The organism is Bradyrhizobium sp. HKCCYLRH3061 (genome assembly GCF_051168015.1).
Lineage (GTDB): Bacteria > Pseudomonadota > Alphaproteobacteria > Rhizobiales > Xanthobacteraceae > Bradyrhizobium.
Genome location: NZ_JBNPUE010000002.1, coordinates 1 through 225,332 on the forward strand (window position 1 = coordinate 1; position 225,332 = coordinate 225,332).

206 protein-coding genes, 2 tRNA genes and 2 pseudogenes (1 of these 210 running past the window's edge) are annotated in these 225,332 nt (G+C 64.1%); 80 read left to right on the forward strand and 130 right to left on the reverse strand.

Going from position 1 to position 225,332, the window contains the following annotated elements; genetic code table 11:
• The 3 genes from ACQR2C_RS03865 to ACQR2C_RS03875 all read right to left on the reverse strand — a co-directional run.
• Nucleotides 1–821 (reverse strand): hypothetical protein (locus ACQR2C_RS03865; RefSeq protein WP_434880477.1); only part of this gene is annotated, 821 nt, incomplete at its 3' end.
• Between the two features lie 493 nt (nucleotides 822–1,314).
• The gene (locus ACQR2C_RS03870; protein WP_434880478.1) at nucleotides 1,315–2,673 is read right to left on the reverse strand and encodes a cytochrome c3 family protein; all 1,359 of its coding nucleotides are present in this window, start codon (nucleotides 2,671–2,673) and stop codon (nucleotides 1,315–1,317) included.
• Between the two features lie 12 nt (nucleotides 2,674–2,685).
• Entirely contained in the window at nucleotides 2,686–3,471 is a 786-nt protein-coding gene (locus ACQR2C_RS03875; RefSeq protein ID WP_315804954.1) for a pyridine nucleotide-disulfide oxidoreductase, read from the reverse strand.
• Between the two features lie 450 nt (nucleotides 3,472–3,921).
• Here ACQR2C_RS03875 and ACQR2C_RS03880 point away from each other — a divergent pair, with 450 nt between their 5' ends.
• The 8 genes from ACQR2C_RS03880 (at nucleotide 3,922) to ACQR2C_RS03915 (ending at nucleotide 13,469) form a co-directional block, all read left to right on the forward strand.
• Nucleotides 3,922–5,223 carry an NAD(P)-binding domain-containing protein gene (locus ACQR2C_RS03880; RefSeq protein ID WP_315804953.1) on the forward strand — a complete coding sequence of 434 codons (1,302 nt, stop codon included), beginning with the start codon at nucleotides 3,922–3,924 and terminating at the stop codon, nucleotides 5,221–5,223.
• Between the two features lie 46 nt (nucleotides 5,224–5,269).
• Entirely contained in the window at nucleotides 5,270–6,712 is a 1,443-nt protein-coding gene (locus tag ACQR2C_RS03885; RefSeq protein WP_434880479.1) for an ankyrin repeat domain-containing protein, read from the forward strand.
• A gap of 299 nt (nucleotides 6,713–7,011) precedes the next feature.
• Complete coding sequence (locus ACQR2C_RS03890; protein WP_434880480.1) at nucleotides 7,012–9,000, forward strand: heme lyase CcmF/NrfE family subunit; 1,989 nt, start codon at nucleotides 7,012–7,014, stop codon at nucleotides 8,998–9,000.
• Between the two features lie 8 nt (nucleotides 9,001–9,008).
• Complete coding sequence (locus ACQR2C_RS03895) at nucleotides 9,009–9,545, forward strand: DsbE family thiol:disulfide interchange protein (RefSeq protein ID WP_434880481.1); 537 nt, start codon at nucleotides 9,009–9,011, stop codon at nucleotides 9,543–9,545.
• Complete coding sequence (locus tag ACQR2C_RS03900; RefSeq protein ID WP_315769962.1) at nucleotides 9,542–10,054, forward strand: cytochrome c-type biogenesis protein; 513 nt, start codon at nucleotides 9,542–9,544, stop codon at nucleotides 10,052–10,054. Before ACQR2C_RS03895 ends, ACQR2C_RS03900 begins: the two co-directional genes overlap by 4 nt.
• Nucleotides 10,051–11,370: a c-type cytochrome biogenesis protein CcmI gene (gene ccmI / locus ACQR2C_RS03905; RefSeq protein ID WP_434880482.1), complete on the forward strand. Its 1,320-nt coding sequence runs from the start codon at nucleotides 10,051–10,053 to the stop codon at nucleotides 11,368–11,370. The genes ACQR2C_RS03900 and ccmI overlap by 4 nt, the downstream gene beginning before the upstream one ends.
• A gap of 64 nt (nucleotides 11,371–11,434) precedes the next feature.
• On the forward strand, nucleotides 11,435–12,088 hold the full coding sequence (locus ACQR2C_RS03910) for a response regulator transcription factor (RefSeq protein ID WP_315804948.1): 654 nt from the start codon (nucleotides 11,435–11,437) through the stop codon (nucleotides 12,086–12,088).
• A gap of 4 nt (nucleotides 12,089–12,092) precedes the next feature.
• The gene (locus ACQR2C_RS03915; RefSeq protein WP_434880483.1) at nucleotides 12,093–13,469 is read left to right on the forward strand and encodes an ATP-binding protein; all 1,377 of its coding nucleotides are present in this window, start codon (nucleotides 12,093–12,095) and stop codon (nucleotides 13,467–13,469) included.
• Nucleotides 13,470–13,651: 182 nt separating this feature from the next.
• On the opposite strand, the gene ACQR2C_RS03920 is transcribed toward ACQR2C_RS03915, so the two are convergent.
• Nucleotides 13,652–14,023, reverse strand: coding sequence for a c-type cytochrome (locus tag ACQR2C_RS03920; RefSeq protein ID WP_434874560.1), 372 nt, complete (start codon nucleotides 14,021–14,023; stop codon nucleotides 13,652–13,654).
• 212 nt (nucleotides 14,024–14,235) lie between these two features.
• Here ACQR2C_RS03920 and ACQR2C_RS03925 point away from each other — a divergent pair, with 212 nt between their 5' ends.
• Both ACQR2C_RS03925 and ACQR2C_RS03930 read left to right on the forward strand, forming a co-directional pair.
• Nucleotides 14,236–15,408: an FIST N-terminal domain-containing protein gene (locus ACQR2C_RS03925; protein ID WP_434880484.1), complete on the forward strand. Its 1,173-nt coding sequence runs from the start codon at nucleotides 14,236–14,238 to the stop codon at nucleotides 15,406–15,408.
• Entirely contained in the window at nucleotides 15,405–16,757 is a 1,353-nt protein-coding gene (locus ACQR2C_RS03930; protein WP_316182174.1) for a hybrid sensor histidine kinase/response regulator, read from the forward strand. Before ACQR2C_RS03925 ends, ACQR2C_RS03930 begins: the two co-directional genes overlap by 4 nt.
• On the opposite strand, the gene ACQR2C_RS03935 is transcribed toward ACQR2C_RS03930, so the two are convergent.
• The 6 genes from ACQR2C_RS03935 to ACQR2C_RS03960 all read right to left on the reverse strand — a co-directional run bounded on the left by ACQR2C_RS03935 (nucleotide 16,711) and on the right by ACQR2C_RS03960 (nucleotide 23,087).
• Entirely contained in the window at nucleotides 16,711–17,445 is a 735-nt protein-coding gene (locus ACQR2C_RS03935; protein ID WP_316182172.1) for a response regulator transcription factor, read from the reverse strand. The genes ACQR2C_RS03930 and ACQR2C_RS03935 overlap by 47 nt on opposite strands.
• A gap of 210 nt (nucleotides 17,446–17,655) precedes the next feature.
• On the reverse strand, nucleotides 17,656–18,345 hold the full coding sequence (locus ACQR2C_RS03940) for a response regulator transcription factor (RefSeq protein ID WP_315804942.1): 690 nt from the start codon (nucleotides 18,343–18,345) through the stop codon (nucleotides 17,656–17,658).
• Nucleotides 18,346–18,414: 69 nt separating this feature from the next.
• A complete protein-coding gene (locus ACQR2C_RS03945) occupies nucleotides 18,415–19,542 on the reverse strand; it encodes a c-type cytochrome (protein ID WP_434880764.1) in 1,128 nt (375 codons plus the stop codon).
• Nucleotides 19,543–19,774: 232 nt separating this feature from the next.
• On the reverse strand, nucleotides 19,775–21,466 hold the full coding sequence (locus tag ACQR2C_RS03950) for a PQQ-dependent methanol/ethanol family dehydrogenase (RefSeq protein WP_316182168.1): 1,692 nt from the start codon (nucleotides 21,464–21,466) through the stop codon (nucleotides 19,775–19,777).
• A gap of 451 nt (nucleotides 21,467–21,917) precedes the next feature.
• On the reverse strand, nucleotides 21,918–22,622 hold the full coding sequence (locus tag ACQR2C_RS03955) for a Crp/Fnr family transcriptional regulator (protein WP_316216098.1): 705 nt from the start codon (nucleotides 22,620–22,622) through the stop codon (nucleotides 21,918–21,920).
• Nucleotides 22,623–22,823: 201 nt separating this feature from the next.
• Entirely contained in the window at nucleotides 22,824–23,087 is a 264-nt protein-coding gene (locus ACQR2C_RS03960) for a putative quinol monooxygenase (protein ID WP_434880485.1), read from the reverse strand.
• Nucleotides 23,088–23,435: 348 nt separating this feature from the next.
• On the opposite strand from ACQR2C_RS03960, the gene ACQR2C_RS03965 reads away from it, so the two are divergent.
• The 3 genes from ACQR2C_RS03965 to ACQR2C_RS03975 are packed head-to-tail and all read left to right on the forward strand — an operon-like array spanning nucleotide 23,436 to nucleotide 25,569.
• Nucleotides 23,436–24,224, forward strand: a complete 789-nt coding sequence (locus ACQR2C_RS03965) for an SDR family NAD(P)-dependent oxidoreductase (RefSeq protein WP_315804938.1) — start codon at nucleotides 23,436–23,438, stop codon at nucleotides 24,222–24,224.
• Complete coding sequence (locus tag ACQR2C_RS03970) at nucleotides 24,221–25,075, forward strand: SDR family NAD(P)-dependent oxidoreductase (RefSeq protein WP_434880486.1); 855 nt, start codon at nucleotides 24,221–24,223, stop codon at nucleotides 25,073–25,075. The genes ACQR2C_RS03965 and ACQR2C_RS03970 overlap by 4 nt, the downstream gene beginning before the upstream one ends.
• Nucleotides 25,072–25,569 (forward strand): nuclear transport factor 2 family protein, encoded by a 498-nt coding sequence (locus tag ACQR2C_RS03975; protein WP_316182164.1) that lies wholly within the window; start codon nucleotides 25,072–25,074, stop codon nucleotides 25,567–25,569. The genes ACQR2C_RS03970 and ACQR2C_RS03975 overlap by 4 nt, the downstream gene beginning before the upstream one ends.
• A gap of 1,051 nt (nucleotides 25,570–26,620) precedes the next feature.
• Here the strand turns inward: ACQR2C_RS03975 and ACQR2C_RS03980 are convergent.
• From ACQR2C_RS03980 to ACQR2C_RS04040, 13 genes are all read right to left on the reverse strand, one after another.
• On the reverse strand, nucleotides 26,621–27,115 hold the full coding sequence (locus tag ACQR2C_RS03980; RefSeq protein WP_434880487.1) for a hypothetical protein: 495 nt from the start codon (nucleotides 27,113–27,115) through the stop codon (nucleotides 26,621–26,623).
• A 20-nt stretch (nucleotides 27,116–27,135) separates the two neighbouring features.
• Nucleotides 27,136–27,705, reverse strand: a complete 570-nt coding sequence (gspM, locus tag ACQR2C_RS03985; protein ID WP_434880488.1) for a type II secretion system protein GspM — start codon at nucleotides 27,703–27,705, stop codon at nucleotides 27,136–27,138.
• Complete coding sequence (locus tag ACQR2C_RS03990) at nucleotides 27,702–28,844, reverse strand: PilN domain-containing protein (protein WP_434880489.1); 1,143 nt, start codon at nucleotides 28,842–28,844, stop codon at nucleotides 27,702–27,704. Before ACQR2C_RS03990 ends, gspM begins: the two co-directional genes overlap by 4 nt.
• A 16-nt stretch (nucleotides 28,845–28,860) precedes the next feature.
• Nucleotides 28,861–30,618, reverse strand: coding sequence for a GspE/PulE family protein (locus ACQR2C_RS03995; RefSeq protein ID WP_434880490.1), 1,758 nt, complete (start codon nucleotides 30,616–30,618; stop codon nucleotides 28,861–28,863).
• Nucleotides 30,619–30,635: 17 nt separating this feature from the next.
• Entirely contained in the window at nucleotides 30,636–31,469 is an 834-nt protein-coding gene (locus ACQR2C_RS04000; protein ID WP_434880491.1) for a general secretion pathway protein GspK, read from the reverse strand.
• A 17-nt stretch (nucleotides 31,470–31,486) separates the two neighbouring features.
• A complete protein-coding gene (locus tag ACQR2C_RS04005) occupies nucleotides 31,487–32,161 on the reverse strand; it encodes a prepilin-type N-terminal cleavage/methylation domain-containing protein (protein WP_434880492.1) in 675 nt (224 codons plus the stop codon).
• A gap of 9 nt (nucleotides 32,162–32,170) precedes the next feature.
• Nucleotides 32,171–32,593, reverse strand: coding sequence for a type IV pilus modification PilV family protein (locus tag ACQR2C_RS04010; protein WP_434880493.1), 423 nt, complete (start codon nucleotides 32,591–32,593; stop codon nucleotides 32,171–32,173).
• Nucleotides 32,590–33,090, reverse strand: coding sequence for a type II secretion system major pseudopilin GspG (gspG, locus tag ACQR2C_RS04015; RefSeq protein ID WP_434880494.1), 501 nt, complete (start codon nucleotides 33,088–33,090; stop codon nucleotides 32,590–32,592). Before gspG ends, ACQR2C_RS04010 begins: the two co-directional genes overlap by 4 nt.
• A 13-nt stretch (nucleotides 33,091–33,103) precedes the next feature.
• Complete coding sequence (locus ACQR2C_RS04020) at nucleotides 33,104–33,574, reverse strand: GspH/FimT family pseudopilin (protein WP_434880495.1); 471 nt, start codon at nucleotides 33,572–33,574, stop codon at nucleotides 33,104–33,106.
• Entirely contained in the window at nucleotides 33,571–34,791 is a 1,221-nt protein-coding gene (locus ACQR2C_RS04025) for a type II secretion system F family protein (protein ID WP_434880496.1), read from the reverse strand. Before ACQR2C_RS04025 ends, ACQR2C_RS04020 begins: the two co-directional genes overlap by 4 nt.
• Nucleotides 34,791–37,040 (reverse strand): type II secretion system secretin GspD, encoded by a 2,250-nt coding sequence (gspD, locus tag ACQR2C_RS04030; RefSeq protein ID WP_434880497.1) that lies wholly within the window; start codon nucleotides 37,038–37,040, stop codon nucleotides 34,791–34,793. Before gspD ends, ACQR2C_RS04025 begins: the two co-directional genes overlap by 1 nt.
• 875 nt (nucleotides 37,041–37,915) lie before the next feature.
• A complete protein-coding gene (locus ACQR2C_RS04035; protein ID WP_434880498.1) occupies nucleotides 37,916–41,518 on the reverse strand; it encodes an RHS repeat-associated core domain-containing protein in 3,603 nt (1,200 codons plus the stop codon).
• Between the two features lie 131 nt (nucleotides 41,519–41,649).
• The gene (locus ACQR2C_RS04040) at nucleotides 41,650–44,487 is read right to left on the reverse strand and encodes an FG-GAP-like repeat-containing protein (RefSeq protein ID WP_434880765.1); all 2,838 of its coding nucleotides are present in this window, start codon (nucleotides 44,485–44,487) and stop codon (nucleotides 41,650–41,652) included.
• A gap of 830 nt (nucleotides 44,488–45,317) precedes the next feature.
• On the opposite strand from ACQR2C_RS04040, the gene ACQR2C_RS04045 reads away from it, so the two are divergent.
• The 7 genes and pseudogenes from ACQR2C_RS04045 to ACQR2C_RS04075 all read left to right on the forward strand — a co-directional run bounded on the left by ACQR2C_RS04045 (nucleotide 45,318) and on the right by ACQR2C_RS04075 (nucleotide 54,910).
• Nucleotides 45,318–45,860, forward strand: a complete 543-nt coding sequence (locus tag ACQR2C_RS04045) for a hypothetical protein (protein ID WP_434880499.1) — start codon at nucleotides 45,318–45,320, stop codon at nucleotides 45,858–45,860.
• A 437-nt stretch (nucleotides 45,861–46,297) separates the two neighbouring features.
• Nucleotides 46,298–46,598, forward strand: a pseudogene (locus tag ACQR2C_RS04050) (IS110 family transposase); the annotation flags it as partial.
• A 505-nt stretch (nucleotides 46,599–47,103) separates the two neighbouring features.
• Nucleotides 47,104–48,192: an IS110 family transposase gene (locus ACQR2C_RS04055; protein WP_315804879.1), complete on the forward strand. Its 1,089-nt coding sequence runs from the start codon at nucleotides 47,104–47,106 to the stop codon at nucleotides 48,190–48,192.
• Between the two features lie 1,110 nt (nucleotides 48,193–49,302).
• Nucleotides 49,303–50,031 (forward strand): hypothetical protein, encoded by a 729-nt coding sequence (locus ACQR2C_RS04060; RefSeq protein ID WP_434880500.1) that lies wholly within the window; start codon nucleotides 49,303–49,305, stop codon nucleotides 50,029–50,031.
• A 239-nt stretch (nucleotides 50,032–50,270) separates the two neighbouring features.
• On the forward strand, nucleotides 50,271–50,495 hold the full coding sequence (locus ACQR2C_RS04065; protein WP_434880501.1) for a hypothetical protein: 225 nt from the start codon (nucleotides 50,271–50,273) through the stop codon (nucleotides 50,493–50,495).
• Between the two features lie 120 nt (nucleotides 50,496–50,615).
• Complete coding sequence (locus ACQR2C_RS04070) at nucleotides 50,616–52,076, forward strand: hypothetical protein (protein ID WP_434880502.1); 1,461 nt, start codon at nucleotides 50,616–50,618, stop codon at nucleotides 52,074–52,076.
• A gap of 482 nt (nucleotides 52,077–52,558) precedes the next feature.
• Entirely contained in the window at nucleotides 52,559–54,910 is a 2,352-nt protein-coding gene (locus tag ACQR2C_RS04075; RefSeq protein ID WP_434880503.1) for a P-loop ATPase, Sll1717 family, read from the forward strand.
• A gap of 133 nt (nucleotides 54,911–55,043) precedes the next feature.
• Here ACQR2C_RS04075 and ACQR2C_RS04080 read toward each other — a convergent pair whose 3' ends face one another.
• The gene (locus tag ACQR2C_RS04080) at nucleotides 55,044–55,271 is read right to left on the reverse strand and encodes a hypothetical protein (RefSeq protein WP_434880766.1); all 228 of its coding nucleotides are present in this window, start codon (nucleotides 55,269–55,271) and stop codon (nucleotides 55,044–55,046) included.
• Between the two features lie 378 nt (nucleotides 55,272–55,649).
• Between ACQR2C_RS04080 and ACQR2C_RS04085 the strand changes: the two genes are divergently transcribed.
• The gene (locus tag ACQR2C_RS04085; protein ID WP_434880504.1) at nucleotides 55,650–56,663 is read left to right on the forward strand and encodes a hypothetical protein; all 1,014 of its coding nucleotides are present in this window, start codon (nucleotides 55,650–55,652) and stop codon (nucleotides 56,661–56,663) included.
• Between the two features lie 36 nt (nucleotides 56,664–56,699).
• Here ACQR2C_RS04085 and ACQR2C_RS04090 read toward each other — a convergent pair whose 3' ends face one another.
• From ACQR2C_RS04090 to ACQR2C_RS04105, 4 genes are read right to left on the reverse strand one after another with little or no spacing between them, the layout of a single operon-like run.
• Nucleotides 56,700–57,038, reverse strand: coding sequence for a hypothetical protein (locus ACQR2C_RS04090; protein WP_434880505.1), 339 nt, complete (start codon nucleotides 57,036–57,038; stop codon nucleotides 56,700–56,702).
• On the reverse strand, nucleotides 57,035–57,217 hold the full coding sequence (locus ACQR2C_RS04095) for a hypothetical protein (protein ID WP_434880506.1): 183 nt from the start codon (nucleotides 57,215–57,217) through the stop codon (nucleotides 57,035–57,037). Before ACQR2C_RS04095 ends, ACQR2C_RS04090 begins: the two co-directional genes overlap by 4 nt.
• A gap of 19 nt (nucleotides 57,218–57,236) precedes the next feature.
• Nucleotides 57,237–57,743, reverse strand: coding sequence for a hypothetical protein (locus ACQR2C_RS04100; protein ID WP_434880507.1), 507 nt, complete (start codon nucleotides 57,741–57,743; stop codon nucleotides 57,237–57,239).
• Nucleotides 57,733–58,647: an N-acetylmuramoyl-L-alanine amidase gene (locus ACQR2C_RS04105; protein WP_434880508.1), complete on the reverse strand. Its 915-nt coding sequence runs from the start codon at nucleotides 58,645–58,647 to the stop codon at nucleotides 57,733–57,735. The genes ACQR2C_RS04100 and ACQR2C_RS04105 overlap by 11 nt, the downstream gene beginning before the upstream one ends.
• A 294-nt stretch (nucleotides 58,648–58,941) precedes the next feature.
• On the opposite strand from ACQR2C_RS04105, the gene ACQR2C_RS04110 reads away from it, so the two are divergent.
• Nucleotides 58,942–59,694 carry a hypothetical protein gene (locus tag ACQR2C_RS04110; RefSeq protein WP_434880509.1) on the forward strand — a complete coding sequence of 251 codons (753 nt, stop codon included), beginning with the start codon at nucleotides 58,942–58,944 and terminating at the stop codon, nucleotides 59,692–59,694.
• A gap of 116 nt (nucleotides 59,695–59,810) precedes the next feature.
• On the opposite strand, the gene ACQR2C_RS04115 is transcribed toward ACQR2C_RS04110, so the two are convergent.
• The 29 genes from ACQR2C_RS04115 to ACQR2C_RS04255 all read right to left on the reverse strand — a co-directional run bounded on the left by ACQR2C_RS04115 (nucleotide 59,811) and on the right by ACQR2C_RS04255 (nucleotide 86,211).
• Nucleotides 59,811–60,914, reverse strand: coding sequence for a phage late control D family protein (locus ACQR2C_RS04115; protein WP_434880510.1), 1,104 nt, complete (start codon nucleotides 60,912–60,914; stop codon nucleotides 59,811–59,813).
• Nucleotides 60,911–61,120 carry a tail protein X gene (locus ACQR2C_RS04120; RefSeq protein ID WP_315741065.1) on the reverse strand — a complete coding sequence of 70 codons (210 nt, stop codon included), beginning with the start codon at nucleotides 61,118–61,120 and terminating at the stop codon, nucleotides 60,911–60,913. Before ACQR2C_RS04120 ends, ACQR2C_RS04115 begins: the two co-directional genes overlap by 4 nt.
• On the reverse strand, nucleotides 61,120–61,506 hold the full coding sequence (locus ACQR2C_RS04125) for a phage tail protein (RefSeq protein ID WP_315741064.1): 387 nt from the start codon (nucleotides 61,504–61,506) through the stop codon (nucleotides 61,120–61,122). Before ACQR2C_RS04125 ends, ACQR2C_RS04120 begins: the two co-directional genes overlap by 1 nt.
• 2 nt (nucleotides 61,507–61,508) lie before the next feature.
• A complete protein-coding gene (locus tag ACQR2C_RS04130) occupies nucleotides 61,509–64,106 on the reverse strand; it encodes a phage tail tape measure protein (RefSeq protein ID WP_434880511.1) in 2,598 nt (865 codons plus the stop codon).
• Nucleotides 64,107–64,244 carry a hypothetical protein gene (locus ACQR2C_RS04135; RefSeq protein ID WP_315741062.1) on the reverse strand — a complete coding sequence of 46 codons (138 nt, stop codon included), beginning with the start codon at nucleotides 64,242–64,244 and terminating at the stop codon, nucleotides 64,107–64,109.
• 20 nt (nucleotides 64,245–64,264) lie between these two features.
• A complete protein-coding gene (locus tag ACQR2C_RS04140; protein WP_434880512.1) occupies nucleotides 64,265–64,552 on the reverse strand; it encodes a phage tail assembly protein in 288 nt (95 codons plus the stop codon).
• 74 nt (nucleotides 64,553–64,626) lie between these two features.
• The gene (locus tag ACQR2C_RS04145; protein ID WP_315741060.1) at nucleotides 64,627–65,130 is read right to left on the reverse strand and encodes a phage major tail tube protein; all 504 of its coding nucleotides are present in this window, start codon (nucleotides 65,128–65,130) and stop codon (nucleotides 64,627–64,629) included.
• Between the two features lie 12 nt (nucleotides 65,131–65,142).
• Entirely contained in the window at nucleotides 65,143–66,552 is a 1,410-nt protein-coding gene (locus tag ACQR2C_RS04150; protein ID WP_434880513.1) for a phage tail sheath C-terminal domain-containing protein, read from the reverse strand.
• Nucleotides 66,553–66,642: 90 nt separating this feature from the next.
• The gene (locus ACQR2C_RS04155) at nucleotides 66,643–67,215 is read right to left on the reverse strand and encodes a hypothetical protein (protein ID WP_315741058.1); all 573 of its coding nucleotides are present in this window, start codon (nucleotides 67,213–67,215) and stop codon (nucleotides 66,643–66,645) included.
• A 10-nt stretch (nucleotides 67,216–67,225) separates the two neighbouring features.
• Nucleotides 67,226–68,332 carry a hypothetical protein gene (locus ACQR2C_RS04160; RefSeq protein WP_434880514.1) on the reverse strand — a complete coding sequence of 369 codons (1,107 nt, stop codon included), beginning with the start codon at nucleotides 68,330–68,332 and terminating at the stop codon, nucleotides 67,226–67,228.
• Nucleotides 68,333–68,335: 3 nt separating this feature from the next.
• Nucleotides 68,336–71,554, reverse strand: coding sequence for a DUF4815 domain-containing protein (locus ACQR2C_RS04165; RefSeq protein WP_434880515.1), 3,219 nt, complete (start codon nucleotides 71,552–71,554; stop codon nucleotides 68,336–68,338).
• Entirely contained in the window at nucleotides 71,554–72,252 is a 699-nt protein-coding gene (locus ACQR2C_RS04170; protein ID WP_315826127.1) for a hypothetical protein, read from the reverse strand. Before ACQR2C_RS04170 ends, ACQR2C_RS04165 begins: the two co-directional genes overlap by 1 nt.
• Nucleotides 72,236–73,081 (reverse strand): hypothetical protein, encoded by an 846-nt coding sequence (locus tag ACQR2C_RS04175; RefSeq protein ID WP_434880516.1) that lies wholly within the window; start codon nucleotides 73,079–73,081, stop codon nucleotides 72,236–72,238. The genes ACQR2C_RS04170 and ACQR2C_RS04175 overlap by 17 nt, the downstream gene beginning before the upstream one ends.
• Nucleotides 73,081–73,941, reverse strand: a complete 861-nt coding sequence (locus ACQR2C_RS04180) for a baseplate J/gp47 family protein (RefSeq protein WP_434880517.1) — start codon at nucleotides 73,939–73,941, stop codon at nucleotides 73,081–73,083. Before ACQR2C_RS04180 ends, ACQR2C_RS04175 begins: the two co-directional genes overlap by 1 nt.
• A complete protein-coding gene (locus tag ACQR2C_RS04185; RefSeq protein ID WP_315741052.1) occupies nucleotides 73,941–74,354 on the reverse strand; it encodes a GPW/gp25 family protein in 414 nt (137 codons plus the stop codon). The genes ACQR2C_RS04180 and ACQR2C_RS04185 overlap by 1 nt, the downstream gene beginning before the upstream one ends.
• Before the next feature lie 54 nt (nucleotides 74,355–74,408).
• The gene (locus ACQR2C_RS04190; protein WP_434880518.1) at nucleotides 74,409–75,206 is read right to left on the reverse strand and encodes a hypothetical protein; all 798 of its coding nucleotides are present in this window, start codon (nucleotides 75,204–75,206) and stop codon (nucleotides 74,409–74,411) included.
• Nucleotide 75,207: 1 nt separating this feature from the next.
• Nucleotides 75,208–75,735: a hypothetical protein gene (locus tag ACQR2C_RS04195; RefSeq protein ID WP_434880519.1), complete on the reverse strand. Its 528-nt coding sequence runs from the start codon at nucleotides 75,733–75,735 to the stop codon at nucleotides 75,208–75,210.
• A 1-nt stretch (nucleotide 75,736) separates the two neighbouring features.
• Nucleotides 75,737–76,090, reverse strand: a complete 354-nt coding sequence (locus tag ACQR2C_RS04200) for a head-tail joining protein (protein ID WP_315741049.1) — start codon at nucleotides 76,088–76,090, stop codon at nucleotides 75,737–75,739.
• On the reverse strand, nucleotides 76,090–76,530 hold the full coding sequence (locus ACQR2C_RS04205) for a hypothetical protein (RefSeq protein ID WP_434880520.1): 441 nt from the start codon (nucleotides 76,528–76,530) through the stop codon (nucleotides 76,090–76,092). Before ACQR2C_RS04205 ends, ACQR2C_RS04200 begins: the two co-directional genes overlap by 1 nt.
• 3 nt (nucleotides 76,531–76,533) lie before the next feature.
• The gene (locus ACQR2C_RS04210; protein WP_434880521.1) at nucleotides 76,534–77,592 is read right to left on the reverse strand and encodes a major capsid protein; all 1,059 of its coding nucleotides are present in this window, start codon (nucleotides 77,590–77,592) and stop codon (nucleotides 76,534–76,536) included.
• A gap of 39 nt (nucleotides 77,593–77,631) precedes the next feature.
• On the reverse strand, nucleotides 77,632–77,994 hold the full coding sequence (locus ACQR2C_RS04215) for a head decoration protein (RefSeq protein ID WP_434880522.1): 363 nt from the start codon (nucleotides 77,992–77,994) through the stop codon (nucleotides 77,632–77,634).
• A gap of 12 nt (nucleotides 77,995–78,006) precedes the next feature.
• Complete coding sequence (locus ACQR2C_RS04220) at nucleotides 78,007–79,323, reverse strand: S49 family peptidase (protein WP_434880523.1); 1,317 nt, start codon at nucleotides 79,321–79,323, stop codon at nucleotides 78,007–78,009.
• Entirely contained in the window at nucleotides 79,320–80,936 is a 1,617-nt protein-coding gene (locus tag ACQR2C_RS04225; protein WP_434880767.1) for a phage portal protein, read from the reverse strand. The genes ACQR2C_RS04220 and ACQR2C_RS04225 overlap by 4 nt, the downstream gene beginning before the upstream one ends.
• Nucleotides 80,936–81,142, reverse strand: coding sequence for a hypothetical protein (locus tag ACQR2C_RS04230; protein ID WP_434880524.1), 207 nt, complete (start codon nucleotides 81,140–81,142; stop codon nucleotides 80,936–80,938). Before ACQR2C_RS04230 ends, ACQR2C_RS04225 begins: the two co-directional genes overlap by 1 nt.
• A gap of 911 nt (nucleotides 81,143–82,053) precedes the next feature.
• A complete protein-coding gene (locus tag ACQR2C_RS04235; protein ID WP_434880525.1) occupies nucleotides 82,054–82,557 on the reverse strand; it encodes a hypothetical protein in 504 nt (167 codons plus the stop codon).
• Between the two features lie 339 nt (nucleotides 82,558–82,896).
• On the reverse strand, nucleotides 82,897–84,870 hold the full coding sequence (locus ACQR2C_RS04240) for a phage terminase large subunit family protein (RefSeq protein ID WP_434880526.1): 1,974 nt from the start codon (nucleotides 84,868–84,870) through the stop codon (nucleotides 82,897–82,899).
• A complete protein-coding gene (locus ACQR2C_RS04245) occupies nucleotides 84,863–85,048 on the reverse strand; it encodes a hypothetical protein (protein ID WP_434880527.1) in 186 nt (61 codons plus the stop codon). Before ACQR2C_RS04245 ends, ACQR2C_RS04240 begins: the two co-directional genes overlap by 8 nt.
• Nucleotides 85,038–85,607, reverse strand: coding sequence for a terminase small subunit (locus tag ACQR2C_RS04250; protein ID WP_434880528.1), 570 nt, complete (start codon nucleotides 85,605–85,607; stop codon nucleotides 85,038–85,040). Before ACQR2C_RS04250 ends, ACQR2C_RS04245 begins: the two co-directional genes overlap by 11 nt.
• 4 nt (nucleotides 85,608–85,611) lie before the next feature.
• Nucleotides 85,612–86,211 carry a deoxynucleotide monophosphate kinase gene (locus tag ACQR2C_RS04255; RefSeq protein WP_434880529.1) on the reverse strand — a complete coding sequence of 200 codons (600 nt, stop codon included), beginning with the start codon at nucleotides 86,209–86,211 and terminating at the stop codon, nucleotides 85,612–85,614.
• 721 nt (nucleotides 86,212–86,932) lie between these two features.
• Here ACQR2C_RS04255 and ACQR2C_RS04260 point away from each other — a divergent pair.
• The 4 genes from ACQR2C_RS04260 to ACQR2C_RS04275 all read left to right on the forward strand — a co-directional run bounded on the left by ACQR2C_RS04260 (nucleotide 86,933) and on the right by ACQR2C_RS04275 (nucleotide 89,102).
• Nucleotides 86,933–87,664 (forward strand): hypothetical protein, encoded by a 732-nt coding sequence (locus ACQR2C_RS04260; protein WP_434880530.1) that lies wholly within the window; start codon nucleotides 86,933–86,935, stop codon nucleotides 87,662–87,664.
• A 270-nt stretch (nucleotides 87,665–87,934) separates the two neighbouring features.
• Nucleotides 87,935–88,486: an antirestriction protein ArdA gene (locus tag ACQR2C_RS04265; protein ID WP_434880531.1), complete on the forward strand. Its 552-nt coding sequence runs from the start codon at nucleotides 87,935–87,937 to the stop codon at nucleotides 88,484–88,486.
• Nucleotides 88,487–88,510: 24 nt separating this feature from the next.
• On the forward strand, nucleotides 88,511–88,831 hold the full coding sequence (locus ACQR2C_RS04270; RefSeq protein ID WP_434880532.1) for a hypothetical protein: 321 nt from the start codon (nucleotides 88,511–88,513) through the stop codon (nucleotides 88,829–88,831).
• 4 nt (nucleotides 88,832–88,835) lie between these two features.
• On the forward strand, nucleotides 88,836–89,102 hold the full coding sequence (locus ACQR2C_RS04275; RefSeq protein ID WP_434880533.1) for a hypothetical protein: 267 nt from the start codon (nucleotides 88,836–88,838) through the stop codon (nucleotides 89,100–89,102).
• Nucleotides 89,103–90,500: 1,398 nt separating this feature from the next.
• Here the strand turns inward: ACQR2C_RS04275 and ACQR2C_RS04280 are convergent.
• The 5 genes from ACQR2C_RS04280 to ACQR2C_RS04300 form a co-directional block, all read right to left on the reverse strand.
• Nucleotides 90,501–90,869: a hypothetical protein gene (locus ACQR2C_RS04280; protein WP_434880534.1), complete on the reverse strand. Its 369-nt coding sequence runs from the start codon at nucleotides 90,867–90,869 to the stop codon at nucleotides 90,501–90,503.
• Nucleotides 90,870–91,145: 276 nt separating this feature from the next.
• Nucleotides 91,146–91,796, reverse strand: coding sequence for a hypothetical protein (locus ACQR2C_RS04285; RefSeq protein WP_434880535.1), 651 nt, complete (start codon nucleotides 91,794–91,796; stop codon nucleotides 91,146–91,148).
• Nucleotides 91,796–92,173 carry a hypothetical protein gene (locus tag ACQR2C_RS04290; protein WP_434880536.1) on the reverse strand — a complete coding sequence of 126 codons (378 nt, stop codon included), beginning with the start codon at nucleotides 92,171–92,173 and terminating at the stop codon, nucleotides 91,796–91,798. The genes ACQR2C_RS04285 and ACQR2C_RS04290 overlap by 1 nt, the downstream gene beginning before the upstream one ends.
• A gap of 108 nt (nucleotides 92,174–92,281) precedes the next feature.
• Nucleotides 92,282–93,430 carry a hypothetical protein gene (locus tag ACQR2C_RS04295; protein ID WP_434880537.1) on the reverse strand — a complete coding sequence of 383 codons (1,149 nt, stop codon included), beginning with the start codon at nucleotides 93,428–93,430 and terminating at the stop codon, nucleotides 92,282–92,284.
• A 150-nt stretch (nucleotides 93,431–93,580) separates the two neighbouring features.
• Nucleotides 93,581–94,441, reverse strand: a complete 861-nt coding sequence (locus tag ACQR2C_RS04300) for a hypothetical protein (protein ID WP_434880538.1) — start codon at nucleotides 94,439–94,441, stop codon at nucleotides 93,581–93,583.
• A 451-nt stretch (nucleotides 94,442–94,892) separates the two neighbouring features.
• Between ACQR2C_RS04300 and ACQR2C_RS04305 the strand changes: the two genes are divergently transcribed.
• The 8 genes from ACQR2C_RS04305 (at nucleotide 94,893) to ACQR2C_RS04340 (ending at nucleotide 99,195) form a co-directional block, all read left to right on the forward strand.
• Nucleotides 94,893–95,273 carry a hypothetical protein gene (locus ACQR2C_RS04305; RefSeq protein WP_434880539.1) on the forward strand — a complete coding sequence of 127 codons (381 nt, stop codon included), beginning with the start codon at nucleotides 94,893–94,895 and terminating at the stop codon, nucleotides 95,271–95,273.
• Between the two features lie 13 nt (nucleotides 95,274–95,286).
• Complete coding sequence (locus tag ACQR2C_RS04310) at nucleotides 95,287–95,577, forward strand: hypothetical protein (protein ID WP_434880540.1); 291 nt, start codon at nucleotides 95,287–95,289, stop codon at nucleotides 95,575–95,577.
• Between the two features lie 60 nt (nucleotides 95,578–95,637).
• Nucleotides 95,638–95,874 carry a hypothetical protein gene (locus tag ACQR2C_RS04315; protein ID WP_434880541.1) on the forward strand — a complete coding sequence of 79 codons (237 nt, stop codon included), beginning with the start codon at nucleotides 95,638–95,640 and terminating at the stop codon, nucleotides 95,872–95,874.
• Between the two features lie 2 nt (nucleotides 95,875–95,876).
• A complete protein-coding gene (locus ACQR2C_RS04320) occupies nucleotides 95,877–96,104 on the forward strand; it encodes a hypothetical protein (RefSeq protein WP_434880542.1) in 228 nt (75 codons plus the stop codon).
• A gap of 137 nt (nucleotides 96,105–96,241) precedes the next feature.
• The gene (locus ACQR2C_RS04325) at nucleotides 96,242–96,448 is read left to right on the forward strand and encodes an HNH endonuclease signature motif containing protein (protein ID WP_434880543.1); all 207 of its coding nucleotides are present in this window, start codon (nucleotides 96,242–96,244) and stop codon (nucleotides 96,446–96,448) included.
• Nucleotides 96,449–96,459: 11 nt separating this feature from the next.
• Nucleotides 96,460–96,909 carry a transglycosylase SLT domain-containing protein gene (locus ACQR2C_RS04330; protein WP_434880544.1) on the forward strand — a complete coding sequence of 150 codons (450 nt, stop codon included), beginning with the start codon at nucleotides 96,460–96,462 and terminating at the stop codon, nucleotides 96,907–96,909.
• Between the two features lie 149 nt (nucleotides 96,910–97,058).
• Nucleotides 97,059–97,457, forward strand: a complete 399-nt coding sequence (locus ACQR2C_RS04335) for a hypothetical protein (RefSeq protein WP_434880545.1) — start codon at nucleotides 97,059–97,061, stop codon at nucleotides 97,455–97,457.
• Between the two features lie 262 nt (nucleotides 97,458–97,719).
• Complete coding sequence (locus ACQR2C_RS04340; protein WP_434880546.1) at nucleotides 97,720–99,195, forward strand: hypothetical protein; 1,476 nt, start codon at nucleotides 97,720–97,722, stop codon at nucleotides 99,193–99,195.
• Nucleotides 99,196–99,327: 132 nt separating this feature from the next.
• Here ACQR2C_RS04340 and ACQR2C_RS04345 read toward each other — a convergent pair whose 3' ends face one another.
• The 9 genes from ACQR2C_RS04345 to ACQR2C_RS04385 form a co-directional block, all read right to left on the reverse strand.
• Nucleotides 99,328–101,832, reverse strand: coding sequence for a bifunctional DNA primase/polymerase (locus tag ACQR2C_RS04345; RefSeq protein ID WP_434880547.1), 2,505 nt, complete (start codon nucleotides 101,830–101,832; stop codon nucleotides 99,328–99,330).
• Nucleotides 101,833–101,843: 11 nt separating this feature from the next.
• Complete coding sequence (locus ACQR2C_RS04350) at nucleotides 101,844–102,200, reverse strand: DUF6511 domain-containing protein (protein WP_434880548.1); 357 nt, start codon at nucleotides 102,198–102,200, stop codon at nucleotides 101,844–101,846.
• Nucleotides 102,181–102,447, reverse strand: a complete 267-nt coding sequence (locus ACQR2C_RS04355; protein WP_434880549.1) for a hypothetical protein — start codon at nucleotides 102,445–102,447, stop codon at nucleotides 102,181–102,183. The genes ACQR2C_RS04350 and ACQR2C_RS04355 overlap by 20 nt, the downstream gene beginning before the upstream one ends.
• A gap of 12 nt (nucleotides 102,448–102,459) precedes the next feature.
• Nucleotides 102,460–104,409, reverse strand: coding sequence for a DEAD/DEAH box helicase family protein (locus tag ACQR2C_RS04360; RefSeq protein WP_434880550.1), 1,950 nt, complete (start codon nucleotides 104,407–104,409; stop codon nucleotides 102,460–102,462).
• Complete coding sequence (locus ACQR2C_RS04365) at nucleotides 104,409–104,687, reverse strand: hypothetical protein (protein ID WP_434880551.1); 279 nt, start codon at nucleotides 104,685–104,687, stop codon at nucleotides 104,409–104,411. The genes ACQR2C_RS04360 and ACQR2C_RS04365 overlap by 1 nt, the downstream gene beginning before the upstream one ends.
• Nucleotides 104,680–105,804, reverse strand: coding sequence for a hypothetical protein (locus ACQR2C_RS04370; protein WP_434880552.1), 1,125 nt, complete (start codon nucleotides 105,802–105,804; stop codon nucleotides 104,680–104,682). Before ACQR2C_RS04370 ends, ACQR2C_RS04365 begins: the two co-directional genes overlap by 8 nt.
• Nucleotides 105,805–105,917: 113 nt before the next feature.
• Nucleotides 105,918–106,541, reverse strand: coding sequence for a hypothetical protein (locus ACQR2C_RS04375; protein WP_434880553.1), 624 nt, complete (start codon nucleotides 106,539–106,541; stop codon nucleotides 105,918–105,920).
• A gap of 41 nt (nucleotides 106,542–106,582) precedes the next feature.
• Nucleotides 106,583–107,359, reverse strand: a complete 777-nt coding sequence (locus ACQR2C_RS04380) for an ATP-binding protein (RefSeq protein WP_434880554.1) — start codon at nucleotides 107,357–107,359, stop codon at nucleotides 106,583–106,585.
• Between the two features lie 12 nt (nucleotides 107,360–107,371).
• A complete protein-coding gene (locus ACQR2C_RS04385) occupies nucleotides 107,372–107,752 on the reverse strand; it encodes a helix-turn-helix domain-containing protein (RefSeq protein WP_434880555.1) in 381 nt (126 codons plus the stop codon).
• 275 nt (nucleotides 107,753–108,027) lie between these two features.
• Here ACQR2C_RS04385 and ACQR2C_RS04390 point away from each other — a divergent pair, with 275 nt between their 5' ends.
• The 6 genes from ACQR2C_RS04390 (at nucleotide 108,028) to ACQR2C_RS04415 (ending at nucleotide 111,350) form a co-directional block, all read left to right on the forward strand.
• Nucleotides 108,028–108,711 (forward strand): S24 family peptidase, encoded by a 684-nt coding sequence (locus ACQR2C_RS04390; protein WP_434880556.1) that lies wholly within the window; start codon nucleotides 108,028–108,030, stop codon nucleotides 108,709–108,711.
• Nucleotides 108,712–108,809: 98 nt separating this feature from the next.
• Entirely contained in the window at nucleotides 108,810–109,964 is a 1,155-nt protein-coding gene (locus ACQR2C_RS04395) for a DNA polymerase III subunit beta (RefSeq protein ID WP_434880557.1), read from the forward strand.
• Entirely contained in the window at nucleotides 109,957–110,451 is a 495-nt protein-coding gene (locus tag ACQR2C_RS04400) for a hypothetical protein (protein WP_434880558.1), read from the forward strand. The genes ACQR2C_RS04395 and ACQR2C_RS04400 overlap by 8 nt, the downstream gene beginning before the upstream one ends.
• Nucleotides 110,452–110,467: 16 nt before the next feature.
• Nucleotides 110,468–110,641, forward strand: coding sequence for a hypothetical protein (locus ACQR2C_RS04405; RefSeq protein WP_434880559.1), 174 nt, complete (start codon nucleotides 110,468–110,470; stop codon nucleotides 110,639–110,641).
• Complete coding sequence (locus tag ACQR2C_RS04410) at nucleotides 110,641–111,105, forward strand: deoxycytidylate deaminase (RefSeq protein WP_434880560.1); 465 nt, start codon at nucleotides 110,641–110,643, stop codon at nucleotides 111,103–111,105. The genes ACQR2C_RS04405 and ACQR2C_RS04410 overlap by 1 nt, the downstream gene beginning before the upstream one ends.
• A 20-nt stretch (nucleotides 111,106–111,125) precedes the next feature.
• Nucleotides 111,126–111,350: a hypothetical protein gene (locus tag ACQR2C_RS04415; protein WP_434880561.1), complete on the forward strand. Its 225-nt coding sequence runs from the start codon at nucleotides 111,126–111,128 to the stop codon at nucleotides 111,348–111,350.
• On the opposite strand, the gene ACQR2C_RS04420 is transcribed toward ACQR2C_RS04415, so the two are convergent.
• The 3 genes from ACQR2C_RS04420 to ACQR2C_RS04430 form a co-directional block, all read right to left on the reverse strand.
• A complete protein-coding gene (locus ACQR2C_RS04420) occupies nucleotides 111,340–112,665 on the reverse strand; it encodes a DUF6538 domain-containing protein (protein ID WP_434880562.1) in 1,326 nt (441 codons plus the stop codon). The two genes, ACQR2C_RS04415 and ACQR2C_RS04420, sit on opposite strands and share 11 nt — an antisense overlap.
• Before the next feature lie 169 nt (nucleotides 112,666–112,834).
• A tRNA-Leu gene (locus tag ACQR2C_RS04425) sits at nucleotides 112,835–112,919 on the reverse strand.
• Between the two features lie 136 nt (nucleotides 112,920–113,055).
• Nucleotides 113,056–113,304: a FliM/FliN family flagellar motor switch protein gene (locus tag ACQR2C_RS04430; RefSeq protein ID WP_315717718.1), complete on the reverse strand. Its 249-nt coding sequence runs from the start codon at nucleotides 113,302–113,304 to the stop codon at nucleotides 113,056–113,058.
• A gap of 65 nt (nucleotides 113,305–113,369) precedes the next feature.
• Between ACQR2C_RS04430 and lipB the strand changes: the two genes are divergently transcribed.
• Entirely contained in the window at nucleotides 113,370–114,092 is a 723-nt protein-coding gene (lipB, locus tag ACQR2C_RS04435) for a lipoyl(octanoyl) transferase LipB (RefSeq protein WP_434880563.1), read from the forward strand.
• Between the two features lie 2 nt (nucleotides 114,093–114,094).
• Here lipB and ACQR2C_RS04440 read toward each other — a convergent pair whose 3' ends face one another.
• Nucleotides 114,095–114,523, reverse strand: a complete 429-nt coding sequence (locus ACQR2C_RS04440) for a tautomerase family protein (protein ID WP_434880564.1) — start codon at nucleotides 114,521–114,523, stop codon at nucleotides 114,095–114,097.
• Nucleotides 114,524–114,631: 108 nt separating this feature from the next.
• Here ACQR2C_RS04440 and ACQR2C_RS04445 point away from each other — a divergent pair, with 108 nt between their 5' ends.
• Together ACQR2C_RS04445 and ACQR2C_RS04450 are read left to right on the forward strand one after the other, a co-directional pair.
• Nucleotides 114,632–115,489, forward strand: coding sequence for a LysR family transcriptional regulator (locus ACQR2C_RS04445; protein WP_315804924.1), 858 nt, complete (start codon nucleotides 114,632–114,634; stop codon nucleotides 115,487–115,489).
• A gap of 59 nt (nucleotides 115,490–115,548) precedes the next feature.
• A complete protein-coding gene (locus ACQR2C_RS04450) occupies nucleotides 115,549–116,595 on the forward strand; it encodes a helix-turn-helix domain-containing protein (RefSeq protein ID WP_434880565.1) in 1,047 nt (348 codons plus the stop codon).
• Between the two features lie 13 nt (nucleotides 116,596–116,608).
• Here ACQR2C_RS04450 and ACQR2C_RS04455 read toward each other — a convergent pair whose 3' ends face one another.
• Genes ACQR2C_RS04455 through ACQR2C_RS04465 form a run of 3 tightly spaced genes read right to left on the reverse strand, consistent with a single transcriptional unit; the run spans nucleotide 116,609 to nucleotide 119,288 of the window.
• On the reverse strand, nucleotides 116,609–118,045 hold the full coding sequence (locus ACQR2C_RS04455; RefSeq protein ID WP_434880566.1) for a TIGR01777 family oxidoreductase: 1,437 nt from the start codon (nucleotides 118,043–118,045) through the stop codon (nucleotides 116,609–116,611).
• The gene (locus tag ACQR2C_RS04460; protein ID WP_434880567.1) at nucleotides 118,042–118,701 is read right to left on the reverse strand and encodes a DUF4166 domain-containing protein; all 660 of its coding nucleotides are present in this window, start codon (nucleotides 118,699–118,701) and stop codon (nucleotides 118,042–118,044) included. Before ACQR2C_RS04460 ends, ACQR2C_RS04455 begins: the two co-directional genes overlap by 4 nt.
• A 17-nt stretch (nucleotides 118,702–118,718) precedes the next feature.
• Nucleotides 118,719–119,288: a GbsR/MarR family transcriptional regulator gene (locus tag ACQR2C_RS04465; RefSeq protein ID WP_316182153.1), complete on the reverse strand. Its 570-nt coding sequence runs from the start codon at nucleotides 119,286–119,288 to the stop codon at nucleotides 118,719–118,721.
• A 149-nt stretch (nucleotides 119,289–119,437) separates the two neighbouring features.
• Here ACQR2C_RS04465 and ACQR2C_RS04470 point away from each other — a divergent pair, with 149 nt between their 5' ends.
• A complete protein-coding gene (locus tag ACQR2C_RS04470) occupies nucleotides 119,438–120,247 on the forward strand; it encodes a class I SAM-dependent methyltransferase (RefSeq protein WP_434880568.1) in 810 nt (269 codons plus the stop codon).
• Nucleotides 120,248–120,271: 24 nt separating this feature from the next.
• Here the strand turns inward: ACQR2C_RS04470 and ACQR2C_RS04475 are convergent, their stop codons facing one another.
• The 5 genes from ACQR2C_RS04475 to ACQR2C_RS04495 all read right to left on the reverse strand — a co-directional run bounded on the left by ACQR2C_RS04475 (nucleotide 120,272) and on the right by ACQR2C_RS04495 (nucleotide 125,146).
• Nucleotides 120,272–120,574: an acylphosphatase gene (locus ACQR2C_RS04475; RefSeq protein ID WP_434880569.1), complete on the reverse strand. Its 303-nt coding sequence runs from the start codon at nucleotides 120,572–120,574 to the stop codon at nucleotides 120,272–120,274.
• Entirely contained in the window at nucleotides 120,571–121,437 is an 867-nt protein-coding gene (locus tag ACQR2C_RS04480; RefSeq protein WP_434880570.1) for an isocitrate lyase/PEP mutase family protein, read from the reverse strand. The genes ACQR2C_RS04475 and ACQR2C_RS04480 overlap by 4 nt, the downstream gene beginning before the upstream one ends.
• Nucleotides 121,438–121,549: 112 nt before the next feature.
• The gene (locus ACQR2C_RS04485) at nucleotides 121,550–123,565 is read right to left on the reverse strand and encodes an acetyl/propionyl/methylcrotonyl-CoA carboxylase subunit alpha (RefSeq protein ID WP_316237783.1); all 2,016 of its coding nucleotides are present in this window, start codon (nucleotides 123,563–123,565) and stop codon (nucleotides 121,550–121,552) included.
• Between the two features lie 157 nt (nucleotides 123,566–123,722).
• Nucleotides 123,723–123,950, reverse strand: a complete 228-nt coding sequence (locus tag ACQR2C_RS04490) for a hypothetical protein (RefSeq protein ID WP_316237782.1) — start codon at nucleotides 123,948–123,950, stop codon at nucleotides 123,723–123,725.
• 68 nt (nucleotides 123,951–124,018) lie between these two features.
• Nucleotides 124,019–125,146 carry a zinc-binding metallopeptidase family protein gene (locus ACQR2C_RS04495; protein WP_434880571.1) on the reverse strand — a complete coding sequence of 376 codons (1,128 nt, stop codon included), beginning with the start codon at nucleotides 125,144–125,146 and terminating at the stop codon, nucleotides 124,019–124,021.
• 226 nt (nucleotides 125,147–125,372) lie between these two features.
• On the opposite strand from ACQR2C_RS04495, the gene ACQR2C_RS04500 reads away from it, so the two are divergent.
• The 7 genes from ACQR2C_RS04500 (at nucleotide 125,373) to ACQR2C_RS04530 (ending at nucleotide 134,846) form a co-directional block, all read left to right on the forward strand.
• Nucleotides 125,373–127,838: a PAS domain-containing protein gene (locus ACQR2C_RS04500; RefSeq protein WP_434880572.1), complete on the forward strand. Its 2,466-nt coding sequence runs from the start codon at nucleotides 125,373–125,375 to the stop codon at nucleotides 127,836–127,838.
• A gap of 116 nt (nucleotides 127,839–127,954) precedes the next feature.
• Nucleotides 127,955–129,400, forward strand: a complete 1,446-nt coding sequence (locus tag ACQR2C_RS04505) for a sensor histidine kinase (protein WP_434880573.1) — start codon at nucleotides 127,955–127,957, stop codon at nucleotides 129,398–129,400.
• The gene (locus ACQR2C_RS04510; RefSeq protein ID WP_434880574.1) at nucleotides 129,385–130,743 is read left to right on the forward strand and encodes a sigma-54-dependent transcriptional regulator; all 1,359 of its coding nucleotides are present in this window, start codon (nucleotides 129,385–129,387) and stop codon (nucleotides 130,741–130,743) included. The genes ACQR2C_RS04505 and ACQR2C_RS04510 overlap by 16 nt, the downstream gene beginning before the upstream one ends.
• Before the next feature lie 111 nt (nucleotides 130,744–130,854).
• Entirely contained in the window at nucleotides 130,855–131,556 is a 702-nt protein-coding gene (locus ACQR2C_RS04515) for a hypothetical protein (protein WP_316182202.1), read from the forward strand.
• Nucleotides 131,557–131,601: 45 nt separating this feature from the next.
• Nucleotides 131,602–132,255: a hypothetical protein gene (locus tag ACQR2C_RS04520; protein WP_434880575.1), complete on the forward strand. Its 654-nt coding sequence runs from the start codon at nucleotides 131,602–131,604 to the stop codon at nucleotides 132,253–132,255.
• A 40-nt stretch (nucleotides 132,256–132,295) separates the two neighbouring features.
• Complete coding sequence (locus ACQR2C_RS04525) at nucleotides 132,296–133,570, forward strand: MFS transporter (protein ID WP_434880576.1); 1,275 nt, start codon at nucleotides 132,296–132,298, stop codon at nucleotides 133,568–133,570.
• A 22-nt stretch (nucleotides 133,571–133,592) separates the two neighbouring features.
• Nucleotides 133,593–134,846, forward strand: a complete 1,254-nt coding sequence (locus ACQR2C_RS04530) for an arsenic transporter (protein WP_434880577.1) — start codon at nucleotides 133,593–133,595, stop codon at nucleotides 134,844–134,846.
• Nucleotides 134,847–134,859: 13 nt separating this feature from the next.
• Here ACQR2C_RS04530 and ACQR2C_RS04535 read toward each other — a convergent pair whose 3' ends face one another.
• Nucleotides 134,860–135,354, reverse strand: a complete 495-nt coding sequence (locus ACQR2C_RS04535) for a ferritin-like domain-containing protein (protein WP_315776574.1) — start codon at nucleotides 135,352–135,354, stop codon at nucleotides 134,860–134,862.
• 204 nt (nucleotides 135,355–135,558) lie between these two features.
• Here ACQR2C_RS04535 and ACQR2C_RS04540 point away from each other — a divergent pair, with 204 nt between their 5' ends.
• Entirely contained in the window at nucleotides 135,559–137,415 is a 1,857-nt protein-coding gene (locus ACQR2C_RS04540; RefSeq protein ID WP_434880578.1) for an alkaline phosphatase family protein, read from the forward strand.
• Nucleotides 137,416–137,603: 188 nt separating this feature from the next.
• Here the strand turns inward: ACQR2C_RS04540 and ACQR2C_RS04545 are convergent, their stop codons facing one another.
• Together ACQR2C_RS04545 and ACQR2C_RS04550 are read right to left on the reverse strand one after the other, a co-directional pair.
• Nucleotides 137,604–138,728, reverse strand: a complete 1,125-nt coding sequence (locus ACQR2C_RS04545) for a S1C family serine protease (RefSeq protein WP_434880579.1) — start codon at nucleotides 138,726–138,728, stop codon at nucleotides 137,604–137,606.
• Between the two features lie 172 nt (nucleotides 138,729–138,900).
• Nucleotides 138,901–139,470: a hypothetical protein gene (locus ACQR2C_RS04550; RefSeq protein ID WP_315804904.1), complete on the reverse strand. Its 570-nt coding sequence runs from the start codon at nucleotides 139,468–139,470 to the stop codon at nucleotides 138,901–138,903.
• A 365-nt stretch (nucleotides 139,471–139,835) separates the two neighbouring features.
• Between ACQR2C_RS04550 and ACQR2C_RS04555 the strand changes: the two genes are divergently transcribed.
• Complete coding sequence (locus tag ACQR2C_RS04555; protein WP_315804903.1) at nucleotides 139,836–140,495, forward strand: peroxiredoxin; 660 nt, start codon at nucleotides 139,836–139,838, stop codon at nucleotides 140,493–140,495.
• Nucleotides 140,496–140,603: 108 nt separating this feature from the next.
• Here the strand turns inward: ACQR2C_RS04555 and ACQR2C_RS04560 are convergent, their stop codons facing one another.
• The 3 genes from ACQR2C_RS04560 to ACQR2C_RS04570 all read right to left on the reverse strand — a co-directional run bounded on the left by ACQR2C_RS04560 (nucleotide 140,604) and on the right by ACQR2C_RS04570 (nucleotide 143,667).
• Nucleotides 140,604–141,005, reverse strand: a complete 402-nt coding sequence (locus ACQR2C_RS04560) for a DUF2177 family protein (protein WP_434880580.1) — start codon at nucleotides 141,003–141,005, stop codon at nucleotides 140,604–140,606.
• A gap of 58 nt (nucleotides 141,006–141,063) precedes the next feature.
• Nucleotides 141,064–143,052, reverse strand: a complete 1,989-nt coding sequence (locus ACQR2C_RS04565; protein ID WP_434880581.1) for a DEAD/DEAH box helicase — start codon at nucleotides 143,050–143,052, stop codon at nucleotides 141,064–141,066.
• A gap of 108 nt (nucleotides 143,053–143,160) precedes the next feature.
• Entirely contained in the window at nucleotides 143,161–143,667 is a 507-nt protein-coding gene (locus tag ACQR2C_RS04570; protein WP_315804900.1) for a Spy/CpxP family protein refolding chaperone, read from the reverse strand.
• Between the two features lie 112 nt (nucleotides 143,668–143,779).
• Between ACQR2C_RS04570 and ACQR2C_RS04575 the strand changes: the two genes are divergently transcribed.
• From ACQR2C_RS04575 to ACQR2C_RS04600, 6 genes are all read left to right on the forward strand, one after another.
• Complete coding sequence (locus ACQR2C_RS04575) at nucleotides 143,780–144,289, forward strand: DUF6789 family protein (RefSeq protein WP_315804899.1); 510 nt, start codon at nucleotides 143,780–143,782, stop codon at nucleotides 144,287–144,289.
• A gap of 785 nt (nucleotides 144,290–145,074) precedes the next feature.
• A complete protein-coding gene (locus tag ACQR2C_RS04580) occupies nucleotides 145,075–147,159 on the forward strand; it encodes a hydantoinase/oxoprolinase family protein (RefSeq protein WP_434864256.1) in 2,085 nt (694 codons plus the stop codon).
• Nucleotides 147,160–147,161: 2 nt separating this feature from the next.
• Nucleotides 147,162–148,817 (forward strand): hydantoinase B/oxoprolinase family protein, encoded by a 1,656-nt coding sequence (locus tag ACQR2C_RS04585; protein WP_434880582.1) that lies wholly within the window; start codon nucleotides 147,162–147,164, stop codon nucleotides 148,815–148,817.
• A gap of 269 nt (nucleotides 148,818–149,086) precedes the next feature.
• Complete coding sequence (locus ACQR2C_RS04590) at nucleotides 149,087–150,088, forward strand: TRAP transporter substrate-binding protein (RefSeq protein ID WP_315804896.1); 1,002 nt, start codon at nucleotides 149,087–149,089, stop codon at nucleotides 150,086–150,088.
• A complete protein-coding gene (locus ACQR2C_RS04595; protein ID WP_315804895.1) occupies nucleotides 150,081–150,686 on the forward strand; it encodes a TRAP transporter small permease subunit in 606 nt (201 codons plus the stop codon). Before ACQR2C_RS04590 ends, ACQR2C_RS04595 begins: the two co-directional genes overlap by 8 nt.
• Nucleotides 150,687–151,056: 370 nt before the next feature.
• Nucleotides 151,057–152,361, forward strand: coding sequence for a TRAP transporter large permease (locus ACQR2C_RS04600; RefSeq protein ID WP_316216077.1), 1,305 nt, complete (start codon nucleotides 151,057–151,059; stop codon nucleotides 152,359–152,361).
• A 9-nt stretch (nucleotides 152,362–152,370) separates the two neighbouring features.
• Here the strand turns inward: ACQR2C_RS04600 and ACQR2C_RS04605 are convergent, their stop codons facing one another.
• Nucleotides 152,371–154,074 (reverse strand): methyl-accepting chemotaxis protein, encoded by a 1,704-nt coding sequence (locus tag ACQR2C_RS04605; RefSeq protein ID WP_315804893.1) that lies wholly within the window; start codon nucleotides 154,072–154,074, stop codon nucleotides 152,371–152,373.
• A gap of 126 nt (nucleotides 154,075–154,200) precedes the next feature.
• On the opposite strand from ACQR2C_RS04605, the gene ACQR2C_RS04610 reads away from it, so the two are divergent.
• Nucleotides 154,201–155,646, forward strand: coding sequence for a cryptochrome/photolyase family protein (locus ACQR2C_RS04610; RefSeq protein ID WP_434874578.1), 1,446 nt, complete (start codon nucleotides 154,201–154,203; stop codon nucleotides 155,644–155,646).
• Nucleotides 155,647–155,718: 72 nt separating this feature from the next.
• Nucleotides 155,719–156,024: a histone gene (locus ACQR2C_RS04615; RefSeq protein WP_434838329.1), complete on the forward strand. Its 306-nt coding sequence runs from the start codon at nucleotides 155,719–155,721 to the stop codon at nucleotides 156,022–156,024.
• Nucleotides 156,025–156,273: 249 nt separating this feature from the next.
• On the opposite strand, the gene ACQR2C_RS04620 is transcribed toward ACQR2C_RS04615, so the two are convergent.
• Nucleotides 156,274–156,717, reverse strand: a complete 444-nt coding sequence (locus tag ACQR2C_RS04620) for a hypothetical protein (RefSeq protein WP_434880583.1) — start codon at nucleotides 156,715–156,717, stop codon at nucleotides 156,274–156,276.
• A 223-nt stretch (nucleotides 156,718–156,940) separates the two neighbouring features.
• Between ACQR2C_RS04620 and ACQR2C_RS04625 the strand changes: the two genes are divergently transcribed.
• Complete coding sequence (locus tag ACQR2C_RS04625; RefSeq protein ID WP_316182112.1) at nucleotides 156,941–157,201, forward strand: hypothetical protein; 261 nt, start codon at nucleotides 156,941–156,943, stop codon at nucleotides 157,199–157,201.
• Nucleotides 157,202–157,317: 116 nt separating this feature from the next.
• Nucleotides 157,318–157,394: transfer RNA gene (locus ACQR2C_RS04630), tRNA-Arg, on the forward strand.
• Between the two features lie 108 nt (nucleotides 157,395–157,502).
• On the opposite strand, the gene ACQR2C_RS04635 is transcribed toward ACQR2C_RS04630, so the two are convergent.
• The 5 genes from ACQR2C_RS04635 to ACQR2C_RS04655 all read right to left on the reverse strand — a co-directional run bounded on the left by ACQR2C_RS04635 (nucleotide 157,503) and on the right by ACQR2C_RS04655 (nucleotide 174,484).
• Nucleotides 157,503–168,047, reverse strand: coding sequence for a LysM peptidoglycan-binding domain-containing protein (locus ACQR2C_RS04635; protein WP_434880584.1), 10,545 nt, complete (start codon nucleotides 168,045–168,047; stop codon nucleotides 157,503–157,505).
• Between the two features lie 15 nt (nucleotides 168,048–168,062).
• Nucleotides 168,063–169,478: a hypothetical protein gene (locus tag ACQR2C_RS04640; RefSeq protein WP_316182095.1), complete on the reverse strand. Its 1,416-nt coding sequence runs from the start codon at nucleotides 169,476–169,478 to the stop codon at nucleotides 168,063–168,065.
• Nucleotides 169,475–173,104, reverse strand: a complete 3,630-nt coding sequence (locus ACQR2C_RS04645; protein WP_434880585.1) for a hypothetical protein — start codon at nucleotides 173,102–173,104, stop codon at nucleotides 169,475–169,477. The genes ACQR2C_RS04640 and ACQR2C_RS04645 overlap by 4 nt, the downstream gene beginning before the upstream one ends.
• Nucleotides 173,105–173,111: 7 nt before the next feature.
• Entirely contained in the window at nucleotides 173,112–173,789 is a 678-nt protein-coding gene (locus ACQR2C_RS04650; RefSeq protein WP_434880586.1) for a hypothetical protein, read from the reverse strand.
• 299 nt (nucleotides 173,790–174,088) lie between these two features.
• The gene (locus ACQR2C_RS04655; protein ID WP_434880587.1) at nucleotides 174,089–174,484 is read right to left on the reverse strand and encodes a hypothetical protein; all 396 of its coding nucleotides are present in this window, start codon (nucleotides 174,482–174,484) and stop codon (nucleotides 174,089–174,091) included.
• A 593-nt stretch (nucleotides 174,485–175,077) separates the two neighbouring features.
• Between ACQR2C_RS04655 and ACQR2C_RS04660 the strand changes: the two genes are divergently transcribed.
• The 3 genes from ACQR2C_RS04660 to ACQR2C_RS04670 all read left to right on the forward strand — a co-directional run bounded on the left by ACQR2C_RS04660 (nucleotide 175,078) and on the right by ACQR2C_RS04670 (nucleotide 177,600).
• A complete protein-coding gene (locus ACQR2C_RS04660) occupies nucleotides 175,078–176,265 on the forward strand; it encodes an acyltransferase family protein (protein WP_434880588.1) in 1,188 nt (395 codons plus the stop codon).
• A gap of 796 nt (nucleotides 176,266–177,061) precedes the next feature.
• Nucleotides 177,062–177,244, forward strand: coding sequence for a hypothetical protein (locus ACQR2C_RS04665; RefSeq protein WP_315804960.1), 183 nt, complete (start codon nucleotides 177,062–177,064; stop codon nucleotides 177,242–177,244).
• 161 nt (nucleotides 177,245–177,405) lie between these two features.
• Nucleotides 177,406–177,600 (forward strand): hypothetical protein, encoded by a 195-nt coding sequence (locus ACQR2C_RS04670; RefSeq protein WP_315804854.1) that lies wholly within the window; start codon nucleotides 177,406–177,408, stop codon nucleotides 177,598–177,600.
• A gap of 66 nt (nucleotides 177,601–177,666) precedes the next feature.
• On the opposite strand, the gene ACQR2C_RS04675 is transcribed toward ACQR2C_RS04670, so the two are convergent.
• The 4 genes from ACQR2C_RS04675 to ACQR2C_RS04690 all read right to left on the reverse strand — a co-directional run bounded on the left by ACQR2C_RS04675 (nucleotide 177,667) and on the right by ACQR2C_RS04690 (nucleotide 180,080).
• A complete protein-coding gene (locus ACQR2C_RS04675) occupies nucleotides 177,667–178,113 on the reverse strand; it encodes a host attachment protein (protein WP_315804853.1) in 447 nt (148 codons plus the stop codon).
• 69 nt (nucleotides 178,114–178,182) lie between these two features.
• Nucleotides 178,183–178,596, reverse strand: a complete 414-nt coding sequence (locus ACQR2C_RS04680; protein WP_315804852.1) for a DUF3775 domain-containing protein — start codon at nucleotides 178,594–178,596, stop codon at nucleotides 178,183–178,185.
• Nucleotides 178,597–178,790: 194 nt separating this feature from the next.
• Entirely contained in the window at nucleotides 178,791–179,255 is a 465-nt protein-coding gene (locus ACQR2C_RS04685; protein ID WP_315804851.1) for a hypothetical protein, read from the reverse strand.
• A gap of 114 nt (nucleotides 179,256–179,369) precedes the next feature.
• Complete coding sequence (locus tag ACQR2C_RS04690) at nucleotides 179,370–180,080, reverse strand: hypothetical protein (protein WP_316182084.1); 711 nt, start codon at nucleotides 180,078–180,080, stop codon at nucleotides 179,370–179,372.
• Between the two features lie 222 nt (nucleotides 180,081–180,302).
• Between ACQR2C_RS04690 and ACQR2C_RS04695 the strand changes: the two genes are divergently transcribed.
• On the forward strand, nucleotides 180,303–180,686 hold the full coding sequence (locus tag ACQR2C_RS04695; RefSeq protein WP_316182082.1) for a VOC family protein: 384 nt from the start codon (nucleotides 180,303–180,305) through the stop codon (nucleotides 180,684–180,686).
• Between the two features lie 15 nt (nucleotides 180,687–180,701).
• Here the strand turns inward: ACQR2C_RS04695 and ACQR2C_RS04700 are convergent, their stop codons facing one another.
• The 9 genes from ACQR2C_RS04700 to ACQR2C_RS04740 form a co-directional block, all read right to left on the reverse strand.
• Nucleotides 180,702–181,157, reverse strand: coding sequence for a hypothetical protein (locus ACQR2C_RS04700; RefSeq protein ID WP_434880589.1), 456 nt, complete (start codon nucleotides 181,155–181,157; stop codon nucleotides 180,702–180,704).
• A 125-nt stretch (nucleotides 181,158–181,282) separates the two neighbouring features.
• A complete protein-coding gene (locus ACQR2C_RS04705; RefSeq protein WP_434880590.1) occupies nucleotides 181,283–183,964 on the reverse strand; it encodes a PAS domain-containing protein in 2,682 nt (893 codons plus the stop codon).
• A 112-nt stretch (nucleotides 183,965–184,076) separates the two neighbouring features.
• Nucleotides 184,077–184,880: an NUDIX hydrolase gene (locus tag ACQR2C_RS04710; protein ID WP_434880591.1), complete on the reverse strand. Its 804-nt coding sequence runs from the start codon at nucleotides 184,878–184,880 to the stop codon at nucleotides 184,077–184,079.
• 2 nt (nucleotides 184,881–184,882) lie between these two features.
• Complete coding sequence (locus ACQR2C_RS04715; RefSeq protein ID WP_434880592.1) at nucleotides 184,883–185,836, reverse strand: dihydrodipicolinate synthase family protein; 954 nt, start codon at nucleotides 185,834–185,836, stop codon at nucleotides 184,883–184,885.
• Between the two features lie 133 nt (nucleotides 185,837–185,969).
• Nucleotides 185,970–186,848, reverse strand: coding sequence for an SDR family oxidoreductase (locus ACQR2C_RS04720; RefSeq protein ID WP_434880593.1), 879 nt, complete (start codon nucleotides 186,846–186,848; stop codon nucleotides 185,970–185,972).
• A gap of 159 nt (nucleotides 186,849–187,007) precedes the next feature.
• Nucleotides 187,008–187,868 carry a MaoC family dehydratase gene (locus tag ACQR2C_RS04725; protein WP_316183707.1) on the reverse strand — a complete coding sequence of 287 codons (861 nt, stop codon included), beginning with the start codon at nucleotides 187,866–187,868 and terminating at the stop codon, nucleotides 187,008–187,010.
• Between the two features lie 437 nt (nucleotides 187,869–188,305).
• Nucleotides 188,306–188,695, reverse strand: coding sequence for a Zn-ribbon domain-containing OB-fold protein (locus ACQR2C_RS04730; protein ID WP_315800936.1), 390 nt, complete (start codon nucleotides 188,693–188,695; stop codon nucleotides 188,306–188,308).
• Nucleotides 188,695–189,843, reverse strand: a complete 1,149-nt coding sequence (locus tag ACQR2C_RS04735) for a thiolase domain-containing protein (protein ID WP_434880594.1) — start codon at nucleotides 189,841–189,843, stop codon at nucleotides 188,695–188,697. The genes ACQR2C_RS04730 and ACQR2C_RS04735 overlap by 1 nt, the downstream gene beginning before the upstream one ends.
• 1,043 nt (nucleotides 189,844–190,886) lie before the next feature.
• Nucleotides 190,887–194,378 (reverse strand): indolepyruvate ferredoxin oxidoreductase family protein, encoded by a 3,492-nt coding sequence (locus tag ACQR2C_RS04740; RefSeq protein ID WP_434880595.1) that lies wholly within the window; start codon nucleotides 194,376–194,378, stop codon nucleotides 190,887–190,889.
• A gap of 77 nt (nucleotides 194,379–194,455) precedes the next feature.
• Here ACQR2C_RS04740 and ACQR2C_RS04745 point away from each other — a divergent pair, with 77 nt between their 5' ends.
• Nucleotides 194,456–194,632, forward strand: a complete 177-nt coding sequence (locus ACQR2C_RS04745) for a hypothetical protein (protein ID WP_316177161.1) — start codon at nucleotides 194,456–194,458, stop codon at nucleotides 194,630–194,632.
• A 63-nt stretch (nucleotides 194,633–194,695) separates the two neighbouring features.
• Here the strand turns inward: ACQR2C_RS04745 and ACQR2C_RS04750 are convergent, their stop codons facing one another.
• A complete protein-coding gene (locus tag ACQR2C_RS04750) occupies nucleotides 194,696–195,340 on the reverse strand; it encodes a trimeric intracellular cation channel family protein (RefSeq protein ID WP_315800939.1) in 645 nt (214 codons plus the stop codon).
• A 149-nt stretch (nucleotides 195,341–195,489) separates the two neighbouring features.
• Between ACQR2C_RS04750 and ACQR2C_RS04755 the strand changes: the two genes are divergently transcribed.
• Both ACQR2C_RS04755 and ACQR2C_RS04760 read left to right on the forward strand, forming a co-directional pair.
• The gene (locus tag ACQR2C_RS04755) at nucleotides 195,490–195,903 is read left to right on the forward strand and encodes a hypothetical protein (RefSeq protein WP_315800940.1); all 414 of its coding nucleotides are present in this window, start codon (nucleotides 195,490–195,492) and stop codon (nucleotides 195,901–195,903) included.
• Nucleotides 195,904–196,116: 213 nt separating this feature from the next.
• The gene (locus ACQR2C_RS04760) at nucleotides 196,117–196,425 is read left to right on the forward strand and encodes a hypothetical protein (protein ID WP_315800941.1); all 309 of its coding nucleotides are present in this window, start codon (nucleotides 196,117–196,119) and stop codon (nucleotides 196,423–196,425) included.
• Between the two features lie 67 nt (nucleotides 196,426–196,492).
• Here ACQR2C_RS04760 and ACQR2C_RS04765 read toward each other — a convergent pair whose 3' ends face one another.
• Together ACQR2C_RS04765 and ACQR2C_RS04770 are read right to left on the reverse strand one after the other, a co-directional pair.
• Nucleotides 196,493–197,311, reverse strand: coding sequence for an isocitrate lyase/PEP mutase family protein (locus tag ACQR2C_RS04765; RefSeq protein ID WP_315800942.1), 819 nt, complete (start codon nucleotides 197,309–197,311; stop codon nucleotides 196,493–196,495).
• 46 nt (nucleotides 197,312–197,357) lie between these two features.
• Nucleotides 197,358–197,672 (reverse strand): NIPSNAP family protein, encoded by a 315-nt coding sequence (locus tag ACQR2C_RS04770; RefSeq protein WP_315800943.1) that lies wholly within the window; start codon nucleotides 197,670–197,672, stop codon nucleotides 197,358–197,360.
• 75 nt (nucleotides 197,673–197,747) lie between these two features.
• Between ACQR2C_RS04770 and ACQR2C_RS04775 the strand changes: the two genes are divergently transcribed.
• Nucleotides 197,748–198,446 carry an ArsR/SmtB family transcription factor gene (locus ACQR2C_RS04775; protein ID WP_315714525.1) on the forward strand — a complete coding sequence of 233 codons (699 nt, stop codon included), beginning with the start codon at nucleotides 197,748–197,750 and terminating at the stop codon, nucleotides 198,444–198,446.
• Between the two features lie 105 nt (nucleotides 198,447–198,551).
• On the forward strand, nucleotides 198,552–199,556 hold the full coding sequence (locus ACQR2C_RS04780) for an alpha/beta fold hydrolase (protein ID WP_315800944.1): 1,005 nt from the start codon (nucleotides 198,552–198,554) through the stop codon (nucleotides 199,554–199,556).
• Between the two features lie 95 nt (nucleotides 199,557–199,651).
• On the opposite strand, the gene ACQR2C_RS04785 is transcribed toward ACQR2C_RS04780, so the two are convergent.
• The 6 genes and pseudogenes from ACQR2C_RS04785 to ACQR2C_RS04810 form a co-directional block, all read right to left on the reverse strand.
• Nucleotides 199,652–200,011: a twin-arginine translocation signal domain-containing protein gene (locus tag ACQR2C_RS04785; protein ID WP_315800945.1), complete on the reverse strand. Its 360-nt coding sequence runs from the start codon at nucleotides 200,009–200,011 to the stop codon at nucleotides 199,652–199,654.
• A gap of 128 nt (nucleotides 200,012–200,139) precedes the next feature.
• Nucleotides 200,140–200,453: pseudogene (locus tag ACQR2C_RS04790) on the reverse strand (hypothetical protein).
• Between the two features lie 56 nt (nucleotides 200,454–200,509).
• Entirely contained in the window at nucleotides 200,510–201,214 is a 705-nt protein-coding gene (locus tag ACQR2C_RS04795; RefSeq protein WP_434880596.1) for an alpha/beta hydrolase, read from the reverse strand.
• Between the two features lie 176 nt (nucleotides 201,215–201,390).
• A complete protein-coding gene (locus ACQR2C_RS04800; RefSeq protein ID WP_316177147.1) occupies nucleotides 201,391–201,849 on the reverse strand; it encodes a hypothetical protein in 459 nt (152 codons plus the stop codon).
• 358 nt (nucleotides 201,850–202,207) lie between these two features.
• Nucleotides 202,208–203,809, reverse strand: a complete 1,602-nt coding sequence (locus ACQR2C_RS04805) for an ATP-binding protein (protein ID WP_434838339.1) — start codon at nucleotides 203,807–203,809, stop codon at nucleotides 202,208–202,210.
• 343 nt (nucleotides 203,810–204,152) lie between these two features.
• Nucleotides 204,153–205,685, reverse strand: a complete 1,533-nt coding sequence (locus ACQR2C_RS04810) for an acyl-CoA carboxylase subunit beta (RefSeq protein ID WP_434874587.1) — start codon at nucleotides 205,683–205,685, stop codon at nucleotides 204,153–204,155.
• A 125-nt stretch (nucleotides 205,686–205,810) separates the two neighbouring features.
• On the opposite strand from ACQR2C_RS04810, the gene ACQR2C_RS04815 reads away from it, so the two are divergent.
• From ACQR2C_RS04815 to ACQR2C_RS04825, 3 genes are all read left to right on the forward strand, one after another.
• Nucleotides 205,811–206,245 carry a DUF4260 domain-containing protein gene (locus ACQR2C_RS04815; RefSeq protein ID WP_434880597.1) on the forward strand — a complete coding sequence of 145 codons (435 nt, stop codon included), beginning with the start codon at nucleotides 205,811–205,813 and terminating at the stop codon, nucleotides 206,243–206,245.
• A gap of 307 nt (nucleotides 206,246–206,552) precedes the next feature.
• Nucleotides 206,553–207,521: a dienelactone hydrolase family protein gene (locus ACQR2C_RS04820; protein WP_434880598.1), complete on the forward strand. Its 969-nt coding sequence runs from the start codon at nucleotides 206,553–206,555 to the stop codon at nucleotides 207,519–207,521.
• Nucleotides 207,522–207,621: 100 nt separating this feature from the next.
• A complete protein-coding gene (locus ACQR2C_RS04825; RefSeq protein ID WP_434880599.1) occupies nucleotides 207,622–208,110 on the forward strand; it encodes a hypothetical protein in 489 nt (162 codons plus the stop codon).
• A gap of 27 nt (nucleotides 208,111–208,137) precedes the next feature.
• On the opposite strand, the gene blaOXA is transcribed toward ACQR2C_RS04825, so the two are convergent.
• The 4 genes from blaOXA to ACQR2C_RS04845 form a co-directional block, all read right to left on the reverse strand.
• Nucleotides 208,138–208,956, reverse strand: a complete 819-nt coding sequence (blaOXA, locus tag ACQR2C_RS04830; RefSeq protein ID WP_434880600.1) for an OXA-1091 family oxacillin-hydrolyzing class D beta-lactamase — start codon at nucleotides 208,954–208,956, stop codon at nucleotides 208,138–208,140.
• A gap of 82 nt (nucleotides 208,957–209,038) precedes the next feature.
• On the reverse strand, nucleotides 209,039–209,320 hold the full coding sequence (locus ACQR2C_RS04835; protein ID WP_315714536.1) for an EscU/YscU/HrcU family type III secretion system export apparatus switch protein: 282 nt from the start codon (nucleotides 209,318–209,320) through the stop codon (nucleotides 209,039–209,041).
• Nucleotides 209,317–210,966: a flagellar hook-length control protein FliK gene (locus ACQR2C_RS04840; protein WP_434880601.1), complete on the reverse strand. Its 1,650-nt coding sequence runs from the start codon at nucleotides 210,964–210,966 to the stop codon at nucleotides 209,317–209,319. The genes ACQR2C_RS04835 and ACQR2C_RS04840 overlap by 4 nt, the downstream gene beginning before the upstream one ends.
• A gap of 61 nt (nucleotides 210,967–211,027) precedes the next feature.
• Nucleotides 211,028–211,810: an ATP12 family chaperone protein gene (locus ACQR2C_RS04845; protein ID WP_434880602.1), complete on the reverse strand. Its 783-nt coding sequence runs from the start codon at nucleotides 211,808–211,810 to the stop codon at nucleotides 211,028–211,030.
• An 89-nt stretch (nucleotides 211,811–211,899) separates the two neighbouring features.
• On the opposite strand from ACQR2C_RS04845, the gene ACQR2C_RS04850 reads away from it, so the two are divergent.
• Nucleotides 211,900–212,340, forward strand: a complete 441-nt coding sequence (locus ACQR2C_RS04850; protein WP_434880603.1) for a hypothetical protein — start codon at nucleotides 211,900–211,902, stop codon at nucleotides 212,338–212,340.
• A 51-nt stretch (nucleotides 212,341–212,391) separates the two neighbouring features.
• On the opposite strand, the gene ACQR2C_RS04855 is transcribed toward ACQR2C_RS04850, so the two are convergent.
• The gene (locus ACQR2C_RS04855; RefSeq protein ID WP_434880604.1) at nucleotides 212,392–213,774 is read right to left on the reverse strand and encodes an RluA family pseudouridine synthase; all 1,383 of its coding nucleotides are present in this window, start codon (nucleotides 213,772–213,774) and stop codon (nucleotides 212,392–212,394) included.
• Between the two features lie 106 nt (nucleotides 213,775–213,880).
• Here ACQR2C_RS04855 and ACQR2C_RS04860 point away from each other — a divergent pair, with 106 nt between their 5' ends.
• The gene (locus tag ACQR2C_RS04860) at nucleotides 213,881–214,828 is read left to right on the forward strand and encodes an alpha/beta hydrolase (protein WP_434880605.1); all 948 of its coding nucleotides are present in this window, start codon (nucleotides 213,881–213,883) and stop codon (nucleotides 214,826–214,828) included.
• A gap of 156 nt (nucleotides 214,829–214,984) precedes the next feature.
• On the opposite strand, the gene ACQR2C_RS04865 is transcribed toward ACQR2C_RS04860, so the two are convergent.
• Genes ACQR2C_RS04865 through ACQR2C_RS04875 form a run of 3 tightly spaced genes read right to left on the reverse strand, consistent with a single transcriptional unit; the run spans nucleotide 214,985 to nucleotide 218,148 of the window.
• On the reverse strand, nucleotides 214,985–216,319 hold the full coding sequence (locus ACQR2C_RS04865) for a replication-associated recombination protein A (RefSeq protein WP_434880606.1): 1,335 nt from the start codon (nucleotides 216,317–216,319) through the stop codon (nucleotides 214,985–214,987).
• On the reverse strand, nucleotides 216,316–217,710 hold the full coding sequence (locus ACQR2C_RS04870; RefSeq protein WP_315800958.1) for a DegQ family serine endoprotease: 1,395 nt from the start codon (nucleotides 217,708–217,710) through the stop codon (nucleotides 216,316–216,318). The genes ACQR2C_RS04865 and ACQR2C_RS04870 overlap by 4 nt, the downstream gene beginning before the upstream one ends.
• A 60-nt stretch (nucleotides 217,711–217,770) precedes the next feature.
• Nucleotides 217,771–218,148 (reverse strand): winged helix-turn-helix transcriptional regulator, encoded by a 378-nt coding sequence (locus ACQR2C_RS04875; RefSeq protein ID WP_431334774.1) that lies wholly within the window; start codon nucleotides 218,146–218,148, stop codon nucleotides 217,771–217,773.
• Nucleotides 218,149–218,265: 117 nt separating this feature from the next.
• Here ACQR2C_RS04875 and ACQR2C_RS04880 point away from each other — a divergent pair, with 117 nt between their 5' ends.
• Nucleotides 218,266–219,282 (forward strand): zinc-binding alcohol dehydrogenase family protein, encoded by a 1,017-nt coding sequence (locus ACQR2C_RS04880; protein WP_434880607.1) that lies wholly within the window; start codon nucleotides 218,266–218,268, stop codon nucleotides 219,280–219,282.
• 231 nt (nucleotides 219,283–219,513) lie between these two features.
• Here ACQR2C_RS04880 and ACQR2C_RS04885 read toward each other — a convergent pair whose 3' ends face one another.
• On the reverse strand, nucleotides 219,514–219,909 hold the full coding sequence (locus ACQR2C_RS04885; protein ID WP_434880608.1) for a hypothetical protein: 396 nt from the start codon (nucleotides 219,907–219,909) through the stop codon (nucleotides 219,514–219,516).
• A 211-nt stretch (nucleotides 219,910–220,120) separates the two neighbouring features.
• Between ACQR2C_RS04885 and chrA the strand changes: the two genes are divergently transcribed.
• Nucleotides 220,121–221,350, forward strand: coding sequence for a chromate efflux transporter (gene chrA / locus ACQR2C_RS04890; protein ID WP_434880609.1), 1,230 nt, complete (start codon nucleotides 220,121–220,123; stop codon nucleotides 221,348–221,350).
• A gap of 81 nt (nucleotides 221,351–221,431) precedes the next feature.
• Here chrA and ACQR2C_RS04895 read toward each other — a convergent pair whose 3' ends face one another.
• The gene (locus ACQR2C_RS04895) at nucleotides 221,432–221,728 is read right to left on the reverse strand and encodes a hypothetical protein (protein ID WP_316177121.1); all 297 of its coding nucleotides are present in this window, start codon (nucleotides 221,726–221,728) and stop codon (nucleotides 221,432–221,434) included.
• A gap of 362 nt (nucleotides 221,729–222,090) precedes the next feature.
• On the opposite strand from ACQR2C_RS04895, the gene ACQR2C_RS04900 reads away from it, so the two are divergent.
• Nucleotides 222,091–223,554 (forward strand): hypothetical protein, encoded by a 1,464-nt coding sequence (locus ACQR2C_RS04900; RefSeq protein ID WP_316177119.1) that lies wholly within the window; start codon nucleotides 222,091–222,093, stop codon nucleotides 223,552–223,554.
• Between the two features lie 139 nt (nucleotides 223,555–223,693).
• Here the strand turns inward: ACQR2C_RS04900 and ACQR2C_RS04905 are convergent, their stop codons facing one another.
• Together ACQR2C_RS04905 and ACQR2C_RS04910 are read right to left on the reverse strand one after the other, a co-directional pair.
• A complete protein-coding gene (locus ACQR2C_RS04905; protein ID WP_315800965.1) occupies nucleotides 223,694–225,031 on the reverse strand; it encodes a chloride channel protein in 1,338 nt (445 codons plus the stop codon).
• Between the two features lie 21 nt (nucleotides 225,032–225,052).
• A protein-coding gene (locus tag ACQR2C_RS04910) for a DUF1330 domain-containing protein (RefSeq protein ID WP_316216042.1) crosses the window boundary here: on the reverse strand, nucleotides 225,053–225,332 show its 3' portion. It continues 17 nt past the right edge of the window; 280 of the gene's 297 nt are visible here — the last part of the coding sequence; its start codon lies off the right edge, out of view; it ends in the stop codon at nucleotides 225,053–225,055.

Genomic DNA, 225,332 nt, shown 5'->3' on the forward strand with positions numbered 1-225,332 from the left:
TTGTGACAGCTGTCGCAGCGTGCCGTCGCCACCGCGGTGTGGTTCATGGTGTAGGTCGTGAAGCTCGCCGCGGTGTTGCTGTGGCAGTTCGAGCACTGCAGCGTGCCGGTCGGAATGTGCGGCGGCGTGGTCATGCCCTGCGCCGTCTTGCCGTTGTGGCAGGTCGCGCAGTTGGTGTCGGTCGCGGCATGCTTGAAGGCCGCGCCGCCGAAGCTGGCCGTGCTGGTGTGACAGGACTCGCAAGGCAGATTGGTCTGGAGATGATTGCTGGACTTGCCGCGCGCGGTCGTCCCGTTGTGACAGTTGGCACAACCGGCGACGATGCCGGCGTGGTCCATCTTCATTCTGATGCGAAAACTCGCCGTCGACCTGTGGCACACATCGCATGGCGCTGCGGTCGTGATATGATTCTTCGACTTGCCCCGTGCCATCACACCGTTGTGGCAGGTCGTACATGACGCCTTCGCCTGGGTATGATCGATCGCCCGGACGTCCTTCCATGTCGAAGTCTGATGGCAGCTCTCACAGCGCCGCGTGGTCATCGGGTGATTGACGGACATGCCCGCCGTCTGCGCGCCGTTGTGGCAACTGGCGCACTGCGTCTGCGTGCCCTTGAACCGCCCGCCGACGTGACAGGACGAGCACTCCACGCCGACATGGCTTCCGGTCAGCGGAAACCCGGTCGAGACGTGATCGAATGAGCTCTGCGCGGCAGCGTGCCCTGCCAACACCAGAGTGAGCAGCACACAGGCGAGCAGCCACTGCACCATGCGGTGCGAGGCTCGCGCCAACAGCCCCAGTCTGCTGTAGCAGCTGCTCAACTCCAACTCCGCTCTTCACTCTCGACTCGATCGCCAGCCGGACATCCGACGGCGACCGGCCGACCCCAATCCAGCCGAGACCGTTGAGCGTCCGCCGCTCGGCGGTCGCCCTGACAAACCCAAGACACTCTTGCGGATTCCCCCTACGGCCCGGCGGCACGTCTTCCGCAGCCACCGAATACTCGAAACGCTCCGTGCTCCCTTGATCGAGCGCTGCATCGATTAGGCGATGACGGAGTCACCGGCCAGATCACGCAGCCTTCGCTACGCCTACGACAGAGCTTCCAGAGACGCGCAAAGCTGGCCCAAAACTGGGCCAAGCTGAACTCAAGCTGAATGGAGGTTTAGGTTTCTGACCTCACCCGCGCGCGATGGTCCGGCAAGCCCATCACGCAAGCCATTGATCTGCATTCGTACTGATCAGTATTGCGAGCTCTTATCAGCTCGATACGATGTCAGACGTCTTATGCAGTAGCCAACGCGGCCCTTCGAATCAGTTCCTGATCTGAACGTTGCGCCATCCCGTTGCGATATGGCAGCGCTCGCACGTCTGACCGAAGGTACCATTGTGCACGTCCGAGCTGCGATGACAGCTGAAGCAATCCATCGGCAGCTTCAGATCCGGCGGCGACTTGGCCTTGTGACAGGCCTCGCAGGTGATCTTCTGGTGGACACCGACCAGCGGGAATCGTGTCTGCCGCGCGTGATCGAAACGCCATAGCCGCCATCCGTTCGGATTGTGGCAACTGGCGCATCGCCCGCCGAGTTTCCCCTGGTGGAAATCCTTGTGGCAGCTCTCACAGGCCATCGGGGTGTTCTTGTAGGTCGGCGTCCGGTGGCACTCCTCGCAGGGCACCGACTTGTGCAGGCCGATCAATGGGAAGCGCGTGATTTCATGATCGAAGGAGAGCTTCTTCCGCCAGCCCATATCGCTATGGCACGTCTCGCAACGCTCACCGAGCTTGCCCTGATGCGGATCCTGCTTGCGGTGACAGGACACGCATGAGGTCGCGAGCTTGTCCCGATAGAGATCACCCGTATGGCAGCCCTCGCACTTCACCTTGGCATGCGCATTTCGCAGGGGGAAGCGGGTCTTGTCGTGATTGAAGCGGACCGTCTTCCACTTGTCCTGATCGTGGCAGGTCTCGCACTTGTCGCCGAAGCGGCCGCCATGGACGTCCTGAAGACGGTGACATGAGCCACAGGAGGTCGGCAGATCCTTGTATTGCTGACCGGAATGACACGTCGCACAAGCGACCGACTTGTGGGCGCCCACGAGGGGAAACCGGGTCTTGGTATGGTCGAACTCCTTGGTCGCGCGCCATTTCACCGCCGTGTGGCAGTTCTCGCAGCGTTCACCGAGTCGACCGCGATGCGGATCAATCGCCTTGTGACACTCGAAACACGTCGAGGGCGCGTTGCGGAACTTCACCTTCGCGACGTGACATCCCGTACAAGGCACGGTCTTGTGCGCGTCGACAAGCCGGTAGTTCGTCATGTCGTGGTTGAAGGTCTCCTTGTCGAGCTGGACGATGTCGGTTCCACGCCCCTTGTGGTCGGTGTGACACTGCCTGCACTCCTGGCTCAGTGCCGCCTGGTCGCGTCCGTGCAGGCGCTCACGCTGCCTGCGATCGACGGCAATCTCCTTGTGGCAATCGAGACAGAGGCCCGACTGTGCTTTCCGCGTATAGGCTTCGTGGCACTTTCCGCATTCGCTCTCGAGCTTGGCATGCTTCTCGACCAACGGGCCCGGCATGACGAGCTTCTCCAGCAACGTCTGCGCCCGCCCCCCGGCCGAGAGCGTCGCAACGCCGGCCAGGACGGCGACGACGACCGCAACACGCCACCGCATCACGCAACTCCGTCAATAGTGATGGACGGCCCAGACATGAACGACGCCCGCCAGCAGCATGAGAAAAAACAGCGGCAGATGAAGCACATGCCACAGCGAAAACAATCGTTCGAAGAACGTCAGCTCAGCGGCCTTGCGTACCGCAGCGGCGTAGCGCCGCACCACCTCCTCGATTCGCTTCTCGCGACGCCGCCGCTCGGACCACGACCATCGCGCGCGCTTGGCTTCGGCGCGAATGAGCCGGCGCGCTTCCGCAACCACATTGGCGCGCAGCCGCCGCGTGCGCGCTGCGATGACCGCGCCGGTCCGCAGGCTGCCCAGCGCGGTTCGGGGTACCCTGTTGTCGAGCCCCTTGCTGAAGGCGGCCAATTCCCGCGACACGAACGAGACGGCCTGCATCTCCTGACCGAGCTCCGTTCGCATTGCCTCGGCCTCGGCGAGCAGCTCCTTGACACGCGCTCTCCCGCCATGGAGGCCCATATGGATCTTGCCATAGATGTAACGGCCGACCACGCCGCTGATCGCCACGATCAGCATGGTGAAGAACGCCACATTGCTGTTGAGCGCCCCCAGCTGGAAATTCGCATGGAACAGGATGAGCACGGGACCGATGACGCCGAGCAGCATGTGCGTCCTGAACCAGAACGGCACCGAGCCGATCCCGCGCAGCGACTTGAAGCGCTTGCGCATCGAATAGGCCAGCAGCGACAGCATCGCGACGCTGCCGTAGATCCCGAGCCAGTATCCGGTGCCGGAGCCCGGCGTAATATACTCCTCCTCCTTCTGCAGCCACCCCACGGTAATCGCTCCGAGAACGACGACCGTGATGACAACCGGAATGGTTCCTCGAAGAGGATTGCCCCGCGCGCGAGCGACCGCTGCTCTGCTCATGACCTCGACGTTTCCTGTGAAACCCGAATGCCGGATTGGCGGAAGCCAGACTCGTTCGCGGATCTCCGGATCTCAGTCGAGAGACCACTTAGTGATAACCACTTGCAACATCCCCATCCGTCTTCCGACACCGACGTCATTAGTCCGAAATCAGTGCGAGCCATATTTCCGCCGACGGCATCTGTTCAACGAATGATCCAATCCTTGTCTCCAAGACGTCAGATCATTCTGGAATTTCTATGTCGGCATCTCTTGAGAGGAATTTGCATCTAGCACCGCATCGAACCTCTTCACGCGGAGTTCGCGGCCAGCGGCTCTCTTCTGCTGTTAGTTCATAAGACAAGGGAGCGAGACGACATGGCGCTCGATCTCCTGATCGTCTACGCCGCGCCGATGCTCGGCGTCTGGGCCACCTACATGGCGGTGCGCAAGAGAAGAGAAATAAAGAGCGTCGCGAAGCTCTCGGCCGCCAAGGAAGCCGGTCTGCTTGAGCCGGCATCCTTGCATCCCATCATCGATCCCGCCTTGTGCATCGGCTGCGGGTCATGCGTCAGGGCGTGCCCGGAGGGCGACATTCTCGGCCTGATCGGCGGCAAGGCGTCGCTGGTCGAACCTTCGCATTGTATCGGACACGGCGCCTGCAAGGCGGTGTGCCCCGTGAACGCCATCACGCTGGTGTTCGGCACCGAAACGCGCGGCATCGACATTCCAAACGTGGACGAGGCGTTCCAGACCAACGTGCCCGGCATCTTCATCGCCGGAGAGCTCGGCGGGATGGGGCTGGTCCGCAACGCCATCGAACAGGGGCGCCAGGCGATCGACTCCGTCCGCAAGGTCAAGAACATCGGCAAGTCCGACATGCTCGACGTCGTGATTGTCGGCTGCGGTCCGGCCGGACTTTCCGCCAGTCTCGCCTGCCTGCAGCATCGGCTGCGCTTCGTGACGCTGGAGCAGGACTCGCTTGGCGGCACCGTCGCGCACTTTCCCCGCGGCAAGCTGGTGATGACGGCACCTTTCACGCTGCCGCTCGCGGGCAAGTTCAACTTCAGAGAGCTCAGCAAGGAGCAGTTGATCACCTTCTTCATGGGGATCGTGCGCAAGGCCCGCCTCAAGGTGAACGTCGGCGAGCGCGTCGAGGCCGTCACGCGAATGGGAGAAAGCTTCGACGTCAGGACGAACCGCGGCAGCTACAGAACGCATGCCGTGCTCCTGGCGATCGGGCGCCGCGGAACGCCACGCAAGCTGGAAGCTCCTGGCGAAGAGCAGAACAAGGTCGTCTATCGACTGATCGACCCCGAACAGTATCGCGGCCAGCACGTGCTCGTCGTCGGTGGCGGCGACGCCGCACTGGAAGCCGCGTGCTCCATCGCCGACGAGCCCGGAACGACGGTGACCCTGTCGCATCGCAGCGAGTCGTTCGGCCGCGCCAAGCTGAAGAACCGTCAACGGACTGAAACAGCTGCTCGATCGGGGCGGCTCCGGGTCATCTACAACTCCACGGTCAAACGGATCGGCAGCGACGACGTCGACATCGATGCCGGCGGCAACACGAGCACGATCCGAAACGATGCCGTCATCGTCTGCGTCGGCGGCATTCTGCCCACCGCATTCCTGAAGAGCATGGGTATCGAGGTGGAGACGAAATATGGCACGGCTTAAGTCCTCTCACATCATCATCCCCCTGATCTGTCTCGTCGGCTCGACCGTGCCGTCGGTCGCCCCGGCCGGCGACGCGCCGGCCGGCGTGAGCTCCGAAGCATTCGCGAGCCAGGCGGCCGATGCCGCGATCCGCGCCGGACATCCTGAGGACGCACTGAAGCTGCTCGAGCGCGCCGCCAACGCCGGGGATCCGGAGGCGCAGTACCGGCTTGCGTCGCTCTACCGCGCCGGTCTCGGCACCAGAGCAGACGATACGCTGGCGTTCAAATGGATGGAGGCAAGCGCAAGGAAGGGACACGTCAAGGCGCAGTACAATGTCGCAGCGATGTGGCTCGCGGGCCGCGGAACACCGGCCGATCCCGACCGGGCGCGGGAGTGGCTGCGCAAGTCGGCGGCGGCTGGCTATCAGCCCGCCGAGCAGTTGATGGCCGACATGGCCAGCCGAGACGCGCGACCCCGCGCCAGGGAGCCGGCGCGCGAAGCTGCGCGCAGGCCGCCACCGACGCTCGATGCGCAGGCCGCCATGCGAAACGGCCATCCGGCCATCATCGACGCCGCCCTGCGCGGCCAGTTCGATCCGATGCGCCAGCTCATCGCTGCGAAGGCTGACGTCAACGCGGTCAACGAGGACGGCGATACGCCTCTGGCGATCGCCGCGGCCGCCGGGCATCTTCGGCTAGTGGAGCTCCTGCTCTCCTCGGGAGCCAACCCGAACACCGGCAACCGGCGCGGCGACACGCCATTGATGCTGGCAGCGGACAAGGACCATGGAGACGTCATCAAACTGCTGCTGACGAAGGCGGCCGACCCATCGGCAGCGCGTGCGGATGGCGCGACCGCACTGCTGATGGCGCTCAGCCGCTGCAACGGCGCCGCGATCGCTGCGCTCCTCGACGGCGTATCCGGCAGTCTGCCCGCGTTGGCGGACGGCCGGACCCCACTCATGATCGCGGTCGCGTCGTGCACCAATGGCCCGCTCGATCGGCAACTCGTTCAGAGATCCGACCTCAACGCCGCCGATGGGCAGGGCCGCACCGCACTCTGGCACGCGGCCGGCAATGGCAATACGCACGCGATCGGACAACTGATCCGCGCCGGTGCGGACGTCAACCGCGCTGACGCCGACGACAAGACGCCGTTGCTGAATGCCATCGAAGGCCGCAGCGCCGCGGCCTCGCTGCTTCTGTTGGACCATGGGGCCGACCCGAAACGCGCGACAAGAGGCGGAAATACCGCCCTCATCCTCGCTGCGCGCGCCGGGCTTGCGGATGTCGTCAGTGAGCTTCTCAGGCGCAAGGCCGACCCGAACGTGCGCAACGGCCAGGGCATGAGCGCGTTGATGATGGCGGCCCATGAGGGGAACATCGGCATTGCGCACAGCCTTCTCGCCGCCGGCGCCGAAAAGCAATTGAGGAACAAGCGGCGCGAACGTGCCACGGACATCGCCGCTGCCAGCGGTCACAGCGATATCGCCAAGCTTCTGGAATAGCGGACGATTCCGTTTCGCCTCCCTGCCTATCATGCGGTCGACGTCGCGTTCGCTGCTCGACGGCGCGGCAGATGATTCGCGAGATATGTCTCAATGAATATAACGCTAAGTACCAAGACGCCCCGATGATACCGACCTCCGGCCGCGAGTGCGAACGAGTTGCAGCTAAACTACGATGCACGTCGATGGATCATCATCATTCCGTACGAATGACGCCTCATTCGGCGCATTGATTGTCGGCGCATCACAGACACTTGATAGTTAGCTGCAGGAATATCCGCTGCAGTCGGAGATACCAAATGACAGCGGAGGTCGGATCGTTTGCGCTCATTCTCGCGCTCCTCGTGTCGCTGGTGCAGTCGATCGTTCCGTTCGCAGCGCTGCGCCGCCAATCCGCGATGATCGCCGGCTTCGTTCGTCACGCTGCCTTGACTCAGTTTCTGTTCGTCGCGATCGCATTCGCATGCCTGACGTCGCTGTTCGTCCACTCCGACTTTTCAGTCCAGGTCGTCGCAGCGAATTCGCACACGCTGAAGCCGCTGCTCTACAAGGTCTCCGGAGTCTGGGGAAATCATGAGGGATCCATGCTGCTGTGGGTCCTGATCCTCTCATTGTTCGGTGCTGCCGTTGCATTGTTCGGAACGAACCTTCCGGAGCGACTGCAGAGCAACGTCCTCGGCGTGCACGGCATGATCGGCCTCGGCTTTCTGGCGTTCATCGTCTCTACATCGAATCCGTTCGCGCGGCTGGTCGATGCTCCCCTCGAAGGCAACGGACTGAATCCGATCTTGCAGGATCCCGGCCTCGCCTTTCATCCACCGTTTCTGTATCTGGGCTACGTCGGCTTCTCGATGGCGTTCTCGTTCTCGGTCGCCGCGCTGATCGAGGGAAAGGTCGATGCCAGCTGGGCCCGCTGGGTCCGACCGTGGGTGCTCGCGGCCTGGTGCTTTCTCACGATTGGAATCACGCTGGGCAGCGCATGGGCGTACTACACGCTCGGCTGGGGCGGCTGGTGGTTCTGGGACCCCGTCGAGAACGCGTCCTTCATGCCGTGGCTTGCGGGGACTGCGCTGCTGCATTCCGCCCTGGTGGTCGAACGTCGGAGCGCCCTCCAGAGCTGGACGATCCTGCTGGGGATCGTGACCTTCTCATTGAGCCTGATCGGGACCTTCCTGGTGCGATCCGGCGTGCTCACCAGTGTTCATGCCTTCGCACAGGACCCCTCGCGTGGCGCATTCATCCTGGCGCTCATCCTGGTGGCGACCGGCGGGGCGTTGACGCTGTATGCGATCCGAGCCCCAAGCCTGAAGCACGGTGCGCTGTTCGCGGCCGTCAGCCGCGAGAGCGGCCTCGTCCTCAACAATGTGCTGCTCACGGCAGCCGTGGCCACCGTGTTTCTCGGCACGTTCTACCCGCTCCTCGTCGACATGCTCGGAAACGACAAGATCTCCGTCGGTCCTCCCTACTACAACCTGACGTTCGTTCCGATCATGGTTCCGCTGCTGCTTGCCATGGTGATCGGCCCGGTTCTGAAATGGAAGCGCGATCTCCTCGTTGCGGCCCTGCAACGACTCCGCCTGGCCGGAGGACTTGCGGCATTCATTGCCGTCGCGATCCTCATCGCGACGTTCGGACAGCGTTTCCTGGTCGCGTTCTTCTTCGGCATCGCCGTCTGGCTCGTGATCGGCTCGCTGATGGTGCTGGCTCATCGCGTCCGCCTCGGCATGACGACTCCCCTGGCGACCTCGCTCAACCTCGCGCGCACCACCCCGCTCGCGGTCTACGGCCTGGTGCTGGCCCATGCGGGAATGGGCGTCACCGTCGCAGGCATTACCGGGATGACCGCGTGGGCCAGCGAGAAGGTGCAGATGCTGCGGCCGGGCCAGAGCCTGCAGCTCGCGGGCTACGACATCAAGTTGCGCTCGATCGGAAAATTTCCAGGCCCCAACTACGAAGCCGAGCGTGGCACGTTCGACATCACGCGGAACGGCAAACCGTTCACGCAGCTTTCCAGCGAGCGCCGCTTCTATCCCGTCAGACAGCAGCAGACGACCGCCGCCGGCATTCGAACCAACCTGCTCTGGAACGTCTACGTGACGCTCGGCGATCCCGACGACAAAGGCGCGTGGGCGGTGCGTTGCTACTATCACCCTCTGGTGCCGCTGGTCTGGATCGGCGCGCTGATGATGGCGTGTGGCGGCTTCGTCTCGCTGGCCGACCGGAGATTTCGTGTCGGTGCTCCGCGACAGTCGATGCGGGCCGTACCGACTGCCGTTCCTGCTGAATAGGACGAGATATGCCGCGCCTACCCTATCTCATACCGCTCGCGGCTTTCGTCGCACTGGCCGCTGGACTGGCTTTCAGCCTGACCAACGATCCGCAGCGGATGCCCTCGACCCTGATCGACAAGCCGACCCCGCGTTTCCAGCTGGCGTCGCTCGACGGCAAGGGCGGCGGTCTTGCCAGTGCCGACCTGCAGGGCGACGTGGTCCTGCTCAACGTGTTCGCATCCTGGTGCCCCGGATGTCGCGTCGAGCATCCCATGCTGCTCAAGCTCGCGGAGAGCTCCGCGATCCCGATCTATGGGCTGAACTGGAAGGACGATCGGAACGACGGCAAACGGTGGCTTGCCAAGCATGGCAGTCCCTATGCCCGTGTCGGCTCCGATGAGTCCGGCCGGACCGGCATCGATCTTGGCGTGACCGGCGTTCCCGAAACCTTCGTGATCGATCGGGCCGGCCGCATCCGCTTCCGCTATCCCGGCCCGCTGACCGAAGATGTATGGCGGGACGATTTCGAACCTCTGCTGAAGGCACTCAGGAGCGAGTCATGAACTGCCGGCGGATCAAGCGCGCGGCCGAAGCGCTGCTCGTCAGCTCGCTCGTGCTGACGGCGACCTGGTCGCCATCTCGTGCGGTGCTTCCCGACGAAATGTTGCGCGACGAGGGGCTGGAGGCCCGCGCGCGCGCGCTGGGCCAGGAGCTGCGCTGCGTCGTTTGTCAAAATCAGAGCATTGACGACTCCAACGCTCCATTGGCGCATGATCTGAGGGTGCTGCTGCGCGATCGCCTGCAGGCCGGCGACAGCGACCGGCAGGCGGTGGACTTCCTGGTCGCACGCTACGGCAACTTCGTCCTGCTCAAGCCTCCCTTACAGTGGAATACCATCGCGCTGTGGATCGGTCCCCTGCTCGCTTTGCTCACGGCCGCCGTCGGCTTCGGCCGCTACGTGCGCCGGGCGGCAGCCAATGCGAGTGCGCCCGAGGCGGAGCACGTCGCTCCGCTCAGCGCCGACGAACTCGAAGCCATCGAGGCGATCCTCGATCGAAGGAGCCTTTCATGATGCTGTGGCTGATCCTGACGGCGATGATTTCCGTGGCCGCCGTGCTCATATCGACACCATTCATCCGCAGCTACGAGCGGAGGCGGTTGGCTTCGGCTCAGGGACTTGCCGTCCACCACGACCAGCTCCGCGAGATCGAGAACGAAACCGCACGCGGCCTGATCGACAAGTCGGATGGCGAGAACGCGGCCAGCGAGATCAAGCGGCGCATTCTCGCCGCAGCCGCCGCCGAACAGCCGCCGGCGCCCTCCCTCACCAGCTCCGAACGAAAATTTGCGCTCGCCGTCGTCACGATGACCGTGGTGTTCGGCTCGGTCGTCCTGTACGCGGTCATCGGAAACCCGGATGTCCCCGCGGCCGCGCCGGTCCAGACCGCCGGCGGCACGACGCTGAAGTCGGTTGGCGAAGCGCGAACGGACGCCGGCACCCAGGCCATTGCGTCGTTGGAGCAGATGGCCGGCCAGGACGGTCGCGACCGCCCGCAGCAGGGCAGCGGACTGCCGCCGGTCGAAGAGATGATCCAGCGTGTGCAGACCCGACTGGAGCGAAATCCCAGGGATGCGGACGGATGGCGGCTGCTGGGCTGGTCCTTGTTCAACATCGAGCGCTTTGCGGAGGCGGCGCAGGCCTATGCGCGCGCAATGGAGCTGCGGCCAAGCTCGGCAGAGTACCGCAGCGCGCGGGGCGAAGCGCTGGTGCGGGCCGCCGACGGCACCGTCACGTCCGAAGCCCGCGCGGATTTCGGCGAAGCACTCAAACTGGATCCCAAGGACGCGCGCGCCCGCTTCTTCATCGGCGTCGTGAAAGAACAGGAGGGAGACAAACGGGGTGCGATGGCCGACTGGACGGCGATCGTATCGGAGGCCGATCCGAACGAGCCGTGGCTGCCCGATCTCAAGCAGCGGCTCGGCGCGCTTCGTCGCGAGCTCGGAGAGGATGACGGCTCGCCATCGCCTGCCCGGCCGAACCTGTCCGCCGAGCGCATGCAGGACCTCCTGCGCTCCGGCAAGACCTCCGCGACCGAGCCGGCGGAGCCGCGCGGCCCCCGCGCCGAGGACATCCGCAAGGCCGAAAGCATGTCCACACAGGACCGCAACCTCATGATCCGGGGCATGGTGGACGGCCTTGCGAGCCGTCTCGAGCAATCACCGCGCGATGCAGAAGGCTGGATCAAGTTGATCCGCTCGCGGGTGGTGCTGGGTGACGTCGAGGCGGCGAAACAGTCGCTGCAACGCGCACTGTCGGTCTTTGCGGAGGACGCCCCGGAGCGCACGCGCATAGCTGACGCAGCCAAAGAGCTCGGGATCAATCCATAGCGTTCGAGGGCCCGATCCGCGTATCCGCTTCGTCGGAACCCGTTCGGCAACCGGAGGAATGGCAATGCGGATTCTGCTCATAGAGGACGAGCCCGTCTACGCGGAGCGTATCAGGGAAAGCCTGGCCGATGCCGGTTTCGAGGCGGATCTCGCCACCGATGGCAGGCAGGGCTGGATGCTGGGCAACAGCCAGCCCTATGATGCCGCGGTCCTCGACCTCGGCCTGCCGTGCATTTCGGGCCTCGACGTGCTGCAACGCTGGCGTCATACCGGGCACACGCTGCCGGTGCTGATCCTGTCCGCCCGCAGCGGCTGGGTCGAGCGTGTCAACGGCCTGAACGCAGGCGCGGACGACTATCTCGAAAAGCCCTTCAAGGCACAGGAGCTCGTCGCGCGGGTCAAATCGCTGCTCCGTCGGGTTTCCAGCAGACCGGAGGCCGTGCTCCGCCTCCGGCAGATCGAATTCAACGCGGCGGCCGGCCTGGTCAAGAAGGACGGGGAGATCGTCGACCTGACTGCACTCGAGTTGCGCGTCCTCGAGTTCCTCATGCGCCGCGCCGATCATATCGTGTCGCAGACCGAGCTGCTGGAGCACATCTATCCGAGCAGCGACCATCGCGACTCCAATACGGTCGAAGTCTACATTGCCCGGCTCAGGAGAAAGCTGGGGCGGGACTGCATTCGCACCGTCAGAGGCATGGGATATCGCTTCGGATAGAGCAATGTTCAGCCGCAACTTCCGAGCCCGGATGATCGCGGTCGCCGCGATCTGGATTTCAATCGTCTTGTTCGCCAGCGGGCTCGGGCTCTCGATCGTCATTCGCCGTGTCGTCGAGGCCCACTTCGATCACGACCTGCTGGATCACGCCCGCGAGCTCGCCGATCTCGTAGAACTCGACGCGGCGCAGCGGCTGTTCATCGCCCGCAATCTGAGCGATCCGCGTTTCTCTCCGGCCAGATCCGGAATGTATTGGCAGGTCATCCTGCAGAACGGCGAGACCGTGCGTTCGCCCTCGCTACAGGATGACCTCTCTCTTCCAGTCACGCCCGACCAGGCCCGCGAGGGCTCACTGCCTCCCTCCACGGCGCTGGCGAATGTGGAAGGACCGACCGGGCCGATGCGGATGGTCCGAAACATCACCGAGCCGTCTCGTCTCGGGCAACCCGTCGAAATCCGAATCGGTGCCGACGAGCGACTGATCAGTGACGAGATGGAGCACCTCAATCTGACACTGATGGCGACGCTGGGTCTGCTGGCCCTCGCCATGGTTGGCACCGCCTACGCTCAGGTCGCCTACGGCCTGCGGCCGCTGCAGCGGATGAGCCGCGCCATCGTGGACGTGCGCAGCGGCAAGACCACACGCCTGCCCGAGGACCTGCCGGAGGAAATCATGCCGCTCGTCACCGAACTGAACGGGATGATCACGGCAAACCTCAGCATGGTCGATCGCGCTCGCGTGCTCGCAGGCAGTTTTGCACACGCGCTGAAGACGCCTCTGGCAATCCTCGACGAGGAGGCCGCACGGCTGAAAGCATCCGGTCAGGAGAGCCACGCGCAGATCCTGTCGGAGCAGTGCTCGCGCATGGCGCTGCTCATCGACTACCAGACGGCGCGTGCAAAGGCCTCCACGATCGCGAATGCCGGTGCGTTTGCGGTCGTCGCCGACGTCTTGAGAAGCATCATCAATACCTACTCGCAATTCAGCCCGGGGCACGACCGGCGGTTCGAAGTCGAAGGAGCAACCGACATCGTCGTTGCCTGCGATACCAACGATCTGACCGAGCTCATCGGCAACCTGCTCGACAATGCGGCAAAATGGGCACATGACCTCGTCGTGATTTCGATCGAGGATCTCGACAGCACCGTCTTGATCACGGTCGAGGACGACGGGCCTGGCATTCCGGCCGAACATCGAATGCGCGTGTTCGACGTGGGCACGAGACTTGACGACGCGAAGCCGGGCACTGGGCTCGGTCTGGCGATCGCCCGCGACCTGACCAGCCTCTATGATGGCCGACTGTGGATCGAGGATTCGCGAATTGGGGGCGCCGCCCTGAAGCTCGCACTTCGAAAGAAGGGTGATCCAAGCTCATCGTGACATGACTGGTGCCCGCAAAGCGACCGCAGCGGCATACGGCACGAAGCCAGTGGAGCAGGAAGTCACCATGGCAAGATGCCCTGGGCCGGCGCGCCAACGACGCCAGCCGTAGTCGGTGAGAGGCTACTTTCGAACAGCGCGGGTCGGCAGCGTCGGCAAAATCGCAAGCTTCCCCGGCCGCGCTATCTCAGTGTCGAGAGATAGGCGACGACGTCGGCCCGCTCCTTCGCGTCCGCCAATCCTTTGAAATACATCTTGACCCCGTGAACGTCCCCGCGAGGATCGGCGATATAGGCATCCAGTGCCGTTGCGGTCCAAGGCGCGTTGTTCTTTTTCATGCTCTCCGAATAGGCGTAGTCCGGCACAGCCGCCGGCTGGCGCCCAACGATGTTCCAGAGGCTCGGGCCGACCTTGTTGACGCCGATCTCGGCAGAGTGGCAGTTATGGCAGATGCGCTGGAAGATGCTTTTCCCGGCGACCGGATTGCCGTCGAGCGCGCGGGCGCTCGGTGCCAGACTGACGAGAACGGCGACAAGAACGATGCGGCGGAGCATGCGAGATCTTTCCCTTTTCGATCCGGAGCGGGCGCGGGCCAGCCCCCCGGCCAGGCCGGCGAGCAGATCCGGGCAGATGATCGGACGACAGCCCGGCCCAAGTCCTTGTTCTGGATCAAGCCGCGCAGTTGCCGTTGCTGCTCAATTGGCCTAATCTTCTAAAAAAACGAACGATCACCAATAACCCAAAGTGTCGTTCCGGGAGGTGCCCGATGGGAGACGCCGATCCTCGGCCCCCGCGTCCGTCTGGCGTGACTGCTGCAAAGTCCAAGGCTGCAACGGAGGCCGCTGCGGCGGCCGACATCTGCAGCCAGTTGCCGGCCGACGGGTTGGCGATGGTGCTGATCTTCCTGTCGCCCCACTACGATCCAAACGAGTTCATGGTGGAGGTGACGACCCGTCTTGCGGACATTCCCGTCTACGGCTGTACGACGGCCGGAGAGCTGTCGCCCGATGGCTGGGACGACAACAGTGTCGTCGCGCTCGGATTTGCCGCCGAGGATTTCACGGTATTCGCACAGCCCATCTTCGGGTTGTCGGGCTTTCGCGTCGATGAAGGACGTCGCCTCGGCAACCAGCTGAGGCAGGACCTGTCGCGGCACGGTGGTCGCGACGACGACGGCGTGTTCGGGCTCGTCCTGATCGACGGCATGTGCCAGCGCGAAGAGGCGATCATGTCGGCGATCTACGCCTCGCTCGACAATATTCCCCTGGTTGGCGGGTCGGCCGGCGATGGTCTGCGGTTCGAGCGCACCTGGGTCTTTCACGACGGCAAGGCCCACACGGACATGGCTGTGCTGATCCTGATCAGGACGTCATTGCCGTTCCGGCTGTTCAAATGCGACAATTTCGAGCCGACCTCGACCAAGATGGTGGTGACGGAGGCCGATCTCGAGCAGCGCATCGTCAAGCAGCTCAATGCCGAGCCGGCGGCGGAGGAATATTGCCGCGCGATCGGAATCGCCGATTCCGAGCTCGACCCGTTCCTGTTTGCAGCCCATCCGGTCCTGGTGCGAGTCGGCGGCTCCTATTTCGCGCGCTCGATTCAGCGCGTCAGCCCTGACGGCTCACTCCGGTTCTTCTGCGCGATCGACGAAGGCATGGTGCTGACGGCGGCGAGGTCACGCAATTCCGTGGCGGCCGCCCGCGAGATGCTGGCCGAGGTCCGCGACGAGATCGGCGAGGTCTCGATCTTCATCGGTTTCGAGTGCATCCTCAGGCGTCTTGACGCGGAGCAGCATCAGTTTGCGCGGGAAATGTCCGAGCTCTATCGCGACAACCGGATCGTCGGATTCCATACCTATGGCGAGCAGTACGGTTCAATGCATGTCAATCAGACGCTGACCGGGGTCGCGATCGGTAGACGTGGAGCGACGCAGCAATGACCGCCGCGGCGTCTCCGGAAGACCTGCAGCGCGAGGCGGCCAAGCTCAGGAAGATCAACGCCGCGCTGATGTCCCGGGTCGAACGCTCGATGGACCAGCAGTTCAACGCGTTCTCACTGTTCGAAACGGCGATTGCGCTCGATCAGCAGGTGCGCGAGCGAACGCGCCAGCTGCGTGATGCGCTGCGTTCGATCGAAACCGCCAACAAGGACCTCTTTCGGGCCAAGCAGCAGGCTGAAGCGGCGAGCTCCCTGAAATCCTCGGTTCTCATCTCCGTCACGCATGATCTGCTTCAGCCGCTCAACGCCGCGCGGCTCACGCTCTCGACCTTGGCGGACGAGGTCTCGTCCGATCGCGGAACGGCCATGGTCGGCCAGGTCGACCATTCGCTGGCCATGCTCGAGGATCTGCTGCGATCCCTGCTGGAGATTGCCAAGCTCGATGCCGGAGCCCTGCGCCCCGATGTCAGGCCCGTTCTGCTCTCGACCCTGTTCGAGCCGCTCGAACGCGAATTCGCCCCGATCGCGGCCAAACGCGGGTTGTCCCTGCGCATTTGTCCGTGCTCGATCGCCGTGGTCTCGGATGCCATGATGCTGCGGCGCATCTTGCAGAACCTCCTCGCCAACTCCCTGCGCTACACACGGCAGGGCGGCGTCGTCATGGGATGCCGGCCGGGGCCGGGAGCTGGCCGGGTTCGCATCGAGGTCCACGACACCGGCCCGGGGATTCCCAAGCCGCAACAAGAAGCGATCTTTCTCGAATTCCAGCGCGGTCGGCCGAGCGCCGAGGATCAGGCCGGTTTTGGGCTGGGCCTGTCGATCGTTCGTCGCTTCGCCAAGGCATTGGACCATGAGGTCGGGCTGGCTTCGCGGGTTGGACATGGGTCCACATTCAAGCTCGAGCTCGACCGCGCAGACCCGGCAGCCGTACTGCCGGATCCACATCCCGCGGATCACGTCGACCACGACTATGGCGGGCTCGAAGGCGCCAAGATCCTGCTGATCGAAAACGACCTGGCCACCGCCGAGGCCATGGTCAGTCTGCTGGAAAAATGGGGCTGCGACGTCGTAGCTACAGCGTCGTTGAATGACGCCTTGCAGCGTTTGAGTGCGCTCGGCGCAGTCCCTGAGACGATCATCGCGGATCTGCACCTGGATGGCGACGAGAGCGGGCTTGCCGCCATCCGGGACATCAGGCAATTCCTTGGCCGAGATGTTGCGGCCATGATCGTGACCGCCGACTATTCCGAAGACGCAGCCAGGGAAGCAAGCCAATACGGGCTCGAGATCTTGACCAAGCCGGTCAGGCCTGCGGAGCTTCGCGCGCTGTTGTCGTTCTTGCTGTCATGAGCGCTTCAGCGCCGTTTGCCCGAGCTGGCGTGCGCGGCTCGCTGATGAGGTTCACGAAGTCGATCTTTTCCATCTCGATGATGGCCTTGGTCCTGCTCATGACGCGAAGCTTGCGCAGGATCTCCGAGACGTGGACCTTCACTGTCGTCTCGCAGATCCCGAGCTCATAGGCGATCTGCTTGTTCTGCAGTCCACGGCGGATAAGGTCGAGCACGCGCAGCTGCTGCGGCGTCAGCTCGTGAAGACGCTTCAGGAGGTCCTGAGCAGGAAGCCGGCCACGGCGCGCGCCGGCGCAGAGGGAGCCGCCTTCAACATGGACCTCGCCGCGCAGCACGGCGTTGATTGCCTCGGCAAGCTGCTGCTTCGAAGTCGATTTCGAGATGTAGCCGGAGACACCCAGCGCGAGCACGTGGGCGACGAGGTCCGGGTCCCGATGCGCGGAAACGACCAGGATCGGCGTGCGCGGCGCGGTCTTGCGGATGCGGATGACGCCGGAGAGTCCGGTCGTTCCGGGCGTCGAGAGGTCGAGCAGGATCAGGTCGAATCTCGGCGGAGATGAAAGAAGCCCAACGGCCACGTCGACGGACGTCGCCTCGCGCATCTCGGCGTCAGCCAGAGCGGCGCGGATCGCGCTCTCCAGCGCCTCGCGAAACAGCGGATGGTCCTCGACGATGAGCAATCGAGCCACGTGCCTGTCCCCTCCCCGGCCAGATCGAAGGTCCGGCTTATTCAGTGTCGCGGATCCGACATTCAACCAGCGTGCGCGCCGCGTCTTCGAAGGAACGTCAGAACCGGAGCATCAGCGATATCGCGTTGGCTGGCATCAATCAACGACCAAGACGCCATCGACGTCGCCACGCCTGCGGTGGCCGTGAAATCTTGCGGCGCAACAATTCCGCTACAGGTGTTTTCTGCCCGAAGCGGTGCGCGATCCCTGACGGTCGGCCGGCGCGTTCAGCGCGATCTTGCCGATCTCGATGATGGCCTTGTTGCGGCTGAACAGGCGGAGTTTTCTCAGGATCTCGGTGATGTGCGCCTTGACGGTCGACTCCGCAAGCTGAAGCTCGCCGGCGATTTCCCGGTTCTGATAGCCACGCCTGATCAGGTCGAGGACGCGAAGCTGTTGCGGCGTCAGCTCCTCGAGACGCGCCTGCAGCGCGCGAGATGAGCCCTTCCCGTGGCGCTCGACCGCGGGCACGAAGTCTTTCGGGACCGAGATCGAGCCGCTGAGCACGCGCTCGATCGCGGACGTCAGTTCGCGCTTCGAGGTCGACTTCGGCAGATAGCCGGCCGCGCCGAGCGAAAGCGCCTCGCGCACCACGTTCTGGTCCTCGTCACTCGAGACGATCGCGACCGGAAGCCGCGGATGGGCGGCGCGAAGCCGCTGGAATCCCGAGAAGCCCATGGCATCGGGCAGCGTCAGATCGAGCAGCGCCAGGTCGATGTCGGGTTCGAGCGCAAGGGTGCTGAGGGCATCGGCAATCGACAGCGCCTCGAAGATCTCGGCGTCAGGATGCGCCAGACGCACCGCATTGCCGAGAGCTTCGCGAAACAGGGGATGATCGTCGATGATCAGAAAACGCGTCATGTCCGACCTTCACTCGCTGCCAGCACGTGCCGGGTGATCCGGCAGATCGTGTCGGCCGGTGTCGCTCCCTCAATTTGCCGTCTCTGACGACTGCACGGTCAGCAGGAATGTATAGATGCTCTCGAACTGGTCGTCGGTAAAGACCTCCTTCCAGGCGGGCATGCCCTTGGAGGGACGACCTTCATGCACGGTGGTCCAAAATTTGTCGCGCATGTCCTCACCGTAGCGGGTCTGCAGCCGTCGCAGGTCGATCCGGCGTTCTGCCTGCACGGCGTCGGGTCCGTGACAGTGGGCGCAGGTGCCATTGAAGATCTCTTTGCCTAGCGTCACCGCCTCGGTCTTCGACTCGCTCGCAGTCGAGTCCGAAACGCTGGTCACGACGGCCTCGGCGACCGGCTGGCGGAGAAGCGGAGCGGGGTCAGTTGTCGACGCCAGCTTGATCGGGCGCGGCACGGCGCCGAGCCTGATCGACGGCTCGCTCGGCAGCCCGTATTTGACCGCGAGCTCGGCGATCCGCGGCGCGAGCTGCGGCAATGCGGCGTCGATCTGATCGCGCAGTTGGCCGGAGCTCTTGGCAAGGCCGATCGCGGCATCCCAGGAGAGCCCGTCGCCCTCGACCGGCTGGATCCGGAAGCCGCTCTGGTAGATCGTCTTGTTCAACCAGCCTGCAACCGGCCCCCAGACGAAGGCGACGTCGGCCCTGCCCTGGGCCAGCGCCGCAAGGCCCTCGTCCGGCGTCAGCACCGTCACCTTCTTGATGTCGTCGCGTTGGGCCAGCAGGTTTTGCGGCGTGGTCTGGTATTGCACGGCGACACGCTTGCCTCGGAGATCGTCGATGCTATGGACGATGAGCGTCCCGCGGCTGACGAGTGCGTAGGTTTCGGTCGCGATCTTCTTCGAGAAGATCACGGCCGGTCCCATGAAGTCCGCTGACAGCGGCAGGCCGATCATCGCGTCGCACTGCTTGCCCAGCAGCGTCACGCGCACGGTTCGCTTGCCGAAATAGGATTTGTACCAGTCATAGGCCACGGGGCGGCCGAGTTGCTGTGACAGCGCCTGACCGACCTCGAGATAGAATCCCGGCTGCGTTGGATTGTTGCTCGAGAACGGAAGATTGGTCGGATCCGCGCAGAGTCGCAGCGGCTCGGCCTCGTTGGCCTGACCCGCCGCCGACGAGGCCAGCAGGGTGGAGGCCATCAAGGCGACGAGAGCCGTCGCGCTTGCTGACAGTTCGGCGGCCCGCCCATTCGAGCCAGTCTGACGACGATTCAGGCGCATCCTCGATCCCTCAGATCTTGTTTATCTGTTTATATGGTACGGCTCGGTCTCGCGAGCGGGCCGCCTTCCTTCGTCCGCTTGATGCGGATTGGCCGAACGCTGCGCGTGTCCCCGCGGCCGGGGACACGCGTGGCCGTCGTGAACTCTGCGGCTATTGGACGGCGAAGACGAACAGGGCGCCGCCCTCGGGAGCCGCGTTTGTCATCTTCTTGCCGATCTCGCCCAGGAACGCCGGGATCGAGGCGGTGCGACCAACGACGACGGCGACGTATTGCTTGCCGTCGACCGAATAGGTCACCGGACCGGCCCCGATGCCGGAGCCGAGATTCTTCTTCCACAGGATCTTGCCGGTCTTGGCGTCGATGGCGCGGAAATCGCCGTGCAGATTACCGGAAAAGACCAGACCGCCGGCGGTGCTGAGCGTACCGCCGTTGAACGGAAGGTCTTCCTGGATCGACCAGACTTTCTTGTTATTCACGGGATCCCAGGCGATGAGCTCACCGAGGAATCCGCCGGGGCCTTCCTTGGTCGGGAATTCCGCACCGAGATAGAACACGCCGCGCTTGTACGAGACGTCGCTGACCGCCCAGTCCATGCAGACATTGTTGGTCGGGATGTAGACCAAGCCGGTGTCCGGATTGTACGACATCGGCTGCCAGTTCTTGCCGCCGATCAGGTTCGGGCAGACGTCCTTGACGGGATGTCCAGGGCCCGGCCGCTTGTCCGGGTCCTCGACCGCGCGCAGGGTCGAAATGTCCCATTTCTGCGCCCAGTTGGCGAAGACGTACTTTTCGGCCGAGATCACCTTGCCGGTCTCTCGATTGGCCACGAAGAAGAAGCCGTTGCGATCGGCCTTCATCAAGGTCGGAACGGCTGCGCCGCCGACCTTGAGATCGGCGAGGATGGCTTCGTTGACGCCGTCATAGTCCCAGGCATCGGCAGGCGTGGTCTGGATGTGCCACTTGATTTTGCCGGTGTTCGGATCGAGCGCCAGCGTGGACGCCGTATACAGATTGGTCAGCTTGCCGAAATCGCCATTGCCGGTCGAGCGCACGGCGGTGTTCCAGGGACCGGGGTTGCTGGTGCCCCAATAGACCGTGTCGCTCTTCGGATCGTAGGAGCCGACCAGCCAGGCCGCGCCGCCGCCATGCAAGCCGGTGTCGCCCTTCCAGGTCTCGCTCCCGGGCTCGCCAGGCGCAGGCACCGTGTAGGTCTGCCAGACCAGCTTGCCGGAGTTGATGTCGTAGGCCTGCAGCGAGCCGCGCACGCCGTACTCGCCGCCGCCGAAGCCGGTGATGACCTTGTCGCGCACGACCAGCGGCGGCGAGGTGATCACCGATCCCTGCTTGTAGTCGACCACCTTCGAGGTCCACAGCTCCTTGCCGGTGGCGGCATCGAGCGCGCTCAGCTTGCCGTCGAGCCGGCCGACGAACAGCTTGCCGTCGGCATAGGCGATGCCGCGGCTGTTCACGTCGCAGCAGGCATATTGCAGCGTATCGTCCGGAATCTCCGGCTCATAGGTCCATTTGCGCGCGCCGGTCGCGGCATCCAGCGCGTAGACGTATTTCGGACCCCACGACGTCGAGACGTAGAGCGTGTTGCCGATCACGATCGGCGAGGCCTCGTTCGAGCGCAGCGAGGCCAGTGAGAACGAATAGACCAGCGACAGCTTACCGGCGTTCTCGGTGTTGATCTCCTTGAGCGGGCTGAACCGGGTGTTGCCGTAGTCATGTCCGGCCATCGCCCAGGCGCCGGGCTCGCTGGCGGCCTTCAGCGCCGAGTCGTTGGCGCGGACGCCCAACGTGCCGGCGACAAGGAAGGCAACCGTCGAGATGCCAGCCAAGAATCTCCTGCTCGTGAAATTCATCAGTTCCCTCCGCCTATGTCTTTGTTGTGTTCGTATGACGCGTGCGCGCGAGGCCCCAGATGAGCAGTCGCGGTGCAAGCACCGGGGCGATTACAGCATCAGCGCGGCCCGGCTCTCATAGGCGGAAGGTAGTAGGCGGCGGGGATCAGGGTTGAAGGCCGATTACGGCGTCCTTTCAGCGGCTTATCGAAATTCTGTGACCTGCGAGCGGAAGGATCGTTATCGCACTTCCACTGCGCGATCTCGTGGAAGCTTGGCGTCCTCGCGGTCGCCACACCGAGGGAAGCCCTCTCTCGAGATGACGCCTTGAACAAACCGGACCGAAGAGCGGCATCTTTTAGTTCAGGCGCGGCCGCCGCTGGAATACGCGGGGCTCGGTGCCAGACAGGGAAACCCGAGCGCAAAGCTTGCCTTGGCCTGGTGACGTCTAGCTCTCCACGGGGTCGCTCGAGCTGAGGCGTTCGATCGCCTCCAGGTCGTGAATCGTGACCGACGCGTACTTTGCCGTCGCAATCCCATCCTGCTCGAGACTCTTGAGCAGACGATTGATCGTCTGCCGGCCGACCCCAATCATCACCGCAAGATCCTCCTGCGACAATCGCAAATCGATGACCAACCCTTTCTTGGTCTGTCGCCCGTGACTCTCTGCGAGCCTCTGCAATTCCTGCGCAAGCCGGTGAAGTGGACGCCGATTGCGGAGAATGATCAGGTTCTGCATCGACACGCGCAGGTGATCGCAGACCATTCGAACAAACGCAGAATAATACTCGTTGCTCTCGTTGATGAGCGCCTCGAACCGCTCCTGGCTCACGTGAAACAGCACCGCCTTGCCAATGGCGAATGCGTCATAACCATATGGGCGCCCGTCGAGGGCAGAGGTGACGCCGATCCACGACCCAGGCGAAGAGATCAGCAGGAAGGAGGGATTGCCGGACAGCGAAAAGCTGGTCAAGCGCACCTGCCCCGACACCAGGGCAATCAATCCGTCGCGGGAGTCGCTCGCGGAATAGATCAGGGAGTTGTCCGCGTTTCGAACGCGACCCAGACGAAGAATGTTGTCCGCCAATGACGGAGAAAGGCCAGCAAACCACTTGTTCCTGCGCAGAACAGCCTTGAGGACCGCTTTGTTCATTCGTCGCCACACATGAAGACGGGATGGTCGCTGTCGCGACATCTGTCATCCCATATCAGTATAGCGGAGATCAATCGAGGTGGCCGGGCTCCCGGCGGTGTAGGCCCACCCCAGCGCGAGTCGCCGGATCGGGTAAAATGAGGCGCGTCACACCGGCGGCCCGCCAGCGCTAGAACGATTTTTCCTCGGCCTCATAGATGGTCATGACGGGCGGTCTCGCGCACAGCTTGGCGACTCCTGCACGAACGCCCGTGACTCGGGTCGGGCGAAATGCGCCTCGAGCGCGATGGCGTCACGCCAGCGCTCGAAGAAGCGCAGACGGAGCGAGTTTTCACAATCGACCTGCACGGTGTGCTCCACGCAGCCGTCTTCCATACGCGAACGATGCACATGCTCCAGGCTGATCTTCATCAGACGATCAAAGCTTTCGCCAAGCCCGTCCACAGACCCCACAACGATGATCATCGGCTCACATCCTCACTCTTGTGTTCCTCAGAAGGCGCCGGATGGCTGTCCTCGGCGAATGGCATGAGCGGGATCGTGCGGACGTCGAGACCTCGGCGCCTGGGATGGACGCCAGAACATTGGTTGCCTCGGTTGTCATGTTGACCGTCGTTACCCCGCGAAGTTGATTTTCTTGCACGCGGCGGCCTGCGTCCCGGCGCCCTCGCCGGCTCAAGCTAAGGTGATTTTGTGCATCGATTGTCGCGATTGCGACAGTCTCGGCCATGATCTGTGCTTGTCTCTTGGCGGCGTCACGACGCGGCACGGCCGGAGGCGCAACGGGCAACCATGTCAAAACGAGGAGACCCGATGTTGCTGACGGCCGAACGCCTCTTCGCAGTCGAGGGCTTGGTCACCATCGTGACCGGCGCGGCGAGCGGACTTGGCCTGGCCATTTCCCGGACCATGGCAGCCAACGGTGCCGATTTGATCCTGGTTGACAGGAACGAGACCGAACTGAGGCGGATCGGCGAGGAGATCATCCCGGGGGCAGAGATCGCGACGGTCGATGTCGCAGATCCAGACGCCATCCGGCGGACGGTCGATGACGTCATCGCGCGCAAGGGCCGGCTCGACGTCATGTTCGCGAACGCCGGCATCAGCGGGGGAGCCGGAATTCGATTGCCGCAGGGCCACATCGAGAACGTCGATTTCGCAGCCTGGAATGACGTTATTGCCATCAACCAGACCGGCGCGTTCGCGACCATCCAGGCTGCGGCCCGTCACATGAAGGCGCAGCGCGGCGGTCGGATCGTGGTCACGGCGTCGGTCGGAGGATTAAGAGGCTCGGCAGCGACCGCCTATGCGTATGCGGCCGCCAAGGCCGCGGTGGTGAACCTGGTCAGGCAGGCCGCGCTCGAGCTCGCCACGTTCGACGTCCAGGTCAATGCCATCGCGCCCGGCTTCTTCCGGACGGGGCTCGGCGGAGGCCGCCTGCTGGACGAGGCCGCGACAGCGCCGCTCCACGCCATGGTGCCGATGAACCGGCTTGGGATCCCCGACGAGATTGCCGGCGTCAGCCTGCTGCTGGCATCGCCGGCCGCGAGCTATATCACCGGATCGGTGTTCACCGTGGACGGCGGAATCAGCGCGGCATGAAGCACCTCGAAGGCAAGGTCGCGGTGATCACGGGAGCTGCCAGCGGCATCGGGCGCGAGCTGGCCGCTGCCTGCGCTGCGCAAGGAATGAAGCTCGTTCTCGCCGACGTCGATCGCGACGGACTATCAGCCACGAAAGACCCGATGCCGGGCGGGATTGCCGTGCACACGGCGCAGTGCGACGTGTCCAGCGTCGAAGCGGTTCAACGCCTCGCCGACCTTGCCTTTGAAGAGTTCGGCAACGTTCACCTGCTCTTCAACAACGCCGGTGTCGCGGCGCTTGGCCCGGTCTGGTCCGCAACTCCCGAGGACTGGACGTGGGTGCTCGGAGTCAACCTCCTGGGCGTCGTCAACGGCATTCGCAGCTTCGTGCCGCGCATGATGGCTGCGGGCGACGAGGGCCACATCGTCAACACGGCCTCGGCCGCGGGCTTGACCACCGTTGCGGGCTCCGGCGTCTACTGCGCCAGCAAGCACGCGGTCGTCGCCCTGTCCGAGTGCCTTGCGAAGGACCTTCAGCTTGCCGGCTCTCCTCTCAAGGTCAACGTGCTGTGCCCCTCGCTGGTCAGGACGGCCATTGTCGATTCCAGCCGACATCGGCCGGTCCATCTGGCCGCGACCAATCCGGACAGCGCCCCCTTTGATCAGCGCGTCAGAGCGGGAATGGAGGCATCCGAGGTCAGCGCCGCCGATGTGGCCAGCATGACGATCCAGGCCATCCACGACGACGAATTCTACATCCTTCCGCATCCCTCGGTGCGGCTCCGGGTCGAGGAGCGGCTCCGCAACATCATCGGTGATCAACATCACCACCAGCCAGACGGCCTCCTTGCGTCGACGGATGAACCATGAGCAATTCAAACGAGACCGCCGACCTCAGAGCCAGGATCGAGGCGCTCGAGAAACGCGTTGCCGAGCATGACGATCGCGAGGCGATCCGGACACTGCGCTGCACGTACCACGAATACGTCAACCAGGAGCGCGTCGCCGAACTGGCCGATCTCTTTGCGGAGAACGCCACCGTCTCCTATGGCGGTCGGCCGTCGGTGACCGGCCGCGAGGCCATCCGCGACTTCTTCCTCAACTTCCCGATCAAATGGGCGCGTCAATTCATCCACGCGCACGTCGTCGAAATCGATGGCGACCACGGCAGAGGCTACAGCCATCTCGACGGGCGCCCCGTTCTCAACGGCAAGAGCCTCATGGTCGGCGGCCGGTTCGATGACGAATATGTCAGGGAAAACGGCCGTTGGCTGTTTTCGAAAGTCGTGTTGACGACCTGGTACATGGTCCCGGTCGAGCCCGGCTGGGAAGCCGCGGCAGCGACCAGGCCGGCCCAGACCTGAGCTGCACGAACTGAGGCCTGCTGATTTGACGGCCGAGCTCCGTCAGACGTGGATAGCGGCGCCGACAAGGACGGCGTCATGCACGATCTTTCACGGGCCGTGCCCCGGCCCGCCCCGACTGGCGCCAACGCTGGGCACGCGTCGCTGCGGGGTGACTTACCCTAGCAACGTCACTGCGGCGGAGTCGGGCCGCCCGGCGCGACGGGTTCCATCAGACGGAATCAAGCTGATTTGGCCCTGTCCACAACTTCTGAATAAATTAACTCTGTTGCTTTTTTTCAGAAACCATGTTTATGTATCGCCATCTTGGACCCGCCGAGAGGGGCGCTTCGCGATCGTCACGAGACGTGGGGTCTGGGGACGCGGTGGCCGCAGGCGTGCTGCAGCGGGCTTACGGGCTCGCCGACGAACGGCAGGCTTGCGGACGTGAAGACGCGTGGTCCTGGCGCCCCGATGCTGGCGCCAAGTCGTCGGGCGATGATCCCGAGGGCGACGGTGGCTAAAAAGCCGGACACCGGGGAGATCGCGACATAAGCGTGAAAACCATCGCGCGGGGAATGCCGGGATGTCTCGGCTGAACCTGTGGTTCCTGCCGCCTGCTTTTTTTCGCAGGCGGGCCATGGGTGCGGCCAGCGCCCGGCATTCCCCGCGCCCTCTCATTCTCGAGGGCGGAACGACCGGCAGAACTCGGACGCCATCGCGCCGCGGGACCGCAGCCCCTCGCCCGAACGAAAGGCGCGAGGCTGGAACAAACCGCAAACAGATTTGAGGAGAGAGAGATGGTGCGCTCGGAGGGCGGATATGGCGGTCGCGATTTCAATGGCTTGTCTCGCGAGCGGACCGAAAAGGCGCTTTTCGAACGGAGACGTGCACTTGCTGGCGGCAGTATTCTTCAGCATGATCGCCGTCATTAGCCAGCCGAATCCGACATGACCACACTTGGCTTTGGGGCTACTCGCCAGCGTTGTTGCGATTTGGGTCGTTCGCTTGAGCCAGTTGCGAACTGCGGCGGGTGTCGACCAGCTCTCGGGCGATGGACCGTTGGACGGTTTTAATTTCGAGGATAGAGCTGCAATTCGATCGCACGCCCCTCCTGCTCGATCCGAACACCTGACGCGTCGATCGATGTCACCCGCCAGCCCTGGAATGTCTCGTTTTCGTTGATCCAGGAGCCGGCGCCTGCTCCGCCCCTGCTTTGCAGATAGGCCTTGCTCGTGCCGCCGTTGATCATGACACCGCCGACCAGGAGACCCGGATCAGCGGCGGCGGGGGGCGGAGCGACCACTGGCATCGGCGCTGGCGGTGCCGGTGGAGGCGGAACGAACGGCTCGCGCGACTTCTGGAACACCGGATGGGCCAGGATCTCGGCATACCTCTCCAGCGGCTGCCGTCCGACCACAGTCGCTATGGTACGGGGCACAGGCGCTTCCCATGCCGCACGTCCAGAGCTGGATGCTTCTCCGCCTAAGCTCAACGTCGCGAGCCTTGCTCCGAGCAGCACATTAAGGCACGCCAGGAGCGCCAACACACCGGCCAGCGGCGTCACCCGCCATCGCACTAGGCTCCTCATTGCACGGCACCGTAGATGTCGAGCTGCGCCTGAAGCACCGGCTCCTCGGCCGTTCCCGGGCGCATGGCTGGGCTGCTCTTCAGCACCGCATTGGCAATGAACAAATACGGCTTTGCGCTCTCGACCGCATGGACCGCGCGCACGATGGCAGGCAATGGCCCGGACAGATCGATGCGCGCGCCGCTGTACTTGATCTGATCAACCGTCCGGCCCGGCAGAGACTGAATCGCGCGGGATTGGGCGCCGGAATTGCCCATGATCGTCTTCAGCTTGGTCTGCAGGTCGGCGGCGATCACGTTTTCATTCGCGCCCGTCAGGAATTCCCCGTTCTGGAGCTCCAACTCCGTTTCGGACGCAAGGCCTTCGATCGCCGATGCCTGCGCCGCGATCGCGCTCAGCCGGGCCAACAGAACCTGCTGCTGCTGGATTCGCGCCTCCCGCTCGGCGAACACCGCCTCGACCGGCGCCACGAAGCCCCAGAATACCAGCACAAGGATCGTGAGGTTGACCGCAATGAACAGGCCGCGGCGCCCAAGCTGGTCCCTGCGCCTCGTGAATTCACTCATGGCTCCACCTCCTTGAAGGCGCCAGGCACGCGAATCTTGGCCTGCAATGAAAAACGCTCCCGATTCTCGATCGGATCCATCGCAACCGGCGACGTCAGCGCGGCGTCCACGAACAGTTTCGATCCACCGAGCGTATTGATCAGGCTCGGCGCCGCGGCCGAAAACCCAGTCATCGTGACGGATGCGCTCCGAATGTTCGCCCCGTCCACAAGCCGCAATTCGGTCAGCCAGGAATGCTTCGGCAGAATTCGTGAGGCTTCATCCCAGACGTCGATCAGTCCCGGCACCTCGCTACGCTGTAGACGAAGGCGCGACAGCGTCGTCCTCCGCTCCCGCAATTGATCCACCAGGATGCGAACGCGCTCGGCGCTCTTGCGCGCCACAAGGATCTCGGCATCGAGCCGATCCAGTGTCGCCTGTTGCCGGGCGAAGGTCAGGACCGCAATGCCGGACCCAAGAAGCATGGCGAGCGCGCCGAGCCCTGCGACGGCAACGGTGGAGGTCTTGCGGGCAGCCACAGGACGCGCCAGTCGGATCGACGGCGACGCCTGATCGTCGCCGAACACGACGAACGCGATCTGCGCAACGGCAAGCCCGAACTGATCAGCGGCCTCCTGCACATGATGGCGCCGCGTAACCCATTGCCGAACCGCGATCCGGCCGTCAGGCGACGTGGCGGTCACGTGGTCGCAATAGATGTCCTCCGCTTTGAATGGCGTCCGGCGCAACAGGTCCTGCCGCACGATCGTGTCGATCGCGCCCTTCGCCTCGCGCGGAAGCATGAGATCGCGACCGAAAACACTTGCCGCCGGCAGACGCAGGCCCAGATCGACGTCGCGCCGATCCAGACCATGACGCTGCAGGATGGATGCGATCGCCGCCGTCACCTCAGCTGCAGGGGTGGTTTCGCCAGCCTCCACTCGTGATCGTGGATCGTTCAACCGAAGCCGTATCCCCGTTTCGTCGCGATCGACCAGAAGTCTCGGCCTGCCGGCCGGAGCCAGCGCGGCCACGAACCGTTGCGGCAACAGATCAACCGCTTCCCTGCACCACCAAGCGAATGCCGATCCCGCCCAGTCGCGCGGACTAGCCGCACGAACCGTGGCCAGCAACGCTCCTCCGTTCTTGCTCTCATGCATCGCCAGTCCCGCCGCCCTATCCCATCCGCGTCGCGCGCAGGACCTCGTCGATCGTCGTCTCGCCGCGCCAGACCTTTCGGACGCCCATCTCATACATGCTCTGCATGCCTCGCTCGCGGGCCGCACGCTCGATCGCCGCATCCGCCGCCCTCGCCAGAATCAGGCTTTGACAGGCGTCGTCGACAACCAGCATCTCCGCGATCGTCGAGCGGCCGGAGAAGCCGGCATGGCCGCAATCCTCGCAGCCTTGTGGCTGACGGATGTCTGGGTTTCCAAGCGCCCGGAGGTCGATATCGGACCGTTCGAAACTCGCCGCCCAATAAGCCGCCTGCGGATGCTCACCGGAACAATGGCGGCAGAGCTTGCGCACCAGGCGCTGAGCGATCACACCCTTCAGCGTCGAGGCCAGCAGATAGTTCTCGACGCCGATGTCGATCAGGCGGGTGATGGCAGATGCAGCATTGTTGGTGTGGAGCGTCGAGAGCACGAGATGTCCGGTCAAGGACGCCTGAATGGCGATGCGCGCCGTCTCGAGATCGCGGATTTCGCCGATCATGATGATGTCCGGATCCTGCCGAAGCATCGAGCGCAACGCGTGCGGAAACGTCAGCCCGATGTCCGACTGGACCTGGACCTGGTTGATGCCGGGCATCTGGTACTCGATCGGATCCTCCACCGAGAATATCTTGCGCTCGGTATTGTTCAGCGCCTTCAGCGCCGTATACAGGGTGGTCGTCTTGCCGCTCCCGGTTGGCCCCGTCACCAGAATAATGCCGTTAGGCTGCTGTAGCAGCGCCTGGAGCGTGGCGATGTGCTCGTCCGAGAACCCGAGCTCGGCAAAGTCCAGGCTCACGCGATTGCGGTCCAGCACGCGCAGCACGACGCTTTCGCCGAAAGCTGTCGGGATTGTTGAGACGCGAAAGTCAATGTCGATGCCGCGGACGGCGATCTTGATGCGTCCGTCCTGGGGCAGCCGGCGCTCGGCAATGTCGAGCTTCGACATGATCTTGACGCGCGACGTAATCGCCGCCCGCAGATCCGCCGAGAGCACCTGAACCGAACGCAACACGCCGTCGATCCGGTAGCGCACGTGCACCTGATCCACGTTCGGCTCGATGTGAATGTCCGATGCGCGTGCCTCGACCGCATTGGCGATGATCTGGTTGACCAGGCGGATGATCGGCGCTTCGCTCGCCAGATCACGCAGCCGCTGGACATCGGCCTCGTTGGCTTCCATGCCGCCGACAATGCGGGTCTCGTCATGGCTCGCATGGATCGGATAGAGCGCGCCGCACGCCTTGTCGAACTCTGCCGCCGTAAACAGCCTGATGTCGACCGACAGCGCTGTCAGGAATGCCAGCGCGCGGACCGGATCGTGGTTGAACGGATCCGTCACGCCGACGGACAGCCTGCCGTCGTGGCTTCCGAGCGGCAGCACCCGGTTGTGACGCACGAACTCCGCTTCGACAAGTTGAGGCAAGATGGGCTCGGACGGGACCTCGTCGATACGCACCAGATCGATAGAAAGAAACTTCGCAAGCGCCGTAACGAGACCTGTCTCCGGCACCAGCCCGAGCTTGGTCAGGACGGTGTCCAGCCGATCGCCCGTCGTCTGCGACGCCCGGCTGGCCCGGTCGAGACTCATACGATCGAGGATGTTCTCCGCCAGCAGGAATTCGCCGAACCGTCGCAGCAACTCGGCCCCGTCGGTTTCGAACACGAGATGGCGCGGCGCGCGGACGCTTGCAGCAGCGGCAGGGTCTTGGCGAGTCATCGCGATCGCGTGGTCCATCATCTCGTTGTCCAGCTCAGCACCCAATAGGGTTGCTGCGGGTTCTCAGTCAGTCGAATTGCAACGTCGCCCTCTACCATGCGGGACGCGAAGGAAAACTCGGTCCGGATCGTGAAGGCGCGGCCGCGCAGAACGGTCATCGGATTGCCTTCGACCAGACCGGAGTTGGCACGGCCGCCGTCACGCGCGGCCATGGCAGCCTCGGCACTCTGCGCCGACATGCCGGGCAGCACGCGCAGCACCTCGCGCGGCGCGAGCTGCGGATCGACGAACTGCCGTCCCGAATGGACCGTCAGCGCCGGCGCAATCCGTGCAAAAATCGTGGGCGTCATATCGATCACCAGCAACAGCTCGCCCACGCTCTGAAACGGACCGTTGCGCGGATGGTAGGTGGCATTGCGCGAGGCGTAGTCGCGGTCCTTGGCGCCGTTCAGGTGCTTCAGCGAAGTCGCGGTTCGCCAATCGACGATCTTGTCGGTCAAGCTGCCGGCAGCCTGCACATCCAGCCCTGCGGATTGCAGCAGGCTGTTCAGCATGGCCTCGTCAGTCTGATTGAGGTCGATCCGTCCCAGCTCGTCCTGAACCCTGATGCCGATCTGCGTGCCGTTGAAATCGATTTTGTGGAGGCTGCCGTCGGCGCGCCAGCGTCGCTCCGCGTTCGTTTCGAGCAGGCCATCGATGGCGGCGTTGACGCCGGCTTCGACGAGCGTGTTGAGACCGGCCTGCTCGATGCCGTTGTGAGCAAGGCTGTACGAGACGCTGCCCGACCATGACAGCGACAGCGACAGGACCGTCAGCAGCGCGAGACCCCAGAGCACCGACACGACCGGCATGTCGTCCTTCCTCCCTGCTAGCGCCCGCGGCAGCGCATCGTGAGCGCGTCATAGACGCAAGCCACGTCCGCCTGCACCCGCGGCGCGATTACAAGCTCGGGCCAGTTGCGTCCGTCGCCGGGACGCATGAGGACGCGAAGGCGGATCAAGCCTGGACTATCGGCCTGCTCCTGCCAGCGGCTGCTCCACCCTGCATTGTCGCTCCCCGGCCCTCGCCCCGCATAGCTGAATTCGACCCGGTCAATGTTCGACACCAGCAGCGTGCGCTCCGGATTCTGTGTCACGGCCAATTCGGGACGCGCCTGCAGCACGAGGTCGACCCGATCGCGCTGGCGATCCGCGAACAGCTTGAAGCGGAACCGGCCCGCGCCTCCGGAGACGGCCGGCGCATCGCTCAGGAATTCGAGGCTCTCGGCCTGGCCATCGAAATCGATCCGGCGCTGGGCTGCACCCTCACCCAGCACCATCGGATACAGATTGCCGATCAGCCGCCGCAGCACATCCTGGGCCGCGAGCTCGCGCTGAAACGCCTCGGCGCGCGCGCTGCCGCTACGCCAAGCCTGCAGGCCGAACTTGACGTTGTCGAACAGCAGGACGGCGAGCAGGCTGAACAGTGCGAGCGCAACCAGGACCTCGACCAGGGTGAAGCCCGCGCTGCCGTTATTCCGTTCGACTGCTTCCGACGAGGTCATCGACACTGCTCACTGCGACTTGGCGGCTCTGGGTCCGAGACGAAGCGTCGAGAGTGCAAAGGAGCGTGGGTCCTGCCCCTCCTGCCAGCCGATCTGGACGGAGACCTGGTACAGCTCGACCGGCCGCGCATCGCCGCCCTTCTCCGGACGATAGGGCTGCACCTCGAGGTGCCACCGATAGCCGCTCGCCTCGGTGCCGTCGCGCGCCTCGGTGCGCAGAGGAATGACGGTGCCGACCTGCGCCAAGACCGATTGTGCCAGCGACACGGCGCCTGCCAGACGTTCGGCCATTCCCATACGCGCCAGCCCCGTCGACAACAGGCTCATCACCAGGGTGAGACCGAGCGACAGCATGGCCAACGCGACGATGACCTCCACCAGGGTGAAGCCGGCCTCGTCCTCGTCGGTCATGGTTGCCGCAACGGCCATCATGGCTGCCAGCTCGTCACATTGGCGTTGGCGGAGGCCTCGTCCTCGCGCCCCTCGGGCCCGAGCGAGACGATGTCATAGGCGCCGTGCTGCCCCGGGAATTTGTAGACATAGGGCCGCCCCCACGGATCGTTCGGAACCAAGGTGCCGCTCAGATAGGGACCGTTCCAGCTGCCTGCCGCAGCAGGCTTCTGGACCAGTGCGCCGAGTCCCTCGGCTGCAGTCGGATAGCGGCCATTATCGAGATGATAGAGGTCGAGCGCCGATGCCAGGCTGCGGATCTGGATCCGCGCCGTCTTGAGCTTGGAGTCGGAGAGATAGCTCAGCACGCGCGGTCCGACCAATCCCATGATGAGGCCGATGATGGTGATGACGACCAGCATTTCGACCAGGGTGAACCCCGCCTCACCTTGGCTGCCGCGGCGCAGTCGCCGCCGCCCGCGCCACGTCGCGACACGATACTTCACGACGTCCCTGATCCCCGCCCACCCCAGCATCATCGCCTCCATCCCCTCAACATGCCGCCGCCGTGCGCACCGTCCCCGTCAGCCATTCGACGCAGAGCCTCACCTCGCGTTCGCCGAGCCCCAGGCTCAGATCGCCGCCGGTCGACGAGCCGTCCGGGAAGAAACGGAAACCGCCCACCGCCGGCCCCGACTGCGTCGCCGCCGCATAGGTCAGCTTCGCCTGGATGTCCGGCGCGAACGATCGCAGCTTCACCACATCCGAGCCGAAGGTGCGGCGGTCCACATCGACGCTCAAGGTCATCATCCGGCTCTGCACGATCGCCGCGGCACGCGTGGCGCGCAGCGCCGAGGCAATTTCGCTGGTTGCCGCATCAAGGCTCACAGCGCCGGCGCCGCGCGACAGCAGCGGCACCGCCGCGGTCGCTGCGAGCGCCAGGATCACCAGCACGGCCAGCATCTCGACCAGCGTGAAGCCCGCGCTCGTCTCCTCCGGCCAATGGGTCGTCAGCGCGCTCATCGCCCGGCCAGATCGTTGATGCTGAGCACGGCCGTCATCACCGGCATGATCAACGCGCCAATGATGAGCGCGATGCCGACCGTCATGGCCGGCGTCAGCGCCGCCATGAAGCGGTCGACGCTGGTCTGCAGCTGCTTCTCCAACATCTGCGCGACCCGCAGCAGCATGCGGTCGAGCTTGCCCGCCTCCTCGCCGACCGCGATCATCTGCAGCGCTACGGCAGGCAACGCGACGAAGTTGCGCAGCGCCCGGTGCAGCGCCGTGCCCTGCTGCACGGCTTCAATCGCCTGGTCCATGCCGGCCCGCAGATGGCGGTTGCCGACGACGTCGCTCGCCGACTTCGTTGCTGATATCAGCGGCACGCCGGCCATCAGCATGGTGCCGAGCGTGCGGGCAAAGCGCGCGGTGTCCTGCTGCAGCAGGAAGCCGCCGAGCAGCGGCAGCCGCAGCGCGAGCCGGTCGAGCCGCCGGCGGCGGCCGGCATCGGCCATGGCGAATGCAAGCGCAACACCGAGCAGCGCGACCGTCGCGAGGCTGGTGATGATGATCTCGAGCCAGTGCGCCTTCAACGCCAGCATGATCTGGATGGTCAGCGGCACGGGCTTGCCGCTCTGGGTGAAGATCGGCGCCATCGACGGGATCACGCCGCCGACGATGATCGCCAGCGTAGCGAGGCTGAGCACGATCAGCATCGACGGATAAATCAGCGCCGATTGGACGCGCGCCCGGATCTCCGCCCGCCGCTCCAAGAGCTCGGCGAGCTCGACCAGCACCTGGGCGAGCCGCCCACCGGTCTCGCCGGCACGCACGACGGCGATATAATCGGCGGGAAAGACGCGCGGCTGGCCCTGCATCGCCTCCGACAGCGGCCGGCCGTTGAGCACGTCGGCGAGCAGCGCCGCCACCAGCGTCCGCAGCCGCGGCGCGGAGGCCTGCGTCTGCACGATGCGCAGCGCGTCATCCATCGGGATGTCGGCGGCGCAGAGCGTGGAGAACTCGCGCGTGAACGCCAAGAGATCGCCGCGGTCGGAGCCACCACTGAGCGTGATCTCGCGGTTCCACCATTTGGTGCCGTCGCTGTCCGCAGCGCGCATCTGGAACGGCGACAGGCCCTGCGCCCATAGCGCCGCATCCGCGGCCGCCGCCGAGGCAGCCTCGATCGTCCCCTCCGCGAAGGAGCCATCGGTGCCATAGGCGCGGTAGCGGAAGCGCGGCATCAGTCCAAAATCCTGCGGCCGGTGTCCTCGGCGCGGCGCCGCACAGGCGGGCGGCGATGCGGTCCCTCGATCGCCATGAAGCGGCGATATTCCTCGGTGACGTTGCGCGCCTCGTCGAGGCTGCGCATCACATGCGGACGGATCAAGATGATCAGCTCGGTCTTGCCGATTACGTTGTCGCGGCTGCCGGCGAGATTGCCGACGAACGGGATGTCGCCGATGATCGGCAGCTGGCTGCGGCCGGCGGTGCGGCTGTCCTGGATCAGCCCGCCAAGCACCAGCGCGTCATTGTCGTTGACGACCACCGACGTCTTGATCTTGCGCTGCCGGATGGTCGGCGAATCGATGTTCGAGGACGTGGTCGGCGCCACGCTCGACACCTCCTGCTCGATGTCGAGCAGCACCCGTCCGCTCTCATTGATGCGCGGGATGATCGACAGGATCACGCCCGTATCCTTGTAGCTGACGGAATTGACGATCGGCGCGCCGGTCGTCAGGGTCGAGGTCGCCGACTGCGTCGTGATCGGCACCTGGTCGCCGATCTGCAGCACCGCCGCCTTGTTGTCCATCACCGCCAGCGACGGAGAGGAGACGATATTGACGTTGGTGATCTGGTTCAGCGTGTCTATCGTGGCCGCGATGTTGGCCGCGGTCAGCGCGTAGGAGAAGCCGGGAAATACCGAGCTGACCGCGCCGGAGGCGGCTTCCGTCAGGGTGAACTTCGAGCTGTGCTTCTGCATGTACCATTGCACGCCGAAGCGCAGATCGTCGTTCAACGTGACCTCGGCGATGGTCGCCTCGATCAGCACCTGGTTCGGCATCTGGTCGAGCCGCTCGATCACCTGCAGCACGCGCTTGTAGTCGGCGTTGGCTGCCTCGATCAGGATCGCGTTCTTGGCCTCGTCGGCGACGATGCGCAGCCGCGGACCGTCCGCCTCGGTGTCACGGCCTGACGGAGCAGACGTTGCCGCCGCCGGCATGACGCTCGGGGCCGAGGTGGCCGGCGCCGAATTCCGCATTCCGCCGAAGCCACCTCCGGCCGAACCAAGCCCGCCGGTGAAGCCCGACGACGATGATCCGGACGACAGCCCGCTGCCGGACTGCGACGGCTGCGACTGCACGCTCGCCTCCTGATAGTTCGGCGCCACGGTACGCCGCCCGGCCGTCGCGGTCTGCGTATCCGTTGGGAACATCGACTGCAGCACGTCGACCAGCTCCTGGGCGCGGCGGTTCTGCACGGCGTAGGTGAAGAGCTGCTTCTCGCTGCCTTGCGCCTGCGCGTCGAGCTTCCGGACCCAGGTCTCGGCGCGGCGCAGATACTGGACCTGCGGCGAGATCACCAGAATCGAGCGCAGCCGCTTGTTCGGCACGAACTGCACCATGCCGGCCATCGGCCCGTCGCGGTCCGAGGCGAACACGCTCTTGAGCTCGGTGGCGATCGCATCGGGCGCTGAGGTCTTGACCGGAATCAGCGCGAACGACATGCCCTTCATGGTGTCGACGTCGAACAGCGCGATCGCATCCATCATCGCCGCGATCTCCTGGCGATTGCCGGAGAGCGTAATCAGGTTGCGCGCATCATCGACCCGCACCACGCCGCCGCGCGGCGCGATCGGCTCGACGACGCGCCGGATCTCGGACGCGGAGACATATTTCAGCTGCACCACCTGCAGCCCGCTGCCGACTATCTCGCCAGTGTCAGCCACGTCATCCGTGCGATACGCGCCCGAGACCGTCGTCTGGTCCGCCGCGACGATGCGATAGATACCGCGATTGTTGACCACGGCCGCATTGTTGGCCCGCAGCGCCGCCTGGAACAGATCGATGACAGCCGCCCGCGCCACCGGCCTCGGCGTCTGGATCGTGATCCGCCCGTCGATCCCCGGATCGACCGTGTATTTGACGCCGAGAATATCCCCCAGCACCGTCTTCGCCGCTTGCGGCGCCGGCACGCCGACGAGATTGATGGTGACGCCGTCGGCCACATCCTCCGTGCCGCGCGGCACGGCGCCGATCGGCGGCTCGCCGACAAAGCGTCCGGTGCCCTCGATCATGGTGGCGGGGCCGCCCTTGTTATCATCGAGCAGGGGCGACCCCGAGATTTTTCCCGCCCGCCCATTCCCCGCCGGCGACCGCATCGCCGCCTGCGCCTCCGCAGCCGATCCCGACTCCGTGCTCCAGGTGAACGACGACGTGCCCTCCTCCACGGTCTGACACGCCGATAGCGCCAGCACCATCGGAAGCGCCATCCACCCGCGCCTACAACCCTCGCCCCGCACTGCCGTTCACCCCAACCCGAAGCAGCCAAGACTGCTCAACAACTAACAGGCAGAGCCTAGAGGTTTTTGGGAGAGAGAGATATTGCTCGCAGGACACGCAAGTGAGTCATACACATGCTTTGATGCACGAATTTGCGTCGGACGTCGCAAGGCACAATCAACAGTTGCGTCACTTCAAAACGAGATTTCGTCGACACCTCACCTGCTCGTAGTTTACCACGAACGCCCCAGCAGCACGGCCCCATCACCAATTAAGTGCACCGCAATCCCCCACCCATCTATTTGACTGGCTTGCTAACCTCATCCATGACGCGGTTGGCGATTTGCAGGTTTGGCACAAACGATCAGAACGCCCCGTCAAATCTGCGCAAATGCCGTAGAAGCCACTGGACTAGTGACGAACTAAATCTACATTGATCTCCATCTAGATATCCGCTGCGTCCTCGTGGATATAGCTTATCCGATCCGAAGAAGATCGAATGCAGTCGATTATTCTGATCATCCAGAAATAGAAAAGCCCATCGCAGATCGACCGTTTCAAGGCCAGCCTGCGGCGCCAAATAACTAAGAGCCGAACCTAGGCGCGCGTGCGCACCATCACGGAGCTTAAACCTAAAAGTCTCCGTGGGCTTCGCTAAGAGAGCCTCCGGCGTGATCGCTATGAACGTATTGACGTATTCCGGCATAGTTCTGATTTCTACGAACGCGATCTTGCCTTCGGACAACTCTTGCCTCATTTTTTCAATCGTCCGCTGCGCGCTAACAATGTCGCACGCATGGACAGATACTGAGGACATTCCAATTAGTGCAACTAAGCAGAATTGGAGACGATACATAGGAAAGCCTCAGAATCTAGGCTTAGGTGGAGCATAAGTGCTAGTCGGCGAATCCACACTTCTGAACGTCCCGCGGCAAGCATGGCAAAAGCGCGTTACTTCACCCAACGATCTTGCAGCCGGCCATTCAACATCCCTCATTACTCTGAATTCCTCAGCATTTGAATACACACCGTAGTCGTAAGACCACATTGTTCTCAGTATTCGCATAGCAAGATTTGCGTCCAGATGGCCCAATTCGTGCCCCAAAACTAGCGCCGGCGACATTGATCCAGATTCGCCAACGAAAGAATCTCTCGGATTCCATTCCACCGAGAAAGAACTAGCCCCTCCGCCATTGACAGAGTTTGATGTCCTGATTGTATACGGAAACCAGCTCTCCTCAAGATCTTGAATTATCTGGCGCAGCCCTGGATCTTTCCGCAGATAATCGAGGGCCTGGTCAATTTTAGCCGTTTGCCCCTCTTTGATGAGATAGTTGAAAAGATAACCAAACGCACCGGTTACCGCACCGTTGGCGAACTTTCCGCCGCCCGCAACGGAAGCAAGCCCCCCTGCGGTCCCCTCCAAAATTGCTCCACCTAAGCGCTGTCCCAAATCAGTATCTGCCTTCGGGAATACCGTGGACGTTAGCGGCGACAGTGCGGAACCGACAGCTCCCGATAGCGCGCCGGATTTGCAGTCCCCACCGGAAGCCACGGATGATCCACAGCCGACCAAAGCATGTCCTGCGACGTTCACGAAGTACTTGTCGGTGCCGAATTGAGGTTGATGACCCGTCAAATCGCCGACACCGTAGAACGCTGCGGCTGTAACGCCTGCTATCAGCCCCGCCTTCAGGACTTGACCTAGATTGCCTCCAGCCAGTCCCGTCGCAATCATCGCGCCACCAGCCGCCGATGCGACGGCAAGTCCAAATGATCCAGCCGCGAGCCCGAGCCCAAGCCCAGGCAGCACAGCGTTGAGCATGATCGTCGCGCCGATCTGCAAGATGGCCCTAGCGATGGCATTGGTCTGGAAGAAGTGCGTCACCGCATTCCAGGCGCTGCTGACCGCCTTGCCGACCGCGTTCCAGAAGCAGCCGAGGAAGCAGTGTCCCGACGGATCGGTGAAGGTCAGCGGATCGTTGCCGACATAGGAGTACCGGTTCCAGCCCTGGGTGCTGAATGGGCTCTCCGTCATGGTGTCGGGACTGGTGAACCGCGCCAGCAGCGGATCGTAGACGCGGCCGTTCATGTGGACGAGGCCGGCGACCGACAACTCTTCGTGGTCGGTGAAGCCGCGCGTGGTCTGGCTGGTGATGCTGCCGGTGGTGTCGTCCGTGCCGTCAACATTCCGTCGCTTGCCCCAGGCGTCGTAGCTCAGGCGCTCGACCAGGAGGCCGTTCTGGTCGGAGATCGCCGAGATCGAGCCGAGATGGTCAGTGTGGAAGTAGCGCGTGGTGACGGTCGTGCCGCTGCCCGAGGTCTGCGCCACCCGCATGCCGATCCTGGCGTTGCCGACCATGAGATAGTCGGTCCATTTCTGCGCCACGGTGCCGGGGTTCTGCACCTCGGCCGCAACCCCGAACGCGGCGATGTAAAGCGTGGTGCCCTCCGGGGTCACCTGCTTGAAGCGCTGGTGGTCGGTGTCGTCGACGAAGGAGACCGTCCGCGTGCCCTGCGTGATGCTCGCCGGCTTGTTGTAGGAGGTGTAGACGATGCTGCGGCCGAGACCGGAGGTCTGGTTGCCGTTGGCGTCATAGGCGAAGGTGGCGCTGATCGTGCCGGAGACGCCGGTCACCGCATGCGGCAGCGGCTGGCCCGCCGCCGGATAGGTGTAGGTGCCGACATCCGACTTGCTCAAGATGTTGCCGATCGGGCTGTAGGCGAACGTCTTGACCAGCGGCGTGGTATCGACGTTCGTGGTCGACGTCGTCAGCCGGCTGAGCGCGTCATAGATGAAGGTCTCGCTGACATGGCTGTTGGCGTCGCTGCGCGAGGTCAGATTGCCCAGGCGGTCATAGCCAAAGCTCTGGTTCTGCACAGCGCTGTTGACACCGGTGGCAATGCTGGTCAGCCGTCCGGTCAGCGGATCGAAGCCCCTGGTCGTGCTGAGGCCATTGCCGGCGGTCTGCTGGGTGAGGTGCCCCTCGGCATCCATCGCGTACGCCGTCCAGTAGGACTGGCTGGTGGCGTCGTCCTGCAGCTGGTTGGCGAAGCCGAGGCTGTTATAGCCGTAGCGCGCGGTGAAGCCGGAGGGATAGCTGACCTTGGTCAACCGGCTGTTGGCGTCGTAGGTCGCGCCCATCGTGTAGGTCGCGCCATCGACGGTGGTCGCAACCTGCAGGGGACGGCCGAGGCTGTCATAGCTGACGCTGCGGGCAAAACCGTTGCCGGAGCCCGAGGTGATGCCGGTCGCGGCCAGCTTGCCGATGCCGTTGGCCGCGGTGTCGTAGGTCCAGACCGAGGTCATGTCCGGCTCGACGCGTTGCACCATGCGGCCGAGAATGTCGTAGGTCAGGCTGACGACCTGGCCCTTGGCGTCGGTCTGCGTCGTCAGTTGCCCCAGCGTGTTGTAGCTGTAGCTCCAGTTGCCGAGATCCGGATCTGAGCTCGCGACCTTCCGGCCACGGAGGTCGTAAGTCGCGGTGACGACGTTGCCGACCGGGTCGGTGGTCTGCACCATGTTGCCGACCGCGTCATAGGCCGCCGTCAGCGTCTTGCCCATCGCGTCGGTCACCGAAACGACTTGGCCTTGGCTGTCCCTGGTAGTCGTCCGCGTCTGGCCGAGAGGGTTGGTCTCGACCGTGGTCAGGCCGTGATAGGCCATCTGCGACACGCTGCCGTCCGGCTGCGTTGTCGAGATCACCCGGCCCAGCGTGTCGTAGGTGAACGTCGTATAACGCGGCGTGCCGCCGGTCGCGAAGTACGGCCGGCTGGTTTGGGTGACCCGCCCCACCGCGTCATAGCTCTTGGTCGCCTGCACGACGCTGCCGTCGAAGCCCTGGGTCTGGCGCCCGATCTCGCGCTCCAGCGCATCGAAATAGACGGTGGCCACCGGCGCAGTTAGCGTGGTGCCATCGGCGGCGTAGGACATCTCCTGGGTCAGATAGCTCGCGCCGGAGAGACAAGTCGCCGTGCCGCTATTGACGCCGTTGCAGAACTGGTAGCTCCAGCGCGTGATCGTGCCGTCCGGACGGGTCTCCTGGACCTTGCGCCCGAACGAATCGTAGCTCCAAGTCGTCGTCAGACCGTTCGGCCCGGTATGGCTAACCGGCTGACCGAACCGCGCATCGTATTGAAAGCTCTCGCTCTGCCCCAGCGCATTGCTGTTGGAGGTGGCGAATTGTCCCCGCGCATCATACGCGCTGGAGCTCGAGCGGCTGGCGATGTCCGCCCCGCTGACCGTCACCGCGCGCTTGTGGCCGAACGCGTCATAGACGTAGTCGGTCTGCAGCCGCAGCGCCGGCGTATCCGGTTCAACCACCTCCTGGGTCAGCAGGCCCGAGGCCGCGTCATACGCAAACGATGACGTCCGCGTGATGCTGCTGGCCGCCCAGGCCGGCCCCGCCAGCACCAGGGACATCACAGCCGCCACCTGCGGCAACAGTCTTCTGATCGAGATCGTCATGGCGCCAAGCCCCCAAGTCGCCGAGTAAAGCCGCTGAAATTCGCCCGTCAGCCCCTGACCGGCGCAACGCAGGACACAGTTCCCCGGTGGCGTGGGCCAACCCACGCCACAAACGTTTTGATGTCGTGCCGCTAGGGCGCGACGCTGGTGACGGAAGCTCTCGTGAGACGGCCGAGATACCAGAGCGACGGATCGTTGGTGTAGGTATTGACCGTCGTCTTGCTGTAGCCATCCGGTGTCGACACGGCCACGCGCGTCGCATTGCCATAGGCGTCATACTGGTTCGCGGTGGTCACCGTCGGCAGCACCGAGCCGTCCAGATCAGAGCCGCTCGACACGTTCTGTGCCAGCAACACCCGGTACGGTGCGCCCGACGGGCTGATCGTCGTCGTCCCAGCCGCATTGCTGAACTGGAACGTGTTGGTCGACTGTCCCAGTGTCTGCGTGCCCAAGGTCCGCGTCGTCGATGCCACCATGCCGATATAGGGGAAGTCCTGCCGGAACGTCGTCGTGTCCGCGATCCCGGTCTGCAGATCCTTCACCGTCATCTGGCGGAAGCCCAGCATCCCACGGCCGGTGATGTCCGACTTGGCGCCGACATAGGTGTAAGTCGAACTGTACGTTCCTCCGATCCCATTCGACGCGTCGACCCGCGACACGACATGAGCCGCAGACTGCAGATCGATGAGCGGATAGCTCGAACCCGTGTCCTTGGTGTAGACTGACGAGTTCGTGAGCGGCAGATAGGTCACGGTGGTCGTGGTCCCAAGCCCCCCCGTGATGGTGGTGATGAGGTCCGGATAGCCGGCAGCGGCCAGCAGACTGTAGACGTACAATCCGTTGGGAGTCGGCATCACCAGAACGACATCAGACTTTCCGTCACCGTTCAGTTCACTACCCATCGGGCTGTAGCCACCAGACCAGTTCCAGGTGTTCATGGTCCCTGAACCATCCACACCGTTTCCACCAATCAGATTGAAGGTACCGTCCCCGCGACCAGTCAGAACATAGGAGAAAAGACCGTTTACTGTAGGAGCAACCATCGTCAGATCGACCTTGCCGTCGGCGTTGATATCCCCGAGCCCGGGCGTGTAGCCACCCGTCCAGTTCCAACTGTTGATCTGACCAGCACCCGTGCTTAGATTTCCACCAGCGAGGTTGAAGCTGCCGCTGCCGTCTCCGATGAGGGAATAGACGTATAGTCCGTTGGTGGTCGGAGCCACCAACACCGAATCAGTCTTGCCGTCGCCATTGATATCGGCACTCATCACCATGTAGACGCCGGAACTCCAGTTCCAAGTATTGATCGTGCCTGACCCGTCTTTCGATGGGCTCCCCCCGACCAGACTGAACGTTCCATCCCCGTTACCGATCAGCGAATACGCATATAGACCGCCGGTGGTTGGCGCCACGAGTAGGACGTCGCCTCGGCCATCCCCATTCACGTCAGCGCCCGACGATTGGTACACTCCACTTCCGCCCCAATTCCAGTTGTTGATTTGGCCCGCACCAGTCGACGCATTTCCGCCGACGAGGTTGAAGGTACCATTGCCGTTGCCCATCAGCGAATAGGCGTAAAGTCCGCTGGTCGTCGAGGCGATGAGCACTATATCACTGCGACCATCGCCGTTGAGGTCGTTGCAGATCGACACATAGCCGCCTGACCAATTCCAATTGTTGATCTGACCTGCACCGGTGCTTGGATTTCCACCAACCAGGCTGAAAGTGCCGTCGCCATTTCCAAGAAGCGAGTAGACGTAAAGCCCGCTGGAGGTCGGGGCGACCAGAATGACGTCCAGCTTCCCATCGCCATTCAGGTCTGCGAGTCCGGTCGTGTACATACCGGTCCCCCAGTTCCAGTTGTTGATTGTACCGCTGCCGTTGCTCTGATTGCCACCAACGAGATTGAACGTCCCTGAGCCGGTTCCGATGAGACTATAGACATACAGCCCACTCGCTGTCGGAGCGACGAGAACGGCGTCACCCTTGCCATCCCCATTCACATCACCGCTCGTCGAAATGTAATATCCCTGCCCCCAGTTCCAACTGTTAATCTGCCCGGCTCCCGTGCTCGGATTGCCACCAATAGGAGCCTGGAAGGTCGACTCTCCTAGCTGCCAGCCGAACGTGGTCGCAGGCAGACACGAGGCAGACGAAGACGACGAATCACAAACCTGCACACTCGCGAGACGTGACCGAGACGTTGCCGCCGACTGACCATAGGTCAACCGATAGTCAGCGATCTGCGTTGATCCAGTGAATGTTCTTACATTTGTCATCAGCACGGTCGTACGTACGACAGACCCTGCTTCATAGCCGGCGAAGGGATCTGACCGCGTCGTGTAGACGAACTGCACCGAATTATAAGGCGCAACATTGGCATTAGCGTTGCCAGTATAGTCGATCCGACTCGGATACACCTGCCCATTGGCTGCATCGTTGGTGTAAGTGACGGTCAAATAGTTGCCCTTGGTATCGCTGATCTTGTTCAGCGCCCAAGCACGCGCCGATGACTTGCCCTGCGCAAGACTCATGGAGTCAGCCGTATTGCCAAACTCCATCACCTGACCGGATTTCGTACGCACCTCGAACCAGGCAGGCCCCGTTCCCGCCGTCCCATGCGAGATGATCTTGGAGTAGCCTTCGAGCTCGGTCCGGTATTCAGTCCCGTTTGCGCCATAAGTTCCGCTGACAGCGACGAGGCGCTCTCCTTCCATGCAGAATCGGTCACCAGCATCGAAGGCAATGCCGCGTACACCACCATCCTGCGCCCTGGTCTGTGGGCACCGGCCGATCGATGGCAATCCGCCGAGAAACCAGCCGACGCCGAGCAGTCCATTGCCAGCCTGGCTATTGTAGTCCAGCGAAAGCGCCGGAACTACGCCTGCAGATCCAGGGGGCATCGAGATTGGGACCGAATACGTCGCTGAGCCTGACTGGCTGACGGAAAACGATCCAGGTAGCGTCATAGACGCTGAATAACCTACGATTGTGTTCAAGATCCAAAAAAATGCGCCGAGGCAGACGCTTCCTATTCCTCGCAGCCGTCTTTCTTCGCCGTTGCCGCGAACGCCTCGAATCGAACTACCAAACATGTCTGCCCCCGCAGCCCCGACACACCTCGCAGCACAGGAAACGTAACGCGTGTGTGCTGAGCAATAGAGAACGCGGTCTGTCCACAGGACCGGAGTACTATTTGAGCGAAAGTACAACCGAGACATTGGCTACTGCCTGCACTCGCCATTCTCGATAGGGCTATTGTTCACAGGCGGCACAAACAAGCTTGAGAAGCATCGCCATTTACACAACCAAAGGTAGATCATTCCTCAACGACATGCTGTCGCGCTCAGATTCGAATCGAATCAGATCGGGGTTGAAACGGAACGATTTGTTCAGCACGCACCCTGCTCGACGGGCGCCCCGTTCTCAACGGCAAGAACCTCATGGTCGGCGGCCGCTTTGATGATGAATATGATCAGGGAAAATGGCCTTGGCTGTTCTCCAAGGCTGTGGTGACCACCTGATACATGGTCCAGTCGAGCCCGGCTGGGAAGCCGCCGCGGCCAGTGCCAAGCCGACTCAGACGTGACTCGCGAGAACCTCGGTTTGAATTTGTCAACCGAACTCCATCGGCCGGAGTATCGGTACGAAGCCGTAGTCGTCTGGGCAGCGGGCCAGCGTGTAGAAGCATGCACTCGGCGCCATCGCAGCCGCCGCCGGTGGAATACCTGCCCGAGCACATGCTACTGCGCCATGTGTGGCTCGGCCGTACGAGAGCGTTACAATCGAACTGCTCGCCTTGAGTCAGCCCAGCAGCCAGCAGCAGCGCCACCGCTATTGGATCGAGGACACCGACGAGCGCCAGATTGAGATTCCGAACTGCTTCCTCCAGATTTGTCGCTGGTATACCGAGCAATTCAGCGAGATACCGCACCGGTCCGACCTCGACTTCGGCCCCCTGCGCTCTGATTGGATCCTGCCTCTTTCAATCTGCAGGCTGGCGCGCGCCCGCCCCTCGCGCCGCCGGTCGGCGGACATTTCAGTCCGTAAGCGGCGCCTCTCATCTGCGATCGTCATCGCGCCGTTCGGTCGGCCGCTGCGTGTCGCCTCGTCGATCGCAGCGTCTATCTGGGCGATCCGTCGATCGATATCCGCCACCGTTCGGCTCACGATCTCGAGGCGAACCTCGATGTCTGCGGCCCTGTCGGCAATGGCGATTTCCAAAGATGCCGCGTGCTGGAGGTGGGCACGGGTGAGGAAGCCAAACACACACACGCCAGCCAGAGCCACGATCAAAGAAGCCCGATTGACCGTTACTGTGGGACGGCCGGCCGCGCTGTAGCCCGGAGATCCCTTCAGGACCAGCGATCTCCGTCACGGCAGCTGTACTCTCTTTAGCGGTCTGCATCGCTGCTCCTGTTACGATGATCGCTCCCGCGTTACGGCGTATCAGGCCAGCCCGCTCCCAGGATTTCAGCCGACGACTGGTCCGCATCCTGCTCCAGCCCCACTGTCGTCCCAACTCAGCGGCGCCGATCGTCAGGCAGTTCGCCGGTTGCGACCGAAGCCACGCCAAGCCTCAGTATCATCAAGCGGTTGGGAAGCACCGGAATTGATCATGATCAATTGGCGCTCCTAACCTATTGTTTAAGGGAGCCCGATCGCTGCACTTTTCGGCCGCTCACCAAGGGTGAGGACTCCTGCATGGGCCACCAGATGTCATCACCGCAAGATCACGACGGAAGCTGGACCATTGTCATGTTGTCGACCGCTCGGGTGCAGCGCAACAAGACCGACCGTGCGGACGCGCTCGGCATCGCGCGCATCATGCGCACCGGCTGGTTCCGGCGCGCACATCAAGACCGCGCCATGCCTACCGGCTGCGGCTGCTGCTGAGCATCGCCGGAATCTCAAGCGCAAATTCCTCGATCTCGAGAACGCGATCCGGCACTCGTTGAAGGCGTTTGGCATCCAGCTGAGCCATGTCGTCCGCGGTGGGTTTGCGCAGGCGGTGCGCGACGCGGTGGCCGGCGATGCGCTGGTCAGCGAGATGATCGACGCCATGCTGAATGCACGCGCCGCGCCTGCAGCAACGAATAGGCGTCGCGGACGACGCGCGAAGTGATGGAGCTCCGCTGTCAGCAGATGAGGACCGGTGCAGATCAGAGACGACGGAACGCACGCTATCTTGCCTGCGACGTGGTGCCCGAAGCGGCAGCGCGATCGCGCCAAATTGCCTGTGACGTGGCTCCGTCAGACCGATGGAAAATTGCCCCGCGACGGCTATGCTGCTGCCATCGTGCAGCCGCGCCACGCCGCCGCTGAGCGCGGAAAGCTGCACGGCGCACTGGGACTCCTCGCTGTCGAAGAGCTGCAGATCAGACCGCGCTGCAGGCGTGTTTTTGACGATGAAGATGGAGAGCACCGATGGCGAAAACGACGAAGACGATCGTGGCAGAGAGGCAGAACATCCGACCGATTAAAGTGTCGGCGTAATCGGGCGCGCGCAAGGCGAGACAGTGTTGACGGCAAAGGCGCAGCATTGCGGTGGATCAACATTGATTCGCCGAAGAGGACGTCCGCCGATGAAACTCTCAGCAGCGCTCGACACCTCGAGCACCAAGACCGCGATCTGTGTCATGAACAGCCGCGACGGCACCATTGTGTTCGAAGCCAGCGTTTTGACCGATCCGGCGATCATCTTTGAAGCGCTTGCGCCGTATCTGCCGCGGCTCGACAAGGTCGGCCATGAAGCAGGCAGTGTAGCACCTTGGCTGCACCGTGAGCTCGTGTCCCTGGGCCTTCCCATGGTGCTGTTGGAAGCACGGCAGGCAGCGGCGGCCCTGCAGGCGCAGCGCAACAAGACCGACAAGAATGACGCGCGCGGTCTGGCGCATCTGGTGCGGGCGGGCTGGTATCGACCGGTCCACGTCAAGAGCCCGGAGAGCCATAAACTACGGCTGCTCCTCGGTCACCGGCGGACGCTCAAGCGCAAGCTGCTCGACATCGAAAACGAAATCAGACAGTCGCTGAAGGTGTTCGGTCTGTTGGTTGGACCGCGGGTTCAGCGGGCGTCGTTTACGGCGCGGGTGCGAGACCTGGTGGCTCATGACAGTCTGATTGGGGGCATAACGGAATGCATGTTACGGGCCTGGGAAGCACTATGGGCCGAGTACAAGAGGCTGCACGACTTGCTGGTTCAAATGGTCGGACGGGACGAGCTCTGCCGGCGCTTCTGCGCCATTCCAGGCGTTGGTCCCGTGACTGCTTTGACCTTCAAGGCAGCGATCGACGATCCGCACCGGTTCAGCAAGTCCAAGACCGTAGGGGCGCATTTTGGGCTGACCTCCCGGCGCATACAGACGGGCACATCGATCGACATCGAAGGGCACATTTCGAAGTGCGGCGACGGGGAGGTTCGCACCGTACTCTACGAGGCGGCGAGCGCAATGCTGGTGCGTTCCAAGCAATGGTGCGGCATCAAGGCCTGGGGTGTCCGGATCGCAGCCAAGCGTGGCCACAAGCGCGCGGTGGTGGCCGTTGCGCGTAAGCTGGCGGTGGTCATGCATCGCATGTGGATCGACGGATCTGTGTTCCGGTTCGCAGCCGAAGATGAAAGTGCCGCTGAACCGAGTTTTAGCAACCCGACGGCGCGACGACAGAAGATTGGCTGAGCTTCCGCCGATCGGCGGAGAGGCATTTGGTGGATCGAAGCGGATGCGGAGAGCACGCTATCTTGCCGGCGACGACAGCTCGATTGAGACGTCGAGCGCGCTACTGTGTCTGTGTTGCCCCGCGATCCTGACGACGACATGTGCGCCCGCTTGGCAGGCGGGGTTGAGCACGAACTCCTGGATGGACCACCAGATGTCATCACCCCGAGATCACGACGAAAGCCGGACCAATGCCATGTTGTCGACCGCTCGTGTGCAGCCGTATAATATCAAGCAGAGGAGACGATCATGTCGGAGCAGAAGGCGGAGAAGCGCCCGATTACTCCCGGCAAGATAAAAGCGCCTCTCCGCTGCGGAGAATCGGCGGTCGTAAGTGCTTGTCTTGACTACTAGCGCTCTGTCACTCACGAACTTCATTGTTGCTGTTCGAATACAATTTGTGAGGCGGATCAATCCCCCGAATGGCACCATTCGCACCATAGCGTACGTCTGCGCGGGTTGGGCGGAATCGGACCTCCGACGGTGAACGTGCTTTCGTTGGTGATCCGAGACTGCAGAGAATTGGCCCTGGTGGATCAACACACGGGATCGCCGCGGTGACGAGCGACGGTTGCTCTAGAAGGGCGCTATTTCTCCATCCGGGGGATGACCGGTACACATTCGGAACATGAGCAACTCTGTCGAAGCGGATCGCAGGATCGGCATGATGATCGTTCGCGTTTGCCGTGGCATGTTCGCTCATGCGCTACCGCGATCCTGGCTCCCATCAACATTGTCCCGCTACGGAAACTAATCGAGCTGCAGCCGGCGAGAGCGCGTCCGCAGGCATTCTCGATCGGCATGCGACCAAACTTGCCCGCCGGCGAGCGGGCTCAGGATGGGCCGAGGATGGTGCACGGGGGTGTTCTCGTGGGCTTCCACTACAGCCGGCCCTGGTCAAAGACCTTCAGCAACCTCTTCCATGCGGCAGCCCTGCTCTTCGGCCGCTGCGGCTGAGAGAGGCCGTGACGCTTCCAATCCTGCAACGCTCATGAGCCGCGCTGTTGGTCTTCCCGCGTCTGGGTCCCGGTCGATTGCGCTGACAAGGGCCGACGAATTGGGGGCGCACCCTTGACCATCGTTCGCCGTGAGCACAGGGCGCATTTCACGATCGTGCCGAATGCCGTGTTCACTGACGAGCGGCTTTCGGTCGAGGCCAAGGGCGTGCTCGGATTCCTGCTGTCACGCCCACACAAGTGGCGCGTCCGTCTCGACCATATCGGGCGGACGCTTCTGGTCGGCCGGAAGAAACTGCAACGCATTTTCCGTGAATTGATCTCGGCTGGCTACGTCACCCGAGAGCAGCAGCGACTCGCCGACGGCCAGCGGTTCGGCGAGATCGATTATGTCGTCCGCGACGTGCCGGTACCTGCCAACGTTGCTGGTCCGCCGCGGGGCCGAAAGGGACCTGCGGCTCCGCAGGTCCAAAAGGGACCTGCGTATAAAGAAGCACCGCGGGGCCCTAAGGGACCTGCCTATAAAGAAACAGATAAAAACAGATCACTATCCTCGGCGAACCATCTGCCTCGGACGTCCCGCAGACATCTGGACGCCAAGCCGATCGAGGTAACCCATGACAACGATGATGCCGCGCGGCTCGATCTGCGGATCGTCGAGCTGTTCCCGGACAGGGGTGAAGGCTGGGGCTTCCTGATTGCCCTTTCGGCGGAGGACCGTGCTGTTCTGCGCGACCGTCAGCGACGAGGCGAGCTCGACCGAACTGCGGTGGACGAATTGCGCAAGAGGTACCGTCATCTGCTGGACGACGGACCCGCCAAACCGACGACAAAGGGCCAATAGCGCCGGTTCGAGTGCCGTCGAAAGCGGATCTGCCGCAACGGCGCCTCATGCCGTCAATCGTCGAACTCTGCACCGACTGTCCGTTTCACACGCGATACCCGCCAAACGTCCTCCACCGAGAGACCCAGCGCTGTTTCAGCGGCGCATTTCGGCGTTTCTTGCTGGCGATTGCTCAAGGCCTTTCGTTGAGTCGGACAAGCGCAGTCCGACGGCGATCATAGATCGGATGGAGATCCTCGATGCCCCGCCGCCCAGCCAGGGTCACACAGGCCGATATTGCGCGCGCGATCCGCGCTGCAAAGGAAGCCGGCGCCACCGAGGTCGTCGTCGATACGGACGGCGTGATCAGGATCGCTCTTACCTCGAGCGCTCGGTCTTCCCCTCAGCCAAAGATCAATTTCGACGAAGTCTGGGTGCCGTCCGAGGCGCTTGCGCGCCGTCTCAATGGTACCGAAAGCGGGTGAAACTCACCTTTCGCCATTGATGCCGAATCCGAGGATTCGTAGACTCCAGGCATTGGTTCACGGAGCCGACCAATGCCTGAGACCGAACGTCCCGATCCCCGCGCGCCCGGGGATCGTCGCATGTACCTCTATTTCAACTATTCCGAATTCGGATCATTGCGCTGGTACGTCAAGGTCAGCCGGAAGGGACGCCGGATCGGGATCGCCGAAGACTACGGTACGAGAGCGTTCGATGCTGCCTATGAGGCGGCGGTCGCCGCACTCGGAGGAGTGTTGCGGATGCGGCGCGTCAAAGGAACCAACAAGCCCGGTCAGCCGGAACGCCGCTATCTCTGTGTCGATGTCAGCCAGCGCGGTCAGTTGCGTTACTACGTGCAGCTTCGCAACAAAATGCCAAAGATCCGGATCAAGGCCGCGTACGGTTCTGAGGAATTCGATGCTGAGGTGGATGCCGCCATCGCCTCCCAGATAGCGCTCTACGGGCAGGACAGCGACTACCTCAACGCTCAGAAGCAGCGCAGCGACCCCCGCCCTGCGCGGCCCGGCTCGCCGCCAAAGCCCGGGACACTGCGCTGGTACTGGTACGGATACAGGCAAAGCGACCATTGGCTCGGCGATCTCAGTGTCGGCCATGCCGGTCTTGCCGAGACAACGCGGCTCCAGCGGACAGGGTTGATCGAAAGCCTGCTGATCGGGAATGGCGAGAAGCCATTTTCGGTCCTCACGCGCAACGTCATCAAGGCGGAGATGAAGGCGCGGACCGCCTCCCAGGCCGGCAATCTGCTATCGGCTCTGCGCGGCATGATGCGCTGGATGATTGACGAGGGCCACCTGGACGAGGACGACGATCCGACCATCGGCCTGCGCTCCGGGAAGGCGCGGGCGTCGCGAGAGAGCGGCGGCTTTCTGCCCTGGACGGAGGAGGACATGGCCAGGTACCGGGCCAAATGGCCGCTCGGTACCGAGGCGCGGCTGATGTTTGACATCCTCCACTACACGTTCCTGCGGCTTGGGGACGCGCATCGCTTCGGGCCGCCGCATCTGCGCCAGATCGTGCGCAAGATGGCCGTGCAGATCACCACCGAAAAGAGCCGGGGCAATACGATGGTGACCGTTCCGGTGCACCCCGAGTTTGCGGCGAGCCTGCGGGCCGCAAGAGCCGCCGGGATCATCGGCGCTGACGTGTTCACCGGAAAGCGCCTGAAGGGGCGCGTGCTGCCGATGAACAAAAAGGCGTGGGCGATGAAGTTCAAGAAGTACGCCGTTCTCGCCGGCGTCAACGAGGCAAAGAAGAGCTGCCATGGGGTGCGCAAGGCGCGCGCCGAAGTGGTTGCCTATGCCGAATGCACCGAGAGCCAGATGATGGCGATGTTCGGCTGGACCGACCCGAAGATGCCGGCGCACTACATCGCCCAGGCCAACCGCGAGAAGCTCGGCATCAGCGGAATGGACAAGGTGGTCGCGTTCGACCAGGGCCAGTCACTGGATGATTTTCTGCGGCCTGTCGCAGAAAACAGGACGGGAACGGCGAGCGGGAACGAAGTGGTAACATTCCCGGGTAACATCCGGAAAAAACTGTAAGGATTTCAAGGAGAAACGTGGGTTTGTGGTGCGCTCGGAGAGAACCATGTTCACAGGAACAATATTGATTTTATTAGTCTTTTCTCGCTGAAACGCGCCACTTTGTATCCCAAATTGATCCCGCTCTGTATCACACCGCGCACCCGATCAAAGTCCGCTTCTGACCGGGCCTTCTCCTCTCCCGCTTACTCTGGAATGTATGCTGCGAGCGCGTTCAGGCGATGAGATCGAAGTACCCTCAACCGTGCTTCCGCTGCCATCTCCGGAGGATTTCGCCGTAGTTGCTCCCAGCACGGCTCTCTATTGCCCAGGCCGAATGACTTGCGTACCGGCGATCCGCGGTTGCACCAGCCCCAACTGGCACTCCACAGTTCTCCATACCCCCGCCGTGCGCACAACTGGCAGTTCCATGCCAAAGTAGATACAATTTTGTATTCAGCTCGCCGCACTGTTTATTGCGATTCGCACAAGAGAATCCACGAATGGCCAGGAAGCAGGTTTTTGTTGCTTACCCTTCGAGAGACTCAGCCCTCGCGGCGGGCATTTTCGAGGCCATAAGCAAAGCCAACGCCAAGCCCCTCCCTGTCATCTACGAACCCTGGATATTCAATGACGTCGCTGGCGGCACTCTAATCTCGCCGATCCTGGAAAAGATCGATGATTCGCCCTTCGTTGTTGCCGACATTTCCTACCTAAACCTCAATGTAGTCTATGAAATCGGATTTACGATTGGCCGAAACAAGCGAACGTTCCTCGTCAGGCACAAGCTTACCGAAGGCGATAAGCAGCTCGTGAAGGCCGTAGGCATTTTCGACACTCTAGGCTACCACGAGTATGAGACTTACGATGATCTGAAAGATCGCCTCTGCGCCCACATAGAGACCACGCCTCTTCACGTATCGAAGGAGCTAGATCGCAAGTTCCCGGTCTACATCGTCGAACCGTCGTACAGGGACGAAAGCATCACAACGACGATATCCCGGATCAAGAAGGCGCGCTATCCATACCGAAGCTTCAATGGAGATGACGATCTAAGAATGTCGGCATCCGATACTGTGCGTCAAGTCTCGGCTGCATCTGGCATCGTCCTCCCTTTTCAAGACCCCGCAATCGACGGCGCGGTTGCTCACAACATCCGATGTATGTTTGTGGCCGGCCTCTCGGAAGGTATGAGCAAACCCACTTTACTGCTTTGTCCCAGCACTTTCGAAGCTCCACTGGATGTCAAGGATCAAATTGTTCCATTCAGAACTCCACAAGACATAGCAGACGCGATTGCCGATTTTTGCCCGCTCATCGCCGAATACGCGAGCAAGACGGAACCATCTGGAATTGACACTCAAACACTTCTTGAAGCGATCAGCATCGGCGACCCTCGTGCCGAGAATGAGATGCCAACTCTAGGCCTGTACTACCTGAAGACCGACCAGTTCGAGAGAACAGTTCGCGGCAATGCCAACTTGGTAGTTGGACGCAAAGGTTCCGGCAAAACGGCAATGTTCATTCAGGTGCGCGACAAGATACGCGCAGACAAGCGCAACATCGTCGTCGACTTAAAACCAGAAGGCTATCAGCTCATTAAGCTTAAGGAGGAAATACTAACCTACCTGTCATCCGGTGCGAGACAACACCTCATTACGGCCTTCTGGGAATATCTCATCCTCCTGGAAGTCGCATACAAAATTCTTGAGAAAGATAGCAACACCTATCGACATAACCACTCCCTCCACGACATGTATGTCGAGCTCCGCAACACCTACGAGCTATCTGACTTCACTACTGAAGGCGACTTTTCGGAGCGACTTTTAAAAATATCGGAAGGATTGATACAAAAATATAAATCCAACTTTGGAGAGGTTGACGCTCAGCGCCTCACGGCAGCACAGGTCACCGAGTTGCTCTATAAGCACGACCTCAAAAAACTCCGCACCCTAATCTCTCGATATCTCGAACAAAAAAAGTCGGTCTGGGTTCTTTTCGATAACCTGGATAAGGGATGGAGCACGCACGGTGTTGACGTTATTGATGCCATCGTCCTCCGCTGCCTCGTAGACGCTGGCAGAAAGATTGAACGTGAGATGAAGCGTGACGAGCACGACTTCCATTGCATCGTTTTTGTAAGGAATGACGTTTACGACACCCTCATGAGGAACAGCGCTGACTACGGAAAGGAAAGCAGAGCTGCTCTGGATTGGAGCGACCCCGACATGCTCCGGGAAATGCTGCGCTTACGACTAGTCAATGGCATGAAAGGCAAGCTCGATAAATATGATTTCAATACAGTATGGCGAGAGCTTTGTATGTCACACTACCTCGGAGAGGAGACATCTACGTATCTGATCGACCGCTCTTTGATGCGCCCACGCAACGTTTTGAAGATCTTCAACCACTGCCGTGGCTTCGCCACCAACTTTGGACGGCAGAAGATATCTGAGCAAGATATCGATAAAGGGCTTACCGCCTATTCCCATGATCTGCTGGAGGAGCTTGACCGAGAGTTAAGCGACGTTTTTCCCGACGCAAAAGACCTCCTGTACTATTTCCTTGATGCCCCCGAAGTCATGTCAGGCGATCACCTTGAAGGCATCCTTCGCGAGGCTAACATCGACGAAGCAGATCGCGAGAAAGTCGTAGACTTTCTACTCTACTACGGCATCCTCGGGACGCGTTTAGGAGACACCGACCACTTCATCTACTCAGTAAACTACGACCTCAAGGTCCTCAAGATTAGGGCCTTACGTCATACCGACGCTGCGGATTATGTTGTTAACCCCGCCTTTTGGCCCGCTCTAGGCATCAAAGCCGTCCCACAGACAATACCGATTGATTCATAACTTTTCCGGATCTTACTAAACTGAAGGCCAAGCGCTGTTCAGCATCAGCCTAGAAGTCAACCATAGGTCCAATCCCTCAACAGGACTGCGATAACGATGGCTTCGCGCTAGAAGTGCCGCTCGGAAGGCGACCTCACGGAACGTCTCCTGAGCGACTTCCGCCGATGCTGTGAGGTCTGTTCAAGAAGAAGTTGCGATTTCCTGTCGTAGCATCGGCGTACTGATCGATCGAGACGATAATCGCCTGAACGTGCTGGTAGCACCAGCCTTCGAGCGTCGCGAGACGACGCGCCTGTGCCAGTGCCTTCAAAAACGCAGGCGGGCTCCTATTCACGAAGTCGGAATAATACGGGATGGTCAAGTCTACCACGAGCGCCCTCCCAACACTCTACCGGCCGACGGCCGAGGTTGGACCGCCTTGAGCCTGTCGCGCTGCTCGCAAAGCGCGTCCACGCGATCGAGCAGCAGCTGAAGGTCAGCTTCAGTCACTGCCGTCGGCTTTCCCGCCCTCTGAAGCGCCAAGAGGTCTCGGCGCAACCTAGCCACGTTCTTGCGCGCGCGCTCGATCTCCGAGCGGATTTGCGTAATTTCCGCCATTCCAAGCCTCTTAGATTAAAGCCAGCATGAGAACATATCAAGAACAAAATGTCTAGCCCGACGAAAGCAGCCAAGGTCAACGCCACGATGTGCTAGGAGACAATGCGTTTCAAAAGTAGAGAATTTTTTGGGAGGGGAAGTGATGATAATTCAACAGGAGCAACAGCTTAACGCAGTGGCCGGAGAGGTCCAGGCTCTATTAGCCGTGATTGGCCCCATTTTGAAGGGCGTGCTGTACGCCCTGAAGAAGGAAGTAGCGCTCGAAGCTGGCGACTATGAGAACCTGAAGCTTCTCATGTTGGGCCGATTGCGGAGACAGGGCGACGGTGACTGCGGTATTTGCTTCGAATACGCCGTTCACGAGGCGCTAAACACGGGCGATCCGCACGTTGTCGAGCGCGTGACCGATGCGTTGAACCTTTGCAAGATCAAGGGCGACGCAAAGTCCCTGCTCTTTGGCATTGAAAAGTCCGGTAGGCAGCAGCTCATCGATACGATACATCAAGAATTTACGGACGACAGCCGGGTCCTTTCTGGCCTCAAGGGCCAACCGCCCAAGATCAAACGACACCTCAGCGAACTCGCGCGCGCGTTTCGTAGACGCACGACAACTCTTCCTACATCAATCAGCGGGCTTTGGAAGGCCGATCTCTTCTTGGGTGTGCCCGCAGCGGAAAAATGGGTCGGCACAACGGTCAAGATCAACGCAAGTGCCCTGGTCGGCGCGAAGGGCTTGCGCGTCGGTATCGTTCCCAGCTTGGCCGGGCGCAGCGACCGGGTCATCAAAGATGAACGGAAAAACCTGATAATTTGCCCTCTGCATCATGATGGCCAGTTCATGGAGATATTCTACGACGCCTGGAATATTGTACTTGCCTTCTTTTCGGCAGACGCACGCGTTCCTAAGGAGGTCGTGCTGCCAAACCCAGCTCATCGGGAAGTCGCACGTCAGCTCGAGCAACGTCGCGATTTTCCTGTTCTCGACGTGATCGAGGCGCTGAAGGTGTTCGCTCAGCCCGAACTGCTGAAGACTGCACCCAAGAAGGCTGGACTTCAGACACTCGCAGCGGGCGATGATCTTGCAAACATGGTCCTCGCGCCGCTACCACGGAAGGTCCTGCTGTCCCCGAGGGTTCCTCTCCTAAAGAAGCGCTAGACGACAGGACATTAGCGAGAATACCTCATATGTGGGTCACTTCGTCTTACTACCTTGGGTCATTAGGAACTGGTCGAAGCGAGCGCCGATACGATCCAAAGCACCGACCAACCGCTCTTCGATCCGGTCGATCAGTTGGATGGTCGCGTATTCGGCGGCGACCTTCACGCGGAACTGCGCGAGGTCCCGCTCGGTCGCGGCTGCAAGCCGTTGCGCTTCTGCGGCGGCGGCCTTCGCTTCGTTGGCAATGGCCTGCCCCGCCTTCGCCGACGCTTCGTTCTTCGTGTGCGATACGGCGTTGCGGATCAAAAGCGCCACGACAGCACCGAAGCCGGTGCCGAGCAGGCCTATGAGCCATTCGGGGATCGTGATCATTTGGCTTCGGCCGACGCTTTCAGGCGCACGTTGCGCACGTTGGAGCGCGAAACGCGAAGCCGATGATTGGCCTCGATCCGAGCGGCGCGCTCCAGACGCCAAGCGACGCGAGCGTCGTCACCAGGCCTGACGTTTGGGGCGGGCACTTCGTCGAGCACGAGCGTCGACTCGTGCGGCATGGTGAAGCTTGGACAGGGCCTAACGCTTGCCGTCGTCTGGCAAGCTGCCAGGGAAGTCGCTAGGAGCGAGCACGCAAGAAGCGTTAGGGCGCGCCTTGAGGCGCTGGGCATAGTCATCGATTTCGTCCTGAGCTTCCTTGGCGCGGAGCGCCGCTTCATCACGTTGCTTCTGCGCCACTTCGGCAGCTTCGATCGCGAGACGCAGATCGAAGTCCTTCGCGGCGATCACCTCATCTTTCCTCGCGACATCGGCCCGCAGCGCCTTCGCTTCTGCCCGATCGTCGGCCGTCCGGAAGCCGAGAAGGAACGCGAACAGGAAGACAAAGGCGTACACGGCGAGCTTCGCCGGGACGACGTACTGTTGCAGTGCAGAAAGTCCTGATAGCACCGGGAAGTGACCGACCAGCATCGCGATCACTATGAGTCCGGCGACCAGCAACAGAACGGCATCCGATGTTGCGATCTGCCAAAGCAGATCGCCGAAGCCGAGCTTGTCAGCCATCGACTGAGCGAGCTTAGCCATCATCGCGGTCGATCCAGAACCACACGCCCAGGCCCACGATGATCACGCCGCCCAACGCCACGATCACCTTCCAGTCGGTGAGCAGGCCCGTAAAGGACGACAGCGAGAGGCCGGTGAACAGACCGGTTCCAGCCGTGAGCTTGCTCTTGATGAACGCCTTCAGCTTGCCGGGCTTGGTCGCGCTCTCGTCGTGTACGTCGCACTGCGGTTCGAGGTGGACGTGCTCCTCACCGGGCTCGTCGTTGTCCTGCCGCTCGCCGCCCTCCGGCGTCTCCATGAGGCCGACCGGCTTGTAGGGCAGCGCAGACGCCCGCAACTGATCGAGAGGGTACAGCGGATTGGTATCGATCTTCCGGCCGGGTGAGATCATCCAATGCGTGATGATGTCCTCGATCTTGAACTCTTGCGCGAGCGCGAAGCACAGATCGGTGACGGCCGCGATCTGCTCGGGGCTGTAGTGCAGCCAATAGCCCGCACCGTGAGCCGCCGTCTTCGCGTACTCGACCTTCAGCGCCGGATTCTTGTTCGTGTCGATCGTGCAGATGTCGTTCTTGTAGACGCCGTCCGACACCTTCTGAAGCTTACCAGGGTTGTCGATCTCGATCCCGATAGCGTAGCTGTTCATGAACTTCAGCCCCTTCCATTGGGACTGGCCGGCGTGCCACGCGACGACGTTGAACGGGACGAGCTGCGTGATCTTGCCCTCGCGGCTCACGACGACGTGCGCGGAGACCTTCGCCGCCGGATTGGTCAGCCACGAAATGTCGCCGTCGTCCTTGAGGCCAGACGCGGTGTCGTGGATCACGATGAAGCGCGGCTTCAGAGCGCCGCCGTGGTTCGGGCTCTTTTTGAACGGGAACGGCGCCCCGTCACGTAAGCCGAGCCCCTTCCTGATGCTGATCGACATGATGCTCTCCAGTTGTTGGAAGCATCATCACCTTCGCTTACTAGACTGGGGAGATCGTTTGGGTCGCTCTCATGCAGTCAATCACAGCATCCCCAGCCCGGGTTTGGCTGGCCATACGGATTAAATTGGGAGATTTGCAGAGAGGTATTGGGATTGACTAGAGCCGTCCCATTGCCTTGAATGCTGTACCCGGGATTGGTCGCCGAGAGGCGGAGATTAGAGACGCGTTACGTTCCGCACCTACTGATTCTATTCCTTTGGAGTCGTTTTTTTCCTTGAGATTGGGGCTAGGCCATGCCGAAGACAGTGCAGGCGCAAGCGGATAAGAGAAAGATCGCAGCTCCGGAAAAGCTCACGTTATTGGATTTACTGAAAATCCTAACGCCTGGCCAAGTGTGGGCATTGCTCGGCTGCGTCGTCGCGATAGTAGTCGCCTCGGTTTCCATCGGTAGCTGGGCTCAATCGGCACACGACGATGAGAAGATCGCGGAAAAGAACGCGTTAATACAAGACCTAAAAAGTCGGTCAGGCCAAGACACGGCAAACGTGGAGGCTGCTCGAAGCAGTTTGAAAATAATGCAAGCCAACGTTCGCGCACTAAGGGGAAAGGCAGAATTTCTAGACCGTTTCCTTGCATACGAACTTAGTGCACGAGACCCAGCAAAGCAGCTTTTCATCAACTACGTATGCGCGCTCTGGAAACAATCTCAGGAGCTCAGCATACATATCGATAGAGCCCCATTGAACTTGAGTGAATGGGATTTGAGAAGTGGATTAACGCCTGAGGTTCGTCAATTCCTGTCGCAGAATGGCGTCCCAGACCACTTGCTCGACCAAGCGGCCGGACCGGATACAGCACGCGTTTTTCCTAATATTCCGGATATTACTAGAACGCCCAGTTTTGCCGTCAACAAAATTCAAGGGATTTTGCAAGGCGGCAACCTAACTCTGCAAAAGCGAGTCCGGCTCTTCGACGACACTACATACGAAGTTCCAAACGAAATCGCTGCTGCGGTCCACGAAAAGAAGGATTGCGCTCCCCAATAAGCGAGCCACACGTAGCCCGGCGGTCGAATCCTTGATGCCGCCATCATCACCATGCATACATTTTTTGTATGGAGATGAATGCCGGTGGTTTAGCAAAGTTACTCCACCGCGTGTACTCAGAAATTGTTATACGCGCCGCCCCACAAGTCGCCGTCACCCTCGCCAGCGGTCTCGCACGAGATGCGCGTCTTCAGCCCCGAGCTATTCAGGATGTGCGCGACGGACTTGATTGTGTAGCTGCCGTCGCAGTCGGGATCGAAGCCGACCGCCGTTAGGCCAGCACCGGCGAACAGCTCGGTCCGCCCGACGAAGCTGGCGGCAAAGACCCTCTTGCCGCGAGCGAGCGAGCCCTTGGTCGCCTTCGCCTGAGCTTCAGCCTCCTCCTTCGTCTTGAAGAGTTTGCGCACGCGATGCTTCGGCCCCCGGCTTCCGCCGCCCGCCCCGCTCGCCTTGACCCACTCGCGCTCGCCCTTCTTAACGTTGTGCCACGCCGCCTCGACCGACTCGTAATCGCCGCGCGTTGAGCCCGTGCAATCCCAATCGGTTTGCCCCGTCTCGGTCAGCATGAAAGTTGGGGCGGCGCCGCCGCTCGGGAGCTGGCCCGAGCCCGCCTTGTTGAAGATGACGGTATCGTTCGCCAGCTTGAAATTTCCGCCCACACGACCAGCAAGGCGGGTGAGGAAGTTGAGGTCGGACTCGTTGGACTGGTCGAGATGACCCGGCTTGATGCTGCCCAGCTCACCGGCCACGATCGCACGCAGGCCGTTGCGCCCGGCGATGTACTGCACGATTTCCTTGATACTTTTCTCGTGATAGGAGCGCGACTTCGGAGCCTTGATCTCCGTGGTCAGACCGGCGGCCTTGGCCGAGACGGTCATGATCTTCGGCCGCCCCTTCTTCGTCCACGAGTCGATCTGATACGAGCCCATGAAGTTGATGCCGCTCTCGACGAACCCAAGCCATACTTGCAGCTTCGATCCTTTGCCTGGCGACGGGATGTACTCTCGGTTGTCAAGCTCCAGCTCGCACGAGTCGGACTTCTTGCCCTCGTTGTCCTGAATTATCAGCGAGAGGAGCGGGCCGCCGCCATTGCCGATTCCAGGGATAAGACCTCCGGGGATACCGACGCCACCACCGAGCAACGGCATTCCGAAGGGGGCCGGAATTAGGTTTGCCGTAATGTCCCTGCCGTCGAGGACTACGCGTGCAGCAGGCGTCACGACCAAATCCTCGCGGCTGCCGAGACCTTCTTCGGGGCGTAGGCCGGGATGACGATCGTCAGGCCTTGGGGCAGCCGCGTCCCCGCTGCGGCAAGCCCCTGGTTGGCGCGCAGGATCGCTTCGGTCGCGCCGTGCGTGACGCCGAACCGGCTCCAGGCGATCATGTCAACCGTGTCGCCTTCGATCGTGGTGTAGGTCTCGGCCATCAGGCGTAGGCCCCCAGCTCTACGGTGAACTCGATCTTGCGCGGCGCGCCGTCCGACATGAAGGTCTCCATGCTCTCCTTGACCTTCTCGATGCAGTAGAAGCCGAGATAGCGGCCAAAGCCGGTGATCAGCGGGAGCGGCTGCCCGAGACCGGCTTGCGCACGCATCATGTCCATTTGCCGAAGGCCGCCGCGATAGTGCGGGAAGATCACGCCATCGACCGTGATGGTGTCCTCGCCGGGTCCGACGTATTGCTTGGCCGGGGCCATGCCGATGCGATCCGTGGCAGGCCACCGCCATTCGGAAGACCGCTCGAACTTCTGATAGGCGGCGGTTGATACCGAGAAGCGAAACGCGCCGAGCGCGAGCATTACCGAGCTTTGCATGATCAATCACTCAAGAGGCCGCGCTGCTCGGACTCAAGCCGGGCGAAGGCGGCATAGACGGCTTCTTCGGCGGCGCGGCGGACTTCCGCCGGATCGCCGCCCTTGACGGTGATGTTGACCTCCGCGCGCTGGGACCGGGAGACCATTCCGCCCGCACCCGCCGCTGAAGACGACGCGGCAACCGCAGCCGCGCCGCTCGCGTTGAGGCGGCGCAGCGTTGCGTTGGTCTCGATGCGGCCGCTCGCGCCGGGCACGAACAGCTCGGGGCCACGCTCGCCGACAAGATATGGCTTGCCGTAACGGACCGGGCCGCCCAGGGCGCGAGCGCCAGCAACAGGGTTGGCCGGGTTGCCTGAGTTGAGCCAAGACTTCGTGCTCGGCCCGCTATTGAAGATGTTATTGATGGCCCCGCCGAGCGCCGACATCTTGTCGATCGCCGCCCCGATCCAGCCGACCAGCGTCTCAATTGCCGAGATCACCTTCTTGACACCTTCGGCCGCCACGCCCCCGACCGTCTCGCCCCAGGTCCGCCACTTCGCCCCGCTTTCGTCGATGGGACCAAGCAACTTCCCGAACCAATCAACGACGCTGCCGAGACCGTTGGCGAGCTTCTTGACCCCCTCCCCTGCCGGACCCAGGCCCTTCATGAAGCCCTCACCAAAGCCCGCGAAAAAGGATTTGAGGCCATCCCAATTGTTGTGGACCCACACCCCGAGCGCGGTGAGCGCGGCAACCAGCGCCGTGATGATCAGCCCGACCGGGTTCGCGACAAGCGCCCACATGGCAGCGCCGATCGCGCGGAGCGCCGTGACGGGGAACAGCAAGATCGCCTTGCCGAGCGCCATCAGACCGCCGCCCGCGACGGAAAGACCGGCAAGCGCGATCGTTGACCAGCGCAACATCGACATCGCGGCCAGGGCGACGCGGGTGCGGGCCGCGAAAGCGAGCATGATGGCACTGCCCCGAACAAGGCCGCCCGAAAGCAACGCGATGGCACCCACCAAGAGGCGCGAGGAGGCGAGCGCCAGCATCATCGTTGCGCTCAGACCGCGGATAGCGAACAGGGCCACGCGGCCAACTGCCCCCAGGACATAGAGCAGCGGTCCAGCGGCGGCAGCCGCAGCCGAGAGATACAGGCCCGTCTTGAGCAAGCCGGGGGATGAAGCGGCCATGCCTTTCATCAGGCTTTCGAGCCACTTCATGCCGTTGAGGATGTCCGGCATGACCAGCTCGGTCAGCGTGTTCCTAAGGCCATTGAAAGCAGAGTCGAGTTCGAGGATGGACTTCGGGAGACCCTGATACGAGACCTCCCACGTCTTCGCGGCATAACCTTTGACCTTCTCCGACACATCCTTCAGGATTTCTTCGAGGTTCTGCGAAAGCAGCGCCAACATGCGGACCGACTGGCGCCCCTCGAAGATGTTGGCGAGATCACCCTGCGTCGCACCCTTCGACTTCAGATCCTTTGCAAGCTTCAGAAGATCGATCTCGGACCCTGCGGTGGTGAACGTGTCATCGACGGCCTCCATGATCGCGCTCATGTCTTGCGCGCTCGTTGTGCCAAGCTTCGCCACGACGGCATCATAGACCGCCTTGCGCTGCTTCTCGGGCGCCCCCTTGTTGGCATTGAGCACCTTGTCCAGCACCTTGGGATCGATGTCATAACCCGACGCCGCGAGACCAGCGCTCATGTTCGCGCCGGTGCGGTTGCCCTGACTGACATAGTCCGAATATTGGAGACCCAGCTTCGCCATCGTGGCACGCCCTGCCTTGGTTGGCTTGACCATGCGGACGTACGCCGAGCGAAGCGCGACGCCCGATTCAGAATTGAGGATGCCAGCCTTCGCCATGGCAATGATCATGGCGTTCGTCTGCTCGACCGAGTTGCCAGCGGCTGCGGCGGCAGCACCGACGTACCGGAACGACTGCGCCATGTCCTTCGTGCTCGCGCTGGTCTTCAGCGCGCCATACACCAGGTTATCCACGATGCGCTGCGTGCTCGCCGCCGCGTCCTCCGTGGACTTCATTCCGAGCTTGTATTGCGTCGCGAGTTTCGTGACATAGCCACCCAGCTCCGCGCCGCTCATGTCTTCGGCCGTCGTCGCGCCCTGCAAGACGGTCTCGATCGCGCCTTTGGCGGCATCAACGCTGAAGCCCGCCTTCAGAAGCTCGTTGAAGGTCTTCATGATCTCGGTCGCGTCGCCGTACTTCGAGGCAATGGCATCGGCGTAGGCCACGATCTCTTTGCGCGCCTTCGTGCGCTGCTCAGGCGTCATGCCGTCGAGGCCAATGGCTTCGAGCGTGTTGCCCGCCTTGGCGCGCTCGTTGGCAGCCTTGATCGCCTCGACGCCCAGGAGCCCGGCGGGCACCGTGACGCCGAACGTCGCATTACGGCCGGTCCGCTGGACCTTGGACATCAGCTTCGAGGTCTCGGCAATGTGCTTGTTGACTGCCAAGAACGGCGCGTTCATGCGTGCGCCCATGCCAGCGAGCGAAGCGCCCAAGCCGTTGATTTGGGCCTTCGCAGCGCTAACAGCGGCGTTGAGGCTCGGACTGACCTTGCCACCGATATTGACGAATACCGAGAAGCCGGTCGCCATTCACTTCGCCTTCATCGCCTTGTTGATGTCGGCCTGAAGCTCTGTTGCAGCCTCAAGCCATTCATAGAAGTCGTCGAGGAACATCTCTTCGACTTCACTGATCGTGACGCCGCCTTTGGTCAGCCGAACAAGCGTCAATATCGCCTTGCGGAGATCGCTTAGCTCGACTGACCCCCACGAAAAGCATCGAGCTGATCGCCCAGCTTCTTCGCGTCATATTCGTCGAGTTCGTCGATCACGTTCGGCGCGACGCCGCACAGATCGGCCAGGAGCAGCACGCCACGGTCCGCGTCGTGGCCCTTGAACTTGGCGGCCTTCTTCGAGTCCTTGGTCTTCGGCCGACGCATGGTCAGGCTCGAATACTTCACGCCGTCCACCTCGATCGGAAAGTCGAGAGTGATCGGGGCTTCCGCCCGCATATCGGGCTTATTCTCTTCGTCGCTCACTGCATAGTTCTCCCGTTGATAGTTCGAAGAGACTAGCCCGTGCGCTCGCGCGTAGAGGGGCCAGTCTCGCCGCCTTACATGCCCATCGCTGCCCGGATCGAGGCGAGTTGATCCACGCCGTTGACGATGCGGATCATGTTGTCCACGTCGATCTCGATTGCGACGGTGTCGCCGATCTGGACTTTGACGTAGCGAAGCGTCATCTCGGCTTCGTTCTGCGTCATGTCACCGGCTTTCCAGCTCCCAAGCGTGTTGCCCTTGAAGCCGCCGTGCAGATCGACCACCATCGCGACGGCGGCCTCGCCGTCACGCTGAAGAGCGCCACGGAGCTGCACGCGCGCAGCATTGCCGTCCATGTTGCCGAACAGCCCGAGAATCTGCGTGTTGTACTCGCCGAACGTGAACTTGGCGGTCATGACCTCCAGGCCCATGTCGAGTTCGACAGGGGCGTCCATGCCGCCGCCGCGATACTCCTCCGTCTTGACTTGGAAGTCGGGCAGCTCGACTTCGGCAACGCGACCGGCCCAGCCGGTCCCGTTGACGAAGGTGTTGAAGTTGCGAAGTACGCGCGGGATCATCTCTTTTCCCCGTTATGCGAAGAGGTTGCGGATGTAGTCGGAGACGAGATGCGACCGGAACGTCACGCGCTCGGCCGGATACGGCGGGGTGAAATCATAGGAGACGGTGACATGACCATCGGTGATGTCGACCTCCGTGTTGAACTCCGGATCGACCCAGCAGTCGCCGCCAAGGATCGCGCCCTTGGTCTTCAACTGCCGCATGTACGCCTTGACGGACGCGACCACGTCGTCGAGGTAGTTCTTCGTGATGGAGCGATCGACGGCCCAACGGTGTGCCTTCGCGATCGAGATATCGATCATGTCGGCCGTCCGCGACACGGACAGGAAGGCGAACTTCAGGTCAGCCGAGCAGGTACGGTTACCCCAAAGATACCAGCCGTCGTCGCGGATGAACGTCGCGATCTGGTTCTCGTTGAGGATGTTTGCGCGGCTGTTCTTGTCGCCATAGGCGTAGTCGATCGGCCGCGAGATGCCGCCAATGCCGTAGACTTCTTTGTTGGACGGCGACTCCCAGAAGCCCGAGTTGTTGTCCACGCGAGAGATCAGACCGGCGACGCGCGGCGACGCGGGCTCGAGGGCATAGGTGTTCGTCTTCACCGACCACCCCGACACCTTGGGATCGACGATGAACACGCGACGGGTGCCGTGGTCGTTGCGATAAGCGAAGGCGGCCGAGTCCGTGGTCGCCGGACCATCGGCGATGATGTGCGCCTTCATGCCATCCGCGAGCTGCTTCAGCTCGCCGACCACCGGGTTCGCCGAAGCGCCGGTCTGGATCGTGATCGCCGCGCCGGTGCCGTCGCCGGTGATCGTCCCCGTGATCGGCGACACGATGCCATAGCCGAGCGACTTGAAGTCGAGGCCCGTCACCTTGCCGTTGGTCAGGATCACGGTCGCGGACGGAAGCACTGCGCCCACGCCGCCGCCGGTGAAGACGACTTCCGCGTGGGTGTAGCCGTTGCCCTGAGACATGACGGTGTGACCGCTCACGCCGATCGGGCGCTGATGGGTGAAGCCCGGCGCGATGAAGATCATCGGCGCAACGCCGCACTCGGCCTCCGCAGCGCGAAGGACGTGAACGCCGGTGAATGCGCCCGTGTCGGCATCCACGCCGCCGATCACCTTCGAAAGCTGCTCGTTCTCGTGCTCCACCTCCGCGACGCGGATCACGACGATCAGAGCGCCGCCCTGATCGTAAATTGCGTCAATCGCTTGCGGCAGGGTGCCGGTCGTGCCGATCATCGCAGCGGCCTGCCGACGATTGACGAGAACCGGAAAGTCGAGCGGGAACGCGACTTCGTTCGCTCCGGCGGCGGTGCCGATCAATCCGATGACGGACGAGCGGACGGTCTGGATCGGCCGGGCGCCGGAGTCAACGACGACAGTCTCGACGCCGTGCAGAAAGTCGGTAAGGGACATATGTGTGCTCTCAATCCTCGAAGCATTGGGATTGAGAGCACCGTAGGAAGCGCCTGCTTAGTTGTCGGGACCGTTCCAGTAGCCCCCAGATCAGAGCGACTTTGCCAATTGGAAGAGTGCAATCAGATCACCCTCCGACTTGCCAAGTGCCTGCATGCAGGCCGCCACCATCGGATCGGTGGAGACGAACTGCGTGCTGTAATCCCAGCTATCTTGCACGTCGAGTGATGCAGACTTAACGTAGTCCTCGACTTGCTGCCGCACGCCCATCTTGGTCATCGCTAACCTGATCTGGCGCGGCGAGACCGTCAATACGACCGGGAAGTCCGCCACGCTCATTGCGACCGGGTCGAACTTCTTGCCGCTGAAGTCCGCGAACGGATCAGAACCAGTATAGCCCTCGATCTCGATCACACGAGCGCCCGGCGGGAACATCCGCGACGGGTCGCGATCCACCGCCTGTACCTGCCAATCACCGTTCGGTAACTGCCAGACCGTTGCCTTCACGGTCCCAGGCGCGAAGAGTGCCGTTTCGCCGTAGAGCGCTTCGTACCAATCGAGCCCATCGCTCTCGCGCTTTGCGAACGCCGTGTTAATGGCGAGCTCGGGCGGAAACGGGTCGGGAATATACGATGCCCAATAGCCCCGGTCGATGATGTTCATGATCGTCCCCTTAATTGAAGTTGAACCATCCTTGCGGAGTTGCGTACTGATGATAGCGGAAGCGATAGGTGGTGTTGCCGGTGAAGTTGCTGGTGAAGATTCCGGAAACGGCACACATCGTCCCGAAGTTGTCGGTGCCCCCCGACACCTGCGCGACGCTACTCTGGTCGAGATCGCCCGCGTGGACAGCGCGCAGAGATGTCACGGGCTGGATATTTCCAGCGTGCCAGATCGCCCCAGCGCCACCGAGTTGGTAGCTACTTCCATCCCAATAGATGTAGCGCGCCCCACTATTGCCAAGGAAGACAACGCCAGTCGTCGGAGAACCCGCGCGGATTACGGTTACGTCGCCAGCTTGCGATCCGCCGACCGGCTCGCCGCCAATGGCGAAGCGGGCTGCCACCTTGCTATCGCCGCCGAAGATTGCGCCCGCAGTCGTCGAGAAAGTGCCGTTCAGCGTGACATTGCCCTTGATCGCAAAGCTTCCGGAGGCGCGGTTGATACTCACCGGCGTATCGAGGACCGTGCCATCGTTGGCATAGCGGAGAAGATTGAAGTTCGACCCCGCGTTATTGGCCCCTTCTGCCGCGCCATCGCCAAGCTGGAGCACCCAGCGATCCTTGCCGCCGAGCTTGCCGCGGATGTTGATGCCGCCGTTCGCCCGGTCGAGGGAGACGTCGCCCGTCAGGGTACCGCCAGCCTTGTCGAACTTCGCGGCCAGAGTGGTCGTGAAGCTCTGGAGCTGGGTCGCGACTGAGTCATTCAGATCGTGAATAGCCTGATCAACTTCAGCGTCATTGTCGGTCAATTGCTTCGTGACCGTGTCCTGTAGCGCCGTCATCGCGCCTTGGATCGCCTGCAGAGCCGACGTGATCATATCCTTCGTGCGCTTGACGGTAAGCACGCGATCGGTCGCCGTGCCAGCACTCGCTTCCGCCGCAGTCGCGAGGCGGACGCTGCCGAAGATCGTCTCGGACGCAACAACGTTCCGCTCTTCAAGCTCGGTCACGTCGTCGCTGATCATCGCAATCGCGTTGCGGATGCGGGTTGCATCGTCGCGCGCGATGTTGTCGGGGTTCGGCAGCGGGTAGCCCCGCTGCGTGGTCTCGTCAGTCATCTATTAGGCTCCCGTGGTTGACTTGACCGCGACTGCGCGGATGTTGCGAGCATTCGAGCGCGCCGCCGGGCCGCCACCGAGCTTGACGTAAGCCCGCGAGGCCGAGATCGAGACGTGGTCGAGCATGTACTGACGCTCCTCCCAACCATCCCCGAGCGGCGTGGCCTTCTCCAGGGTGAGCGCGTTGGGGGCAGACCACACCGGCAGCCCAGCGTTGACGCCCGTTTGAATCTTGGCCTCGAACGTCGAGTTGCCCGGGAGGTAAACGTCTAGGATCAAACGAATCTTCGAGTCGGTCCCGGCCTCAAAGGCGCGCGTGATGTAGTCGCCGTTCGGCTGGATCGATCCCGCGACGACTTGCAGGAAAGGCAGCATGAGAGCCGACAGGCTGGACGTGCCCGTGATCCGCATGCGGACCTTCAACGTGCCGGTGATCGAGACCGGAAGTTGGATGTTCACCGCCGGGGCGGTGACGTACTTCGCACCGTCCGGTGCCTCGAACTCGATTTCGATTGCCGTCCCTTCAGGGCGCTCGGCCGCGATCAACGGCATCAGGTCCGAGCAATTCACGACATCGACCGTGCCAACTTCGATAGAACGCGCCGCCGGCGCATACTTCGCGCAGCGCAGGCGGAAGCCCAGCGAGCGCCCCGGCTTCGGCAACCAAGTACGAGAGTCCGCTCCGTCGAGGAAGGTGCCCAGCGGGAACGCGTTGCTGGTCACCCAGCCGTTGAGCTGGTCAAAGCCGCCCAGGTCGGCGATAGCGACCGAGTGCGTGGCGTCGTCGGTGAGGAGCGTGATCGCATAGCTGCGATCCTCGCGCAGCGTCACGGGCCTGGCGAACGGCGCATAGGTCCAATCAGACTCGACGCGCGGCGCGACCGAGAGCGGATCGATCACCGTGACGGTGTTCATGTCGATCAGGGACTCGGCGACAACCCGCTCGGTCGGGATTCCCAGCTCGACTTCCCGAATCTGGAGGCGCACCGGCTTGCTCCGGTCACCGACCTTGGTGAACTTGACATCGACGCCGAGCGCTTGGCGCGGCTCGCTCAAGCGGAAGGTCTGCGCGAGCGGGTCGGCGCTGTACCAATAGGTCGTGACGACCGTGCGCTCGTTGTTGATGGTGGTGAGCCACCCGTAGGCCGTATAGAGCGCGTCGGCCTTCGAGCCACCCATGCCCTCGAATGCGACGTGCTTCACGCCGACCGGAACACCCGCCGGAATTTGGAATGCCGAGACAACGGTCCCATTGCCATCCGCGCGCACGTTCGGCGGGGTCACGTCGATATCGTCGAACGTGACCTTCTTCAAGACTTCGTTGAAGCCCCACTTGTGGATCGTGAAGCCGACCGACCGCTGGCGGATGTTCTCCTCCGCAGTCGTGACACTGTTCACGATGCGGTCGGTCGTTTGGGTCGAGGTGCCGATCAGCGGCCCGGCGGCGAAGTTGGTACGCTGCCATGCCACGCGAGACGTGAACACAGAGGTCCACACGTTCTGCGTATCGGTCCACAGATCGACGGACGGATCGAGCGTGACATCGGTCGGGGGCGGCGCGAACGACGCATAGGGGTTGATCTTGGACTCGCCCGTGATCTGGCGCTGCTCGAATACGTTCTCGCTGGTAAAGGCAAGCGTCGTTGCCGACAGCGGCATGATCGAGACGGTCGGCGTCACCGGCAGCCACAGCAGGCCGCCGAAGATCGCTCCCGTCTGCGGCAGGCCCTGGTCCCGCATATCGTCGTCGAGCAGCGGATCGACGAACACGCCGCGCTTCGACGACACTTCCTTGCGGTCTACGTCCCGCTGAAGCCGCTCTTCGGCGACAAGCGCATAGAGATCGCCGACCATCGTTTCGAGGCTGCGCAGATCAGCAAATGGCATGCGGATCGTCGCGACCTGTTTTACGGTCGGGACTAGCCCCCAATTGTTGTAGACATCGGCGAGCTTGTGAAGCGTCGGGGCGACCGTGGCAGGCTGCGGCGCGTAGAGCGAGCTGATGCCCTTCAGGTAGGAGATCGCACCCGCCTGATCGACAACGATGGCGTCATAGCGCGGCAGCTTCGTCTCGTATTTCACGAAGGCAGTCGTGTCGTCGGCCGCGCCGGTGATGTCGAAGGTGTCGCGCGTGACGTTGGTCGGAACGGCGTTGGTCAGGTAGCGATAAGTCACCTGATAGGTCGAGCCGGGAGCCATCTCTGCGCCGCTCGGAGACCAGTCCACGGCCGCGCCGGTCAGCTTGTAGTCAGCGGTTTGCGCATAGACGGTCGCGCCCTGCTTGACTTCACGGATCGAGAGCACGGTTGGGTCAGGCAGCGTGTCAGAGACGCCAGTATAGGTGCCGTGCGTCAACGTCACGGTCTTCTCAGCGATGATCGTGACTTCCTTGATCGAGGCGATAGGCGCAAACCGGACCTTGATCGTCTGCGTGCCGGAATTGACCGCGTGAGGCTCGTCATCGATCAGCATGATCTCGGGCTCTTCGGTCACGCGTAGGCGCGCGGAGGCGGGCCGTGTGCGCTTGTAGCCGTAGACGTTGATCGTTCCTTCCGAGATGGTGAAGGCTTGCTTGCCGGTTTCGTCGAGGCCCAGCGCCTTGACGTTGAAGCCCTCAACGACATAGCCGCCGTGCGCTTCCCGGTCATAGCGCGCGAGCAGGTTCGCCCAGGCATCGTCCATGCCCGGCTCGGTCGGCGTGTCGATCGTGCCGTCCTTGATCGTGTAGATCGGGAAGAAGTCGCCCTCCTCGCCGTCGCCCTCATAGCCCCAACGTCCGAGCATGGCGAGCGCGGACGCTCCCGGCTCGCCCTGAGCACGCGTGCCGGGAGCCATACCCTTGAGCGTCGGGTCCTGCTCATAGGTCACGGTAAAGGTGCGCAGGCGAATGCCAATGACCACGGTTCCGATGGCCGAGATCGTGATGTTGCGCGCCTCGATGTCATGAACAGCGCCGCGAATGTAGACCTTCGCCGCCGCCAAACGCGCCTCGACGGTGCCGTTGGTGACCGGCCCGAGCACGATCGCGCCGCCGCTCACGAGCGAACCGTCGCGCCAGAAGGCATCCGCAATGCCCTTCACGCGGTTCGCCTCAATGTCCTGAATGACATTGATCTCGTTGCTGGTCAGGAAGCGGTCATAGTGAGCCGCAAGACGCTGGTAGCCCTTCGCCCGATCGAAGGTGTTGATGTAGGTCGGGAGTTGGTCGCGAGCGTCTGCCATTAGATCACCAAGACGTAAGAGAAGCCCTGCCGAGAACTCGGGGACCGAGGGATGCCGGCGAAGCGGTCGAGCAGAAGCAAGTATCCGGGTTCGGCCACTTCTTCGGGAGTCAAGTACAGTTGCCCTTCGGGCACTCCCGCCGCGCGCACGCTGTCCACGAAGATACCCACTTCGCGGATCGTCTCCGTCGCAGCTTCGAGGAAATCGAACTGCGTGGCGACGTACAGGTAGCGCGTCGCCGTGCTCGATACCGACCAACGCTCACCGCCGGGCGTGTAGAGGTTGCCATTCGGGTCGGGCGTAACGAACTCAACGGCGGAAGCCGCGCGGCGTCCGATCTCGCCGGTCAGGGCAACGTCGCTCGCGCTCAGGGACGGCGTGCCGTAGACGGCCTGCGCTTGGACGGTCGCTCCCGAGGGGATCGCGCCGCCGTTGACGCGCGTCACAACTCCGCTGTTCGGATCGAACAGGTAGTCAGCGGGCGATTGATAGGTCTGAGCGCTGCCTGCGTTGTTCACCACGACCGAGGCAACGGGCGCGTGATCCAGCGTGAACTTCTCGGGCGAGCCCGCGAAGGTCTTGTTTTTCACGTCGGTCGCACCCCACCACGACGCCCCGCGTCCCCAGGCGAAGAACATCGGGCGAGCTTTGAGGGCGGCGGCCAGACCGGCGCGACCGCTATTAACCAGAAGTGCCATCAGGGCCTCCGTAAATGATGAAGGGTTCAAAGTTCCAAGATTGGCCCCAACGGGCGCTGGGCCACGGCATGAAGACAGTGTCCGCGAGGTTGATCGTCTCGCCGGACAGCGCCGCCTGGATCGAGACAACGGACGGTTCGAGGACTTCGCCGTCGAGCTGCGAGCGGTCGAGAACGAAGCCCACTTCGAAGCGCGCGGTCCCGGAGACCAGGCCGTCCGAGCTGCCCGAGATGTGCGCGCCGAAGTCGATCTCCTCGCCGTGCTGGCGGCCGAACGAAAGCTTCGGCGCGATGCCCTCCAGATAGACGCCGGACCAATCGTCGAGCAGCGCACCGTCCAGGGGCATCATGTCGAGCGGCATCGGGCGGATGTCATAGCCGCCATAAACGCGTCCCAGGACGCTTGCAGCGCCCTTGGAGAGGTCTGCAAGGCCGATCAGGTTGAGCAGCGTCTTCAGCTCGGGCTCGCCGTCTAGGCCGATCTGGAACAGCCCAAAGCGAACGTCGGCATGCGTGCCGCGTTCATGCACGCCATTGAGGGCAAGCCACTCGAAGATGATATGGAACGCCTCCAGACGGCCACGGACGGTCTGCCAACGCTTGCCCTCCTTGTAGAGGCGTTGGTGGTCGTCCATGAACGCAGCCGCGTCTTCGAGCCCCCAATGGCGCAGCAGCCAAGGCAGCACGTCGTCCGGGATCACGTCGCGATAGCGAATATCCGCGATCTCTTGAACGATCGCCGCATACCGCGAGCGTGCGTCGGCCGTCCGAATAGCGGCCAGATCGAGCGGCGTGGAGTTGCGCGGCGCGAGATCGACAAGATCGGTCATCAGTATGCCCGACCCATGAAATTGAGCTTGATGGTGCCGAGCGCTACCGCCTCGTTGGACGCGGTCACCACAACGCCGTTGGGCGCTGGCGAGACCAGCGACACACGCTTCACGCCGATCGTCCGCAGCGCGGCAATCGCGAAGTCGGACGTGAAGTCCCAGCCCAAGCGACGCTCGGCCGCGAACTCGGCGACCAGCGCCGCTTGTGATGCGGCCATGGTCGTGTCCATCGTGGCTTCCGGCAGAAGCCAAATGTCGGCCTCGACGTTGACCGTGCGAATCACCGCGCGGACGACCGTGATATGGTCGTTGTCACCACGAACGCCCGGCTGATTGAGCGCAGCGCTCACCGTCGCGAGCAGATCATCGCTCGCCACGCCGCCGTTATCCTTCGAGAGGATCGAGACGACCACGCCGCCTTTGGCATCGCCTGCAACGCCAACGTCATCGACGCGCAGCGGATCGGAGGCGAACGCATAGCGCTTATACCAGTTGTCAGTGAAGCCTCCCTGCCCCTTTTTGGTCTCACGAAGGCGGCGGCGCAGGTCTTCAAGCGCCTCGCCATCGGCCCGCGTGAGGTTCCAATCGGAGGCCAGTGCAATCAAATCCGCGCCCTGGGCGAAGTCGGTCAGCGTGGCGCGGAAGGTGTCGTTCATGGCCGAGACCATGAGCAGATCGCCATAAGCTGCGTGACGGCAGAAGCGGTTGAGTGGATCGGACCGCAGCATGTACGTGTCCCAATCGAAACCAACATCGGCGAGCAGGCCGCGTAGTTGAGCGAGGCGGCTGTTGAACAGCGTCTCGAACTCGGGCTCGCGATCGATGACGGGCAACGGGATATTCGGGAGCGGAGCGTCCATTACACGTAGCTCCCCACGATAACATTGTTCGCGACCACGACGCGGCCCTGAGCGTCGCGCGCTTCCGAGTAGTCGCCAAGGTGACCACGCGGGTAATAGATGCCGTCGATGTCGAACGTCGCGTTGCCTTGGTCCGTCATATCGGAGAGCGTCATTTGAATGATGCGAAAGCGCGGCTCTTCAGCCATGAGCGCTTCGGGATTGATGCGATTGATGGCGTCGGGCACGGCCGCATAGAACTCGATGACGGTCACCTGAGACACGGCACGATCCACAAGGCGCGGCATCTTCGAGCCGAAGTCACGGGCCATCACGAGCGATCCGATGGTGGTCCCGAGAATGGTCGCGATCGATTGCCAGACATCGTCGATGCCTTCCAACTTCTCGCCCGTGGTGAGATTGATCGTCGCCATGAAGCGCACCGTGACGCGTCGGCGCACTGCTCGACAGTCCGTTCCGATCGCCTACTAGCCGACCTTTGCGAAGGTCTGCTTCGCCGGTCCGGCTTCTGTGACAACCTTGTCTTCCGGCATATCGTTCTTGTCCTCAAGACCGAGGTAAGTCTTGCCGATGGTCTTGAAGGCGGTGGCCGTGTGCAGCGACTGCTTCGTCTTGGACTCGAACTTGTCGTCGGCCTCGACCACGACGTTCTTCGCCTTCAGCGTAATCGTGCCGTCCTTCATGACGATCTTGCAGCCCGAGCCTTCGAGAGTGATCGATCCCTTGTCTTCGATGCCCTTGATCAGCCAATCGCCAGTGTTGCGGTCATAGGAGATTTCGCCGAGGATTTCGCTGTCTTCGCCTTCCTGGCCGTCCCCGCCGCCATCTTCGCCGCCCTCACCGCCTTCACCGCCCTGCCCGTCGTTGCTCTTTGGCTTCTGGAAAATCTTGCGCCAGACCCCCGCCTTGTCCGTCGTCTCCTTCTCGTCTTCCTGCTCGGTGTACTGCCCGGCGGGCATGACATAGGCGGTCGCAAGCTCACCGCCTTCGGCCAAGAGCGCGACCTTCTCGCCCTTTTCGAGGTAATGCGTTTCGCGGTCGCCCTTCGCGCGACCTCCGGTCGCCGGAAGCCAATCGGTCAGGATGTAGTTGTCTTCGTCATTCTCGTCGCCGATCTCGATCCGGTAGGAAGGCGGGCTCCGCTTGTAGTCCACCTCCTTCACGCGGCCGAACTTCACCACGTCCTGGGCGCGACGGTCGATGTCCGTCGCTTCCGGGTCCGAGACGCCGCCGGTGTACGCAGGATCGCGCAGGAACTTGACCATGTCACTCCCCGCGCAGGAACGCTTCGAGCGCGTCCGGGTCGTTGGCGCTCGCCCGAGCGCGCCAGTTGGTGCGGTACTTGATGTTCCAGACGAGACCGATCGCGCCGATCGGGCGCTTCACCTGCTCGGTCACCACGTCGATGTCGGACTCAATGAGCCTGATCTGCGCCGACTCGAAACCTGGGATCATGAAGCCGTCGATCGCCGCTTCGATCTCTTCGGCCATATCGTCGAGCGCGTCGTCCACCTCGCTCCCGGCGAGCAACATCGCTTCGGTGACAAGCGTGAGATTGCGCTCGACATGGGTGGCGTCGCCCTCCACGCCGTAATCTTGCGGTTTGCCCGTCTCCTCCATGCGCGCATAAACAAGGATGGCAGGCCCGTCCTCTTTCAGCTCTTCTTCGCTGATTGGCGCAAGGCGGCTTTTGTAGACACGCGATTGAGCACGCGTGCGGAAGCTGCCGTCTGGCAGACTGTTCTTCAGCCGGTCAACGAACGACGCGCGAATGAGCTTGCGGGGATGCGCCATGTCAGTCGTTTGCCATGAGCAACAGCAGCGTCATGCCGGTGCCATCCGGCCGCTTGTCCTCGATCCGGTATTCCTGATCCTTGATGGTCAGGGCCTCGCCTTTCCGGCCGCCCCTGAGCAGATCGGACGTGCGACATAGGAACGTTGGGCCGGTGGACGTGATGCTCGCGCCCATCTGCGCCTGGAACTCCGTTCCGCTCCAGCGGTTCGGGTTCCAGTTGCTTCCTTCGTCGTCGAAGAGACCGGGGATCGGCTTCGGCTCGGCACCGTTGGCGCGCGAGACATACATCGCCTCAACCCCGAACTCGCCGGGGTTGAGGAAGATGAGCAGATCGTTGTCGGTCTCGACGGGCATCAGACGCCCGCGTCGCGCAACGCCAGCGCTGCGTCGATGTCAACGTCCGAGATGCCAAAGCCGACGATGTCCTCGACCGCCTTCTGCTTCGGCTTGCCCGCGCGAGCGCCGGACTTCCAAAAGTCCTTCTTCTCGTCGAGCAGATCGAGCGCGTGCATGATCTCGGCCACGCGATTGCTCGCGCCGTCCGCCTGTTGAGTGGGAGGGGCATCAACGGCGGACGGCGCGTCGCCGGGGGCACCACCGGCGGTCTCGGTGCCAGGGAGGTCGCTGGCAACGTCGGCGACGGTCGCCGGTTCGGCGGCGGCCTGTTCCGGCGCAAGCCGGACGCGGGACGGCCCGAGAGCCTTCGCGTCAAGCTCGCTGAAGTCGTGGATCGTGCCGGGGGGATGGTAAATCCCCCCGCGCTTGATCGTCACCAAACCCTCGTAGAGCGGCATGGCTTAGAGCACCTTCGCGCCGAGCGTGCCGTTCACGCGGTACGGCGCGATCAGCGGGGCCGACTGACCCAGGATGTAGCGAACGCTCGGGTCCTCCTCCTCCCAGGACTTCACGAAGAAGGCACGGGGCTGAATGCCCGCCTTTAGGTCCCGGATCGCGCCGTAGTGCCGGACGCCCTCGATCTCACGCGAGGCCATCACGATCTCACCAGCCGGAAGCACGTCCTTCTCCAGGCCATCGAGCGGGTCGATGTACTTGTCGGAGTGCACCCACAGGCGGTAATCGCCGAACACGCCGACAAGCCGGATGCCGGGCATGATCAGGATCGGACCCAGCTCGGCGCGCGCGGCCGAAATAGTTTCCTTGGTGTTATCGATCTGAAGACGCAACGCCTTGCCGACAGCATCGGTGTCCGGCGCGGCCATCTTCGCGCGGATGACCTTCCACACGTCGGCGGCCATGATCACGTCACGGCAGGTCAGGCCGGACTCGATGAAGATGTCCTGACCCCACTGCTCGATGTCGTCGAGCGGGTTCACCGCCGCGTTGCTCCACCGATCGTTGCCGGTGAGGACGACGGTTGCTCCGGCGGCGCGGCCGAAGTCCACCTCCTCGCGGGGATAGTCGTCGCCTTCGAGAATCAGCTTGCCGGTGCGGAGCACTTCGGCGGCCATGATTTCCTGCCGACGCGTCCACATGTCGAGCTGTTCCGACAGCGCGAAGGCGATCGAGGCTTGCAGACGCTGTTCGGGCGTGAGGCTGCCGCCGATCTTCTCACCGGCGCGGCGCTTGAATTGCTTGTTCGGATCGAAGACGCGCTTGTCCTTCACGTAGGCCGGGGCGATCGAGGCAGTCTTGTAGCCCTGCTCGCGGATCACCTTGCCAGCCACGATCGGGGAGACCAGCGGCGTGATCAGACGCCGACCCTTCACCTTGTCGAACTTGACATCCTCCGTGTCCGAGGTCTCGACAGTGGTGAAGAAGGTGTTGAGGAAGAAGAACGCCGAAAGCGGCAGCTCCTCCACAACGCGGTTGAGGGCGGTAGTCGAATAGAGGTCCATAGTAGGGCTTCCCGTTCAGATGCTTCGTTGGAGTCTCGGTTAGCCCATCGGCTTCACGAGCCAGATCGACTTCGTGCGGAAGACCGCATCAATCGATCCGAGGGTGTGGCCTGCGCCCAGCACGAGCGCGTCCTGATCGAACTCACCGGCGATGAAAACGATGGTTTCGACATCCTTCGTGGTCGCATCGACCCCTTCGGACAGGATCGCATCCGGCACTTCGGAGCCATCGGTCGCTGCCTTCAGCGATTTGATGTACTTGCCGTTGGCGGTGATCTGGCCGAGGACGGTCGCTTCCGCGAGCACACCCGCACCGGCCGGGATGGTGACCTTGCGGGCGCGCCAATGACCGAGTGCCCAGGTCTTCTGGATGAACGTGCCTTCGTCCTGATACTTCGCCACTGTTGCGGCTCCTTAGTTAGCGGTCGCGGCCTTAAAGGACGCGAGAATTGCGTTGACGGCGGCATCGTCGCCCGTCGCGGACTCGGTGGCACCGGCGGGCGACACGTCGGCATTCGCCTTGGTGTCTTCCTTGATGTCAGCGGCCCGCGTGGTGCGCTTGGCCTTTTCAGCGGCCACGATGATCGCCGAAAACTCGTGAGCCGAAGAGCCCGTTTCGATAGCCTTCTGGGCTTCGGCCTCGTATCCCGGCAGCGTGAGACCCATGATGTCGGTCACGCGCTTGCGCTCGGCAGCGCGTGCTTCGGCAGCCGCGTCCACGGTCTCGACAGTCGTGGTTGCGGCAGTCTGCGTGGTCGCTGCAGAGGCAGCGGCGGCAGCCGCAGCGGCGGCGGCTTCAGCTTCGGCCGCCAACTGCTCAGGGGTCTTGTCCATAGTCTCACTCTCCATTTGGCCGGTGGCGGCCGGGTTGAATCCGAAGGATGCCTTCGGGCTATCGCCGCGAGCGAGGCTCGCGAGAACCTGTTCGAACGTCGCGATGCCATCGGCCATTCCGGCGGAAACAGCCGCCTGACCAATCAGGACATCGCCCTGTCCGAAATGTTCGAGGACGTGATCGACGCTCTTGCCGCGATACTTCGCGACCGTCTCGACGAACACGGCAGCCATTGAGTCCACGCGCGCCTGGACGCGGTCACGGCCTTCCTTTGTGTTGAGATCGACGCGCTTGTATGGTGACTGCGACGACACGAACTCATAGGTCTTGATGCCGCGCGCCGCGTCCTGGCCGGACGTGTCCCGGTAGCCCGAGACGACGCCCAGCGATCCGACGCTCGCGGTCGGCCCGACGAAGAACTCGTCTGCCGCAACGGCTGTCCAAAGCGCTGCGGAGGCCGCCTGATCGCCTGCGTAGGCCACGATGGGCTTGCGGCCCCTGATGTCGTGGATCGCGCTGGCAAGCTCCGCAACGCCCGCCGCCTCGCCTCCAGGCGAATGGATGTTGAGCAGGATCGCGCGTACCGAGGCGTTGTCCATCGCGGTCTGAAGATCGCGCCGGACGGTCTCGTATGCGGTCGCGCCGCAGAAAGTCGTCATCAGGTTCGCGCGCTTGAACAGCGGGCCGGTCACGTCGATGATCGCGACACTGTCGCGAACCGTCGCGCGCTCGGCACGCGCCAGCTCTTGCGCGCGGTACGCTTCGAGCATCTGCGGATCGAGGCGATCTTGCCGCGCAGCGATCTCCATCATCTGGCGTAGCGCTGCTTCGTCGATCGCCCAATTGGCGGTCAGCGCAGCATCGAAGATCAGCGGATTGCGGACGTTGATGGTCATTTCTCGGCCTTCTTCGGCTTCTTCGGTTCGTCGGTTGGCTGCTCGCTCTCGTCTTCCTTGACTTGCGAGCCCATGCCGGACGGCGCGAGGATTTCGGGTTCGAGCTTCGCGGCGGCGCGCGCCGCGTGTTCCTTGGCCCGCTGCGCGGTGGTCTGCTCGAAGTCGTCGCCGCCGCGCTCGATGATGACGGCCTCGACGGTGCGAGCACCGAGGTTCACGGCTTCGGTCTCGGCCTTCCATTCCTTGAGCGGGTCGAGGATGATCCGAGCCGGGCCGATCCACTGCGCACCGAGCCACGCCGCGCGCTTGACCGGGTCCTCGAAGAAGCCGGGCGCGGTGATCAGACCGGCGTTGATCGCGTCGGTCATGAACCACTCGTAAACGGGGTCGCAGAAGTTGCGGACAAGCCACGTCCGGCGGTCGCGGAAGAACATGGCGGCCATCTCCAGGGCCGCACGCGAAGCGCTGTAGCTCGCCGTGAAATGCAGCATGAGCATTTCGAACGGGATCGAGAGTGCGACGCCGATCTGCCGCACGACGGACGTGAAGAACGGATCGAAGTTGGCGGTGTTGGCGGGCTGAGCGGTCTCGATGCTCTCGTTGGTCCCGATGTCAACGACCGTGCCCGGCCCCATCGTGACTTCACCGGGGCCGAAGAAGTCCGCGCTGGTTGGGTGCTGCCCAGGCGCAACGGCGGGTGCCAGGCCGTCGTCCCCATCGGTCTTTAGGAAGACCGTGAAGAACGACGACACGACCGCTTTCATCAGCTCGGCGTCGGTGAAGCGGTCGAGCTGCTTCAGAAGTTCGATGACCGGCGCGAGCTGCGGAATCCCACGATGCAAGCCAGGGCGAAGGCGCTCGAAGATGTGCAACACCATCTGCTCGCCGGACTTCGCGCCGAAGGCGGGAATCTCGCGATAGTTGGTGATAGTATAGTTCGGGTTGTCGCCCGGATGATCGTCGAGGACGTAGTAGCTCACCGGCGCGCCGTCGTCGTCAATCCTGACGCCGTCGCGCACGTAGTAGTCGCCCTGCTTATCGGTTGGGGTCGCGACGCGGTCGGCCTCGACCACGTTGAGCGCGAGAGGCACGATCGCGTTCGGGCGCTTGGGCGTCCGCCGCAAGACGAACGTGTCGCCCGACTCGAAAACGCTGTTGAAGACCAGCGACTGAAGTTCGTAAAAGTTCTGCGCGAGGGAGATGTCGCAGAGCTTGGACTGAGCCCATAGGTCGAACAGGGTCTCGGTCTTGCGCTCCCACTTATCAGCAGCCTCCGGGCTGAGCCCGAGCAGATCGTGCTTGATCTTCGAGCGGGCGCGGAGCCCCGAGCCGACGATGTTCGCCCGCGACGTGGAGCGCGCGCCGGTGGCGATGGGGTTGTTGCGGTTAAGGTCACGCGAGCGGCTGCGCAGCGCCGGGAGATCGCCGATCGAGTCGCCATCGGCCGAGCCGCCGCGCGGACGCCACGCCTTCAGAGCCGCCCGGTTGCTCCTGGCACCGGCGTACTGGCCTGCGAGATTCAAGGCGATCCGCGTCTGGTAGCGCCGCGTGGCGTAGGCCGGTGCGACGCTCGCCAGAAGGCGGTCGGTAAACGATGGGGCAGCGAACATCATCACAGCGGGATCACCCGCTGACTTTTGATGCCGCCTGCCTTGGCGCGAGCTGCCTGCTTTTCAAGGCGCTGCGCGCGCTGATCGAGCTGCCGCAGATCGGCGCGCCAAAGCTCACGATCCTTGACCGTGTAACGCTGACCTTTCTGCTCGATCGTGCTGATCGAGTTCAAGGTCTCTTCGAGCTGCTCTTCGACGGTCTTTGCCATACCCCGAAGCTAAGGCACACGGCAGCTCACAAAGAGATCGTTCTGGTATCACCTAGGGCGTAGCTCAATCCAATCAATGCAATTTACGCCTTGGCGATTTTGCTGACATTTTGAATTGATTTACTCTTCCGGCGGCATAGCGGACCTGGCCGGATATAGAACTGACACGCCCCGGTCGTAGATGATCCTGGCAGTGTGACGACATCAAAATAACCCGGCGCCGGAGAACCTATTCTCACATCCAGCGGGATTAGAGCACAACACACTCTCTCAATCTCAGAAGCGGCGCCAAAGGAAACGTTCTTCTCCAATTTTTGATCGCCGTAGCGGTTCCACACAGCAAAGATCGAAAGCGGACACTTGTCGTATTCCAGTTGATCAGGTAGCGCCGGCGCGGCGAAGGATTGACCCAGCGACTACCTAGCTCCTACCGCAAGACCGGGCAGGGGGGAGGCGCGCATCCTGGTTCAAAGCAAGACTTCAATTCGTATACAAACTGGCCTTGGCTACATAGGCCAATATACACAGATCCTGTGTCGCCCGGTGCCACCCAATCACTAGCGCCTTGTTCGCATTGTCCCGTTTTGTACCACCTCATCTTCATCTGGACCCATACGGCACGGGAGCATCCGTTATAAATTTGGAGGTAGTGCGACGGTGGATTACCACGGCACCCGTGAGTCGAAATGTCCTTGACGCATTCGTCAGCTTTGGCCGCCATCGCTAGGAGTTGGAGCGCTATAGCTGCGCTCCCCAATACAAATATGCAGCTTCCTGTTCTATTGACGGGCTCGTTACTGAGACGATTCATAAAATCCCCCTGTAAACCGACATCTTCTAGATGGCGCGCAACCTACACACCGTTAGGAATAGCAGTAGCTGTAAATGTGGGATGAGCTACAACACTGCTTTCAACGACGCGTCCGGCGCTTCTGGTCATCAAGTAACAAGTGGGACGGACAGTCTATGGCGAACTTAACGGAATCCGCACCCATCGTTTCCACAGCACAGCGGTTTAACACTTCTTTGTCATAACTGATGATGTGTTCAAGCGACATGGTGCAGTCATTGCTCCCATCAACCGGGTTCTCGCAGCGGAGTACAATTTCGACCCTGCTCTCGAAATACGGCGCGGCCAAACTGCTAATCCTTTTATAGCGCGCTGTAGGCCTGACTGCCGCGAAGGACACTATCCAGCTTCCCCATTTCATCCGATGGTCGGCATCGATCGTCAACTTGCTAGTCGGGAAATAGATTCCGTTGATGCGCGTTGGGAAATTTACCTCATTCAATGTGGTCCAATCTATCCAATTCGCTTGCGCCGTAACGGGCTGAACAGCGAAAAATATCAGCGCTGCAACCGCGGAATAGCAGATTGACTTTGGATTTCTCGCCCCGGCTCGTGAGGTGATCATCGATCTACCCTTTCATAAAGAGACCCGCAGCTGAACCAGTCTGCCGCCCGATTAAACACAAAATGTAATCGCTTACATTTCTATCATAAGTTGTTCGTTGTCCTATTTTCCGCATTGACCTAGATCAACGAGAGCGAGGCAAATACATCTTGTATAAACAATAGGCGTCGGTCTTCCCTGCACGGAACGGTCCATCGGGTCTTAGTTGTCTGCAAACGGCCTTTTGCAGAGCCAAAGTGGTTCGCGAACGAGACAAGCCGATCGCAGATCGAACCAAGCGGGTGCGTGCTCCGAAAGCGGAAGTTTCCGGAAACAAATCAGATGATCCGAAGCCTGCGTCTAGGATTCAACGCCACGGCTGCGAATACGCCGCCTGGGCGCATATGGATTCGACGGCGCGCTGCCCTCCTCCCGCCTGCTCGGGGTTGGTTCCGGCGCGGCTCTTGCGTTGGATGGGACCGGCGCAGCATTCAACGCTTGAGCGGCCGCCGCGCGAAGCGCCATCAACCGACGCTCCATATTGATTCCCAGGGATAGCCGTGCAGCAATGTTATAGACGCGCAGATCGAGCGGTTCGTTGCGCTGTTGAACCTTGTGCCACTCCTTAACGGTAAAGCCGCACTTGTCGGTCTTCAGGATCGCCTTTTCGGCGGTGAGGCCGTCGAAATACGCCTTGTCATAGTGCTCGGCGAGCGGGAAGTGGCAATAGCCTGGACCCGGCTCCTTCAATTCGAGGCGCTTGTAGTGCATGTCCTTCGCCTGATCGACGCCCAGGACGAAAATGGTCACGTTCTTGGCTTTGTTGACCGTGCCCTTTACCGGCCAAATCGGCCGACCGGGACCGGCCATGCCCTTGATGGCGTACACGCGCCGCGCCATGCGCGTACGAACGAAGTTGTAGACGTGCTGCGTGAAGTGACCGCCTGAGTCAATGCACGAAGCCTCGACCCGCATCTCGACACCCGCCGGATGGTGGAATGTCCGCAGCAGGGCATTATCGATGACCTCCCAAAATCCTGGGGTGTTCGGCACGCCGTAGTGCACCTTGTAGTCGAGAGACCATGACTCGTCGTCTGCCCCCCATCCACACCACTCGATCTCGGCCCGGTCGTCCTGAATATCCACCGACGCGGTGATCGTGCCGACGCCGAACGGCAGCACAACAGCCGCGTCGTACTCCTCGCGACGGCCATAGATGCTGTCCGGGTTTGCACGCTCGCCGCGCTCCTCCCAGGTCTCAGCAAGCCGTGTGTTGACCCAGGTCTTCAACCGTTCGGGGTGCTTGCGGACGAGTACAAAGTCACGCGCCATCTCGCCCAGGGCACGCCACGGCGAGGCAATACGGTTGAGGTGGAAGCCCGCGTGCCCCTTTACCTCCGGGCGCGTCGCAATCCAGACGCCGCGCGAGATCGCTTTCAGCCGCTCGGCCTCGCTCCAGGCGCGGTCGCAAAGCTCACCAGTCTCCGGGTCCATGTATTCGCAGTGATAGCGCGCCTCCATCGGCTTACCATCCGGCCAACGAACTTGCTTCCACTGCAAGTGCTGCATGTGGCCGCATTCAGGGCACGGCACGAAGAAGCGCCGCTGATCGCTCTCCTCATAGGACGCTTCGATGCGGGACGCGCCTTTGATCGTCGGCGTCGAAACGAGCGCGATCTTACGATTCCAGAACGTCGTGGTGCGCTCGATCGCCAACGAGACGGGGTCGCCTTCCTTACCCGCGCTAGCCTCATAGCGATCGACTTCGTCGCAGAGCAGGATGCGGATCGGACGTGACGCGAGCGACGCGGGCGAGTTTGCACCCGCCATCGTGATATGGCCGCCCGCATATTTCTTGTGAAGGATCGTGTCTTCGGAGTCGCGCGCCGCATTGCCGAGCTTCGCGGCGAGCTCGGGCGTGTCGCGGATCATCGGCGCAAGACGATCCTTCGAGTATGCCTCCGCCATCTGCAACGTCGGTTGCAGGATAAGCATCGGGCACGGGTCGAGCTGGACGTGATAGCCCGCGACGTTATTGATGACTTCCGTCTTCACCGTCTGAGCCGCGACCATACATGTGATGATCTCGGTCTCAGGATCTGCGAATGCGTCCATGATGCCGCGCGATGGCTCGACGCGGGCCGTGGACCATTTGCCCGGCTCAGATGACGCCTCCGGAGAGAGCACGCGGTATTCGTCCGCCCATTCCGAAACCGTTAGGTCCGGCGGCGGGCTGAAGCTTTGCGCAATGATCTGGCGAACCTGGGCGCGGAGCCGCGTTTCATACGCGGGATCGGCTCCGTACTCGGCCAGGACAGCAATAGCTTCAGGCATCGGGCTTGCGCTTGTATTCGATGCAACGCTGGCGCGCGTCGGTGCGCTCGCCGCAATGGATGGATTCCGCCCGCTTGCAGACGCCGAGCCAATCGTCTTGTTGCTCCCAGCCGGTGCAGACCTCGCAACTGTTCGGCGGCCACCGCAGCCAAGAAGGCTTGAACTCGCTACTCGCCATTTGCGGTCACTTCCGGTTCATCCGGCTCGGTGTGCAGAACTTCTTCCACCGGCCCGTCGGCGTAGGACTTGATTTCGTTGAGAGCTTCGAGGATCAGGCGCTCGACTTCGTTCACGAGCGTCTTTGCCCCTTCGGGCGAGCCGACTTCGAGCTGGATCGCAGGCCGTAGCTTTGACGGGATGCCGAGCAAACGAGCACGAGCGTTCGCGATCTCGTTGCTCAGCACCTTCACGACCATGTCGATCGGCCGGACAAGACCCATCTCTTGGGCCAACTCCAACTCGGATAGCTTCGCCTTCGCGATCTCGTTGCGAAGCCGCGCCTTGTCCATGGTGATGTCGTCGCCGCCATCATTCACGGCCGCGGCCGTCTTGGCCTTCGCCTCGCCGCGCGCTCGCGCGAGAAGCCACTTCACGCACTCGGCGGTGTCATACTCGAACTGCTTTCCCCGGCTGCCCTGCGACTTCACCGGCATGCCGTCCTCCGTCCATGAGCTGATGGTCGGAAGCGAGTAGCCCAGGATGTCCGCCAGCTCTTGGCGATTGACGATTGTGCCCATGGCGCTACCGCACCGGCTGCAACTGCATCGGTGGCAAGCCGGGCTCGACGTTTTTGGCGATCAGGTCGCGGACCACGATATCGATCTGGCGAAAGGTCGAGGCGAGATCGCCGTCATAGTTCAACACGCAGCGGTCCGACTTAACGTCGGCCTGGGCGCGCTCGGTGCGGTGATCTTGCGGCATCTGGCCTGGACGGATCACCTCCAGAACCATGCCGCCCTTCTGGCCGATCCAAACGCCCTCGTTGGCGTGGCGGACATCCTCGACCACGACACGCGTGGGGCTCTCGAACAGAAGCTTGTCGGCCTCCGTGTCGATCCAGAAGTCTTCGCCCATATAGTCGCGACCCGAGCCGCCCAGCCACTCCATGGCCTCGCGGGGCGACTTGCCCCCGAGCCAATCGGTGCGCGTCTCCTTCAGATCACCCTCAACCAGGCGCTCGATGGTCCGGTGGTCGCACCCCCGGTAGGCCAGATAGGCGCGCAGCATCTCCTTCAGTGCGCCAGCGAACCTCCCACGCACGAAGCCGTGGTGCTCGATTAGATACCGAGCCACCGTGGTCTTGCCGGACCCGATCAGCCCCTTGATGCCGACGACGATCATTCGCTTGATTGCTCCGTTGGGGCCATACGGTCTCCCACCGGATCATTTCTTTCGAGGTTACTTTGGCATCCTTCGAGACCTCCGCATCGTCCAACGGACAGTTTCCATTTTATCCGCCGTAAACTCGCAAGAATACCTATTCGGCACACGCGCAAGTAGGCTCCCCCAAAAGGGGTATCCCAGGAACAACAACCGCCCATTGAAAATTCGCACCTAGAAATGTGTCGAGGTCGCGCGTCACCCGCCCTGGGGAGTGGCCTGGAAGGACCCAAACACCTTGCGGTGCCGCATAAAAAGCATACCATTCTCCTGAATGGTGCTCATGAAGGATAAAACCGCTGTCAGAGCGTATGAAGGGTTGAAATCGCGTCCACTTCCGATTGTGCCCATGCCGCAACCGGACAGCGCGCGCCGCGACGCTTTGCGTCGAATAAGGCAGCGATCTCAATGGAATAGATGATGCGAGCGCCGGCCTAACGCGCCGCTTGCGCGTCAATGATCGCGAGCAGCTTTAACCAGGCCGAGCGCCACCTAAGCCATTGGCACTTATGCGCTTTGCGACCAGCGCGCTCGCTACGTGGGCGAATTGCCCTCGCCTGCCCGTCAAGAGCAGGCCGCGCCCATTTCTGTCCGTTGAAATCCGTTTGACGGTCCGCCACATCTTGTGGCCTATGACGGACAAGGGCGGGGACAATCCCGCCAGGACAACGGACAAAAACCAATGCTCGATTCAGCGCTCTTGAATGAATACCGAAGAATGCGCCTCGCTTATCCGCACCGTGAATGCGGCTTTGCGCTGCATTGGGCGCGCGCCAACGTCGCCCGCGGCAAGGCGTGGGGAATTGGCTATCCCTCTTTCATCCCCGCCGCGACCATTGGCGCGCCCTTCAAGGTTGGCGGGGATTTCTGCCGATGGATTGAGACTCCCGAGCAATACGGACTCCGCTTTGCGGGCTTTGCTGACAACATTGCGCCGCGCTCCGTCCGCCATACGGGATGGTGGCTTGATGACGAAGGCATGGGGGAAAAGGCCCGCGGCGTTGTGTTCCGCCTGCCCTCACGCAACGGCCGCGCGCTGTTAGTGGCTGGCATCGCGGACCCGTACAACAATGGTCCGGCCATTGTGTCGTTTGAATCCACAGACGACGAAACCACGGCCGCGATTTGGGCGGACCATTTGGCGGACCGTTACGCCTCTGCCGAACGCGACTATCAGCACGTCACCAGCGCACGCGCTCGTTATGACGAATTGGCGGACCATATCAGCGGCGAGCGTAAGCAATGCCTCGCTTTGATCGCAGAGCTAAAGCCCCGTATGCGCTCGTTTGGTCCCGCAACGTGCAAGGCGTTGCGCGGTGCGGTTGCTGATTTGCTCGAAAGCATCCGGCAAGCCCGGCAAGCGCGCGCGGACATTGCGCACGCGTTCGCCTCGCATCCGGCATGGGAATCCTAAGCCATGCCAACCAAGCGCTTTAACGTCACGGTCCGCCGTCTTTCCACCGGGACAGACTTTCACGTCTCAATCTTCGCAATAGACGCTGAAAAAGCATGCGAGCGCGCAACAGAGCGAGCGCGCAACAGAGCGCGCGCGGCTCGCCTGCCAGCTGTCGCGCGAAAAGATCGCCGAACTACACGGCAAGGGAATTGCGGTTTTCCGCATCATCTCTTGCGAAGTCTCCCCCGATCAATCCCGCCCTATCCTTTCAAACTAAGGACTCCACCAATGCGATTCTATGCCGCTTGCCTCGCCTCCTATAATAACGGCCGCTTGCATGGCGTTTGGGTTGATGCGTCGGACGATATCAACGAAATGCAGGACGCGATTAACGCCATGTTGCGCGCGTCCCCCTTCCCGAACGTCACGATGACGCATCCCGAAACTGGCGAGTCCGTTCCGAGCGCGGAGGAATGGGCCATTCACGATCATGAGGGTTTCGGCAAGCTAGACGAATACGCGGGACTCGCCTCGATTGTTGAGGCTTTCAACATCAACGAAGTTGCCGAAAAGCATGACATTCCGTTTGCCGTGTTGCGCGAGGCAATGAGCGATGCGGCGGCAGACGACGCGGACGACTTCGTATCGGACCGCTACCGGGGCAAATACGATACGTGGCGCGACTTCGCAGAGCAGTTCACGGAAGAAACGCAGGACATGAAGGCGATTCCGGAGTGGCTGCAAAACCATATCGATTGGGACAGCATCGCGCGCGAATTTGAACTGTGCGGCGACTTCAGCAGCTACCGCCACGATGGCGGGGACCTTTACATTTTCTGAAACCACTAATTAGGAGCGCGGACCATGACGAAGCACAACCCGACTCCTCGCGTTGGCACCACTTACGGTGCACCCTGCGGCCGTAGCTCTGACCATCTGAGTGGCTTGGTAATTACGGACAAGGACTCCCGTTTCACCTTGCAGCGTATCCGCCTTGACAGCGGCGGTTATGACAGTGGCGGGGCTTATTGGGGACACGGGCAACCGCTGTTTTGGTGGTGCGTAACGCTCATTGAGGAGGGTTGCCGGGACGAAGATGCAACCGGCTTTATGCGTGCATCGGACCGCAACTCCGCAAAGTCGAAAATCCGCGCCTTGCATCCCGCCGCTCGCTTCAATCGGTGACGCCATGGTTGCATTCCGGATCAATGGTGCAGGTTTCAAGGGCTGCACCGTCCCCGCCAAGGAAGCCGGTTTGGTCGGCTTCTATGACGCTGGAGTTCCCTACCGCCCCGATAACGACGCGGTCCGCGCTGCTCTGCCGTTTCGCTGGCGAAAGGCGTTCGATCGTGCGGGTGGTGCATGGTGGTTCGAAGGTGACAGCGCCCATGTCTGCATTCGAGACAGACACGGCAGAAACCTAACGATCGTGTACGCGCATGGCGTGAAGGGCTGAAAGCAATGGGACTGTCACACCGCAAGATTTGCGAGCGCGCGCGCGCGAAATGGGATGCAGCATCTAAGGCGTTCTGCGATTGGGCCGTTGCGAACGGCTACGGCAACGTTCGTCGCTCGGATTTGGCGACTGCCCTAGCCAATGAGCCGGAAGGCCTGCGGCTGCTATCGGCTGACAATCAAACGAGCGGGGCACTTCGGCAAGCCGAAGACGACGCGGTGTCAGCCGGTTACGCATGGCGCGGAACGTTCGGCATGGTCGTTTGGTACTCGCCTAGCGAAGTCCGGAGGTTTGCCGCAAGCCGACGTAAACACGGCTAGCACGATCCTCAATCGGCTTTACGGCGGGTAGCGCAAACTTACCCGCCTTTAGGCGTTCGGAAGGCCGCACAGCGCGGCCTAGTCGAGAGTATACCGGAATGAAGCATCTCATTTGCGCGGCATTGGTCGCGCTCGCCTGTCCCGCCTATGGGGCGCCGTCCGAAGATATCGGGACGACGTTTTGCGTTTGGGGAAAGCCTGCCGTCCTGCTTTCCCGCATGCCAGCGGGCCGGGAGGGACATGACGCGCTCTTAGTCCGCCGTCCGAACGAACAAGCTCCGTTCTTTGTCACGCTGAAACGCGGACTCCCGCTATCAGCCGCATGCAGGATCTAGCTAGCGCATAGGACGAAACGGCCGCGCTCGAATGTGCGGCCGTTTCGCTATGCGCCTTTGGCGCGATCGATAGGAGGAATCAGCCGATGACGCGCGGCCATAGCGGCGCGCGATACGGTCCGCCGCGCGGTTTGCGGCGCGATCGAACGCGCGCGCGATCACAAGTTTGTGAGACGCAGTCGTGTAGTTGCGCTCTCGAGGCGCGGCTACGCGGTCCCGCGCGCGTTTTGCGACCACGGGCAGGACGCGATTAGGAGGCCGCCGGCGCGTGTCCCGTGAAGGAGTCTTAAGATAGCGGCCGTGTGCCGGGACCGCGCTAGTCGGCCCGCGCTGGCGCGGCGCGCGGCCTTCAAAACACCCCACGTCGAGGTGCCCTTTTTACGCGAGGGAAGGAAATTCCGCGCCGATCCGGGCCTAATAAAGTTGCTGGGCATGTGCCAGCGATCGAAGCTGCCGGATGGAGGTTTCGAGGGAGTCGATCTCCCCCGCGAAACACATGCGAAAAATTTTTTTTCCCGCGCGTGAGAAACTCTTGTTGGGAGCGCGCAAGGTCGCCGCCAACCACCTATCGCTCCCCCCTGCTCTTCCACCGGCGCTAACGTCCGGTTGTATCCCGACCGCGAACTTCGCGGGCGCCGGGCGGCCCGAGATGGGCCATGAGCCGACGCTCACTCGCCTTCACTCCTCTCAGGAATGCGTCCGCTGCCACACTGAGCCGATGCGGCAGAGCGCATCTCTCTGGACTAGGTCATCACAACGACCACGCGCAGGGTTGAAGCGCCAGGTTCAGCGTTGGAATTGATTTGCGTCAGCCTCATTGCGTACTGCTTGTTTGCGTAGAAATTCACATCGGTCTCGACGCGTTGGTTGTGATTAGGCGAGACATCGTTCGCCAATTCAGATTCCGCGCCTGTGCTCATATCTTTGACAACTAGGTGAAGTGATCCGCTGCCATCCCCCATCCAAACCATCGTGCCGGTAATGCGTACCGTGGCGTCGCGGAGAAGCTGTATGGTCGCAGTGAGTTCACCGATGTGATCGCTGGCAATGTTCAGGAGCTCGCCGCCAGGCACAACATGACCGGGCGGAATAATGATCAGCCTATCCGACATTTCACTATCCTTCCTATCGAGAAAGGGCGTATTGAGCAGGATACACGCCTTGGTTGTCAATAGGCCGACCTTGGCGGCCCAATGGTCTACGCGTCCGCTCCCTCAGGGATTGCATCGACGAGATTTGCTGATGTCCGCTTCGGGTCAAAACCGTCCTTCGGCCCGGCCGGCGGCCTGCTTCCGGCTGAAATCGGAGACCGACATCCCCGCGCCCAGCAAAATGTCCGGGATTGTTCTGACCGGTCCCTCCGAACAGCTACGCCGGGACCCGTACCCCTACCGCTTCGAGGCACCGAGGATCGCGCGGAAGAAGTGACGAGGGAAGCGTGCCTGGACGACGCCGGACACGGTGCCCTTGAAGTCCCACACCTTTGCAATCTTCGCTTCGTTCTGGAGCACGGCCAGAGTCTGTAGCGGCTTCTTCGCCTTCCCCGTGCGGCAGACGACGAACACCTTCCCGTCCTTGCCCCTCACCTGAAACGTCTTCTTCTTCTGCCCGTCCATACGCTTCAACTGGCGACGCACCACCGTATGGATCGGCGCGCTCGCGATCGAGCCGTAGGGCTTGATCAGGATGCCGCCGGTGGCGAGTCGTCCGGTTGATGGGTCTCGCCTGCTGCGGATCGACAGCTTGTTGTCGGGGTGCTTGTCCGCGCCAGCGCCGACAACATGGCGCTCCATGTACTTGTCGATCGAACCGACGACGGCGGTGAGCTTCTTGCCGTTCGCGGGCCGGATGCGGATGCCGGTGAGAATCCAGTTGCGGCGAAGCACGAACAGGCCGGGCACCTCGGCCTTCAAAGCGGCCTGGGCGTCCTTCGCGGTGAACGTGAGGGCCTTCGCCGTTGCCGTGTTGACGCTGCTCACGCGCAACTGCTCGATGCGCTTGCGCCATTCCGCGTCGTCGAGATTCAGCGTGAGTTGCATCAGAGATGGTCCCGCACGATCTGCTCGACCATGTCGGCCATCTCTTCAGGGCTGTCGGCCTTCAGCGTGACGATGGTGAAGCCGAGCGCGATCAGCTTCTTGTGCCGATCCTTTTGCGCCTTCGAGCGCGAGCCGGTGGGTGTCTTCAGCTCGAACGACAGCAGACGACCGCCGAACATGTAGACCCGCACGTCAGCCTCACCGGCGGTCAGCCCCGTTACCTTGGCCTCCATGCGCTCGCGACGGCCGCGCTTGGCGCGGTTCATGTCGCCGGCGCATGTGAAGGGCAAGCCACGGTCCTCCATGTCGTGGAGGCGGGCAATGACAGCGGACTGATAGCGCCACTCGGGGATGGTGTTGACGACGCGAGTTTCCATGCGCCGAGGTTCGTGCACCTCACGAGGCCGCGAAAGACCGATTCGGCAACCGAGGTTGGCAGAGTTCAGACAGGCAAGAAAACCCGATTGCTGAGCAAAGCTTAGTGGCTAGGAGCATTTAGAGCGTAAGAAATTGTATGCAGAGATCACTCTGTCTGGATAAGTTCGAGGAAGATAGCTTACGACCATGGGATTGTAGTTCGCCGGACACTTGTAATCTTTTCGGCATGCGGGGCCTCGCGGATATGGATGACCTCCGCATTCGATATCTTTTGTCAACGAGTTGACCCGTTGCTTGATGCAATAAAAATCATCAACCGAACCTTTAATGAATACTGGGAAGCGAGCATCCTTGTCCTGGCTTCCTTTTTCGACCGTGACAATTTTGTTGATGTCGATAGTCTCCTGGGACTCGCCTCCTTCTTCTTTCGTGTCTACCAAGTACTTGCAAAGACCGATCTTTTTAGCGGTGAGAGATACAAAGTGTGGCTTGCCCTCTGACCAGAATGCGTGAAACTCAACACTTGGTCCGGATCCAGTCCATCGAACATGAAACGTCGGCTGAGTAACCCCCGCCTCAGCCTGATGAAGCAGAAACAGCACTGCGGACTCTTCCGATTCCCAAACTTTCGCTGCCGAGAGGTCGCTGTCCGGGAACTCAGTCCTGAAAAAATTCTCGTAAACGATCATACCAACAGCGACGACCGCAATAGCAACACCAGCCATCGGCGCAAGCCGCCGCGCGGTTGCGCGGCGCCGAAGAGACGTCTCGCGCTCCTGTTCGATCTGAGCGGCGTACTTGCGCGCTTCTTCCTCCTTAGCAGCTTCGGCTCGGAGCGCATCGCTCTTTGCCGCACTAAGTATGTTGTCAACAATGGTTGGGAGATAGGATTTATCGTCGACCGACAAATATTTGTACGCGAGTTGCTCAACGTAGCTGTCCCCGAACCGGCCCACCGAATCGGCGGCCTCTCGAATCTGGGCATCGACTTCTAGAAGCGTTGCCCATTTGGCGCGATTATAATCGTTGCCGGAGACAGCGACTGCATCTCGGGTCGCGTTTTGGGTACCAGAACTAGCCACCGCGGACAGAGCTGAAGAAGTAAGTTTGGCGCCAGTAACAGCAGTCTTAGTCATTCCCCGCATGCCGATAATCAATCCACCAACAAACAGGATAGGACCGATGAAGAATGGAGGCACAAGTGTTAGAAAAGCTCCCGCGGCAATCATTATACCGCCAATCACCATCCCCAGCATCTTTCCCCCTCACAGTGATCTTCGAAGTCCCGAATAGTCTTCCGACATAAATATTGCAGAAAACGAAGTCGAGATTCAAGTCTTTGCTAGACGAGCCGATGGCTTCGTAGTCGATGCGAATTGTCCTGATGAAGCTGGGTTCATCGATAGTTAGATGGACGCGGCCAGCAGCCCGTCCGGCAGGATGTTGGGCTCGCCGTGCACGGGATCGAAAAGGCGGACGCCCATGCGACCGCGCGAGGACGTGCGACACTCGGCCACGATCACCTGCCCGACGCTCTCCAGCGTCGCCACGATGTCGTCGAGCGCCGGCCGCTTTAGCCGGTTGCCGAAGTTGAAGCTTATGTCCGAGATCGTGATGCCGTTCTTCCCCGCTTCGCGGACATAGGCCAGGACGCGATCCTGGGGGCTCAGGTTCTTCGAGACCCGCTTGGCCTGGCTGTCCACCCCCGGAGCCGGAAGGGCATCAGGGCCGCCCAGGGCGAGCGCTGGGTGGCGTTGCGCGATCAGGGGCATGATGTCCGCCTGATCGAGCCACAGCGCCTCACGGAGCCCCGCTAGGTGCGTCCCGTGGACGGCCAGGAAGCGACGGCAGAGCTTCATGATCCGGTCGCTCTGCCCGGCGATGCCGTCCGACAGCTCGGCACGCAGCTCGGGGCGATCCCTCCAGTCGGTTGGCATGTCCCGGCGCATCTCCTTCACCGACAGGAAGATCGGATGCGCTTCGGTGAGGAGCCCGACAAGCCGTGGATCGAGCTTCGGCCCCATCGGCATCACGCCGCTCGGCCGACCACGCAGCCGCATCGCCGACACCGGCAGGACCCGCACATGACCGCAACGCTTCGAGAGGAAGACCAGCCGCTTGCGGTGCAGATACCGGGCAGCCTGCTCGGCCCGATCTGGCGCGACCCGCAAGGCCGCGCCGAAGGCGCTCAGGGTCAGCCCTTCGTCGGGCAGGACCATGCCGCCCACCGTGGTCACCCACGACGCGGTCTCGTGTTTGAATTTCATCCGTTCTTACGTCCGTCGCGGAGCGGGTTTCCGGGGGTTCGGGTTTCTATTATAACTCCACCATTATTGTCACTTCAACGGATATAGATAAGTTACAAGAATAGTAGATTCTTACATCATAAACGCAAAACCCCGAAAACCCCGTTTTTGCGACCTGTATAGCAGGAGGTTTTCAAAAAAAACCCCCGAGGTTTTTTGGGAAACCTATTTCCTATTCTTGTGACTTTTCGCAGTTCCTATAACGGACCGAACGGAGGTCACCCGGCGCACGTCCGTTTTTTTCGACCTGATTGTCCACCCTCTACATCCCTCATAAAGTCCTTGCACAACGGATATAACGGATATATCCATGGCCCGTGGTCGCCGCGACTCGGCGGCAGGTAGGGACACCAGCCATCGCCATCGCTGGTCTGACAAACGCGCCTTGAGCGCGAACGGGAGAACTTTGCCTATGAGCTATCCGACTACGCCGGGATCGAAGGGCGGCGGGGCATCCGAGGATGCCGCCAAGCGGATCGTGACGCGGGCCTCGAAGCTGCGCGCGGCGATCACCGCGCTCATGGCGAACGGCTACCGGCTGACCGCTGACGAGATCGCCACGCAGATGCGTGAGAGCGTCCTGGCGATCCGCCCCCGCGTCTCGGAGCTGGTCAAGACCGGCACCCTGGTCAAGCTGGCCGACCGCCGCAAGAACGTCAGCGGCATGACGGCGCACATCCTGCGCCACAAAGACAGCCTCACCCCGGTCGAGCTGCCGCCGCCCGCGACCGCAAAGCCGCGCCGCTCCGCGCCGCTGGCATTGCACCCCGACCAGAACGCCCTGTTCGGTTGAGGAGGCGAGATCGATGACCGAGACCACCACCGCCTTCCTGCTCACCCACAACGAGATGATGCTCACGCGCCGGGCGCTCGGACTCGAGCACGGCAATTCGATCAACCGCAACCACGTCGCCTGCCACGACAACGGCAGCGACATCGAAGTGGCCGGACGGCTTGTCGGCAAGGGCTACATGGTCCGTGACCCCTCGCGCGACTTCGGCTCCATGCGCGTCTTCTGCGTCACCGCCGCCGGTGCCAAGGCGCTCGGCAAGCGCCTCCCCGCCGCTCACGTCTTCACCACCGCCATCGCTGCCTGAGCCTTTTCCCCAATCTGCAACGCCGCGCCTATGGATTGGATCACATGGGGACTACTGACCATGAAACTGAATGACTTCACCGCCGTCGCGGAGCTGATCAAGGAACGCGACTATCTGCGTTCGCTCGTGACCAAGGCCGACTTCGGCCACCCGATCAAGGTCGGCAACACCGACGTTCGGCAGGACATCGCCGAGAGGATTCGCCCCGAGCTTAAGCTAATCTTCGAGCAGCAGATCGCGGTCGTGGACGAGAAACTAGCGGCCCTGGGAGTCACCACCGATCAGGAAGCCGCCTGATCATGCGCGTGCTCACCAACGTCGAAGTGAAGATCGTGCCCCGGATGGCCGCCAATGGACATCCTTTCACGGAACTGCTCCATACGTGGACAGAAGACGGCCTGCCCCGCACCACGCTCTCGCGTGTCAACTACGCGACTGCCGATACGCCAAGCAATCGTGCCTACCACATTCAGATCTTTAAGCAGCGGCAGGCGCGCCAGGGGGCCCAGATAGGGCTATCCAAATGAGCCCGCGCCGCAACCGCATCCGAGACAAGGTGATGTCTCGCGTCGAGATCGTGCAAGGAACGGTGCTCGACACACCCTGTCACATTTGGACAGGGCCTACATCGGGGAGCGCCGGGCGAGGGAAGGATTATCCGAGGATGTGCCTCGATGGCGGCACCATGGCCGTCCACATCGTGATGTACCTGCTCGAACACGGTCCGATCCCTCCCCGCAAGCAACTCGATCATCGCTGCCGCACACGCCGCTGCGTGAACGCGGATCATCTGGAGATGGTGACGCATAAGGAAAACCAGCGTCGCCGCGACGAAGCCCGTCGCTTCGCTTGCGAAGAGATCGCGGCCTAGGAGAACTGGACATGAAGAGCCTTATCACCGCGCTCGCTGCCGCGAGCGTGATCGCCACTGCCATGCCCGCATTCGCCGGCGAGGACTTGGCCGAGTTGATCAATTCAGTCGCAGATCAGCACGGGCTCTCGCGCAGCCTCGTGCATGCCGTCATCCGCGTGGAGAGCAACTATAACTGCGGCCTGACCGGCCGCGCCGGTGAGCGCGGGATCATGCAGGTCAAGCCGGACACCGCACGGTCTATTGGTGTCACAGGCAATCTGTACGATTGCAGCACCGGCCTGCGCGCCGGACTTCTCTACCTTAAGATCGCGGTCAGCCGTGGCGGCACTGGTTGCGCCGGCATCAGCCTCTATCAGCGCGGCGTATACGGGCGGCCGGTCTGCACCGCCTATGGCCGCAAGGTTCTACGTGCGGCCAACGTGCGTTCGAGCGACGAGGCAGCCGACACGTTTCCATAACCTTCCCGGCCATTTCCGTCCGTCTTCCAATTGACGCGCAGTTACTGACGGAAATACATCGACGGTATTAATATACTTCCACATTCGAACTGGGGCATTGGCCTCCGGGGCATGGCCGGCCCAAAGTCGGCTCAAGGAGATGATCTAAAGTGACCAGCAAGGGCGACGCACTGGCCTTGGCCATTGCGCTTAGTAGTTCTGAAGAGACGTTGTTGGGGCCGACAGACAGTCAGATTTGCGCCAGCGCACTACGGCATTATGCGAGAGAGAAGAGCCGGTCGACGCTTCTCCGCATGGTGCAGCTCCCCGCGCTGGTAAGCGCCGTGTTTATGGGAGCGTGCGCCCTCACTTATGAAACGCCGGTGATCGCGGCCGCTAAAGGAGCGTCGTCGACCAGCGCAATTGCTCTTGGGAACGCTTTGCCAGTCCCGCATTTGTGGCTCGAAGCCCCCGCGCCAAGCGAGGCGGGCAGGCTTATCTTCAATCGCCTACCGAGCAGCATCGAGGTTCAGTCAGCCGTAGCAGCTGCGACCGATGACGACGGCTGATCCTCCTCCCAACGTGAACTTGATACGAGCTTCGGCGAATTGAGAAGCTAGCATGCCGCCTTCGTTTAGCCTCTAAACGCAGAGCGAGCTTGGCTGACCTGAAGTAAAAGCGCGACCAGACGGAACAGACGTTCGATCTGCCTCTCCTATATGCATCGAGAGCGCCTCCCGATCCCCGTCCAGTCTTGACGAAGGTGTCTCGAAAAATGCTACATGCGATCTAGAGTAGAAGCCGATTACCTGCTACCGGAGACCATTGCCCATGTCGACGTCGTACAATTTACCAAGCAGAGCTGCTCAGGAATTTGAACGAGCGCGCCACAGGTACGTCGATTTTGCTGAAGAAGTAGGACGCATCCTAGAGGATGCCCTAACGGCCGCGGAAATCAAGTACCAAGCCATCGAAAGTCGCGCCAAGGCTGTCGATAGCTTTGACGCAAAGTGCAAAAAGGTCAATCAGACCGGCACACCGAAATATGCCGATCCAATGACCGAAATTACCGATCTGGCAGGAGCACGAATAATCACTTATACGCTTGGTGACGTCGAACGGGTTTGTGCATTCTTGGAGAAGCATTTCGACGTTCGAGAGAAGAAAGACATTGGGGAAGAACGCTTAGACCTAGGCCAATTCGGATACCAGAGCATTCACTACCTTTGCCGACTCAATTCCAAGCGCTTGGAGCTACCTGAGTTTTCCAGATTCGGGGGGATGATTTGCGAAATCCAAGTGCGAACTGTGCTTCAACACGTGTGGGCACAGATTGAGCACGGGGTTCAGTACAAGGCCAGCAGCGCCTTGCCGAAATCAATCAAACGGAAGTTTACCTCGCTAGCTGGGCTCCTTGAAATCGGAGACCGGGAGTTTCTAGCCATTGAGAATGAATTTGAGCGGCTGAAAGACGTTGTGAGGTCAGATTTCGAGGCTGACCTGACCAGGGAAGCTTTTGGCAATTCCAGCGCGAGCGGAGTTGCGCTTCCAGAGGGGAGCCTAGACGAGGTTTTGCGAGTTCGAGATCTAGTTGCTGACGGTCGCTATCCTGAAGCGATAGCAGCCTATGATGCAAAGATCGCAGAACAGCCCAAGAGCGTTACTCTTTTTATGGGGCGCGCGAAGGCCAAGTTCCTCAGCGGTGATGTCGCCGGCGCTGAGATGGACATTAAGGAAGCTGAGAGATTGCAGCCCAACAATCGCGCGGTCTTGGACCTTCGTGAAAGGATCGTTGAAGGCAACATCGCGACGGAAGCTTCAAGCATTAGTGCAAGTCAAGCGAACGAACTCACCAACCTTGGTCACGACGCACTGAGTCTCGGTGATGGCGAGCTTGCTTATCTTCGATACTCCGACGCACTGGATGCCGGCGCATCGCGTCCATTTTCAATCTTCAACAGAGCGATGGCTTGTGTTTTGGCTCGAGACCTTGCAGGGGCGTCGAATTTGTTGAGTGGCCTGCAAATTCGCCCCGGCACTCCGATGGAAATTAACATCCTTGCATTGAGAGCTGTCATCGGTCGCCTTTCAGGAGATGGTTCCGAACAATTTGCGATTGAAGCCCTACAACAGGCCGTGCGGATAAAGGGGGATTTCTCTTTGCAGCTCTCCCCGCTCAGTAAGCTTCAGGCGGGGTTGTCGGCCAAGTACGGTTCGAGAGAACTTGGAAGATCCTTGGATGACATCTTTAATCTTTTTGATATGGCCCAGTGTACTTCTGCACCTGAGCAAGAGAGCAGACTCTGAGAGGCCCATAGCTGTCTCGCTATAGGATGCAGATGGAACACCAGCTCATTTTGTCGCATGGCGGAATTTGGGCGACGCGGTGCAAGCTGATTTTGGCAAAGCACCGGCACGGCCGGTTTATGAGTTCGCCGCCTAGGCGGCATAGTAGCGGAACGCGGGCCTCCCCCCCTTCGGCCCCGTCCCCATCCGACCGTGCACCTGATTTGCGTCCTGAAGCTGTTTGATGATCGACTCGTACCGAGCGTTATCGAAGAGCCCGTTGATCTGTTGCTTCAGCGCGACCGTGGTGACCCCCGCCTGACCAGCTTCCTTGATCAGCCGCCGCACGAACAGGTATTCCGCCTGCCTATCGTTCGAGGCAAGCCGGTCCTTCATCTCGACGATGCAGGACTTGGTCGAAAGCTCGGTTAGCCGCCCGGCCCAATCGACCAGGTCGTCCGTGAGCATCGGCCGCTCGGGGTTGATGCCGATCGCCACGATATGTGCGATCCGCAGCATAATCTCGATCGAGCGGGTCCACAGAACCTTGCTGTCCTCGCTCGCCTCTTCGGAGCACTGCGCGAAGCGCTGGCGGTACCACCTGAAGGCTTCAAAGCCGTCCCCGCCCCACTCGGCAACGATCGGGTTGATCACCGGCTGCGACGCCATGTCCGGCAGGTTGGCACCACGCCGCGAGAGCTTGAACACGGCACGGCTCGCCTCGACGATCCGGTCCGGCGGCTGATAGGGCTGCGTCACCGGCTGATCGAGCAACGGCTTGCCCGAGATCGGCAGCACGAGCCAACGCGGCAGGAAGCCGTCGCCTACGCCCCGGCCGGACATCGACGGCCAGAAGTCATGCGGCGTCGTGGTCCCATAGATCGAGAAGCACGGCTGATGGATCGGCGTCGCCTGTTCCTGGGCGGCTGCCGCGCCCGTGTAGACGCTGTTCGAGGTGGTGAAGAGCTGAAGGATCATGTGGCGCAAGTTTGATTGGTGCGCCCCGGCGCGACGGTCCATGATCTTGCCAATGAAGCCGCCGAACTCGTCCATCATCGACATCATGACCGGGTTCTGCTCGATCGTCTTGCGGAGCGCGGAGTCCGACAGGAAGTTCTCCGGAGCCATGAAGCGGAACAGACCCGTCTTCGTCGCGAGCCGGTAGAGCGCTTGCCGCGCGTGGTCCTTGCCGTAACCAGGCGGTGCCAGCGTCACCACGTTGAGATTGGTGCGCAGATCGGTAGGCCCGGCCTGATGACGGCCCGCGATCGTCCCCACCCAAAGCAGAGCAGGCCCGAGGGCGCACGGCCGCGACGGACTGGACGACGAACACGCCATCCATTCGACCAGCTCGCCGACCAGTCCGGGGATGCCACGGCAAAGCGACTCCAGCTCGGCCATACACGACGCTGGAGGCGTCTCCGACGCGCTGGGCTCCACTCCCCCGGCCAACTCACCGGCGGGCTCCGCAGGGGCCGGAGCGGGCTCGCTGGCCGGCGTGGTGAGGTAGGCAGTGAGATCACCGCCGGCGGGCCGCTCCACGGCCCCAGCAATGACCGTGGGTTGCCATTCGGGATGCGGCGGGGGCGTCAATGCCTCCTCGATCGCTGAGCGCACCGGCGGCTCTTCGCCGCGCTCACGGGCCTCCCGTGCCGCCAACATCGCCAGCGTCTTCGGCCCCATGGTCAGGTTGATGTTCGGCGAGAAGTCATAGCCCAGGCAGCCGCCGAGCCACTGCACGGCCGCGTCCAACTCGGAGTCGGGGATCTGCAACGTCTTCATCACAACATTGAGCGCCGTAAAGCTCTCGCCGGTGCCGAAGTCCTCAATGCCACCCGGCGAGATCGAGAGGTTCGCCGAACGGCGGCTCATGGGGCGGCCCGAGCCCGAGGCGCGCCACGGAGCCACGGCGCGATAGACGCGGCCAAGGAAGCGCCCCTTCGGGAGGTTGAGCTTCGGTGCCCACGCATCGATCCGCGCGAGCGCGTCCTCGTTGAGCTTCCGGAAGAAGTTCGAGGTGTGGCTACTCACCGTGTCCGGATGGTCCGCACCGGCCGGGTCCGGCGCGCGGTCGCCGTCCGGATCATAGCCAAACGCGCGCAGCACCTTGCCGATCTGTTCGCCGATATCGTTCGGCAGCTCGGTCAGGGCACCGAGGCCCACATCGAGAAGCGTTTCGTCGGTCCACCAATAGTAGGGTTCGCCAGTGTCGGGATGGATGGAGGGCGGCAGGACCGTTTGCTTACCTTCGGCGAGCAGATCGACAAGGCCGACGCGATCGGGCGTTCGATAGTTCTTCGAGCGTATGATATCCGTGTTGCCTTGATAGAAGAGCGAAATGCCCTTGCGGCCCTTCTTCTGGACGTAGGACACGGGCAGGATCGCGAGTAGCGGTTCGATGATCTCTTCCTGATCGATGTCGACGCAGATCAGGCCACGGCCGCAAGCGATGCCCACACCCGCGTCCGGCCATTTGGCCCACTGGTTGATCTGGAATTGCGACGGCCGCTCAACGCAGAACTCATTCCAGCCCTTGAACATGCGCCACTCGTCGCCGACCATGAGGCCGGGAACCTTGTTGCCGGGCATGATTGGGATCGGCGAGTAGCCCTTTTCGTACAGCGTCGGGCCGACCTGGGCGAACGGAGATTCAGACATAACGGCAGCCTTCAAAACGGAGCGGTGTGATTGAGCAGGCGCACGCGCATGCGCTCGCCGTAGCTGTTGAGGACAGTCTTCAGGAACTCCATCCACTCGCCCTGAGACAACTGCGTGAGATCGAACTTGCCGATACTTTCGAGGTATGCGCCAGCGACCTCGCCAGCTTCGTCGAGCGCGAATAGTTCGTGAGCGCTCAGAGTCTTCGGTGTCATCTTGAAAACACTCTCCCCCAAAGAGATGCACGTCGGATCGGTGCAGAGCCAAAGCACGGGCTTGCCCTGCTTCGGCGCGTATCCGATCCCAACCGCCAGCCGCTTGCAGACGCCGCAGCAAACCGGCTCGGGATCAAGCCTTGATGTTGTCATTGCTCGCTTGGCGTTCCCGAATGAGGCGCTTGAGCACCGTGAGAGCGTTGTTCGCGGCGCGGTGGTCGCTGGCGCTCGCCGAGAAGATCATCCGCACGGGCCTCCCCTCGCCGACGAAGACCTCAATGTAGTGGTGCCTCCCACCGATGACGGGCACATAGCGGTAGCCCTGCCCATCACAGTATTTCGAGAGCTTCACATAAATCTCGTTGCGGCGAAGAACTCGCTTTGCGTTCGGTGCACTCATGTCCTCGTCCCCTCAGAATGGAATGTCGTCGTCGAAATCGTGCTTGCCCCAAGTGCTGGCGAACACGTCTTTGTATTCGGCGGCCCACGGAGCGCTCGTGCGAAGCTGCGCCACCGGCTTTGCATGCCCAGGCATCAACGCCTTCGCCGCCGACGCGCGGCTCACGCCCGGCATCGTCGGCCGAGCATTGTCGTTCGCCGTCGCCTCCCTTGCCGCGACTTGGGCGCGGTAGCGGGCCGCCTCCTCTGGTTTCCCGTTGAGTTCATAGTTCCGCGCGACGATCTCTTCGCGTGACGGCTGCACCGACACGAAGTTGTCCTGCGTCAACAGGCCGGCCTCTCCGAGCTTGCGTCCGATCACCTCGTAGTGCCTACCGTTCGCGCGGATCATGATCTCGGTCGTCTCTCGCAGCACCTTCTTGCCCGCCTGCGTGAGCGTGTCGTTGATGGTGAACGGCGCGTCATCGCCGCCGCCATGTTCCTTCCACCACTTCTCGAACTTCACCCGAGCGAAGCCCTTGTGCTCCGGGCAAATCCATTCCTTGTGCACGGTGAAGCCGCACATGTACTCGACGCGGACGCTCGGGGTGCCGCCGGGCTTATCGTGGCGATAGAACGTGCGCCGCTTGACCTTCATCCAATTGGGCTTCGAGGTGGACAGGATCGGCACCGCGTCGGCGGTTTGCTTGATGTTCTTCTCGACATCGCGCTCGAACGCGTGGCCGCAGTCCGGACACTCGCGCAGCCCCGCGAAGATCAGCGAGTGACACTCCGGGCATTCCTTGACCGGCGCTTCACCACCGCCCTTGCCGGGCTTCCGCACCTTTACCTGATCGACCGGACCGTGACGCCGGACGTTGCCCGCGAAGTCGAGAACCAAGCAATCAGACTTCCCGTTGCGGATCGACTCGTGGATGTCTTTGCCCATGCAGCGCGTGCCACGGCCGACCATCTGCACATAGAGCGCAGTGGACTCGGTCGGCCGCAACATCGCGAGCAGATCGGTGCGCGGCGCATTGAAGCCGGTCGTCAGCACGTTCGCATTGGTGAGCGCCGTGATCTTGCCCGCCTTGAACTCCCTGATCCAGCGCTCGCGATCCCCGTCATCGGTGTCGCCGTGGATTGCCTCGCACGAATAACCGTGACGCCGGACTTCGTCGCGGACGTGCAAGGCGTGCTCTACGCCCGAGCAGAAGAACAGCCACGACTTGCGCGGATGCTCGTTGCTGTTCGCGAACGCGATCACTTCCTTGACGGCTGCTTCCGTGACCGGATGCTTATCGACAGCAGCCTGAAGCGCCCCGATCTTGAAGTCGCCGCCGGACCGGCCAACGCCCTTGAGATCGAACACCGTCTGCGTGGCCTTCGAGACCAGCGGACACAGGTAGCCCATATCGATCAGTTCTTTGATCGAGATTTCATAAATGATGTCGTCGAAGAGCGCGTCGTCGCCTTCGGTGAGCATGCCCGAGTTGAGCCTGTAGGGCGTAGCGGTGAGCCCCAAGATCAGCATGTCCGGGTTCACGGCGCGAAGCGCCTTGATGAACTTGCCGTACATGGCGGCTTCATCCGGCGGCACAAGATGCGCTTCGTCGATCAAGAGCACGTCGATTCGGCCGAACTTCTCGGCTACGCGGAACATCGATTGAATGCTACCGAAGGTGATCTGGTTGTGCACCTCCTTGCGCTTCAGCGATGCCGCGTAGACACCGGCCGGTGCGAACGGCCAGATGCCCAACAGCTCTTCGAAGTTCTGCTGCACCAACTCCTTGACGTGAGTCGCCATGATCATGCGCGTCGTCGGCTCCATGCCGATGAACTCTTCGCAGATAGTGCCCAGGATCATGGATTTGCCACCGCCGGTCGGGACGACGATAAGAGGGTTGCCCTTGGGCTTCTCAGCCCAATACTCATAGGGCGCGTCGCAAGCCTTGCGTTGATAGTCGCGGAGATTGACCGGCATCAGCGCATGACCCCGCCGGATACCAGCTCCGTCAGCTCCAGCTCGGAGTCGTCGATCTGCATCTCGCAGACCATCACGTCATCGTACCGGGAGATCGTGCGGCTGACCGGCGTGAGCGTCTTGAAGCAGTGCCGGTAGTGGCACTCGCAGAACGATTCACCCTCGCCGCACGGCGCGCCGCAGACAAAGCCGAACATGCCCGACTCCCCCGGCAGGAAGAACTTGCAGTCGCGGTGAGTTGCGTCGACGAAGCGAATGCGGTGCAGAAATTCAGACATGGTGTTCCCCGGTTGCGTAGTGACTTTTGAGCTGTTCGAACTGCTCCGCCGTGATTTCCTCGACGAGCATCGCGTCAGCACCGCCGCATTCCCGGGGTTCAGGCTCGTCTGATTGCGTCGTGAAGACGGAGCCGCTTTCGGCGTGGCGCCAGTAGCGAGTGGTGGGCTTCGAGCCGTCACGCCACTCGCGGCCGTCACGCAGCGTGTAGAGGATCCATTCCTCTCCCTCGCTGGAGTCGGTGACCTCGCCGGGTACGAGCGTCGGAATGAAGAGATGCGCCGGACATCCGGCCTTCTGCTCTGCCAACGTGAGCGGCTTGCCCCAGCGCGCACAGGACCAAGCGGCATCGCCGAAATGCTCAGGCGTGGCATGCAGGCACGACCGGCAGGACACGCGTGCGAACTCGCCGTCGTGGCAGATCGCCTTGTGGCTGCACATGGTCCGGCACTTGAAGGCGGCTTTCGCCTTCGGGTCGTTGTGCAGCTTCATGGGCGGATTGGCGTAGTTGACGATCCGCTCCGCGCGTTGAAGAAGCCGGACCGCCTCGACGTGGTCAGTGTGGATGCGCTCGCTGTAGACCTCGCCGGTGTTCTTGTTCCGGCAGATGTAGAGGCCGCGTTCGAAGCCGAAGAGATGGCAATAGGTGTTGAGCTGGACCCAATGGGAGAAGTAGCCCTCCCGAACGCCGTGCTTCTTCACCTTCTCCCAATAGGTGTCCTTCATCGACTTGCACTCGACGACGTGCCAAGTCTTCGGCGCTTCAGGGAGACCGAGCACCTTGCCGTCCATCTTGCCGCGAACGTGACCGGCGATTGCACTCGCGCGATACTGCTTCCCTCGACTATCGACTTCGTCCACCTCGCAGCCGATCATGCGCAGCGCATTGAGCAGACGCGTCTCTTCGATCTCGCCAGTCTCGAACGTGATCGCCTTCAGGCCGTCGATGACTTCAGGCTTCGAGGCCCAGCGGAACGCGTACCAAAGGGCTCGCTCGCACTCCTCGCCGAGCAGTGAGACCGAGATACCCATTGAGTCCCAGGCCTGGGCGCGGGACTTGGCATACGCCTCATAGATCGCGGCGGTCGTCGGATTGTGGAGGACCGGGAACTCGGCCATCGGGCAAGCCTCTATCGTTCGCGCGGAAGGGCGCGTTGGGCAGACTGCAGTCTGTTGGGAGGGAGAGCGTCTAGGAGCCGGAGCCGAAGCCCCGGCTCAAGGTCAGCGCGCCGTTAAGCGGAGCGCTTCCAAGGCATAGCGCGGCCACCGGCGGCACCGCCGCCGGTGGAGAGAGCCGAGCCGTTCTGCGTCTGGCGAGCGGTCAAGGGATCCGGCTGGTTGCTGTTGGCCGCGTTGGTCTGTGCGGCGTTGTTGTCGATCGAAGGCGCAGTCGCCGGGGCTTTCTCGGACGGCGGCTCGGTGTGAGCGTTGCCCTCGTGAATGTACGCGGTGAAGACGTTGCGTTCCTTGTCCTGGCCGTCCTTCTTGTAGGTCTCGATGTCGAGGTCGGCGACGAACGGCTGATAGAGCGCCATGTCGGTATTGGTGAACTCGCCCTTCGCGAAGCCCATCGCCATGCCGAGCGCCTGCAACTGCGCGTGGCCGTTGTTCTGTGCCCAGGCGCTGGGGTTGGACAGGACGATGGTGCCGTAGACGAATGACTTGAAGAACGGACCTTCGTCGGTGCACTCGGCCTTGAACGCGTAATTGTCGCCGTTCTTCTTCGAGTTTTGCTTGATCTCGCCCTCGACGATTTGGAAGCCGTACCGACCCCGCGGGATGATGGGACCGCCACCGCCCGACGCATTGCTATTCGCCGCGTCCACGTCGTTGAGATTTACGCCGAAGTCTGCCATGTGATGCTCCCCTTGGATGCTATGGCGTTGAGGGATGGGTGTTAGGCAGCTTCCGGCAGCGGCGGCAGGTACTTGGCGAGCGCCTTGTATCCCTCACCCTTGCCGTACTGGAGTTCATGCGGCATGCCGAAGCGGTTGCCCGCAATGTGGCTGGGACGCTCTTCGAGGAACATCCAACGCGTACCGCCGCCTTCGGCGTGACGGAGGTCTTTGCCGAAGCCCGCATCGACCTTCTTAATGCTGGCCTTGAAGTTGACGAACGCGATGACGTCGCTGTTCGCCTCGACGATATCCGCCGCATCCTTATGGAGGTTGATGCGATAGCGCGAGTACGGATCGGTCGAGGGCGAATCGAAGCGCGAGATGTCGCAGTGCCCGAGCTGCACGACCGACATATTGCGCTCACGACGCAGGGTCATGATGCCGTCGATGTATTCGAGGAAAATACCGGCGGCCATCTTGTAGCCCTTGCCGTAGCCCGGGTCTTCGATGCTCTTCCAGCCATTCCGAACGCACGCCTCTGCGCGGATGATGTTCTCCAGACCAGTCGTTGAATCGAAGATGGCCGTGCTGTAGCTGTGCTCATCGGAGACGAGCACCGTGATCGCCTCGCACAGCTCGGCATAGTTGCGGACTTCGAGGGTTTCAGCGACGACACCCGCCGGAACACTCTCGCCTTCGGCGGTCTGGATAAAGATCGGCCGCGGAAACTCTGAGGCGAGGGACGACTTGCCCACCTTCGGAACGCCGTAGATCGTGAAGATCGGCTGCAACTCGGCCGCCGTCTTTTTCTTGATACTCTTGAGTGAGATTGCCATTCGGCTCCCCGGTTAGTGCGCGACGGACGTGTCGAGCTTCAAGGTCTTGGCCCATTGGAGACGATCGACCAGCCGGTAGCCGGTGCGATTGATGGTCTCGATGGTGACGGCGTGGCGTTCGGTCTTGCGCCGGATGCGAGAGATGAAGACATCGACGGAATGGGTTTCGCGGCCGTCCTCATTGGCTCCGTAGAGGATCACCATCGCCATAGGCTTCGTGACGGTCTCGTTGGCGATCAGCGCCAGGAACAGGTCGCGCTCCTTCGGCGTCAACTTCCACGCCGCCGGAAGAGAAGCTGCGAGAATTATGGACCGACGCATGTCTTCGATAGTGGCAGTGAGTGCGGCGACCTTAACCACAAGCTCTTGCTTCGATAGTTCAGTCATTTCCATCCGTTGACGTCGCTTGACATCCGTCGCATTTCGGGTTTATGCCGAATCGATGGATATTCTTCGCTGATGAAAGCGAACCTTTTCTAACGGATGCAACGTCGATAGTCAACGGATATAACGGATATAATTGACGACAGCACTAAGCTCCCGATCCGAAGGAGCGCGAGGCGACGGCGCTAGTCTTTGAATTTGTTTTAGTTATTGGCAGGCAAGGTCCACAAATGAAGGTGCCAAGTATGGTATTGAGTACGGGTGATACTGCGGGGAATGGAACTATGGCGAAGTCTGTGCAGCCTGGGCGGAAGCATCGGGTGCATCCGAAACTCGACATCATCAAAGAGCGCGTCGAGGAACGCGTTTTGCAGTTGAGGACTTCGCGGAATGAGCTCTCCCGCCGAGCTGGGCTTGGCCTTTCGTATGTGAACGACCTTCTCGCCGGAAAGTCGCTCAATCCCACTAAAGAAGGACTTGCGAAACTCGCTCCAATCCTGGATTGCGACTACGAATACCTGATCGGGGAGCAAGCCTCCCCTCGGACCGCGGCCACCAGCGTACTCCCCCAGAACGCTGAGCCTGTAACCCTCGTGATGAAGTCCATCACGCTCTACCAAACCGGCCTCACGGACCCTGATGGCTTCTTCGCTCTCAACGACTCGCGAAGAGCGCCCTTCGTTATGCCGCTGAGCAATGACGTGTATTGCATCGCGGTCCCAGACGATACCATGGCTCCTCGCTTCCGAGTTGGCGAGGTGGTGATCGTCAATCCAAACAAGCAAGTCGGGCACGGAGGTTTCGCCGTGGTGCGTCAAGCCGATGACCGCGTAGCGATCCGCGAGGTGGTGACGATCTCGATCGACAAGATCACCGTCCGCATGCTGTGCGACGGCACAGTCGTCGACTTGCCGCGCTCCCAAGTGAAGGCGCTGGATCGCATCATAGGTAGCTGCGAACTGGGTTAGGCAGCAGCTCCCCGTCCTTAATATATCCGTTGACTTGACGGATATAAATGAATACGGTCCGTCGTACGCTCACGGGAGGGCAGCGGACCATGTCGCCAATGAAACTGAAGATCAATCGGGACAAGCTCGCCGAGATCGTAACGCGCGGGGTGTCGAGCGCGCCAAAAAACTCGCCTGCCGTCATCGCCAACAACGCCCGGATCATTGCAAAAGGCGGCGTGCTGCACATCGCCACCACCGACTTCAATATGCAGGTCGAGACGTCCGGGCCTTGCACGGTGGAGCGCGAAGGCTCGACTACCGTTGACGCCAGCAAGCTGAAGATGGTCGTGGATCGACTCCCGAAGGGTGTCGACGTCACGATCGACTATGACGATTCCAAGCACGAGATGATCGTCAAGGCTGGCCGTTCGCGCACGAGCTTCCCGACCCTCCCCGCCGGAGACTGGCCTGCTCGGCAGTATCGGGAGGACGGTGCGAGCTTCAAGATCGACGGCTCAGACTTCGTCAAGCTGTTCGGTCACACCGCTACCGAACTATCAGTCGTCCCCAACTCGCCGATGCAGGGCGTGTTCTTTCACGTCACCGGGAAGCGCCTCGCGGCAGTTGGCACCACCGGCATGATCCTGATCATGACTTCGATCCCTGCCCCCGAGGGAGCCGAAGACATGCCGGTCGATGGCAGCGGTCGGCCCGGCATTATCTTGAGCGCCGAGACCGTGTCGCAGATCATCCGTTTGTTTCGCACCGCCGAAGACGTTCAAGTCGTCATCAACGAGCATTCGATCTTCGTCTCGACCGACTCGACTCGCTTCTGCTCTTCCCTATTGCTCGGCACCTATCCGAATTATGCGCCGCTGGTGTCCAACCCGAGCGAAACGCGTATTGAGCTGGAGCGGGCCGCGTGTGCGAGCGCGGTCGCCCTTCTCGAACCCTTTGCCCTCAAGGATCAAGGCTATCGCCTCCAATGCGCAGGATCGGACGACGGCTTCGTGGTTGCGGTCGGCGGTCAAACCGGGGGCGGCGTTGATGTGGTCGAGGCAGACATCAACGGAGAGGTGGCGTCGTTCGGCCTCAATGGTCAGTACCTGAAGACGATGCTCGGGGCGTTCAAGGCCTCCACGATCGCTCTCCACCCCGATCATTCGAACCGTCGTGTGATTTTCCGCGCCGAAGACGAGCCCGAGCTGATTGGCGCCATTGGCATGATGAACATCTCGACCGAGATGGCGGCGGGTCCGAAGCATGACTAGTCGCCGGCGCGACCGGGCCAACCGGCGCACGGTCACCATGCCCGACCGCGTCGGTCCTCATGTGAAGTTGGTATTCGCGGAGATGGCACGCCTCCGCTTCACCTATGACGAGACCGAGGAAGGTTCGGGCGTTCGGCGCGCGTCCATCAAAGCGTGGCGTCGCAAGAACAAGCCAGGTCTGGAGTCGCTCGAAGCCGTCCTAGGCTTTCTGGGCTGGGACTTCGTCGCAGTACCCCGCGCGCAGGCTCTGCCCGAGGAAGTCCGTGCCGAGCTTCAGCCGATCGCCGACAAGCTCGGCCTCACGATGCCGCAGACGATCACAGCGCTGATCGAGATCGTGACCGGCATCCACGAACGGTTTCCATTCCTGCGTGAGCCGACTGCGATCGAGCCAGTGGGCTTCAAGTCGCGGCGGAAGGAACGCCGCATCATCCATCCCGATCAGCACGCTCTCTTGCAGGACATGCCCACCGATGCCATGCACTGACCCGACCACTGCGCAGATGATTGTAGCCGCCGTCACGCGCGACGCAAAGCCCGACGCAGACTCTGTGTCCTTCGCATTGCTCGACGCTCGCTTCCGCACCTTCGAGATCACCATGCGCCTCGACGACGTGATCGCCGGTGTGCGCAAGGTGCGTGCCTCCGTCACCGTCCCAGCCTTGGATGTCGCGTGATGGCGGACCGTCTGGACTTTTGGATGCAATGCGCCGCCCAGGCCGCGTCGCAGAGCAAGGATCGCAGCCGCAAGATCGGCTGCGCCATCGTGGACCGTCGCGATGTTGCGATCTCGATGGGGTGGAACGGCTTTCCGCGCAAGGTGAACGACAACGTCGAGGTCCGTCACATGCGCCCCCTCAAGTACAAATGGACTGAGCACGCCGAGCGCAACGCCATCTATAACGCTGCCGCGCGTGGCGCGAGCACACTCGGCTGCACGATCTATCTCCCATGGTTTCCGTGCAGCGATTGCTCCCGCGCGATCATTCAGTCCGGCATCGAGCGCTTGGTTTGCGTGCCCTGCGAGCCGACCGATGCGCAGTGGCACGCCGACATGGCGGAAGCGGAGATCATGCTCCGCGAGGCGGGCGTGCAGATCGACTTTTTCGAGGGGCGCGAGGCTCCCAAGGCTGCCTGCTGACCACGAGTGAGTTCCCACCGATGAGGCCTGCAAACGACAACGCCATCGGCAAGATTTCTGCCAATGGCGAGATCACAATCGAGTTGCTCGAACGCTGCCTGGATCGGCTTGCGATCGCGATGGAGCGCGCGCCACAAGGCGGCGAAGTCTACCTACCGATCTTCGAGCGGCTTGAGGCCGAGATCGAGGCGAAAAAGGCAAGGGAGTCCACGATGGCTCGCGCGCTCCGTCGCGTCAGACGATAGACTTGTCGAACGGATAGACGATTTTCAGTAGCTCTTCCTGATACAGCTTCAGCGATCCGCCAGAGCCATACTGTTCGCGGTCAATGGTATGCCCCATCAGAATCTTTCGCAACTCGTCGTCGATCCTGCCCTCTTTCAACCGATCCTCGAACGTATGCCGGAAGCTGTACAGCGTTTCCTTGCCGGTCGGCTGTAGCTTGTTTTCCTTGAGATAGCTGTTCACAGTCGCCGACAACTTGTTGCCGTTCTCGCGGTAGCGCTCGAACCCGTCAGGGTGGAGCTTCATCGCTTCGAGCGCGACGCCGACTAATGGGATGCGCCGGACCGACGATACGGTCTTCACTTCGTGTGGTTCGTCGGGGTCGAATGACGGCTCGACAAGGATGTGCGGCACCTTCTCATGGAGCTTGATGCGCTCGGCGCGAAGGTACCGAAGCTCGATCGGGCGAGCGCCCGTCTCGATGCAGACCATGATGATATGACGAGCGTCGTCGTTCAGGCTAGCGAGCGCGCCGGGCTTCAGGATCACGTCGCGGACCCACTCGATGGGGAATGGCAGCCGACGCTTCTTGAACTTCTGACTAAAGGTCAGGCCCTCGAATGGATTGGCCCTGCCCTCAACGCCGATATGGGCATAGTAGCGCTTGTATAGGATGCTCATATCGCCTAGGCGACGCTTGCCAAGCGACGCCGACATCTTGGCGGCCTTCGCGTCCTTTGGCGCGATCAGCCCCTTGAAGTGCTCGTGCATCTTCTTCGCGTGGTCGCGCGTGATGTCGTCCATCGCGAGGTCTTCCCCGACAACCTTGGTGAAGGCGTCAACGGCGTACTTCTTGACCTTCTTCCACGCCTTCTTCTGCTCTTCGCTCTTGCCGACGATTTCGACGGCCGCAATCTCGTTGCAGTAGATCTCAAAGGCTTCCGAGACCTTGACCCGTGGCCGATCCACGCCGCCAAGGACCGCCGTCTCTAAGGCCACCGGCGTCCGCAGATCAGAGATTGCCGCAAAGCGCCTGACGAGGTCTTCGAGCGGTAGCTGCGCCACCTCCAAAGCCGGGCGGTAAGCAAACCCCAGAGCCTCTGCACGGGCGCGGGAGACCTTGTGAGCGGCCAACGCCGCGTCGGTCTTGCCGTCCGTCAGCATGGACGCCCAAAGGGCGTTATCGGCCTGTTCGAGGATGTCCCGCTGCGCTCGCGCCTTTGCCAGATCGTCAGTCTTCAGGCTTTGCCGTGCAAACGGCGCTCGATCGTCCAGGTGGGCGACGAGCTTAGGAACTCGCCGGTGGTAGTAATAGACGCCGTTGCGTTGGATCAACCAACGGTCTTGCTTTTCCTGCCTTACCAAGCGTGCATCTTTCGGCAATGTATCCCAAATTGATCCCAAACTGTATCACAATTCCAGGCCATGACGAAACAGCCGAAAGCGCGCCGCGAAAATTCCGCAGCGCTTTCAACAAGATAAATTTTGAGAAGGTGAGGTTGTGTGGTGCGCTCGGAGGGACTCGAACCCCCACGGTGTTACCCACTGCCACCTCAAGGCAGCGCGTCTACCAATTCCGCCACGAGCGCGAAGAAGAAGCCGGAGCCAGAGGAAGGGCGGCACCGGATCAGTGGCGCCCGTGTATCAAATCGATGTCAGGGGGACAAGGCCCGCCCTGCCCTAAAATACCGGATTGTGGACGGTTTTGGCGTGGGCCGTGGCGCGCTATCGCGACGTCGGCGTCGGCGAGCGCGGCAGCATCTGCTTGACCTCGACCGCGATGCGGTTGCGGTCGACCAGCACCACCCCATTTGCGATCGGCAGATTGTTGGCGAGCACCTTGACGTCGTCGGCCTCGGTGGCATCCAGCTCGATGATGGCGCCGCGGGACAGGCGCAGAACCTGGTGGATGGGCATGGAGCAGGTGCCGAGAACGACCATCAGGTCGACTGTCACTTTATCGAGGGTTGACACTGCAGGACCACCGAAGTCACGACTGGATTTTGATTGCCCAGACATCACCATGTTGTGGTTAGCCAATGGTTAACAGCCGCGAAACACTCGACCTGACCACCTTTGAGGGCCCTCCCGGCAACGCCGTGGATTGGCGCATCTCCGATTCGCCAGTCGACTACGCCCGGGCGACCGAATTCATGGAGGCGCGGGCGGCCGCGATCGCCGCCCATGAGGCCGCGGAGATGGTCTGGCTGCTGGAGCATCCGCCGGTCTACACCGCCGGCACGTCGGGCAAGGCCGAAGACCTGCGCGATCCGCGCTTTCCGCTGGTGCCGACCGGCCGCGGCGGCCAGGTCACCTATCATGGCCCCGGCCAGCGCGTGGCCTATGTCATGCTCGACCTCAAGCGGCGGCGCCCCGACGTGCGCGCCTATGTCGCCGCGCTCGAGGAGACCATCATCCGCACCCTCGACGCCTTCAACGTGCGCGGCGAGCGGCGCGAGGATCGCGTCGGCGTCTGGGTCAAGCGGCCCGACAAGGGCGAGGGCTTCGAGGACAAGATCGCCGCCATCGGCGTGCGGCTGAAGCGCTGGGTGACCTTCCACGGCATCGCCATCAATGTCGAGCCGGACCTGTCGCACTTCCAGGCCATCGTGCCCTGCGGCGTGACCGATCCGCGCTACGGCGTCACCAGCCTGGTCGATCTCGGCCTGCCGGTGACGCTCGCCGATGTCGACGTCGCGTTCCGACAGGCGTTCGAGAGCGTGTTCGGCGCCGTCAGCGTCGCGCAGCCGGAGACGGCATGAGCTCACGCGGCGCCCTGCTGCGGCGGGACGTCGAGCTTCGCCGCAACATAGCGGCGCTCCTGGCTCAGGCCGCCGAAGCCGTAGGCATCCGCCTTGACCTCGTCGACATGCAGATAGGTCTCGTGATGCAGCGGGCCGATCAGCTCGGCCATGCGCGCGAACACCGCGGCGAGATAGGCGGCCTTCTCGTCCTTGGTGTTGGTGCCTTCGCTGACGTGAACGTCGATCCAGTAGCTGGCAAGCCCCTGCTCCGCCAGCGAGGCGCCGCCGGCGAACCAGTCCGCGGCATCCGCTTCCGAGACGATGACGGCGGTGACCTTGGGATCCTTGCGCAGGATGTACGCGGTCAATTCGGTGATGGCGTCCGCGATGGCCTTCTTCAGCGACGGCGAGCGGCGCTGGCTGGCATAGACGATGTTGATCAACGGCATGGTCGGCTCTCGGTATCCAGCGCGTGACTGCGCTTCGGGAGCAAAGCTAGCCGCGCGCCGCTCATTTTGGTATCTTATCGATATGGATATCAATGATAACGAGTTCATATGACCGCCACGCTCGACATCGCGACCGTCCGCGCCTTTCTGCTGGTGAGCGACCTGCACAGCTTCACCCGGGCGGCCGAGACGCTCGGCACCACCCAGGCCGCGGTCAGTCTTAAGCTGCAGCGGCTCGAAGCGCTGCTCGGAAAGCGGCTGGTCGAGCGTTCGCCGCGCGCGGTCCGGCTCACCGCCGACGGCGCGGCCTTCGCCGAGAACGCCCGCGCGCTGGTTGCCGCGCATGACCTCGCGCTCGCCGGCGCGCCGCGTGTCCGGCCGCTGCTGTCGCTGGGCATCAGCGATCACGTCGCCGGCCCCGAGCTGGTGCCGATGCTCGAGCAGTTGCATGCTGCCATGGCGGACCTCGTCCTGTCGGTCAGCATCGGCTTCTCGCGCGACCTGCTCGACCGCTACGATGCCGGCAAGCTCGACGCCGTGATCGTCCGCCAGGAGGCGAGCCGCCGCGGTGGCGAGGCGTTGATCACGGACGAGTTCGGCTGGTTCGCAGCGCCCAGATTTCGTCTGCCGGCCGGCGGCACGCTGCCGCTCGCCACGCTCGCACCGCCCTGTGGCGTGCGCAGCATCGCGGTCCGCGCGCTCGAGCGCGCGCGAATCAGCTTCAGCGAGACGTTCGTCGGCGGCGGGGTGACGGCCGTTGCGGCCGCCGCGCGCGCCGGTCTTGCGATTGCGCCGCTGGCCCGCCGGATCGCACCCAGCGGACTGATCGATATCGGAACGGATCTCGGCCTGCCCAAGCTCGGCCGCTCCAAGGTGATGCTGCATGCAAAGGCGGGCGATGCGGCCAAGCGCGCGGCCTTGCGCACGCTGGCCGCGGCATTCCGAAGCGCCGCGATGTCGAAGTAATTGACGCCGACAGGACCTGATGTAGCATGGGTTAATAATCGGAGTTCAGGAGCAGCGGCTTGAACCGTCTCTTGACCGCAGCTGACCTCGTCAGCGCCCCAGCAAAGCCGAGCCCGGCCTCGACCGGCGCGACCGGCCTCGAACCATTGCATCGCCACGCGCTGATCCGGACCTCGAACGCCGACGTGCTGCGCGACCTCGCGGGGCGCCGGCTCGGCGCCGAGCGCGTCGACTTCAGGAACGCCGAGCGCTTCGAGGCGATCGTCAACCTGATCGAACTCGAGACCATCGGTCTCGCCTTCGGCACCACGACCTGCGACATGGTCTGCGACCATCGCGCCGCCGACTTCATCAGAGTGCAGATCGCCCTGAAGGGACGCGCGGTCAGTTGCACTCCCGGCGAGGCGACCGACGTCAATGAGCATCAGTTCGCGGTCGCGCCGGCCGGCGCGCCATGGCAGATGGCGTGCCAGGGCGGCCATCGGCGACTGACCCTGCGGCTCGATCCGCAGGCGCTGCGACGGCGCCTCACGGCGCTGGTCGGCGTGCAGCCGCGCACCGACTTCGTGATCGACCCTGCCATTCCGGCCGCCGATCCGCAGGCCCGCAGCCTGATGCGGCTGCTGGACTTCCTGACGACCCAGCTCAACGAGCAGGATACGGCGTTCCCCGCCGCAGTCTATCGCGAGCTGGAGGATGCGGTACATGTCGCCTTCCTCTGCGCCAGCCGTCATCGTTTCCGCGACACGCTCCTGGATCCCTCTCCGATGCCGGATTTCGGCCTGGTCAAGCGGCTAGAGGACTACATCGAGGCCAACTGGCGCGAGCCGATCACGATCGAGCGCTTGGCGCGCGAGGCCGGCGTCAGCGTCCGGTCGATCTTCCGCTTGTTCGAGCGTGTGCGCGGCTATTCGCCGATGGCCTTTGCCAAATCGGTGCGCCTGCGGCGCGCCCACGAGATGCTGCGCTCGGGCGATCCCGCCGTCACGGTGGCGGCGGCAGCCGCCGCCTGCAACTTTGCCAATGCCGGACACTTCGCCCGCTACTACCGCGCCACGTTCGGCGAGCTGCCATCGGCGACGATGGCCCGGGGCGAGCGGTCATGACGCGCTCGGCCGCTCACAGGATGGATTCGAGCGCGCTGCGCAGGCTCTGATGCCGGAACACGAAGCCGCTCGACAGCGCCTTGTTCGGCACCACGCGCTGGCCGCCGAGCAAGAGCTCCTCGGCGAAGTCGCCGCCGATCCGGCGCAAGAGGCCGGCGGGAACACGCAGCAGCGCCGGACGCCGCAGGCAGCGCGCGAGCTCGGCGGTGAAGGCGAGATTCCGCACCGGCAGCGGCGCCGTCGCATTGACCGGCCCGGTGATGGCATCGGTCGCGATCACATGGGCGATCAGCCGAACGAGATCGTCGCGCTCGATCCAGGACATCCATTGCAGGCCGGAGCCGAACGGCCCGCCCAGGCCGAACTCGAACGGCGTCAGCATCCGCGCCAGGAAGCCGCCGTCGCGGCCGACGACGAGCCCGATCCGCAGCAGTGCGACGCGGACACCGTGCGCTTCGGCACCGCGCGCCGCCTGTTCCCAGGCGTCGCAGAGGTCATGGCTGAAGCAGGCATGCGACTTGGCCGATTCGGTCAGCGGCTGGTCCTGCCACAGGCCGTACCAGCCGATCGCCGAACCGTTGACCAACACCTTCGGCTTGCGGTCGAGCCGCGCGATCAGGGATACGACCGCTTCCGTGGTAGCAAGCCGGGACTGCAGGATCGTCGCGCGCCTGGCCGCGGTCCAAGGCGCATTGCCGATCGGCTCGCCGGCCAGGTTGACGATCGCGTCGATACGGGTGCCGGAGGCGAGCTGATCGAGACGTGTGATCAAGGTCAGCGGCGCCGGCAACATGGCGGCCTTGGCCGGGTCGCGGACCAGGGCGACGACGTGATGACCGGCCGCAGTGAGACCAGCCGCCAGCCGCGCGCCGATGAAACCGGTCGCACCGGTGATGAGGATGGTCTGCGCCGGCGGCAGCGCCGCGACCAGCCCGGTCGCATCCGGCTGCGACATTCGCGCAAGGCGTCGTGCCGCGGCGAAGTCGCGCAGGCCGCACAGGGCAGCGCCAACCGCGGCGGCAGCCGCAATCCAGCTCAGCACGCCGGCATAGGCCGGCACGATCGCCGAAGGCTCCATCGCCCAGCCGATCAGCAGCGGCACCAGCAGCGTCAGGATCGCGCCGTAGTTGATGGCGAGCAGTGTGTGATTGATGCGTTCGCTCGGCGGCAGCTTGCGCGTCAGATCCTCCTCGACGAAATCGGTGAGGGTGATGGCGATCTCGGCCAGAAGCACCGCGAGCACGAGGATCGCGAACAATCCATGCACCTCGCACCAGCCGAGGACGGCGAACAGCAGCGCATAGAGCCCATTGCGGACGCCGTGCAGCTTGAGCTCGCCCCGCTGTGACGGGCGCCAGGCCAGGCGCTCGGTGAACTCATGGTGATAGAAGGTGTCGAACACGCCCATCACGATCTGAAGCGCGATCAGGGACCAGAGCAGCGGCGTCATGGTGCGGACTCCCGGAACACTGCGCTCTGGCGCATGATGCGCCCGAAGCGCGGATGGACGATCTCGAGCGAGAAGCGAAAGACGCCGCTGCCGAGATCGGAATGGGTGACGGTGAGGTCGCCGGGCGTGAGCCATGCCGGCAGCACCCAGCGCCGGCCGGCTAAGTCGAACGTGTAGCCGGCGCTATGGAAATGAAGCGCGCCATCGGCGACGCCGACGCGCAGGCTCATGCTGAGGCCCCAGCCGAGATATTCCTCGAGCCCCGTCGGACCGGCGAAGCGCTTGGCGGAATGGATCACCTGCGGGAAGCCATGCGGGCGCCCGCAGATGCGCGTCCAGATCTGGCCGCCACTCGCCGCGTCCTCGGTCACCGCGACGATCATCGGCACGCCGATGTTCGCGCGCGTCGGCAGCGGCCCGCCGATCAGCCGCGCCAGATGCGCGAACCAGAAGCCGGCACGGCTGATCTCGGCCTGATCGACCTCGCCGACATAGACGACGGTGGCGCCATCGGCGAGGCGCTTGGAGAAGCGGCGCCAGATCGACACCGGCAGCCGTCCCCAATCCTCGGCGGACAGCAGCGCACGAAACCTGTAATCGTCATGAAGCTTGGCGCTGGAGGGCGTTGAAAGTCCGGGATGTCGCATGGTCACCATGACGCCCTCCACTCTTCTCAAGCGCTGCCCGACCTGGACCTTCCCGTGGGCAGCAGATTTGCGATCTTCTCGCCGAGCTTGATCAGCGCGACGAGACGCGGCCGCGGCACCTTCAGCATCTGCACGTACCAACGGTCGACCAGCTCGGTGAACGCCAGCATGTCCTTCAGCCGCTTGGCTGCGACCGCGCTGATCGCGGGATCGCCGGTCGCCTCCGCGACGCAGGCGCGCAGCGCCGCGATGGCGGGATCGATCTCGCGTTCCTTGCGGCCGGCCGCGATCCGCTGCGCCACCTCCCAGATGTCGGTCTCGGCCTCGAAATGATCGCGGCGGTCGCCGAGGATCGGCACGCGCCGGATCAAGCCCCAGGCGAGCAGCTCCTTCAGCGAGTTCGAGACGTTGGAGCGGGCCATGCCGAGCGTGTCGGCGATGTCCTCCGCCGTCATCGGCTTCTCGGCGAGGTACAGCAGCCCGTGGATCTGGCTCACCGAGCGGTTCACGCCCCACTGGTCGCCCATGTCGCCCCAGTTGAGGATGAAGCGCTCGACGGCGGGAGGAAGTTTTCGATGACCTGTAATTTCTGTCATGACAGAAATATCTGACTGAAGAGAGTGAATGTCAAGAGGCGCGGCTTTGAACCGGACTGGCGGCCGGCCAGACGGATGTTACGGCGCACATTTTGCGCCTGCCGACCGCCCGGTTCCCCGCCTGCCCCCCTCTGCAACAGGAGCAAGCCATGACGGCATCCGACAAGGCGTTCACTGGATCGATCCCGCAGATCTACGATCAACTGATGGTTCCCTTGATCTTCGCGCCCTATGCGCTGGACCTCGCGCGGCGCATCGCGGCGTACCTGCCGCGCGACGTACTGGAGACGGCGGCGGGCACCGGCGTGGTGACGCGGGCCCTGCAGGCTCAACTGCCGCCGGAGGTCCGGATCACCGCCACCGACCTCAACGAGCCGATGCTCGCGCAGGCGAAGACCCATCTCGCCGCTGCGGACCGCATCGCATTTCATCAAGCCGATGCGCTGGCCCTGCCCTTTGCCGATGCGAGCTTCGACGCCGTCGCCTGTCAGTTCGGCGCGATGTTCTTCCCCGATCGCGTCAAGGGCTATGCGGAGGCCCGCCGCGTGCTCCGGCCCGGCGGACGTTTCGTCTTCAACGTCTGGGACCGGATCGAGGAGAATGAAATTCCTCACGTCGTTCACGAGACGTTGCAACAGGTCTTCCCCGAAAGCCCGCCGCAGTTCTTCACCCGGACTCCGCACGGCTATTTCGATGCCGGGCGGATCAAGGCCGATCTGACCGCAGCGGGCTTCACGGACATCGCGATCGAGACGGTGACGCATCGCAGCCGCGCGGCTTCGCCTCAGGACCCGGCCATGGCATTTTGCCAGGGCACGCCGATGCGCGGCGAGATCGAAGCGCGCGGCACGCCCGGCCTCGCCGCCGTGACGCAGGCGACCGCGGAAGCGCTGGCGCGCCGCTTTGGCGAGGGTGCCATCGAAGGCCGGATACAGGCGCTGGTGATCTCAGCGGGGTGAGCGACGGACTCGCGCGCCGTGTCGTTAGAGCGTCGGCAACACGGAGAACGCCTCGCCCGGCCGGCGCGGTTTGAGCTGATCGGCCGTCGCCGGGTTTTCCATCACGGCATCGACACGCGCTGCTGGCGGTCCCTCGCGGCAGGCTGCCAACACGGCGGCGACGTCGTCCGAGGCACCCGCGAACAACGCCTCGACACTGCCATCGGTGCGGTTGCGCACCCAGCCTTCGAGGCCGTTGAGGATGGCCTGGTCCTCGACCCATGCGCGGTAGCCGACGCCCTGGACGCGGCCGCGAACCATGACGTGGACGGTGGCGCGATCGGTCATGATCCGAGCCCCAGAAAATCGCGCAGGCGCTTCTTCACATCGGCGTCGCGCATCACGCGTGCCGTCAGCTCGGCCGACGGCAGCCCCTTGAGCTGCTTCGGCGAGACGCCGTCACGCAGCGCCTTCAGCGTCTCATACACCGCCTGCGTCGCGGCGGCGATCGGCGCATGGCCCTGCAGCGCGACGCGGACACGGCGCGAGGCGAGATAGCCGAGATCGGACATCTCCTCCGGCGCACCGCCGAGCACGATCGGCAGCGTGGTGGCGGCCGCGACCGCGTCGAGCTGATCGCGCGCGGTGATGCCGGTGAAGAACAGCCCGTCGACGCCGCAGGCCTCATACGCCCTGGCCCGCGCGATCGCGTGGTCGAGTGAGGTGATGGAAACGGCGCCCGTCCGCCCCAGGATGACCAGCGCGGGATCGCCTCGGCTGTCGAGCGCTGCCTTCACCTTGCCGACACCCTCGGCTAACGGGATCAGCTGCGGCTTCGCCTCGCCATAGCCCTGCGGCAGCAGCGTATCCTCGATGGTGAGACCCGCGGCCCCGGCCGCTTCCAGCTCCTGCACCGTTCGGCGCACGTTCATCGCATTGCCGTAGCCGTGATCGGCATCGACCAGCACCGGCAGCGCTGCCGCGCGCGACATCCGCCGCATCTGCTCGGCGAGCTCGGTCAAGGTGATCAAGGCAATGTCGGGATCGCCGAGGACGGCGAGCGAAGCCGCCGAGCCGCCGAACATGCCGAGTTCGAAGCCGAGGTCCTCGGCAACGCGGATCGAAATCGCGTCGTAAACGGAGCCGGGATGGACGCAGCGATCGCTGGCGAGGATTGTGCGCAACGCTTCTCGGCGAGTACGGAACGTCATCACGCCCTACCTCTCTCCGTCATTGCGAGGAGCGAAGCGACGAAGCAATCCAGAGTCTCTTGCTCGGCCCTGGATTGCTTCGCTTCGCTCGCAATGACGGCGGTTAGACTTACTACGCAAACTCCAGGATCAGCGCATCGACCGCGAGCGTGGCCCCTGCTGTCGCGTGGATCTTCTTTACCGTGCCGTCCTGCTCGGCGCGCAGCACGTTCTGCATCTTCATGGCTTCGATCACGGCCAGCGTCTCGCCCGCCTTGACCTCCTGCCCTTCGGTCACGGCGATCGAGACCACGAGGCCGGGCATCGGGCACAGCAGCTTCTTGCCGCTGTCGCCGGCGGTGACGACCGGCATCAGCCGCGCCGCGGTCGCCTCGGCCTCCGTGTAGACGTAGACCGGCGCTTCGACGCCCTGATGCGCGAGCCGCACGCCGTTCGCAATGAGACGCGTCTGCACTGCGATGGCCGCACCATCGATGGTGCCGTGCCACACGGCATCGCCCGGTTTCCAATCCGACACCAGCTGATGCGCCGGGCCGACCTTGCCGTCGCCCCCGACGAAGCGGACCGTGATCGCGCCGTTCTCCCTGGTGATGTCGAGCAGGATCTCGTCACGCCCGAGCCACACCGCGCGGCGGCCCTGCCGCTTCACAGGCCGGCCGATCATCTGCTGCGAGATCTGCCGCTTGCGCTCGCCGAGCACGTGGTCGATCGCAGCACCCACCGCCGCCAGCCGGCGCGCGATCTCGCCTTCCGGCGCGCGCGCGGCAAAGCCCTTGGGAAACTCCTCGGCGATGAAGCCGGTCGACAGCCGGCCCTCGCGCCAGCGCGGATGGTTCATCAGCGCCGACAGGAACGGGATGTTGTGGCGGATGCCGTCGACATAGAACGCATCAAGCGCGGTCGACTGCGCCTCGATCGCGGCAGCCCGCGACTCCGCATGGGTGACGAGCTTGGCGATCATCGGATCGTAATAGATCGAGATCTCGCCGCCCTCCTGCACGCCGGTGTCGTTGCGCACGGTGATGCCGTCAGCCTTGCTCTCCGCCGGCGGGCGATACTTCACGAGGCGGCCGATCGACGGCAGGAAGCTGCGGAACGGATCTTCCGCATAGACGCGGGATTCCACCGCCCAGCCGGTCATCGTCACGTCCTTCTGCGCAAGCGAAAGCTTCTCGCCGGCGGCGACGCGGATCATCTGCTCGACGAGATCGATGCCGGTGACGAGCTCGGTCACGGGATGCTCGACCTGCAGGCGCGTGTTCATCTCAAGGAAGTAGAAGCTCTTGTCCTGGCCGGCGACGAACTCGACGGTGCCGGCGGAGTCGTAGTTCACGGCCTTGGCGAGCGCCACGGCCTGCTCGCCCATCTTGCGCCGCGTCTCCTCGTCGAGCAGCGGCGACGGCGCCTCCTCGATGACCTTCTGGTTGCGGCGCTGGATCGAGCATTCGCGCTCGCCGAGATAGATCACGTTGCCATGCTTGTCGCCGAGCACCTGGATCTCGATGTGGCGCGGATCTGTGATGAACTTCTCGATGAAGACGCGATCGTCGCCGAACGAGGCCTTGGCCTCGGCCTTGGCGAGATTGAAGCCCTCGGCCACTTCGGCAGTCGAATGCGCGATGCGCATGCCCTTGCCGCCGCCGCCGGCGGAGGCCTTGATCATCACGGGGTAGCCGATCTCGTCGGCGATGCGCACCGCGTGCTTGTCGTCCTCGATGACGCCGAGGAAGCCGGGCACGGTCGAGACCTTGGCCTTGGCGGCCGCCTTCTTCGATTCGATCTTGTCGCCCATCGCGGCGATCGCGCCTGGGTTCGGGCCGATGAAGACGATGCCGGCCTCGGCCAATGCCCGCGGGAAAGCCTCGCGCTCGGACAGGAAGCCGTAGCCCGGATGCACCGCCTCGGCGCCGGTCTTCTTGCAGGCCTCGACGATGCGGTCGATGAGGAGATAGCTCTCGGCGGCGGCGGGCGGGCCGATCAGCACGGCATCATCTGCCATCTCGACATGCAGCGCATCGCGGTCGGCTTCCGAATAGACCGCAACGGTTCGGATTCCCATGCGGCGGGCAGTCTTGATGACCCGGCAGGCGATCTCGCCGCGGTTCGCAATCAGAATGGTTTTGAACATGTTCTTGCTTGATACCTTTGGGCGGGCTCCCCGCTCGTGGCACAGGCGTCACACCGCGAGCTTGATCGGTTCGTCTATACCAAAATCGCCCGCGCGCAACCCGCCTCTCGTTCCGACCGTGCCGTCCGGCGAGGCATGCCAGCCGCGGGCATTGCCGTTACCCGGAATAGCTGTGGAAACGTCCGCGGGCATAGGCGTGGGACACCGCCTTCATGAGCTCACCGACCTCGGTCTCGAGAAAATCGTTCGCAACAATCAGGGCCCGAATGGCCGCGCGCAGATCGCCGCCGCAGGCAGCAATGGCCTGGTCCACGGCGGCCTCCAGCGCGAGGTGTTCAGCGTCCGCGGCTTGAGCATCGGTGTTGGATTGCGATCTGGGCTGCATGCGCGATGGCGGTCCTCGCTCCGGTCACGCCGCCATGTTCACTTTATGTTCTCTGGAGTCAAGGCGGATCACGCCGCCCCGATCTCTTGATGCTGCGACTCGGCCTGCGGCTTTTCGGGCGCCAGGGTGACGGACGTCTCCCGGCCGCCCTGCCGCACCAGGCGGTGGATGAAGCCCAGCTTGCCGATGACCGGCGGCGTCAGGATGAAGGGATAGAGATCGCGCGCGCCCATCGCCCGGGCGACACTGTTCATGGCGAAGGTGAACGGCAGCCAGGCGTTGACGATGGTGTCGAAGTCCTCCGCGACATACGGATCGAAGGTGACGCGCGCTGTCAGTCCGCCGATCTGGTCGGCGGGCGGATCGATCTCGATACCGAACTCGGAGGCCATCTCCAGCGTATCGACGATGTGGAGGTAGTGCGCCCAGGTCTCGGCAAAATCCTCCCACGGATGCGTGGTGGCGTAGGCGGAGACGAAATTGTCCTGCCAGTTCACCGGCGGCCCCTGCTCGTAGTGCCGCTTCAGTGCCTCGCCGTAGTCCTGGGTATCGTCGCCGAACACCGCCCGGCATTCGTCGAGCCGGCCGGCATCGCGCACCAGCACGTCCCAGAAATAGTGCCCGACCTCGTGGCGGAAATGACCGAGCAAGGTCCGGTACGGCTCGCCCATTTCCAGCCGGCGCCGCTCGCGCTCGAAATCGTCGGCCTCGGCCAGCGCGATGGTGATAAGGCCGTTGTCGTGGCCGGTCATGACCTTCTGCTGGCCGGCGGGGTCGTCGGCGAGGAAGTTGAAGATCAGCCCGTGCTCGGGATCCTCGATGCGTGTCTTCACAGGGAGTTTCCAGCGGATCAGCGAGTAGAACAGCCGGTGCTTGGCCACCTCCAGCTCTCGCCATCCGGCGAGTTGCGCGGGATCAGACAGATTGGGAATCGTGCCGTTATGCCGGCAGGCGCGGCAGAAGCCTGCGGTCTCACCGATCTCGAGCAGCCAGTTGCAGGCGTCGTGCTCGGCATTGGCGCAGAAGAAGCGCCCCGACCCGTGGTCGGCGAGCGTCCGAACCCCCTCCTCCGCCGGCTCGATCGCCGACAGGGTCTGGCGCTCCGGCATGAAGGCGAGCTGATGGCCGCAGCGACCGCAGCTGCGATTCTCGAAATACAGGATGTTCTTGCAGGCCTGACAGACGAAGAGCTTCACGGTATGGACCTACGTGTTGCGGAGTTCAGGGCCTGACGACGCACGACAGTAACAGTCCGTTCCGGGAGCGCGGAACTTTTTATCTGCCCCGACGTTCACGTCATGCGGTCGTTTGCCCGCCTTAATCTCTGCCCAGTTTGCTTTCCTTGAACCCAATGTCGCCACGCTTCCGAACACCCGCGGTGGAATTCTCGGACGACTGCTCGCCACACCAGTACAGGTCAGCATGAACAGCGCGGATGCGCCCAGAGACGAGGTGAGGCCGGAGGCTGCCGCCGACGCGCTGCGCCAGCATATCGAGGAGATCGCCCGCGATCGCGATCAGGCCTACCGAGCGCTGCAGGAGCGCGAGGCGGAGCTCGCGCGCATTCAGCGCATCGCCCGGGTCGGCGGCGTCGAGGTCGATTTGCGCGAGGGCTACCGCAACCGCCGCTCCCCCGAATACCTGATCATTCACGGCCTGCCGCCGGAGGCCGTCCACGAGACTCACGAAGACTGGGTCAGGCGCGTCCACCCCGACGACCGCGTCAAGGCCGAGCGGGACTTCATCGCCGCGGTGAAGAGCGATCAGGAGGACTACACCACCGAATACCGCATCATCCGTCCCAGCGACGGCGAGATCCGCTGGGTCCGCGTCATCGCCCGCATCGAGCGTGACTGGAACGGCCGTGCGATCCGTCTGGTCGGCGCGCATATCGATGTCACCGACCAGATGCTGGCGCAGGCCAAGCTGCGCGAGAGCGAGGAACGCTTCCGGCTGATCGCCGACAGCGCGCCGGTGCCGATCTGGGTGACGAAGCTCGACCGCACCCGCTCCTTCGTCAATCGCGCCTATATCGATTTCCTCGGCCTGCCCCCTGACGAGGCGCTGGCCTTCGACTGGCGCAAGGTGCTGCATCCCGAGGACCTTCCGCGCATCCTCGCGCAGCAGCAGTCGGGAGAGTGCTCGCTGAAGCCGTTCTTCCTCGAGGCGCGCTACCGGCGCGCCGACGGGGAATGGCGCTGGCTGCGCTCGGAATCGCAGCCGCGCTGGGATGCGAACGGCAAACATGTCGGGTTCATCGGCGTCGCTCACGACGTCACGGCCGCCAAGCAGGCCGAGATCGAGCTGCGCCGCGTCAACGAGACCCTCGAAGAGCGTATCAGGGAGCGCACCGCCCAACTCGAGGCCAATGAAGCGCGCATGCGCGCGATCTTCGACACCAGCAATCAGTATCAGGCCATCCTCGACGTCGAGGGCCGCGTGATGCATGCCAACCGCATCGCGGTCGCCGGCATGCGCGCCGGTGAAGTGAACGTCATCGGCCAGCCGCTCTGGGATGCGCCCTGGTTCACCCATACGCCGGGCGTGACCGAGATGCTGCGCAAGGCGTTCGCCCGCGTTCTCGCCGGCGAAAGCTTCCGGACCGAGATGCGGCTCGACTTCGCCAGCGGCCAGCGACATTTCGAGCTGTCAATGCGGCCGCTGTTCGACCAGCATGACGTGGTCACCGGCGCGGTCGCCGAGGCCGTCGACGTCACCGAGCGCATCCAGGGCGAGGAGCTGCTGCGGCAGTCGCAGAAGATGGAGGCGGTCGGCCAGCTCACCGGCGGCGTCGCCCACGACTTCAACAACCTGCTCACGATCATCCGCTCGGCCACCGACTTCCTGCGCCGCCGCGATCTTCCCGAGGAGCGGCGCCGGCGCTATGTCGACGCGATCTCGGAGACGGTGGAGCGCGCCTCGAAGCTGACCGCGCAGCTCCTGGCCTTCGCCCGGCGGCAACCCTTGACGCCGCAGGTGTTCAATGTCGGCGAGCAGGTCGAGAACGTCGTGCAACTGATCCGTCCTCTCGTCGGCAGCCGCATCCAGATCGACCTCGCGGTCACGGACAGCGGGCTTTTCACGCTCGCCGACGTCGCGCAATTCCAGACCGCGCTGATCAATCTCGCCGTCAATGCGCGCGACGCCATGAACGGTGAAGGTCATCTGCAGATCGGCGTTCAGCGAACCGAGAGCATTCCGGCCTTGCGCGGCCAGGGCCCCCGCCCCGGGGCCTTCATCGCGATCTCGGTCACGGACACCGGCGGCGGCATCGCGCCTCAACATCTCAACGCGATCTTCGAACCGTTCTTCACCACCAAGGAGGTCGGCAAGGGCACGGGTCTCGGCCTCAGCCAGGCGTTCGGCTTCGCCAAGCAGTCCGAAGGCGACATCGCGGTCGACAGCCGCATCGGCCACGGCGCGACCTTCACGATCTATCTGCCACAAGCCACGGCAACGGAATCCGGCACGGAAGCGGGCGCCGCGCGCATCGAGCCGGCGACCATCGGGCGCGGCTACCGCGTGCTCGTGGTCGAGGACAATGACGAGGTGGGGCAGTTCTCGACCGAGCTGCTCGAGGATCTCGGCTATGTGACGCGCCGCGTCGCCAACGGCGCCGATGCGCTGGCGATCCTGGCAAACGATGAGTTCGCCGTCGATCTCGTGTTCTCCGACGTCATCATGCCCGGCATCAACGGCCTCGAGCTTGCCGGCATCATCCGCGACCGCTATCCCGGCCTGCCGGTGGTGCTGACATCCGGCTACAGCCACGTGCTGGCGGAAAATGCCCATCACGGCTTCGAGCTGATCAAGAAGCCCTATTCGGTGGAATCGCTGTCGCGCATCCTGCGCAAGGCGATGGCCGAGAAGGCGCCGCTGCCGCGCTGAGCCGGCATCGGGAACCAACATTGCCGATCGGACGTTCTGTTCCGCAATGAGGTGCCGTGAACCGCGTCCGCGCGTCGCGCCGCACGCGGTCATCCGATGTCATTGCGGACCATTTGATGCGCTCCCTTCGCTCGCGGCTGTCGGCGCTCTGGCTCATGCTGGCAGTTTCCGGCGCGGCGACGGCGTATCTTCTTGTCGAGTCGTTCCAGCAGTCGAACGACGCGCGCGTGGCGCGCGCGCAGGACTTGGTCACGCGCGGCTGCCGCGACATCGCCGACCGCTATCAGTTCTTCGTCTCGGGCTGGCGCGGCGCGCCGGTCGACGACAGCCTGAAGCAGGACCTCATCCCGCTGGTGCAGTCCGCCTTGGCTGCGACGCCCGGCGTCGAAGGCGGCATCTGGCAGACGGAGACCGGGTCGCTGGCCTACGCCTATCCGACCTACGAAGGCACCGGACCCAAGACCGACCTGCCGGCAGCCGAACTCAGCGTGATCAAGCAGATCAACAGCGACGCGCAGCGCAGCGGCCGCCCCTTCACGACAAAGAATGCCGGACGGTCGCAGACCCTGATCGTTCATGCCTGCCCATTGCGCGGTCCGCTCCAGAACGTCACCGCCTGGACCATGACCCGCGCCGCCGCGGCCGAAGGTCCGGCCTACACGCATCTGCTGATTGGGCTGATCGTGCTGGCGGCGACGCTGCTCGGCTCGGCGATCTGGTTGGCCTGGATCCTGGTGTCGTGGTCACGCCGCATCGCCATGATCGAGACGGCGCTGGGCGAGCCGACGGACAATGCCGACCTGCCGCAACTGCCGCACACCGGCGCCCGCGAGCTCGACCGCCTCGTCGACGCCGTCAACGATGCCGGCCATCGCCTCTCGGCGGAGCGCATGCGCGCAACCGCCGCCGAGCGCCTCGCAGCCGTCGGCCGGCTGTCGGCCACGCTCGCCCACGAGATCCGCAATCCGATCGCGGCGATGCGCCTGAAGGCGGAGAACGCGCTCGCCTCTCCCGACCCTGCGCGCAAGGCCGGCGCGCTCGAAGCGATCCTGCAGCAGGTGGCGCGGCTCGACGCGCTGCTGCGCGATCTCCTGGCGATGACCCAGGCGAGCCAGCCGAAGACCCGTCCCGTCGAGCTCGACGACTTCCTGCAGGCCACGATCGAAGCGCACCGCGATGTTGCCGCGCGCCACGGCCAGTCGCTCCGCGCCGTCGCGCCCTCCTCCGCGCGGTGCTGCTTCGATCCCGCGCAGCTGCAGCGCGCGCTCGACAATCTGATCCTCAATGCGATCCAGAACACCCCCGAGGGCGGCGAGATCGTCGTCGCAGCCGAGATCGCCGATGGACGCCTGCTGTTTCGCGTCACCGACAGCGGCCCGGGCATCGCCCCCGGCATCAGGGATCGCCTGTTCGAGCCGTTCGTCAGCACCCGCGCCGACGGCACCGGGCTTGGACTTGCCATCGTGCGCGAGATCGCGCGCGCCCATCATGGCGATGCGCAACTCGCCCCTGTCAGCACCGGCACCAGCTTCGAGATCTCCCTGCCATGGCAACCATCCTGATCGTCGACGACGATGCGGCGCTACGCGACGGGCTGGCGGAGACGCTGACCGATCTCGGCCACGAGGCGATCACGGCGGCCTCCGGCCGCGAAGCGATCGGCATGGTGTCTCCCGCGACCGATGCCGTGCTGCTCGACCTGCGCATGCCGGGGCTCGACGGCATCGAGACCCTGCGCCGCATCCGCGCCGACGGCGATGCGCCTCCGGTGATCGTGCTGACGGCCTATGCCAGCCCTGAGAACACGATCGAGGCGATGCGACTCGGCGCATTCGATCACCTGGTGAAGCCGATCGGCCGCGATGCCCTGCGCGAGCTGATCGCGCGGCTGCCGCCGCGCCGGTCTCAGCAGCAGGACACGGCCTGCGTCGACGACAGCGGGCTGATCGGCACCAGCGAGGCGATGCGCCGGGTGCAGAAGACGATCGGCCGCGCCGCCGATGCCGACGCCACGGTGCTGATCCGGGGCGAGACCGGCACCGGCAAGGAGCTGGTCGCGCGCGCGCTTCATGTCCACAGCCGGCGCAGCGCGTTTCCCTTCATTGCCGTAAACTGCGCCGCGATCCCGCGGGATCTGCTCGAGAGCGAATTGTTCGGCCACCTCAAGGGATCGTTCACCGGCGCCAGCTCCGACCGCGCCGGCGCCTTCCGCGATGCCGGGTCGGGTACCCTCTTCCTCGACGAGATCGGCGACATGCCGCTGCCGATGCAGGCCAAGATCCTCCGCGCCCTGCAGGAGCGCGTCATCACGCCGGTCGGCGGCAAGCCGGTGAAGGTGTCGGCCCGCGTCGTCGCGGCCACGCATCGCGATCTCGCCAGGCTGGTCGCGAGCGGCGCCTTCCGCGAGGATCTGTACTACCGCCTCAACGTGATCCCGATCGAGCTGCCGCCGCTGCGCGAGCGCGCCCAGGACATCGTGCCGCTGGCCAGCCATTTCCTGGCGCTGGCATCGGAGGGACGGCCGCGCCCGCAACTGACCGACGCGGCCATCGACAAGCTCGCTCATGCGCCCTGGCCCGGCAATGTCCGCGAGTTGCGCAACGTGATCGAACGCGCCTGCGTGCTGACGCAAGGAGTCCTGATCGACGCCGACGATCTCGACATCACCGACGCGCCGCATGACGAGGAGACGGAGACTTCGACGGACCTGCCGGCGGCGGTGGCCCGGCTGGAAGAGCGCCTGATCCGCCGCGCGCTGGCGGCGTGCGGCGGCAACCGCACCGAAGCGGCGCGACAGCTCAAGATCAACCGGCAACTGCTCTACACCAAGATGCAGCGCTACGGTCTGGGTGACGAGCAGGCGTCAGGAAATCCGACGCGCGCCGTCGGGAAAGACGACGCCTAGCGCCCTAGCCTTCATGCAACCCATTGATTTGTCGTCGTCCGGCACTTGGCACGGCCGTTGCGAACCATCTTGCGTCACCCCTGCCAAAGGAGTTCCAGGATGACGCGAAAGATGACGCCGATCATGGCCGCGCTGATGCTCGCCGCAGCGGGCTGCGGCATGACTGCGGCCAGCGCCCAGGCACCACTGTCCCCGCCGGATGCGACGTGGGATGCATCGCAGCTTCCGGAGACACGCGGGATCGTCAAGCAATACACGCTGACGCCGCGCGGCGATGTCGACGGACTGATTCTCAACGACGGCACCGAGGTGAAGCTGCCGCCGCATCTGACGGCTCAGGTCGTGTTCACGATCCGGCCGGGCGATGGCGTCTCGATCCGCGGCCTGCGCGCCCGCGCGCTGCCGCTGGTCGACGCGGCCTCGATCACCAACATCGCGACCGGCAAGACCGTCGTGGACGACGGTCCGCCCGACCGCCCCGGCCGGCACGGCGCCGACCAGACGGTCAGCGGACGGATCGCCACGGTGCTGCACGGCAAGCGCGGCGAGGTCAACGGCGCGGTGCTCGATGACGGCACGTCGCTCCGCCTGCCGCCGCCCGAAGCCGAACGGCTGGCCGACTGGCTGCATCCCGGACAGACGATCTCGGTGCGCGGCGACCTGCTCGAGACCGCCCTCGGCAAGCTCGTCGACGTCAAGGCCATCGGCACCTCGCCGGATCAGATGACGGAGATCGACGGTCCGCGCCCGCCACGCGGCCCGAGGGGCGGCCCCGACCGGCTCGGCCCGCCGCCGCCTCCGCCGCGCGGCTGATCTCTTTCCTTTCGATCACGAACGAACGCACCACAGGAGACGAACATGCATTGGATCGATCCCGAAAGCCTGCCGCTCGTGAACGGCGTGCTCGAACGCTTCGTGCTCAATCCGCATGGCGAGGTCGACGGCTTCGTCATGCGGGCAGGCGACAAGGACATCCTCGTCCATACGCCGCCGCATATGGCGGCGGAGCTGACGCACCACATCAAGGCGGGCGATACGGTCGGCGCGCGGGGCGTCAAGCCGCGCGGGGCGCAACTGCTCGCGGCGGTCGCCGTGTCGGCTGAAGATGGCCGGCAGATCATCGACCACGGCCCGGACGAGGAGCGCGAGCACCCCAAGCACGACCATCACCGGATGGACGTCGAAGGCAAGGTGCGGCTGTCGCTGTTCGGCCCCAAGGGCGAGCTGCGCGGCGCGCTGCTGACCGACGGCACCGTCGTGCGCATCGGGCCGAAGGAAGCCAAGGAGATTGCCGAGCTGCTCGCGCCGAAAGCGACGCTGGCGGTTCGTGGCGACGGCATCGACACGCGCTTCGGCCGGGTCATCCACGCCCGCGAGGCGGGCCCGGACCTGAAGAGCCTCAAGCCGCTCAAGCATGGCCCCAAGAAGGGCCCTGAGCATGGTCCCAAGAACGGACCGAAGCACGGACCGAAGCACAAGCATGGGCCCAAGCACGATCACGCGCACGCGTGATCGCCTGCACTGACGCAACGAGGGACCGAGGCCCGAGAGCATGTCACAGGATGAGACTACCACGCGCCGGGCGCGCCGCGCGCTCGACGCCGCCAATTTCTTCCTGGCCGACGTGCGCGATGGCCTCGGGCCCTATCTTGCGATCTATCTCCTGACCGAGCAGAAATGGGACGAGGCCTCGATCGGCGTGGTGATGTCGCTGGCGACGATCGCCGGCATCGCCGCGCAGACGCCGGCCGGCGCGCTGGTCGACGCGACCAGGGCGAAACGGCTGGTCATGATCGTTGCCGCGATCATCGTCACGGCGGCGTCCCTGCTGCTGCCGCTGATGACGAGCTTCTGGCCGGTCGCGATCTCGCAGAGCATCGCCAATGCCGCCGGCGTGATCTTCGCCCCGGCGATTGCGGCTGTGTCGCTCGGGATCGTCGGCGCCAAGGCCTTCACGGCGCGCGTCGGCCGCAACGAGACCTTCAACCATGCCGGCAATGCCGTCGGCGCCGTGATCGCCGGGGCCGCCGCCTATGCGCTCGGACCATCGGCGGTGTTCTACCTGATGGCGGTCACGTCGGCCGGCAGCCTCATCAGCGTGCTCGCCATCCCCGAGCGCGCCATCGACCATGACGTCGCGCGCGGGCTGGCGCATCAGGCGGAGGGCAACCGAGCGGGCCAAGGCGAGCAGCCGTCGGGCCTGGACATTCTCCTGACCTGCCGTCCGCTGCTGATCTTCGCGGTCTGCGTCGCGCTGTTTCACCTCGCCAACGCCGCCATGCTGCCGCTGGTCGGCCAGAAGCTGGCGCTGCAGGACAAGAATCTCGGCACCAGCCTGATGTCGGCCTGCATCGCCGCCGCCCAGCTCGTGATGGTGCCGATGGCGCTCCTGGTCGGCGCCCGCGCCGACCGCTGGGGTCACAAGCGCTTCTTCCTGGCGGCGCTGCTGATCCTGCCGCTGCGCGCGGTGCTCTATACGCTGTCCGACGACAAGGCCTGGCTGGTCGGCGTGCAGTTGCTGGACGGCGTCGGCGCCGGCATCTTCGGCGCGATCCTGCCGGTCATCGTCGCCGACCTGATGCGCGGCACCGGCCGCTTCAACGTCGCCCAGGGCGCGGTCATCACGGCGCAGAGCATTGGCGCGGCGCTGTCGACCGCGCTCGCCGGCCAGGTCGTGGTCCATGGCGGCTACAGCGCCGCATTCCTGGCGCTCGGCGCGGCTGCCGCCCTCGCCGTGATCGTGTGCTGGCTGCTGCTCCCCGAGACCGGTGGAGCAGAGGCCGCCCTCCCGAACGCGGCGCCCTCGCCCGCTATCCCCGCCGAATGATTTGCTCTATCGATCCCCGATCATGTCCCTGCACGATACCTGGCTCGCCTACGCCATCATCATTCCCGCCATCGCCGGCGTCATCATCCGCCCCTTTCGGCTGCCCGAGGCCGTGTGGGCCGCCGCCGGCGCGATCCTGCTGGTCGCGCTCGGCCTGCTGCCACCAGCCGATGCGCTCACCGGCATCCGCAACGGCGTCGACGTCTATCTGTTCCTGATCGGGATGATGCTGATCGCCGAGCTGGCGCGCCGCGAGGGCCTGTTCGACTATCTCGCGGCCTATGCCGTGGAGCATGCGCGCGGCTCGCCGCAGCTGCTGTTCCTGCTGGTCTATGCGGTCGGCACCCTGGTCACGGTGCTGCTTTCCAACGATGCCACGGCGATCGTGCTGACGCCGGCGGTCTATGCCGCGACGCGCGCCGCCGGCGCCTCGCCGCTGCCCTATCTGTACGTCTGCGCCTTCATCGCCAATGCCGCGAGCTTCGTGCTGCCGATCTCCAACCCGGCCAATCTCGTCGTGTTTGGCGAACGCATGCCGCATCTGACCGAATGGCTGCGCCAGTTCACCCTGCCCTCGATGGCCGCGATCGCGCTGACCTACGTCGCGCTGTGGCTGACCCAGCGCCGCGCGTTGCGCGAGGAGACGCTGCGCACCGATGTCGAGAAGCCGCATCTCAGTCGCGAAGGCCGGCTCGCCGCGTTCGGGATCGGCGCCATCGCAGCCGTGCTGCTGACCGCCTCGGCGCTCGACGTTCAACTCGGCCTGCCGACGTTCGTCTGCGGCGTGGTCACCGCGGCCGCGATCCTGCTCATCGGCCGGCAATCGCCATGGCCCGTAATTCGCGGCATCTCATGGGGCGTGCTGCCGCTGGTCGGCGGCCTGTTCGTGATGGTGGAAGGTCTGAGCCGCGCCGGCGCGATCGGCCAGCTCAGCGCCTGGCTGCACCAGGGCGTGACGTCGTCGCCGCACGGCACAGCGTGGGCCGCGGGCCTGATCACCGCGGTCGCCGACAACATCGCCAACAACCTCCCGGTCGGCCTCGTCGCAGGCTCCGTCGCCACCAGCGATCACCTGCCGCATGAGGTCATCCGGGCCATCCTGATCGGGGTCGATCTCGGCCCAAACATCTCGGTCACGGGCTCGCTTGCCACCATCCTGTGGCTGACGGCATTGCGGCGTGAGAAGATCGAGGTGACGGCCTGGCAATTCCTGAAGATCGGACTCGTGGTAACGCCGCCCACGCTGATCGCAGCGCTGGCGGCGGCCATGTGGTAAAGACGACCGGGGCTTAGGCGGCCGCCTCGTAGTTGACCGCGGTCTCAGCGATCTTGGTCAGCGTCTCGTCGGTCTTCCGCTCTTCGTTCAGCGTCTGATCGAGCAGCTTGGCGGCCTTCGGCAGGTTGAGCTTGAGCGCCCAGGCCTTCAGCGTGCCATAGCGCGACATCTCGTAGTGCTCGACCGCCTGCGCTGCAGCAAGAAGGCCGGCGTCGAGCGCCTGCGTCCCCTTGTACTCGTCCATGATCTCCTTGCCCTCGTCGATGATGCCCTCGATCGCATCGCACTTCTTGCCGCGGGCGGGCTTGCCGATCAGCTCGAAAATCTGCTCGAGCCGCTCGATCTGGCCTTCGGTCTCCTCCTGGTGCTTCTCGAACGCCGCCGCCAGCTTCTCCGACTGCGCCGCCTTGGCCATTTTCGGCAGCGTCTTCAGGATCTGCTTCTCGGCGTAGTAGATGTCCTTGAGGGTATCGAGGAAGAGCTCGTTGAGGTCTTTGTCGGCAGGCATGGTGTGCTCCCTGAATTGTGTGAGCCGACAACCGGGAAGCCACACCCTGGTTCCTGCCGCGGACTACCGCTCGACGAAAATCCTGTCCGGAGCGGTGCCGATCGGGCGCGAGCCCCTTGTAACAAAACTGTCACCCGGCAAAACTAAAGCTCTTCCCTGCGGCGAGACGCCGCGATTCCGCCGATTGCTTTTCAGGAGTTTTCAATGCGCCGCCCGCTCGTGCTGCTGTGCGCCGGACTGACCCTGCTGTCGTCCAGTGCCGCTTTTGCGCAGAACGCCAAGCCCCATAACCTGATCCTGTTCATTCCCGACGGCCTGCGCGCGCTGAAGGTGACGCCGGAGACGGCGCCGGCCATGGCCGCCGTTCGCGACAAGGGCGTCAACTTCAAGAATTCGCACTCGCTGTTTCCGACCTTCACCATGGCCAATGGCTCGGCCATGGCGACCGGCCATTATCTCGGCGACACCGGCACGTTCTCGAATACGATCTTCACCGGCTACACCTCCGCACCAGCGGGCGACACCGTCGTACCCTTCATCGAGAACGACGCCGTGCTCGGCGACATCGACGAGCATTTCAACGGTGACTACCTCAACGAGGACACGATCCTGAAGCTCGCGCGCAAGGCCGGCTATTCGACCGCCGCGATCGGCAAGCTCGGCCCGACCTATCTGTTCGACCACACCGGCTGCCCTTGCAAGCCCGGCGCCACCTCCTCGATCGTAATCGACGACTCCACCGGCAACAAGAATGGCGTGCCGCTGACCGACGAGGTCAAGGACGCCCTGACCAAGGCCGGCCTGGCGCTGGCAACGCCGTCGCGCGGCGATAACGGCAAGGCGGGCGACGCCAAGACGCCGGGCACGACCTCGGCCAACGTCGCGCAACAGGCCTACATGGTCGACGTCGCCACCAAGGCGGTGCTGCCGATGTTCAAGGCGCGCAACAAGCCGTTCGTGCTGGTGTTCTGGTCGCGCGACCCGGACGGCAGCCAGCACAATCACGGCGACAGCTTGAACACCATCACGCCGGGCATCAATGGCCCGACCTCGATGGCCGGCATCAAGAACGCCGACGACAATCTGGCAGCGCTGCGCAAGGCGCTCGATGATCTCGGCCTGGCGGCCTCGACCAACATCATGGTCCAGGCTGACCACGGCTTCTCGACCATCTCCAAGGAGAGCAAAACGAGTCCCTCCGCCAAGGTCAGCTATGACGACACGCCGAAGGAGTTCCTGCCAATGGGCTTCCTGGCGCTCGACCTCGCCAAGGCGCTCGACCTGCCGCTGTTCGACCCGAACGACAAGAACGCGGCGGTGCCCGAAGGCAAGCACCCCAAGGCCGGCAATGGCGTGCTCGGCAAGGACCCGGCCAAGCCCGATCTCGTCGTCGCCACCAACGGCGGCTCCGACTTGATCTATTTGCCCAACAACGACAGGAAGCTCGCCCGCCGCACCGTCAAGGCGCTGCTGGCGCAGGACTACGTCTCCGGCATCTTCGTCGACGACAAGCTCGGCGAGATTCCGGGCACCTTGCCGCTGTCGCAGATCAACCTGCAGGGCAAGGCGGTGACGCCGCATCCGGCGATCGTGGTCAACTTCCGCACCTATGTCGCGCCGGGTTGCGACCAGCCGTCCAACTGCCAGGTCGAGGTCGCCGACACCGTGCTGCGCCAGGGCCAGGGCATGCACGGCTCGTTCGGCCGCGGCGATACCTACAACTTCATGGCGGCCATCGGACCCGACTTCAAGGCGGGCTTCGTCGATCCGCTGCCGGTCAGCAACGCCGATGTCGGTGCCACCGCCGCCAGGCTGCTCGACCTCAAGGTCGCGCCGAAGGGCAGACTGATCGGCCGCGTCATGACCGAGGCGATGCCGAACGGCGCGACGCCCAAGGCTGTGTCGGACGTCGTCAAATCGGACCCGGGAGCCGGCGGCCTGCGCACCGTGCTGAAGCTGCAGCGCGTCGGCACCCAGCGCTATTTCGACGTCGCCGGCTTCCCCGGCCGCACCGTGGGGCTGGATGACGAGGCGCCGAAGCAGAAGGCCGCGGCGAAGTAGTCAGTCGATCGCCAGTACTTCCATGCGATCACCGGAGTGCCCCGCGAAAGCGGGACACTCCTGTTTCGATCAAACGCGATGCCTTAGCCCGGGTGAGCGCAGCGATACACGGGGACACTTTTCCCGCATGTCGCTTCGCTCATGCGGGCTACGGCTATCTCCTCGCCGACGGAGTGTGGTCCACTTACTCACCGCGCGACGTCCAGCGTCACCCGAACCTCGACGGTCTTGCCGCCGCGGAGCACGCGCAGCACCACCCGGTCGCCCGGGTTCTTGTTCTCCAGCGCCCGCGTCATGTCCTGGGGCGACTCCACCGCCTGCCCGTCGACCGCCAGCACGACATCGCCGAGCGCGAAGCCGCCGTCTCGCGTCAGCCTCGCCGGAACGAGCCCCGCCTTCTCGGCCGCCGAATCCTGCTCGACATCGAGCACGAACACGCCGGACAGGCCGAGCCGCGCCGACAGCGCCTCGTTGGCCTTTGGATCGGTGCGGATGCCAAGGCTCGGGGTGACATAGCGGCCGCTCGCGATCAGGCGCGGCACGACCCGGTTGACCCTGTCGACGGGCACGGCGAAGCCGATACCGGCAGAGGCGCCCGAGGGGCTGTAGATCGCGGTGTTGACGCCGATCAGCCGTCCCGCGCTGTCGAGCAGCGGGCCGCCGGAATTGCCCGGATTGATCGCGGCATCGGTCTGGATCAGTCCGTTCAGGGTGCGGTCCTGCGTGACCTGAAGGTTGCGGTTGAGCGCCGAGACGATGCCGGTGGTCAGCGTGCTGCTGAGACCGAACGGATTGCCGATCGCGAACACCTTCTGCCCGACCTTGAGGTCGGCGCTGGTGCCGAGCGGCAGCGGCTTCGGCCGGTCGACGCCGACGCCGATCACGAGCACCGCCAGATCGTTCTCCGGACTGGCGCCGACCAGCGCGGCGCGGAACGAGCGTCCGTCGGTCAGGCTGACCAGCGCCTCGGTGGCGCCTTCGATGACGTGATAGTTGGTGACGACGTGGCCGAGGTCGTCCCACACGACGCCCGAGCCGGTGCCGGAGCGCTCCTGCTGCGAATTGCCGGTCCACGGGTTGACCGATTGTTGAACGGTCGTGATGAAGACGACCGAGCCGCTGCGGCTCTCGAACAGCGCGATCGTGCTCTTCTCGTCGGCGGCGAGATCGCCGCGCGGCGTGATCTCGCGGGGCTTGGCGCGCATCCCGAGCAGCTCGGCCTGGATCAGCGGAAAGGTCTGCCAGGCCATCATGAGCAGCAGCGCCGTCGCCGCCACCGCGAACAGACGCGCGGCGAAGCTCCATCGGCTCATCTCGACATTCTCCGTGTTCGGTCGCATCACCGCCGATTGATTCACCGGCCGGGCGGCGCCATCAAGAGCCGTGATGCGATCGCCGCCGGTCAGAAAGACCGGTCAAAACGAAAAGAGCGCGATGAGATCATCGCGCTCGTCGAACTCATGCGGCTGGATGAACGCGACGCGCCTACATCCCGATGTCGATCATCGAGGGCAGTTGCGCCAGCGGCAGCACGGTGACGCCGACCAGGGTCGCGACCATCGCCATCAGCGCGCGGTTGCCCTGGCGCTTGCCGCGCATCTGCTTGGCGACCCATTCCAGCGCATCGGTGCGGATGCCCCGCGCATTGATCGGAGCCCAGCTCTCGATCGCGGTCTCCGGCGACAGCGCCACGCTGCGCGGCGGCACCGGCAGGCCGGAGGCGGCCGCGGTGTGATGCGCCACCGCCTTGGCGAGCAGATCCTCGAAACGGCCGTCGTCCTTGCGCTCGGTTGCGGCGGCATCGATCGCGAACAGCGCCTCGGCCTCGGCGCGGCTGACCGGCGCGTCGTTGATCGCGGCGGCGCTCAGAATGCGCGCGCACCAGGCCGCGTCATCGGCATCGAGCACGCGGGAGAAATGCACGCGTCCCGCGGTGGTCGGCCCCTCGCCGGTGATCACGCCGTCGCGCACGATGCCGAGCGCGAGAGCAGCGGTCTCACAGGAGGACGGTTCGAGACCATCGATGCCGATGGTTTTTGGTGCAGAGGTAGCCATGTTATCTTCTCAGTTGCTGTGTTGACCCACCTTGTCGGCGCCCGTCTGAACGAGTGGTTAACGGTTCGAAACGGTGCTGTGGGTTTTTGTATCGGTTGCCGATTTGCCGCAGTGACCTCGATCACGGTTCAAAGCCGTGGGGCGTCCGGGGGCGGCGTGTTGCGACCAGCAGATGGCGAAATCTGGGCAAGCGGTCGTCTGACGGATGTTTCGCAGCAGCCCGGGAACTCAAAAGAAGTTGTTGGCCTCGTGAGCTTTGGGGCAATTATCTTCTCTTTTCCGTCAGCCGGTTCCCTTTCGCGGCGGTATTTCCTATACTGTTTGGAAGATTTATTCCCACCACGTGCAATGAATTGAGGACTGCCATGGCTCTCCAGATCGGCTCCACTGCCCCCGACTTCGAGGCAGACACCACCGAAGGCAAGATCAAATTCCACGACTGGATCGGCGACAGCTGGGCGCTCCTGTTCTCGCATCCGAAGGATTTCACCCCGGTGTGCACCACCGAGCTCGGCGCGCTGGCGCGGCTGAAGCCGGAGTTCGACAAGCGCGGCGTCAAGCTGATGGGCCTGTCGGTCGACCCGGTCGACAACCACGCCAAATGGTCGGAGGACATCCGCGAGACGCAAGGCGCGGCGCCGAACTATCCGATGATCGGCGACACCGACTACAACGTCTCGAAGCTCTACGACATGCTGCCGGCGGCGATCTCCGGGGACCCATCCAAGCGCAGCGCGGCCGACAACCAGACCGTCCGCAACGTCTTCATCATCGGCCCGGACAAGAAGATCAAGCTGATCCTGGTCTACCCGATGACCACCGGACGCAACTTCCAGGAAATTCTCCGCGTCATCGATTCGCTGCAGCTCACCTCGAAGCACCGCGTCGCCACCCCCGCCGACTGGAAGCAGGGCGAGGACGTCATCATCGCCGGCTCGGTGTCCGACGACGAGGCCAAGACGATCTATCCGAACGGCTGGAAGGCGCCGAAGCCCTATCTGCGCGTGGTGCCGCAGCCGAAGTGAGGTCGGCAACCGACGTTTGACGACGTCATCCCGGGACGCCTCGCAGAGGCGGCCCCGGGATCTCGGTCGACTGGAATTGCACTCCGAGCGCTTCGGTCCGATGCCGCTTCAGCCCCGCGGCGTCGCCCAGTCGGCGATCAGTAACCCCACCGTCGCCGACACCGCAGTGACGAACACGCCCCAGCTGATGTCGACCGCCACCACCGTCCAGGTCCACTGCTTGAGCATCGCCAGCGACGTCAGCTCGAAGGTCGCGTAGCAGAACAGCCCGAACAGCGCGCCATAGAGCAAGGTCGAGCGCCAGGTCGCATCAGGCGTCCCACTGACGAAGATCAGCACGCCCGCGACATAGAGCAGATAGAACAGCACCGCCGGCACGGGACGGATCTCGCCCAGCATCTCGCCGACCTGCGACTGGAAGAAGCCCTTGGCGACGATGCTCAGGAACGGGATGTCGAAGCCGAGCAGCACGGCCAGGGTTGCAAAATACAGGACGGCGTAGCGGCTCAAGGACGGCTCCTCCTTCACGTTTCACGCACTGCCGTCGGCGCGGGATCGGCCGGTGCCGTCAGCCGCGACGCTTGGTCTTGGGCTTCTTTCCACCAGGCGCCTTCGACCGTGGGCTATGAGACGGAAACGCCGGTCCGCCACGGCTGGACTTGTCGCCGTGCTTCTTTTTCTTCGTGAACGCCTGGGCATGGCCGGACTTCGACGGCGGAGCGTCGTGATGCGCCCTGCTCCGCGGCGGAGTTTCCTTGTCCCGGCGAGGCTGATCGCGATGCAGCGGATGGTAGGCGCTTTCCTCTGCCTGGCGCCGTGGCTCGGCCTCGCGCCGCGCCGCCCGCTTCTCCGGACGCGGTTTGTCGGCGGCCCCCTGCCCCGACGGCGCAGCCGCCAGCGGCTCGATGCGGATCGTATCCTCCTTGTCGGGACGGCGGATGTTGGCGGCGAAGGCGTCCGCGACCCGCGCGGCGATCTCGAACTCCGTCGTGGTATCCGAGATCTTGATGGTGCCGATGTCGTTCTTGTCGATGCCGCCGCGCCGGCAGATCATCGGCAGCAGCCAGCGTGCCTCCGCGTTCTTCCTGCGCCCGATCGCCGCCCGGAACCAGACGCTCGGCTCGCCCATGCCGTGGCGCGCCGACGGCTTTCCCGACTTGGTCCGCTGCACCGGCGGGCGATCGTCGCCGCGCACCGGCCGAGCGGCATCGCGACCGCGATCATGGCGTGACCGGCCGCGGTCCTCGCCGGGATCCAGAATGTCCTCCGGCGACGGCAGCCGCGCGCGATAGAGCCGCGCCAATGCGGCGGCGATGTCCTCGGCCGACCGCTCCGCCAGCAGCGCTTGCGCGAGCGCCAGATCCTCCGCCGTCGTCTCCTCGGTGAACACCTGGTCGTGCAGCATGCGCTCCTGATCGAGCTTGCGGATCTCATCAGCTTGCGGCGCCGCGCCCCACGCGGCCTCGATGCCGGCGAGGTTCAGCAGCGTTTCCGCCCGCCGCCGCCGCGCCGGCGGCACCAGCAGCACGCTGACGCCCTTGCGGCCGGCGCGGCCGGTGCGACCCGAGCGATGCTGCATCACCTCGGGATCGTTCGGCAGCTCGGCATGGATGACGAGATCGAGATTGGCGAGATCGATGCCGCGCGCCGCGACGTCGGTCGCCACGCACACCCGCGAGCGGCCGTCGCGAAGCGACTGCAGCGCCATCGTGCGCTCGTTCTGCGTCAGCTCACCCGACAGCGCGACGACGGAAAAGCCGCGCTCCAGCAGCGCCGCCTGCAGATGCCGCACCGCCTCGCGCGTGTTGCAGAACACGATTGCGCTCGGCGACTCGTAGAAGCGCAGCACGTTGACGACCGCATGCTCGACATCGTCGGCGGCGATGCGGATGGCGCGGTACTCGATGTCGGCATGCCCGCCTTCATCGCCCTCGACCTCGATCCGGAACGCGTCGTCCTGATACTGCTTCGCCAGCGCCACGATGCCGCGCGGAAAGGTCGCCGAGAACAGCAGGGTCCGGCGCGTCTCCGGCGTGGTCTCGAGAATGAATTCCATGTCCTCGCGAAAGCCGAGATTGAGCATCTCGTCGGCCTCGTCGAGCACCACGGCCTTCAATTCCGAGATATCGAGCCGCCCGCGCCGCAGATGATCGCAGAGACGCCCGGGCGTACCGACCACGATATGGGCGCCCGCCTCGAGCTCGCGCTGCTCGCGGCGCGGATCCATGCCGCCGACGCAGGAGACAACGCGCGCGCCAGCGTGCTGATAGAGCCAGCCGAGCTCGCGCTGGACCTGCAGCGCCAGCTCGCGCGTCGGCGCCACGATCAGCGCCAGCGGCGCGGCCGCCGGCGCGAACCGTTCGGCGTCACCCAACAGATTCGCTGCCATCGCCAGCCCATAGGCGACGGTCTTGCCCGACCCCGTTTGGGCCGACACCAGGAGGTCGCGATCGACGGCGTCGTCCGCGAGCACCGCGAGCTGGACGGGCGTGGGAGTCTCATAGTTGCGCTCGGCCAGGGCGCGGGCGAGCGGCGGATGGGTCGCGGGAAAGGGCAATTGACGGAAAACCTCGTTTGATTCCGATGGCTTTACGCCATGCGGAGCGAAATCGCCATGCCCGCCCGCACCCAATCAACGCGGCGCTCCCCGGCCCCCGCTACGCCGCTACTCGTCGCTCCACGGCCAGTGCCAGTGACGCCAACCCCAGTTGCGGGGCCCGCTGCTGTCCATCGCCGCCTTCTGCTTGTCGTCGAGCGAGTCGTAGAGCGCCTGGAACGCTGGCCGGACGATCTTGATCGCCTGCTGCATCGTGTCGAGGCGCTGCTCCGCCAGCGCGAGGCGGTCGGTCGCCTTGGCCGGCGGCGTCGCCGGGCAGTCCTTCGTGATCAGCTCCGCAGCTTTGGCCGATGCCGCCTTGAGATCATCGAGCCGCGCCCGCTGCGTGTCGTTCGGCTTGATGGCCGCCTCGATCTGCGACATCCGCCATTCGGCAAATCCGGCCATGCGGGGATTGCAGAGGAAGCCGAACCCCCGGCCGCCCATCATCCCCGGCCCCATCATCATGCCCGGCCCCCAACCCGGTCCGCCTGCGCCCGGCTGGGCAAGGCCCGGGGCGGCGGTGACGGTCACGATTGCGGCTGCGAACACCAGCGCGCGTGGATCTAATCGCATGGCAGAACTCCTCGACGTGGCACCAATGAGTTCGCGCAAACTAAGCGCACGGCGAACTTGCCTTTTGAGCAAGATCAACGGACCAATGATGGGCGACGGCCAAATTGAGGAGATGACAACGATACGCAGCTATCGCTGGATATGGACGTCGGCGGTCGCATCGGGCTGCGGGACGTTGGCTCATATAGGCCTGATGGAGCTCAAGAGCGGGCTTCACCTGTTGCCGCAGTTCGATCCCGCCTCGGCGCTGCTCGATACGCTCCAGCCCCTGTTCGCCCGAGCGATGCAGGACGGGGCGCCGCTGTGGCTGCTCTCGCAGCTCAACGGAGCCTTCCTGATCGGCCTGCTGTTCGGGCGCTTCTTCCACCGCCTGCCCGGCGGCAGCGGTGTCGCCAAAGGCTTCCTGCTCGGGCTCGCCGGCTGGCTGCTGCTCGGAATCGTGTTGTTTCCCGCCATCGGCCTTGGACCGTTCGCAACGTCGCTCGGGCTGGGCGCCGGCCCGGCGCTGTTCTCGCTGGCGATGGTCGAGGCGTATAGCGTCGTGCTGGGCGCCGTGTATGCGGCTCTGCAGGGACCGGATCAGAAGATCGAGGTCGGCCGCGGAGACGGCGGTCACGTCTGAGCGCCGCCGGGAGGGACCCCTGGCGTCATTTCGAAAAGACCGAATTTTTTTCTTTCGTTTTCTCGTAACTCATGTATGATCCGCGTCGTCCTGCCCATGCAGAGGGACGTACGCGTCGTCACGAACGTCGGTGCGGGATGCGGTGGCCGCGATTCATGCCGGACGCGCATTTCGCGCAGACGACCGGCATGATTGCGGACGTGAAGTCGCAGCGTCCCGATACCCCGAAGCTGGTATCACGCTCGTGACGATGCTTGCGCATCGCGCGGACAATGGTGGCCAACAAGCCGGCGCACCAGGGAGACTGCGTATAAGCGTGAAGACCACCGCGCAGGGAATGCCGGTTACGGCTTTGCCTGTGGTACCTGCCGCCTGCATTTTTTTCGCAGGCGGGCCATGGGTGAGGCCTTCACCCGGCATTCCCTGCACCCTCTCGTTTGCGGAGGGTGAGCAAGCAGCAGAAACTCGGGCCCATCGTGCCGCGGGAATGCGAAGTCATGTTTGGCGCGTTCGATCAACACACGGTGTCATTCCGGGACGCCCGCACGGCGAGCCCCGGAATGACGTTGTGGAGATGGTCGTCGGTCTCACGCCAATCGTCGCGCGTGGCGACATGACGGTGTCGCAAACAACAGCAAGCCGATCGGCCAAGTTGATCGCCCATCGCACCGCGACTTCAAGTCCGCACCGCAGCAAACGCAGAGCAGCAAACTGCATCCCCGCTGGCGCAATGGCATGGGACTTGCTCAAATCGCACATCAGTTCGTCGCTTGCGGAGACATGGAATGCTTGAAGGAGCCGAAGTCCGGCTGGCCGTCGATATCGGGGGCACGTTCACCGATATCGTTCTCGACATCGGTACGCAGCGCCGGACGCGCAAGCTGCTGACCACGCCGACGCAGCCGGAGCAAGCCGTGCTGGACGGCACCCGTCTCATTCTCGCCGACGCGAAGGCGCGCATCTGCGACATCGATGTCTTCATTCACGGCACCACGCTCGCGACCAATGCCATCATCGAGCGCCGCGGCGCCAGGACCGCACTGATCGCAACGTCCGGCTTCCGCGATGTTCTGGATATTGGAACCGAGAGCCGCTACGACCAGTACGATCTCTCGATCGACAAACCGAAGCCGCTGGTGCCGCGCTCCCTGCGCTTCACCGTGCCCGAGCGCGTTGATGCCCACGGAGACGTCAGACTGCCGCTCGACGAAGCGGCGGTGCGCGCGCTGGTGCCGCAGTTGCGCGCCCTCGATGTCGCCAGCATCGCCGTCGCCTTCCTGCACGCCTACGCCAATCCCGCGCATGAGCGCCGCGCTGCCGAGATCCTGACCGAGGCGATGCCTGATGTCTCGGTCACTTTGTCCTCGGCGGTCTGTCCCGAAATCCGGGAATACGAACGCACCTCGACCGCGGTCGCCAACGCCTATGTGCAGCCGTTGATGGACAGCTATCTCGCGCGCATGGAGCGGGCGCTGCAAATCGAGCAGTTCCGCGGCGCGATCTATCTCGTCACCTCGGGCGGCGGCGTCACCTCGATCGCCACGGCGCGCCGCTTCCCGGTGCGGCTCGTCGAATCCGGTCCCGCTGGCGGCGCGATCTTCGCCGGCCAGATCGCAGCTACGCTCGGCGAGCGCAAGGTGCTGTCGTTCGACATGGGCGGCACCACCGCCAAGATCTGCCTGATCGAGAATTTCGAGCCGGAGAGCTCGCGTGTGTTCGAGGTCGACCGTGCCGCGCGGTTCCTCAAAGGCTCGGGCCTGCCGGTGCGCATCCCCGTGATCGAGATGGTCGAGATCGGCGCCGGCGGCGGCTCGATCGCGCGCATCGATGCGATGAAGCGCGTCACCGTGGGCCCGGAGAGCGCCTCTTCCGAGCCGGGTCCGGCCTGCTACGGCCGCGGCGGCCAGCGCCCGGCGGTCACCGATTCCGATGTCGCGCTCGGCATGATCGATCCCGACGCGTTTGCCGGCGGCACCATCAGGCTCGATCCCGAACTGTCGAAACAGGCCCTGCTCCGCGACGTCGGCGCCCCGCTCGGCCTCGATGCGGAGACCGCTGCCTACGCCGTGCATGAGGTCGTCTGCGAGAATATGGCGAGCGCGGCCCGCGTCCATGCCGTCGAGCGCGGCGCCGTGATCGGCCAGCACACGCTGATCGCCTTCGGCGGCGCCGCGCCGCTGCATGCCGCGCGCGTCGCCGAGAAGATCGGCGTCGCCAGGGTGATCGTGCCGTCCAATGCCGGTGTCGGCTCGGCGGTCGGCTTCCTCGCCGCACCGATCGCCTATGAGCTGGTGCGCAGCCGCCATGCGAGGCTCGACGATTTCGACACGGCGCTCGTCTCCACTCTGCTGCAGGAGATGGCCGATGAGGCCCGCGCGCTGGTGGAGCCTGGTGCGGCCGGCGCACCGTTGCGCGAGCGCCGCTCGGCTTTCATGCGCTATGTCGGCCAGGGCCACGAGATCAATGTCGAGCTGCCGAACCGCCCGCTGACGGCGGACGACCTGCCCACCCTGCGTACGACCTTCGAGGCCGGCTATGCCGCGCTGTTCGAGCGCCCGATCCCCGGTGCGGCGATCGAGGTCCTGAGCTGGTCGGTGCTCGCGACGACGGAAGCGCACCAACCGCCCGCCGTCACCGAGGTGCAGCGCAAGCCTGCGGGCAAGGCTGCGGGGCACCGCAGGTTCTTCGACGGCCGCGCCGGACGCTTCGTCGAGATCCCGCTGTATCGCCGCGAGCAGATGGCGCCGGGCGCGGTCATCGCCGGCCCCGCCGTGATCGCCGAGGACGAGACCTCGACTTTCATCTCCAACAGTTTTGACGCGCATATCGATGGTGCCGGCAGCATCGTCATGGAACGGAAGGCGGCCTGACAATGAGTTCATCACAGAGCAGCCTGATCGACTTGCAGATCATGTGGCACCGGCTGATCGCCGTGGTCGAGGAACAGGCCCAGGTGCTGCTGCGCACCGCCTTCAGCCCGATCGTGCGCGAATGCGGCGACCTCTCCGCCGGCGTGTTCGACCTGAACGGCCGCATGCTGGCGCAGGCCGTCACCGGCACGCCGGGCCACGTCAACTCGATGGCGGAGTCGGTGAAGCACTTCATCGCGCATTTTCCGATCCACACGATGAAGCCCGGCGATGCCTACATCACCAACGATCCCTGGATGGGCACCGGGCATCTCAACGATTTCGTCGTCACCACGCCCTGCTTCAAGGACGGCCAGCCGGTCGCCTTGTTCTCCTGCACCAGCCATCTGATGGATATCGGCGGCATCGGCTTCGGCCCCGACGGCACCGACGTATTCATGGAGGGGCTGTACATCCCGATGCTGAAGCTGATCGACCAGGGCGTCGTCAACGAGACGCTGATGGCCATGATCCGCGCCAACACCCGGCTGCCGGTGGACACCGAAGGCGACACCTATTCGCTCGCCGCCTGCAACGATGTCGGCTGCCAGCGCCTGGTCGAGATGATGACCGAGTTCGGCATCGCCTCGCTCGATACGCTCGGCGACTACATCTGCGACCGCTCGCGCGACGCCGTCCTGGCCGAGATCGCCAAGCTGCCCAAGGGCACCTGGCGCAACGAGATGGTGGTCGACGGCTATGATGCGCCTGTCACCCTGAAGGCGGCGCTGACGATCTCGGAGAACGGCATCCACGTCGACTTCGACGGCACCTCGCCCGCCTCGAAATTCGGTATCAACGTGCCATTGTCCTACACCACGGCCTACACGGTGTTCGGGCTCGGTTGCGTCGTGGCCTCCGCGATCCCCAACAATGCCGGCTCGCTATCGCCGCTGACCGTGTCGGCGCCATCGGGCGCGATCCTCAATGCGCCGAAGCCGGCGCCCGTCGCCTCGCGTCATGTCATCGGCCAGATGCTGCCCGACGTGGTGTTCGGCTGCCTGCGCCAGATCATCCCCGAGCGCGTGCCCGCCGAAGGCACGTCGTGTCTGTGGAATCTCAACGTCCGCGGCCAGACCCGCTCCGGCGCCGGCGGCAATTACGGGTTCTCGATGGCGGTGACGTCGAACGGCGGCACTGGCGCCCGTTTCGACAAGGACGGGCTGTCGGCTACCGCCTATCCCTCCGGCGTGCGCGGCACGCCGGTCGAGATCGCGGAGACGCAGACGCCGCTGATCTTCTGGCGCAAGGAGCTGCGGCCGGATTCCGGCGGCGCCGGCCGCACCCGCGGCGGCCTCGGCCAGATCATCGAGGTCGGCAGCGGCGTCGACGCGCCGTTCGACATCCTCGCCGCCTTCGACCGCATCGACCACCCGCCGCGCGGCCGCGACGGCGGCCACCATGGCGAAGCCGGCTATGTCGGGCTCGCGTCGGGCAAGAAGCTGCGTGGCAAGGGTTTTCAGACCGTGCCGCCGGACGACCGGCTGGTGGTGCTGACGCCGGGCGGTGCAGGCATCGGCGATCCCCGCGAACGCGCGGCGGAGCTCGTGCAGAGCGATGTCGAGAGCGGGCTGGTGTCGGCGGACAACGCGGCAAAGGTCTACGGGCAGGCGCGGTGAGATCTCATGCCAGTCGAAACATTGGTGGCCTCATGGTTCGAGACGCGTCGCAAGAGCGACGCTCCTCACCATGAGGGTTTAGCACCGCTATCGGTGCTGCACATTGACCATGAGGGGCGTCCTCATGGAGAGGATCAGCATCTGGCCGCGCAACGAGCCCTCATCCTGAGGAGCCCGCCGCAGGCGGGCGTCTCGAAGGATGGCCACGACCACACGGCTCGCCAAACCTCTTCCATTTCCCTTAGCTCAGCAACGAAGCGGAGACACTGATGATCACGCGACGGACGTTCACGGCAGGTGCAGCGGCGCTGCTCACGGCGAGCCAGGTCTCGACAAGGGCACGCGCGGCGACGACCAACTGGGACATGTCGACGGTCTGGCCCGAGGGCAACTTTCACACCCAGAACGCGATGGCCTTCGCCGAGGAGGTGAAGAAGCAGACCAACGGCGCCGTCAACATCACCGTGAAGGCAGGCGGTCAGCTCGGCTTCAAGGGCCCGGAGCATCTGCGCGCGGTGCGCGACGGTCTCGTCCCGCTCGCGGACGTGCTCAACATCCAGCAGGTCGGCGACGAGCCCTTCATGGGCGTTGAGAGCATCCCGTTCCTCGCCGGCTCGATGGACGAACTCAAGGTGCTGCACAAATACGTGCGGCCTGAATATGAGAAGATCGCCGCGCGCAATAACCAGAAGATCCTCTACATCGTGCCGTGGCCGACGCAGTATCTGCACCTGAAGGTCAAGACATCAGACGTCGCCGGCCTGAAGAACATCAAGATCCGCGTGCCCGACAAGAACGCGGTCGACATGCTCAACGCCATCGGCATGGCCGCGGTCATGATCCCCTGGGGCGAGACGATCCCGGCACTGGCCTCCGGCGCCGTGGCGGGCGTCTCGACCTCCTCGGTCTCAGGGGTCGACGGCAAGTTCTGGGAATTCCTCAAATACGTCTACCCGACCAATCATGTGTGGTCGTCGCAGATGCTCAACGTGAACCTGGATTCCTGGAAGGCGCTGACGCCCGAGCAGCAGAAGACCGTCAGCGACATCGCCGCCAAGATGGAGCCGACCTTCTGGGCGAATTCGCTCAAGGCCGATGTCGACAGCCTCAACCGGCTCAAGGAAGGCGGCATGGAAGTGGTGCCGGTTTCGGATGCGATGATGACCGAGATCCGGGCCAAGACCGCGCCACAGATGGAAGCCTTCCTCAAGCGCGTGCCCGCTGCCGATCAACCGGTGAAGTCCTATCTTGCCGAGATGAAGCGTGGCTGACGCGATCGTGGAGCCGTCGCCGGGCGAACGGGCGAGCCTCAATGCAGCGGCGCCCGCGCCGCTGCGCATCCTGCTCGATGTCATCGACCGGCTGGGCCGGCTCGACGGCTGGATCGGCGGCGGCTGTCTGCTGACCTTGACGGCGCTGATGCTGGCCGAGGTGACGACGCGGGCGCTGTCGAACGTGCTGCCGTTCTTCCCGCCGACCATCTCGATCGCCTGGGAATACTCGTCCTATCTGATGGCGGCCTCGTTCACCTTCGGCGCGGCCATGACCTTGCGCGTCGGCGGCCATATCCGCGTGGTGCTGCTGCTCAAGAACGTGCCGGCGCCGCTGCAGCGCGCGCTGGAGGTGCTGGCCGCCGCCGCCGGCTTCGCCTTCATGGCGTTCCTGACGTCGGCGATGACCAAGTTCGCCTGGAGCTCCTTCGTCCGCGGCCAGGTCTCGACCTCCAGCGACACCCCGCTGTGGTTTCCGCAGGCCGTCGTCACCTTCGGCATGCTGCTCCTGACCCTGCAATTCCTCGCCCGCGCCATCCAGGCCGCGCTGGGACTGCCGCTGGAGGATCACCGCATGAAGGCGTCGCCGGTCGAATGAGAGAGCGTGCCCACGTCGCGACGATCGGTTCGCCGCGAGCAGCGGCCGCCGAACTACGCAGTTCTTGTCCATCAACTGATAGGCGAACTCTCACCCCGCACGCGGTGCGCCCCCTCTCCCCGTCCTTACGGGGAGAGGGTCGGGGTGAGGGGCAGCCGCGCGGGAAGTGCGTGCGGAGAGACCTGTACCCCCTCACCCGGATTGCATCTTGCGATGCAATCCGACCTCTCCCCGCAAGCGGGGCGAGGTCGAACCGCGCCTGCGGCACGACCATCGCGCATCACGGCGATGCCATTCGCGACGATCCCACCAGTCTGGGATTCGCAGGCCCCATCCCGCCCGCCTCCCTCACCGCGGACTCCCCCTCCCCATGACCATCGAAGTCGTCGCCCTGTTCGCCATCCTGTTCGCGCTGCTGGCCGGCGGCCTGTGGATCGGGCTCACGCTCGCCTTCACCGCGACCCTGCTGCTGGCGATGTTCCGCTCGATCCCGCTCGACAAGCTGCTTCCGCAATATGCCTGGAACATTCTCACCACCCAGGAGCTGCTGGCGCTGCCGCTGTTCATCCTGATGGGTGAGCTGCTGTTCCGGACGCGGCTGTCGCGCTCGCTGTTCCAGGGGCTGGCGCCATGGGCTGGGCTGCTGCCGGGCCGCCTGCTCCACGTCAACGTCATCGGCTGCACCATCTTCGCCGCGATCTCCGGCTCGTCGGCCGCAACGACGCAGGTGATCGGCCGGATGTCGCTCAACGAGCTGCTGCGCCGCGGCTATGCGCGCGACATCGCGGTCGGCTCGCTCGCGGGCGCCGGGACGCTCGGCTTCCTGATCCCGCCGTCGAACATCATGATCATCTATGGCGTGCTCGGCGACGTCTCGATCCTCAAGCTGTTCACCGCCGGCGTGCTGCCGGGTCTCTTGCTGGCCGGCACCTTCATGGGCTGGGTGATGCTGCACACGACACTGACGCCTTCGATGGTGCCAAAGGCGGAGGCGCAACTGTCGCAGGTGCCCTGGGCAGAGCGGTTCGCGGCGCTGAAGGATCTCGCCCCCGCCCTGTTCCTGATCGCTTGCGTCCTCGGGTCGATGTATGGCGGCCTGGCGACGCCGTCGGAGGCCGCCGCCGTCGGTGTGCTCGGCGCAGCGCTGGTGGCCTACTTCCAGGGCGCGATGTCGCGGCAGGTGGTGCGCGACGTGATGATCGGCTCGGTCATCACCTGCTCGATGATCGCCCTGATCGTGCTCGGCGCCTCGATCCTCGGCAACGCCGCGGCCTTCCTCGGCATTCCGCAAGCCGTGGCTACCTTCGTCAAGGGCCTCGGCCTGTCGCCGTTCATGCTGATCACAGTCCTGATCGTGTTCTACCTGATCCTCGGCTGCTTCCTCGACGGCTTTTCGATGATCGTGATGACCCTGCCGATCGTGCTGCCGATCGTGAAGGGCGCCGGCTTCGACGAGGTTTGGTTCGGGGTCTTCCTGGTGCTCGCGGTCGAGATGGCCCAGATCACGCCGCCGGTCGGTTTCAACCTGTTCGTGATCCAGGGCCTGACGGAGGACGGTCTCGGCTATATCGCCCGTGTGACCGCCCCCTATCTCGCCATCATGGTCGCCTTCGTGCTGCTGCTCACCCTCTTCCCGGGCATCGTGACGATCCTGCCAAGGCTGCTCTACGGATGAGCCGCGATGTCAGGCGGCGCGCATTCCGTCGAGGAACTTCTGCACCTCGGCCTTCAGCCGCAGGCTTTCGCTGGACAGCGCCTGGGCCGAGGCGAACATCCGGTTGGAGCTTTCGCCGGTCTCGCCCGCCCCACGCGCCGCGCTGCGGATGTTCTCGACCACCTCGGCGGTGCCGGTCGCGGCCGAGCGGACGCTCTGGGTGATGTTCTGCGTGGCGGCGCGCTGCTGTTCGACGGCGGCCGAGATCGAGGCAGCGATCCCGTTGATGCGCTCAATGGTCGAGCCGATCGCCTTGATGGCGTCGACGGATTCCTGGGTCACGGTCTGCATGTTGGCGATCTGGCTGGAGATCTCCTCCGTCGCCTTGGCGGTCTGGCCGGCCAAAGTCTTGACCTCCTGGGCGACCACCGCGAAGCCGCGGCCGGCATCGCCCGCGCGGGCGGCCTCGATGGTGGCGTTGAGCGCCAGCAGGTTGGTCTGCTCGGCGATCGAGGTGATCAGCTTGACGACGTCGCCGATGCGGTTGCCGGCGTCGGACAGCTCCTTGATGCGCTGGTCGGTCGCGGTCGCCTGGTTGACCGCCTCGGCGGCGATGGCGTTGGACTCCTGCACGCGACGGATGATCTCGGCGATCGAGCCGGACAGCTCGTCCGAGGCAACGGCCGCGGTGCGGACGTGCTCGGAAGCGCTTTCCGAAGCGCCGGCCGAATGGCCGGACAGGTCGGCGGTGGTCCGCGCGGTCTGGGTGAGCTGGCGCGCCTCGCGCTCGAACTCGCCCGACGACGTCAAGACGTTCTCGATGATGCCGCCGATGCTGGCCTGGAAGGAATCGACGAAACGCTGCAGCTCGGCCTTGCGCTGCTCGACAGCCGCAGTGGCCGCGGCCGCCTGCTCCTCGCGCATCCGGCGCCGCTCGCTCGCGGCACTGCGGAACACGACCAGGCTGCGCGCGATCTCGCCGATCTCGTCGCTGCGGTCATCGGACTTGATCGCAACGTCCTCGCGCCCCTCAGCGATTGCGGTGAGCGCGTCGGTCACGGCGGCGAGAGGCTTGGTGACACGTCGCACCGCCAGCATCGTCAGGCCGAGCACCAGCAGCGCAGCGATCGCCGCGGCGACGACCATGGTCCGCATCGCCTGCGACAGCATGGCGTCGAGCTCGGCCATGGGCACGCCGACATAGAGAATGCCGATCACCTTGTCCGCCGGATTGGTGACGGGAAAATAAGCGGTCATGAACGACTTGCCGAACAGCGTCGCGGGGCCCTTGTAAGCCTCGCCGCGGCGCAGCAGCGCCTGCGCCGGATGATCCGCGGCAAGCTGGGTGCCCACAGCGCGGTCGCCATTCTCCTTCTTCACGTTGGTCGAACGGCGGACGAACTGTCCGCTGTCATCGACCACGAACAGCGTGGCGCTGCCGCCGACATAGGACACCGCGCGATCCACGATCGCGTGATCCTTGATCTCGGGAATCGCCGGAATCTCGATGCGCGTAACGACGCCGTTCTGCACGCTGACTTTCGCATCCTTGAACGTCTCGGTGAACGTCAGCGCAAAGGTGCGCAGATTGCCTTCGATGTCGCGCTTGGCGCGGTCGGTGAAATCGGAGGACAGCGACCAGTACGCTGCGCCGACGACCAGGGCGGTATTCAGGGCGATCACGACAACGGCGCCGATCAGCGCCTTGGTGCCGAGCTTCAATTGGACGGACACGTCATAAACCTTCCAGGGGAACTGCAACTGAATCTCAAACTGCCCGTAGTTGGTTTCAAAGCAGTTATTTTCCGGAACGTAGAATACCGGAACTCACTATAAAAAACGGCAATAAGATACCTGATCATGTCCTCCTCCCCCATCATCGTATGGTTTCGCGAGAGCCTGCGGCTGTCTGACCACCCCGCGTTGTATGAAGCCGCGAAGTCGGGCGCTCGGATCGTTTGTAGTTACGTCCACGATCAGGAAAGCCCCGGGTTGCGTCCGCTCGGCGGCGCGTCGCGCTGGTGGCTCGCGCAATCGTTGCGTGCACTCCAGGCCGAACTACATGCGCTCGGCGCCGAACTCGTGATCCGGCGCGGATCCGCGGCCACCGCGCTCGGCGAGCTGGCACGCCAGAGCGGCGCGAGCGCGGTGTACTGGAACGATGTCGCGCAGGCCGCACCGCGCGCCGTGGCTGCCGATGTCGAAGCAGCACTCGCCGAGATCGGCGTCTCCTCACGCGTGTTTCCCGACGACCTTCTGGTCGACCCCGCCGAGTTGCGCGGCAAGGATGGACGCGGCCCGCGCGTGTTCACGCCGTTCTGGAAGCGCGTGCTCGCTCTGGGCGATCCGCCGAAGCCGCTGCCGCGGCCGGCCCGGCTGTCGCACGCGCCGGGCGTCACGAGCCTGACGATCGACGAGCTCGCGCTCGAGCCAAGCAGGCCCGACTGGGCCGGCGGACTGCGTGCGACGTGGCAAGCCGGCGAGCGCGCGGCGCAGGCGCGCCTCGCCAGCTTTCTCGAAACGGCCGTGCAGACCTATGCCGCCAATCGCGACCGGCCCGACATCGAGGCGACCTCCCGTCTGTCGCCGCATCTGCGCTTCGGCGAGATCAGTCCGCGCCAGATCTGGCATGCGGCGCGATTTGCCGCCGCCGAGCGCCCGGCCTCCGCCGCTGGCATCGACAAGTTCCTGAGCGAGCTCGGCTGGCGCGAGTTCAGCCGCCACCTGCTCACCAACAATCCCGACCTCGCGACCCGCAACCTGCAGCCGGCCTTCGATGCCTTTCCCTGGGCCCAGGACGATGCAACGCTGGAGGCCTGGCAGCGCGGGCGAACCGGCTATCCGATTGTCGACGCCGGGATGCGCGAGCTCTGGCATACCGGGAGCATGCACAACCGCGTCCGGATGGTCGCAGCCTCGCTGCTCGTGAAGCACCTGCTGATCGACTGGCGGCGCGGCGAAGAGTGGTTCTGGGACACACTGGTCGACGCCGACCCGGGCAGCAATCCGGCAAGTTGGCAATGGGTTGCGGGATCGGGCGCCGATGCCGCGCCCTACTTCCGCGTCTTCAATCCCGTGCTGCAGGGCGAAAAATTCGATTCTCGCGGGACCTATGTCCGGCGCTGGGTCCCGGAGCTGGCACGCCTGCCGGCCGCGCTGATCCACCAGCCCTGGGCGGCGAAGCCGCTCGAGCTCGCCGAGGCCGCGGTTGCACTCGGCCGCACCTACCCGGCGCCGATCGTGGATCACAAGCCCGGGCGGGAGCGCGCGCTGGCAGCCTACGCGAGCTTGCGCACAAGTGATTAGTTGGGGCGCGCTTTGACAGCACGGAGAATCCAGCTATCGTCGCAGGGTTTCCAACAAATCGGGGGACCCGATATGGACGACACTCCACTCTCTGATCCGACCGTGACCGAGACCAGCATGCCCGCCGAGGCGCCGAAGGATCCGGTGACCGCGACGGCACCCAAGGCCCGGCGAGCGGCCAAGAAGACCGCGAAGAAGACCTCCAAGAAGGCTGCACCCAAGCGGGCCGCCGCTAAGGCCAAGAAGGTCGCGACCAAGAAGTCCGCCAAGAAGACTGCGAAGAAGACCGTGAAGAAGGCGGCCAAGAAAGCTGCGAAGAAGACGGCCAAGAAGGCCACCAAGAAAGCGGCCAAGAAGACGAAGAAGGCCAAGCGCTGATTCTGCCTGGCTCGGGACCGAAGGCGACTCGTCACCTTCGCTGATGGTCTCGGCGAAACAATCCAGTGCCCGGTAGTGGGGACGATCTGGCGCTGGATTGTTTCGTTTGTCGCCGTTCGGTTGGGAGCCGGGACCTGGCATCCGCGGCGCGGCGCAGCAAACGGTGATGCCGCGCGGACGCGGGACCGGCTTGCGATCGGATTGCCGGCGGAGGTCTGCTTGGACAGAGATTCCGTGCGGGCGGCGCTCTCACCAGACGTCAGGACAGGGGTCGACGGTCTTCCAGAGTTCGATGCCGTTCTTGATCCGCTTCATCTCGGTGGTGAGCCCGCCGTTGCGCCGGATCCAGTCCTTCACCGAATCGGGGTAATAGGACATCAGCTCGGACGTCCCCTCCACGCTGGTGACCTTGATGCCGAACGTGAACGCCTTGTCGTAATAGGCCTGGTGGAAGCCGAGGCTGGCCCTGGGCGTGACGCAGATCCTGTTGAGCGGCACAAAGCCGAAGACGAGCGTGCAGGCGGAATTGCAGATGCCGTCGATGATGACGCGCTGACGCGTTTCCCTGACGCGCTTGTACTTGGCCTTGTACTCTTCGATGTAGCCACCGTGATCGCGCGTAATGTGCAAATCCGCACGCGCCGGGCTAGCGGCGACCAGCAGGAGCAAGACGCTTGGGATCAGGCGATTCATGGACAGGACGGCAAACCCGGTCTTTTCTGGCGCTGTCGCGACAACGCCTCGGGCCCAATGCGCGACGGCACTTGCCGGACCTTGTCATGGTCTTCTTAAGCACGCGGAAAAGGCCAAAAATTTGACGGATTGTCGCCTTTTGCGCACCCTTTCCGCCACTTCCGCGTTAGGCTATCAGCCGGACGGCCGGCCTTGACGTCGTTTTCCGGAGAAGAGAAAAGTCATGAGCAAGCTCGCATCCCTCGCCGCCGCCTTGATCGTGTCGATTGCCGCCCTGGTGCCCACCACGTCCGAGGCGCGCAGCCATCATCGGCATCACCGCCACCACTACGGGCTGCCCTACACCGTCAGCTTCCTGCACAATTATGGCCCCGGCCCGCTGCCCGGCACCTTTGCGTTCTATGACGGTCCTTCCACCAACCACTGCTACCAGAGCTCGGCCGCCTATATCGGCCAGGACCGACGCCGGCATCCCTGCTTCTGACGCCATCCAAGGACGCCCGGCCAGCTTCGGCAAACGACCGTTGATATCCGACGGAGGCTGGCCTTGCCCATCCAAGTCTGGTATCCCGGTCACGCGGGAGATTTGGCCCGTATCGCGCGCTCGTAGCTCAGCTGGATAGAGCATCGGATTTCGATTCCGAGGGTCGGGAGTTCGAATCTCTCCGAGCGCGCCAGAGCCATTGACCAGCCTGCGCCCTGCTCCAGTGCGATCCGACCCTCCGGTCAGCCTGTCCAGATGACCTCCCAGGACGGCCGCAGTTTCGATGCCGGAACCGACGGGCTCAAGCGGTCGCGACGTCGTGAGTGAGCCGGCCGACCTGGATCAACGGCTGTGTCGCATCGCCGACGCCGCCGAAGACCTTCAGTTCGATCTCGACACGGGCATGGCCCGCGGTCGTTGGCCTGGTCGTCCCGCGCCACGTATCGATCATCTGCGCGAACGGGGCCACGAAGGTCGGCTTCACACCGGGATCGACCACCGATGGGGTCGGCGTCAGCAGGTTGATCGGCACCCGGACGCGCGGGATCGCCGGCTGGCCGGCCACGATCTCATAGCTGTACATGCCCTGCATCGCGACCTCGTCGCTGGTGCTGCCATTGCCGTTGGCATAGAGCGCGGCGAAGAACTTCGTCAGGCGCGCGTCGAGGTCACCGGATGCGCCCGGCATCGCGTCGAGCGGGAACGACGTATAATTCAGTTGGGGAACCACTGTGGAGGCGAACCGCACCTCGGGCGTCTGGAACAGGAATGCCGGGTTGGTGCTGGTGGTCTTGAGATCGGCCAGCGGGAACAGCGCGAGATTGCGCTGCACGAACACCGAGGCCCAGCCGCTCTGATACAGCAGGACGTCGAGCGTCGCGACCGACACCGTCCGGGCCGGCAAACCACGTGCCTCCGCTTCGCCGAGATAAACCGTCTTGCCGTCGACCTGACGCGTATAGACGTAGGCGATCTGTACGCCTGCGGGCAGCTCCGCCGGCGGCACCGCCTGGGGCGTATAGAGCTCGGGCGCGATGATTGCGATGACCGGCGCCGGGAGCGTGGTGGTGCCGTTCGAGATCGTATTGGCTACCGCATTCCAGCTCGCCGCCATCCCATCGATGGTGATGTTGACCAGATTGGTGCGCGCGTGTCCTTCCGCAGTGCCGTCGAGCGTCGACAGAAACTTCACGATCACATGGGCCGGTGCGGCTGCGAGCCTTGTGGCTCCGACCGTCTCCCGCGCATAGGCATCGGCGACCTGCCTGGTCTCAACGGCAAAGGCGACGGTCGCCTTGCGCGCAGCCGCCAGCGTCGCCGGATCGGGTTCGGCGCCATCGATGCCGACCAGATACTGGTTGAGATCGCGCAGGATCGCCGGATAGTTGGTCACGAACTGCGCCAGCGCGGTGAACAGATCCGGCTCCCCGCTCAGCTTGGCCGAGCGGCGCAGCGTTGGCATGGTCGGACGGTTGAACTCCACCGTGCAGGACACCGCGTCTGCTGCCGCCTGCTGATAGAGATAGTCGAACGAATAGCACCAGGCGCTCAGCTTCGACGGATCGGTCGCGCCCTCGCCGGTGAGCTGCAGCGCCTGCTGGGCGGAGACCGTGGGCGGCGTCGGCAGGTCGCGATTGACGACCGGAATGTTGGCGACCTGCGTTCCCAACGGATAATCGAACGGTCCATTGACAAAGGCGAGCCATCGCGAACCGACATAGCCGTCGATGCCGGGGACGGTGCTCCGCTCGAACTCGAGGTGAGTGAGCGACAGCGTAAGCTTCAGCGGCACATAGGCTTGATCGATGACGTTCTTGGTGGCGAACACGAAGGCCAGTCGCGGATCATACCAGGTCTTGCTAGCGGGATCGTAGACCTCGCCGAGCGGGATGCGCGTCGGCGTCAGCGTGTAGTTCTGATTGTCCGCCGCGCCCTTGATGCTTCCGCCCGGCTGACCGTAGAGGTTCGGCGGACCGGCCGGATTGTCGTCACCGCCGCCGGTCACCTCGGTCAGCCCGAACACGACGGCCGCACCGGCCCGATAGGCTGCGCCGAGCTGATTGAGCAGCTGCTGGCGCAGCTTCTCGGCCGCGGCAAATCCGGTCGAGGGATCGCCTGCGCTGGTCGACAGCACCGGCAGAGTCTTCAGGCTGATCGTATCCGCCAGCGATTCCTTGGTCGACAGCACGCTTCCCAGCGACCCGTCCTTGAGCGGATCGGTCACATCGTCGATCCGGTCGAGGATGAAGGCGTGCGGCGCATAGGCCGCCGACAGGAACTGATCGATCGCGTCCAGCGTACTCTGGAACCACTGGTTCAGGTCGGCGCCGTCAAGATGCAGCGTGTCGATCTCGCCGGTGTCGTAGCGCGTGATCGTCACATCGCCGCTCGTCAACGCCTTGGCGATCGGTTTCGGCGCGAAATAGCTCGGGGACGTGCCCAGCTTGAAATGGATGCCTTTCCCGGCCGCCTTGCCGAAGCGCACCGCCCAGAGCTGCTGCGCGCCGTCGGCCGCATCCTCGCCGTCGCGGGACAGGCCCTGCCCGACCTTGAGATACCAATCGGCCGTGGCGAAAATCGCCTCGACCGCTGTGCTGAACACCGTATAGGACACGTTGCCGTCGCCGTCGGCCCGCGGCAGGATCGCTGCGACCACGCCGGTGCCGCCCTGCAACGCCGCCACGGCCGGATCGACCAGCAGCGGATTGCGGCTGAGCGCGAGCGTCACGTCGAGCTCGAGGATGTTGCCCGCAGCGATCGCATTGACGTCGACAGGAAGCGACAGCGTCGCAGCGGGGGCTGCGGGCGCCTGTCCCTGCGTCACGAGCTTCAGATACAGCAAGCAGGCGCGCACATAGCCGCGAATGATGTCCGCCTGCGCATCGGTGAGGTCCACGTCGGGCTTGGCTAGCAGCGAATTCGACAGCCGCATTGCCACCGCGTTGCCGGAAACGCCCGGCACCTTCACGGAGACATTGGCGGAATAGTCCTGATGCAGCTGATAGTAGATCCGGGTGTAGAGCGAGAGATCGTCGGCGGCCCGCGCCGCACCGTCCGGCCCTGCATAGGCGGCGGCGTTGAGCGACAATGCAAGCTTGAACGCCGCACCGCTCGCGGATTCATAGGTGTAGCTGGCGTTGGTATTGATCCAGGACCCGAGCCCGATCAGCTCGTCGCGGTACAGCATCGGCACCGCAGCCCCGTTGAGCGCGCCGCGATACCGTTGCGGCGGCGCCTCGAACGGCGTCACCGTGGTGTTGCCGAAGATATCGCGCCATTGCAGCGCGACCTGCGCCATGGTGCCGACACCGAGATAGGGATTGGCCGCCTTTGGCGGCAGATTGGAATCGGACGGATCGGGCGCGGCGTTGACCAGCGCGAACTGCGCCCCGATGCCGATCGACTGGCGATAGTCGAAATCGGCAAGAGCGACCTGCGCCAGCCGGTTGCCGCGCGTCGTCGCCGAGCGGGCATGGCTCTCGAACGCACTGGCCTCGTTGTCGTCGTGATCCTGCGGACCGAACGGCATGCCGAGCGGACTGACCTTGTAGAAGACGTTGCCGGCGAGCCCGGCAGCAAGCGAGGTGTAGAGCTGATACATCGTCTTCTTGGCGAAGTCCGGCGCGGCGGGATCGTCCGGCGGGAGGCCGAAATTGTCGCGCGTCAGGGCGAACCCGATGTTCTGCGGTGGCAACTGGTCGCGTAGCGAGAACAGCTGAGGATCGAGATCGAGCACGGCATTGACCGGGAACAGTCCGGGCGCAGCGCTGGCGCCGCGGGCGATCAGGTCGACGTCCAAGCCGTAATAGGCGGCCATGCTGGCAAAGCTCATTCCGGGCGCGGCCGAGGAATTGACCTGATAGGTCAGCGGCGGGATGTAGAACACCGCCGCGAGCGCAACGGCGACTTGCGGATTGAATGCGGCGATGTCCTGGCCGGTGATCGGACGGACTGCACCGGCGGAGAACAGCCTGGCGAGCTTGTCGAGCGTGGCCTGCGCATCGATCGCCCCGCCGGTGCCGCGGACCAGATCCGCGTCGGTAAGCTGGCGGACCGCGCCCACGATCGGCACCAGCGCGTCCGCGGCGAGCGGCCTGGTCGCGTTGACCTCGGCGATCCGTCCGGGCCCGGGGCCGTAGATCGCCGCGAGCGCGTCGAGCGATGCTCCTGCTGCGACCGGCGCCGTTGGGCCGGTCGAGGCCAGCGACACCGTCTGCACCAGGTCGCTCTGCGGATCGACGGCGTCGGTCGTCACGAAGGCGTTGACGAAATCGGGAAGCGTGGTGCCGAAGGACTCGCTGCCCTGCGCCGCGAACGTCACGACCATCGTCACGATGCCGGAGCCCGAGGAATCGAACACGGCCGCCGGCAGGCCCTCCTCGCTTTCGACGTTCTCGTAGTAGAGATAGTAGCCGCCGCTGCGGACCGTGCTGAGCTCCCACATCAGGCGGATGAACTGCGCCGGAGAATTGGCAATGCCGCGCGGCGGAGCATCCTCGGCACTCAGCATCAGCCGCAGCGCCGCCGCCGGATTGGTCTCGGTCGACAGGTTGGTCTGGGTGATGAAGGCGAGGAAGTTGGCGTCCGCCGGCGTCACCAGCATCGGCGCGCCCGGTCCGGACTGGTTGTAGAGCAGGAAGACGGCGGAGGCGATGCCTTCGCCCAGCGCATCCATGGCGGTCAGGATGCGCTGCAGCCGGACCGCATCCTCCGAGCTGGGTCCGACCAGCTCATAGACGAACGGCAGCGACGGCGCGGATGCCGGACCGCTCGGCAGATCGCCTGCGCCCGTGCCTTGAGCAGCCAGTGCCGCCGCATCCGGCAGACGCTTGATCTCAATGTCGAGCCGCGTGCACCAAGCCCAGCGCCCCAGGTCAGCATAGTCGGTGCGTCCGGTCGCGGGATTGCTGCGCCCGATCTGCGGTTGGAACTTCGGAAGCAGCGCGAACGTCGAACGGAGATCCGGCATGACGGCGCGGATCGACTGCTCGCGCGTGGCGACCAGATTGGTCTGCGCCGGCGGCAGGCTCCACAGCGTCGGCTGCGTCTGCGCGCCGGCATCGGCGGCCGCGGCCACGCCGCTGCGATTCGTCAGCGCCAGCAGACTCGCGACGGATCCACTCGACCAACGCGCATAGCCGCTGGCGGTGAACGGCCGCGGCTGGCGCTCGGCAAGCGGCAGCGCCGCGAACGTCGGGCTCGGAACGAAATTGCCAGGCGTCCTGGCCCAGCTGACGACGACGTTCAACGCGGCAAAGGCCTGGCTCAGATCAACCTCCATGCTGAGGCCGGTGCCGGCATTCAGCATGATGAAGTCGAGCAGGACACCGTGGCTCTGCGTCTCGCGCGCGAAGTCGATCTTGTAGCCGCTGGCAGAGCTGGGCGTCGGGAACTGCTGGCCGGTGAGCTGATAGACACCGTAGCCCGACTGCGTCCTTGGATAGAGGAACGCAGGCGACAGCGTCAGTCCGTCCTGGACCGGCAGCCGCAACCCATAGACCAGGAAGCGCGAGACCATGCCGGCGGTCTGGCCGACCTGGCCCGTGGCCGCGATCGCCGACCACAATGCGCCGACCGACAGAGCCTGAAGATTAGCGACGGTGAGCAGGCCGCGCTCCGCCTGCACCGAGAACAGTCCGGCGACACCGCGATTGGCGTCCGCGACCGCAACTGCGGTGGTCTGGAAGAGGCTCGCGACCGTCGCCAGCGTATCGGAGGACGGGCCGGATGCCCCGGCGGTCCTGTAGGTGATCGGCCAGATCGCGAGCGGCAAGGTCGGCTGCAGCAGGCCGGCGGCGCCATAGAGCACGCTCTGTGCGGCGAGCGCGTCGATCGAGATCGCGCCGAGTTGCAGCGCGATTTCGTCGAAGCTGTCGCCCTGCCGCGTCACATAGATCTGCTCCTTGCCCTGGCTGTTGGTGAGCAGCAGGATGACGCCGCCCTGCAGCATGTGGCGTGACCGGTTGGCCACGATCAGGCGGTCCGGCGTCGTGGTCCAGCGCGGCGTCGGCGCCGCGTCGGAATAGCGGCCAGCGATGCTTTGCAGGGTGTCGCCGGTCTGAACGACGTATTCGAGGTCGTCGATATGCAGCGACAGCCCGGCTCCCAAGGCATGATCGACGTTGGGCTGGACGATATCGGCAATGGTCAAGGCGTTGCCGACGATTCCGTTCAGCTCATCCAGGATGGCACCGATGCTGCTCGTCGCGGTCAGCGGATAGGCATAGCTCTGCAGCGCGTCGGCCGCGGCCTGGAGCAGTTGGCGCGCGATCAGCGTGAACGTGTCGACGAACACCAGGGCCGCCATCGACTCTGCCGAGTTCGCATCGCTCTCCGCGGCAAGCCGGCGCGCTTCCTTGTTCTGGGCCTGGATGTCCGCAGCTACCTGCGCGAACAGCTTGCTGACCGCGGTCGCATAGCCGGGCGTTGCCGTGGTGTAGGTCTCGAACGCGATCGACGACGTCTGGCCACCGGACACGCCGGGGACCTGCAGCTTCAATCCGTCGAACACCGGAAACAGCACCGAGCCGGCATCGAGCTTGGTCTTCAGCCCCGAGGATTGCGCCGTCGCCGGATTGAAGATGTCGAGCGTGAAGGCGTCGGCCAGGAACTGCAACAGACCCTTGATCGACAGGAACGGATCGGCCGTGTCGGCGAGGCGCGCGACATAGGCCTCGAGCTGGCTAAGCGTCACCGACGTGGCCAGCGTCTCGGCGAGCTCGGCCGCATCCCCGCTCTCGTTCCCCAGTGCATCAATGATCCAGGGGAAGTAGACCTCGGCCAGCACGTCGAAGGACGTCTTGGTGGCGGACGGCGCGCTGGCCGCGGCATCCGGCGCGTCCATCGCGAGCAGGAGCACGAATGCCCCTTGGTTCGAGGTGGCGTCGGTGGCTTTCTCCGGAGCAAGCACGGTGTACTGCGCGCCCGCCATCAGCGACAGCTTGGGCTTGTTGCCTTCGACGGCGGCAAGGCCCATGCGATGAGCGGCGGCCGGCGCGAGCCGCTTCGGTCGCGGCTTCAGGCTGCGCGCCAGCCGCATCGCCGCGTCCGGTCCGCGGGCATGCGCCCGCTGCATCAGCAGCGCGTCGGCGCGTGCCCCCTGAACCTCCCACGGCGCCGTGCTGGTCTGTCCGATCACGAAGGTCGCAGACACCTGGGCCGAGAACGACAGGCTGATCGAGATCGAGAACAGGCCGAGGTTGATCTTGACCTTGAGGCTGATCGTCACGCTCGCGCTGGCGACCACCGGGATCTCGCGATAGCTCTCATAGGTGAGCTGGATCGACAGCACGATCTTGACGTTGACCGAGGCTGAGATGATCGCGAAATCGACGCTGCCATACAGCAGGCCGATGATACCGACGGTGCCCGACAGCTTGAAGTAATAATCGCTTTGCAGCGCACCGCTGCTGGCGCGCGACGCCAGCGTGCGCGTGGCGTTATAGGGATGCCACGGCGCCACGACGCCTTCGACGATGCCGAACACCGTGAGCGCAAAACCCGCCTTCAGCGGCCCCTTCTCGAAATTGTAGCCCAGGCCGAGCTGCAGCCCGATGCCGAACTCGATCACCGGATCGAAGGTGCCGAGATTGGTCTTCGGGATCCTTGTCGAGGTCGCGTTGGAGAGCTTGCCGATGTAGAAGCCGCCGGCGCCCAGCACCGGAACGCCGTAGACGATCACCGAGATCGAGAAGGAACGGCGGAAATCGAGATTGTAGGGGAACCCGATGTCGATGAAGAAATCGCCGTTGGTATAGACCTTGATCCCGAGCTGCGGCAGCGTGATCGACACCGCGCCGAAATTGAGATTGCGGATGATGTCCGGGAAGGTGAAATCGATCTGGTAGACGCCGATGTCGTCGGTGATCTTCTTGTAGAGGATGTCGACGACGAGATTGGCGAGCCCGCCCATCTTCTCGCCGGCGAGTGCCAGCCGCAGACCATAGAGATTGGGGTCGTTGAACACCAGCATCGCATCGATCGACCAGGCGCCCGCCACCTTCATCAGGCCGAGATGCCCGGCGATGAGCCAGTTGTTGGACTGGTCGTAATAGGGCAGCCCCGGCGTCCCGCCGTCGTCCGCATTGGGATCGACCGGATTCATCTTGCCCGTCGTGCTGGGGACGGACTGCAGCGCGCAGATCACCTCCTTGGTGCTCTCGAAGCTGGAATGACCGGTGATGCCGATGCGCTGCCCGAGCACCAACAGGAACAGCTTGAACCATTCCTCGCCCCGGCCGGGCACCGAGGGCAGGTCCTTCACGTCCTGCCCCTTGGCCGGATCGAGCAGATTCTTGAACGCCGGATCGTCGGCGACGAGCGGGCTCGAGCCCTCGATGGCAAGCGTCACCTTGCCGTCGGTGTCGCGACGGAAGGTCAGCGCGGTGATGCTGATGAAGCCGAGGTTGATCGGGCTCGACAGCTCGTAAGTCGCCGACAGGCGTTGCGAGAAGCTCTCGCCGTTCTTGAGCGAGACGTTGACGCGTAGCGCATCGAGCGAGATCTGGTTGAGGAGATCCCACGGCGAGTCGAGGGTGAAGTACGGATTTCCGAGCGTGCGCACCAGCGCCTGGATTAGCGAGCCGATGCTCCAGCCCTTGAGGCTGAACGTGACCAGTTCCTTGTCGCTCTCCCAGGCGGCTCGGAAACCTTCCCACTCGACGAACAGGATGTTGTTCGAGCCCGCCTCGGTCGTCTTGAACTCATAGCCCATGGTGAGCTTGAGATTGATCGCCGAGTAGACCCAGGTGCCTTGCGCGAAGCCGGAGAACTGCTGCTGGGCCGGCTTGTTGCCGTCATAACTGACGCCGAGCCGTGCCGGATCGATGCCGACGGTCTGATCGCCGAACGCGAATGTCCACTCGAAGCCGACGGTGATGTCGTAGCTCGTCTCCAGCTCGCCCTGCTCCGCCGGAATGGTCGCGGTGATCGCGAATTCGGAGATCGTGAGGTTGCCGGGCAGGAAGCTCGGGAAACCGTAGGCGCTGCCGGGCGAAAAGAACTGGTTGATGATGTCCGAGACCTCGAGCGACTCCTCCAGCGAGGCGGCGAGATCCCACCGCTTCGGCGTTTCGAACCCGTCATAGGTCACGCTGACCTTGGTGTGCAACGGGCCGACATCGAGGAATCCGCCGACGCTCGACTTCCACTGCGTCTGCGAGGCCGTCTGCAGCGCGCCCCCGCGCGAGCTCCGCAGCATCGGTAGCGGCGCCGCCCGCAACAGCGTCGTCGCATTGCCGCCGTCCGGCGTCTGCGTCGGAGTCTGCGCCGCGATCGAGACGGTCCCTTCTCGCACGGCAAGGATCGGCTGGTTGTTGATCTTGAGCAGATTGAGGGTCAGGCTGAAGCCGGCATCGAACTGAAAGCTCTGCGCGCCGTAGTCGACCGCGACCGCGATGTCGCCGAGCTCGAAATCCCCGACATTCTCGACGTCGAGCACAACCACGCCGCTGGACAGCGCCGTCAGGAAGTCGCTCAGCTTGGCGGTGCCCGCGAAGGACGCGTAGAACTGCTTGGCTGACGTGAACTGGACGGTGAACACGCCGTCGCCCTCGCCGTCCGGTCCCTTGAAGACGCTCGGTGCCAGCACGAACTCGGTGGTGAAATCATAGGTCTGCTGTCGCTTGGTGCCGTCGAACGGATACGCCATCGACCATTGCAGCGAGAAGCTGGTGATCTTGAAGTCGAGAACGCCGGTCGCCGGCAGGATCTGCCAGCTCGTGTCCTTTGAGCTGCCGATCTCGATCGAGACGGCCGTGATCGTCGGCGAGCTGCCGAGCGTGCCGGCGATCGAGAAGCCGTTGAGACCGACGAAGGCGAGGAACTGCTGCAGCACGTCGGGAGTCGCGGCGAGATAACCGCCATTGCCGCCCATCACCTCGATCACCGTCGCCGGCGTCAGCGGATCGCCGCCTGTGACCACGGCGAGCGCCACCGAATAGTTGGCATCCGCGCCGGGCGTGATCTCGACGTCGAGCTGATAGGAACCGGTACCGCCGATGTCGAACTGCGAGGAGATCGCGAGCGTCGGCGCCTGGTCGCCCGCATCCGGATCGACGAGATCGGCCAGCACCAGGACGCCATCGACCTCGTCAGCGCCATCGGGCACAGGAATGGTCAGGGCCAGGCTCGGATCCTTGACCGTGAACTGCGACGCTAGCTTGAATGTGCCGTCCTGGATCGCCGCCCGCAATTGCCCCGGCGGGAACAGAACGGTCTCGCCGTTGAAGATGCCCATGTTGAGGGCGCCGCTCAGCAGCAGGTCGCCGGTCGGCGCGGTGAGCCCCGGAAACAGCAGCAGGAACGGCTTGGCGACGTCCGGCAGCGCGACTTTGGCGTCGAAATTCTGCACCGCGCCGCCGCTCACGGCACGCCCCGCGGAGTCAACGTACGGATAGCTGCCGGTCGCCGTCGAGAACACGAAGCTGACGTTCTTCAGCGTGCCGAACTGATTGAACGGGAAGCCGCCCATGAAGGCGAAGCTGCTGGTCCAGGTCCAGTTCGACGGCGTCGCCTCGGCCTGCACGATCAGTTGGTCGCCGTCCACCGTGAACACGAGCGTGGCCTTGGCGGCCAGCGGAGCGGTGGCGCCGATGAACGGGATCGTCGCCGACTGCACCGTGAACGCCGCCCCTTCCACGGGGCCGACGTCGGATTTTTCCACCGTGACCTTGAAATCGGCCGCGGTCTTGAGGAAGAAGGCCTGGCTCAGCCAGGTGTCGTAGTCGGCGGGGACCTTCACGGCGGGATCGGCGAGGCCCGCCGTCAGGAAGGCGGCATCGAGCGCGAAGGCGGTCTCGCCGGCGGCGGCTTCGACAGCGGCGCGGAGATTGTCGATAGCGCTCATCAGCCGGCGCTCCCTTCAGATGTCGGCGAAGACGCCGAAATGATCGCTGGTGTTGCGGACGCGCCCGTAATTGCTCCAGCCGGTCAGATTTCCGGCGCCGCCGATCCCGGGATAGTTCGCCGCCGTCGGCGCGCCCGGCCACCCCATCGGCGCCGCGGTGAACTGGTTGGCCAACGCGACGGTGCCGAGGGGAGGATTGTCCGGCGGCGCCATGACCCCGTTCATCGGCGTGCCGGTCACCGTGTTCATGATCGTGGTCTGATAGTTGTGCATGCCGTTGTGCGGCCAGACCAGGACGTTGTCGATCGAGTAGAACGGCGCGGCGACGAAGTTCGAGCCGACATAGCCGTAGCCGGGATAAAAGCTCTGTCCCGGCCCGCCGCCGTTGGACCAGAGAAACTTGGACGCCGCCGTCTTGTCCTTGCCGCGAATATGGGTGGAGAAATAGCCCTTGTACTGGTCCAGATTGACGGGAACGCCCACGGCCGTCGGACTGAGAAGCAGCGTGTAGGCACCGGGCCCGCCGGTGAGCGGATTGTAGAGACCCGAGGCCGTCCCGTTGACGGCGAACAGATTGACGTTGAAGTCGCCGCCGATCACCCGCGTCTCGTTCACACCCAGGGCGCCGACGACGTCGTTGATCGTCGACATCGTGGTGATGTAGTTCGCCGCCGCGGGGTTGTTCGGCGGCGAATGGATGCCGAAGATGGTGAGGTCGCGCTGGACGTTGCCGAGATTGTCGGCCTCCGTGAACGTCGCCATGAACGGCTCGCGCAACCCGGCGAAGGCAACGGGCGCGCCGAGCGTGGTGGTGAAGGCGATGCGCGCGGCCACGACGTCCTCGTTGAGCCCGCCATTGTGCTGAGCGGCCGCAGGAATCTGCCGCACGCCACCAAGCCCCGGGGGGACCAGCATTCCGTTGACGTTGACGGCACCGAGAGGCACCAGCATGCCGTTGTACGGCGTGGCGACGCCGCCGCCCGGCGGCACCGACATGCCGCCATGCCCGCCGGTCCAGATGTTGGGCCCGGTGAAGTAGCGGTTGAGCGTGCCCGCCGTGTTGGTGCGGCGATAGAGAATGCCGACCGTTTCGGCGCGCCCGCCCACCCCGGTGTAGAGCGGCGGCACGGCGTTCCATCCGCCCGCCACCATGGTGGCCGGGTTGTTGAGCCCGAACTGCACCATGGCGAGCGCATTGATGCCGCCGGTCTGGCTCGCCAGCGCGTTGGGCGCATTGTCGCCGGAGCTTACCTCGATGATGACGATGATGTCCGGCTGGGTGGCCGTCAGCACGGCATTGATCACCGCGCGGCGCTGGATCGCGCTCTGCATGTCGTTGAGGCCGCCATGCCCGCGCTGCCGCTTGATCGAGGCGGAAAAGATCTTGTTGATCGAGAAGTTCTCGATGTTCCAGAACAGGATCCGCGTCATGCTGACGGCTCCTGCAGCTCGGGCTTGCGGGCGGCAAATGCGAGCGACTGCTCGCAGCCCGGATTGTCGTCGGCGACATAGGCGGCATACCAGCCGAGGCTGCCGGTGTTGTCGGGATCGCCGAACAGGAAGAACTGGATATTGGCGGACGGCGGCAGCTTGGCGATGCCGAAGATCTTGATCGCGATATCGTCGATCCGCAGGCAGTAGAACCACTTCGGCCCGTCTTCCGGCAGCTTGCGTCCCGATGCGGTCGGCACCGGCTGGCGCAGGATCGAGATCGCGCCGACCGCAACCTTGATGACGCCCTGGATGCTGAACAGGCTGGCGCCGGGCGCCGCGCCCGGCAGGCTCATGCCGATGAAGACCGCATGCTGCGCGTCCGAGCCGGTGGTGACCGGCGACCATGCCGCAAGCAGTTGCGACTGGAAGCCGACGCCGGAGGCGAGCGCTCCCGGGCCGCCCAGCGTGATGTCGTAGACGACGCCGAACCAGGGTCCCTCCAGCTCGGTCAGGTTGAGCTGCGAGGTCACCGGCAGGAAGCCGAGATCCGACGGCTTCTGATCGCCGGTCGCGTTGACGAAGCTCTTGAGCTGCAGTGCGAAGCCGCGGAACAGGCTGGTGTCGCGCATCCTCGAGCCGTTGAGATTCCAGGCCAGGTTGCCGGTCGCGACCTGGAACCGCTTGGCTCCGGGCGTCGCCTGCGGATAGGTCATGCCGATCACGAGGCCGGAGAAGGCAAGCCCGACGCCGAGCGCTTCCTCCGGCGTGTCCGGCGGGCTGCCGAACGACAGCAGGTCGAGCGTCTCTCCGATGGTGCTCTCAAGCGCCGTGAAATCGAACTGTCCCCAGACCAGGAAGTTGCTGGCCACCGTGGCGCCCTGGTCCTGGGTGCCAATCGTGTTGAACTGCACGCGGTCGAAGGCAACGGCCGGTAGCACGTTCGACGGGCTGGTCAGCACGTTGGTCGTGTTCTGCTCGAAGACATAGGCGCCGCGGCCGCCCTGGTCGACATAGCTGCCCTTGAGCACGATTCCCGTGAAGGGCTGCGGCGTGCGGCGCGAGTACAGCCGCGAGACCGGCGCGCCGAACAGCGCCGCGACCGAGAGCTGGACGTGGCTGTCGAACCGCGTCAGCCTGGCGTTCTCGAACAACGACTGCAACTGCAGCACGGTGAAGTCGAACTCACCGCTCATCTGCACCGCCACCGGCACGTCAGGCGCAACGCCGTTGGAGATGTTCATTGCATAGCGCGGATCTTCGTAGTCGATCAGGCCGAACAGGCTCGAATTGCCCGGGGGCATCGTGATCCGGCCGCTCCGGCCATCGACCGTGACGCGGCTGACGGTGAAGCCGAAATGATGGGCGTTGAAGCGGGTGAAGTCGATGCCGGCGGCAAGCCCCGCAATCTCCGGCGGCATGTCGCGCTGGCCGAGATCGGCCGCGAGCACGATGACGCCGGTCCAGTTCGGATCCTGCGCGATGCGCGCGAAATTCTCGTAGAATGGGCCGGACGCTCCCTTCGAACGCACGATGGCTTCCGCGATGTAGTCCTGCAGCCATTGCGACAGGCCGGTGTAGGACAGCGCGGCGGTGACCGGCGGCGTGCCGGGCAACAGCGAGAACTGCTCCGCCGACGTCCAGCGATTGGCATTCGTGACCCGCTCCAACAACGAACCGGAGCAGAACTTCATGATGACAACGTTGCGGTAGGCGGTCGCCGACGCGCCGGCGCCGACCGCCGCGGTCATGGTCCAGCCCGCGATGTTGACGGTGTTGGCGAACTGCGCGCCGGTGCCGAACGGCTCCGGATTGACGGCGACGAGAAAGAGCTGGTTGGTCTGCAAGGCGTCCTGCATCGCCTGGGTCGGAGCAGATAGCGCGAATGGCAGGGTGTTGCCGTCGCGGTCGATCGACTGCGCCATGCTGACCTTCAGATAGGCACCCGTCGTCGGATCGCCCGCGATGATGAAGCCCTGCGGCGTCGTCCCATCGGTGCTCGGGCCGTCCGGCAGCGTGCCGCGCAGCGCGTGAGCCCGCGCCGCCTGCACGCGCGCCGACCACGTCTTGCTGCCATAGCTCGAGATCAGCGACTTACGGGTCGCGGCCACGATCTGGCTTTCGAACTGGACGAGCGTAGCGCCATCGAGGCCGCTGCTCGCAGCAGCTCCATAAGGCACCAGCGGAAACGTCTTGTCGCTGCCCTGGGCAAGCGGCATGAATGGCGGCGCCGATTGCAGGATCGCAACGTCCTCGGCGCCGGCGCCGGCCTCAGCCGCAGCGTAGATCGCGCTGCCTTCGGGCTCTGCGAGATAGTCGACGACGCCGCCTCCGGAGACGATGGTCACCCAGGAGGTCTGATGCTCGTCCGTCAGGCGCGCCGCGACGGCACCGCTCGTGGGACGGTTGAGGTCCGCCGTCTCGAATGGAAACACCGGCGCGTAGCCCGGCTTCGAGGGAATGGCGTTGAGACGATCGTTCTGGGCTGCAGGCAGGCTGACGTCGTACGCCTTGAAGCTCAGCGCTTCCGATCCGAACAGTCCGCCCATCAGCTTCGCAAGCTGCCCCGCCGAGCTGCCATCGGCACCGAGCGCGTAGTGGCCGGCCAGGCTCAGATAGGTCGTGCCTGTCTCGACCGCGGCCGTCTTCGCGGCGCTGGTCGCAAAGGCGAAGCCCCCTGCCCCGAGCGCCGGCGCCGTATCCGTGCTGCCAGCCCCGAGCGGCGTCAGTTGCACGACACGCCCGCCGGTCGTGCGGAATTCGCTGGTCAGCGCCGGCGCCCCCTTGATGGCGAAACCCGAACGCAGATAGCCCTGCTCGAGCTGCTCTCGGCCGATCGCGCGGTTGGCCGGATCGCCGAGGTCGAAGGCGCCTGCGATCGAAAGCTGCGACGGCAACGCCGCCACCGTCATGGCGGCATATTGCGCAGCTTGCGGCGACGACGCCGCGCTGTTGTTGATGACGTAGCGGACGCCCTGCCCCAAGCCCTGGCTGACGAACGCCTGCTTCGAATCGAGCAGCCCATCAAAGGTGACGCAACCGGTGTTGGCACCGCCGAACGGCACGTAGGCGTAGATGCGATTGTTGGAGGTCGGCGCAAGCCGAATGCCGAGCGGGTTGTCGCCCTTGCCCGAGAAGCCGATGAACGGAGGTGAGCTCAGCGCCGAGCCCGACAGGCGCAGCGCCCCACCATCGATCTCGATCCGGGTCTGATCGAGAATGTAGAATTTGGCGTTGCGGGCGAACCAGAGGTTCAGGTTGCCCGAGACCTGGTAGACCGGCGGCAGGTTGATGAAGGAGATGCCGTAACTCTCGAAGTCGCCAAACCTGACCGGATTGGCCGAGGCCAGCCAGACGACGGCGCGGTTGCGCGTCGCCTTGCTGATATAGGTCCGCACACGCTCGGCGAACCCGCCGGGATCACGATCAAGATCGGCGGGCCGCTGCGTCGCGAAAATATAGCTGCCACCGTACTTCTTCAGCGAGTCATCGTAGTTGATGAACGGTGGCAGCGACGAGCCCGTGCCGAGAAGGTAGCCGGCCCAGCCAACCGAGCCGGCAACCCTGGTCTCGTAAATCGCAGAGGAGTCGACCTGCTCGAACTGCGCTGACGCGGACGCGTCCATGCTCGTATCACCCGATCGGGAAAATGCCGAGCAAGGTGCCCGCCAGTGAATAGAGAGCGCGATCGTCGATGATATCGCCCTTGATGATGGTCACCGTATATTGCGCCGAGCCCAGCGCAGCATATTGCACCGTGATGCCCGCCTTCCACGTCGTCGCGCCGATCGTGATATCCGCGGCGAGAACCGCCGTGATCTGGGACTGCGAGACGATCGGCGTCCAGACCGGGATGCGCCCCTGGTACTGGAACGAAACGTAGGTCGTGTTGTTGGTGTCGCCGCTTGGCGTCGTCACCACGTTGCTGTTCGGACTGGTCGGCGTATTCACCGTCGGCAGCGCCGTGAAGGCAGCGCGCGGATACTCTTCGGTCCGCATGGTCGCGGGTGGCGCTGCCTTGACGTCCAAACCGATCGGGAAGATGCCGAGCGTCACGCCCTGGAGCAGGTAGAGCCCACGATCGTCCACGATCTCGCCCGAGATGATGGTCACGGTGTACTGGGTCGATCCCAGTGCCGCATACTGGATCGTAATGCCCTTGCGCCACGTCGTTGCGCCGATCGTGATGTCAGCCGCCAAAACGATCTGAGGTTGTGCCTGCGAGACGACCGGCGTCCAGACCGGAATGCGCCCCTGATACTCGAACACGAGCTGCGTCGTGTTGTTTTGATCGCCCGTCGGCGTCGCCATGACCTCGGTATTGGGGCTTGTGGGAGTGGTGACAACGGCGGGAGCCGAAAAACGAACACCTTCATGATGAGCCATCGCTATCTCCTTTTTATAAAACACAGATTGAAACCCGCAGTACGCAACTGCCGGCGCGGCTGAAACGAATGGAAAATCGACTAAGCTACCAATGGTTGAAATCTATCAGAGGTTGTGGCGTGTAACAGGGTTCGCCGCGGTGGTCAATCGGGCCAGATCACAGTCTTCCCCCCACGCCCGGTCACATTCTGGTGTTTACATTTCAGGCGAAGCCGGGGCGCCGCTCAGCGACCGACTTGTTTCCGGAGCATCTGCATCGCACGCTTCATCGCTGCGGACCGGATGAACGAGCCGAGCACGAATCCGGTAAAGCTGCTCTCCTTTCCGGAATCGATAATCTCTCCGTTCATCGTGACCGTGTAGTAGCGACCCATCGGGTGCATGGTCACGGTCAGCCCCTTGCGCAGGACGATGCCTGCAATGGCAATGTCCTCGGTCAGCTCGACCTCCACTTCGCCAATCGACACCAGCGCTCTCCAGCATGGGATCGTACCGTTGAAAAAGAAGGTCACCCAGGTGCTGTCATTCGTGTCGAACGTTGCAGCCACCTGCGCATTGCAATTCGTCGTCAGCTGGGTGTTGACGGTTTGATCGGTGAGCTGAGATGGCGCAGCGAGCAAGGCGACTCCCGTTCTCTTCAGGCGCTCAGCGTCGTGCAAAATGACCCGCTAGAGGGCAACAAATAACTAGCTGTGGTCGGTTTGCGAGTCCATTTGCAATCCGGCCCCTGCACCAGTCCGGACGGGGGCTCCGCAACTCACGCAGGTGCGACCATGCCGCTGGCCGTCACGTCCCGCGGATCGAGGAGTCCAGGCGGCTTTTCGCAACCGGCCCGATCCGCTGCAAGAGCTGCTCTTCCCGGGTGTCCTCAAACTCTAGCAGCCCTGTTACCCGCTCCTTCCCCCTCCCGCCGATCGCATGCCGCGCGCCGGGAAACGCCTCGACCGGTGGTCGGACGCTGCTGACGGCAAAGTTAATTTTTCCATATTTTTCAATCCGTTGTCGTGACTGCAACGTGAGATGCCGCCGCGGCGGACGTCGCAAGCGGCAGACGCCGGAATGATCAGGCGCAGAATCATCTCCGGCCTGGACGCCTGATCGTCGCTCGGCGGGCGGCAATCCCGTCTCCGGCGGCGTGCGTCGGGTTGCCTCTAGGCCCTCCTGTTTCTACAACAGCCGGAGCGCCTCCCAAGCATCAGGACCATCCCCAAAAGTGAACGAGCAACGCTTCATCGGCTCGCTGACCGGCTTACGCTTCGTCGCGGCCGCAACGGTCGCCATCGGCCATGGCGCCCCGTCGTTGGCGCAAGGCCTGCTGCCGGAGCTCATCGCTCAAGTCAGCAGCATCGGAATGACGATGTTCTTCGTGCTGAGCGGATTCGTCCTGTGGCTCAACTACGCCGAGCGCTTACAGTCGCAACCGCTCGGAAGCGCTCTTCGCGAATTTGCCGTCGCGCGCTTCGCCCGGCTCTACCCCATGTACGCCGTGATTGCGCTCGCAGTCGTCGCATACGTCGTGATTGCGCGAGGTCTTTCGGCCCCGTCGCTCGGCTTCATCCTCACGATGACGCAAGCCTGGTTTCCCGTGCAGAACGGCACCATGCTGGTCGCAGTCGTGCCATCGCTGCAGCATCTCTGGTCCATCAGCGTGGAGCTGTTCTTCTACCTGCTGTTTCCATTCGTCTGCCTGCTGTTTGCAGCCGTCGTCCGGCTGCAAACGATCATCTGGATCGCGCTGGTGAACATCGTGACGTTCGCGCTGACGATCGCGGCCGCCTTCACCTTCGGGGATGCGTTGCTGCGGGCCGTCGCGCCGAGCCTGACGCAAAACGGGATGCAGTGGCTCACCTACTACTCTCCCTATCTTCACATCGCTCAGTTCCTGGCCGGCTGCCTTGCCGCCATGATCTACGGGAACCGCGCCGATGCCAGCGTCGGTGACGGGGAGCGGCGCTGCGTGAGGCTCCTGTTCTGGCTTTCGCTGGTGAGCCTCATCTGTGCGCCTGTGCTGCTGTTTCTGCAGCCTCGTCTGCCCGGCTGGTCATTCGCGATCGAACTTGCCGTACGTCTCATCGAGATCTCGGGATTTTCGATCGTCTTCGTCGCCGCCAGTCGATACGGCCATGCCCCCTGGCTGTCGTCCAGAGCCCTGATCATTGGTGGCGAATGCAGCTATTCGATCTATCTGCTGCATCCCTTTCTCATTCGGCTTGCGATGATCGGAAAGTCAGATGCTCCTGGCGCTCTTGAGCTCGCACTGCGGCTCGGTCTGTTCGTTGCGATTGCGACGGCGATGGCCTGGATCACCTACATGCTCATCGAGGCACCGTCGCGGGCATGGTTACGGAGAGCCTTCCGCACCAGCGCACCACGCGACGTGATCCATGCGAGGCCGGTCTGAGCGCCGGAGCTTCGTCTTGCTCCTGATACAAGGCACGGCTCGCGACAGCCGGCGGTCCGACCCACGTTCTCGCGCCGGTGATCAGCCCTCGTATATTCACCTGCTGACACAGGCCTTCGCCTGTCTGCTCCATTTGAACGCGGTTCCGCACGGCGGTCTTGGCCGAGCGCCCGCGGGGCATTCGTTCCACACCGGCGCTCCCACCTCCCAGCCATTCACGACGCAGCCGCCATTCGGCGCGACGTGGCACCCTGGGCCGCAGGACTCATTGGCGTCCATCCGGCCGGCCCCTGCCGCAAGGCCGGTCAGTAGCACGACCGAGAACATCAGCCTCATCGCTTCGCTCCGTTGCCTCTGAGACGACGAGCCCATGCGACTGCGCCCCAGCTGAAACCATGAACGTGCAAAACCGTTCCTCAGTTTGTCGCAGCCTGCTCGAGCTGCTTTCGTCGGAGATCGTCGCCGCCAGCCTGTGACGAAACACCGCGCCGCCACCACACTCCAGCCCCACTACGCGCACGACTGCGCCATATCCGTGCACGGGAATGGGAAACCATCGTAGCGAGAAGGTTTTCACCATGTTGGGCGATGATTGCGCAGCCTGGGCGAGCCGGAAGCGGAAAAGTCACCTCTCCACGCCAGTTTGATCGTGGTGAGGCGCTGGGGCGCGCGCTTAGAAGCGGGACGAGCCAAACAACATCAAGAACCGGCGGCACGAACTGCCGGCCAGCCTTGGATCGTCCGGATGTATGCCGGACGGGCCCGTGGCGAATGCAGGGAGCGACAGATCGACATCATGACACGAAAGCTTTCAGTCCGCGAAGTCATTGCCAGATCCTATCCCAGTTGGGACTATGCCATGGCGGACCGGTTGATCGCATGGCTCGATCATTGTGGTTACGAGATCGTGGAGAAGAAGCCGGAGCGCACCGCGGCTCTCGTGACCGATGACGCGCGGCCACACGTGATCGGCGCTTGATGAATTGAGCGCCTTTCGCCGGGGCGCGGTGAACGATCAGCGCTCCTTGAGCGGCAGCGCTCGGGCGCCGCAGGAACTGTGCATCCCGTCCTGGGGTTCAGGATGACAAGACCAACGCTCGACGTTTCATCGAGCACCATGAGATCAGGGAAGGATCACCAATGTCTCGCAAGCTCACGCCACGCCAGGTCATCGCACGCTCCTACCCGACCTGGGATTACGCCATGGCCGATCGCCTGATCGCCTGGCTGGACGATTGCGGCTACGAGATCGTCGAAAAAGGAGCTGCGCATGTGGGCGCAAGCCTCGTGCCTGCGGCGCCGGAATCGACACCGTCGCATGAAAGCACACATTGATCCCGTCGCGATCACCGAGACCGCGAACGGGGTCTCCGGACACTCATTGGCATGAGACAGCCTGGCTCAGGCAAGCAGTTGCTTCTCGATTTCGTAGACCGGAAGCTTGACCAGATCCTTGTGGACCTCGCCATGCAGCGCCTTTCGTACCGCGTCGGAATAGTCGGCGCGGATGATCCCGAGCGCGCGCGGCGACGCCACCATCGTGACGGCTTTGGTTTCGCCTGAAATGACAGCATGATGCAGGCGATCGGCAAGCTGCTTGAGAAAGATGCGCTCAGCCTGATCATGCCAATCCGTCTGATCCACTGAACTCCGAGCATTGCCAAATGACGGCTGGACCGAGCCGGGAGCGTCCGTGCCCTGAGCGCTCGTGCGGTCGTTCTCCTGTTCACGGACCTCTTTGGTGTGCAGGTTCGGAAACATGCTGTCACCGACGTTCTCGAGGATCAGCGCCTTGCGCCCGTCGCACACGACGATCCAATCACCGGTTCCGACCTTCATCTTGTCCATGAGATTACTCCATCATCCGAATTACAGCGAAGAATGTGCCGGCGAGCTCATCGGGAGAAGCCGCCGCAGCTATATGCCTTCTTCGAAATCTTCCAAGGAAAGGCCGAACTCCGAGAGAGCCTCCTCCAGATAGTCGCCGAGCATCGGCGTTTCGATCAGATACGTCGCCGTGCGATTGTTGTGCGCCTGAGCGGCCTGCGCACGAAGCTCATCCCAATTGTCCAGCGAGCCGTCGCCCCGGCCCAGCCACATCAGCGTGACCAGATCGATCTGTTCGTCGACATTGAGGCCCCGGATGAAGCTGACGAGCTCCGACCGGTCCGTTTTCAGGCCTCGCCCACCGGTACCGGGCGCCGTGTCGTCATCTGCCAGATCTGCCAGCAATTCGGGTTCGGCCGCTTCCATTTCGTGCTGGTGGATCTTGGTCACGACGAAGGCGACCTTCTCCGGCGAGATCGAGAGGGTGGGCGTGGTAGTCGTCATTCAGCGTCTCCTGGGTCCCCGGGCAAACGCCCCCAGGTCCCGTGCAGAGACGCTAGGCGTTCCGGAAGGAGCGCACTTTGCGCAAGATCAAGGCAGCGTAGCGGCGTGAAAACCGGCGCAGCACCCCGCGCGAGCCCCGGGGCGCGATTGCAGCGGGACCGCTTGGATCGACCAGGGACCGCGGGCGATCGATACTACCAAGTCCAATCGAGAGAGCCGACATGCGGCTGCTGCGCGACCAGAATCATCGGTCTGCCCGGATGAGCTTTTGCGGTCCTTCGCTTCTTCGCCTCTGCAGCCGGCTTGCCTGTGTCGGCAATCCGCGTCGCGCGAGGCTTCTCGGCGGACTTCACGGCCGCAACCTGCGGGTTGGTCTCGACGGCGCTCATCTGCGCGAAGGCGTCGCGGGCACTGGGCTTGGCCACTTCTGCCGCAGGCTGCTCCGCCTTCGCGAGCTTCACCGGAGCCGGCGTGGCGATCGAGGTGTCCATCACGATCCGCTCCGGCCACTTTCTGGTGGACTGAATGCGCACCGGGGGAAGGTCCGACGCAGACGACAGGCTTGCAGGCAATGGTACGCTGGGAAGCACGGCATCCGCCAGGACCAGCAGCGCCAGCAGAGTTCCACCGACGAAAAGAAAGTAACGCAGAATGGGCATAATTTACCGCTCCGTCGGCACCTGCGCCGACATCCACCTAACGGAGGATCATGACAGTATGTTCCCGCGTCGAACGCTCGGGTTCAAAAGCCGTGGGAGACTAGCGCGACATAATTAGATTTTCGTCGCTGCAACCAGCGCGCATTTGGCCGCGCTGACGTTAACGTTGACGAATCCGACATGGACCGCCGCGAAGGTCTTCCGGCTGCGCGGCCCGACTTGGCCGGGCACGATCCGTCGGCGGTCGCTGACATGGCTACCGTCCCGCCGGCTGAAGGCGCAGCTGATTTCGACGTCCTTGATTGCGAAACTGTTGGCATTCCGTACCGTGAAGGTCACCAGCGCCCTCGACCCAAGACCGCCGCGCCGCCAGGACTGGGAACTGATCCGCAGGCTGGACAGAGCGGCCGGGTCGAGCGCAGGGGATGAAGCAGGCGGTATCGTCGGCGACAGGCTGGCATTGGCGTCCATGACGGTCCGGCCGGAGCCGACCACCGGGGACGAATCGGGGTGCGCGCTGGACTTGGCCGCCGGGCTGGGCACCACGAATGAGAGCCCACGCGACGTCTCCGTCCCGTCTTCATCTCCTTCATAGCCGCTGCTCGGGGAGGCCGATCCGACCCGCGTGAGGCTGGAGTCGGCCACCTCCTCCTCTTCGACCGACATGATCAGCCACCCGACGACGCTGAACATGATCAGCGCGAGGATCGCCAACCCCGACACCGCGGCTCCCAAAGGGATGGACGCTCCGTCGCTTCGGCGCATGGCCAGCGACGCCGTGGCATCGGGCTTGCGCCCCAGCAAACGAGAGAGACCCGCGCTCATGTCTGCACCATCGGCTGCCCGGCGGGGGCATCTGGAAGCTTCAATCGGCAAACATCGATAGGGTTGCATGCAAAGCCGACAATTGGAGGGCAGGCCCGGATACCGGTCGGTATGCCGGGCTGGCGCGGCCGGTGACGGGCCGGTAAACATCCGACCCGTTGCCGGCACCTCAAGAAACGCCGCCGCGCCGCAGGCGGTTCACTCCTTCGAAAGATCTCGACGATGTTGAATGTCACGTGGGACCACATCCATCTCCGCAGCCCGGACCCGGAAGCCACCGCTACCTGGCTTCACGACATTCTCGGCGGCGAGATCATCCGCAATCCCGGCCGCATCGACGTCAGGCTCGGCGGCGCCAGCGTGTTCATCGCCAAGGTCGAGCCGAACGACGGCGTCAACGCGCCGCCTGTGACGCCGCACCAGGGCCTCGATCATTTCGGCCTCACCGTGAAGGACATTGACGCCGCGGCCGCCGAGCTCAAGGCCAAGGGCATCACCTTCACGACCGAGCCGACCACGATCCGCCCCGGTGTTCGCATCTGCTTCATCCGCGGGCCGGAGGGCATTTCCATCGAGCTGCTGGAGCGCGACAAGAAATACACCTGAGCGCCCCCCGCCCGGCTACGACATGCTACCCGGCATGAAGCAGCGGATCTGGAGGCCCTGATAGCCGCGCATCGGCCACACCATCGTGCGGCCGACCCGGTTGGGCTCCGTGATGACAGCGTCGTCGGGAACGTCGAGCCATTCACCCTCGATGCGGACGCGGTAGTGACCGCCCCTGCTCTCCCAGTCGACATCGCTGACGGCGCTGCCATCGGCGTCCGAACAGCACGGGCCCTTGCCGCTGCGCAGGCCGTCGAACCATGCCTTCATCTCCGGCGACGAGTTCGCGTACTGGCCGCGATCGCGCGCCAGTGACGGTGGCGCAGCGAGTGCGATCAGCAGCGCCGCACGGCCGACCTGGATAGGTGGCTTCCATCGCGCGGCCGCCTGCGGCCTCGAGACCGTGCTGCTGATGTCGGAGCGATCAGCTCGATGCGGCTCACGGCCGCGGCAAACAATCCATCTGCTCATTTCCATCTGGTCCATCTGGCTCCTGCACCACCCCAGGGTGCACGGATAGAAATGCATCAACCGGGCCAGATTTCGTTTCGATCTCGGCTTCGTGAGAGTCAATCCGGGGTTTTACGCAGACCGCCCTATTCGGCCGCCTGCTCCAGCGGCGCGACCCGCGGCAGAATGATCTGGACGCGCGTGCCGGCGCCCGGCTCGGAGTCGAGATCGAGCCGGCCGCCGAGCCGGCTGGTCACGATGCTGTAGACGATGTGCAGGCCGAGCCCGGTGCCGCCCTGGTCGCGGCGCGTCGTGAAAAAAGGATCGAAGGCGCGGCGGCGAACGTCGAGCGACATGCCGCAGCCATTGTCGGAAAAGATGATCTCGACATTGTCGCGGCCGGACTCCCGGGCCCTGATTTCGATCACGCCGCTCCTGCCGTCCGGAAACGCGTGCGCGACCGCATTGAGGAACAGATTGGTCAGGACCTGCCCGTACGGCCCGGGGTAGCTGTTCATCACCAGGTCGGGCTGGCAATCCACATTCACCGTCAGGTTCTGTCTGCGCACGCCCGGGCGAAGACTCATCACCACCTGCTCGGTGAGATCGGCGAGATCGAAGCTGCGTTGATCGGAGTAGTTGCGGTCCGCCGCCACCTGCTTGAACGACTGGATCAGCTCGGCCGCGCGATTGAGATTGGCGACGAGCTGTCCCGCGGCGCTGCGGCTCATCTCGATGAACTCAGTGAGACTCGACCGCCGCAGCTCGCCCCGCGTGACCGCCTCGCTGAAGCGCTCGGTCTTGCGCTCGAGCGCGGAAGCGACCGTCAGGCTGATGCCGACGGGATTGTTGACCTCGTGAGCAACACCGGCGACCATGCGCCCGAGCGCCGCGAGCTTCTCGGCTTCGATCAGCGAGGCCTGGGTCTCGCGCAGGTTCCGGAGCGCGGTCTCGGCGGCCTCCTTGGCCTTGCGCATCTCCAGTTCGCTCTTCTTGCGCTCGCCGATGTCGAGCGCCACCGTGACGATCTTGTCGACCTCGCCGTCGGCATCGAGAAGCGGTAGCTTGTTGACCAGCCATTGCCGCATGACGTTGCATGAATCGAGGTATTCCTCCTCGTAGAACCCGAGGCCCGCCTTCGTCGCCAGCACGCGCTTGTCGTTCGAGTCGGTCTTGTTCGCGCCGTAGCGCGACATCAGCTCGCCCGTGGTACGACCGAGCGCATCCTCGGGCTCGACGTTGAAGATGCCGGCCATATAGCGGTTCATCAGGACATAGCGCAGCTCGCGATCCTTGACGTTGATCACCGCCGGCACCGTGTCGATGACCTGCTGCAGCAATCGCCGGCCTTCCGCGATCGCGTCCTCGGCGCGCTTCTGATCCGTGATGTCGCGGACCACGCCTTCGTAGCGAACCACCTCGCCGCTCTCGTCCCGCACCACCGTGGCGCTGTCGGAAAGCCAGCGGACCTCACCGGTGCGCCGGCGCACCTGGTATTCGAACTCGCGCACCATGCCGTCGCGCCGCATCAGCCGCTGATAGCGTTCGCGCGCCAGGGGATGGACATAGATCGTATCCGCGATGTCGTTGACGCTCTGGATCAGCTCGCTCGCGGATTCGTAGCCCATGATGCGCGCGAGCGCCGGATTGGCATTGAGCACAAGACCGCTCGGTGTGGTCACATAGATGCCGTCGATCGAGGCTTCGAACAGCTTGCGATAGCTCTCCTCGGCCAGCCGCTGCTCGGCCAGCGCGCGGACCGCCGCCTCGCGCGCCGCGTCGGCGTCCTGCAAAGTCTGCCGGAAGACCTCGGCCGCCCGCGCGATGTCGCCGATCTCGTTCTGAACGTCGGTCTGGGGGATCGACGCCGCCTTTTCGCCTGCCGCCAGCGCCCTGATCGAGCGTGCGATCGAGGCCAGCGGCCGCACGGTGCGCCGGACCACGAAAGACGCAGCGAAGATGCCGATCAGAACGCCCGCCGTGCCGAAGATGATGCTCTGCCATTTCGTCTCCGCCAGGGTACGGGCGAAGTCGCGCGACAGCACCTTGCCCTGGCTCGCACTCAAGGCGCGCAGCAACTCGGTGACCCGGCCGATCAGCCGCCCCTCGATGCCCAGCACCTCCTTGTCGAGCCGCGCGATCTCGTCCTCGGTGCCGGCGATGGCGATGATCGCCTCGGCATAGCGGTCGGCGGCCGCACGAAGCGCGCCGTCCTCGATCGGCATCGCGCGCATGCTGCGGGCGGCCTGCTCGGCGCCGGCCGGGTCACGCGCCAGCAGCGCCGCGCCGACCTGGTTCTGCACCTGGAACAAGGCCCGCGCCGTGCCCCGATCGGTCAAGCCGGCGATGGCGTCCTCGAAGCCCTCGCGCGCCGCCGGCAAACCCGACAGCAGGTCGGCACGCCGGGCGATCAGCGCACTGATCCGGTCGATGCCCTCGCGGTAATTGGCGAGCCGCTGGGCGACGCCATCGATGGTCGCCTGCTGCTCCGGCGCGAGCTGCAGGCGCGTCTTCTTCAGTAGCGCGCTGAGCTCGGTCGCCGCCTCCATGGCCCGATCGGAACGCGAACCGGGATCGGTGACGAAATCACGCGCCGCGAGCCGCAGCTCGTTCATGCGCTGGTCGATCTCCTCGGCGAGATCGCCGACGCCCTGCAGCCGCTGCAACTCGGCAAAGGTCGAATCGATGTGACGGATGGCGATCACGCTCGCCATGCTGGTCGCGGTGATCACGGCGAGCAGCAGCAAAAAGCTGCCAAAGATCATCCGCCCGATCGTCATCGATCGGAGGCTGCTGCAGGCCGTGTCGAGGTCCGGTAATCTACTCATGGGATCCGATGGTCGGAACCGCACTATATACGAGCCGCCGCGCGGCTGAATGAACAGATAGGGAACAATCCCGTCCGCGCATCAACCGCCGGACGAAAAATAGCCTGTGCGGTTAACCGGCCGCACCGAACTCGAAAACCTCCCCATCATAGCCGGCCTCGCGGGGGATGCGCAGCTGGCGACCGCCCTCGGCGGTCCTGGTCATGACCGGCATGACGGTGACGATCTCCATGTCGCGCGCCGCCGCCAACGCCCCCGCCACCGCCGGCTGTTTGCCCAGACGGATCAAGTTGCGGGTCGTCGGGAACGGCAGCTTGAACCGGCCGTCCTCGCCGCCGGCCAGCGCCTCGCGCGGCGAGACCCAAACGGAGTCGGTCGATTCCCGGCCGTCATGGGCGCCGAGTTGGTCCGGCGGCGCCGCCGCCAGGAAGAACCAGGTGTCGAAGCGCTTCGGCATGCCCTCGGGCGTGATCCAATGCGCGTAGGGAACCAGCGCATCGAGCGCCAGCACCAGGCCGTGCGCCTCGATGACCTCGAGGAAGCTGACCTTGCCCTCGCACAGCGCCAGGCGATGTGCAGCCTCGATCTCGCGGGCGGCAGCGGCCTCGATCAGCGTGTCCGCGCCGCGCGCTCGCGCCAGCAGGATGCCGCTCTCCTCGAACGTCTCGCGCACGCCGGCGATGCGGAAGCCGAGCGCCTCGGCGTCCAGGCCATCGTCGCCGGCATAGAGCTCCGGCCTGCCCGCGACCTCCCGGTCACCCTTGTCGACGCTGCCGCCTGGAAACACCAGGGCGCCCGAGTTGAACTCGATCTGATGGTGGCGCACCATCATGAATACCTCGATCTCACGTGCGGCTGCGCTATCGCGCAGCAGCAGCACGGTCGAGGCGGGACGGACGGCGGCAGCGTCAGCCATGGTCACTCCGCGGCGGTGGCTCGGGGTTGCAGATTGGCGCGGGCGTCGGTGCGGGCGACACGCGACAGCAGATAGTCGACCTCGGCCTTGGCGGCCGCCGTGATCGCCGAGCCCGGCTTGCGCTGTGCGCTGGAGGCGATCGCGCCGCGCTTCTGCAGCACGTATTTGCGCACGGCAAGGCCGGCGCCGGGCTGCTGCTCGTAGCGGACCAGCGGCAGATGCGCGTCGAACAGGTCGTGCGCGGCGTCGCGCTTGCCGGCCTGCGACAGCTTGACGACGTCGACCAGCATTTCCGGGAAGGCGTAGCCGGTCATCGCGCCGTCGGCGCCGCGCTCCATCTCGAAGTCCAGGAACAGGCCGCCATTGCCGCACAGGATCGACAGCGGCCGCAGCGAGCCGTCCTTCTGGAAGCCGCGCAGCGCCGAGATTTTCTCAAGGCCCGGCCAGTCCTCATGCTTGAGCATCACGCAGGACGGACTGTCCATGACGATCCTGCGGATCACCGCCGGCGTGAACTGCACGTTCAGCGTCAGCGGATAGTCCTGCAGCACCCACGGAATGTCCTCGCCGATCGCCTCCTGGGCCTGCTTGAAATAGCCCGTGATCTGATCATCGGTGCGCAGGGTCGGCGGCGGCGCGATCATCACGCCGGCAGCGCCGGCATCCATCGAGGCGCGCGCCAGCGCGCGCATCGTCGCGAAGCCCGGCGCGGAGACACCGACGATGATCTGCAGGTTCTTGGCGCGCTTGGCAAAGCGCACCGCAACCTGCTCGGATTCCGCCGCGTCCAGCTTCGGCGCCTCGCCCATGATGCCCAGCACGGTGATGCCGTCGCAGCCTGCTTCGCCGTAAAAGTCGACCAGACGGTCGATCGACGCCTCGTCGATGCGGCCGTCATCATGGAACGGCGTCGGCGCGATCGCAAAGGTGCCTTTGGCGGCGGCGGTGAGCTTCATCGTCCGGTCTCCCATTCATCTGTCGTCATTCCGGGATGCGCCGCTAGACGCAGGCCCGGAATCCATACTCCCGATCGTGGCTATGGATTCCGGGCTCGCCCTCCGGGCGCCCCGGAATGACGATCTGCATACATCAAAACCGCCGCGCGGACTTTCGAATCTCGTCCTCCGAAAAGAATATCTCCCCTGCATGATCAGCGATGTCCTCCGCCCGCCACGCCGAGGATGGCGGCTTCCATCCGTCCATTTCCATCATGCGCAACTCGCGCACGCCGCGTGGGCCGGAGACGCCGAGCACCTTGCCGGTCTGATCCCCCGAGAGACTGCTGACCATGTAGAGCACGGCCGGCGCAATGCCCTCGGGCGTCAGCGCCGCGCCCGGGTTCTCCTTATAGCGCGGCAGATCCGCGGTCATGCGGGTCAGCGCGCCCGGCGCCAAGGTCCACACCCGGATGTTGTACTTGCGGCCCTCGATTGCCAGCACGTTGGACAGGCCCCAGATACCGCCCTTGGCGGCGCCGTAGTTGGACTGGCCGAAATTGCCGATCAGGCCCGAGGTCGATGAGGTGTTGACGATGACGCCGCCGCCATTGTCGCGCATCCAGCGGAACACCGGCAGGGTGCAGCAGAAGGTGCCTTTGAGGTGCACCTGGATCACCTTGTCCCAATCCGCTTCGCTCGACTTGGTAAAGGTCTGGTCGCGCAGGATGCCGGCATTGTTGACCAGGATGTCGGCGCGGCCGAAATGCCGGATGGCGTCGTCGAACACAGACTGCCCGCCGGCCATGGTGGAGATGTCGGCGGCGTTGGCGACGGCGTGGCCGCCCTCGGCCTTGATCGCGGCCACCACCTGCTCGGCCATCGACAGGTCGGAGCCGGAGCCGTCGCGCGGCCCGCCAAGGTCGTTGACCACCACCGCCGCGCCCTCGCGCGCGAACAGTTTGGCGTAGGCCTCGCCGAGGCCGCCACCTGCGCCGGTGATCAGCGCCACCTTGCCGTCGAGCAGTCCCATGGGTGCGTCCTCCGCTTATGTTCTTGCTTTCTCCGTCATGGCCGGGCTTGACCCGGCCATCCATCTCCTGAACCGTCCATCCATCACCAGAAGAGGATGGATGCCCGGGTCAAGCCCGGGCATGACGATAACTAACAGCTGTGCCTCACATCACGAGGATCATCCCAGCACTGTCTTGCCGTTCTTGATCACCGTGACGTTGCGCGACTTCACGCGCGCTTCGAAGGAGATCACATCGCCATCCTTCCAGAGATCGACCGTCACGGTCTCGCCGGGGAACACCGGCGACGAGAACCGCGCGGCGTGCTGGCGGAACGCCGAGGCGTCGTAGTCGGCATAGGTCTGCAGCACGGCGCGGCAGGTGAGGCCGTAGGTGCACATGCCGTGCAGGATCGGCCGTGGGAAACCGGCGCGACGGGCAAACTCGGGATCGGAGTGCAGCGGGTTGCGGTCCCCGCACAGGCGGTAGATCAGCGCCTGGTCAGGCCGTGTCGAGATGTCGACGCTGCGGTCCGGTGCGCGGGTCGGCACCGGGTGCGGCTCGGGAATGCCGCCAGACGGACCGCCGAAGCCGCCGTCGCCGCGGGCGAAGCGTGAGGCGACCAGCGTCGTCAGCGGCGCGCCGCCCTCGTCGCGCAGGATGGTCTGATGGCGGATGACGGCGCCCTTGTCCTTGCCCTTGTCGGACACCGCGAGCACGGAGGAGTCGGCCGTGATCTTCGCGGCCACCGCCAGCGGCTTGTGAAAGGTGATGTCGCGCTCGCCGTCGACCACCAGCACGCGGTTGAGCTTCATGTCGCCGGGACCGGCGCCCCAGGCCGCGACGGAGGCAAAGGTCGGCACCACCTTCAGCGGCCGCGGCTCGGCGGTGGCCTCGTTGACGAAGGCGAGCTCCTTCTCATCCATGGGATCGGCCCCCATGCCGATGCCATAGGCGTACAGCATCACCTCGCGATCACCGTAGGCATAGGGCTGCCCGATCGCCTTCATCGCCATCAGCTCATCGTAGTTGATCGGCATGTCGCCTCCCCGAACTTCGTTCTCTTGTAGGGTGGGCAAAGCGAAGCGTGCCCACCGCCTTTCTTGTTGTATATCGGTGGGCACGGCGCTCCGCGCCTTAGCCCACCCTACGCACGTCTTCCGATGCCCATTGCTGCGCCCTCTCCCCTTGTGGGAGAGGGCAGCGCAACTATCAATTCCGACCTCACTCGGGTGAGGGGTTGTCTCCACAGCCGCACTGTCTGCGCGGAGAGAGACCCCTCACCCGGCTCAATCTCGCTTCGCTCGATCTCGCCACCCGCTCCCACAAAGGGAGAGGGTACACCATTGTTGGAGCACGCAGATGCATGCCCCATCGTCATTGCGAGCGGAGCGAAGCAATCCAGGGCTGCGCGAGGACTCTGGATTGCTTCGTCGCTTCGCTCCAATGACGTGGAGCCGCATCCGTGCTCACTCACCTACGCCGGTGTAAAGAACGGCAGCGGGGCGCCGTCGGTGGGCTTGAACACAACCCTCACCTTCTGGCCGATCTTCAACGCATCGAAATCGCAATCGACGAAATTGGTCTGCAGCGACGGCCCCTCCTTCAAGGTCACGTAGCCGATCGCATAGGGCCCGGTCGGCGACTTGCGCATGATCGAGAACGTGTAGATCTCGCCCTCGCCCGCGCTCTGCTCCCACACCGTCTGGTCGGAGAAGCAGAACGGGCAGATCGAGCGCGGGAAATAATGCGCCTCGCCGCATGCCGTGCAGCGCTTGATCATGAATTTGCCCTCGGCGGCGGCATCCCAGAACGCCTTGGTCTCGGGATTGGTGACGGGGGCCGGAAGTTTCTTGGCTTCGGACATCAGACGCGCTCCAGAATGCAGGTCGAGGCGGCGTGGCGCACGCCGAGCAGGCCGCCGGTGCCATGGGCGATGGCGAGGTCGCAATTCGGCACCTGGACCTTCGGATGAGCTTCGCCGCGCAGCTGGCGCACGGCCTCGATCACCTTGGTCATGCCGCCGCGGTTGACCGGATGGTTGCTGCACAGGCCGCCGCCATCGGTGTTGAACGGCAGCTTGCCGACGCCGGAGATGAGGTTGCCGTCGGCGACGAACTTGCCGCCCTCGCCCTTCTTGCAAAAGCCGAGGTCCTCGAGCTGCATCAGCACCGTGATGGTGAAGCTGTCATAGATCGAGGCGTATTTGATATCATTCGGGGTCACGCCCGCCTCCTCGAAGGCGCGCGGGCCGGACCACACACCGGCGGAATAAGTGAGATCGAGGTCCTTGCCGCCGCGCGGCCCCCTCATCGCCTCGCCATGGCCGATCAGCCGCACCAGCGGCTTCTTCAGGCTCTTGGCGATCTCCGGCGTGGTCACGATCAGCGCACCGCCGCCGTCGGTAACGACGCAGCAATCCATGCGGTGCAACGGATCGGAGATCATCGGCGAGTTGATCACGTCCTCGACCGTCACGACCTCCTTCAGCATCGCATGCGGATTGTACTGCGCGTGATGCGAGGCCGCGACCTTGATCCAGGCGAGCTGCTCCGACGTGGTGCCATAGTCGTGCATGTGGCGCATGGCGCACATGCCGTAGGCATTGTGCGTGGTGGCGCCATAGGCCATCTCGAAGTCGGCTTCCGCGCCGGCGGCGCGCGGCGGCATCGGGCCGGTGCGCGGCTTGCCGGCCAGCGTGATCAGCGCGATCGAGCATTTGCCGGCGGCAATCGCCTCAGCGGCGTGGCCGACGTGGATCAGATAGGAGCAGCCGCCGGTCTCGGTGGAATCGATGTGCCGCACCTTCAAGCCGAGATAGTCGACCATCGGCCACGCGCCGCCCGGCGCATCGCCGGCGCAGAAATAGCCGTCGACATCTTTCGCGCTCAACCCGGCATCCTCCAGCGCCCCCTTGGCGACCTCGGCATGCAGTTGTGCGGTCGATTTGTCCGGTGCGTGCCGGGTCGGATGCTCATAGATCCCGGCAATGTAGGCCTTGCCCTTGATGGTCAATTCCGTCTCCGCTTCCTGTCGTGTCCTGCCCGATGGTTGGAGATTTTCTGGACCCTCGCAGGAGTCTTGGCAAGCGTCTTGGCAAAGGCGGAAAATATTCCGCAGGGTGGAGATGGCGCGCGATCGCGCCTCTGACTCCGCCGTCGTCCCGGGCTTGACCCGGGACCCATAGCCACCGGCGGATATTGTTAGACTCGATGGTCAACCAGCGTGCACTCTCACGCCCGTCTGTGATTATGGGTCCCGGGTCAAGCCCGGGACGACAGCGATCGTGTGGCGCGAGCGAGCACATATCGAACTACACGTGACCCAGCACTCCCGCGACATCACTGCCCGGGTCATGCTGATCTTGTTCGCCCTCGTCGAATCGGAGGGCGCAGGGAAGGCCAGGCGTCGGCTGACGCCTGCGGCCCGCCTGCGAAAAAAATGCAGGCGGCAGGTACCACAGGTGCAGCCGAGAACACCCGGCCTTCCCTGCGCGATGGTCTTAACGCTTATACGCAGTCTGCCTGGTGCGCCGGGCTTGTTGGCCACCATGATCCGCGCGGCGCGTCAGCGCCGTCACGAACGTGACACCAGCGTCGGGGTGCCAGCACGCTGCGACTTCACGTCCGCGCCGAACCGTTCGTCCGCGCATCCCTCAAGGACACGCTGCGGCTCCATCGCGGCCATCGCTCCCCGCCCCGCGTGTCGTGACGATCGCGCGCAACGCCCCTTCCGAGTGAGGCGGGATGGCGGCAATAAAGCATGATTTCCGATATTCGTCAATATAAATCTGTAAATCAGAATTTGAACGAGGCCTGTCACCCGGGTGAGCGCAGCGACACCCGGGACAGCCGTCCCGCATATCGCTTCGCTCATGCGGGCTACGGCTCTCTCCGCGTCATTGCGAGCGAAGCGAAGCAATCCAGGACGGCCCGTAGGACTCTGGATTGCTTCGTCGCTGCGCTGTTCGCAATGACGTTGAAACCGTAGGGTTCCGAGCTTGCGGTGAGACGGTGGGCACGCGCCGCCAGGGGCGGCGCTTTGCCTACCCTACGGCCCTACTCCGCCGCCATCTGGCGTGGCGCCGACGGCGGGTTGGCGAGGTCGGCCGCCAGTTGCGCGTAGCGCGCCTTGGCGTCCTGCACGGCCTTGTCCTTCACCGGGCCGTAGCCGCGGATCTTGTCGGGCAGCGACAGGAATTCGACGGCGATGTCGGCATTGGCGGGCGACAAGAGGCTGAGCACCGTCGCGACGTCCTTTTCGTAGCCGGCGATCAGGTCGCGCTCCATCTTGCGCTCGGCGGAATAGCCGAAGATGTCGAGCGGCGTGCCGCGCAGGCCCTTCAGCCTCGCCAGCAGCCGGAACATCTTCATCATGCCCGGGCCATAGCTCTTCTTCTTCGGCCGGCCCTGGGGATCGAGGCCGGAATTGAAGATCGGCGGCGCCAGGTTGAAGGAGATCTTGTAATCGCCTTCGAAGGCGTCGTAGAGCTGCTTCTCGAAGGTGCCGTCGGAGAACAACCGCGCCACCTCGTACTCGTCTTTGTAGGCGAGCAGCTTGGCGTAGTTGATCGCAACGGCGCGCGGCAGTGCCTCGCCGTAGCCGCCCTTGTCGGCGGCCTCGCGCACCTGGTCGACCAGCTTGCGGTAGCGCTTGGCGAGCCGGGCGTTCTGGTAGGCCGCGAGATAGGTCATGCGATGGGCGATGATCTCGTCCAGCGTCATCGCGTCGAGCGATTTCGGCGGCACCGTCTCGTCCTGTCCGGTCATCATGCCGGCGACACGCTCGGGGTTGACCACCACGAGGCGGCCGAGCCGGAATGCCTCGGTGTTCATCTTGACCGCGACGCCGTTGATCGCGATCGCCTTCTCGATGGCCTCGGCCGAGAGCGGCAGCAGGCCCTTCTGATAGGCATAGCCCATCATCATCATGTTGGTGGCGATGGAGTCGCCGAGCAGTGCCTCTGCCGGCTTGGTGAAGTCGAAGAACGTCGAGTCCTTGCGCAGCGCCGTTTCCAGCAGGCTCGTCACCTTGCGGTTCTGGAAGTTGAAATCGCGGTTGAGGACGAAATCGGCGGTCGGGATCAGATGGCTGTTGATGACGCCATGGGTGCGCTCGGCATCGCACAGCGTGATCGTCTCCTTGGCACCCGCCACCACCTCGTCGGCGGCGATGACGAGATCGGCGGTGCCGGTGACGATGCGCGAACAGGTCACGTCGGCGGTGTTCTCCGACAGGCGGACGTGGCTGAGCACCGCGCCGCCCTTTTGCGCGAGGCCCGACATGTCGAGGATCATCGAGGCCTTGCCCTCGATATGGGCGGCCATGCCGAGCAGCGCGCCGATGGTCAGCACACCGGTGCCGCCGACGCCGCCGACGGCGACATTGTAGGGCCGCTCCAGCGACGGCTTGGTCAGGGGCTCCGGCATCACGCCGATGTCGCCGAGCTCAGCGGGCGCACGACTGCGCGGCTTGCCGCCGTCGATGGTCACAAAGGACGGGCAAAAGCCCTTCACGCAGGAATAGTCCTTGTTGCAGGACGACTGGTTGATGACGCGCTTGCGGCCGAGTTCGGTCTCCAGCGGCTCGACCGAGATGCAGTTCGACTGCACCGAGCAGTCGCCGCAGCCTTCGCAGACGGCCGGGTTGATGAAGACGCGGCGCTGCGGATCCTCCATCGTGCCGCGCTTGCGGCGGCGGCGCTTCTCGGCGGCGCAGGTCTGCACGAACACGATGGCCGAGGCGCCCTTGGTCTGGCGCAGCGTCTTCATGACGTTGTCGAGCTCGTCGCGATGCGCCAGCTTGACGCCGGGCGCGATGCTGTCACTCGGGTACGAGTCTGGATTCTCCGAGACCAGGTAGATCTCGCGGATGCCTTCCGAATGCAGCTGGAAGGTGATCTGCTGCGGCGACAGATCGCCGTCATGGCGCTGGCCGCCGGTCATCGCGACGGCGTCGTTATAGAGAATCTTGTAGGTGATGTTGGCCTTGGAGGCGACCGCCTGGCGGATCGCGAGGCTGCCGGAGTGGAAATAGGTCCCGTCGCCGAGATTGGCGAAGATGTGCTCCTCATTGGTGAACGGCGCGATGCCGACCCACGGCACGCCCTCGCCGCCCATATGCGTGAAGGTCTCGGTGTTGCGGTTCATCCACAGCGACATGAAGTGGCAGCCGATGCCGGCGAGCGCGCGGCTGCCCTCGGGCACTTTCGTCGAGGTGTTGTGCGGACAGCCGGAGCAGAAATACGGCGTGCGCGCCACCGGCGAGACCAGCTGCATCTGCGAGGCGTCGCGGCCATTGAACCAGTCGGCCTTGGCGCGCAGCATCGCCTTGATCTCGGGATTGAGATCGAGGCGCAGCAGACGCTCCGTCAGCGAGGTCGCGAGCGAGGCGACCGAGAGCTCGGTCGCAAAGGGAAGGAAGCGCTTGTCGTGGTCGTCCATCTTGCCGACGATGCGCGGGCGGACGTCGTCGCGCCAGTTGAACAGCTCCTGCTTGACCTGGTTCTCGACGATCTCGCGGCGCTCCTCGATGATGAAGATCTCCTCGAGGCCGACCGCGAACTGCCGCACGCCTTCCGGCTCCAGCGGCCAGGGCATGCCGATCTTGTAGAGGCGAAGACCGATCTTGGCGGCGACCTCCTCGGTAATCCCCAGCTCGCGCAGCGCCTGGCGGATGTCCTCATAGCTCTTGCCCGACGCCATGATGCCGTAGCGGGCGTTCGGCGAGTCCATCGTGATGCGGTTGACCTTGTTGGCACGGGCGAAGGCGATCGCGGCAAAGCCCTTGTAGTCCTGCAGCCGGCGGTCCTGGTCGAAGCGGTCGTCGGGCCAGCGCAGATTGAGGCCGCCCGGCGGCAGCTCGAAATCCGTGGGGATGACGAACGGCGTCATCTCGTCGTTGAGGTTGATCTCGGCGGTGGTCTCCACCGTCTCGGTGATCACCTTCATGCCGACCCAGCAGCCGGAATAGCGCGACATCGCAATCCCAAGCAGCCCCATCTCGATCATCTCGTGGATCGACGAGGGATAGAGGTAGGGCATCAGCGCCGACATGAAGGCGTGGTCGGACTGGTGCGGCACGGTAGAGGACTTGGCGCCGTGGTCGTCGCCGGCGAGACAGAGCACGCCGCCGTTCTTGGCGGAGCCCGCGGCATTGCCGTGGCGGAACACGTCACCACAGCGGTCGACGCCGGGGCCCTTGCCGTACCAGATGCCGACCACGCCGTCATACTTGCCGCCGGGCGACAAATGAAGCTGCTGCGAGCCCCACACGGCGGTCGCTGCCAGGTCCTCGTTCACCCCGGGCTGGAACTTGATGTTGTACTGCTCGAGATGCTTGCGCGCGGAGAACAGCTGCTGGTCGTAGCCGCCGAGCGGCGAGCCGCGATAGCCGGAGATGAAGCCGGCGGTGTTGAGGCCGGCGGCGCGGTCGCGCCGGATCTGGGCCATCGGCAGCCGCACCAGCGCCTGGATGCCGGTCAGGAAGATGTGGCCGGAGCTTGCGGTGTATTTCTGGTCGAGATTGATCTCGCTCTCGTTGATGCCCATTCCGCCCTCTTGCCGTGCTTTATCAGGGGTGCGCGGCTGCCGCCAGACGGCGGAAGCGCGCGTTCTGCCAATCATTTATGTCTGCTTTTGAAGAATGCGCATCACAAATCTCGTCCGCGCAGGGCAGCCAACCGAAATCGCAATTTCATGGCGGCAGCCGGCTGCGGCTTTTGCGGTTTGTGTCGAAAACGGCGGCTGCCGCGAAATGGGATGATGCGCGCCATGGCTTTGGCGGCTCGGCGGACGGTGACTGAACCGTTTTGGCCGGCGCGATTCTGGCCCCAACGAATTGTGCAATGCGATAGGACCGCCGCCGTTCAGCCGCGCTCCTCACCTGAAAAGACGAAGCGCGGCATGTTCCATTTATAGCGGATCGCGAGCAGCCGGAACGACAATCCGAGCGCGAAGGTCAGCGCCGTCCACCATCCGCTGCCGATGCCGAGCGACAGCCCCGTCGCATAGACCAGGCCCGTGACGAGGGAGACGCTGGCGTAGAGCTCGGCGCGAAACAGCAATGGCACGTCATTGCACAGGATGTCGCGCAGCACGCCGCCGGCGCAGCCGGTGATCATCCCGGCGACGATGACGATGCCGATCGGCACGTTCATCTGCCAGGCGATGTCGCAGCCGGTCATCGTGAACACGACGAGGCCGACGGCATCGAGAACGAGGAACGCCATCGTCAGCCGGTGAACCAGGCGCGCCATGGCGATCGTCACGAACGGCGCCAGCACGGTGAGCAGCAGCAGGGACGGCCGCTCGACCCAGGCGAGCGGATAGTGGCCGAGCAGAACGTCGCGCAAGGTGCCGCCGCCGAGCGCGGTGATCGCCCCCAACAAACAGACGCCCATCCAGTCCATGCTGCGGCGTCCCGCCGCGAGCGCGGCCGTCATCGCCTGCGCCGCCAGCGCCACCCAGGTCAACAGATGCAGCACGCTGTCACCGGGCGGCAGGTTCCACATCGAGGGGGCTCCAGCTGGACAGAGAATCGCAAAGTAGGCGAGGAACCTTAGCGCGGCACGCAACGGATCGACTGGGGAATTCGCAAGGTTTCGCGGAACAGAGCCGGGGCTGCGCTGGTTGTCGGGTGACAATCGCAAAGGAGGACATCATGGCCAACGAACGGCTCCCGAACGAACGCTATCCCGACGGCATCAACCGGCCGGACATGACCACGCGCCCCGGCATGGCCGGTGCTGACATGACCGCTGCCGAGTACGAGCGCGCGGCGCGGATGGACAGCCAGCTGCAGCCCGATCCCGAGCTGAGGGAAGGCTCCGCCTCGACCGGCCGTATTGCCGCCTACGCCCTGGGCATCGCGATCCTGCTCGGCGCCGTGTTCTACGGCCTCAACAACATGTCGATGCGTAGCGATCAGGCGAGCACGACGCCCGCCTCGCAGTCGGCGTCGACGAGCAATGGCAGCAGCAACAGCTCGTCCGGCGTGACCACCGGCGCCGCGGGCGACCGCACCACGCCGCCGCCGGCCCCGAAGGCTCCGACCAACACCAACAACGCGAAGTAATTCGTCAACTATCCCACGAACGGCGTACCGCCGTTCTCAACTCGGGCGGCGGATGAGCGATCGTCCGCCGCCTTTTTGCGCCCGCTCATCACCAAGGCTGATATCGGCGCGCGCGTTATGGCGCCAACAAACGAGTTTCAAGGTGGAACGATCTGCGCGCTTGCCGATTGCCTGTGCGGCACTTTGACCCACACTGATTGGAGGAGATTTGTGATGAAGGCTTTCATTCTCGCGGCCGCAGCAGGCACGCTCGTGATGACCGCAGCACAGGCTGCGCCGCTCTCGGTCGATGTGTCGGCCGTCCCCCAGCGCGACGTCCAGACCGTCCGCATGGTCTGCAACGAGGACGGCCATTGCTGGCGCGAGCGCCATGAGCGCCGTGTGATCATTCACGAAGACCGCGACTCCTACGCCTATGCGCCGCGCGAGCGCTACATCGAGCGTCGCACCTATGAACACCGCGACGGCATCGGCATCCGCGCCCCCGGCGTGAGCGTCGGCATCGGAACGGACCGCTACTGAACAGTCGTAGCGAACGGATTGGAAAAGCCGCGGCAAGTCCGCGGCTTTTCTACATGCGTGGCCCAACTCAACCGAAGAGCTTGTTCAGCTCGCCGCCGGGATAGCCGCCTGCCAGCTCGGTGAAGGTGCCCTGCTCGGCCATCTCCCTGGCCGCGCGCATGAAGCCGGCCCAGGCCATCCGAGCCAGCGAACCGCCGACGCTGATGCGGCGCACGCCGAGCTCGGCGGCCTGGCTGAGTGAGAGACCGGACGCCCCGATCAGCAGGTTGACCGGCTTTGGCGCCACCGCTTTGACGACCGCTATGATCTCCTCGACCGACTTGATCCCGGGGGCGTAGAGACAATCCGCGCCAGCCTCGGCATAGGCCGTGAGACGCTCGGTCACCAGCGCGAGGTCGGGCTTGCCCCAGAGAAAAGCCTCGCAGCGGCCGGTCAGCAGGACATCGCCGCCGCTGGCATCGATCGCCTGGCGCGCGGCGCGGATGCGCGCCACCGCCAGTTCGCGTTCGTAGAGCGGATCATCCTTGTCACCCGTGGAGTCCTCGATCGACAGACCCGCGACGCCGGTCGCGACCGCACGCGTGACGTTGGCGGCCACGCCCTCGGGGGCATCGGCGAAGCCGCCCTCGAAATCGGCATTGACGGGAATGTCGACCGCCGCTGACAGCGCCGCTAGATGCGCGAGCATCTCGTCGAGCGTCGTGCCGGTGTCGGCCTTGCCAATCGACCACGCGAAGCCGGCGCTGGTCGAGGCGATCGCCTTGAAGCCGAGATGCTGCAGCATTTTCGCCGTGCCGGCATCGAACGGGTTCGGCAAAATAAAGCAGCCGGCCTCGTGCAATTTGCGAAAGGCCGCGCGCTTGTCCGCCGTGCTGGTCACCGTCATGTCATCCTCCCATGCATCTCTTCGTTGCACCAGGATAGTCCCGCTCTCATGGCGCCGCCACGACATTGCGCAGAAATGTTCGTTCTTCGCCCAGAATGAGTTTGTGCTCCTCCGCGAGTGCGAAGTTCGCCCGTCCCTCGCCATCGCTTCGCAAGGTTGCGCGATAGCGCTCGTAAGCCGCGAGACTGTCGAATGAAATCAGGCCATAGGCGACGTCGTTGGTGCCTTCATGAGGCATGAAATAGCCGATCAGGTCGCCGCCGCAGCGGGGAATGATCGACAGCCAGCGCCTGGCATAGGCCTCGAACAGGTCGCGCTGATGCGGATCGATGCGATAGCGGATGAAGACGGTGATGGTCATGACAACCTCCGGTAAGTTTCGTATCATCGACACTATCCGCTTGCGGGGCGAGAATGCTTCGGCTAGCATCGAACTATGAAATCAGGTCCGGACATTGCGATGGTGGCGGCGCTGGTCGGCGATCCCGCCCGCGCCAACATGCTGACGGCGTTGCTCTCGGGCCGGGCGCTGACCGCGACCGAGCTCGCCCAGGAAGCGGGCGTGACGCCGCAGACGGCGAGCTCGCATCTTGCCAAGCTCGAAGGCGGCGGCCTGGTCGAGCCGGAAAAACAGGGCCGTCACCGCTACTACCGGCTCGCCGATCCGGACGTCGCCGACGTGCTGGAGAAGCTCGCCGGCCTTGCCGCGCGCGCCGGCCACATGCGGGTGCGCACCGGGCCGAAGGAGCCGGAGCTGCGGCGGGCGCGCATCTGCTACGATCATCTTGCCGGCGATCTCGGCGTGCAGATGCTCGATAGCATGACCCGGCAGAAGCTGGTGCGCCGGCGCAAGCAGGAGATCGTGCTGACCGAGGACGGCAAACATTTCCTGGCGCAGCATTTGCGGATCTCGCCGGAAATGCTGGCGCATCCGCGCCGGCCCGTCTGCAAGGCCTGCCTCGACTGGAGCGCGCGGCGGCATCATCTCGCCGGCACGCTCGGCGCAGCGTTGATGAAGCGCTTCACCGAGCTGAAATGGGCGGCGCGCGATGCCACTCCAGGCAGTCGCGTGGTCAATTTCAGCCGCGCCGGCGAAAAGCATTTCGCGGCGCTGTTCGGTCCGGCCGAGGACTGACGATCACGTGCTGTTTATCGCAGCAATGCCTTCGTGCATTGCGGCCAGAGCGAACGCAGGGCACGGCGAGACGGTTGACGACCCCATCTCGCTCCCGGAGTCTCCATGTCCCGTTTCGCTGCCGCGCTCTGCGCTGCCCTGCTCACCGTCGCGCCGATCGCCGCCCGCGCTGCGGAGATGCCGCGCGAGCCCTATGGCATCAACCTCGAAGGCTTCGCCTATCCCTACCCGGTCAGCCTGCTGCCCCTGGTCAACGACAGCGAGCAGCTGCGCATGGCCTACATGGATGTCGCGCCGGCGCAGCCGAACGGCCGCGTTGCGCTGCTGCTCCACGGCCGCAACTTCCCCTCGAGCTACTGGGCGCCCGTGATCAAGACACTGACCGACGCCGGCTTCCGCGTCGTGGTGCCCGACCAGGTCGGCTTCGGCAAATCATCCAAGCCGTCGGGCGAACTGCATTTCGACACGCTGGCGCGCAACACGATGACGCTGCTCGATCACCTCGGCATCGCCAAGGCCGACATCGTCGCGCATTCGATGGGCGGCATGCTGGCCGTCCGCATCGCCCGCGCCTATCCCGACCGGGTCGCGCATCTCGTGCTGACCGCGCCGATCGGGCTCGAGGACTACCGCGCCTACGTGCCGCCGGTCCCGTCGGAAAAGATCAGCGAGAGCGAGGACCGGCTGACGTCGGACGGCTATCGCAAGCAGCTGGAGACCAACTACGCGCTGAAGCTGCCACCGGAGCAGGTCACGCCGTTCATCGATGCCCGCTTCAACCTGAAGCAAAGCGCCGACTATCCGCGCTGGCTGAAGAGCTTCGTCAGCTCCTATCAGATGATCTACCGCGAGCCGGTGGTGCACGAGATCCCGCTGCTGACGCAGCCGACGCTGTTCATCATGGGCGCGGACGATCACAACGCGCCGGGACGGCCGAACGCGCCGGAAGCCTTGAGAGCGAAGATGGGCCAGAACGCCGAGCTGGCAAAGGACCTGGCCAGCCGGATGCGCGATGCCCGCGCCGAGGTGGTCGCCAATGCCGGCCACCTCGTCTTCCTCGACGCGCCGGACAAATACGACGCGCTGCTGCTGGACTTCCTCGGCAGGTAGTTCAAACGGACACGACCGGCAGGGATCGCGCCGATCCCTGCCGTGCCGCAATCACGAGTCCGAAACGGCGCCTGGCCGCAACGCGGCCGGGCCGATCACCAGGAGTGGCGCCGATGCCAATGGCGGCGCCACTGCCGATGATGGTGACGCCAGCCCCAATGGCGGCGCCGCCAACCCCAATGCCGCCGGCGCCAGCCCCAGTGATGGCCGTGGCCGTGATGTCCGTGATGATGACCGTGGTGTCCCCAGCGCACCTGCTCCGGCGCGAGCCGATCGGCCTCGTCCTGCGAGCCGACCGCGCGCTCGACGTGCTGATCCCTGGCTGAAGGCGCGGCTTCGTTCAGCGGCGACGGCGAGAGCGGCGCGGCGACCGCATCGCTGGTGCGAAGCACGGCGCCGGCCGCCGCTGCACAGCCGAGCCCCAATGCCAGCTTGAGGAAATTCCGTCGTTCCATCGCACGCCTCCATGATCCACGAGCCAGAGCATGACGGAGTATTCGGCCGATCACCTGAACGTGAGCTGAACCGGATCGCAGTACGGTGATGGAAGCGCCACGCCTTCGTCGTCGAAGGCAACGCAAGCTCAGCCGTCGACCGTCTGCGCCAGCACGAAGCTCTCGCGCGTCCGGGTCACGTCGGGCCAGTCGCGATTGAAATCGGCGGTCAGGCGTTTCATCTCGCGCCGCCGATCGCACGCTCCACCGCGGCGATGGCATCGAACTGATACATCGCCTGATGCACCCTGGGATCAGCGAGACTCCACACCCGCCACGCCTTGCGCACGCCGAAGCTCCTGATCGCGTCGGGCAGATGAACGTCGCGATACCAGCGGTCGAACGCATCGCGTTTCGCCGGATCCGACACGGTGGCGCGGACGACGAAGATGGCTGACGGCATCGAGTTTCCTCCGGACCACGTTGCTTTTGTTCCGGAGTCTACCCGCAATCCGGCGCTCAGCGAAACCCCGCGGCCAGGCCGACCACCTGCCCGTCGAGCCCGTTGAAGCCGTGATGGCCGCGCGCCTGACAGGGATCCCCCTCTTCCGCGCCGCCCGACAGCCACTTCACGCGCGCCCGGCCGCCGGCCCATCTGATGAACGGGTCGACGCCTGCCGGCAGCGTGAACTTGCAGGCGTCGCTGGTGTGGTGGATGACCAGCGTCCGGGGCAAGGCGGATGGCGAGCCGAGGATCGACATCACGTTCGAGGAGCTCCCCGACTCCGGACTGAGGAAGCCCGAGGTGAGCACCAACGCATCCGGCCGGGCACCGCGCGCGATGCCTTCCGCGGCGCGCAACGTGCCGCGGCTGGTGCCGATCACCGTCACCGGCCGCTTGATCGTGGCCATGTAGTCCACCGCGGCCTTCAGATCGGTACTGGTGTCCGCGACCATCACGGCGAGCCCGCGTGCGGCATAAGCGTTGCGCGTGCGCACCAGCTGGTTGCCGAGCAGGCCGTGAATGTCGCCGCGCTCGCCGACATGGATGGCGCCGTCACCGCCGGGCAGCAGGATCACGCTGGCGCGCACCGAGGCCGGCCTGATCAGCGCGACGCGGGAGCCGCCGATCGTCACGGTCTCATCGGCGAAGGCTGCTCCGGCTGCGACAGCCGACATCGCAACTGCCAGCCAGATACGTATCCAATTCGCCGGTCTGATCATCGGAGCCTCCCCGCGCGGACTCGCGCTGCCGCGGGAGACTATCAGAAATCAACGAGGCCCGGAGTGCCTAGGAGTCCGGGCCTCGTCACCTCGCGACCTCGCGCGAGCGAAGCCGGTCGGTATTTGACAATGTCTAGCGTCCGATCACGCCGATCGCATTGAGCTGGCTCAAGACGTCAGTAGCAGCGCGTGATCGTGACGGTGTGATCGCCGCCGCGGCGTCCCGGCACCGTCACGGTCTGCATCGGGCAGCTCGATACGTAGGGGCGATCGGATGGCACGACGTTCGGTGGAAAGCGGTGGGCCCAGTCCCACGGGACGTCGTAGGTATAGGTGTAACGCACGTCGGCCGAGGTCCGCTCCGGGATCTGCTGCGGCACGGGCTCGTCATAACCGCCATAGGCGAAGGCGCCGGCGGCCGGCAGATAGGCGCGAGCGCCGCGATAATGGTGATGACGCAGGCCGGGCCTGATCCCAGGCGCCGGCCGGACGACCTGGCTCGGTCCAACGGGACCGGCAGCCACCGCGGCGCCAGACCGGGCCGATGCGGCCTCGGTCGAGAAGATCAGCGCAGCGGCCGCCGCGCAGACGACGAAAACGCCTGAATTCCGAAATGCCGATGTTCTGTCAGCCATGATACGCGACCCTACTCTTCCGACCCACCCGACGAGGTTAGGCCAGCGGCCCAGTTCCCGCAAACCCATCGTTAAAGGTTAGTTAAGACATACGCTTAACACCAGGGCCGGAAACGGCGCCCGAGTGCCGCGGCGAGCCGAAGAGAGCTAGAAAGAACCAGCGGTCCGAATCAATTGGAGACGGTCGGGATTATCAGCGCGCCGCCCGGGCATCTCCCCCTCACGAAGCAACCGTGTTTTGTTTTCGCCCGCCACCAAACCATGTGTCAACGAAGCCATTTCACCCACGATTGTCAGCAAGAGCGTGACCTCAATATAGCGCCACACCGCGCGATCGCCAACGCTCACCGCAGCACATTCAGTGATCCGGGACGCTGAGGCCAAACAGTAGTTTGAGTATCTGAACGACAACGGCACGATAATTTCTTATATCGCGCTCCGTGACGTCCACCGTCGCGCGCTCATGGATAAATTTATTCCGCAGTCCGTAGTAGTGATCAGCCTTTGCAATGAGCTCCTGCGGTATAGAAATCTTCGTTTTAATCTCGCTCAGCACCGACGATCTACGCTGAAACAGTTGACCTATCTTGGCGCTACCGTATGTCATCTGGGGAAAGAGATCAGTTCGATGAACAATGAATTCTTTCAACGCAATTTCAAAATTGCTATCGAGCAATATCAACGCAATACGATTCTTAGTCTCTATGTTTAGTTTTGAGATTACATCTATTGCTCCCATAGCCTCAATCAGACCTAAAGTCCAAGGCATGCGATCAATCTGGATACGATTTCGAGATTTTAGCTTTTCAATCGAGGGACGCTTCGCGCGCGGTAGAGGAGGAAGATGACTTCGAAGACTCGAAGATGAGGGTGACTCATCAACCGGCTCCACGTCCCCCGAGTTATAGCTGAAAACCTTAGCTGACCAATCGTCCTTAAGGCGACGCGACAAGCTGGTGTAGTAGGCCATCAATGGAGCCAAAGTTGCCCTTACGCGACCAAACAAAACATGCCCAGTGTTAATACCGTTCTTAGTACTATTCCAAGGCATTAGTCGCGCCGGACCTTGAAGCCTCACGATTCCGCGACAAAGTGAAGCGTCCGGATGAGGAACACCAGCTTCTTGAGGATTGAAATACCCTACCTCTCTAGACCGCAATTCTTTTACTATTAAGCGGTGATTGCAGTAGAAGTATGCTCCGTAGTTGTCTCCCTCAGGCACGCGATCTCCGATCAGACCAACGACTATCTCGACGGAAACCTTGCCCTCCGAGAGAAAATCAACTTCAAATGCCGCAACTTTTGGAGCGTATCCGGGTGGGTAACTCCAGTTATCGAAGTCTTCCGCTCCTACGCCAACCCCATTCACTTCGATGACACATCCATTTCTAATAAACCAACTGTAAGTCTGGCCGAAGTGTACTCTTAGCGCTCCAATATCAGTCGAAATGAACGGTCGTCGCAATCTTGATATCTCTACTCTCGTTGTCCCTCTCTCAATGTCCGGAATCTCGTAGGCGGCAAGCTTCCAATCTTCATTCTCAAGCCACTCCCTTGTAATATTTAACTCTAAGCTTTGTCCCGACCTAAATCGAGTTCTGATATCGACTTGCTCGCCCAGCGCAATGCCGGCCCTCTTACTTCCTACGCCGAATATTCCGATTACCTCCGAAGCAGGATCGTTTTTGCTTCCACCCGGCGCAAGCAGCAGATGCAAGTCTTCAAATTTTACTCCTCCAACATCATCTTGAACCGAAATGATCTGCCGTTCAGTATCTAATTGAATCAAAATTTTGGGGACTTTCGACCTGCTGCTCCTGAGCCAGATGTCGAGCGCATTATCTATTAGCTCGCACAAGCCGGTCTTAAGATCGTAGTCGCTAATAATTGACCAGAACATCCGCTTCTCGGGAGTTCCGTCTATCGGACCCAACTCCCTTTTAATTGGCACACCACTCATGACTGCCTCCAGTCAGACACAAGTCGTGCGTGCATCAAACCATGCGATCACCCTTGAGCGCAAACGCCATTACCTCGATTTCACAGAGCAACTGCACAATCGAAGGATCTCGAAGCCATCGTCGGCAGGATTTTTTCCTTACGGCTTCGCTTACCATTTTACCTCAATACAGCAATGCGCGGTCGTTCAACACACCGCTATGTGCACAGCGGAATCGAGGCTTGCGACTTCCTGTATGTGACGAAGACTAAGGCTCAGCGGTGAATGGAGCAGTAGACCGAGCTAGCGATGTTCAGAAATCCGCACTCCTCTGGTGCTCACGGTGCTGACGTTTTTCCAACCACTACAGCGGCAGATTGTCGTGCTTCTTCGCCGGCATCTCCATCTTCTTGTCCCTGAGCATGGCAAGCGCACGCGCGATGCGGCGGCGGGTGGAGTGCGGCATGATGACGTCGTCGATATAGCCGCGCTCGGCGGCGATGAACGGCGACAGGAAGCGGTCCTCGTATTCCTTGGTGCGCGCGGCGATCTTGTCCGGGTCCGCCATGTCGGCGCGAAAGATGATCTCGACCGCGCCCTTGGCGCCCATGACCGCGATCTGCGCCGTCGGCCAGGCATAGTTCATGTCGGCCCCGATCTCCTTGGAGGCCATGACGTCGAAGGCGCCGCCATAGGCTTTGCGGGTGATCACCGTCACCAGCGGCACCGTGCATTGCGAGTACGCGAACAGAAGCTTGGCGCCGTGCTTGATCAGGCCGCCATATTCCTGCGCGGTGCCCGGCAGGAAGCCCGGAACGTCGACGAAGGTGACGATCGGGATGTTGAAGGCATCACAGAAGCGCACGAAGCGCGCGGCCTTGCGCGACGCGTCGGAGTCGAGCACGCCCGCCAGCACCATCGGCTGGTTGGCGACGAAGCCGACGGTGCGCCCCGCAATGCGGCCGAAGCCGGTGACGATGTTCTTGGCGAAGGCGTCCGCGATCTCGAAGAAATCGCCCTCGTCGACGACCTTCAGGATCAGCTCCTTCATGTCATAGGGCTTGTTCGGATTGTCCGGGATCAGGGTATCGAGCGACATGTCGACGCGCTCGATGTCGTCGAAGCTCGGCCATTCCGGCACGCCGTCGCTGTTGTTGCTCGGCAGGAAGTCGATCAGCCGGCGCATCTGCAGCAGCGTCTCGACGTCGTTGTCGAAGGCGCCGTCGGCAATCGAGGAGCGCGTCGCGTGCACCGAGGCGCCGCCGAGCTCCTCCGCGGTGACGACCTCGTTGGTGACGGTCTTCACGACGTCGGGGCCGGTGACGAACATGTAGCTGGTGTTCTTCACCATGAAGATGAAGTCGGTCATGGCCGGCGAATAGACGTCGCCGCCGGCGCAGGGACCCATGATGACGGAGATCTGCGGGATCACGCCCGAGGCCAGCACATTGCGGCGGAACACGTAGGAATAGCCCGCGAGCGCCGCGACGCCCTCCTGGATGCGGGCGCCGCCGGCGTCATAGAGGCCGATGATCGGCGCGCGCGCCTTCATCGCCATGTCCTGCAGCTTGGTGATCTTCAGCGCGTGGGTCTCGGACAGCGAGCCGCCGAACACGGTGAAATCCTTGGCGAAGACGAAGGTCTTGCGGCCGTTGACGGTGCCCCAGCCGGTGACGACGCCGTCGCCGGGGACCTTGGTCTTCTCCATCCCGAACTCGGTGGAGCGGTGCTCGACGAACATGTCGAACTCCTCGAACGAGCCCTTGTCGAGCAGCAGCTCGATGCGCTCCCGCGCCGTCAGCTTGCCGCGCGCATGCTGCGCCTCGATGCGCTTCTCGCCGCCACCGAGCTTGGCGCCTTTGCGCCGTTCCTCGAGGGTGTCCAGAATGTCCTTCATGCGCTTCCCGCCCGTTCCCGATGTCGTGACTGTTGGCGGCCTTCTATCACGGCTATTTCGGAGCCGGAAAGCCGCTTTCGGCCGTGCCGCCCCTCCTCCCACAGTTCGGAATTGGAAGCAGAATCATGGATATGGCCGCTCGACCGGATCTGGTCACTGAGCCCTTGGGCACATCCGGTGGCGCCGTCCAGGGCGGCCTGCGCCTGCTGCTGCGGCTCGAAGGGCTGGTGCTGGCGGCCGCGGCGATCGCCTTCTACGCCCACCAAAGCGGCTCGTGGTGGCTGTTCGCGGCCCTGTTCCTGGCGCCCGACGTCAGCTTCGCCGCCTATCTCGCCGGCCCGCGGATCGGCGCCGTGGCCTACAATGCCGTCCACAGCACGCTGGCACCCGCCGCCCTGCTCGCGATCGGGCTGGCGGCCGGACAGCCACTGGTGGTCGAGATCGCCACGATCTGGCTGGCCCATGTCGGCGTCGACCGGCTCGCCGGCTACGGCCTGAAATATGCCGACGGCTTCGGCTTCACCCATCTCGGCCGGATCGGCGGAGTTCGTCGACCCTGACACCGCGGTCCGAGATGCCGGAGTCTCAAAGAGGCCCGCCGCCCCTTGTTTCGCGGCGCACCAGGCTCGGTGTTGTCCACCGCTGTCAGCCAGCGCGCCGCGCACGGCTGTTTGACAGCTCCGCGATCGCTCGTTCTACTTGGTTGCAAAGCCGCGCCACAAGCAGCGAGCCAGGAGGACGGTCATGGAGCGACACATTGTTGCTGCCGCATCGACGCTTGCCATGGACGCTCGTGTTGCCGTCTCGCATCGACCGCGCCGCGCCGTTGGAGGGTCCCGTTGCCGACAGGCGGCGGTGGCCGTGACGATGCTGCTGACAGCCTTGGCCGGTGACTTCGGCAGCAGCGCCAGCGCCCAGGGCTTCACCAAGGATATGCCCGCCCGGCTCGAGATGTATCCGATCCCCTCGCTCACCTTGTCCGACCGGCAGTTCCTCTCCGGTGACGACGGCGGCAAGCCGGTCACCGTCGTCGGCGAATTGCGCGTGGCGCAGGGCAGCGGCAGGCTGCCGGTGGTGGTGCTGATGCACGGCTCGGGCGGCGTCGGCGCCAACATCGCAGCCTGGAGCCGCACCTTCAATGCAATGGGGATCTCGACCTTCGCGATCGACGGCTTCACCGGGCGCGGCATCACCGCCACCAGCACCAACCAGGCTCAGCTCGGCCGGCTCAACCTGATCATGGATATCTATCGCTCGCTCGACGTGCTGGCGAAGCATCCGCGCGTCGATCCCGAGCGCATCGTGCTGATGGGCTTTTCGCGCGGCGGTCAGGCGGCGCTGTATGCGAGCCTCGAGCGTTTCCACAGGCGCTGGAACAATTCGGGGCTGCAGTTCGCCGCCTACATCCCGTTCTATCCCGACTGCTCGACGACCTATCTCGGCGACACCGACGTCGTGGCGCGGCCGATCCGGATCTTTCACGGCGGACCGGACGACTACAATCCGGTGCGGACCTGCAAGGCCTATGTCGAGCGGCTGAAGGCCGCGGGCCGCGACGTCGCGCTGACGGAATACGCCGACTCGCCGCACGGCTTCGATCTCGGCCTGCTCGGCGCCAACATGCTCGCCGTCGCGCCGAAGGCGCAGACCGTGCGCAACTGCCGCATCAAGGAGAGCGACGGCGGGATGCTGATCAATGCCGACACGCAGCAGCCCTTCACCTATCAGGACGCCTGCGTCGAGTTCGATCCGCATGTCGGCGGCAATCCGGCCACGGCCGAGGCGGCGCGCCAGGCGGTGACGGATTTCCTGCGCGCACTGTTCAAGCTGTCGTGAGCAAAAATAGAACGATTTGGATCAATTTTTGAGGTGACAGATCGAACGTATCGGGTCTTGCTGCGTTGTCGCTCGCTTTTCGACGATGAAACGGAGCCCGATGATGCGCGCCTCTCGCCTTGCGATCCCCACTTTGCTGACCGCGCTCGCCCTGGGCGGCGCGGCCCATGCGGCGCCTGCCGCGCCGTTCCGGGGGCTGGAGGGCTCCTGGACCGGCGGCGGCGTGATCAGCTTGTCCGACGGCAACCAGGAGCGGCTGCGCTGCCGCGCGGCCTATGACGTCGGCGGCGCCGGCGAGCAGCTCCGGCTCAACATCCGCTGCGCCAGCGACAGCTACAACATCGACCTCTCCAGCGACGTCGCCTATTATCGCGGCGGCGAGATCTCGGGACAATGGAGCGAGTCGAGCCACAACGCGTCCGGCACGATCGAGGGCCGCGCCGTCGGCAACCGCATCGAGGCCCAGGCGCGCGGGCAGACGTTTTCCGCCGGCCTGTCGCTGACGACGCAGGGACGCCGGCAGACCGTGTCGATCCGCCCGGCCGGCACGGAGATCACGGGAGTGAATCTGGAGCTGTCGCGGCGGTGAGTGCCGGCGCCCTCCGCGTCACGGCTGTCACAGCGCGCCGATCTCCTTCAGGCACGCTTGCGTCAACGTCATCCGAGCCTCGACGTGGCGCGGCTCGGGGCAGTCCATGTTGAGCGCGAACACGGTCGGCTGATCCCCCTTGTCGACCCAGCCGACCATCCAGCCGAGTGAGCCCTGCTCCTTGCCGAGCAATCCCGACTTGAAGTGAATGACGGCGTCGCCGACCTTGGTCGTCGGAATGATGTCGCGCGTCAGATCCTGGCTGCGCTTCGACACCGTCAGGGCGCCACGGCGCAGGCGATCGATGAAATCGACCTGCTCCACCGGATCGATGCGAAGCGCGCCGGTGAGCCAGAACTGGTCGATGCCGCCGCCGATGTCGTGATTGCCGTAGTCGAGCTCCTCGAGATATTTTTGCATCCGCTCGGGACCGATGCGGCGCGCGATCTCCTGATAGACCGGCACGGCGGAGACCGCGATCGCGCTGCGCAAGGTGTGATCCCTGTTCCAGGCCTCGATCGATCTCGTGACGCCATCCCATTTGAACACGTCCTTGTCGGGATCCTCGACGACGCCCGTCTCCAGCGCGATCAGCGAGTTCGCGATCTTGAAGGTCGAGGCCGGCAGCTTCGCCTCGCCGGACCGATCGGCATCGCTGGCGATGATGAGATATTCCTCGACCTTGTAGGCCAGGAACGTGCCCTTGGTGCCCTCGTCGGTGAAGCGCTTGGCGAGCTCGCCGCGGATCTCGTTGCGTGGCGGTGCGACATGCGCAAATGCGCGCGCGGGCAACAGGCTGGCGCCGGTCATCAGGGCGAGCGCGTGGCGGCGGCTCATCATGGGCATCGCAAATCTCCGTCGTCGTTCGCCCTCCCTACCACAGGGCGGTGACGACCGACGCATGACGGAGATCACAAATGCGGCGCGCTCAGCGCATCGGCCGCGACAGGTTGAGCACGAACACCAGCACCTCGGCGACGGCCTTGTAGAGCTCCTCCGGGATCTCGTCGCCGAGCTCGACATTGGAGAGCGCGCCGGCCAGCACCTCGTTCTCCTCGATCGGGATGTCGTGCGCCTTCGCGACCTCGATGATCTTGGCGCCGATCGTGCCCTTGCCCTTGGCGACGACGCGCGGCGCGCCCTGGCCCTTGTCGTAGTGCAAGGCGACGGCGAGCTGGGTCTTGTTGGCGGCCTTCACCTCGATGCTCATAGCGCGCGATCCAGGAAATGGCCGGCCCTGGGCGGCATCACGGCCGGCGGCGCGCCGTCCTGCACCACGAGATCGCCCGGCGAGAGCTCGGCACGGCTGAGGGCCTGGCTGAGGTCGGCAAGGCCGGCGCGCAGCCGCGCGGCGGTGACCGGACGCTCGGCCCACATCCGCACGGAGGTGCGCTCGGCGCTGAATGAGATCATCGCATGCACCGGGCCGGCCGGCTCGACGTCGAGCGAGAAGCGCGCCCGCCAGACGCGCTTGGCGGCGTCCGGCGATTGCGTGCCGCCGTCGCGCGCGATCTCGAACTGCGCCATGGCCGTGCCCTGCGGGGTGGCGAAGGGAATCTCGAAGTTCCAGCGCGGCGGCGCCGGGTCGGTGCGCGCGGTCGAGGCGTCCGGGCGATCCGGCAGCGAGGCGACCTGCAGCAGGGTCTGGCGCGACAGCGCCTGGTCGGTCTCGTCGAGCAGCCGGTGCGCGATCGCCGACAGCGGCGTGTCGGGACCGAGCGTCGGCATCGCCACGGCCTGCGGCATCGGTGCAGCCCCGCGGAACGGCGGCGGCGGGGTGTTGGTACGCACGACCATGTCGGCGCGGCCGTTGGCGTTGCGTCCGGGAACGAGGCCCGCGGCGCGCGGAATCTGCTGCTGCGCCTCCTGCAGCACGGCCAGCACCGTGCCGGGCGTGAGCGACTGCGCCTTGGCGCCCGTCAGGGCCTCGATCAGCGCCGAGCCGGTGAAGCCGGCGGATGCGGCGTCGGGCCGTCCCATTCCCGTGGCCCAGGGCTGGGGCGGCAGCTCGATCTCAATGTCGGGCACCAGCGAGGGGGCGCCGCTCTGTTGTTGCGCGGCGGCGGCGCGGCCGGCCTCGGACAGCACCGAGGCATAGGAGCCACTGGGCGACGGCTGCGTCGATGCCGCCATGCCGGGCTCGGCGGTCTGCAGCACCGTCGCCAGCGTCTGGCGCAGCACGATCAGCGCCGCCTTCAGGTCGGGCGTGCCGGCGCCGGTAGTGCCGTTGGCGAGCGAGGATTCCAGGAACAGGCCGGATTGCTGCACGGCGGTCTGCACATCCTCCGCGGTCAGCGCCGGCGAGAGCGGCGTCTGCTGCGCCAGCACCTGGGCCACGGCGGCACGCAGGGCCGGTGGAAGGTTCGGCGAGTCGGCGACGGCCTGGAGATCGGCGAACAACTGGCCCTGGCTGCCCTGGCGGGTCGCCGCCTCCTCGCTGGCGATCGACAATGCGAGCCGCTCCAGCCCGGTCAGCGGATCCGGCGGTGGCGGGAGCGCCGGTGCCAGCCGGCCGGTGACGTCGACGACGGTGGCGGCCGGGGTCGGGGTGCCGGTGGTGCCAGTGGCAGCACTGCCGCCCTGCCCGACGATGGCGAGCTGCAGCCCTTGCGCGGTCTGCGACACGGCGACCTGCACGGTCTGGCCGGCCTGCAGCGGCAGCTCGCTCGCGAGCTCCATCGACAGGTTTCCGATCGCGACCTGGACCAGGTTCTCGGCGAGCACCTGCTGCACCCTGGCGCTGACCAGTGCGCCGGCCTGCAGCGTGGTCGCCGCCGCCACCGTGGTTCCGGCCGGCGAGCTGCCGACGCCGCGGACGGCGCTCACGGAAGGCGACGGGGTGACACTCTGGACCATGCGCGTACTCGGGTTACGCGCACAGCCTAGCGGGTGCCCCTAAACCCGGCGTTAACCGGCCTCAGAGCGCGGCGTCGACCGCCCGGAGGATGCGGACGGCGGCCTGGTAGTCGATCTGCTTGGCGGCGCGACGGCTCATCGCCTCCTCGTCGGCGCCCCATTGCGCGACGTTCCAGTCCTCGTCGACATGGGCGGCCGCCCAGACCTGATCGGCGTCGCGCACCCCATGCACCAGCGCCAGCGCCAGCAGCGCCGAGCCGGTCAGTGTGGTGACGACATGCGCCGCCGCCACCGTCCACGGGCCGGTCGGCAGCGCACCGCGTGCCGCCTGCACCGCTGCCTCCGACTGGGCCACATGCATGATGCCTTCGGACAGGATGAAATGCGCGCCCAGGCCGTCGCGCGCCCAGTCCAGCACCGGGTCCCAATGCTCGGCCTCGCGCGCGACCAGCCCCTCGGGATGACCGGCCCGGTAGAACAGCAGGTCGGACTGGAGATATTTGGCAATGTCCTCGCGCACCGCGTCGGTGCGGTCGACCACCGACTGCACGACGCTGTTGGCGAACCGCGTCAGCGGCATCGTGGCGGGATCGATGTTCTCACCCTGGGCCTGCCACTCGGCGGCGACGGCCTCGGCCAGCTCCCCGGCGGGAACGATGACGACGCGCCCCGACGGTGTGCGGATCGGCCGGCCGTCGAGGGTGACGTTGAAGCCGCCCTCGGCCGCGGCGGTCCCGGCCTCCTTGTAGAAGCGCTTGCGCAGCGGCGTCCGCATCGCCTGGCGCGCCGATTCCTGCGGATCGAGCGGCGACCGGCCGACGACCTCGTCAAACAGTTCACGCATCAAAATTCCAGCCCTCTCGCGGGATGATCACACGGGATCCGTTGTTTTCGCGGTAGATAAGCCCTGTCCGCCCGAAATGCGAGCTGCCGATGCGTCCGCTGCTCTCCGCCCTCGTCCTGCTCGGCAGCGCCGTCGCGGCCGCCGCCGGCTTCCGCTCGCCGGAATCGCTGGTGCGCAACGTCTATGCGCATTACGGCCGGGGCGCGCCGGAGCTCTCCGCCGGGCTGCCGCGGACGGCCGAGACCGCGCGGCAGTTCTTCGATCCGAGCCTCGCCGGGGCCTGGGCGGCGCCGCGGCGTGAGCCCTACGATTTCCTGGTGCAGAGCCCGCGCTGGAAGCTCGGCCCGGTCGCGATCTCGATCTTGCGCAAGCAGTTCGACAAGACGTATGTGGCGGCCAGCTTCGACAACCAGGGCCACCGCGTGACGATGAACTTCATCGTCGTGAAGGGACCGGACGGCTGGGTCATCCTCGACGTTGAGACCCCGCACGATTCGCTGCGGGAGTTTTTGCGGCAGTTCCGGAATTGAGCCGCTGCGTAGCCCGATGAGCGAAGCGATATCCGTGTTACGAGAGGCCGCTCACTCCTCCGGCGCGTTCTCGATCGGGTCGAAGCGGTCGTGCTCGAGGCCGAGCAGGTTCCACGACTGCAGCATGTGCGGCGGCAGCGGCGCGGTGGCGTCGATCACGCCGCCGCGCGGATGCGGGATGACGATGCGGCGCGCGAGCAGGTGCAGCCGGTTCTGCAGGCCGCCGGGCAGCGCCCAGTTCTCGATGTTGAAGTATTTGGGATCGCCGACGATGGGATGGCCGATATGGGCCATGTGCGCGCGCAGCTGATGGGTGCGGCCGGTCACCGGTTTCAGCGACACCCAGGCGAGCTTGTTGGCCGAGGCCTCGACCACCGCGTAGTAGGTCACGGCGTGGCTGGCGCCCTCGTCGCCATGGGCGGCGACGCGCATGATGGTGTCGTCCTCGCTCTCCTCCTTGGCAAGATAGGTGGAGATGCGGCCCTGCTTGGGCTTGGGCACGCCCGCCACCAGCGCCCAGTAGATCTTGCGCGCCGAGCGGCTGCGGAAGGCGCCGGTCAGATGCGTCGCGGCGAAGCGGGTCTTGGCGATCAGCAGGCAGCCGGAGGTCTCGCGGTCGATGCGGTGCACGAGCCGCGGCTTCTGGCCCTTGGCGTCGCGCATCACCTCCAGCATCTGGTCGATGTGGCGGGTCATGCCGGAGCCGCCCTGCACCGCGAGCCCGGCCGGCTTGTTGAGGACGAGCACGTCGTCGTCCTCGTACAAGGTCATCGCCTTGAGGCTCTCCAGCGTCTTGCGCTCGCCCTCGGTGAGGCCGGCGCGCTCCTTCGGCGCGTCCAACTTGAGCGGCGGAATACGCACGCTCTGGCCTTCTTCAAGGCGATCCTTGGAGCCGGCGCGCTTGCCGTCGACGCGCAGCTCGCCTTTGCGGACGATGCGCTGGATGTGCGAGAACGACAGGCCGGGAAAGCGCGCCTCGAGGAAGCGGTCGACGCGCATGTTGTTCTCGTCGGCCGTGACCACCACGGTCTGCACCTTCGTCGGCAGCAGCGGCGTCTCCGGCTCGACCTTCTTCGGCGGCGGCGCCGCAGGCCTGGGCTCGGCACGCTCCGAGCTGAACCGCGCGGGCTTGCCGGCACCGGCGCGCTTGGCCGGCGGCCGCTCGCGCGGGGCGAAGCTGTCGCGGCGATCCTCTCCCTCGGCGCGCGGCGCACGGCTGCGCTCGGCCTTGCCGCGCCCGAAATCGCCGCGCGGTGCCGCCTCGCGGTCACCGGCAAAACGGTCGCGCCGCGGCCGCTCGGCATCGGGACGCTTCGCAGACTCACGCTTGGCCGCGGCGCCTGCGCTGCGGGCGGCCTCCGCCTTCGGCCGCTCGCTGCGGCGATCGGTCGGGCGATCGGATCGGGTCTGGGTTCGCTTGATACGGCGGCTCATGGCAGGTTGCGTATCGCAAAAGCCCCTGCCAGTCACGGCGAAATCGCGATAAATCCGCTTGTGAGTCGGCCGCTTGGGCCATCGATACTGATCGGAGCGAATTCGAATGACGCTCACGCGACTGGGCCTGGCGATCCTGGCAGCCACGCTGGCGACGACCGCCACGCAGGCGCAGCAGAGCCCCATGCCCGACGACATCGCCTGGAAGCTGATCGAGATCGGCCGGGTCATCGCCCCGCCGAAGACCGCCGCGATCTACGCGCCGCTGCAGGCCAAGGAACCCTACACCGGCGTCAAGGTGCAGCGCGATGTGAGATACGGCACGGCCGAACGCAATCTGCTCGACGTCTTCACGCCGGATGCCGCGGCCGCGCCCCGGCCGGTGCTGATCTTCGTGCATGGCGGCGCCTTCATCGGCGGCAACAAGCGCACCACGCCGGACGGCCCGTTCTACGACAACATCATGCTGTGGGCGGTGAAGAGCGGCTTCATCGGCGTCAACATCACCTACCGCCTGGCGCCGAAATTTCCCTGGCCTGCCGGTGTCGAGGACGTCGCCAGCGCGGTGCAATGGGTGGCCACCCACGCCGCCGAGAACGGCGGCGATCCCGCGCGCATCTATCTGATGGGCCACTCGGCCGGCGCGGTGCACGTCGCGACCTATGTGGCGCATCCCGAATTCCACAAGGTCGCCGGCGGCGGCCTTGCGGGCGCGATCATGGCCTCGGGCGTCTACGACCTCACCGCGACGCCGCTTGGCGACCAGGAGATGGCCTATTTCGGCACCGATCCCTCGCGCTTCAAGGAGCGCTCGTCGCTGCAGGGGCTGCAAGCCTCGCCCTTGCCGCTGATGATCGTCTCCGCCGAGCTCGACCCGCCGCGCTTCGTCGAGCAGTTCGATCTGCTCAAGCAGGCCGCCTGCAAGCGACCGTCCGGCTGCGCCCGCGCGGTGATGCTGCCGCAGCACAGCCACATGTCGGAGGTGTATGCGATCAACACCGAGGACGACCGGCTGACGCGGGAGATTGCGGAGTTCGTCAAGACGGGGAAGTAGTAGCGCGCTCCCTCCACCGTCATTACCCGCAGCGAAACAATCCAGGGCGTCGCGAGGACTCTGGATTGCTTCGCTGCGCTCGCAATGACGTGGAGAGAGCATGACGCAACATAAGCAGCGCGACACGCGGTGACAGAACGAGCGGCGTCGGGGCTCCTACCCACCCCGCTCCTTCCGCAGCTTGGCCCAATAATCCAGCCGCTTCCTGATCTCGCGCTCGAAGCCGCGCTCGGGGGGATCGTAGAACTGCTGGCGGCCGAGGGCGTCGGGGAAGTAGTCCTGGCCCGAAAACGCGTCCGGCGCATCGTGGTCGTACTGATAGCCCGCGCCGTAGCCTTCGCCCTGCATCAGCTTGGTCGGCGCGTTCAAGATGTGCTTTGGCGGCAGCAGCGAGCCGCCCTCCTTCGCCACGCGCTTGGCGGCGCCGAACGCCTTGTAGGCGGCGTTCGATTTTGGCGCGGTCGCGACGTAGATCACGGCCTGCGCGATCGCGAGCTCGCCCTCGGGAGAGCCCAGGAAATCATAGGCGTCCTTGGCGGCGTTGGCGATCACCAGCGCCTGGGGATCGGCGAGGCCGATGTCCTCCACCGCCATCCGCACGATGCGGCGCGCGAGGAACAGCGGATCCTCGCCGGCGTCGAGCATGCGGGCGAAGTAGTACAGCGCCGCATCCGGATCGGAGCCGCGCACCGATTTGTGCAGGGCCGAGATCAGGTTGTAGTGGCCGTCGGCCGATTTGTCGTAGATCGGCGCACGGCGCTGCAGGATGTCCTGCAACTGCACCGCGTTGAAGATCTCGTTCTTTCGCGCCGAGCGCCAGACTTCCTCGGCGAGCGTCAGTGCGGCGCGGCCGTCGCCGTCGGCCATGCGGATCAGCACGGCGCGCGCCTCGTCGTCGAGCGGCAGCTTGCGGCCCTCGACCGCCTCGGCGTTGCCGTAGAGCTTCTCGATCGCGGCGGCGTCGAGCGAGTGGAACACCAGCACGCGCGAACGCGACAGCAGAGCGGCGTTGAGCTCGAACGACGGATTCTCGGTGGTGGCGCCGACCAGCACGACGGTGCCGTCCTCCATCACCGGCAGGAAAGAGTCCTGCTGCGCGCGGTTGAATCTGTGCACCTCGTCGACGAACAGCAGCGTGCCCTGCCCGGTCTCGCGTCGCGCGCGCGCGGCGTCGAAGACTTTCTTCAGGTCGGCGACGCCGGAGAACACCGCCGAGATCTGCTCGAAATGCAGCTCGGTAGCATCGGCCAGCAGCCGCGCCACCGTGGTCTTGCCGGTGCCGGGCGGGCCCCAGAAGATCAGCGAGCCCAGCGTGCGCGTCTCCAGCATGCGGGTCAGCGCGCCGTCAGGGCCGAGGATGTGATCCTGTCCCACCACATCCGACAGCTTGTGCGGACGCAGCCGCTCGGGCAGCGGCCGCGGCGCATCGTGCTCCATCCCCGCCGCGGCGAAGAGGCTCGGGCCTCCCTGCTGGGGACGCTTCGGGCTCATCCGCCGAGCGTGACATTGATCTGCTGGCCGCCGCGCAGCACGGTGATGCGCCAGATGCGCGCGGCCTCGCGCGACGCCTTGTCGAGGTCGGCGGTCTTGGCGATCTTCTGGTTATTCACGGCCATGATCACGTCGCCCTTCTGGAAGCCGACATTGGCCGCGGTGGTGCCGTCGCCCGGCTCGAGCACGACCACGCCCTCGGTGTCGGCATCGAGATGCAGCTCATCGGCGACCGCCGGAGAGATGTTGGCGACCTTGGCGCCCTGGAACGGCGAGCGGCCGTTGATCACCATCTCGTTGCGTCCGGTGTCCGGCGCGGTCTCCAGCGCGACCGCGACCTTCACCGGCTTGCCGCCGCGCTGCAGCTCGATCTGCGCCGTGCCGCCGAGCGGCCGGGTCGCGAAGCGATAGTCGAACGCGTTCGGATCATCGACGGTCTGGCCGTCGATCGACACGATCAGGTCGGACGACTTGATGCCCGCCTTCGCCGCCGGGCTGTTCGCGACCACGGAGGCGACCAGCGCGCCGGTCGGCGAGCGCAGGCCGAGGCTCTCGGCGATCTCGGGCGTCACCGCCTGCAGCCGCGCGCCGAGCCAGGGGCGCTTCACCGCCTTGCCGCCGCTCTTCGCCGAAGCCACGACCACGCGCACCATGTTGGCAGGGATCGCGAAGCCGATGCCCTGCGAGCCGCCGGACTTGGAATAGATCGCGGTGTTGATGCCGACGAGACGTCCGGTCATGTCCACCAGCGCGCCGCCGGAATTGCCGGGATTGATCGCGGCATCGGTCTGGATGAAGAACTGATAGTCGGTGATCCCGACCTGCGTGCGCGCCAGCGCCGACACGATGCCGTGGGTCACGGTCTGGCCGACGCCGAAGGGATTGCCGATCGCCAGCACGACGTCGCCGACCAGGAGATCATCGGAGTTGGCGAGGTCGAGCGTCGGAAACTGCTCCTTGGTGCCCTTCAGCTTGAGCACGGCCAGATCAGTGCGGCTGTCCTTCAGCACGATCTCGGCTTCGAACTCGCGCTTGTCGGCGAGCGAGACCTTCACCTCGTCGGCGCCCTCGATCACGTGCACGTTGGTGACGACGAGACCGGACGCATCGATCATCACGCCCGAGCCGAGCGAGCGCTGCATCTGCTCCTGCGGCCCGCCCTGCAGGCCGAAGAAGCGGCGGAAGATCGGATCGTCGAGAAAGGGATTGCGGTTCTGCACCACCTTGGCGGCATAGACGTTGACGACCGCCGGCTGCACGCGCTGCACGATCGGCGCATAGGACAGCCGCAGCTCGGCCGCGGACTGCGGCACGCGCCGGTCCTGCGCCGCGAGCGGAGTGGCTGCCAGCAGAGACAGCAGCAGGACCAGTGTGGAGCGAATCAACGTCATGCGAACAATCCTGGGAAAATGACGGCTTGGATATAGGCGGAACGGCCGCCGCGGCCAAGCTCAGGCGGCCTGATGCGGCGTTTTGATGGTCTCTGCAACGGGGCCGCAGGACAGCCGTTCCTGGTGCCGCTCGCCCCAGCTCCTGAGGACCTCGATCACCGGCCGCAGGCTCTCGCCGACCTCGGACAGGGTATAGTCCACCCGCGGCGGCACCTCGGCATAGACCTTGCGAACCACCAGCCCGTCGTCCTCGAGCGCCCGCAGCTGCTTGGTCAGCATGCGCTGGGTGATGCCGGGCATCAGGCGGCGCAGCTCGCCGAAACGCTGGCTGCCGCCCTGCAGGTGGTAGAGGATCACGCCCTTCCACTTGCCGTCGATCAGATCGAGCGTGGCTTCGACCGCGCAGCCCGGACGGCGGGTGAAATTCTTCCGTTTCATCGCGTTTTGGCCCAATAGTATCCAAATGGGGACTAGTTCCCCATTTTTACAGTACTTGCTGAAATGACGCCAGAAGGACAAACAGATCCTATCGCCAAGCCAACCAGGAGGTTGTTCATGAAGGCCGTCGGATACCAGCAGTCGCTCCCCATCACCGAGGACCGCGCGCTGTTCGACTTCGAGACCGCCAAACCCGAGCCGAAGGGACGCGACATCCGCGTCGCAGTGAAGGCGGTATCGGTCAATCCGGTCGACACCAAGGTGCGCAAGCGCGCCGCACCGCCCGCCGGCGAAACCAAGATCCTGGGCTATGACGCCGCTGGCGTGGTCGAGGCTGTCGGCCCGGACGTGAGCCTGTTCAAGCCCGGTGACGAGGTGTTCTACGCCGGCTCGATCCTGCGCCAGGGCACCAATGCCGAATTCCATCTGGTCGACGAGCGCATCGTCGGCCGCAAGCCGAAGAGCCTGTCGTTCGCCGAGGCCGCCGCCCTGCCCCTGACCTCGATCACCGCGTGGGAGCTGCTGTTCGACCGGCTCGGCGCCATCCCCGGTAAGAGCCTCGATGACCGCACCTTGCTGATCACGGGCGCCGCCGGCGGCGTCGGCTCGATCCTGATCCAGCTGTCGCGCCGCCTCACCGGCCTGACCGTGCTCGCCACCGCCACCCGGCCCGAGTCGCGCGACTGGTGCCTGAAGCTCGGCGCCCACGCCGTGATCGACCATGGCAAGCCGATGAAGGCGCAGATCGACGCACTGAAGCTGCCGCCGGTCAGCCTCATCGCGAGCCTCACCCACACCGACCAGCACTACAAGGCGATCGCCGACTTCATGGCGCCGCAGGGCAAGTTCGGCCTGATCGACGATCCCGCCGAGTTCTCACTCGCAGCCTTCAAGGGCAAGGCGATCTCGATCCACTGGGAATCGATGTTCACGCGCTCCTCGTTCACGACGCCCGATATCATCGCGCAGCACAACCTGCTCAACGATGTCTCTGATCTCATCGACAAGGGCGTGATCCGCACCACCCTCGGCGACAACTACGGCACCATCAACGCCGCCAACCTCAAGCGCGCCCATGCGCTGATCGAGAGCAACACATCGCGCGGCAAGATCGTGCTGGAGGGGTGGGACTGATAACAATCAGCTCGTCGGGTGGGCAAAGGCAGGACTCTGGTCTCTTCACGTTCGAGGTCGCGGTGGCGCCGTGCCCACCATCTCGCCGGTGCGCTCGCTGACGGACGGTGGCACGCTGCCGCCTGACGGCGGCTGCTTTGCCCACCCTACGGCACCGCCACCCTCAACTAACAAGCCCGCGCTTCATAGCTTTCCGTCATTGAGAGCGAAGCGGCAACGGCGTCCGGTCGCTCATTGCCGCGCTGGTCCCCAAGCGTAGGCCTCATCGGGAGTGCTGAACGCCCTGATCACCGGCTCGGAAAAGCCGAGCGCCTCGTAGCAGTACTCACTGCCGACGAAAATGAAATGCCGGGGTCGACGGCCGACCGGATCGATCGCCTCATAGGCATTCAACAAGGCCGATTGCCCGGCCTCCTTGATATAGACGCCGCCGTCGTACACGACGGTGTCGGCGCCATGCGCCGACACCGCGTAAGTGACCTCTTCGAACCCGGCATAGATCTGGCACGCGATCTCGATGCCGTAGGCGCGCAAACCGGGCGGCGATGCCACGACGATCAGGTGAAGCACGCCGCGCCAGAGACCTTGATCGAAGACCGCAGGCGGTCGTTCGATGCCGTCGATCATCGAAGGGTAAGGACGCCATTTGATGGAAGGGTCCGGAAACAAGAAACCTCCAGGCAGATCTTGATCATGGATCATAGCGCGGCATGTAGGGGCTGCATATTCGCCCTGCATTCGATAATTCGGAGGGCTGCGAGGCCATGATGGGCGAGGACTGGCCGGCCGGGCCGATCTCCTTTAACGAAGCGCGACATTCGCATCTGGAACGGCGTCCGTGAGCAGCCTCGAGCAAGAGACCCATTCGTCCGCCGATCGCGGCCCGCGCAGCGGGTCGCCGCTCGAGGTCCTCAGCATCTTCCTCAAGCTCGGCCTCACCTGCTTCGGCGGGCCGATTGCCCATATCGGCTATTTCCGCGACGAGTTCGTCGTCAGGCGAAAATGGATCGACGAGCATGCCTATGCCGATCTGGTCGGGCTGTGCCAGTTCCTGCCCGGTCCCGCCAGCAGCCAGGTCGGCTTCTCCATCGGGCTGATGCGCGCCGGCTATCTCGGTGCGCTCGCCGCCTGGACCGGCTTCACTTTGCCGTCGGCCGCCGTGCTCATCCTGTTCGCCTATGGTGCGGGCCGATTGAGTGGACCGATCGGCAGCGGCCTGCTGCACGGGCTGAAGCTGACCGCAGTCGCCATCGTCGCACAGGCGGTCTGGGGCATGGCGCGCACGCTCTGTCCCGATCGCACGCGCGCCTCGATCGCGGTCGCCGCAACGTTGATCATTCTGCTCAGTTCGGCCTCGGCCGCGCAGATCGGGGCCATCGTGCTCGGCGGACTCGCCGGCCTCTGGCTGTGCCGCGGCGAGGCGGCGCCGTCGGGACACGTCGCGATCCCGGTGTCGCGGAGCGTGGGGTTCATGACGCTCGTGCTGTTCGTCGTCCTGTTGGCGGGACTTCCGCTGCTGCGCGGCTCAACGGGATCGACGCCGCTTGCCTTGTTCGACGCGTTCTATCGCTCCGGCGCGCTCGTGTTCGGCGGTGGACATGTGGTGCTGCCGCTGTTGCGCGAAGCCTTCGTCGGACCAGGCTGGCTGAGCGACGACGCCTTTCTCGCCGGCTACGGTGCAGCGCAGGCCGTCCCGGGCCCGCTCTTCACCTTCGCCGCCTATCTCGGCACCGTGGTCGCTCCGGAGCCGCATGGGATCATCGGGGCCGCGCTCGGTCTCCTCGGAATCTTCCTTCCGGGCATGCTGGTCCTGCTCGCCGCGCTGCCGTTCTGGGACTCGTTCCGCAAGCGCGCCGGCGCCCAGGCCATGATGCGGGGTGTCAACGCTGCGGTCGTCGGTGTGCTGGGAGCGGCCCTGTACAACCCGGTCTGGACAACCACCGTCCATAACGCGGCAGATTTTGGCATCGCGCTGGTCGGTTTCGTCCTCTTGGTCGCCTGGCGCGCGCCGCCGCTCGTCGTGGTGACGTTCAGCGCCATTGCCGGCGTCGCGGCCGCGCTGGTGTAAGCGGCGGCGCCGCCGCATTTCATGTGGTTGGCAAAGCGCCGCCGAAGCGGCGCTCTGCCCCCAGCGAGCTGCCGTGCGCGGCTAATTGTGCTTCTTCCAGAAGATGCGCGCGCCCTGCACGGATTGCGCGACGTTGATGCGTGCACGCTCGAACGGCGTCACCACGCCGTCGGCCTTGGCCTTGTTTTCCAGCTTCTGCACGTGGATCTGGCCGCGGACGAGCTGCTGGGCCTCCGGATAGGTCAGCCGCCCGCTCGCGATGCCGTTGTAGATGCGATGTGACTGGTTGTGCTGACGCGCATCGATCAGCGGCGTGCCCGCAAGGCTTGCGCCGGACGTCAGCGCGAGCAGCAACGCACCGGCCATGATGGACTTCATTTCACTCTCCTGTGGTTGTCGTCCACTGGCGTGAAGACGTCATTGTCCGCACTCGTCCAGCGAACGGCCGCCAGGATGCGCGCGATCGGCCGCGTCGACCGTGCCCGGGCTCACACGCGGCCGTGTCGTCCGATGACGACGAATGCTGCAGTGATCGATCGTCGGGTGGAGCCGCATGTCACGCCGCGGGGGCCTCCGCAAAAAAATTGCGGGTTGCGTGAGCTGCCGGTCTTGCAAATCTCACCTTTGGGTGCATGTTCGCCGCGCACTACTTTTGAATGAATCATTTTTAACAATCATTGGCGACGCATGGCGGCGAGACCAACAGCCCATCCCAGCGCGCACATCCATGGAGACCGGCCATGAGAACGATTCAGTGGCTCATGCTCACTTTCGCGACGACCGTCACCGCAAGCGGCCTTGCCGGCGCCCTCAGCCCTGCGAGCGCCGCCCCGCCTCCGCCGGCGAAGAACTGCCCGGCCTTCGGCTGGTCGGAGGGACTTGGCAGTTATCTCAAGCCGGACGCCGCCTTCCCCACCTCCGACACCAAGACCATCCCGACGCCGGACTGCAATTTCCATCAATGGTCGTGGGAGGCGTTCGTCTGGGCGACGGCTCTGGTGAAGGATTCGGGCTCCGGCGCCGCCGTGCCGCGGTTCATGACCTTGGCGACGCCCGACGAGTTGCTCAACAACGCCGAGAATGCCGGCGCCCCACGGCCGCGCCCGCTGACCTTGGCGGCCCGTGCCCAGGTCTTCCACGGCATGGCCGGCTTCACCGAAGGCGCCGGCGCCATCGTCGAAGCCGACGGCAACATGCTGGTCGCGCAGAACGGCTATCCCGTCTACGCCTCGGTTCACATGAACCAGAGCTATTTCAACACCGCCCGCAAGAACCTGATCGCGACCGGCGGCTACCAGAGCCAGCCGGCAGATTCCTCCTTCGCCGTGGGCGATGCAGTGTTCAAGGCGACGTGGCTGCGGCTCGACCCCGGCCAGGCGCCGCCCGCGGGCGCCTATACGACCCAGGCACAGGTGCCGGTGCTGGAGAACAACGTCACCCCCGGCCTGATCACGATCCGGCCGGCGCCCGGCAAATTCGTCACGGTGACGGTGGCGCTGGTCGGCCTGCACGTCGTCGGCTACACCGAGAACCACCCTGAATTCCTGTGGGGCACGTTCGAGCTGAAGAACAACTCACCGCAGACGCCGGACAACACCTTCGCGCCCTCGGCAAGCCGCTCGGATCCGAAGAACTATACGCTCTACAAGGGCAGCACGCCGTTCTCGCAGGTCAACATCGCGGCGCAGCCCGGCGCCAACCGGCCGCAACTGCGGCTCGATCCGGCGACCCAGAAGCTGACGCCGGTGACCAACGTCGTGCTCGAAAACCAGACCGGCGGCGAGAACCAGCCCAACGGCGTCGGCAACATCTTCGCGATCACGGCGCAAGCCCAGGGCTTTCTCTCCGGCCTGAAGGGCCCGCAATCGACGTTCGCGAACTACGCCCTCGACGGCACCGTCTGGATGCTCCCCAACTCGTACAATCTGAACAGCAACCAGACCAATGCGGTCGGTTCGGTCAATCTCGCCAACGCCACCGCCGAGACCTTCGTGCAGAACGCCGACAACACGCCGATCAAGAACGTGCTGAACTGCTTCCTGTGCCACAACCCGACGTCCTATTCGTTCCAGACGCCGCCGCCGGCCAAGCTGCCGAACCGGCTGATCGCGCTCAGCCACGTGCTGTCGATCGGCTCGCCCTACGAGGTGCCGAACTCGATCTCCGGCCGGCTCCTGATGCGGCCGGATCCGTTCAGGAAGTAGACCGACGACGCTTGCGCGGCGGCGCCGGCAACGGGGCCGCCGCCGTTTCGAGCCGATGGCAGATCTCAGGATCTGCCATCAAGCGATTGAACCGACGCCGGCTATCGGCGCGCTCCGAACCGCTGCTTGAGCGCTGGGATCAGGATGGCGCGGCAACCTGCTTCGGCTCCTGCGCTGCCTCAGCCTTCGTCTCAGCTCTGGCGACGAAGCCCTTGGCGAGGGCGTGATAGAGCCCCTCCTCGCAGATCAGGCGCGAGGTGCCGTAGGCGATCAGCGACGCCATCATCAGCGGCACCACCATGGCGTGGTTGTCGGTCATCTCGGTGACGATGACGAAGGCGGTGATCGGCGCCTGCACCACGCCGGCGAAATAGGCGACCATGCCGAGCAGCATGATCGGCGCCAGCGGCGACTGCTGGAACAGGCTGGCGACGTTGGCGCCGATGCCCGCCCCGACTGCGAGCGACGGCGCGAAGATGCCGCCGGGAATGCCGCTGATCGCGGCAAAGGTGGTGGCGAGGAATTTCAGCACGCCGAAATCGCTCGGCAGCGGCGTTCCGGTCTCCAGCGCGCCTTTCACCTGTGCATAGCCGGTGCCGTAGACCGTATCGCCCGAGGCCAGCCCGCACAGCGCGACGGCAAAGCCGCAGGCGAGCGCGAACGGCAGCGGGTGGCGTTTGATGAGGCGGCCGCCAGCGCCGGGCAGTCCGCGCGCCATGGTGATCAGGATGCGGCTGAACAGGCCGCCGGCGGCGCCGCCCAGGACCCCGCAGACGGGCACCGCCAGCCAGTCGATGCCCTTGCCGAGCGCGATCGGCGTCGTGCCGAAATAGGCGTAATTGCCCATCAGGGCCAGCGAGGTCAGGCCCGCGGCGATCACGGTGGCGATGATGAGGCTCGAGGTCCGCGTCTCGAAGGCACGACTCATCTCCTCGATGCCGAACACGATGCCGGCGAGCGGCGTGTTGAAGGCGGCCGCGACCCCGGCGGCGGCGCCGGCCAGGATCAAGCCCGGCTGCCGCCGCGGCGATAGCCGGCCGAGCGCGAACATGATGGAGGCGCCGACCTGCACTGTCGGGCCCTCGCGGCCGACCGAGCCGCCGCACAGCAGCCCCAGCAGGGTCAAGAGCACCTTGCCGATGGCGATGCGGATCGACACCAGCGGGCTGCGCGCGCTCGTGTCGGTCAGGTGCCGAGCGGCGATCGCCTGAGGGATGCCGCTGCCTTGCGCGTTCGGGAAGAAGCGCTGGGTCAGGTAGACCGACAGCGCGAAGCCGGCGGGCGTCACGATCAGTGAGGCGTAGCGTGATTTCGACAGCAGCCAGTTGAAGGCGAGCTGGGCCAGGTCGGCGAGCTCCGCCAGGGCCACGGCCGCCGCGCCCACCACCAGGCCGCCGGCCACGAACAGCACCCGCCGCTGCCAGCGCGCCGAGGTCAGCTTGAGCCAACGCTTGCGGCGGGGGGTGATGGTCAGCATGGGCGCAACGGAGTCCGTTCTCTACGCAGGTGCAGCACCCTCGACGAAAATCAGCCGGCGGTCCAGCGCCTTCCCGCGCTCGCCCAGGGCGTCGGCGTATTCGGCCGACGCATACCATTCGCGCAGCCGGGCCATCGACGGGAACTCGACGATGATGAGGGTCTTGGCCGGCGGACCGCCTTCGACCGTCTCGGAGATCCCGCCGCGGACCAGATAGCGCCCGCCATACTGCGCGATCGAGCGCGCCGCGAGCATGCGGTAGCGCTCCATCGCTTGGGCGTCGCGAACCTCAGCCTCGGAG

What these genes read in the sequence shown, in the direction of transcription:
- ACQR2C_RS04675 (WP_315804853.1), bottom strand. Translation starts at nt 178,113, where the DNA reads ATGGACAAGATGAAGGTCGGAACCGGTGATTGGATCGTCGTGTGCGAC.
- ACQR2C_RS04895 (WP_316177121.1), bottom strand. Translation starts at nt 221,728, where the DNA reads ATGAAGTCCATCATGGCCGGTGCGTTGCTGCTCGCGCTGACGTCCGGC.
- ACQR2C_RS04300 (WP_434880538.1), bottom strand. Translation starts at nt 94,441, where the DNA reads ATGAAATTCAAACACGAGACCGCGTCGTGGGTGACCACGGTGGGCGGC.
- ACQR2C_RS04180 (WP_434880517.1), bottom strand. Translation starts at nt 73,941, where the DNA reads ATGGACGCTCCGCTCCCGAATATCCCGTTGCCCGTCATCGATCGCGAG.
- ACQR2C_RS04075 (WP_434880503.1), top strand. Translation starts at nt 52,559, where the DNA reads ATGGCCAGGAAGCAGGTTTTTGTTGCTTACCCTTCGAGAGACTCAGCC.
- ACQR2C_RS04205 (WP_434880520.1), bottom strand. Translation starts at nt 76,530, where the DNA reads ATGCCGCTCTACGAGGGTTTGGTGACGATCAAGCGCGGGGGGATTTAC.
- ACQR2C_RS04705 (WP_434880590.1), bottom strand. Translation starts at nt 183,964, where the DNA reads ATGAGTAGATTACCGGACCTCGACACGGCCTGCAGCAGCCTCCGATCG.
- ACQR2C_RS04835 (WP_315714536.1), bottom strand. Translation starts at nt 209,320, where the DNA reads ATGAGCATCGAGGTGAAGGCCGCCAACAAGACCCAGCTCGCCGTCGCC.
- ACQR2C_RS04150 (WP_434880513.1), bottom strand. Translation starts at nt 66,552, where the DNA reads ATGTCCCTTACCGACTTTCTGCACGGCGTCGAGACTGTCGTCGTTGAC.
- ACQR2C_RS04580 (WP_434864256.1), top strand. Translation starts at nt 145,075, where the DNA reads ATGCTTGAAGGAGCCGAAGTCCGGCTGGCCGTCGATATCGGGGGCACG.
- ACQR2C_RS04590 (WP_315804896.1), top strand. Translation starts at nt 149,087, where the DNA reads ATGATCACGCGACGGACGTTCACGGCAGGTGCAGCGGCGCTGCTCACG.
- ACQR2C_RS04850 (WP_434880603.1), top strand. Translation starts at nt 211,900, where the DNA reads ATGCGTCCGCTGCTCTCCGCCCTCGTCCTGCTCGGCAGCGCCGTCGCG.
- ACQR2C_RS04010 (WP_434880493.1), bottom strand. Translation starts at nt 32,593, where the DNA reads ATGATGGCCGTTGCGGCAACCATGACCGACGAGGACGAGGCCGGCTTC.
- ccmI (WP_434880482.1), top strand. Translation starts at nt 10,051, where the DNA reads ATGATGCTGTGGCTGATCCTGACGGCGATGATTTCCGTGGCCGCCGTG.
- ACQR2C_RS04405 (WP_434880559.1), top strand. Translation starts at nt 110,468, where the DNA reads ATGATTGTAGCCGCCGTCACGCGCGACGCAAAGCCCGACGCAGACTCT.
- ACQR2C_RS04740 (WP_434880595.1), bottom strand. Translation starts at nt 194,378, where the DNA reads ATGGGCATCAACGAGAGCGAGATCAATCTCGACCAGAAATACACCGCA.
- ACQR2C_RS04845 (WP_434880602.1), bottom strand. Translation starts at nt 211,810, where the DNA reads ATGCGTGAACTGTTTGACGAGGTCGTCGGCCGGTCGCCGCTCGATCCG.
- ACQR2C_RS04325 (WP_434880543.1), top strand. Translation starts at nt 96,242, where the DNA reads ATGTGCCTCGATGGCGGCACCATGGCCGTCCACATCGTGATGTACCTG.
- ACQR2C_RS04800 (WP_316177147.1), bottom strand. Translation starts at nt 201,849, where the DNA reads ATGGCTGACAGAACATCGGCATTTCGGAATTCAGGCGTTTTCGTCGTC.
- ACQR2C_RS04880 (WP_434880607.1), top strand. Translation starts at nt 218,266, where the DNA reads ATGAAGGCCGTCGGATACCAGCAGTCGCTCCCCATCACCGAGGACCGC.
- ACQR2C_RS04555 (WP_315804903.1), top strand. Translation starts at nt 139,836, where the DNA reads ATGGCTCTCCAGATCGGCTCCACTGCCCCCGACTTCGAGGCAGACACC.
- ACQR2C_RS04105 (WP_434880508.1), bottom strand. Translation starts at nt 58,647, where the DNA reads ATGTCGATCAGCATCAGGAAGGGGCTCGGCTTACGTGACGGGGCGCCG.
- ACQR2C_RS04540 (WP_434880578.1), top strand. Translation starts at nt 135,559, where the DNA reads ATGCGCCGCCCGCTCGTGCTGCTGTGCGCCGGACTGACCCTGCTGTCG.
- ACQR2C_RS04160 (WP_434880514.1), bottom strand. Translation starts at nt 68,332, where the DNA reads ATGACTGACGAGACCACGCAGCGGGGCTACCCGCTGCCGAACCCCGAC.
- ACQR2C_RS04485 (WP_316237783.1), bottom strand. Translation starts at nt 123,565, where the DNA reads ATGTTCAAAACCATTCTGATTGCGAACCGCGGCGAGATCGCCTGCCGG.
- ACQR2C_RS04360 (WP_434880550.1), bottom strand. Translation starts at nt 104,409, where the DNA reads ATGCCGGTCAATCTCCGCGACTATCAACGCAAGGCTTGCGACGCGCCC.
- ACQR2C_RS04165 (WP_434880515.1), bottom strand. Translation starts at nt 71,554, where the DNA reads ATGGCAGACGCTCGCGACCAACTCCCGACCTACATCAACACCTTCGAT.
- ACQR2C_RS04610 (WP_434874578.1), top strand. Translation starts at nt 154,201, where the DNA reads ATGTCCTCCTCCCCCATCATCGTATGGTTTCGCGAGAGCCTGCGGCTG.
- ACQR2C_RS04390 (WP_434880556.1), top strand. Translation starts at nt 108,028, where the DNA reads ATGGCGAAGTCTGTGCAGCCTGGGCGGAAGCATCGGGTGCATCCGAAA.
- ACQR2C_RS04825 (WP_434880599.1), top strand. Translation starts at nt 207,622, where the DNA reads ATGATGCGCGCCTCTCGCCTTGCGATCCCCACTTTGCTGACCGCGCTC.
- ACQR2C_RS04025 (WP_434880496.1), bottom strand. Translation starts at nt 34,791, where the DNA reads ATGCCGCGCTTCCGCTACCGCGCCTATGGCACCGATGGCTCCTTCGCG.
- ACQR2C_RS04220 (WP_434880523.1), bottom strand. Translation starts at nt 79,323, where the DNA reads ATGACCATCAACGTCCGCAATCCGCTGATCTTCGATGCTGCGCTGACC.
- ACQR2C_RS04870 (WP_315800958.1), bottom strand. Translation starts at nt 217,710, where the DNA reads ATGACGTTGATTCGCTCCACACTGGTCCTGCTGCTGTCTCTGCTGGCA.
- ACQR2C_RS04510 (WP_434880574.1), top strand. Translation starts at nt 129,385, where the DNA reads ATGGCAACCATCCTGATCGTCGACGACGATGCGGCGCTACGCGACGGG.
- ACQR2C_RS04840 (WP_434880601.1), bottom strand. Translation starts at nt 210,966, where the DNA reads ATGGTCCAGAGTGTCACCCCGTCGCCTTCCGTGAGCGCCGTCCGCGGC.
- ACQR2C_RS04570 (WP_315804900.1), bottom strand. Translation starts at nt 143,667, where the DNA reads ATGCGATTAGATCCACGCGCGCTGGTGTTCGCAGCCGCAATCGTGACC.
- ACQR2C_RS04875 (WP_431334774.1), bottom strand. Translation starts at nt 218,148, where the DNA reads ATGAAACGGAAGAATTTCACCCGCCGTCCGGGCTGCGCGGTCGAAGCC.
- ACQR2C_RS04355 (WP_434880549.1), bottom strand. Translation starts at nt 102,447, where the DNA reads ATGAGTGCACCGAACGCAAAGCGAGTTCTTCGCCGCAACGAGATTTAT.
- ACQR2C_RS03955 (WP_316216098.1), bottom strand. Translation starts at nt 22,622, where the DNA reads ATGAACAAAGCGGTCCTCAAGGCTGTTCTGCGCAGGAACAAGTGGTTT.
- ACQR2C_RS04275 (WP_434880533.1), top strand. Translation starts at nt 88,836, where the DNA reads ATGGTTGCATTCCGGATCAATGGTGCAGGTTTCAAGGGCTGCACCGTC.
- ACQR2C_RS03930 (WP_316182174.1), top strand. Translation starts at nt 15,405, where the DNA reads ATGACCGCCGCGGCGTCTCCGGAAGACCTGCAGCGCGAGGCGGCCAAG.
- ACQR2C_RS04795 (WP_434880596.1), bottom strand. Translation starts at nt 201,214, where the DNA reads ATGATCAGACCGGCGAATTGGATACGTATCTGGCTGGCAGTTGCGATG.
- ACQR2C_RS04070 (WP_434880502.1), top strand. Translation starts at nt 50,616, where the DNA reads ATGTACCTCTATTTCAACTATTCCGAATTCGGATCATTGCGCTGGTAC.
- ACQR2C_RS04770 (WP_315800943.1), bottom strand. Translation starts at nt 197,672, where the DNA reads ATGACCATCACCGTCTTCATCCGCTATCGCATCGATCCGCATCAGCGC.
- ACQR2C_RS04370 (WP_434880552.1), bottom strand. Translation starts at nt 105,804, where the DNA reads ATGGCCGAGTTCCCGGTCCTCCACAATCCGACGACCGCCGCGATCTAT.
- ACQR2C_RS03925 (WP_434880484.1), top strand. Translation starts at nt 14,236, where the DNA reads ATGGGAGACGCCGATCCTCGGCCCCCGCGTCCGTCTGGCGTGACTGCT.
- ACQR2C_RS04170 (WP_315826127.1), bottom strand. Translation starts at nt 72,252, where the DNA reads ATGGCACTTCTGGTTAATAGCGGTCGCGCCGGTCTGGCCGCCGCCCTC.
- ACQR2C_RS04440 (WP_434880564.1), bottom strand. Translation starts at nt 114,523, where the DNA reads ATGCCGTTGATCAACATCGTCTATGCCAGCCAGCGCCGCTCGCCGTCG.
- ACQR2C_RS04250 (WP_434880528.1), bottom strand. Translation starts at nt 85,607, where the DNA reads ATGGGCACAATCGTCAATCGCCAAGAGCTGGCGGACATCCTGGGCTAC.
- ACQR2C_RS04265 (WP_434880531.1), top strand. Translation starts at nt 87,935, where the DNA reads ATGCGATTCTATGCCGCTTGCCTCGCCTCCTATAATAACGGCCGCTTG.
- ACQR2C_RS03900 (WP_315769962.1), top strand. Translation starts at nt 9,542, where the DNA reads ATGAACTGCCGGCGGATCAAGCGCGCGGCCGAAGCGCTGCTCGTCAGC.
- ACQR2C_RS04650 (WP_434880586.1), bottom strand. Translation starts at nt 173,789, where the DNA reads ATGGCGACGCCGACGGGCGATCAAAACAACACGACGCAGCTCGTGTTC.
- ACQR2C_RS04005 (WP_434880492.1), bottom strand. Translation starts at nt 32,161, where the DNA reads ATGACCTCGTCGGAAGCAGTCGAACGGAATAACGGCAGCGCGGGCTTC.
- ACQR2C_RS03890 (WP_434880480.1), top strand. Translation starts at nt 7,012, where the DNA reads ATGACAGCGGAGGTCGGATCGTTTGCGCTCATTCTCGCGCTCCTCGTG.
- ACQR2C_RS04585 (WP_434880582.1), top strand. Translation starts at nt 147,162, where the DNA reads ATGAGTTCATCACAGAGCAGCCTGATCGACTTGCAGATCATGTGGCAC.
- ACQR2C_RS04385 (WP_434880555.1), bottom strand. Translation starts at nt 107,752, where the DNA reads ATGGAAATGACTGAACTATCGAAGCAAGAGCTTGTGGTTAAGGTCGCC.
- ACQR2C_RS04230 (WP_434880524.1), bottom strand. Translation starts at nt 81,142, where the DNA reads ATGGCAAAGACCGTCGAAGAGCAGCTCGAAGAGACCTTGAACTCGATC.
- ACQR2C_RS04525 (WP_434880576.1), top strand. Translation starts at nt 132,296, where the DNA reads ATGTCACAGGATGAGACTACCACGCGCCGGGCGCGCCGCGCGCTCGAC.
- ACQR2C_RS04345 (WP_434880547.1), bottom strand. Translation starts at nt 101,832, where the DNA reads ATGTCTGAATCTCCGTTCGCCCAGGTCGGCCCGACGCTGTACGAAAAG.
- ACQR2C_RS04270 (WP_434880532.1), top strand. Translation starts at nt 88,511, where the DNA reads ATGACGAAGCACAACCCGACTCCTCGCGTTGGCACCACTTACGGTGCA.
- ACQR2C_RS04670 (WP_315804854.1), top strand. Translation starts at nt 177,406, where the DNA reads ATGTCTCGCAAGCTCACGCCACGCCAGGTCATCGCACGCTCCTACCCG.
- ACQR2C_RS04395 (WP_434880557.1), top strand. Translation starts at nt 108,810, where the DNA reads ATGAAACTGAAGATCAATCGGGACAAGCTCGCCGAGATCGTAACGCGC.
- ACQR2C_RS04310 (WP_434880540.1), top strand. Translation starts at nt 95,287, where the DNA reads ATGACCGAGACCACCACCGCCTTCCTGCTCACCCACAACGAGATGATG.
- ACQR2C_RS04885 (WP_434880608.1), bottom strand. Translation starts at nt 219,909, where the DNA reads ATGATCGACGGCATCGAACGACCGCCTGCGGTCTTCGATCAAGGTCTC.
- ACQR2C_RS03895 (WP_434880481.1), top strand. Translation starts at nt 9,009, where the DNA reads ATGCCGCGCCTACCCTATCTCATACCGCTCGCGGCTTTCGTCGCACTG.
- gspG (WP_434880494.1), bottom strand. Translation starts at nt 33,090, where the DNA reads ATGATGCTGGGGTGGGCGGGGATCAGGGACGTCGTGAAGTATCGTGTC.
- ACQR2C_RS04130 (WP_434880511.1), bottom strand. Translation starts at nt 64,106, where the DNA reads ATGGCGACCGGCTTCTCGGTATTCGTCAATATCGGTGGCAAGGTCAGT.
- ACQR2C_RS03970 (WP_434880486.1), top strand. Translation starts at nt 24,221, where the DNA reads ATGAAGCACCTCGAAGGCAAGGTCGCGGTGATCACGGGAGCTGCCAGC.
- ACQR2C_RS04695 (WP_316182082.1), top strand. Translation starts at nt 180,303, where the DNA reads ATGTTGAATGTCACGTGGGACCACATCCATCTCCGCAGCCCGGACCCG.
- ACQR2C_RS04225 (WP_434880767.1), bottom strand. Translation starts at nt 80,936, where the DNA reads ATGATGTTCGCTGCCCCATCGTTTACCGACCGCCTTCTGGCGAGCGTC.
- ACQR2C_RS04040 (WP_434880765.1), bottom strand. Translation starts at nt 44,487, where the DNA reads ATGACGCTACCTGGATCGTTTTCCGTCAGCCAGTCAGGCTCAGCGACG.
- ACQR2C_RS04465 (WP_316182153.1), bottom strand. Translation starts at nt 119,288, where the DNA reads ATGACAGAAATTACAGGTCATCGAAAACTTCCTCCCGCCGTCGAGCGC.
- ACQR2C_RS04615 (WP_434838329.1), top strand. Translation starts at nt 155,719, where the DNA reads ATGGACGACACTCCACTCTCTGATCCGACCGTGACCGAGACCAGCATG.
- ACQR2C_RS04500 (WP_434880572.1), top strand. Translation starts at nt 125,373, where the DNA reads ATGAACAGCGCGGATGCGCCCAGAGACGAGGTGAGGCCGGAGGCTGCC.
- ACQR2C_RS04515 (WP_316182202.1), top strand. Translation starts at nt 130,855, where the DNA reads ATGACGCCGATCATGGCCGCGCTGATGCTCGCCGCAGCGGGCTGCGGC.
- ACQR2C_RS04460 (WP_434880567.1), bottom strand. Translation starts at nt 118,701, where the DNA reads ATGGTGACCATGCGACATCCCGGACTTTCAACGCCCTCCAGCGCCAAG.
- ACQR2C_RS04240 (WP_434880526.1), bottom strand. Translation starts at nt 84,870, where the DNA reads ATGCCTGAAGCTATTGCTGTCCTGGCCGAGTACGGAGCCGATCCCGCG.
- ACQR2C_RS04375 (WP_434880553.1), bottom strand. Translation starts at nt 106,541, where the DNA reads ATGGCAGACTTCGGCGTAAATCTCAACGACGTGGACGCGGCGAATAGC.
- ACQR2C_RS03965 (WP_315804938.1), top strand. Translation starts at nt 23,436, where the DNA reads ATGTTGCTGACGGCCGAACGCCTCTTCGCAGTCGAGGGCTTGGTCACC.
- ACQR2C_RS04415 (WP_434880561.1), top strand. Translation starts at nt 111,126, where the DNA reads ATGAGGCCTGCAAACGACAACGCCATCGGCAAGATTTCTGCCAATGGC.
- ACQR2C_RS04745 (WP_316177161.1), top strand. Translation starts at nt 194,456, where the DNA reads ATGTCTGCTTTTGAAGAATGCGCATCACAAATCTCGTCCGCGCAGGGC.
- ACQR2C_RS04000 (WP_434880491.1), bottom strand. Translation starts at nt 31,469, where the DNA reads ATGCCGGTCGTGTCGGTGCTCTGGGGTCTCGCGCTGCTGACGGTCCTG.
- ACQR2C_RS04055 (WP_315804879.1), top strand. Translation starts at nt 47,104, where the DNA reads ATGAAACTCTCAGCAGCGCTCGACACCTCGAGCACCAAGACCGCGATC.
- ACQR2C_RS04340 (WP_434880546.1), top strand. Translation starts at nt 97,720, where the DNA reads ATGTCGACGTCGTACAATTTACCAAGCAGAGCTGCTCAGGAATTTGAA.
- ACQR2C_RS04505 (WP_434880573.1), top strand. Translation starts at nt 127,955, where the DNA reads ATGCGCTCCCTTCGCTCGCGGCTGTCGGCGCTCTGGCTCATGCTGGCA.
- ACQR2C_RS04865 (WP_434880606.1), bottom strand. Translation starts at nt 216,319, where the DNA reads ATGAGCCCGAAGCGTCCCCAGCAGGGAGGCCCGAGCCTCTTCGCCGCG.
- ACQR2C_RS04210 (WP_434880521.1), bottom strand. Translation starts at nt 77,592, where the DNA reads ATGGACCTCTATTCGACTACCGCCCTCAACCGCGTTGTGGAGGAGCTG.
- ACQR2C_RS04765 (WP_315800942.1), bottom strand. Translation starts at nt 197,311, where the DNA reads ATGACGGTGACCAGCACGGCGGACAAGCGCGCGGCCTTTCGCAAATTG.
- ACQR2C_RS03880 (WP_315804953.1), top strand. Translation starts at nt 3,922, where the DNA reads ATGGCGCTCGATCTCCTGATCGTCTACGCCGCGCCGATGCTCGGCGTC.
- ACQR2C_RS04020 (WP_434880495.1), bottom strand. Translation starts at nt 33,574, where the DNA reads ATGAGCGCGCTGACGACCCATTGGCCGGAGGAGACGAGCGCGGGCTTC.
- ACQR2C_RS04775 (WP_315714525.1), top strand. Translation starts at nt 197,748, where the DNA reads ATGAAATCAGGTCCGGACATTGCGATGGTGGCGGCGCTGGTCGGCGAT.
- ACQR2C_RS04245 (WP_434880527.1), bottom strand. Translation starts at nt 85,048, where the DNA reads ATGGCGAGTAGCGAGTTCAAGCCTTCTTGGCTGCGGTGGCCGCCGAAC.
- ACQR2C_RS04855 (WP_434880604.1), bottom strand. Translation starts at nt 213,774, where the DNA reads ATGAGCCGCCGTATCAAGCGAACCCAGACCCGATCCGATCGCCCGACC.
- ACQR2C_RS03990 (WP_434880489.1), bottom strand. Translation starts at nt 28,844, where the DNA reads ATGCATGAGAGCAAGAACGGAGGAGCGTTGCTGGCCACGGTTCGTGCG.
- blaOXA (WP_434880600.1), bottom strand. Translation starts at nt 208,956, where the DNA reads ATGCCCATGATGAGCCGCCGCCACGCGCTCGCCCTGATGACCGGCGCC.
- ACQR2C_RS03975 (WP_316182164.1), top strand. Translation starts at nt 25,072, where the DNA reads ATGAGCAATTCAAACGAGACCGCCGACCTCAGAGCCAGGATCGAGGCG.
- ACQR2C_RS04645 (WP_434880585.1), bottom strand. Translation starts at nt 173,104, where the DNA reads ATGGACGCGTCCGCGTCAGCGCAGTTCGAGCAGGTCGACTCCTCTGCG.
- ACQR2C_RS04700 (WP_434880589.1), bottom strand. Translation starts at nt 181,157, where the DNA reads ATGAGCAGATGGATTGTTTGCCGCGGCCGTGAGCCGCATCGAGCTGAT.
- ACQR2C_RS04750 (WP_315800939.1), bottom strand. Translation starts at nt 195,340, where the DNA reads ATGTGGAACCTGCCGCCCGGTGACAGCGTGCTGCATCTGTTGACCTGG.
- ACQR2C_RS04530 (WP_434880577.1), top strand. Translation starts at nt 133,593, where the DNA reads ATGTCCCTGCACGATACCTGGCTCGCCTACGCCATCATCATTCCCGCC.
- ACQR2C_RS04785 (WP_315800945.1), bottom strand. Translation starts at nt 200,011, where the DNA reads ATGGAACGACGGAATTTCCTCAAGCTGGCATTGGGGCTCGGCTGTGCA.
- ACQR2C_RS04290 (WP_434880536.1), bottom strand. Translation starts at nt 92,173, where the DNA reads ATGGAAACTCGCGTCGTCAACACCATCCCCGAGTGGCGCTATCAGTCC.
- ACQR2C_RS04065 (WP_434880501.1), top strand. Translation starts at nt 50,271, where the DNA reads ATGCCCCGCCGCCCAGCCAGGGTCACACAGGCCGATATTGCGCGCGCG.
- ACQR2C_RS04815 (WP_434880597.1), top strand. Translation starts at nt 205,811, where the DNA reads ATGGATATGGCCGCTCGACCGGATCTGGTCACTGAGCCCTTGGGCACA.
- gspM (WP_434880488.1), bottom strand. Translation starts at nt 27,705, where the DNA reads ATGAGTGAATTCACGAGGCGCAGGGACCAGCTTGGGCGCCGCGGCCTG.
- ACQR2C_RS04095 (WP_434880506.1), bottom strand. Translation starts at nt 57,217, where the DNA reads ATGCCGCACGAGTCGACGCTCGTGCTCGACGAAGTGCCCGCCCCAAAC.
- ACQR2C_RS04550 (WP_315804904.1), bottom strand. Translation starts at nt 139,470, where the DNA reads ATGGCTACCTCTGCACCAAAAACCATCGGCATCGATGGTCTCGAACCG.
- ACQR2C_RS04330 (WP_434880544.1), top strand. Translation starts at nt 96,460, where the DNA reads ATGAAGAGCCTTATCACCGCGCTCGCTGCCGCGAGCGTGATCGCCACT.
- gspD (WP_434880497.1), bottom strand. Translation starts at nt 37,040, where the DNA reads ATGGCGCTTCCGATGGTGCTGGCGCTATCGGCGTGTCAGACCGTGGAG.
- ACQR2C_RS04760 (WP_315800941.1), top strand. Translation starts at nt 196,117, where the DNA reads ATGAAGGCTTTCATTCTCGCGGCCGCAGCAGGCACGCTCGTGATGACC.
- ACQR2C_RS04780 (WP_315800944.1), top strand. Translation starts at nt 198,552, where the DNA reads ATGTCCCGTTTCGCTGCCGCGCTCTGCGCTGCCCTGCTCACCGTCGCG.
- ACQR2C_RS04350 (WP_434880548.1), bottom strand. Translation starts at nt 102,200, where the DNA reads ATGACAACATCAAGGCTTGATCCCGAGCCGGTTTGCTGCGGCGTCTGC.
- ACQR2C_RS03940 (WP_315804942.1), bottom strand. Translation starts at nt 18,345, where the DNA reads ATGACGCGTTTTCTGATCATCGACGATCATCCCCTGTTTCGCGAAGCT.
- ACQR2C_RS04730 (WP_315800936.1), bottom strand. Translation starts at nt 188,695, where the DNA reads ATGTCCGAAGCCAAGAAACTTCCGGCCCCCGTCACCAATCCCGAGACC.
- ACQR2C_RS03870 (WP_434880478.1), bottom strand. Translation starts at nt 2,673, where the DNA reads ATGCGGTGGCGTGTTGCGGTCGTCGTCGCCGTCCTGGCCGGCGTTGCG.
- ACQR2C_RS04715 (WP_434880592.1), bottom strand. Translation starts at nt 185,836, where the DNA reads ATGAAGCTCACCGCCGCCGCCAAAGGCACCTTTGCGATCGCGCCGACG.
- ACQR2C_RS04120 (WP_315741065.1), bottom strand. Translation starts at nt 61,120, where the DNA reads ATGGCCGAGACCTACACCACGATCGAAGGCGACACGGTTGACATGATC.
- ACQR2C_RS04100 (WP_434880507.1), bottom strand. Translation starts at nt 57,743, where the DNA reads ATGATGGCTAAGCTCGCTCAGTCGATGGCTGACAAGCTCGGCTTCGGC.
- ACQR2C_RS04190 (WP_434880518.1), bottom strand. Translation starts at nt 75,206, where the DNA reads ATGGTCAAGTTCCTGCGCGATCCTGCGTACACCGGCGGCGTCTCGGAC.
- ACQR2C_RS04315 (WP_434880541.1), top strand. Translation starts at nt 95,638, where the DNA reads ATGAAACTGAATGACTTCACCGCCGTCGCGGAGCTGATCAAGGAACGC.
- ACQR2C_RS04125 (WP_315741064.1), bottom strand. Translation starts at nt 61,506, where the DNA reads ATGCAAAGCTCGGTAATGCTCGCGCTCGGCGCGTTTCGCTTCTCGGTA.
- ACQR2C_RS04260 (WP_434880530.1), top strand. Translation starts at nt 86,933, where the DNA reads ATGCTCGATTCAGCGCTCTTGAATGAATACCGAAGAATGCGCCTCGCT.
- ACQR2C_RS04185 (WP_315741052.1), bottom strand. Translation starts at nt 74,354, where the DNA reads ATGGCGACGATCAATCTCACCACGGGCGAGAAGTTGGAAGGCATCGAC.
- ACQR2C_RS04365 (WP_434880551.1), bottom strand. Translation starts at nt 104,687, where the DNA reads ATGTCTGAATTTCTGCACCGCATTCGCTTCGTCGACGCAACTCACCGC.
- ACQR2C_RS04455 (WP_434880566.1), bottom strand. Translation starts at nt 118,045, where the DNA reads ATGACGCCGCTGCTCTGGTCCCTGATCGCGCTTCAGATCGTGATGGGC.
- ACQR2C_RS04410 (WP_434880560.1), top strand. Translation starts at nt 110,641, where the DNA reads ATGGCGGACCGTCTGGACTTTTGGATGCAATGCGCCGCCCAGGCCGCG.
- ACQR2C_RS04665 (WP_315804960.1), top strand. Translation starts at nt 177,062, where the DNA reads ATGACACGAAAGCTTTCAGTCCGCGAAGTCATTGCCAGATCCTATCCC.
- ACQR2C_RS03910 (WP_315804948.1), top strand. Translation starts at nt 11,435, where the DNA reads ATGCGGATTCTGCTCATAGAGGACGAGCCCGTCTACGCGGAGCGTATC.
- ACQR2C_RS04470 (WP_434880568.1), top strand. Translation starts at nt 119,438, where the DNA reads ATGACGGCATCCGACAAGGCGTTCACTGGATCGATCCCGCAGATCTAC.
- ACQR2C_RS04625 (WP_316182112.1), top strand. Translation starts at nt 156,941, where the DNA reads ATGAGCAAGCTCGCATCCCTCGCCGCCGCCTTGATCGTGTCGATTGCC.
- ACQR2C_RS04600 (WP_316216077.1), top strand. Translation starts at nt 151,057, where the DNA reads ATGACCATCGAAGTCGTCGCCCTGTTCGCCATCCTGTTCGCGCTGCTG.
- ACQR2C_RS04680 (WP_315804852.1), bottom strand. Translation starts at nt 178,596, where the DNA reads ATGACGACTACCACGCCCACCCTCTCGATCTCGCCGGAGAAGGTCGCC.
- ACQR2C_RS04545 (WP_434880579.1), bottom strand. Translation starts at nt 138,728, where the DNA reads ATGAGCCGATGGAGCTTCGCCGCGCGTCTGTTCGCGGTGGCGGCGACG.
- ACQR2C_RS04490 (WP_316237782.1), bottom strand. Translation starts at nt 123,950, where the DNA reads ATGCAGCCCAGATCGCAATCCAACACCGATGCTCAAGCCGCGGACGCT.
- lipB (WP_434880563.1), top strand. Translation starts at nt 113,370, where the DNA reads ATGGTTAACAGCCGCGAAACACTCGACCTGACCACCTTTGAGGGCCCT.
- ACQR2C_RS04535 (WP_315776574.1), bottom strand. Translation starts at nt 135,354, where the DNA reads ATGCCTGCCGACAAAGACCTCAACGAGCTCTTCCTCGATACCCTCAAG.
- ACQR2C_RS04085 (WP_434880504.1), top strand. Translation starts at nt 55,650, where the DNA reads ATGATAATTCAACAGGAGCAACAGCTTAACGCAGTGGCCGGAGAGGTC.
- ACQR2C_RS04575 (WP_315804899.1), top strand. Translation starts at nt 143,780, where the DNA reads ATGACAACGATACGCAGCTATCGCTGGATATGGACGTCGGCGGTCGCA.
- ACQR2C_RS04900 (WP_316177119.1), top strand. Translation starts at nt 222,091, where the DNA reads ATGAGAACGATTCAGTGGCTCATGCTCACTTTCGCGACGACCGTCACC.
- ACQR2C_RS04620 (WP_434880583.1), bottom strand. Translation starts at nt 156,717, where the DNA reads ATGAATCGCCTGATCCCAAGCGTCTTGCTCCTGCTGGTCGCCGCTAGC.
- ACQR2C_RS04635 (WP_434880584.1), bottom strand. Translation starts at nt 168,047, where the DNA reads ATGAGCGCTATCGACAATCTCCGCGCCGCTGTCGAAGCCGCCGCCGGC.
- ACQR2C_RS04400 (WP_434880558.1), top strand. Translation starts at nt 109,957, where the DNA reads ATGACTAGTCGCCGGCGCGACCGGGCCAACCGGCGCACGGTCACCATG.
- ACQR2C_RS04255 (WP_434880529.1), bottom strand. Translation starts at nt 86,211, where the DNA reads ATGATCGTCGTCGGCATCAAGGGGCTGATCGGGTCCGGCAAGACCACG.
- ACQR2C_RS04035 (WP_434880498.1), bottom strand. Translation starts at nt 41,518, where the DNA reads ATGACGATCTCGATCAGAAGACTGTTGCCGCAGGTGGCGGCTGTGATG.
- ACQR2C_RS04520 (WP_434880575.1), top strand. Translation starts at nt 131,602, where the DNA reads ATGCATTGGATCGATCCCGAAAGCCTGCCGCTCGTGAACGGCGTGCTC.
- ACQR2C_RS04755 (WP_315800940.1), top strand. Translation starts at nt 195,490, where the DNA reads ATGGCCAACGAACGGCTCCCGAACGAACGCTATCCCGACGGCATCAAC.
- ACQR2C_RS04285 (WP_434880535.1), bottom strand. Translation starts at nt 91,796, where the DNA reads ATGCAACTCACGCTGAATCTCGACGACGCGGAATGGCGCAAGCGCATC.
- ACQR2C_RS03920 (WP_434874560.1), bottom strand. Translation starts at nt 14,023, where the DNA reads ATGCTCCGCCGCATCGTTCTTGTCGCCGTTCTCGTCAGTCTGGCACCG.
- ACQR2C_RS04475 (WP_434880569.1), bottom strand. Translation starts at nt 120,574, where the DNA reads ATGACCGATCGCGCCACCGTCCACGTCATGGTTCGCGGCCGCGTCCAG.
- ACQR2C_RS04155 (WP_315741058.1), bottom strand. Translation starts at nt 67,215, where the DNA reads ATGAACATCATCGACCGGGGCTATTGGGCATCGTATATTCCCGACCCG.
- ACQR2C_RS03945 (WP_434880764.1), bottom strand. Translation starts at nt 19,542, where the DNA reads ATGGCCTCCACCCTGCTGGCCTCGTCGGCGGCGGGTCAGGCCAACGAG.
- ACQR2C_RS04480 (WP_434880570.1), bottom strand. Translation starts at nt 121,437, where the DNA reads ATGACGTTCCGTACTCGCCGAGAAGCGTTGCGCACAATCCTCGCCAGC.
- ACQR2C_RS04305 (WP_434880539.1), top strand. Translation starts at nt 94,893, where the DNA reads ATGAGCTATCCGACTACGCCGGGATCGAAGGGCGGCGGGGCATCCGAG.
- ACQR2C_RS04295 (WP_434880537.1), bottom strand. Translation starts at nt 93,430, where the DNA reads ATGCTGGGGATGGTGATTGGCGGTATAATGATTGCCGCGGGAGCTTTT.
- ACQR2C_RS04805 (WP_434838339.1), bottom strand. Translation starts at nt 203,809, where the DNA reads ATGAGTGGTGTGCCAATTAAAAGGGAGTTGGGTCCGATAGACGGAACT.
- ACQR2C_RS04320 (WP_434880542.1), top strand. Translation starts at nt 95,877, where the DNA reads ATGCGCGTGCTCACCAACGTCGAAGTGAAGATCGTGCCCCGGATGGCC.
- ACQR2C_RS04710 (WP_434880591.1), bottom strand. Translation starts at nt 184,880, where the DNA reads ATGGCTGACGCTGCCGCCGTCCGTCCCGCCTCGACCGTGCTGCTGCTG.
- ACQR2C_RS04235 (WP_434880525.1), bottom strand. Translation starts at nt 82,557, where the DNA reads ATGATCACCTCACGAGCCGGGGCGAGAAATCCAAAGTCAATCTGCTAT.
- ACQR2C_RS04195 (WP_434880519.1), bottom strand. Translation starts at nt 75,735, where the DNA reads ATGGCGCATCCCCGCAAGCTCATTCGCGCGTCGTTCGTTGACCGGCTG.
- ACQR2C_RS04280 (WP_434880534.1), bottom strand. Translation starts at nt 90,869, where the DNA reads ATGTCGGATAGGCTGATCATTATTCCGCCCGGTCATGTTGTGCCTGGC.
- ACQR2C_RS04905 (WP_315800965.1), bottom strand. Translation starts at nt 225,031, where the DNA reads ATGCTGACCATCACCCCCCGCCGCAAGCGTTGGCTCAAGCTGACCTCG.
- ACQR2C_RS04720 (WP_434880593.1), bottom strand. Translation starts at nt 186,848, where the DNA reads ATGGGACTGCTCGACGGCAAGGTGGCGCTGATCACCGGCGCAGGTGGC.
- ACQR2C_RS03960 (WP_434880485.1), bottom strand. Translation starts at nt 23,087, where the DNA reads ATGATCATCGTTGTGGGGTCTGTGGACGGGCTTGGCGAAAGCTTTGAT.
- ACQR2C_RS04820 (WP_434880598.1), top strand. Translation starts at nt 206,553, where the DNA reads ATGCTGCTGACAGCCTTGGCCGGTGACTTCGGCAGCAGCGCCAGCGCC.
- ACQR2C_RS04380 (WP_434880554.1), bottom strand. Translation starts at nt 107,359, where the DNA reads ATGGCAATCTCACTCAAGAGTATCAAGAAAAAGACGGCGGCCGAGTTG.
- ACQR2C_RS04685 (WP_315804851.1), bottom strand. Translation starts at nt 179,255, where the DNA reads ATGCCCATTCTGCGTTACTTTCTTTTCGTCGGTGGAACTCTGCTGGCG.
- ACQR2C_RS04860 (WP_434880605.1), top strand. Translation starts at nt 213,881, where the DNA reads ATGACGCTCACGCGACTGGGCCTGGCGATCCTGGCAGCCACGCTGGCG.
- ACQR2C_RS04200 (WP_315741049.1), bottom strand. Translation starts at nt 76,090, where the DNA reads ATGCCCGTCGAGACCGACAACGATCTGCTCATCTTCCTCAACCCCGGC.
- ACQR2C_RS04445 (WP_315804924.1), top strand. Translation starts at nt 114,632, where the DNA reads ATGACCGCCACGCTCGACATCGCGACCGTCCGCGCCTTTCTGCTGGTG.
- ACQR2C_RS04810 (WP_434874587.1), bottom strand. Translation starts at nt 205,685, where the DNA reads ATGAAGGACATTCTGGACACCCTCGAGGAACGGCGCAAAGGCGCCAAG.
- ACQR2C_RS03915 (WP_434880483.1), top strand. Translation starts at nt 12,093, where the DNA reads ATGTTCAGCCGCAACTTCCGAGCCCGGATGATCGCGGTCGCCGCGATC.
- ACQR2C_RS04690 (WP_316182084.1), bottom strand. Translation starts at nt 180,080, where the DNA reads ATGAGCGCGGGTCTCTCTCGTTTGCTGGGGCGCAAGCCCGATGCCACG.
- ACQR2C_RS04175 (WP_434880516.1), bottom strand. Translation starts at nt 73,081, where the DNA reads ATGACCGATCTTGTCGATCTCGCGCCGCGCAACTCCACGCCGCTCGAT.
- ACQR2C_RS03995 (WP_434880490.1), bottom strand. Translation starts at nt 30,618, where the DNA reads ATGACTCGCCAAGACCCTGCCGCTGCTGCAAGCGTCCGCGCGCCGCGC.
- ACQR2C_RS04145 (WP_315741060.1), bottom strand. Translation starts at nt 65,130, where the DNA reads ATGATCCCGCGCGTACTTCGCAACTTCAACACCTTCGTCAACGGGACC.
- ACQR2C_RS04725 (WP_316183707.1), bottom strand. Translation starts at nt 187,868, where the DNA reads ATGCCGATCAACTACGATGAGCTGATGGCGATGAAGGCGATCGGGCAG.
- ACQR2C_RS04110 (WP_434880509.1), top strand. Translation starts at nt 58,942, where the DNA reads ATGCCGAAGACAGTGCAGGCGCAAGCGGATAAGAGAAAGATCGCAGCT.
- ACQR2C_RS04640 (WP_316182095.1), bottom strand. Translation starts at nt 169,478, where the DNA reads ATGACGCGGATCCTGTTCTGGAACATCGAGAACTTCTCGATCAACAAG.
- ACQR2C_RS04090 (WP_434880505.1), bottom strand. Translation starts at nt 57,038, where the DNA reads ATGATCACGATCCCCGAATGGCTCATAGGCCTGCTCGGCACCGGCTTC.